Raw genomic sequence first — 225,116 nt, 5'->3', positions numbered from 1 at the left:
GCGTCCTGCGCCAGAGGCGGGTCGGGCCAGCGCAGGTTCAGCCCGCCGAGGGGCAGCTGGAAGTCCGGCGGCAGGACGAAGCTCCGCGCCTCCTGCGCCAGGTCGATGACCGAGGAAATCTCCACCGTCTCGGAGATCACCTTGAAGCCGACCCAGCAGCCGGAAAACCGCGACATGGCGATGCCCAGAAGCCCCATCTCCAGGAATTCATGCACCGAAGACGGGTAGAGCATCGGCATCAGCGCCGAGATGAAGGCGTGGTCCGACTGGTGCGGGATCGACGACGATTTGCAGGTGTGGTCATCCCCCGCAATCGCCAGCACGCCCCCCAGCGCCGCCGATCCCGCCGCGTTCGCGTGCTTGAACACGTCGCCGCAGCGGTCCACCCCCGGCCCCTTGCCGTACCAGAGGCCGACGACGCCCTCCTTCCGCGCGCCGGGCGAAAGCTGCACCTGCTGGCTGCCCCAGACGGCGGTGGCGGCGAGGTCCTCGTTCAGGCCGGGCTGGAACACGATGCCATGCCGGTCCAGATGCTTCCGCGCCTTCATCAGTTGCCGGTCGTAGCCACCAAGAGGCGAGCCGCGATAGCCCGAGATGAAACAGCCGGTGTTCAGCCCGGCGGCGCGGTCGCGGCGCATCTGGGTCATCGGCAGGCGGACCAAGGCCTGTGTCCCGGTCAGATAGACCGACCCGCTTTCCGCCGCGTATTTGTCGTCCAGCGTGAGGACCATGCCGTATTCCCCCGGCCCGAATGACTGGACCGCTCCCAGATCAGCCTAGGACAAGCGAGCGGAAACAGGGTCGCCAATGCGAGGCGGATTGCCCGCCTGTCTGGAACATTGTATCACAATCAGCGCAATCTGTGGTAACAGGTTGCTGTAGGTGATGCTGCACCGCAAAACTGTCGCAAAGAGAGTGGCATGGAGCTTGACGAACCCGACCGCCGCATCCTGCGCGCCTTGCAGGACCGGCCCGACCTGACCCTGCGCGAGTTGGGCGAGGTCGCGGGCCTCAGCCATTCGCCCTGCTGGCGGCGTTTGCAGCGCTTGCAGGAGAGCGGGGCGATCAGCCCGAAACGCTTCGTCGTCGACCCCGAGGCGGTGGGGTTCGAAATCCTCGTCCTCTGCTTCGTCAAGATTTCCCACCACCAGCGCGACCGGCTGCGCGCCTTCGAGGAAGCGGTCGCCAAGGTGCCCGAGGTGATGCAGTGCTATTCCCTCAGCGGGGAATACGACTATCTGCTGCAAGTCATCGCGACCAGCGTCCGCCACTACGAGGCCACGGTGAAGAACGCCATCGTCGAACTGCCGAACGTGCAGTCGATCAACACCAGCTTCACGCTGAAGCGGGTCAAGCACAGCCTGAACGTGCCGGTCTGAGGGTCAGCCCGCTGCCGCCCCCGACCATGCCGCGCCCGTAGCGCCGCTCGGGAACCCGTCCGACAGCCGCTGACCCGGCACCAGCGGACGCAACAGCGTCTCCAGCGTCGGGGCCGTCACCCGGCCCGCCAGCCGGTCGGCATAGCCGTTGCATACCTGCCCGAAGCCCTGCGATTGCGGCGAGAGGCGTAGGCTGGCGACCCCCGCTTCGGCCAGCGCCTCTACCCGATGCGCCATGCTGGCGGTCGACTGGCTCAGCGTCTGCACACCGTTCACCGCCAGGAAGGGCTGGCCGTCCAGCGTCTCCACGTCGCGGCCATCCGGGTCCTCGCCGCAGACGAACTGGCAGCTGTCCTTCATCCGGTCGTGCAGCCGCGCGTGGTAGCAGCGCCCCGAGATCGCCAGCGGCAGGCGGCCATGCCCCCAGACCTCGACCGGCACGCCCTCCTCGCGGCCCAGCCTCGCCAGCACGGCGATGGAGGCAAGGGTCAGCTCCGGCGGCAGGCAAACCCGCGTCGCCCCGCGCCGGATCAGCCAGCGCAGCGTGCCTTCGTTGTAGACGTTGACCAGCGGGCCGACCCAGAAGGGCTGGCCCTCTGGAACATGCGCCAGCGCGGAGAGGTCGTTCACCTCGATCGGCAGGCCCATCCCGGCAAGCTCGGCGGTCAGCTTGCGCTCGCGCTTCAGCGTGATCAGCGCCAGCGAGGTGACGGCAACCTCTTTCCCCGCCGCCAACAGGGTTTCGACCGCGCCGGGGATTTCGCCCTGCCAGAACGGCAGCCGCTTGGAACAGACAAGCTCGCCCAGCACGACGCGGGCAACGGGCGCGGCGGCAAGGTCGCTGTAGAAGGCGCGCACAGCCTCGGCCGGCCAGAAGAAGAAATTGGGTCCGACGGTCAGGTCCATCGTCATCTCCAGGTTTTCGCATAGGCGCCGGCAGTGGCGGCCTGGCCCTCGGTCAGCCGGGCCAGCGCGCTTTCGGGCAGGGGCCGACCCGCCGCCTCCGCCTCGACCGCCGCGCGGAAGGCGCGGACCACCTGCGCCACATAGGCGCGGCTGCGCTGCCGCCCCTCGATCTTCAGCGCGCGGACCCCGGCCTTCGCCAGCCGCGGGATCAGGTGGGTGGCATCCAGCGAGACCGGATCCTCGAAGATATGCCCGGTCTGTGGGCCGGAGGTGAAGCAGCCCTTGCAGAGCGTGGGGTAAGGGGCGGGTGCCGATTTCGGCGTGCGGTGGATGGTGAAACCCCCCAGCCGCGCGGCCAAGTCGCCGCCTTCCTCGGCATAGACGACATGGCTGGCAGGCGAGCAGACGCCGTTCATGTTGGGCGACTGGCCGGTGGCATAGGACGAGAGCGAACAGCGCCCCTCGGCCATGACGCAGAGGCCGCCGAAGACGAAGACCTCGGTCTCCACCTCGATCTCGCGGTTGATGGCGGCGATTTCCTCGACGGTCAGCACGCGGGGCAGCACGACGCGACGGACGCCGAAAGCGCTGGCGTAAAGGTTGATCGCATCCGGGTTAGCGGCGGCGGCCTGCACCGAGAGGTGACGGCGCAAGGCCGGGTGATGCTCGGCGGCATGGGCGAGAAGCCCGATGTCGGCCAGGATCACCGCATCGGCACGGGCCTGTTCGGCATTCGCCAGCGCCCGGTGCCAGACCGGCTCGGCTCCGGCGCGGGGGAAGGTGTTGATCGCCACCAGCACCTTCGCGCCCCGGGCATGGGCGAAAGCGACGCCCTCGGCCAGTTCCTCGGGCGAGAAGTTGAGCCCCGGAAAGTTCCGCGCATTGGTCTCGTCCGCGAAGCCGCAGTAGACCGCATGCGCCCGGCCTCGACTGCGGTGCGCAGGGCGGCGGGGGTGCCTGCCGGGCAGACGAGTTCCATCATGACAGGTCCCCCGGATCGGCGCGGTGCAGCTGCAACCCGGTCGCGCGTTCCGCCCCGGCCAGCACCCGACGCAGCGGCGCGCCAAGCGGCCCGGCCAGCGCAGCCAGCTCTTCGGTGAGGTCCAGCTCGGCATCGTCCATCGCGTTGCGCAGCGCCAGAACGGCCGCCGTGTCGCCCTCGACCGTCAGGTCGCGCGAGAAGAAGAGCGCATCGCCATCCTCGGCCCCGTGCATCATGGCGAGGAAAGCCGAGAGCGGCCCGGCGATCCGCGCCTCATGCGCGGGTGGGCGGGCGCGGGGATGGGCGGTCATCGTGGCGGGGCCGGGGTGGAGAAGCAGGACCCAGGGCAGATCGGTCGGGTCGATCAGGAAGCGGCTGGCGGCATGGTTGCCCAGGCGCCGCAGCAGCGTCGGGTGGGCGGCGGCCAGGCGGCGGGTCAGGCGGCCGAGGAGCAGGTTCAGCGGCGGCAGTGGCAGCGGGCGGGCGGCAAGGCCCAGGGCACGCGGCAGGCGCGGCAGGGGGACGGGCATCGGGTGATCCTTCGTCGGTTGGCCCGTCATAGGCGAGGGGGGCGGCGCAGGGGTTGACCATAGTCAAGTCCGCCGCCCCGGCTTCGCGCTATCGCCCGGGGCAAAGGACCCCAAGCCCGATGCGCAGCCTGCCCGTCTTCCCCGACCTTCGCGCCTTCCTCGCCCATCTGGCGGCGGCGGGCGATCTGGCGCGGATCGGTCAGCCGGTCGACACAAGGCATGAGATGACGGCGGTGCAACTGGCCGTTTTGCGGGAAAAAGGCCCGGTTCTGCGCTTCGACGCGGCGATTGCAGGGGGTCAGCGGGCGAAGATGCCCGTCATCGCCAACCTCTTCGGCACGCCGGAAAGGGTCGCCGCCGGGCTGGGCCTGACCCCGGACGAAGTGCCCGCCTTCGGCGACTTCCTCGCCGCGCTGCGCAGCCCGGCCCCGGTGGAAGGGATGCGCGACGCCTTGTCGCGCTGGCCGGTGCTGAAGGCAGCGCTGCAAAGCCGCCCGAAGCTCACACGCAAGGCCCCGGCGCAAGAGGTGACGGCCCCGCTCGACCTCTCGCTCCTTCCGGTGCAGACCCCCTGGCCCGAGGATGCCGGGCCGCTGATCACCTGGCCGGTCGTCGTCACCCGCCCGCAGGGGCCGGACCCCGCGCAACTGTCGCGCTACAACCTGGGCGTCTACCGGGCGCAGGTGCTTGGCTCCGACCGGCTGATCCTGCGCTGGCTCGCCCATCGCGGCGGGGCGGCGCATCACCGCAGCTGGCAGCGGACGGGCGAACCGATGCCGGTCGCCATCGCGCTGGGGGCCGATCCCGCCACGCTCCTCTCCGCCGCCCTGCCCTTGCCGGAGACGGTGTCCGAGCTGGCCTTCTCGGGCGTCCTTCGCGGCGCGCGGGCCGAAGTGGTGGCGGCGAAGACCGTGCCGCTTCTGGTCCCCGCCACTGCCGAGATCATCCTGGAAGGCTGGGTCCACCCCGGCGAGACTGCCCCGGAAGGCCCGTTCGGCGACCATACCGGCTATTACAACTCGGTCGAACCCTTCCCCGTGATGCGCCTGACCGCGATCACCCACCGCCGCGATCCGCTGTATCTGACCACCGTCACCGGGAGGCCGCCGGATGAACCTTCCGTCATCGGAGAAGTGTTCAACACGCTCGCCCTGCCGGTGATCCGCGCCCAGATACCGGAAGTGACCGACCTCTGGCTGCCCGCCGCCGCCTGTTCCTACCGGATGGCCGTGGTGCAGATCGACAAGCGCTATCCCGGACAGGCGCGGCGGGTGATGCTGGCGCTCTGGGGGATGCTGGCGCAGTTCAGCTACACCAAGACCATCGTGGTCGTCGACCGCGACATCGACCCGCGCAATTGGGACGACATCGCCTGGGCGATGGCCACGCGGATGGACCCGGCGCGCGACGTGATGGTGCTAAACGGGACGCCGATGGACTACCTCGACTTCGCCTCCCCGCATGAGGGGCTGGCGGGCAAACTCGGGATCGACGCGACCAACAAGCTGGGGGCGGAAACCACGCGCGAATGGGGGCGCGTCATGGTCCTGGACCCCGCGCATGAGGCACGCGCGGCAGAGCTTCTGCGCGGGGTCATCCGATGAGCGCGCGGGTGGTTCTGGGCGTCTCGGGAGCCTCTGGCGCGGCACTGGCGCTGGACTGCGCGCGGGCATTGCGGGATGTGGGCGCCAAGGTGGAACTGGTCCTGTCGGCGATGGCAGAACGCACCCTCGCGCTGGAGATCGGCCCCGCCGCGCGGGACGAGCTGGTGGCGCTGACCGACCGGCTGCATCCGGTGGTCGATCTTGGTGCCGCCATTGCCAGCGGCTCCTTCCCCGTTCACGGCATGATCGTCGCCCCCTGTTCGATGCGCAGCCTCGCCGCCATCGCGCAGGGGCTGGACGACACCCTCCTCACCCGCGCGGCATCGGTCCAGTTGAAGGAACGCCGCCCGCTGGTCCTCCTCGCGCGCGAGGCCCCGCTGACGCTGGCGCACCTGCGCAACATGACCGCCGTGACCGAGATGGGGGCCGTCGTGCTGCCCCCGGTCCCCGCCTTCTACCTGCGCCCGGAAACCACGGCACAGATCACCGCCCAGATCGCCGCCCGAGCGGTCGACCTCCTCCATATCGCAACCCCCCGGGCCCGCGCCTGGGACCCAACCCAAGGACCTGCCCCATGACCGAGCTTTCCCCCTCTGCCAACGTCGGCGACATCGCCTCCACCCTGCCCGGCGCCGCCGAGATCTTCCGCCAGAACGGCATCAGCTTCTGCTGCGGCGGCAAGCTTTCCCTCGCCGAGGCGGCGGCAGGGCAAGGGCTGGACGTCGCGCCGCTGCTCGACGCCCTGCGCGCGCTGGAGGCCGGGGCCGCCCGCACCGCGCCCGAGGAGACGTTGCCGCTGATCGACCATATCCTGACTCGCTACCACGCCACCCACCGCACCGAACTCGACTGGCTGATCCCGCTGGCCGAGAAGGTGGAGATGGTCCACGGCGACCATGACGAGGCTCCGCTGGGCCTGGCCGAAGCGCTGGTCGCGCTGCGGGACGAGCTGGAAAGCCACATGGCGAAAGAGGAACAGGTGCTGTTCCCGATGATGCGGCAGGGCGGGCATCCGATGATCCGCCACCCGATCGGCGCGATGCGGCACGAACATGACACCACGACGGACCTTCTGCGCGGGATCGAACATGCGACGCATGGCCTGGCCCTGCCGGAAGGGGCCTGCCGGTCCTGGACCGCGCTCTATACGGGGCTGGAGAAGTTCACCGGCGATGTGGTGGCGCATATCCATCTGGAGAACACGGTGCTCTTCCCGCGCTTCGAGATCGCCGCCTGAGGTGGGCCTCTGGCGCGCGCCGCACCTCCCGCTGTTCCTGCTGGGGACGTTCTGGGCCGCGCTGGTGCCCTTGGTCTGGCTCTGGCCCGGCCTCACCTGCGACCCGGTGGCCTGGCACCGGCAAGAGCTGGTGCTGGGCTTCGCCGGGGCGGCGATGGGGGGATACCTGCTGTCGGCCCTGCCGCACTGGCTGAAGCTGGCGGGGGCGGAGGCCGAGGGTATCTCGCCGCGCGGGACGATGGGGCTGGTGCTGGCCTGGGTCATCGGGCGGCTTGCCGGGGGCGCCTGCCAGCCGGATGGGGTGGCGCTGGCCGGGCTGGCGCTTTATCCGCTGGGGCTGGCGTTGAGTCTTGTCCTGCCAGTGGTCCGAGCGAAAGCCTGGGGGCGGCTGCCCATCGCCCTCGCGCCGCTTCTCCTGCTGCTCATTGCGCTGCGGCTGCGGCTCGCGTCCGACAGTCTGACCGCGGTTCTGGGCATGGCGCTCCTCGTCGCGCTGGTCGGAGGCCGGATCGTGCCCGCTTTCCTGCTGGCACGCACCGGCGACCGCTCCGGTCGCAGCCCGATGTCCTTCGGCGCGCGGCTGGCGGATGGCGCGCTTGCCCTGGCGCTTCTGTTGCATCTCCTGAACGCGGCGGAGGCCTGGGTCGGCGGAATGGCGCTCGCCGCCGCCCTGGGTCAGACCCTTCGGATGAAGCACTGGGCGCTGGCCCCGGCGCTGAGCGGGCATGGCGACCTGACGCTTCTGGTGCTGGCCTGGCTCTGGCTGCCGCTGGGGCTGGCGCTTCTGGGCCTTGGGTTGACCGGAGCTGTAGCGCTCCCGCTCTCCACCCTCACCCATGCGCTGACCATGGGGCTGATGGGCAGCATGGTGCTGGCGGTGATGGCCCGCGCCTGGATGGCCCGCGCGCCGGGGCGGCTGGTCGCGGGGCGGGCGACCATCGTCGCCTTCGCGGTCCTGCAACTGACCACGCTCTCGCGGCTGGCCCTGTCCGAGGCCGGCCCGGCGGTCGTGCTGCCCTGGGCCTGCGCCTGGACCCTCTTGGCCGGGCACTGCGCGCGGGCCAGCCTTCGCCCGGTGCCACGCCCGGTCTTCAGCGCGCGGCGTGGCGGCTGAAGCAGGGGCAATCCGCCGAAAACGACCCGCAAAGGTCTTTCCCGGCGGGACGGGCGGGGCGCGGGCGGCCAGAGTGGCGGCGACACGGTCGGAGACAGACATGCCCCTCGGCTTCATCGGTACCGGAACCATGACCGCCGCAATGGTCGCCGGCCTCGGCGGTGCGGGCATCCTCGTCTCACCCCGCGGGGCCGCGGTCGCCGCCGATCTGGCGCAGCGCTTTCCGGGGCTGGGGGTCGCCGCCGACAACCAGGCGGTGGTCGACGGTAGCGAGATGGTGGTGCTCGCCGTCCGCCCGCAGGTGGCCGAGGCGGTGATCCGCCCCTTGCGCTTCCGCCCCGGGCAGAGGGTGGTCAGCCTGATCGCCGCCACCCAGATCGCCTCCTTGCGTGACTGGATCGGCCTCGACCTGCCGATCATCCGTGCGGTCCCGCTGCCCTTCGTTGCCGACCGCGCCTCGGTGACGCCGATCTTCCCGCCCGACGCCGAGGTCGCTGCCCTGTTCGACCGCCTCGGCACCGCGCTCCCCTGCCGCGACATCGCCGAGTTCGACCTGCTGGCGGTGGGCTCCGCGCTGATGGGCAGCTATTTCGGCCTCCTCGAAACCGCGCAGGGCTGGCTTGCGGCTCAGGGCCTGGGCGCCGACGCCGCGCGCGCCTACCTCGCCGCGCTCTTCGCCAACCTCGGCAAGGTGGCGGTGGAGAGCCCGGAACCTTTCTCCACCCTGCGCGATGGCCATTCCACCCCTGGCGGGCTGAACGAACAGATCTTCCGCGATTTCGCCGCCGGGGGCGGGACCGCCGCCCTCACCGCCGCGCTGGACCGGGTGCTGACCCGCGTGCGGGGCCGCGCCGGATGACCCCGCTTCTGCCCGAACCCGACCTGCCCTCCGGCGCCGAGCTTCTGGCCGAAGGCCGCGCGCTGGCCTGCGACTGGACGCTCGGCCCCTCGGCCTTCCTGAACCATGTCGGCGCGGCCAGCGAATACGGCTTCAAGCTGGCGCAGATGGCGAAGTCCCGCGTCATGCAGCACGCCCAGATCGGCTTCCGCGACCCCGGCAAAAGCCGCCGCGCCTATGCCGAAATCTGGGAGACCTGCGCCGCCCAGGGCGTGACGGTCGACCGCTACGGCCTTTGCCTCGACTGGTCGATGGCCCTGCCCCGCGCCCGCCGCGCCAAAGCCGAGCGCGGGACCGGCATGATCCTGCCCGGCATCGAGGATTTCGTCCGCCTCACCGAAGCCGCCCCGGTCGCCGCGCATTTCGGCGATTTCGTGCTGGGCTTCCCGGCGGCGGTGGAAAACACCCAGGCCGCCCTTGCCGCGGGCAGCACGGCGATCGGCAACCTCGGGCAATATTTCACCTTCCGCATCCCCGGCCATGACGACGACATCGAGGCCACCGCCCAGACCGTCCGCGCCCTTGGCCTGATCGCCGCGCAGCCGGTGCCGGTTCTGGTGCAGTCGAACCTCGACGACGGCTTCGCCGCGCAGTTCACCGACCTTGCTTCCTGCCTCGGCATGGTGCTGCTGGAACGCCACATCGTCACCACCCTGATCGGCCCGCCGGTCGGCCATTGTTACGGCCACCACTTTTCGGACCCCCTGTCGCGCCTGGCGTTCCAGCGCGCGCTGGCCCAGGTGGGTGCCGCGCCGGGAACGATGATCTACGGCAACACCACCGCCTATCGCGGCAGCCCCGCCGCCAATTTCGCCAGCCTCGCCAACTATCTTCTGGTCGATGCGGCCGGGCAGGTCGGCCAACCCACAGGCCATGCGATCAACGCCGTCCCTGTCACCGAGAACGAACGCATCCCCGAGATCGACGAGGTCGTCGAGGCGCAGCTTTTCGCCGGACGGATGGCCGAGCTGGCGCCGGGGTGGCTGCCGCTGATCGACCTCGCCCCGGCCGACGCCATGGCAGCGCGGATCGTCGCCGGGGGGCAGGCCTTCGCCGATGCCACACTTGCGGGGCTGGCGCAGTTCGGCGTCGATACCGCCTGTCCGTTCCAGCTGTTCCTTTCCCTGCGCCGGATGGGTGCGCGGCGGCTGGAATCGCTTTACGGTGCCGGCGCGCCCGACCCCGAAGCACCGGGGGGAAGGGTGCCGCTCGCCCCGGCCACCATCCTGTCGGAACTGGCCGAGATGGCGGACCATGCCCTGAAGGGCCAGCCCGCAGGCCCGGCCCTGCGCGGGTTGCGCGTCATGGTGGCGACCAGCGACGTGCACGAGCACGGCAAGATGCTGGTCGAGGAAATCCTTCGCCGCCTGGGCGTCACCGTGCTGGACGGCGGCGTGTCCACCGATCCCGCCGTCCTCGCCGAGAGGGTGCGCCGCGACCGCCCCGACGCGGTGGCGATCAGCACCTACAACGGCATCGCCCTGCGCTATTTCCACGCCCTGCGCGCGGCGGGCGTCGACTGCCCGGTCCTGATCGGCGGGCGGCTGAACCAGATCCCCGAGGGCTCGAACTCCAGCCTGCCCGTCGATGTGGGCGACGATCTCGCGGGGGCGGGAGCGCTGGTCTGCCGCGCCGCCGCCGACCTCGCCCCGGCCCTGAGAGGGCTGGCTCCGGATTGAACGCTCAGCGCAGGGTCGGGAAACCGGGCTTGGAATTGTCCCGGCTTGGTCTAAGCTGGAGGCATGACGGCCTTGCGGGGTCATTTCCAGATGAATTGCAACGCGCCTTTGCCCAACCGCCGCATTTTGCGGCTTCACGCCGAGAATGCGGCTTTCGTCGCGGCCCAGCTGCGGATGGGTCAGGACGGCCCGAACTTCCGGCTGGTCGAGATCTTCGATCTGGAATCGCGCCTTGCCGGGCATCTCGACGCGCTGGTCATGGGCCGCGAGGCCGGGGTCGAACTGGCGCTGGAGACGCTGGCCATCGCGGCAGAATACGGCGAGGTCTTCACCGCCTTCCACCTGCTTCTGCATGCGCGCGCCGACCTGCCGCTGTCCGACATCGCCCCAGCCGAGGTGCTGCTCTGGGATCAGGTCGCGGCGCTGGGGGCGGCGGCGGCCTGGTGCGCCCCGACGCTCATGGCGGCGCGGATGCGGGACTGGATCGGCGGCCTCGACCCGATGGCGACCTGGATCGCGCTGGATGTCTGCGGGCGGCGCAGGATCGACCCCAAGGGCCATCTGAAGCCGCTTCTCGCCCATCGTGACCGCCATGTCGCCGCCCGCGCCATGCGGCTGGCTGCGGAACTGGGCCGTGCCGACCTCGCGCCCGACCTCGCCCGGCTGGCCGATGGCGGCGACCCGGACCTGCGCTTCCGCGCCGCCTGGGCTGCCGCGCTCCTGGGCGACCGGCGCTCCGCGCCCGCGATCCTTGCCGCGCATGTCACCCCGGCGACGCCCGCCCCGCAGGCCCGGATGGTGGCCGAGCTTTTGCCGCTGGTCCTCGACGACCGCGCCGCCCGCGCCGCCATCGCGCGGCTGATGTCCGACCGGCTGACCGAGCGCTGGGGCATCGTGGCAACCGGGGCCCTGGGGGCAGCCGATACGCTTGACTGGCTCCTCCGCCAGATGGCCGAGCCGGTGTTGTCGCGCGTCAGTGGGGCCGCCTTCTGCCGGATAACCGGCGCGCGGCTCAGCGCCGAGTCGCTGGAACTGGCCGAGTTTCCCGACGACCCCGACGACCCGGTGGTCGCCGCCTGCCCGCAGGAAAGCTTCATCGAGGCCAAGCTCTACTGGCCCGACCCCGAGAAGCTGGCCCATTGGCTTGCCCCGCACCGCACCCGCTTCGTGGCCGGGACGCGCCATCTGCTCGGCGTCGCCGCCTGGACGATCCAGCCGCCCATCGAGGCGGTCGCGACCTACCAGCTCGACCAGCGCGCCGTGGCGCTGGAGCTTGCCACCCGCACCCCCGATGCGCCCCTGCCGAACTGGTACGGCGCGGTGGTGCCCCAGCCCAGGGGCTTTACCCGCCGATGGTAGGGCAGGCGCAAGAACGGGGGCGGGCATGAGGCTGGAGAACACCACGCCCTTCGCTTCCAATTTCACCCTAGCGCTGGACAAGCAGGGGCACGAACAGATCGTGCTCGTCGTCCGCGCCACCTTCACCCTGTCACCCCGGCGCGGCGAACCCAGCCGCGTGGCGCCCGAGCAACTGCCGCTGATCGAGGCCGATGTCTTCGGCCCCGACCCCGCGCTGGACGCCCCGGTCTTCGAGACCGACTTCGCCCATTTCCGCCCCCGCTGCGACGTCCTCGCCCAGGCCCGCGCCCATGCCCCGCGCAGCGAACCCGCAACCACGGTCGACGTCGGCATCCGCCTCGGGGGGTGGGCCAAGAAGTTCACCGCCCACGGCAGCCGCATCTGGCTGCGCGGCGCGGCGGGTCATGCGCCCTCTGAAAAGCGCCCCTTCCTGGTGCAGGACATCGGCTACGACCACGCCTACGGCGGCATCGACCCCGAGGCCGAGAACCCCGCGATGGCGAAGACCTTTCAGGAAAATCCAGCAGGCCTCGGCTACTACCCCAATTCCGTCAATCGCGAAGGCAAGGCCCTGGCCCAGACCTCGGAATTCGGCCAGGATGCGGTGTCCCCCGACGGCGGCTTTCCCCCCATGGCCTTCGGGCCCCTCGGCCGCACCTGGCTGCCCCGCCGCCAGTATGCCGGCACCTATGACGACGCCTGGCTCGACAACCGCGTGCCCCTCCTGCCGATGGATTTCGACGACCGCTACTTCCAGGCGTCCGCCCCCGACCAGCAGATCCCCTACCCCACCGGCGGCGAGCCCGTCGAACTCGTCAACCTCGCGCCGGAAGGCCGCCTCTCCGGCGACATCCCCCGCACCCAGATCGTCGTGACCTTCGAACGCAAGTCCGGCCGCGTCACCCAGCGCATCGCCAACCTCGACACCGTCCTTTTCCTGCCCGAATCCGCCCGCATGTGCCTGACCTGGCGCACCCGCATCACCGCCGAGCGCGACCTCTTCGAATTCGCCCGTGCCATCGTCGTCGAACGCCCGCTCGACGGCGCAACCCACTGGCCGGGGGGCAGCCATGGCTGAGACAGGCATCGCCCCCGGCCTCTCGGTCATCGGCTACGGCATCTGGTCCGCGCTCGGTCCCGACGGCCCGTCCACCATCGCGGGCGTCCGCGGCCAGATCATCGGCTCGGAGACCGGCCCTTTCTGGGACCCGACCGCAGGCGCGCATCTGAACCACTTCCGCGTCGCCGCGCATCAATGGTGGGAGGGACCGACCTTCCTCCCCGACCTCGCCACGCCGCCGATCGAGGAATGCCTGGCCCAGGTCGCCACCCTGCCCGACACCCTGCGCCGCCCGGCCAGCGACATCCCCATCCTGATGACCGTCGCCCCGCCCGATCGCCCCGGCCGCCCCGGCGATCTCGAAACCCGGATGCTCGACGGCCTCGCCCGCAAGCTCGGCCGCCCGCTGCCCGCCGGCTCCGGCGTCATCGGCGGCGGGCGGTCGGGCCTGCCGCATCTCCTCGCCACTGCCGCCCGCCAGTCCGCCCGTTACCCGCTGCAAATCCTGATCGGCGTCGAAAGCCTGCTGCGCCAGGTCATCGCGGAACACTACATCGCGAGGGGCCGCCTCCTCTGCGGCGCCAACAGCTCGGGCTTCACCCTGGGAGAGGCCGCCTCCGCCATCCTCGTCGCCCGCACCGGCACGTCGCAGCGGCCAGAGCTTGCCATCACCGGCATGGGCACCGGGATGGAACCCGGCCGCGACGGCGGCAATCGCGAGCAGGCGGTGACGGGCGAGGGCCTGACCCAGGCAATCCGCGCCGCGCTGGCGGTGACGGGGATTCCGTTCTATGATTTCCCGGCATTGATCGGCGATCTGAACGGCGAGCATTTCAAGTTCAAGGAGCAGATGATGGCCCAGATGCGCCTTGACCGCGCGCCGCCCGAAGGCCATTCCCGCCGCCCGCGCGGCTATCTCGAACACTGGAACCTGATCGAATACGCGGGCGAGATCGGCGCGGCGCTCATGCCCGCGCAACTCGCCTGGGCCTTCGAGATGGGCCGCGCAGGCCTTCTGCCCCAGAACCGCGCCCTGTGCTTCGCCGGGGAAGACGACGGTCGCCGCGTGGCACTGACCGCCGAAATGCGGGGGGCCGGCCCATGAGCGTCTTCGCCAACGGACTCGGGGTCTCCGGCAAGGCCGCTGCGAACAAGACCATCGCCGCGATGCCCGACGTCTGCCTGTCGCCGCCGCCGCCCCCCGCAGGCCCGGTGCCGATCCCATATCCCAACTTCGGCAATGCCTCGGACACCACCGACGGCTGCACCAGCGTCTTTGTCCTTGGCAAGGAGGCGGGCAAGAAGAACGCCTCGAAATATTCCAAGATCACCGGCGACGAGCCCGCCACCCGCAGCTTCGGCGCCAGCGTCGTCACCCACAACATCACCGGCCCGCTGAAGTTCGAAGCCTATTCCTTCGACGTGATCTTCGAAGGCGGCGGGGCGGAACGCTTCACCGACCTCACCTCGACCAACCATTCCAATCCGGGCAGCGGCTTTTCCGTCAGCATCGAGAAACCCAGCGTCGACAGCATTGACGCCCGCAGCCCCTGCGAGGCGCTGAAGGCCGCGAACGACAACGTGCGCGAGAAGGTCGACAAGGCGAGCAGAAGCCGGAAAGCGACCAAGAACCAGCGAGCCGAACTCAGGGATTTTGACAAGTCCGGTACGGTGTCTCACGCCTTGTTCAAGCCCGCCTCCGGTCCTTCCAGTGTCGTCGCCGGAACGTCCTGCAAGCTGTTGCGCACGAAAAGCGGAGGGTATTTCGGCGAGGCCAAGAAATCGACGAAAAAGCAGCGCAAGAAAAACCGGATTCCGCAGGGCATCTGCGCGGGCGAGCCGCCGCACAATCACACAGACGGCGGCTTTTACGGCCATAGCGAACCCTGCATCTTCAAAGAGATCGCGAAGAAAGGGCTTGTCGCGAAATGGGCCAAGTTGACGATGGCGATCGACTGGCATCCAAGACTTGCCGACGGAACACTTGCTCCGCCCAGCACCGAGGCCTGTCCCCACTGCACGAAGGTGATCCAGTCCGCCTGCAAATGCATGAAGATCCGGCTTTGCAATCCCGATGGCAGCACCCGCGACGGCTGCAAGAAGTCGGAAGAAGGACCATAGCCATGTTTTCTCCGCTTCCGTTCCTCCCGAAAGTCCCGCCGATGACTCCGGAGGAGTTCGCCGCCCTGCCTTGGCAGGGGCTTACGGCACATATCGGCCCGGTAAGTCAGGTCACGCCGCTGTTCGAGGCGCTGCTGAAGAAGACGAACTGCGCGCTCTACATGATCTACCTAGGCTGCGTCGGCCTCTGCCACCGAAGGACTGCCTCGGTCTTCGACCAGAAGCTGAACCTTCTCCTGATGGAACAGATCTTCGCCTATCAGTTCGACGGCCGCTATCCCAAGACCTTCGGCATCACGATCGACGATGTCGACGACACCTCCGACAAGGCCCGTGCCGTCCGTCGCTCGATTGCGTATTTCTTCTTCGAACTCCTGGAACGCGCGCCCGGTGGTTTCCTTTCCGAACGACCGATCATGGATATCGCCTACATGATCCACCTGACCCGGCATCTCTGCGGCGCACCGAACGCCGCAGCCGTGGACGGATGGCTGCGCGGCCTGATCCAGCGGCTGAACGAGATCGCCCCTTCGCTGGTCCAGCATTCCCCCTTCCTCTATGACTACCCCGACCGGGAAAGCTGGGCTGCGGCCACTGCCGAAACCCACGGCGCGCCGCTGCCGCTCGAAGTGCTCGACCTTGCCCTCGACCTCTCGGGACTCGACCTCGTGGCGCGGGCCACGGAAGAACTGGCCGGAATCGACGCGGCGCAGAACCAGCTTCTGGTGCCCCCTGGCGCGCTTCTGGCCGAAGGCTTCGACGGTCGGCCCTATGGTCGGGACCGCTGACGATGCAGATCGTTCCGCCAGGCCATTTCGACGCGGCGGGCTATCCCGGCTTTGCCTGGGACGAGCATGACCTCTGGCCCTATTTCTACTTCCTTCCCGCCGAGCTGCACGACCGCCTGCTCGAAATCACACCCAACGCCTGCCTCGCCCTTGCCATCGGTTCGGCTCACTGGATTCTGGCACGGATGGCGCCGCTGGATGCGGACCGTCCGGCGCGGGATTTCGTCCAGGCAATGTGGGCGGACATCGCGCCAAGCTGGCGCTGCCAGTGGTATTCACCCGAGGAGGACGACTATTGCGGGCCGGTGCGCGGACCAATCTACATGGCCATGACCATCCTCTATGACGTGCTGGAAACCATCGGCGAAAACCCGGTGATCGCCGACCGCGCCACCTGGATGCACAATCTGGCGCAGCATGTGCTGGAAGGCGATGCCGCTTATGAGAACTGGTTCCAGCAGGCGCTGGCACGGCTGGAGCGCTGGCACGCTTGGCGGGTCGAAGGCGGACGGTCGCCCGATCTCTTCGCCCCGGCCTTCCCCCGTGGCGGCCCGGTCGCGTTCGAGGTGCTGGTGCCGGGAATGCCTTATGACCGGCAGCAGGCGCCCGAGCTTCTGGAGCGGCTGATCCAGTGGGAACGCCGCATGGGCAACCCCTTCATCCTTGGTCCCTGGGAGTTCGGCAGCGACGACCCGGACGACGATGACGACCACGATCACGCGCATGGATTTCCGGTTCCGCACTGACGGCTTTGCGGGCAGTGGTCAGATCTTAAAAAATCCTTACCAAAAAAACTCAACATATTGATTACAAAAAGCTTTCAGAATCTGTCCACCGTGGACACTCCGCCCTCAGTTCAGCTGAACCGAGGCCCCCTGCACCCGGTTCGGCCCCTCCGCCCGGCTCAGGACCTGCGTCCCCCGGATCGTCACCCTCCCGTCCGCCGTCATCGTGATCGACGCCTTCCCGCAGCGGAGGGTCATCTCCCGCCCGGCCTCGATCACCAGCCTCTCGCCGTCCGCCACGACCTCCGGGACAAGGGGCTGGACCAGGCCCAGGATCAGCGGCTGGTCGTCCATCATCGTCACCGCCGCCACCCTCCCGACCGAAGCCACCGTCACCGGCACCAGCGACTGCGCGAAGGCAGGGGTTTCCCCCAGCGAGGGGATCAGCAGCTGTGCGCGGCCATCCGGACCGATCCCGATGATCTCCGCCCGGTGGACGCCCTGCAGCCCGAGGAAGGTTCCGTCATGCATCGCCTCTCTCCCTATTCGAAGTCATAGCCGAACCCGGCGTCCGAGCCCGTCACCGTGACCCGCGTGAGCTCAGCCCCCTCCAGTTTCCGGTTCAGCACCTGGCGGCTGAGTTCCGGTAGCAGGGTGTTGGTCAGGATCGCGTCGATCATCCGGCCACCGCTCTCGATCTCGGTGCAGCGGGCCTTGATCGTGTCCATCACCCCCTCGCCCACCACCAGCTCCGCCCCATGCCCCGCCTCCAGCCGCCGGGCGATGCCGCGCAGTTTGTGGCCGGCGATGGCCTCGATCATCAGGTCGGAGAGGGGATAATAGGGGATCGTCACGACCCGGCCCAGCAGCGCGGCGGGGAAGACCTTGAGGAGCGGCGCGCGGAGGGAGGCGGTCAGGTCTTCAAGGTCGGCGCCGGACTTGCCGTCCTCGGTCATCGCCATGATCTCCTCGGAGCCGACGTTGGAGGTCAGCAGGATCAGCGTGTTCTTGAAGTCGATCCGTCGGCCTTCGCTGTCGTCCATCATCCCCTTGTCGAAGACCTGGAAGAAGATTTCGTGGACATCGGGATGGGCCTTTTCCACCTCGTCCAGCAGGATCACCGAATAGGGGCGGCGGCGGACGGCCTCGGTCAGGATGCCGCCCTTGCCGTAGCCGACATAGCCGGGCGGGGCGCCCTTGAGGGTGGAGACGGTATGTGCCTCCTGGAACTCGCTCATGTTGATCGAGATCAGGTTCTGCTCGCCGCCGTACAGGGTCTCGGCCAGCGCGAGCGCGGTCTCGGTCTTGCCGACGCCGGAGGGGCCGCAGAGCATGAAGACGCCGATGGGCTTTTCCGGCGCGCCGAGCCCGGCGTAGGAGGTCTGGATGCGGTTGGCGATCATGCCCATGGCGTGATCCTGGCCGACCACCCGCTCGGAAAGCGTTCCCGCCAGTTGCAGGGCGCGTTCGGTCTGGCTGGCGAGCATCCGGCCCATCGGGATGCCGGTCCAGTCCTGAACGATGGCGCCGACCGCCAGCCGGTCGACAGCAGGCAGGATCAACGGGCGTTCGCCCTGCGCCTCGGCGAGGGCTGCCATCTTCGCGCGCAGGGTCGCCAGCATTTCGGCGCGGGCTTCGGGGGTCAGGGCTTCGGGCTCGGCGGTGTCCTCGCTGGCCTCTGGCGGGGTTTCTCCTGTCACCCCGGTTTCGTCCACCGGCTGCCCCGCGCCGCGCAGGGTGGCCCGGAGGGAAAGCACCTCGTCCACCAGCGCCTTCTCGGCCTCCCACCTCGCCTTGGCGGCGTCGAGTTCGGTGGTGGCCTTGGCAAGCGCGGCCTCGACCTCGGCCTTCCGCTCGCCCACGTCGATGCCGATGGCTTCCTCGCGGGAGATTATGCCCTGCTCCACCTCCAGCGCCGAAAGGCGGCGCTCGATGTCCTCCACCTCGGCGGGTGTGGCGTGCTGCGAGACGGCGACCCTTGCGCAGGCGGTGTCGAGGAGGCTGATCGCCTTGTCGGGCAACTGGCGCGAAGGGATGTAGCGGTGCGAGAGGGTCACCGCCGCCTCGATCGCCTCGTCCAGGATTTCGACCTTGTGGTGCTTTTCCAGCACCCCGGCCACGCCGCGCAGCATCCGCACGGCAGCATCTTCGGCGGGCTCCTCGACCTTCACCACCTGGAAGCGGCGGGTCAGGGCGGGGTCTTTCTCGATATGCTCCTTGTATTCCGACCAGGTGGTCGCGGCGACAGTCCGCAACTCTCCCCGCGCCAGCGCCGGTTTCAACAGGTTCGCGGCATCGCCGGTACCCGCCGCACCCCCGGCGCCGATCAGGGTATGGGCCTCGTCGATGAAGAGGATGATCGGCTTTTCCGAGGATTGCACCTCGTCGATCACCTGTTTCAGCCGCTTCTCGAACTCGCCCTTCACGCTGGCGCCCGCCTGCATCAGGCCCACGTCCAGCATGTGCAGGTCGACCGCCTTCAGCTGCGGCGGCACGTCGCCGCGCGCGAGGCGCAGGGCGAAGCCCTCGACCACGGCGGTCTTGCCGACCCCGGCCTCGCCGGTCAGGATCGGGTTGTTCTGGCGGCGGCGCATCAGGATGTCGATGATCTGACGGATTTCCGGGTCGCGGCCGATGACCGGGTCGATCTTCCCCGCCCGCGCCCGCTCGGTGAGGTTCGTCGCATACTGGTCCAGGGCCGACTTGCCGCCGGGGGCCTGCTTGGCCTTCGGAGCCTCGCCTTCGGGCTTCGCGCCTTCGATGGATTCGGCCAAGAGGTCGCCAAGTTGCCCCGCCATCGAAGCCGGGTCGATCTTGTCGAACTCCAGGCTGATCTTGAATAGGAGCCCTTCCAGCACCGGCACCTTCAGCGCGCCGAGCAGGATATAGGCCGACCGCACCGTATCGTCGCCGAACTCCAGGCTGCCGAAGGTCCAGCCCTCCTGGATGGCGCGGAAGATGTGGTCGGAGAATTCCTCGACCGAACCCGCGCCATGCGGCAGGGCATCGACGGCGCGGGTGATGTCGGCGGCCAGGCGCGAGGCGTCGACCCCGGCCGAGGCGCAGAGGATCTCGAAATCCGAACGGGCGGATTGCGACAGCGCCTCGATGAAATGCACCAGCTCCACATAGGGATTGCCGCGGGTCTTGGTGGCCTGCGCGGCGGCGGAAAATGCCTTCAGGCAGACAGGGTTCAGCTTCCCGACCAGCTCTTTGCGCTTGATCGTCTCGGTGCCACCGCGTGGGGCCATAATCCTTCCCCTCAACCGTTTTGAATATGCTTGCTCATCATGCCGGAAAGACGCAGGCTTTCCGCAAGGTCAGTCTAGTCCGGAATTTTTCCCATGGCGAATGTTTTGCTGACAGAGCCGGTGATGGAATCCAGACCCCGGTCGGCTGCGGGGTGAGGGAATGATCGACCGTCTGCCGGGTGACATCTTCCGCCAGGGCCAGGTGCTGAACCACACCTACGAGATCGAGGGGGTGCTGGGCCGCGGCGGCACGGGCGAGGTCTACCGGGCGCGGAACCAGATTTCCGGACGGGTGGTCGCGATCAAGGCCCTGAACGCGCAGTTTTCCGGCAATGACGATTACATCCAGCTGATGCGCCGCGAAGAGCAGATGCGCGACGTGCTGAACGATGCGGTCGTGCGCTACACCGAATGTTCGCGCACAGAGGCAGGCCATGTCTTCCTGGTGATGGATTTCATCGACGGGCCGTCGATGAGCGATGTGATGCAGCGCCGCCGGATGGATCCGCGCGAGTTGATGATCATCGCGCACCGGGTGGCCGAGGGGTTGGTCGCAGCCCATGCCAGGGGGATCGTCCACCGCGACCTGTCGCCCGACAACGTGGTCTTGCGCGACGGGGCGGCGGAGAAGGCGACGATCATCGACTTCGGCATCGCCAAGGACACCTCGACCGGGGCGAAGACCATCGTCGGCAACGAGTTCGCCGGGAAGTACGAATATGCCGCGCCCGAGCAGCTGGAGGGGCGGGCGGAGAAGCGGTCGGATCTTTATTCTTTGGGGGCGACGCTCTTGGCGGCGTTCCGGGGGCAGGTGCCGTTTGCCGGGGCCACGCCGGGCGAAATCATCCGCCGCAAGCAGAACCGGCTGGATACCGAAGGCGTGCCGGAACCGCTGAAGGGGCTGGTGGACTGGCTGACCGCCCCAGCGCTGGCCGAGCGTGCGCCGAGCGCCGAGGCGGTGGTGGACCGGCTGAACAAGTCGCTGAAGCCTGCAGCCACCCGCGGAGGACGTGCCGCTCCCCCGGTCGGAGGCGAACCGCGGAAGGGACGGGGCGGGACGCTGGCGCTGCTGTTCGTGCTGCTTCTGGGGCTGGTCGGCGGCGGGGGTTGGTATGCGGGGCTTCTGGACCCCTGGCTGAACCCGATTCCCGTGGCCTCTCCCTACAAGCTGGCGGCGAGCTTCGGCCCGGATGGGGCGTCGCTGTCCGGCAATGCGCCCGACGTGACTGCCGCGCAGCAGCTGGCGCTTGCCTTCACGGCGGCCACCGGCGCGACGGCCCCGAAGGACGCGCTTTCCCTGGCGCAGGGGATTCCGGATGAGCGCTGGGTCGGGAATGTCGCCGATCTGCTTGGCCTGATGCAGGGCCTGCCGGAATGGTCGATGGTGGTGACGGACAATACGGTCGCCTTCGACGGCATTGCCACCAATCGCGACCAGTTCGACCAGAAGCGGTCCGCGCTTCAGGATTGGGCGACGCGCAGCGGCATGAAGATCGACATCGGTCTGAAGACCGGCCCGCGCGAGTTGCAAGGCCAGGTCGTGCTGGATGCCCTTGCCCCGCTCGCCCTCTGCGGCCCCCTCACCCCGGACAAGGGCCCGTTGCAGGTTTACGGGCTGGGCGAGACCATCACCGTCACCGGCGCGATGGACTCGGTCGAGGCGCGCGATGCGCTGGCAACCGCGCTGGAGGCGGTCATCGGCGACCGCTCGGTGCGGGCGGAGGTGACGATCCTGAACAAGGACCTCTGCGCCGTGCGCAAGGTTCTGCCCCCCGTGGGGCCGGGCGATGCAGTGATCTGGTTCGGCGACGGCGTGACGGGGGCGGTCAACCTGTCGGGCATCTACCACGCGGGCGACAACCCCGTGGTCGAACTGCGGGTGCCCGCCAACCTGACGGGCCTGTCGCTCTGGGTGCTGGTGGTCGACAACACCAACAACGTCTTCAGCCTGCTGCCCAACGAAAGGCAGCCCGAGCACGATATCCAGGATCTCGGCGAGATCATCGACGGCATCCGCCACGTGCGGGTGCTTCACAGCCTTGACGAGATCAGGACCGGCAAGGGCGTCTATTCGATCACCGTCGATCCGGCGAATTTCGGCAAGTCCGAGATCATCGCGATCCTGTCGAAGACCTCGCTTTTCGGCACCAGGCTGCCCGCCACGCTGTCGGTCGGAGGACTGGCGGACGAGCTGGCAGGGGTGATCGCGACCGACCCCGGCAACATCGTGTCAATCGCCTCGCGGGTCATTGATGCAAGACCTTGACTTTAGGTCAGGTGGTGCAAGACTTGCGGGACAGAATTCGTTTTTCGCGTGTTTTCAGTGAAGGCTTTGGACCAAGATGGACCTTGAACCGTTCCTGGTTCCGGTGGCGGATGGCAGCGCATCGGGATCGGAGCTGCGCAACGACCCGCGATTCCATGCCGTCGAGCGGCTGTTGGAGCCTGCCGCCCGCAGCTTCCGGCTGGAAAACGTCAAGACGGGCGGGACGGGCAGTGTCGGCATCGACTGGCCTGAGGTCCTGACGCAGGCGGCCGATCTGGCTGCCACGGGCCGCGACATCCGGCTTCTGGTGATCGTCGCCCGCGCGTCGTCCAATGCCGAAGGCTTCGACGGCATGGCAGAGGGGCTGGGCCTGCTGACAACCACGGTCGATCAGCACTGGGACACGGTGCATCCGGCCCTGCGCGAAGCTGCCTCAGCGCGCGAGGCGGCGACACGGCGGATCAATGCGCTGTTCCAGCTGGAGAACGCAGAAAACGGCCTGTTGTGCGATCTGGAATTCACCACCGTCCTTTCCCCGCGCGGCATCGGCCCGGTCACGGTCGGCGATCTTTGCGCCGGAGGGCTGACCCGCAGCCAGGCGCAGGCGGAACTTCCCTCGGGCCTGGGCGAGAAGGAGGTGGCCGAGCTTCTGGCGCAGCACGACACCCGGTCGAACCGCGTCACCGCCGCCTGCCGCGCCGAGGCCATCGAGCGGCCCGAGGAACTGGCCGCGCTGATCGGGTCGATCGAGGCGGCCCGCACCGCCCTTGCGGCGCTGGAAGCCGCGCTGACCGCCCGCGTCGGCGAAAACGGCGTCGGCGTGCGGTTCAGGGAACTGGACAAAATCCTGGGCCGGGCGCTCGCGCCGCTGACCGCCGCCCAGGCACAAGCAACCCCCGGCGCTGCCGCAAGCGAGGTGACCGCCATGGCCGAACCCTCTGCCCCCGCGCCCGCCCCCGTCTTGCCGACAAACGGTGCGCATCCACCCCCTGCGGCAGGCAGCATCCCTGGTGCCGTCAACTCGCGCCGGGACGTGGAGCGTTGCCTGGACATGATCATCGACTTCTACGAACGCACCGAACCCTCGAGCCCGATCCCGCATCTGGCGCGGCGGATGCGGAAGATGGTGCCAATGAACTTCCTGCAACTGATGGAGGAAATCGCGCCCAGCGGGATGAAGGAATTCAAGAACGTCGCCGGTGTGGACGACAAGGCGAAACAGGCTCCGCAGTGAGCGACAGGATGTCAGGAGAGGTCTGAATCATGGCAAGTGAAAGCAAGGCAAAGGTGATCGAACGCAACCGCGCCCCGCGGGTGCAGATCGCCTATGACGTCGAACACTACGGCAGCCCGACCACCATTGAATTGCCTTTCGTGATGGGCGTGATGGCCGACCTTGCGGGCAAGTCGGAAACCCGCGAGGCGATGAAGCCGGTCAACGAGCGCAGCTTCGTCGATGTCGACGCGGGCCGCTTCGGCAAGTTCATGGAGGCGCTGGCACCCCGGGTGAAGGCACGCGTCCCGAACCGGTTGCCCGCCAAGGACGGCGCGGCGGACGAGGAGATGTTCGTCGACCTGTCGTTCAAGAGCATGTCGGACTTCACCCCCGACAAGGTGGCCGAACAGGTGCCGGCACTGGCCGAGCTGCTGAAGATGCGCCGCCAGCTCGAGGAACTCCTTGGCTACATGGACGGCAAGGTGAACGCCGAGAAGCGCATCGCCCAGCTGTTGCAGAACGAGCCCCTGCTGATGCAGGTCGCCGACGAAGCCACGAAGAAGGAGGGCTGAGCCATGGCCGAACAGGAAAAGCAAGGCACGGCGGCCTCGGAAGCCCAGGCCATCGACCTGGGGGAATTCAGCGACCTTCTGGAAAAGGACTTCCGGGTCAAGGAAGACGAAGGCCAGAAGTTGCAGAAGCTGGTGCAGAACCTGGCGCTGGCGGCGACCGAGCGGTCGGGCACGGCCACGATTTCCGGCAATGCGGTCAAGTCTATCAAGAACCTGATCGCCGGGATCGACAGCCTTCTCACCACCCAGATGAACGAGATCATGCACGCCCCCGAAGTGCGACAGATGGAGGGCACCTGGCGCGGGCTGCACTATCTGGTCAACAACACCGAGACCGACCAGAAGCTGAAGATCCGGGTGATCAACATCACCAAGGATCAGCTTGCCGACCAGCTGGAGGATTTCGAGGGCCAGATGTGGGACCAGTCTCCCATGTTCAAGCGGCTTTACACCGACGAATACTCGATGTTCGGCGGCGAGCCCTTCGGGGCGATCATCGGGGCCTATGAATTCAGCCACCATCCGCGCGACGTGGGCCTGTTGCGCAACATGTCGGGCATCTGCGCCAGCGCGCACGCGCCCTTCATCGCCGCAGCAGCACCACAGCTTTTCCGCATGGAAAGCTGGCAGGAACTGCCGAACCCGCAGGACCTGCAACAGATCGTGTCCTCGCCCGACTATGCCAGCTGGCAGTCGCTTCGCGAAAGCGAGGACGCCCGTTACATCGGCCTTACCATGCCGCGCGTGCTGGCCCGCCTGCCCTATGGCGCGGCGACGATCCCGGTGAAGGGCTTCGCCTTCGAGGAAGAGATCGACGGCAAGCACGACCACTACGTCTGGATGAACGCGGCCTTCGCGATGGGGGTGAACATCAACCGCAGCCACAAGCTTTACGGCTGGGGCACCCAGATCCGCGGCGTGGAATCTGGCGGCGCGGTCATCAACCTGCCGGTCCACAGCTTCCCGACCGACGACGGATCCATCGCGATGAAATGCCCGACCGAGATCGCCATCGACGACCGGCGCGAGGCCGAGCTTGCGAAGCTGGGCTTCATGCCGATCCTGCACCGCAAGAACACCGACATCGCTGCTTTCATCGGGGCGCATTCCTTGCAGGACGACGAAACGCGCGCCGGCCGCCTGGTCGACCCCGACGCGCAGTCCAATGAACGGCTGTCTGCCAACCTGCCCTATCTCTTCCCGGTCAGCCGTTTCGCGCATTACCTGAAGGCCATCGCGCGCGACAAGGTGGGCACCTACAAGGAACGCGCCGACATGCAGAAATGGCTGTCGGAGTGGATCAATCGCTACGTCCTGGCGAATACCGCCATGGCGGACGACAAGGCCAAGGCGAAGCGCCCGCTGGCCAAGGCCGAGGTCCAGGTCGACTCTGTCGAGGGCCGTCCCGGGTATTACAACGCAAGATTCTACTTGCGGCCGCATTACCAGCTGGAGGGCATCAACGCGAGCCTGCGGCTCGTGTCCGAACTGCCCTCCGTCAAGAACGCATGAGGATTACCACCAACCACTCGCATCATCCTGAAAGGAGCTAAGTTATGGCCTCTGCTATATTCATCAAGTTTCCCAACGGTATCGCCGCCGAGACCTCGCAGACAGGGCACGAGGAATCGGTCGCGGCTACCTCGATACAATGGGGCGTCAGCCGGTCGGTCAGCAGCAGCTTCACCAGCTCTGGCCGCGAGACCAGCACGCCGGTCTTTTCCGAGCTTGTCTTCACGAAGATGTTCGATTCCTCCTCGAACGACCTCGCCCTGGCAGCCGCCAAGGGCAAGTCGATGGACGAAGTGACGATCACCTTCCGCAAGGATACCGGCGAGGATCAGATGGACTATCTGGTCTACACGCTGAAAGACGTGCTGATCTCGTCCTACTCGATGTCCTCGGGCGGCGAGACGCCGATGGAGAGCCTGTCGCTGAACTACACCAACATCAAGGGCGTCTACGTTAAGCAGGCCGACGACCACTCGGCCGGCAGCGAGCACGAATTCGAGTACGATCTTCGGGCTCAGGCTTGATCGAAGGCCGCCGTTCCAGAGGCCAGTACAATGGTTGATGCGGCGCCGACACCGCAATCCCGGACCGAGGCGGTCCAGCCCAGCCTGTGGGACCGCCTCGTCGACGATTTGCCCGGCATCGTGACCGAGACCGACCGCCAGCGCGCGGAACTGGCGGCGCGGATCGGGGCGGGGAAGGTCGAGGCGGTGCTGGCGGGCGGGGCGCGCAGCGTCGAGGCGGACGACGATTTCGATCCCGATACGCGGCGCGACCTGCACCTGTTCCTGACCCGCATGGCCCGCCGCGCCTTTCTGGAGGAACGCGGCATCGTGGTGAACGCCGCCGTGCTGCGCGAGGCGGTGCGCCGCGACATCGAGGCGCTGTTCAACGTCGAGCGCTTCGAATCCGGCCTGCAACTCACCGACATCGAGCAGATGGGCCTCGAGACCCCGCAGGCGCTGATCGCCGACTTTCCCCATGCCCGTCGGTCGGTGCTGAACTATGGCGTGCCGTCCTTTTCCGGTCGCGCGATTTCGGACTTCGACCTTGCGGCCCTGGCGAAAGAACTGCGCGAGGTGATCGCGGTCTTCGAGCCGCGTCTCAAGCGCGACACGATCCGCGTCAAGGTCGAGCCGGGCGAGCGGGCGGGAATGTGGATCGAACTGGATGCGGTGCTGATGCTCTCTCCCGTGCCGGAACGGTTGCGGCTGTCGACCATGATCGACCTCGACAACGGGCGCGCCACGACGGCGGTCGAGGAGGCGTGATGGACCGCAATTTCCTCGCCTATTACGAAGACGAACTCGCCCATGTCCGGGAACTGGCAACCGAGTTTTCCGCGCTGCATCCCACCGTCGCTCGCAACCTGTCGCTGGATGCGGTGCCCTGCCCCGATCCTTATGTGGAGCGCCTGCTGGAAGGCGTGGCCTACCTTGCCGCCCGCACGCGGCTGAAGGTCGATGCCGAAAGCAGCCGCTATGTCCGCAACCTGTTGGACGAACTTTACCCCGACCTCGTCTGTCCTGCGCCCGCGATGACCATGGCGGTCCTGCATCCGGGGCCGCAGGTGCAGACCATGCTCGACGGCCATGTCGTCCAGCGCGGCACCCGCTCTGTCGCGGCCTACCGCGAGGGGATCGCCACCCGCGCGACCTATACCACGGCACAGGACGTGACGCTCTGGCCCGTCGCGCTGGAGAAGGTGGATTACCTGCAAGACAAGGGCGCGATGAATGCCGCCGGGCTTGACCGGCCCGAGGCCGAGGCCGCGCTGCGGTTCACCCTGACGCGCGTCGGGCCGGGATCGCTGGCCGAACTCAGCCTTGACCGGCTGGACCTCTGGTTCGTCGGCGGCTCGCGCGGCGGGGCGATCTTCGATGCGATCTTCGGCCATGGCTCCGTCGCCATCGCCCGCCCCGCCAAGGGGGCACAGCATCCGCTGACCGGCCCCTCCCTCGTCGGCGTGACCGACCGCGAGGGCCTGCTGCCCCGCGTCCGTCCGTCCTTCGAGGGCTACCGGCTGATGCGGGAATATTTCCTGATGCCGGACCGCTTCCATTACCTGCGGCTCGACGGACTGAACCCCGCGCTGCGCGCCTGCACCACCGGGCCTTGCGAAGTGGTCGTCTATCTCGACGCCGCCCGCCCGGAGCTTTCGGACATCGCGGCCAAGGATTTCCGGCTGTTCGTGACGCCGCTGGTCAACCTGTTCGAGAAGGAATGCAACGTCATCGAGATCGACGGCCGCTCTGCCGCCCATGTCGTCCATGCCGACCGCACCCGCCCGCGCGACTTCGAGATCTACCGCCTGACCCGCGTGGAAGATGCCGACAGCGATGGCCCGGATGCGATGGTGGAACCGCTCTATTCCGTCGGCCAGCACCGGGGCTCGGGCCTCGTGTACACCACCGAGCGCCGCCCCCGCCGGCCGGGAGAGGACGAGATCCGCCGTGGCCAGACCCGGACCAGCTATGCCGGGGATGACCTGTTCCTCTCCATCGCCCGGCCTGCCGACGTGACCGTGACCAAGGCGGTCCGGCGGCTGGACATCCGCGCGCTCTGCACCAACCGCGACCTGCCGATCCTGGACGACAGCCCGAAGCTTTCGCTGGAAACCGGCGATCCCGTGGGCCGGATCGAGCTGATCGCCCCCTTCCGCCGCCCGCGCGGGTCGGTCGCCTCGGCGTTGCCGAACATCGTCTCGGGCGGGGAAAGCCAGCTTGACGACCTCGCCTGGCGGCTGGTGGCGCAGCTGGCGCTCAACCACCTGTCGCTGGCCGAACCGGGGCAGGACGCCGAACCCCTGCGCGCGATGCTGGACCTTTACGCCGGGCGCGGCGATCCCGCTATGGCCCGCCATGCCCGGTCGATCACCCGCGTCCGGTCGCGGCAGGTGGTGGAACGGCTGGGCATTCCCGGCCCGATCTGCTTCGGCCACGGGGTCGAGATCACGCTGGACGTCGACGAGACGACGATGGCGGGCGGTTCTACCCTGCTTCTGTCGGCGCTCCTCAACCAGCTTTTCGCCCGCCACGCCGCGATCAACTCCTTCGTGCGCACGAAAACCCATCTCATGCAAAGACAGGAGGACGTGTCGTGGCCGATGACGCCGGGCAACCGCGCCCTGATCTGAGCGGGGATCTAGCCGCGCCCGAAAGCATGGGCTTCTTCGAGCTGCTGCGCAGGCTTGAACGCGATGGCTCACGCTTCGGTCGGGCTGGGGGACCGTCGCGCGAACCCGCGCGCCTGGGCCAGCGCGCAAGGCTGACCTTCGGCACCCGGGACGTGGCGGGTTTCCACCCCGGCACGCCGCCCAAGGTGGATGTCGAGGTGCTTGGACTCCTCGGCCCCGAGGGCGCGCTGCCGCTGCACATCACCCGCTGGGTCCTGAGCCGCCTGTCCGACCGCTGGTTCACCGAAGGCAGCGACGCCGCCTCGGACACCACCTTCCTCGATTTCTGCAACCTGCTCCAGCACCGGATGATGGCGCTTTACTGGCGTGCCTGGGCGGATGCCCGCCCGGAAGTGCAGATCGAACACGAAGCCGCCGGCAGGGTCCGCGCCTTGGTCGAGGCGCTGGCAGGCGTCGCGCTGCCGGGGACAAAGCCGAAGGGGCCGGACCCGCAGACCCGGTTGAAGCTGCGCCACGCCACCTCCCTCGGTCGGCAGGTCTACAGCGTCGAACGGCTGACCGCCTATCTGGGCGATGTGCTGGGCGCCCCGGTCAAGCTGGTGGAATTCCTCGGCACCTGGACGGAAATCCCGCCCCGCCTGCAATCGCGCCTTGGCCGTGCCCATGCCCGGCTTGGCCGCTCTGCCGTCGTCGGTGCCCGCAGCTTCCAGCGCCAGACGCTGGTGGAGCTGCGCGTCGGACCCCTGCCCTTGGCCCGCTTCACCGAATTCCTCGCCGACCCGGCGCTGACCGCTCGCCTGCGCCATGCGATCCGCCACGCGATGGGCCGCGAGATGGAGTTCAACCTGCGGCTGGTGCTGGCGAAGGAGGACATCCCCGACGCCCGCCTCGGCCAGTGCCGGCTGGGCCGCACCACCTGGCTATCGCCGAAGCGCCAAGGGGATGCCGATGACCTTCGCCTCTACCATGTCGCGCAAGTGGAGGCCGCATGACCCTCCGCCTGACCATCGAGCACAGCCCCCATCCCCAGGACCGGCACGAGATGCGCCATCCCGGCGGAGAGTTCTCCATCGGTCGCGGGGCGGAATGTTCCTGGCAGTTGAACGACCCCGATATGTATGTCTCGCGCAAGCATTGCGTGATCACCGGCGAGGCGGGGCAGTTCATCGTCACCGACGCCAGCCGCGGGGGCCTGTTCATCGACGGCAAGGACCAGCCGCTTGGCCCCGGCAACGCCGCCCGGCTGGAATCCGGGATGCGGCTGCGTCTGGGCGACACCGTGATCCGGGTCGAGGTCGAGGCCGCCGCGCCCGTGGCCACACCGCGCACGCAGGCGCCGGTGCAACGGCAGTTGACGCATGACGATTTCTTCTCGCAGCCTGTCACCCCGCCCCCGCCCGTTCGCCGCCCCGAAGGCCTGCCGCAGCCCTTCGACACCGGCGCCGCCGACGCCCGGCGCTACGACACGGCGCCGGACCGCCCCCCGCCTCCGCCGCTGTTCGACGATCCCTTCACCCTCGACCGCTCGGTTCAGGCCCGCCCCACGGGCAGCGTGCCCGAGCCCATCGCACCGCGCGGCGGCGATTTCGGCTTCGGGTCCTTCTTCGACGAACCGGCGAAGGCGCGGCCCGCCGATCCATCGGCGCCCGTTGAGCGTGCCCCGGTCGCGCCGGCCGTCGCCCCGGCCTCCGATGACTGGTGGGCCATGCCACCCCCGGTGGCCGCCCCTGAACCGCCGCCATCCGCTCCTGAGCCTCCGCCTCCCGAACCCCTGCGCCTGACGCCGGAAGCTCCCGCCACACCTCCCGTCGCGCCCGAGGAGAACCGTTCCCGCCAGCGCGGTGAACCGGCCCCACCGCCCGCTCCCGAACCTCCTGCCGCCGCCCCCTCCATGCCGGACACTGCGGCAGATATAGGCCTGCGCGACGCCTTCTTCAGGGGCCTCGGCCTTGACCCCGCCGCCAGCGACGATCCCGCCGCCGAGATGGAGGCGATGGGCCAGCGCTTCCGCCTGCTGGTGGAAGGGCTGATGCTGATGCTGCGCACCCGCGCCAAGGAAAAGCAGAACGCCCGCGTGGCGCAGACGGTGATCAGCAACACCGACGTCAACCCGCTCAAGTTCCTCGCCACCACCAACGAGGCCATGGCCGCCCTCGTCGCCGCGAAGGGGCCGGGCTACCTCGACCCGGAAACCGCGATCAACGGCGCCTTCCGCGATCTGGCCGACCACCAGGTCCGGTCCTGGGTCGCGATCCAGTCGGCCCTGCGCCGGATGATCGACCGCTTCGATCCGGCAGCGGTGGAGAAGGACCTGGAACAGCTCGGGATGCTGGAATCGCTGCTGTCGGGCGGGCGAAACGCGAAGCTGTGGAAGGCCTATACCGACCGCTACAAGGACATCGCCCGCGCCGCCGAGGATCGCTTCCTGGGCGAAGTGGGCGCGGATTTCAGGGATGCATACGAAGGCAACAGGGAGAAGACCGATGACGATTGAGACTGGAATTCCGCGCCGTGCCTTTCTGGCCGGTGGCAGCGCGCTTCTGCTGGTGGCCTGCGCCCCCGCCGGCCCCGGCTCGGTGACGCTGGTCGCGCAAGGGACGGCGGGCATGAACCCCGGCCCCGATGGCGCCGACCGTCCGCTGACGCTTCAGGTCCTGCAACTGCGCGGCGCGGGGGCGTTCGACGGGGCGGATTTCTTCGCGCTCCAGAACGCCTCGGCCGCACTTGGCGGCGACCTGGTGAAGGCAGATACCATCGCGCTTGCCCCCGGCGGCAAGGCGACGAAGGCTATCACGCTCGACCCCACCACCGCGCTGATCGCCGTGGTCGCGGGGTTCCGCGATCCGGCGGGCAAGCAGTTCCGGGCGAAGTCGCCGGTCTCGCCGACGGATTCGGTGACCTTCGCGCTTGACGTGACCGCCAGCGGGATCAAGCTGACCCCGATGTGACTTCCGCTGCGCGTGCAGGAACAGGACAGAAGAATGAGTGACAAGAACAAGGTCGTCTGGTCCGAAGGGCTGTTCCTGCGCACCCAGCACCTGCAGCAGCAGGACCGCTATACCGAAGGCCTGGTGCGCGGCGCGCTCCAGGCCGCGCCGATGCAGGCCTGGGGGTTCCGGTCGCTGACCCTCGACAAGCCCGCGCTGGATGCGGGACGGGTCGCCATCGCCTCTGCCAGCGGCATCTTCCCCGACGGCACCCCCTTCGCCATCCCCGACACCATGTCCGCCCCCGCCCCGGTTCCAATCAAGGCGGACATGGCGGGCCTCGTATCACTGGCGATCCCCATCGAACGCCCCGGTGCGGCCACCATCGACCCCGCCCATGCCGAACCCGCAGGCTCGCGCTATCGGGGCGTGATCCAGACCGTCCGCGACGCCATCCGCGGCGGGGCCGAGCCCGAGGAGCTGGAGGTCGCCCGTCTTTCCGCCCGGCTGATCCTGCCGGGCGAGGATGCCGCGGGCTACGTCGCCCTGCCCGTCGCCCGCGTCGACGGCTTGCGCGCGGAAGGCTCCGTCGCCATTTCGGAAGGCTATCTCGCCCCGGCGCTCAGCCTAGCCGCCGTTTCCTGGTATGCGGGGCTGGCGCAAGAGGTCGTCACCGGCCTGGACCGCATCGCCGAGGCGCATGGCAAGCTGGTGCTGGGCGGGGCAGGGCGGTCGATCGAGAACCTGCTGCTCCTGGAGCTTGCCAACACCGCCCGCCCCCGCGTCGCGCATATGCTGGCGCAGAACCTGCACCACCCGTCCGAACTCTTCATGGAACTGGCCGGGCTGGCGGGCCGGATGGCGACCTACGGCTCCTCCTCGCGGCGGCTGTCGGACCTGCCCGCCTATGACCACCTCGACCCGCAACCGGCCTTCGCCGCGCTGGCCGACACGCTGCGCTCGCTGATGCTGTCCTTGAGGCATGTGGAACCGAAGTCGCGCGCGCTTCAGGTCGCCCGGCACGCCCAGAACATCTGGAAGGTGCGCATCGACAATCCCGACATCCTGAAGTCCAGCCGCATCGTGCTGCGCGTGGGTTCGGATATGTCGGACGAGAGCCTGCGCCGCATCTTCGTGGGCCAGGCCACGGTGGGGGCCGCCGATGCCTTCGAGAAGCTGTGGAAATCCCGCCTGCCGGGGATTCCGCTGAAACCCCTCCATTCCCAGCCGCGCGAGATCCCCTATGACGGCGAAAGGCTGTGCCTGGAGCTTGATCAGAAGTCCGAACATTTCGCGCAGCTGACCGACGCGCCCGGTTTCGTCATCGGTGTGTCGGGCGCGCTGGACCGCGAGCCGGAAATCGACTGCTATGCCGTGAACAGGTGATGGGCGCATGAGCGACCAGGACGACCCCTTCGGCCTATCCAACGACGCCGGGCGCACCCGCATCCGGCCGGTGAAGTCGAGCACGCCCGCCACCACCCCGGTGCAGCCGACCTTCGGCGGCGGCCCCCCGCCGACGCAGGGCCATGGCGGCCAGTACGGGGGCCAAGGCTACGGGGGGCAGGGCTATGGCGGACAAGCCGGCGGCTTCGGTGGTCCGCCGCAGGATTACGGCCAGGCGGGTCGCGGTCCCAAGCCCCGCCTGACCCGCGCCCATCCGAACCCGCTGATCGTCGCCTTCGCCTCGCTTCTGGAAGTCGCGCCCGAGCTGGAACGCGCGCTGCCCCCCGCCAATGCCGAGGCGCTGCGCCTGCGCCTGCAAGACAACCTGATCGACGCCCGCGACAGCGCGGTCGGCATGGGCGTGCCGATGACCCGCGCCAACCAGGCGGCGTGGTTCGTTGCCGCGCTGATCGACGACATCGCCCTCAACACGCCTTGGGGCGGGCATTCCGGCTGGCCGCGTCAGCCGCTGGTCGTGGGCCTGTCGGGCGAGGTCGACGCAGGGACCAAGTTCTTCGACCGGCTGGAGGAGCTTCTCCGCTACCCCAACCGCGACCCCGAGATGCTGGAGCTTGGCTTCCACTGCCTGAACCTCGGTTTCCGCGGCAAGCACCGCGTGCAGGGCCGCACCGGCGACTCCGCGCTTCTCGCGCTGCGTTCCTCCATCGCCCGCGCCACCCGCAACCCCGAAGCGGAAGCCGCCGAATTGTCGCCGCACTGGCAAGGCGTCGTCGCCCCCGACGAAAAGCCCCGCTTCGCCGTGCCGCTCTGGACCATCGCGCTGGCCGCCATCGCGGTGATCACCGCAGCTTACGTCGGCCTCGGCATCCAGCTGTCGAACAAGGCAACCCAGCTCTACGCCCTCGCCCGCCTCTTGCCGCCCGCCGAACGGGCCGACATCTTCCGCCCCGTCCGCACCAATGCCGAACCCGTCGCGCCCGAGATCAAGATCGAACCCGTGGTGCTGGAACTGGTCCCCGCTTGCCTGGCCAAGGCCCCGGCCGACACCGCCGCAGCCCTGACCGGCAAGGATGACGTGAGCCTCGCCTTCTTCACGCTCCGCGGGTCGAACCCCGAGGTCTTCCGCAGCGCCAAGGCCGACATCAACCAGGTCTACGGCCCGCTGGTGAACGCCTTGGCCGACTGCATCAAGGAGAACATCGAGGTCATCGGCAAGGTCACGGTCATCGGCCATACCGACAGCGTCCCCGTCCAGGCCTCGAACCCCTTCGCCTCGAACCAGGGCCTGTCCGAGGCGCGCGCCAAGACCATCGCCGACCTTCTGACCGCCGCCGGTGTGCCTTCCGAGCTGCTGGCCGCCGAGGGCCGCGCCGACAGCGAACCCGTGGGCGACAACGGCACGAAGCAGGGCCGGGCCGAGAACCGCCGCATCGAGATCAAGATCGAGAAGAAGCTCTAGATGAAAGTCCTGAAAGCCATCTTCCGCTTCCTGTTTTCCCGCCGCCTGTGGACCTTCATCGGCATCCTCCTCCTCTGCGCGCTGATCTGGCTGTTCGGCCCGCTCGTCTCGGTCGGCGACATGGTGCCCCTGGCCGACGATCTGGTGCGGATGATCGTCATCGCCGTCATCCTCGTCCTCTGGCTCTTCTCCCTCCTCCTTGCGCAACTCAGGGCCGCGAAGAAGAACCAGCTTTTCGTGACCGAGCTTGCCACGCCCGAAAAGCCCAAGGTCGCCCTGCCCGGCGAGGCCAACGTCGCCGAGATCAACACCAAGTTCGCGCAAGTGCTGACCGAAATGAAACGGTCCAAACTCGGCGGCAAGAAGTTTCTCCGCGACATGCCGTGGTACGTGATCATCGGCCCCCCCGGCAGCGGCAAGACCACCGCACTGCGCCAGTCGGGCCTCCACTTCCCCATCGACCTGTCGGACGACCTGAAGGGCGTCGGCGGCACCCGCAACTGCGACTGGTTCTTCACCGAGGACGCCGTGCTGGTCGACACCGCCGGGCGCTACGTCCAGCAGCAGAGCGACCCCGAGATCGACTCGGCCGAATGGCTGGGCTTCCTCGACATGCTGAAGAAGCACCGCGGCAAGCGGGCGCTGAACGGGGTGATCCTGACACTCTCGCTCAAGGAGCTTCTGGCAGGCGAGGCCGCCGTCCGCGAGCATGGCCGCGAGATCAGGAAACGCCTCACCGAGCTGCGCGAGCGGTTGCAGATCCAGCTCCCAGTCTACCTGATGCTCACCAAGGTCGACCTCGTCCCCGGCTTCGAGGCGTTCTTCGGGACGCTGCCCACCAAGGACCGCGAGCAGGTCTGGGGCGCCACCCTGCCCACCGACGCCCGCATCGACCGCACCACCATCGAGCGCGAGGTGAAGGCGCTTCTCGCCAATCTCGAAACCCGCCTCAGCTCCCGCATGGCCGAGGATGTCCCTCTCGACCAGCGGGCCGAGGTCTTCCGTTTCCCCGCCCAGGTCGAACGGCTGGAAGCCCCACTCAAACTCCTGATCGACACGGTGTTCGGCGAAAGCCGCTACGAGGAAAGCCCCTGGCTGCGCGGCTTCTACCTGACCTCCGCCACCCAGGAAGGCTCTCCCATCGACCGGCTGGTCGGCGAACTGGCGGGCTCCTTCGGCCTGAGCGCCGACACCCCCGCCCGGCGGCCCTTCGGCGAGAAGCGGTCGTATTTCCTGCGCAACATGCTGACCGACCTCATCTTCCCCGAGGCCGGTCTCGGCACCTTCGACGCCGCTGCCGAAGAACGCCGCAAATGGATCTGGCGTGGGTCGCTGGCGGGGGCATCGCTCCTCACCCTCCTTGCCGGGCTCCTGTTCCTCTTCAGCTTCCTGCGCTATTCCGGCGGCATCGACGACCAGGAACGGCTTCTCGCCGACCTCTCCGGTCGCCTTGCCAATGTCGCGGCCCGGCAGGCCCCGACCGATCCGCTCGACCTGGAACTCGCGCTGGATGGCGTGACCGAGGTCAAGGCCGCGGCGACCGAGGTGCCGACCTCGCCGCTCACCTTCATCGGTCCCACCGCGCGCTCGGAACTCGCCGAGGCACAGCGCATCGCCTATGACCGGAGCCTGCGCAACATCCTTGAACCCCGCATGGTCGCCATGCTGGAAGCAACAATGTGGCGCCAGATCCGCGACCCTGAATATCTGCTCGGCGCGCTCAAGGTCTATTACATGATGACCGGCCTCGCCCCCTACGACCGCGAGTTCGCCGCGCAATGGTGGCAGGACCAGCTGCCTGTCAACGCGCCCATCGACCCCTTTCCGACCGAAGCCGCGCTGGAGCATCAGTTGGCCGCCATCGACCGCATGGGGTCGGAGGAACAGAAGATCGCGCCCGACAACGCCCTCGTCCAACAGGCGCTGCAATCGATCTGCACGATCCCGCTCGCCGCCCGCGCCTACTCCGCCCTGATTTCCGACCCCGCCGTCACCGCACTGCCAGAGTGGATACCGGCCGAAAAGGCCGGGCCGAACGCCACCCGCGTCCTGACCCGCATCTCGGAGAAAACCCTGCGCGTCGGCCTGCCCGGCGCCTTCACCTATGACGGCTTCCACACGACCGTCCTGCCGCTGATCCCCGAGGTCGCCGCCACCGCCGCGCTGGACCAGGCCGTATTTGCCGGAGGCTGCGCCGAAAGCTCGGATGCCTCGGTCGCGACGCTGGAAGCCGACATCCTGAAGCTCTATCAGGACGATTTCATCGCCCAGTGGAACGGCTTCCTGCGCGACATCCGGCTGGCGCCGATCACCGACCTGCCGACCGCGACCGCGAACATGAAGGATCTTGCCAGCCCCGACAGCACCCTCCGCCGCCTGGTGCGCGCCGTGGTGGACGAGGTCGACCTGACCCGGGTTATCCCGGAGGAAGAGGGCAATGCCGCAACCGAGGGGCTGGCGAAGAAGGCGGTGTCCAAGCTCGGCAAGGTCGGCAAGCTTCTGAAAGCGGGCAGCAAGCTCGCCACCTCCACTGGCGGGGGCGAGGAGGGGCCGCCGCCCGGCAGCGACATCGCCCTGCATTTCGCCCCCCTGAAAGCCGCCATCGAGGAGGTTGACGGCGTACCGCCGCTTCTGGACGACGTCGGCCTGCAACTCGACGGCCTGGCCAAGGAGCTTGCCAGTGCGATGAACTCGCCAGACCCCGAGGCCACGCTTCTGAACCGGGGCGGCCTTGGTGAACTGACCGGCGCGGTCGCCAATGCCGCGCGATCCCTGCCCGACCCGCTGGACGACTGGGTGGCAGGCATCGCGGGCGACACCATCGCCGTGACCCGCGACGCGGTGATCAGCCAGTTGAACGACCGCTGGCGCGCCGATGTCTACGATTTCTGCGTCAAGGCGACCGAGGGCCGCTATCCCTTCGACGCCGCCTCTGCCATCGACGTCAACGTCGCCGACTTCCGCGAGCTGTTCGCCCCCGGCGCCCGGATCGACAAATTCGTCACTGACAACCTCTTGCCCTATATCGACACCACGGTGAAACCCTGGGCCTGGCGCGCCGACTTCGGACTGGACGGCGCGCTCCTCTCGCCGTTCGAACGGGCGCGGTCGATCCGCGACGGCCTGTTCCCTGGCGGCTCCGGCCCGGTCATGGCCTTCACGCTGGAGGCGAAAGACCTGACCCCCAATGCCGCCAGCGTCACCCTGAACGTCGACGGCCAGATCCTGACCTATCTCAACGCCGCGACCCGGCCGATGCCGATGACCTGGCCCGGCCCGGACGGCACCAACCTGATCTCGCTCTCGTTCCAGCCCGCCGATGGCAGCGGAGAGCTGCTGACCTCGGAAACCGGATCCTGGGCCTGGCTGCGGCTGATCCGCAAGGGCAGCCTCTCGCCCACCGACCTGCCCGAGGTCTTCCGGCTGAGCCTCGGCCTCTCCGGCTTCTCCGCCGCCTTCGAACTACGCGCGGCCTCGGTCGACAATCCGTTCGACCTGAAGATGTTCGGCAATTTCAAATGCCCGACGAAATTCTAGGAGAAACGGACGACGATCGGCCCGTCGCGGGTTTCTTCGGCAAGCTTCCCGCGACTGGAGATTTCGTCTGGCGCGGCCTGCCCGACGGTTTCCGAAAACCCTGGGACAGCTGGCTCACCCGCCACATCGCCCCCCTGCAACGCGGCGGCCACAGCTTCCCGCAGGGCGGCCTCAGGTTCCGCCTCCCCTCAGGCGGCCGCCTCGCGGCCGGAGTGATCCTGCCCAGCCAGGACAGTGCCGGGCGGCTCTTTCCCCTGTCGCTGCTTCTCATCGCCAAAGGCGACCTTACCCCCGGCCAGATCGATCCCTGGTGCGATGCCGCCCTCGCGCTTGCCCGCGAAACTCCGGACGATCTCTGGCTCGCCCTCGACGCCCTGCCCGCCCCCGAACCACAAGGCGCGGCCACTGGCCCGATGCAGCTCTGGACGCCGGACCGCCCGCCGCTCGCCACCGATCCCACCGCCCCCGAGGCCACCCTCGCGCAGCTCCTCGGCACGCCTTGAGCCTTTCACATTGGCAGAAATATCCCCGCCGGAGGCTCTCCGAGCGGTTTCTCGTCCTTCACGAGAAACCGCGAGACAAGGAGTCTTCGCGCGGAACGCGCTCCTTCTGAAAACTGCCCGAATCCTCAGTTCTGGTTGATCTTCGAACCCTTGATGTTCACGTTTCCATCCGCCTTGGCATTGATCTTGCCCGAGGCCGTGAAGCTGATGTCCTTGCCCTTGATCGTGACGGTGCCATCCTTCTTCATCGTCACCTGGGCATCGCCGCATTTCAGGGTGATCTCGTCGGTGACGTCGAGGATGAACTTCTTGCCGACCTTGACCCCCATGTCCTTGCCGACATTAACCAATTCCGCATCGGTGATATCGGTCTTCCGCCCCTTCGCGACCTTCAGCGCCACGTCACCCGAGACGTTTTCGGTCTGGTTGCCACCGACCGTCATCGACTCGTCGCCGCCGACCGAGACCGTCCGCTTGCCGCCGATGGTCCAGCTGTCGTCCGAGCCGACCGAATGCGTTTCCGAGGCCCCCACGGTCACGTCACGGCTGGCGCCGATGGTCATGGTCTGCGCCGCGCCCACCGTCCGCGTCTCGGTCGCGCCAACCGTATCCACCCGCGCCGCGCCGACTGTGATCGCCTGGGCGATGGCGACGGTCTGGGTGTGGTTCATTCCTATGGTTTCGGTGGAATTGGACCCGATGGAGATCGTCTCGTTCGATCCCACCGTCAGGGACCGATCAACCCCTACGCTCTCGGTATCGTTGTTGCCGATGCTGGTGGTCTGGTCATGGCCCACCGTCACCGACTTGTCGTTGCCCACCGTCTCGGTCCGGTCATGGCCGATGTCCTGCCTGGCGTCATGGCCCACGTCCTCGGCGAAGTCGTTGCCGATGGTGCGGGTCTCGTTGTTCTTCACCAGTTCGTTGTGGTCCTTCTCCGCCTGGAAGTAGACCTCTTCCGACCCCTTCTTGTCCTCGAAACGCATCTCGTTCCAGCCGCCGCCGCCAGGTGAGGAATTGGATTTCCAGCCCGATTGCGTGGCATTCGCCGGCAGGCCGTAGGGCGGCATCTGCGCGGCGTTGTAGACCCGGCCGGTGATGATCGGCGCGTCCGGGTTGCCTTCCAGGAAATCGACGATCACCTCCTGCCCGATGCGCGGGATCTGGATGAACCCCCAGCCCGACCCCGCCCAGACCGAGCTGACCCGCACGAAGCAGCTGGAATTCTCGTCCTTGCCGCCCAGCCGGTCCCAGTGGAACTGCACCTTCACCCGCGAATATTCGTCGGTGAAGATCTCCTCGCCGGAAGGACCCACCACCACTGCCGTCTGCGGTCCCGACATCAGTGGCCTTGGCGTGCGGCGTTCCGGGCGGAAGGTCAGCGACAGCGGTTGCAGCTTCAGCCGCACCCCGAAGCCTTCACCAGGCCGCTGCATCCCGGCGCGGTACTGGTCGTCCCACATCTCGTAGTCCGACCGCAGCACCAGGTATTTCACGTTGTCGGCCTCGCGGTCGAACTCCTCCAGCTTGAAGCTGACCCCGGACCACAGGCCCCGGACAGTCCCCGCCGCATCCACCCGCACATGCGGTGCCTGCGCCTCTTCCAGCCGGATCGCGGCCAGCGGCTCGCCCGCGCCGACCTCGACATAGTCGCCGGGATAGTGGTAAAGCTCGCCCTTCGCCGCCTCGTGCGATTTCGGCGCGTCGGACTTGGTCATCAGGTCGGTCGCAGGCTTCTTGAAGTCATAGTCGGTGTGGACATAGGCCCCCGACCGGACCGAGGCGCGCGGCAGGAAGTCGGTGATCACGTCGTCCTGCCCGCTGACGCCCCCGATCTCGCCGCGGAACTTGACCGTCCCGAACCCCTCGGCGTCCTTCACGGAAGCGTTGGCATCGGACAGGACAAGGGTATGTTCCCCATCGGCATGGTCGAAGTGGTAGAAGATCCCCTCGTGCTCCATCAGCCGCTGCACGAAATCGAGGTCGCTTTCCCGGTACTGCACGCAGTATTCCCGAGGCGGATACGAGGCCTTCAGCCGCTTCTCCACCTTCACATGGGCATGGGGCTTGAACACCTCCTCGACGATCTCGATCACGCTCTTCTTCTGGAAGATCCGGTTGTCGCTGCGGTTGCCCAGGAACCACAGCCAGGGCCGCAGCACCACGCGGTAATGGGCATAGTCCTCGCGATATTCGTGGAAGGCGAATTCGGCGACGATGCCGTGGAAGAACCGCTTGGCGCTGTCGGTGCGGACGGCGATCGTCACCGGCGTCCCCAGGATATCTTCCGGCTTGATGTCGATGTCCTTGCTGACCAGCCCCGCCTCGTAGCGGAAGCACTGGCTGATCTCGTCGAACCCTTCCATCTGCGCAAAGAGCAGCTTGTCGCCCAATGCCGTGCTGACTGTGATTTTGCGGTCGTCAGCCATGGGATCACTCCTGTCAGAAAAGGCGGTCAAATCAGACTTCTGGCTAATGCCGTACCAGTCTACCCGAAAAACACCCGCTTGGGGCCGAATTCGTGGTCAGAGCGCGGTGGGGCATGCCAGACCTTTCAGAAGCTTCCGGCGCGACAGGGGATTGGCTTCGGAAGGCAAGGTCACCTCCATGAAGAGCCGTGCCGTGCCGGACTTGAGGTCGATCAGATAGCGCTTGCCGCCGTCGCGCTCGCGCAGGCGGATACCGTCGAGGATGCGGAACAGGCCCCATTCGCCGGGCTGGCTGATCGTTGCGCTGCCCCCGGCGCTGGTGAAGCGGACCTCGGCACCGGCACCGGGGGTGGCGCCGGGCCAGGCCAGCGTCAGCGGCGCGAGCACCGTCTCGACCGGCCCGCCGTTGCCACCGATCGCCACGAAGGTCTTGCCGCGTTCCGCCAATGCGGCGAGCGTCAGCTCGGTGCCCTGCCCGGAAAACCCCGCCGCGATGGCCTGGGTGCGTTGCAGGAACTCGGCGCTTTTCGGGTCGAGACCCGCAAACCGCGCATCCGGCTTCCAGCGCCAGGGCGTGCTGGAGGTATCGATGTAGGGCTCGGCCCGGGCGCGGTAGAACTTGTCGATGGCCCCCCCCGCCCCCAGCAGCCGCGTGACCTCGCCCAGCGGGACATCGGCCCCTTCGGCGAAGGGATAACGCCCTTCGGTCACTTGCTTGCACAAGGACAGGACCTCGGTCTGCCAGGCCTTGGTCAGCGGGTTCGACAAGGGGTCCGCCTGCGCCGCGCTGGTCTGGACCAGCACGTCCTCGACGATCTGCACCACCATCGGCGGGGCCGTCCGCAGGGCGGCCAGCGTCGCCCCCCGCGCCTTGGCCGACATCAGCCGCTGCAACCCGCGCGGCTCGTCCCGGTCCATCGCCCCCAGCGCCACGTTCAGGCTGGCGAAGAGGCCCGCGATCTCGCCCATCCGGCCGTCTTCGGAATACTGGATCAGCGCCGCGAAATCCGAGGCGATGCGCAGTTGCAACGCATGCGGTCGGTTGCGGTCAAGGCCCCCGACCTGCGCCCACACTTCCGGCAGAAGCTTCGCCAGAGGCGAATCTGGCGCCGACAGGCGGCCCGAGACCAGCACCGCCTGCTCCGGGTCGGAGAAGGGCCGCACCTGGACATCGGCCAGGAAGCTTTTCCAGCGCAGCAAGGTCTCGCGCTGGAGGAGGTCCATCACTTGATCCGGCGCATCGTTCGCGCTGGCGGGCGGGGTGTCGAACAGTCGGGCGGCCTCGGCCCGCGCGGCCTGCACCGCAAGGCCCGCCCCGACCCTGCGGGCATAGTCCCAGCCGCCCTGGGTGAAGAGACCGGGAATCGGCGCCGCCATCGTCAGGCCCGACCGGCGCTGCATCACCACCGACAATCCCGGCACGGCGGTTTCCGGCAGCCAGGGCACCAGGGTCGCCGCACCCGCCGACCGTTGCAGTTCCAGATAGGCCCGCGCCGGTTCGGGCGCCGTCACGGCATAGCCGCGTGCCTGTGCCAGAAGCTCGGGGTCCGGCAGCGGCAGCGGAGAGGACGGCAGGCGCAACCGCGCGATATGCGGGACCAGTGGTTGCAGGTCGGGCAGCGTCCCGACCCGGTCCGCCAGCCAGCCCGCCAGATAGTCCGGCGTCCAATCCGTCTGACCGGACAGGATGGACCAGGCTCGCAGCGTATCATAAAGCGGCAGGCTCTCGCCCTCGGACCCCAGCGCCATGTCTACCGCCCGGGCCAAGGCCCCCGGCAGATGCTTCTGCACCGCCGCATCATAGACTGCATCGGCCCGCATCGCCGCATCGAATCCCAGCGGCGCCGCGAAAAGCCGGATCGGCGCCTTCTCCGCCGCCTGCGCCACGCCCCTTGCGGCCTCGCCCAGCCGGGTCAGCCGTTGCGGCAGGTCGGGGATCGCGCCATCGCGGTCCAGTCCGATGTCCAGCGCCTCGGCCTCGAAAAGCTGCGTCAGGTCGCGGTGGAAGCGCCATTCGACGAAGCCCGCCCAGCCCGCGACCAGAGCCAGGAACGCCAGGATCAGCACCAGCGTGATCCCGGTCCAGCCCGCGCCGAGGTTGCGGTCGAACGCTCTCCGGCTGCCCTCCAGCACCGCCAGCCGCCGCTCCATGAAGACCTTCACGCCTTCGAACTCGGGCCCCGCCTCGCCCGCCTTGCGGATGAAGTCGCGCAGGCTGGCCGCCGAGATGTCGCGTCCGTCGAAGATCAGCCGGTGCGCCCCCGCGCCCCAGAGCGAGACATCCACCGCCCGGTTCCTGCGCGCGGTCTGGTCCAGCATCAGCCCCAGCGCATAGCGCGCGGGCTGCACGGTCGAGGACGGCACGCCTGCCCGCTCCAGCTCGGCGTCGAAACGATCCAGCGCTTCGGAGGCGCGCTGCACCAGCACCTGCGCCTCTACCCCCCGGATCGTCGCCAGCTGGTCCACCATGCGCAGGACCGGTCCCGCAGCGCGCTCATAGATCTCCGGGTCGAAGGCTCGCCCCCCGCGCTTCGGCGGCAGAACCGTGCGCGGACTGTTTGGCGCTGCGCTCATTGCGATGGGATCAGCCCTTCATCGACCCATTTCTGCAGGGTCTCCTCACCCACCTCGAAATGCATCCCGTCCTCGCGGTTGTAGCCGCCGCCCCAGTACCAGCCTTCCGCGTTGAAATGCTCGGCCAGGATCACCAGACCGATCTGCATCGTCCCGTCGGCAAAGGGGTCAAGCTCGCCCTGCAAGGTGATGTCGATGGCGGTACCAAAGGAATGGTTCGAGACCGAGCTGTTCGAGCCCCGGATCAGGCGCACGCACAGGGCCCCGGCCGTGCCGAGCTTGGCGGCGATGTCCGGTTCGTCCTCCTGCAACTTGGCGACGATGCGTTCCAGGCTGTCCAGCGCCGGTTTCAGCATCGTGGCCTTGATCGGCCCGATCTGCCGGGTCTCGACCAGGCCCTTCAGCCGCGGGTTGGTGATCCCCCGGCAATCGGTGCCCAGATCCTCGCGCGGGCGGCCCAGAAGCGCCAGCATCGTCTTGTTGCGCGGCTGGGTGATGCCCTTGTTGAAGCGCTCGCGCGCCGCCTTCATCTGCTCGGTCAGCGCCTCGGTCTCGGGCTGGTGCTGTTCGTCCTCGCCCGCGCTCAGCCCCTCGGCATCGGTCGTTGGGATGGCGGTCTCGGTGGTCGACGCCACTGGCGCCCGGTTCGCCAGAAGGCTCAGGTCGTCCCGCAACCGGGCGAGATCGGCCTTCAGCGTGCCGATCTCCGCCTCCAGCCGCGCGCGTTGCGCCGCTTCGGCGTCGAAGGCAGCTTCCAGCCGGGTCAGCCGCAGGTCCGCCCCGCTGTCGGCCGATTCCAGAAGCGTCGTCACCACCGCGAAGGCCACGGCGGCGATGATCACGCCGATGGCGACGATGATCGGGGCGATCAGAGTGTTCTGCTGCATCGCCCTCAGCCTTCCCGGATCAGCACGGTGATGGCCGAAACATTGTCTGGGGCTCCGCTGTCCAGCGCCTCGCGCAGAAGCTTCTGGCAGGCGTCCTCCGGCCCCGCCGCATCGCGCAGCAAGGCCTCGACCGTCTGCTCGTAGACGCAGCGCGTCAGCCCGTCGCTGCACAGAAGCAGCCGGTCGCCCACCGCCAAGGGCACGCTGACCAGGTCGACCTCCAGCTCCTCGCCGCCGCCGACCGCCCGCGTCACCATATGCGATTCCGGGTGGCTCTCGGCCTCCTCGGGCGACAGCTCGCCCCGGTCGACCATTTCCTGCACCACCGAATGATCCCGCGTCAGCGGCCGCAGATGCCCGCCGCGCAGCAAATAGGCCCGGCTGTCCCCGGCCCAGGCCACGTGCGCCACCGCCCGGGCGATCAGCACCGCAACCACGGTCGACCCCATGCGCCCCATCCCCGGCGCGCGCTGGCGGTCCAGCACCAGCTGGTTCGCCTCCTTCAGCCGCGCCACCAGCGCCGGTCCGGGATCGGCCCCGTCGGGGATCTGCGCCAGGCAGTCGATCACGATATCCGACGCGACATCGCCGTTGCCGTAGCCGCCCATCCCGTCCGCCACGGCCCAAAGCATGCCCGACGGGTCGGTCAGGATGGAATCCTCGTTCCTGTCCCGCACCATGCCACGGTTGGTCAGCCCGGCCCCGACGGCCACAGGCAGGGCGGACCCGGCCCCGGGAATCACAGTGATCGGCGTGTTCATGGCCAGAGCCCGCCCAAAGGTGTGAATTGAATGCAGGGGCATCATAGCCTAGACTTCCACCAGTCATAAATCCGTTTTTTGGAAGGTGGTTCGAATATGCGCAACTTGCTGACCAGCCTTGCGATCTGCGCCGTGCTGGCGCCATCCGGTGCCTGGTCCCAGGATCTCTCGGAAGACGAACTTCTCGAACTTTTCCTGGCCCAGAGGGACGCCTACAAGGCCGCCGTCGAGGGCAAGACCTCGCTTACCCGCGGCCTGACCCTTGTCACCGCCGATGACGTCGAGATCGCCACCGAGGTCGAGAAGACCGATCCCGCCACCACCGATGTCGCGACCGACACCACGACGGAAGCCACCGGCACGACCGAGGTCGCCTCGACCACGACCGAAACGACCACCGAAACCGTGGTGAAAGAGGCCGAAACGGCGACGCTGGTGAAGATGCCCGCCGACCTTGGTGTCAACATCCGCATCGAGTTCGCCTTCGACAGTGCGGCCCTGGACGAGGCGCAGAAGCCCAAGCTGGCGAAGCTCTGCAACGTGATGAAGGCCTCGGACATCCAGCTTTTCCGCATCATCGGCCATACCGACGCCTCGGGTTCGGACGACTACAACGAACGCCTCTCACGCCTCCGGGCCGAGGAAGTGCAGCGTTTCTTCGTCAACGATTGCGGCATCGAGGCCGGTCGGCTGGAGGCGGTGGGCCTGGGCGAACGCTTCCTCCTGGAAAACGCCGACCCCGATTCCGACCAGAACCGCCGCGTCGAATTCCAGGCGCTGAGCTGACCGCAAGTCCGGGGTTCCATGCGCCCCGGACCCGGACGCCGCCGTTGCCTGAACGGGCAGACTGTGGCATCCTTTCTTCGAATTTCTTCGTGTTCTTTCTTCATCTCGTGCGGTTGGCCTTCGCTTCAACAAAAGGGTCCGTTCATGACTGAAACCTGGTATCGGTCTCTCCTCCTCGTCGCCGTCTTCGGCCTCGTCAGCGCCTGTGACGAGCCTGTGCCTCCTCCGCAGGACGAGGTTCCGGTCGTCGTCGCGCCGGTCAAGAAGAAACCCGTCGTTGCCGCGCCCGCCACGGTGCCCGTGGTCAAGAAACCCGCGCCCGTCGTCATCGACTTCGGTGGCGAGGGTGGTGGCGGCGGCGGCTGGAACTGAGCCATGCCTGGCCAGCGCATCCTGGCGAAATGCGGTGCAGCGGTCCTGCTCCTGTCCGGGATCGCCGTTGGCGCGAATGCGCAGGATGCCACTCTCGGCGCCTTTCCCGAAGGCCATGTCCCGGCGAGCGCCCGCAAGCTTGCCCCTGCTGAGGGCGCGCGCCAGAAATACGCCATCGTCATCGGCAACCAGAGCTACGCGCACGCACCGCAGTTGCCGAACGCCTGGAACGACGCGCTGGACGTGGCCGACCTCCTTGCCGTTCAGGGCTATGACGTTACCCTGCTGAAGGATGCCTCCAAGCGCGATTTCGAAGGGCTGATGCAACGCGTCCTCTTCGACGTCGACCGCGAGACCGAAGTGCTGTTCTACTACGCGGGCCACGGTGTGCAGATCGGCTCCGAGAACTACCTGATCCCCACCGATGCCCAGCTCGACCAGGTCGACGACCTGCCGTTCGAGGCCGTCTCGCTGGGCAGCCTGGTGTCCATCCTGGGCGCTCGGGCGCGGTTGCAGATCGTCATCCTCGACAGTTGCCGCAACAACCCCTTCGCCGGGCTGAAGGTGCAGGATTCGCTCGGTCCCGACCTGCGCGAGATCGAGACCGGCTTCGCCTCGCTTGCCGCGCCGGTGAATTCCTATGTCGTCTTCTCCACCTCGCCCGGAGAAGTGGCGCTGGACGGCGCAGGGGAAAACAGCCCCTTCGCCAGCGCCTTCCTGCAAGCCGCCGCGCGGGGGTCGGTTCCCCTGACCGATGTCTTCAAGGATGTCCGCCGCAAGGTCTTTGTCGAAACCGAAGGCGTGCAGGTCCCCTGGGACAGCTCCACCATGGTGGAAGAGGCGACCATCGCCTCGGTCAGCACCGCTCCGGACACCACGGGCCCAACCGAGGACAACGGCACCTCCGTCGCGCGCGGCCTGACGCTTTTCGCCGCCAGTTCGGCCGAGCTTCTGCCCGTCGATGCCACGCTGCCAACCCCCGACATCGGCATCGCCGCCCCCCTTGCCCCCGCCGTTCCGATCGGCGCGACGCTGGCGCAGGAACTGGCCCTTGCCCCGACCGACACCGTCGGCCTTGCCGAACCCCCGCGCGGGGGCCGGCTGGTACTGCTCGACGACCAGGGCCTGCAATCCGCCCCGATTTTCCCGCTCTCCGCAGAAGAGCTTCAGCGGCTCGCCTTCGCCTATGTCAGCGGCCCGACCGTCGCTTTCGGCCAGGACCCCGTGCTCAAGGTGCAGTTCAAGCTCGACCTGAACGGCGCGCCGAAGCTCGTGCAGGTCGACCTCACCCCCGACCCCTGCGATCTTCAGGCCGCCGACCATCTCGACCCCGAAGGCGTGGGCCTTGCCCGGTTCGCCAACGAGATCGAACCCGAAGCCGCACTCCTCGCCTGCCAGGCCGCCGTCGCGCGCGAGCCGCAGAATGCCCGCTTCCACTACCAGCTTGGCCGCGCCTTTGCCGCACTCCGCCGCCATGACGAGGCCCGCGCCGAATGGGACACCGCCCGCAAGCTCGGCCATTCCCGCGCCTCCTATGCCATCGGCAACGCCATCCTGAACGAGGGCCGCGAAACCGGCGGTTCGGCGGCCGTGGAGGCCCCGGAGGAAGCCCTTGCCTACTACCGCGAGGGGGTGGAACTGGGCGATCCCTATGCCTTCTACGCGCTCGGCCGTCAGATGGTGCGCTACGGCAAGACCGGACAGGACCGGCTGCGCGGCTATGACCTGCTGATGCGCGCGCTGGAAGTCGGCCATACCTATGCGATGAACGAACTTGGCTATTTCTACCTGGACGAGAAGAGCGAGTATTACGACCCGACCCGCGGCCTGCGCTACCTGAACGAAAGCGCCGACCGGGGCGACATCTACGGCTACAACAACCTCGGCCTCGTCTACATGAACGGCCTCGGCGGGCAGAAGAAGGATGCGAAGCTCGCGCTCGACTGGTTCACCAAGGCCGCGGACGGCGGGCACCCGAACGCGCCGGGCAACATCGGTACGCTGATCGCCTCGGGTGCGCTTGGCAAGAAGGCCGACCTCGGGCAGGCGGTCGAATGGTTCGACAAGGGGCTCGAACGCGGTGACGCCAATGCCGGGGCCTATGCCGCCTACCTGATCCTGACCGAAGGCGCGGGCGGGCTGTCGCCTGCCGATGCCGCGTATCGCGCCGGTCGTGCCGCCGCGCTGCGCGACAAGAAATCGGTGGAGCGCGCCCGCAAGGTGCTGGATGCGCTGCCGGTCGAAGCCGTCGACGAGGCCGCGCAACGCCTCCTTCAGTCCCTCGGCGCCGACGTCACCCCCGACGGTGCGTTCGGCGAGGGCAGCAAGACTGCCTACCAGGCCATCGCCAGCCAGTACGGCGCCCCTTCCGTCGAAACCGATCCCGTCGAGCGCCTGATCGCCATCGCCCGCATCCACTGGTCGACCACCCCCTTCCGCGTCGACCTTTACTGACGCCCTTCCGGCCTTGGACTTCGCCCGCCCGCCGCCTACCTTCTGTTCTCGCGGCCCGACGACAAGGCGAAGGACATGGCGAAGCCACCCCTGCTGCATCCGCGACCCGAGGGGCTGTACTGCCCCGCCGGTGATTTCTTCATCGACCCGACGCGCCCCGTTCCCCGTGCGCTGATCACCCACGGCCATTCCGACCACGCCCGCCCCGGCCACGGTGCCGTCATGGCCACACGCCAGACGCTCGACATCATGGCCATCCGCTATGGCGAGGACTTCGCCCAGAGCCGCCAGCCCGCCGAGAGTCCCACGCGCATCGGCGACGTCACCGTCTCTTTCCACCCCGCCGGCCATGTCCTCGGCTCAGCGCAGATCGCCGTCGAAAGCCCGACCCAGCGCATCGTGGTTTCGGGCGACTATGCCCGCGTCCCGACCCCCACCTGCCTGCCCTTCGAACCCGTCCCCTGCGACATCTTCGTGACCGAGGCGACCTTCGCGCTGCCCGTCTTCCGACACCCTCCGCCCGAGGTGGAAATCGCCCGCCTCCTCGCCAGCGTCGCCGCCTTCCCGGAGCGCAGTCACCTGATCGGCGCCTATGCCCTCGGCAAGGCGCAGCGGGTCATCGCCGAGCTTCGCCGCGCCGGCTGGGATGCGCCGATCCACATCCACGGTGCGCTGCAACGGCTGTGCGATTACCACGTCGCGCAGGGCATCGACCTCGGTCACCTGCGCCCCGCGACCGAAGGCAAGAAGTCGGATTTCGCTGGGGCGATCGTCATCGCGCCCCCTTCCGCCTTCGCCGCCACCTGGGCGCAGCGTTTCCCCGATCCGGTGATCGCCTTCGCCTCCGGCTGGATGCAGGTCCGCGCCCGCGCCCGGCAGCGGGGGGTGGAACTGCCGCTGATCCTCTCCGACCATGTCGACTGGCCCCATCTCACCGCCACCATAGCCGAGCTGGACCCCGCCGAGGTCTGGATCACCCATGGCCGCGAGGACGCCCTGATGCGCTGGTGCGAGCTGACCCAGCGCGCCGCCCGTCCGCTGCACCTTGTCGGTTACGAGGACGAAGCCGAATGAGCCTTGCCGCCTTCGCCACGCTCCTGGAACGGCTCGCCTTCACTCCGCAGCGGCTGGGCAAGGAGCGCCTGCTGACTGCTGCCTTCACCGACCTTCCCGACCCCGAGCGCGGGTTCATGCTGGCCGCCCTGACTGGCGATCTCAAGCTGCGGCAGGTCACGCCCAGCCTGCTGCGCGGACTGACAGAAATGCGAGCAGATGCTCAGCTTTTTTCCTATAGCTATGATTTCGTTGGTGATCTGGCCGAAACCATTTCCCTGATCTGGCCCGAGGGCACCCGGTCCGACCCGCCCTTGTCCGAAGTCGTCGACGAGCTTGCCACGACGCCCAAGACCCGGCTTCCGGCACTGATCACCGCAAGACTGGACAGCCTCGGCCCCTCGGAACGCTACGCCTATCTCAAGCTTGCGACCGGCGCCTTGCGGGTCGGCGTCTCGGCCCGGCTCGCCCGCTCCGCCTTCGCCGCCTGGGCCAGCCTGCCCCTGACCGAGGTGGAGGAGATCTGGCACGCCCTCCAGCCGCCCTATCTCGACCTCTTCGCCTGGGCCGCAGGCACCGCCCCGCGCCCCGAAGCCGCCGCCCGCGCGCCCTTCCGCCCGGTGATGCTCTCCACCCCCACCGACCTGGACCAACTCTCGACCCTCGACCCCGCCGCTTATGCCGCCGAATGGAAATGGGACGGCATCCGCATCCAGGCGGTCAGCGACGGTGGCACAAGGCGACTCTACTCCCGCACGGGCGAGGACATCAGCGCCGCCTTCCCTGATATCGTCGAACTGATGGCCTTCGACGGCACCCTCGACGGCGAACTCCTCATCCGCCGCGAGGCCGAGGTCGCCCCCTTCGGCGACCTGCAACAGCGGCTGAACCGCAAGACCGTGACCCCGGCCATGCTCCGCTCCCACCCCGCCGGGTTGCGGCTCTATGACGTGCTGATCTGGAACGGCGAGGACCTGCGCGACCAGCCCTACGACACCCGCCGCGCGGTGCTGGTCAAGGCGGTTGCGCCACTGGGGCCAAGAATCGACCTGTCGCCCGAGCTGACCTTTCAGACCTGGGAGGACCTCGCCACCCTGCGCCTGAATCCGCCCGCGACGGTGATCGAGGGCGTGATGATCAAGCGCCGCGACAGCCCCTATCTGGCGGGCCGCGTGAAAGGCCCCTGGTTCAAGTGGAAGCGTGACCCGCATCTGATCGACGCGGTGCTGATGTATGCCCAACGCGGTCACGGCAAGCGGTCGGGCTACTATTCCGACTTCACCTTCGGCGTCTGGAACGGCGACGAACTGGTCCCCGTCGGCAAGGCCTATTTCGGCTTCACCGACGCCGAGCTGAAGGACCTCGACCGTTTCGTCAGGAACAACACCGTCGAACGCTTCGGCTCCGTCCGCTCGGTCGCCCGCAGCAAGGTGGTGGAAGTGGCGTTCGAGGGGCTGAACCGCTCAACCCGCCACAAGTCCGGGGTCGCCATGCGCTTCCCCCGGATCAACCGCATCCGCGACGACAAGCCGGCGGCAGAGGCCGACCACCTGTCGACCCTGCAAGCCCTGCTCGACAAGGACTGACGCGGGCGGCCCTGGGATCAGGCCAGCGCCGTCGCCGGGGCCGAAGGCTTCAGCGCATAGGCGCCGCTGCCCATCAACGCGATGGCCCCTTGCACGACCGCCCAGAACAGCGGGAATTCCCAGCCACCGCCCTCGCTGGAGAAGACCCAGCCATTGCCGGAATGCACCCAGGTCGCACCCAGAAGCACCGGGATCAGCGCCAGCGCCACCGCGCGGGTCGCCACGCCCAGGATCAGCGCAAGACCCCCCGCCACTTCGGCGGCAATGGTGAGGTAGGCAAGGAAACCCGGCAGGCCCAGGCTTTCGAAATAGCCAACCGTGCCCGGAATGGTGAAGACGAAGACCTTCATCAGCCCGTGGGCGACGAACAGCGCCCCGCTGGACAGGCGAAGGGCAAGCGCAGCGAAGTCGGAGTTGGTGGACATGGAAAGCATCCTTTGTTGATGACCACCCCCCAGGGGCGGCGATGAGACCGATGCCACGGAATTAACCCTTGACCGTGCTGCATGAAATGGCAGGTTTCCGGAATGACTATCCACGTTTCATTCCGAATCTCCGCCCCATGGACCTGATCGACGAACTCAGGGCCTTCGTAGCCACCGCCCAGACCGGCTCTTTCACCGCTGCCGCCGGGCAGCTTGGCGTGTCGAACCGGCTGACCTCGAAATATGTGGCCGAGCTGGAGACGCGGCTTGGCGTTCGCCTTCTGCAACGCACCACCCGCAAGGTCGGCCTGACCCCGGCGGGCGAGGACCTCCTGTCCCGCGCCCCAGCCCTCCTCGACGATCTCGATGACCTGATCGGCGAGGTTTCCGAAGGCTCGCGCGGGTTTCAGGGCGTGATCCGGATCTCGGCCTCGGTCTCCTTCGGCGAGATCTGGGTGGCGGGGATGCTGGAACGTTTCGGCCAGCGCAATCCTGCGCTGTCCTTCGACCTGCGGCTCAGCGACCGCCACGTCGATCTGGCAAGCGAGGGGATCGACCTTGCCTTCCGCATGGGGCGCAGCGACACCCTGTCGCTCAAGGCGCGCAAGCTGGGCGGCTTCAGCTCGCATCTGGTCGCAAGCCCGGACTATCTCGCCCGCCGGGGTAGGCCGCAGGACCCCGCCGCGCTGGCCGGTCATGACTGCATCATCGACACCAATCGCCGCACCCCCCGGCGGTGGAGCTTCGGCAGCGGCGCGGATGAAGCCTCGGTGACGGTGCAGGGCCGCTTCCAGGTCAATTCCGCCCGCGCCGCGGTGGAACTGGCGATCAAGGGCTGCGGCCTGGCCTATGCGCCGCGCTTCGTCCTGCGCGAGGCGCTTGCCGCAGGGCTTGTCGTCCCGGTCCTGCCGGATCACGCCGGGGAAACCAGCGCACTCAGCGCGGTCTATCTGGAAGGCCGCGTCCTGCCCCGCAAGGTGCGCGCGCTGATCGACTTCGCCGCCGAGGACATCCGCGCCGCCGACCTTCTTTAGCTGACCCGCCCGGCCGAGATCCCGCGGGAGAGCCCTCAGCCGCCCGCCGAGGCGACCAGCCGCAGCACGTTCTCCGGCCCCACCGGCACGATGCCCGACGGGTTCAGCGCCTTGATCGAATAATATCCGGCCTTGATGTGGTCGAGGTTCACCGTCCCCGCCACCCCCGGCAGGCGCAGCACCCGCTCCATATGGGCTTGCAGCCGCGGGTAATCGGCGATCCGGCGCAGGTTGGTCTTGAACAACCCGTGATAGGCCGCATCGAAGCGGATCAGGGTGACGAACAGGCGGATATCGGTTTCGGTGAAACGGTCGCCGAACAGGAACGGCCCGGTCAGCCGGTCCTCCAGCCGGTCGAGCATGGCGAAGACGCCTGCCACCGCCTCGTCATACGCGCCTTGGGTCGAGGCGAAACCGGCCTTGTAAACGCCATTGTTCAGGCTCTCGTAGATCTCGGCATTCAGCGCGTCGATCTCTGCCGCCAGATCGGCGGGGTAGAGGAGCGGCGTCTCCGGCGCCAGACCCACGAAAGCCGTGTCGAACATCCGCAGGATATCGGCGCTTTCGTTGCTGATGATGGTGCCGGTCCGGCTGTCCCACAGGATCGGCACCGTGGCCCGCCCGGTAAAACCGGGGTCGGCCCGCGTATACAGCTCGTGCAGATGGCCCGCGCCCAGCACCGGGTCGGCATCGGCGCCGGGATAGCCGCCGAAGGCCCAGCCCTGGTCGGTCAGCACCGGATTGACCACCGTCACCGGGATCAGCCCCTCCAGCCCCTTCAGCTTCCGCGCGATCAGCGTGCGCGAGGCCCAGGGGCAGATCAGCGCGACAAACAGCCGGTAGCGACCCGCCTCGGCCCTGAACCCGCCGGTCCCGGTCGGGCCGGGGCTGCCGTCCGCCGTGACCCAGTTGCGAAAGGACGACACCTGCCGCACGAAGCGCCCCTGGTCATCCTTGGCCTGCACTGGCTGCCAGTTCGCCGTCCACTTGCCGTTCACCAGCATGATCCGCTCCGCGTCCTTGAGATACCGCGCCGCTATGCGCCGGAAGGGTTCGGACGGGAAGGGCGAAGATGTGGTATCTCTTTCCCCGATCTGTTCCGAATGAACTATCCCCGCTGGGCCTGCAAACCGTCCTCGGTCAGGATCACGTCCAGCGCGATGTCATGCGGCTGCGGATAGATCGTCGCCAGCCGCGCCGATTGCAGCCCGATCCCGATGGTGAAGGGCCGGGGTGCCAGCGCCGCCAGCGTGCGGTCGAAGTAGCCCCCGCCATAGCCCAGCCGGAAGGCCCCCTCGGTCCAGCCCATGACCGGAGCCAGCGAAAATTCGGGCAGCACCACCTCGGCCTCGGGCGGCGGCACTGGGATGTTCCAGTCGCCCCGCACCATCCTTGTCTCCGGTGTCCAGCGCCGGAAGACCAGCGGCGCGGCCTTCACCTCGACCAGCGGCAGCGCGACATGCACCCCGGCCCGATGCAGCGCGGTCAGCGCGGGCCGCAGGTCGGGCTCGCCCTTGATCGGCCAGTAGCCCGAGAAGACCCGCCCCTCCAGACTGCCGAACCGCTCCTCCAGAAAGCGCAACAGATGCGCCCTGATCGCTTCGCCCAGGGCCGCCCGGTCGGCTACGCTTATCGCATCGCGCTCGGCCCGCAGGCGTTGCCGTTCGGCTTTGCGCCAGCGCGCCACGTCGCGGGCTTGTTCCGGGTCGACATGGGACGGGTCGAAATAGGCCGGATCGACCTCGGCCGCCATGCAGGGGGGCGAGGCATAACGCCCCGCAGGCTCATCCTCGCTCATCTCGCCTCCCTTCCCGGCAGCGCCGCCAGGCAGGCAGCCGCCTCCTCGACCATCCGCCGCAGCCGCTCGGCCGCCGGCACCACGTCATGCACCAGCCCCACGCCCTGCCCGGCGTAAAGCGCCATCTCCTCCAGCGACCCCGTGGTGTGGCGCATCGGGGAATCGGTGGAATAGCGCAGAAGCGGCTGGCCGGAATCCTCGGCAATCGCCTCGCGCGGCAGGGTCGCGGGGTCATGGCCCATCAGATTGTCGCCCAAGGCGCCGGTCACGCTGTTGCCGATCACCCGCACCGCCGCGCCCTTGGGCCAGTTCAGCACGAAGACATCGGTCAGCACCGTTTCGCCGCCCTCCGCCGCCGCCACCCGCCGCTTGTGGTAGTCATGCGCCCAGGCCTCCTCGGTGGCAAGGAAGGCCGTCCCGCATTGCACGCCCTGCGCCCCCAGCGCCAGTGCCGCCGCCAGCCCCCGGCCCGAGCCGATGCCGCCCGACACCACGACCGGCACCTTCGCCGTCTCCAGCACCGCCTCGGCCAAGGCGAAAGCGCCGATCCGGCCATGCACATGGCCCCCGGCCTCGATTCCTTGCGTGATGATCACATCCGCCCCCGCCGCCTCGGCCTGCCGCGCCGCCTCGACCGTGCCGACCTGATGCAGGACCAGGGCGCCTGTCCGCTTCACCCGGTCGACCACCTCGGGCATCACGTCCCAGAAGAAGGTGAAGGCCCGCACGTCCAGCTCCAGGCAGCGGGCGAGCTGCCGGTCCAGCAGTCCCGGCTCGGTGGCCGAGGGGATCACGTTCACCGCGAAGGGCCGGTCCGTCGCCGCCCGGTAGGCCGCGATCTCTGCGGCGATCAGGTCGGGGCTCTCCCGGACCATGCCCAGCATCGCATAGCCCCCGGCCCTGGCCACCGCCGCCGCCAGCTCCCACCGGGCGACCCCGCCCATGCCCGCCAGCAGAACAGGCACCTCGCAGCCCAGAAGGTCGCAGAGCGGGGTCCGTAGACCCGCTACCGTGTCACGCATGATCCGTTCCCCCTCCGGCGGCGGGAACCCGCGCCGCCATCCGACACCGCGATAGGGCAGCGGGCGGTTCCCTGCCCTGCCCCGGACTCTGCGGTTTTCCTGCCTTGGAGACCCAGGCGGTTCGCCGCGCCGAGGCTGGCAATCTCCCACCATTCGCGGTAATCAACAAGCCTCTGGCCGGACAGCACTGGACCCGCATGAAACCCGAACTCATCGCCCTTGCCCGCCGGTCGCTCATCCTGGCCTCCGCCCCGGAAAATGTGGCCCGCACCGTGCTGGAGAGCGCCCGGCTGCGCAGTTTCTCTCGGGGGGAAACCATCTTCCTGCAAGGCGAACGGGCCAGCGCGATCTACATCGTCGCCGAGGGCTGGGTGAAACTCTACCGCATCGCACCCTCCGGCGCCGAGGCAGTGGTGGGCGTCTTCACCAAGGGCTCCAGCTTCGGCGAGGCGGTGGCCTTCCGGCACGACACCTACCCCGTCGCCGCCGAGGCGGTGACCGACTGCGCCCTGATCCGCATCGAGGCCGACGCCTTTCTGCGCCAGATCCGCGAGAATCCCGAAGTCGCGATCTCGATCCTGTCCGCCACCTTCGTCCACCTGCACGGGCTTGTCGCCCAGGTCGAGGCGCTGAAGGCGCAGACCGGGGCGCAAAGGGTGGCCGAGTTCCTGCTGGAACTGGCCTCCTGCCCCGACGGCGCCTGCGAGGTGACGCTGCCCTACGACAAGGTGCTGATCGCCGGGCGTCTGGGGATGAAGCCGGAAAGCCTGAGCCGGGCCTTCGCGCGGCTGAAGGAGCAGGGGGTCACGATCAAGCAGAACACCGCACTGATCGAAGACCTCGCCACCTTGCGCGACTATGTCGAGGAGGACCCGGCGCTGGCCTGGTCGCGGGGGGGCTGATGGCTGACCGGCTGTCCCGCGCGCTGGCGCTCATCGACGCCGCCAATGTCGCCGACCCGAAGGGCGAGGCGCTGGTCTACGGGCAGCGGATGAGCGAGGAGCTGGCCCGGCTGGTCCCCGCCGCCTCCGAAGTGCTGCAAGTCGCGGCGCGAGGGCAGCATGTCGAACGCTGGCTCCTGCCCCGATCGGACTATCCCGAGGGCAAGGTCGGCTATCTGGACTGGCGGCGCGAGCAGGGGCGGAGGCATGGGCTGAGGGTCGCGGCGATCATGGCCGAGGCCGGGTTCCCGGACAGCGATTGCGAACGGGTCGGCATCCTTCTTCGCAAGGAAGGGATCAAGCGCGACCCGGAGGTGCAGGCCCTGGAGGACGTGATCTGCTTCGTCTTCCTGAAGTGGTATTTCTCGCCTTTCGCGGCGGAAAGGGATGCGGAGCAGACGCTGGACATCGTCCGGAAGACCGCGCGGAAGATGTCGGCGGAGGGCCGGGCGCGGGTGCTAAAGGAGTTCGACCTGCCCGAACCCTTGGCCGGGGCCTTCCGGGGCGAGTGATCTGTCCACAGTGGACAAATCCGCTATTTCATTTTGTTTCAATATCTTGGTTGCGGGCGTTTACCCGACCTTAACCTCTCACGCCGCCAGTGCGAGGCCGCCAAAGGCCAGGATCAGCAGCGCCAGACCGAAGTCAAAGCCGCGCAGCCAGCCGGGCGCGACCCAGAGGCCCAGATAGTCGCGCAGGATCACATGCGCCTTGAGACCGGAGAGCACCAGCACCGGCATCACCCGCGCCGCACCGGCAAGCCCCGAGGCCGCGAGCGCGGTCGAGGCGGCGGAGAGGGCAAGGAGCAGGGCCCAGGCTTTGGTCGCGCGGGTCATAGGAGGTAGACCACCGGGAACAGGAGCACCCAGATCAGGTCGACCATGTGCCAGAAGGCCGCCCCGGTCTCGACCGCCTTCGGGGTGCCAAGCCAGCCGACCAGCGCCAGGAGGATCATGCCGGCAAGGACATGGGCGGCGTGGAAGCCGGTCAGGAGGTAGCTGAAGGTGTAGAAGGCATGGGTTTCGGTGCCGATGCCCTGCGCGAAAAGATCGGCATATTCCATGCCTTTCAGGACCAGAAACACCGCGCCCAGCAGGATCACGGGGACAAGGAGCAGGCGAACACGGCGGAGCTGTCCGGCCTCGGCGGCGCGGGTGGCAAGCGCGGCCAGCCAGCCGGAGGTGACGAGGACCAGCGTGTTCGCGGCGGCGCCGGTGCGGTGCAGATGCGACTGCGCCTCGGCGAAGCCCGCAGGGTCTGACAGGCGGACGGCGAGGAACGCAAGAAGCCCCGCCCCGAAGACGGCGATTTCCGACAGGATCAGGACCCACATCAGAAGCTCGCCGGGAAGGCCGCCGGGGGGTGGCTCCTCGTTCGACTGCGTCTCCTCGTCGCGGGTGGAAAGCGATGAGGACCGAAGGGAACGAAGAGCGTCTGGTGCAGCGTTCATCCGGTCACGAGCTGTCGGTAGATCTGCGGCAGGGCCTGGGTCAGTTTCTCGGGGTTCGGGATCAGAGAAAAGGCGCCCTGGCCGAAGAGGCGGGGGAACCAGGACTTGCCGTCGCGGTCGACGGTGATGCCGAAGACGGAATGTCCGGCGCGGCGGGCTTCCAGGATCGCCATCCGGCTGTCCTCGATCCCGTGGCGGCCTTCGTAATGGTCAAGGTCATTCGGCTTGCCGTCTGTGATCACCAGCAGGAGCCGCCGCTTGCGGGCCTCTTTCGCCAAGAGCGCCGACATATGGCGGATGGCCGCGCCGAGGCGGGTGTAGTGGCCGGGCTTCAGGGCGCTGATCCGGTGTTCAACCGCTTCGGCCATTGGTTCGGCGAAACCCTTCACCTCCTGTACGAAGACCCTCTGCCGCTTGAGCGAAGAAAAAGCGTGGATCGCGAAGCTGTCGCCGCAAGCGTCAAGACCCCAGGCCAGCGCCGCCAGCGCCTCGCGTTCGATGTCGATCACCGAACGCCCGTCATGGCCGTGGCCGGGAATGGCGCTTTCGGTGGAGCGAGAGACATCCAGCAGGATCGACACGCCGAGGTCGCGGCGCTCCGGCCGGGTCTGGCGCCAGACCCGGTCGGTGCCTTCGCCGTTGGCAAGGAAATCGACCCGCGCGCGCACCGCCCGTTCGGTGTCGAGCACATCGCCGTCCGGGAAGCCGGGCATCGAGACGAGGCTGGGACGCAAGGCCTCGAACTGGCGGCGGACGGCGCGGATGCGAGCGCTGGCGCGCGGGTCGGCCCGAAACGAGGGTGTCGCATCGCTGGCTTCCGCCCGGGAATGAAGCACCCGGGCGTGGGAGGGGAGGTAGCTGGCAGTGCGGACATCCCATTCGGGATAGGTGAAATGCCCCGAGACCTGTTCGCGGTCCACGTCCTCGGGGGCGAGGTCGAGGTGCAGTTTCAGCCGGGTGGCCGGAGCCTTGGAGACCTGGGCGAGGCCGATCTCCTCCTGGTCGTCGGCGGCCTTCTTCGCGGTGTCCTCGTCGTCATCCTCGACCCGGCGGTTGAGGTTGAGGAATTCGGTCATCGACAGGATGGCCTCGAACTTGTGCAGGATGAAACTGTCGCTGCGGTCGGCCTGGTCGGCCTTGCGGCGGCGGGCCCTCCTTGCGGTCTTTTCCTCCGATTCCTCGGGCGGGCCTTCGGTGGCGCGGGCCTCGACGGCGGTATGTTCGCTACGGGCAAGGGCGCGCAGGTCGGGCCAGAGCGCGACCGGGCGGAAGGGGCGATAGCCGCGCGGGGCTTTCGCCGGAAGCGGCGGCAGGTCGGTCTTCTGCCCGAGGGCGGCCCGGATGCGCGCCTCGACGGCGGCTTCGACGGGCGGCAAGTTGCGGCTGCGGCGGAAGAGGAGGGTCGCCTCGGCGAGGTCGGCATGAAGCTTGCGGTAGCCGGGGGCGAGGCGCAGCGCGGCTTCGGTCATCGCCCGCGCCAACGCGATGGCGGCGAGGTCGGCCTGCAGCGGGTCTTGCGCGCCGGTCGGGGTCTGGTCCTTCAGCGCCACGGCAGCGGCGGCGAGCCAGAGGTAGAGCGCGGCATTGGCGCGGGGGTCGGGGAAGGCGGCGAGGCTTTCCGGCAGGCGCAGGGTCGCGCCATCGAAGCTGGCGCGCGGCGTGGTTTCCGCCCAGGTGCCCAGGCGACGAAGCAGGGAAAGCCGGTGGTGCGAGATTTCCTCGGCCACCGGCTTGATCTCCACCGCCGGGTCGCCACCCAGGCCGCGGAAAAGGACTGCCAGCCGTCCGGCCACTTCGGAAAGCGACACACGGGCTCCATCGTGGATGGGGTCTCCATCCAGACGGCTGGCAAAGGCGTGCCACAGTTTCCCGACGGATTCCTCGGGTTCCCATGGCTCGAAGTCGATCCGTGACATTGCCGGCCTCACCCGAAAACGGCAGTCACGAGATCGCGGAGCCCGGCCTTCACATCCGGGTCGTCGGTGAGGGGCTCGATCATCGCCGCCCGGATGGCGCGGTCGACGGGCATGCCGCCGTGGATAAGGCTGGCGCAATAGACGACGAGGCGGGTGGAGACGCCTTCCTCAAGATCCTGGCCCTTCATCGCGCGAAGCTTGTTCGCGAGGCGGACGAGGGGTTGCACCTGGGCTTCCGGCAGGCCGCTTTCGCGGGCGACGACGGGGATTTCGTGTTCCGGCTTCGGGAAGCCGAACTCCAGCGCCACGAAGCGTTGCCGGGTGGAGGGTTTCAGGGTTTTCAGGATGTTCTGGTAGCCGGGGTTGTAGGAGGCGACCAGCAGGAAATCCGGGTGGGCCTCAAGCTCCTCGCCCGTGCGGTCGATCGGCAGGATGCGGCGGTCGTCGGTCAGGGGGTGGAGGACGACGGTGACGTCCTTGCGGGCTTCCACCACCTCGTCGAGGTAGCAGATCGCGCCTTCGCGCACGGCGCGGGTGAGGGGGCCGTCGACCCAGATCGTCTCGCCACCCTTCAGCAGCCAGCGGCCGATGAGGTCGGCGGCGCTCAGGTCGTCATGGCAGGCGACGGTGTGCAGCGGGCGGCCGAGCTTGGCGGCCATATGGGTCACGAAACGGGTCTTGCCGCAGCCGGTGGGGCCTTTCAGCAGCACCGGCAGGCGGTGGGCGGCGGCGGCCTGGAAGACCGAAACCTCGTCGCCTTGCGGCAGGTAGAAGGGGGCTTGCGCCCCCCTCGTGTCGATATGGGAACCGTCCATGTCCATCACTCCGCCGCGATATGGTCGGCGTCATGCTGCAACCGGTCCTGTTCCAGCGGGCCGGGGGTCACGATCTCGCGCCGCGGGAAGGCGACGGCGTAGATGAACAGCACCGCACCCAGGACCACCGCCGCACCGGCGCCGAAGCGCATGGCGTAGAAGATCCAGAGCTGGTCCTGCACGTCCATGTAGGCCTCACCGTTCACCCGTTGCAGGTGGGTCTGGAGCGCGCCGGCAAAGGTCAGGACCACGGTCATGAAGACCACGCCCGAGGACATCAGCCAGAAGGAGGCCATGTTGAGGACCTGGTTGTAGGGATCGCGGCCCCGCAGGTGCGGCATGGCATAGCTGATGATCGCCAGGTTGAGGCAGACATAGGCGCCGTAGAAGGCCAGGTGCCCGTGCGCGGCGGTGATCTGCGTGCCGTGGCTGTAGTAGTTCACCCCGTGCAGCGTGTGCAGGAACCCCCAGACCCCCGCGCCGAAGAAGGCCAGCGTGGCGCAGCCCAGGGACCACAGGAGGGCGGCCTTGTTCGGGTGGTCGCGGCGGCCCTTCCAGACCATGACGAAGGCGAAGCTCATCATCGCGAAGAACGGGACGACTTCGAGGCTGGAGAAGATCGAGCCGATCCATTGCCAGTAGCCGGGCGTGCCGATCCAGTAGTAGTGGTGGCCGGTGCCGAGGATGCCGGAGAAGAGCGCAAGGGCGGCGATGACGTAGAGCCATTTCTCCACCACCTCGCGGTCGACGCCCGTCAGCTTCAGCATCAGGAAGGCGAGGATCGAGGCCATCACCAGTTCCCAGGTGCCTTCGACCCAGAGGTGGACGATGTACCACCAGTACATCTTGTCGAGCGCGAGGTTGTCGGGGTTCACGAAGGCGAACAGGAACAAGAGCGCCAGTACCCAGAGGCCGAGGAGGAGGATGTTGGTGATCGCGGTCTTCTTGCCCGCCAGCACCGTCATCGAGACGTTGTAGAGGAAGATCAGCGCAGCGACGACGATGCCCATCTTGACCCAGCGCGGCTGTTCGATGAACTCGCGCCCCTCGTTGCCAAGCAGCCAGTTGCCGTCGAAGAGGTTGAAGAGATAGGTCACGACGACCCCGGCGGTGCCGAGGACGAAGATCGCCAGTTGCAGCCAGGCCAGCATCGGCGAGTGGATCTCGCGCTCGCTTTCCTCGGGGATCAGGTAGTAGGCCGCCCCGAAGAAGCCCAGAAGCAGCCAGACGATGAGGCTGTTGGTGTGCAGCATCCGCCCGACGTTGAAGGGGATAAGGCCGGAGAGGAAATTCGGATCCACGTAGATCCAGCCCAGGACGAGGCCCATCGTCACCTGCACGGCGAAAAGGGCAAGCGCGACGGCGAAGTAGGCCAGCGCGATCTTCTGTGTCTGATATTTCATGATGGCGTCTCCTCAGCCCGCGTCATTCGGCGGCCAGTCCTGCGCCCGGATGGTGTTCACCCAGAGCAGGAAGTCGGCGAGGTTCTGGTATTCGGCATCGGTCAGGCCGAAGTTCGGCATCTGGCGGCGGCCCTCGACGCCCGAGGGCATCGCGTCCATCCAGCCTTTCAGCGCGTCGAAGGCGGCCTGGTGATCGCCGGGCTCCACGCCCCAGCGGGTCATCACATTGGCAAGTTCCGGCGCGAAATAGGCGCCTTCGCCAAGGATCGTGTGGCAGTTGATGCAGGCGTGCTTTTCCCACAGCAGCTTGCCCGCCGCGACGCTTTCGGTGAGCGTGGCTTTTTCGGTCGAGGTCGTGGTGATGTAGTGGTGTGATTGGACCGTGAGGCCCACGAATATCAGGATGAAGAACAGGGACCCGCCGTAGAAGATGTTTCGGGCCATGCTCTTGGTCATGACTTCGCGCATGGCGGAATCCTTCCCGGGAGCGTTTCAGGTAACGCGGGTGTGAGCTTTCGGGCCGGAAAGGGCCTTAACAAAAGTCAACCGGCGGCAGGGATATGTCCGGTGCGACAATCCGGCAGGGTCGGGGGGCGGGGCGAGGTCAAGCCAAGGCTTCGATGCGGGCGTCGGCAAACTGCGCCAGTGCCTTGTCGATTGCCTCGCGGTCCATCAGGCAGAAGGCGGTCGAGAGCGCATCGGCCAGCGCGGCCGAGGGCGCGCTGACGCTGGCGGTTTGCCAGACGGGCGGCTGGCCCTGCGGGCCGAGGATATGCGGCTGGCCGTTCACCAGCGTCCCGCGTGGCGATGAGGTGGCCAGCGCACGGTTGGCGAGGCGCGTCTCGGCCAGCGGCGCCCCGTCCGGACCAGCGATCATGGCAGACCAACCGCCTTGGGGCTGCCCCAGCGCGGCGATCTCACCCATGTCGACCAGCGCCTCGGTGAAGCCCTGTGCACGAAGGAGAGCGGCGATGCGGTCGGCGGCCCAGCCCTGCGCGATGCCGTTCAGCGTCAGGGCCTGGCCGGGAGCGAGGCGGATGTCCTCGGGCGACAGGCGGACACGGTCCCAGCCGATCAGGTCGCGGGCAGCTTCGGTGTCAGTGCCTTGCGAAAGCGCCAGCCACAGGGGCTGGACGGTCGGGTCGAACGCCCCACCGGTCGCTTGGTGGACCTGACCGGCAAGGGTAAGGAGGTCAAGGAGGTCGGGCGATGGCCAGGCGAGATGGCCGTCGCGGTTCAGCCGGGTCAGGGCCGAGTCGCGGTAAAGCGAAGCCAAGGTCTCGATCCGGGCGATCTCGGCCTCGACGCGTGTGAAGCACTTGCGGGCGCGGTGCGCATCGGCCCCGACGAGGTGGAGAGTGAGCGACGTGCCGAGGCCGGTGCCTTCCCAGCTGGTCAAAGTTGCGGCATGGCCGGGCAGCGGCGCCAGCGCAGCGGCGGTGAGGGTCAGGAAGCGACGGCGATTCATGACGGGGCGGTCCCGGCAGGGCTGCGGCTCGCGCGTGGACCCCAGAAGACCGGCCAGAGTGCGACGGTGAACAGCCCGAACGCCACAAGCCAAAGCGCCCCGGCGGTGAGCACTGCGGGGGCGGCGAGAAAGGGCATCTCGGCTCCGAGGCAGCGGGTCAGCGCGGCGAGGGGGATGAGCGCATAGGCCAGGGCGACCGGGCGGGGGGCGACCAGCGCGCGTCCGGTATGGCCAAGCGTGGCGCGGGACATGATGGCAAGCGTCATGCCGCCGACCCCGCCAATGCCGAGCAGGTGCAAGGCGGCGATGTCGGAGGCGAGGCCGAGGTCTGCGAGGCCGAGGGTGAAGAAGCCGAGGGCGTTCAGCGCAGAGGAGAGGTGCAGGGTCCAGAGAATCGGCTTGTCCCTTGTCCAGAGCCCGCGCCAGAGCGCGACGCGGATCAGGCCTGCTGTCCCGGCGATCAGGGCAAAGGGAGCGAGCAAGGGTTCCGGCGCGCCGACAAGGTAGCCGAGGGGCTGGGTCAGCGCGGCGGCGATCGCGATGCCGGCAAGGGGCATCGGGTTCACCGGCAGGCCGTGCTCGCGCCCGGACTGGACCATGGCGTTCCTGGTGAAGCCCGGCGTGACGCGACCGCCGAGCACCATGATCAGCGCGCCGAGCGTGAGCAGCCCCGCGCGGAGGCCCGCCCAGGCGGTGTCTGTGGTGAGGCCGGTCCATTCCAGGTGGACCATCAGGTTGGCGACCCAGAAGGCGGTGAGGATCGCCAGGATGATCATCTGTTGCGGTTTCGGGCGCTTGATGAGCTGGGTCAGGAGGTTCGAGGCCAGCACGGGGACAAAGGCGAGGTCCAGCACGGCGACCAGCGCGGGCGGCAGGGCGCCGGAGGTCCAGATTGTCAGCCGACCCGCCAGCCAGAGGCCTGCGGCCACAGCGATGAAGCGGTGGGGGGCGGATTTGGCGCCGGTCCAGTTCGGGACCGCGGTGAGCAGGAAGCCGCCAAGCGCGGCGGAGCCATAGCCGAAGATCATCTCATGCGCGTGCCAGAGGTGCGGGGGCGCTGCGGTGGGCAGGTCGAGGGTGATGCCGAGCGCCTGGACGATCTGGTAGCCCTCCCAGACCCCCATCGAGAACAGCGCAAAGAGGCCCGCCGCCAGGAAGAACACGCGGAAACCGTCGCCGAACAGACGTTTGAGCGGGGTCATGGGGCGGCTCCTTCCGCGCTGCGGGCGCGGCGTTTCAGGACGGGACATTGCGCGCCGTCATTCATGATCACCTGACAGCGCAGGCAAAGGACGCATTCGTTGGCGTTGATCCGCCCGATGGCGTCGATGGCGCCGACGGTGCATTTCGTCTCGCACATCCGGCATTCGCGGCCGCATTGCGGGCGGCGCTTCAGCCAGTCGAAGATCTTCAGCTTGGCCGGGATGGCGAGGCCCGCGCCCAAGGGGCAGAGGTAGCGGCAGTAGAAGCGTTCGACGAAAAGCCCGGCGGTCAGGAGGGCGGCGACGAAGAGCAGGAAGGGCCAGGCGCGCATGAAGCGGAGGCTGATGGCTGTCTTGAACGGCTCGGCCTCGGCCAGGATCAGGGCATCATGCATGGAGTAGAAGGAAAGCGCGAGGATGGCCATGAAGAGCGTGTACTTGATCACCCAGAGCCGTTCATGCAGCGCCTGCGGGACGGCGATCTGCTTGACGCCAAGGCGCTGCGCGGCGGCGTTGGTCAGTTCCTGAAGCGCGCCGAAGGGGCAGAGCCAGCCGCAATAGACGCCGCGGCCCCAGAACAGCATCCCGAGCGCGGCGAAGCCCCAGAGGATGAAGATCACCGGCTCGATCAGGAAGGTCTCCCAGCGGAAGCCGGTCAGCAGGGAATGGACGAAGGCCACCACCTGCACCACGGAAAGCTGGCCGTTCAGACCCATGCCGAGGACGAGGAAGGTGGAGGCGAGGAAGGAAAGCCGCCCGATGCGCCAGAGACGGGGCCGTCGGGTGATCCATTCCTGCGCGAAGAGGATCAGGGTGAGCACGGTCAGCATCAACCCGACGATGGCGATCTGCGGGTGCTTGTCCTCCCACGCCTGTTTCCACAGCGGTTCAGGTTCCGGCGGCGGGGCAAGACGGAAGGCGCCCGGCAGGGTGTAGGGAACCGCCACGTCCATCGCGACCTCGCCCGTCGCGGTGGGCCGGGTGGCCCGGATTTCCACCGTCAGGGGCTTCGTCGGGTCGATCTCGGGCGGCAGCGCGAAGAGGCTGATTTCCTTCATGACTGGGGCGCCATCGAGCGAAAGCTTCTTCAGCATCTGGTAGCGGTCTTCGACCGGCTGCCAGCGGGTGTCGCCCTGCACCACTGTCACGCGGTTGAACGTACCGGTCTTCTTCCACTCGGTCCCCCGGTGCGACTGCACCCCCTGTCCCATCACGATCAGCGCCGAACCGCCTGCGCCAAGGTTCCCCACCGCCCGGGTGAAATCCTGCTGGCCGAGAAGGTTCTGCCCCACGGTCGGCGGGTCGATCACGCCCACCCAGAGATGCAGGAAATCGCCGTCACCGGGCTGCACAGGGACCTTGGCACCCTGCAATGCCGCCGCCGCCTCGGTCATCGAGACGCGGGCCTCGGCGAGCGCGCCCATCGCCAGAAGCTCGTCCCAGGTCGCAGGCGCATAGGTCAGCCGGTCCACCCCGCCGCCCGCCGCGATCAGGCCCCGCCCGATGGCCAGCGTCCGCGCGGTGCGCAGGATGCCGTCGCGGATCACGCCGGTCGAGACGGTGGCGCGGGAGATGACGGGGGGCAGCGCGCTGGTGTCCGGCGCGGGCGCGGCGAGGTCGAAACCCTTGAAACCCGCCACATAGTCGGAAATGTCGGCATCCGAGATGCCGAGCGTCAGCACGGGTTCGTTGTGCCGCACCAGAAGGGCGCCCGCGATCCGCGCCTGTGGCGTGACCGCCACCAGCACGTCGAGCGGTCGCCCGGAATAGCCCACCGACCCGGCGATTTCCCAGGTCGAGCCGACCTCACCCACCACCCGACCGTCTTGTGACACCGTCCAGCCGGGCACACCCTGATCGACCCGCGCCACCTGCACCGGACCGTCCAGACCCAGAAGAGCCGCCGCCTGTTCGGCGCTGGGGGCCATCACCGCAAGCGCGTCGTCGGCAATCAGCCCTTCGGCCCGCGAAGACGCCACGGACAGAAGCAAGGCCAGGATGGCTGCAAGAAGAACGCGCATGGGCGGGGCCTTTTCCAGTGCCGCAGACCCTGCGGCGTCCCGCCCCGGACCGCCTTAACGAAAGTCAAGGTAACGGGGCCGTGACTGACACAGGGTCTGCACAGCCTCACCAGCTGAACGGAGAGATTCCCATGACGACCCGAGCAAGACCCGCCAGGGCGATGTTGCTGGGCACGGCCGCCCTTTTCCTGGGGCTGGCCCTGCCCGCGATTGCGGAAGACAAGCCCAAGGACCACGCCGACGGCCCCGCCGCCGCCTATGAGCCCAACATGAACACCCTGGGCCAGATCAAGGTGGAAATCCCCGGCTTCAAGCCCGACGACCCGGTGATGACGCCCGAGGAATTCCAGAAGGCCGCCACGATCTACTTCGAGCGCTGCGCGGGTTGCCACGGCGTGCTGCGCAAGGGGGCAACCGGAAAACCGCTGACCACAGACATCACCCGCGAGAACGGGTATGACTACCTGCAGAGCTTCATCACCTACGGCTCGCCTGCGGGGATGCCGAACTGGGGCACTTCGGGCCAGCTGACCGAGGAAGAAGTGGGCATGATGGCCCGCTATCTGCTGCTGGAGCCGCCGCAGCCGCCGGAATGGGGGATGCCCGAGATGATGGCGTCCTGGAAGGTCCTGGTGAAGCCCGAGGACCGGCCGAAAGAAAAAATGAACGACATCGACATCGACAACCTGATGTCGGTCACGTTGCGCGATGCGGGTCAGGTCGCCCTGATCGACGGCGGCACCTACGAGATCAAGGCCGTGATCGACACCGGCTATGCGGTGCATATCAGCCGCATCTCGGCCTCGGGGCGCTATCTCTTCGTCATCGGCCGCGACGGCCTCGTGAACATGATCGACCTCTGGATGGAGACCCCGGCCACCGTTGCCAGCATCAAGATCGGCATCGAGGCGCGCTCGGTCGAGACCTCGAAGTTCGAAGGGTTCGAGGACAAGCTGGCCATCGCCGGGGCCTACTGGCCGCCGCAGTTCGTGATCATGGACGGCGACACGCTGGAGCCGAAGAAGATCGTCTCGACCCGCGGCATGATCTACGACGAACAGACCTACCACCCGGAACCGCGCGTGGCCTCGATCCTGTCGTCGCACTACAAGCCCGAGTTCATCGTGAACGTGAAGGAGACGGGGAAGATCCTCTTCGTCGACTACACCGACCTGAAGAACCTGAAGATGACCGAGATCGAGGCCGAACGCTTCCTGCATGACGGCGGCTTCGATTCGACCAAGCGCTATTTCCTGGTGGCGGCGAACCAGCGCGGCAAGATCGCGGTGGTGGACACCAAGGAAGACAAGCTGGCGGCTCTGGTGGAGACCGGTGGCGCGACCCCGCACCCGGGGCGCGGCGCCAACTTCACTCACCCGGTCTACGGCCCGGTCTGGGCGACCAGCCACCTGGGCGACGAATCGGTCGCGCTGATCGGGACCGACCCGGAGGGGCACCCCGACCAGGCCTGGAAGATCGTCGACAGCTTCTTCGGGCTGGGCGGAGGGTCCTTGTTCATCAAGACCAATCCGGCCTCGAACCATCTTTACGTCGATGCGCCGCTGAACCCGGATGCGGAAATCTCGGGCTCGGTCGCGGTGTTCGACATCGACAAGATGGGCGGCGATCCGAACGTGGACCCGGAATACACCACTCTGCCAATCGCGGAATGGGCCGGGATCCCGGAAGGCCAGCCGCGCGTGGTGCAGCCCGAGTTCAACAAGGACGGCACCGAGGTCTGGTTCAGCGTCTGGAACGGCAAGGACCAGGAATCGGCCATCGTCGTGGTCGATGACAAGACGCTGGAGCTGAAGACGGTGATCAAGGACAAGCGCCTGATCACCCCGACCGGCAAGTTCAACGTCCTGAACACCAAGGACGACATCTACTGAGGCGTTCCCTTGCATCCGCGGCCCCTCTTTGCCGCGGATGCAGCCTGGCGGGGGTGTGTATTCCCTTCACCCCCGCCCTTTTCACCTAAGCCATCGGGACCCGAGAGCCATGAAAGACCACCGCCGCGCGTTCCTTCCGGGTTCGGTCCACCTTGTCGGTGCAGGCCCCGGTGATCCTGAATTGCTGACGCTGAAGGCCCTGCGGCTGATCCAGTCCGCCGATGTGGTCGTGCATGACCGCCTGGTCTCGCCCGAGATCATGGCGCTGGTGCCCGCGGGCGTGCGCCGGATCGACGTCGGCAAGCTGCCGAAATTCCACAAGGTCCCGCAAGAGGCGATCAATGCGCTCCTGGTCGACCTCGCCCGCGAGGGGCTGGTGGTCGCGCGCCTGAAGGGCGGCGATCCCCTGATCTTCGGGCGCGGCTCGGAAGAGGCGGAAGCCTGCCGTCTGGCCGGTGTCGCAGTGAGCTATGTTCCCGGCATCACCTCGGCGCAGGGGGCGGCCGCCTCGACCGGGGTACCGCTGACCCATCGCGGGCTGGCGACGGGCGTGCGCTACGTCACCGGCCACCGGGCGAAGGATGCCGTGCTGGATCTCGACTGGGCCTCGCTTGCCTCGGAAGAGACGACGCTGGTCGTCTACATGGGCGCGGGCAACATTGCCGAGATCGCGCTGCAGCTGATGCGGCATGGCATGGTCCCCGCCCTGCCGGTGCTGGCGGTTTCTGCGGCCACCACCCCGCGCGAGGAGCGGCTTCTGTCGACATTGGGCCAGATCGGTACCGATGTCGCGAAGGCGCAGCCGGAAGCGCCTGTCCTCTTCGTCATCGGTCGGGTCGCCGGGATGTATCCTGAGATCGCCGAACTGGATGCCGCCCTCTGCGAGGGGGCGGGGATGGCGGCCTATGCGTAGCCTTGCAGCCCTTCTTCTGCTGGCCCTGCCCGCCGCCGCCGACATCGCCCCCGGCCGCGCGACAGAGCTGGAGCATATGGTGTTGCAGGACTGCGGGTCGTGCCACGGGCTGACCCGCAAGGGCGGGTTGGGACGACCCCTGACCGAGGAGGCGCTGGCCCATGCCGACCGCGAGGGCCTTGCGCTGATCATCCTGGACGGCGTTCAGGGCACCGCCATGCCGCCCTGGCGCCCGCTTCTGACCGAAGCCGAGGCGCTGTGGATCGCCGATTACCTGAAAGGGGAAACCCCATGAAACGCCTCTGCCTGCTCGCTTTCCTCGCCACCCCGCTCTGGGCCGGGGACGAGCTGACCGCCACCGGCGACCTCGGCCTCGTCATCGAACGGGCGACGGGCAGCCTGGTGCTGGTGGACCGCTCGGACCGTGCCGCCGTGGGCCGGATCGAGGGGTTGGGCGACCTCAGCCATGCCTCGCTGACCTATTCGCCCGACGAACACTTCGCCTATGTCTTCGGGCGCGACGGCGGGTTGACCAAGGTCGACATCCTGACCCGCGCCGTCGTCGCCCGGACAGTGCAGGCGGGGAATTCCATCGGCGGGGCGATTTCCGACGACGGCAGGCTGGTCGCCGTGTCGAACTATGAACCCGGCGGGGTCAAGGTGTTCGACGCGGATACGCTGGAGCTGGTTGCCGACATTCCCGCCGCGGGCAAGACCATCGGCTTGGTCGACGTCCCCGGCCGCCGCTTCGCCTGGGCGGTCTGGGACACGGGCGAGGTGTTCCTCGGCGATTTCTCGGGCAAGGCGCCGGTCATCACCTCGCTGGGGAACGCGGGCAAGAACCCCTTCGACGCCGTGCTGACCGATGACGCGCATACCTATCTCGTCGGGCTTTTCGGCGAAAAGGGCGTCACAGCCTTCGACCTGTGGGATGATGCGGCGCAGCCGGTGAAATTCCTGACCGACTACGGCAAGGAAGGTGAGGACATGCCGGTCTACAAGATGCCCCACCTGCAAGGCTGGGCCTTCACCGAGGGGCAGTATGCCCTGCCAGCGGTGGGGCGGCACAAGATTCTCTGGGTGGACCGCGACAGCCAGGAAACCACCGCGACCACCCCGGTCCATGGCCAGCCGGTCTTCATCATCGCCCAGCCCGCCAGCCCTTTCGTCTGGGTGAATTTCGCCACGCCCCTGAATGACACCGTGCAGGTGGTGGACAGCCGCAGCCATGAGGTCGTCGCCACGCTGACTCCCGGCAAGGCGGTGCTGCACATGGAATTCGCACCGCGCGGGGCCGAGGTCTGGATCAGCTCGCGCGATGACAACAAGGTCCTGGTCTACGACACCAAGACCCGCGAAAAGGTCGCCGAGATCCCTGCCGAAGCGCCAAGCGGCATCTTCTTCACCGCCCGCGCCCACCAGACGGGGCTCTGACCGCGATGGACCGGATCGACCCCATCGATCTTGCGCTTCTCGACGGGTTCCAGCGCGATTTCCCGCTGGAGTCGCGGCCCTTCGCACGGATCGGCGAAAGGCTGGGGCTGGCCGAGGCCGAGGTGATCGACCGCCTGTCGCGGATGCAGGCGACCGGCCGCATCGCCCGGGTCGGCGGCACGGTGCGGCCGAATACCGCCGGGGCCTCGACCCTTGCCGCGCTCGCCGTGCCCGAGGACCGGATCGAGGCCGTCGCGGCCATCGTCGGCGCCGAGCCGGGGGTCAACCACTCCTACCAGCGCGAGGATGACTGGAACCTGTGGTTCGTGGCGACCGCGCCCGATGCGGCGGCGTTGGAGCAGATGCTGGCCCGGATCGAAGCGGCGAGCGGTCTGCAACTGCTGGACCTGCGCCTCGTCCGGGCCTTCAACATCGACCTCGGCTTCCCGCTGAAGGGGGACAGGGTCGCGATGCCTGGCGGACGCCACGTCGAGACGACCGTATTGCGCGGCGATGACCGGCCCCTGCTCGACGCCCTCAGCTGCGGGCTGGATCTTACACCCCGGCCTTGGGCCACCCTCGCCCTGCGTCTCGGGCGTGACGAAACTGCCGTCCTGTCGCGCATTGGCGTGCTGCTGGCGGCGGGTATCCTGACCCGCCTGGGCGTCATTGTCCGGCATCGGTCGCTTGGCTTTACCTCGAATGCCATGGTGGTCTGGGACGTGCCCGAAACCGCGACACTGGCCGCCGGTCAGGCGCTGGCCGCCTTGCCTGGCGTGACGCTCGCCTATGAACGCCGCCCCATCGCCGGGGTCTGGCCCTATCGGCTTTACTGCATGATCCACGCCCGATCCCGTGCCGAGGCCGGGGAGGTTCTGGCCACCGCCCGTGCCCTGCCCGCGCTGCAAGGCGTCGATCACCGTGTCCTCTTTTCCACCCGCTGCTTCAAGCAGTCCGGGGCCCGTCTGTCGGAGGCCGCCTGATGCGCACCACCCTTTCCCCCGAGGCGCTCGACGCCACCGACCGCCTCCTGATCAATCGCCTGCAGGACGGCTTGTCGATGGAGCACGCCCCCTTCGCCCGCGTCGCGCGCGAGGCGGGCCTGACCGAGCCCGAGGTCGTCGACCGCATCACCCATCTGCGCGAGATCGGCGCGATCACGCGCTTCGGCCCCTTCCTCGACGCCGAGGCGATGGGGGGGGCCTTCTGCCTCTGCGCGATGGCGGTGCCACCGGAGCGCTTCGACGAGGTCATGACTTTGGTCAATGCCCGGCCCGAGGTGGCGCATAATTATGAACGCCTGCACCGGCTGAATATGTGGTTCGTCCTGGCCTGCGAAAAGCCGGACCAGATCGCGGAAGCAGCGGTGCGGATCGAGGGGGAGACGGGGCTTCAGGTCCTGCGCTTCCCGAAACTGAAAGAGTTTTTCATAGGCTTCCGGGTAGAGGCATGACGCTGGACGCGACCGATCGGCGGATATTGAAGGCGACGGCCTCCGGCCTGCCGCTGACCCCGCATCCCTTCGAGGAGGTCGCGCGCTGGCTGTTCCTGCCGGAAGGCGAGGTCATCGCCCGGATGCAGGCGATGCAGGACGACGGAATCATTCGCCGAGTGGCCGTCGCGCCCAACCACTATGCGCTGGGGCTGGCGACCAACGGGATGAGCGTCTGGGACGTCGCGGACGTACAGGCCGAAGCGCTTGGCGCCCAGGTCGGCGCCCTGCCCTTCGTTTCGCATTGCTATCTCAGGCCCCGCGCCCTGCCGGACTGGCCCTACAACCTTTTCGCCATGCTGCATGGCCGCTCGCGCGGGGAAGTCGAGGCCAAGCGCGCCGAGGTTGCCGCGCTGTTGGGCGCCGCCTGCCGGTCGAACGAGATTCTCTATTCCACCCGCATCCTGAAGAAGACCGGGATGCGCCTCGCCGGAGAAGGTTGATGTTCCGCCTGACGCAATACATGCGCGAGCTTGTCAATCCCACGCCCGTCCGCCACCGCCATGGGCCGGTCAAGCCGGTGGTGATCTGGAACCTGACCCGCACCTGCAACCTGCGCTGCCGGCATTGCTACACCACCAGCGCCGATGTGCCGTTTCCGGGGGAGTTGAGCCATGAGCAGGCGATGGGAGTCCTGGACGACCTGTCGCGCTTCGGCATCCCCGCGCTGATCCTGTCGGGGGGCGAGCCGCTGTCGCGCTTCGACTTCTTCCCGTTGGCAGAGCGCGCGCGGGAGCTGGGCTTCCGGCACCTGTCGCTGTCAACGAACGGCACCAAGGTTGCCGAGAACATCGACCGGCTGGTCGACCTGGCCTTCGACTATGTCGGCATCTCGCTGGACGGGATCGGCCAGATGAACGACTGGTTCCGGGGGGTGGACGGGGCCTTCGATGCGGCACTGGCGGGCGTCAGGGCCTGCAAGGCCAAGGGCGTGAAAGTGGGGCTGCGCTTCACCATCACCGAGGACAACGCCGACATGCTGCCCGCGATGATCGACCTCTGCGATGCCGAAGGGGTGGACAAGTTCTACCTCTCGCACCTTGTCTACGCGGGTCGGGGCAACAAGAACCGGGGCGAGGATACCGAACGCGCCCGCACCCGGAAGGCGATGGATCAGCTGATCGACCGCGCCTGGGTCGCCGTGGCCGAGGATCAGCCGCTGGAAATCGTGACCGGCAACAACGACGCCGATGCCGTCTGGTTTCTGCGCTGGGTGGAACGCAACTTCCCCTCGCAACGGGCAGCCCATGTGGCGCGCCACCTGGAGGCCTGGGGCGGCAATTCCTCGGGCCTCGGGGTCGCCAACATCGACCCGCAGGGCAAGGTTCATCCGGATACCTACTGGTCCGACTACACGGTCGGCTCGGTGAAGGACACGCCGTTCAGCGCGCTCTGGACCGGACCCGACCCGATGCTGGCGACGCTCCGCCAGCGCCCCCGCCCGCTGAAGGGCCGCTGCGGCGCCTGCGCCTTCAAGGACATCTGCGGCGGCAACACCCGCATCCGGGCGCTGCAAGTGACCGGCGATCCCTGGGCGGAAGACCCCGCCTGCTACCTGACCAATGCCGAGATCGGGGTGGACGAGACCGACCGCGTGACCGTCACCCCCTTCCGGGGAAAGAGCCATGATCCCGAACATCGTTTTCTCTAACCGTCGTGCAGCCCCCCCTCCCCGACCCTCCCCCACGCGGGGGGAGGGAGGTGCCCGGCTGTTGCCGTTTTCCCGGGCGGATCAACCCGCGGCTCCCCTCCCCCCGGTGGGGAGGGGATGGGGGTGGGGGGCTCGCCGCTGGCCAAAGGGCGCAACGATTGCCCTCGTGCTCCTCGCCACCCCCGCCCTGGCCCAGCCCGACGGCGCGGCGATCTATGCCGACCTCTGCGCCTCCTGCCATGCCGAAACCCGGCTTGGCGGCACCGGCCCGGCGCTGATCCCGGAGAGCCTGGGGCGGCTGAAGGGCGACAAGCTGGCCGCCACCATCACGGATGGCCGGGCGATGACGCAGATGCCCGCCTTCAAGGCCACGCTGAAGCCGGAAGAAATCGCCGCCGTCGCCGATTTCATCTCGACGCCGCTCGTCGCGCCGGTCTGGGGCGAGGCGGAAATCGCCGCCTCGCGCAGCCTGCGCGACGACTACACCCCCACCGCCGCACCCGTGTTCACCGCCGACCCGATGAACATCACCCTCGTCGTCGAAACCGGCGACAGCCATATCTCGGTGCTGGACGGCGACACTTTCGACGTGCTCGACCGCTTCGAGACGCCCTTCGCCGTCCATGGTGGGCCGAAGTTTTCCTCGGATGGCCGCTATGTCTTCGTCATGTCGCGCGACGGCTGGGTGCAGAAATATGACATCTGGTCACTGCACGAAGTGGGCCGCGTCCGCGCCGGACTGAACAGCCGCAATATCGCGATGAGTTCGGATGGGAAGTATCTCGCCGTCGCCAATTACCTGCCGAACACCCTGACCATCCTGAACGCCGGCGACCTGACCGTGGCCAAGGTGTTCGAGGTCAAGGGCCGCAACGGCGACCCCTCCCGCGTCTCCGCCGTCTACCAGGCACCCGAGCGGGGCACCTTCGTGCTGGCCCTGAAGGATGTGCCGGAAATCTGGGAAGTGGCCTTCACCGAGGACGGCGGACCCTATTCGGAAGGGCTGGTCCATTCCAACGAGAACGGGATGGAAGAGGCAATGGGCGTGGAAAAGGGCCTCTTCGCCCGCCGCCGGATCGCGGTCTCGGCCCCGCTGGACGATTTCTTCTTCTCGCCCGACTACCGGGAACTGATCGGGGCGAATCGCGAGGGCGAGACCGGCGTCGTCGTCAACCTCGACGTAGGCCGCGAGATCGCCAGCCTGCCCTTGTCGGGAATGCCGCATCTCGGCTCCGGCATCAGCTGGGACCGGAACGGCCACCGGGTCGTCGCCATCCCGCACCTGAACGAAGGCAGAATCAGCGTGATCGACATGGAGGACTGGTCGCTGATCAAGACCGTCGAGACCTCCGGCCCCGGCTTCTTCCTGCGCAGCCATGACGGGACGCCCTACCTTTGGGCCGATGTCTTCACCGGCGAGCACAAGGGCGAGATGCACATCATCGACAAGCAGTCGCTGGAGGTGGTCAAGGTCCTCAAGCCCGAACCCGGCAAGACCGTGGCGCATACCGAGTTCACCCGGGACGGGAAGTATGCCCTGGTCTCGATCTGGGAGATGGACGGGGCGGTGATCGTCTACGATGCCGCGACCTTCAAGGAAATCAAACGCTTGCCGATGGTGAAACCCTCGGGGAAATACAATGTCTGGAACAAGATCACCTTCGAGGACGGCACCAGCCACTAGGCCCTCCTGGCGGCTGATGGCCTTGCTCTGGCCCTTCGCCACCGCGGCGGCGGCCATCAATCTTTTTCTCCTCGGGCTGATCGGGCTGTCCATCGGCCTGCCCGCGATGCAGCCCGTCACCGCGCTGTGGCTCGCGCTGCCCTTGGGCCTGCCCGCCACCTGGCTGGCGGCGCGCTGGGTCGCCGGCCTGATCGCCGAGGCGGAACGCGCCTGACCTAAGTCAAGGCCGGATCGCAGCGGCCATGCCAAGACGCCATGCAGCAAACCCCGAAAGGATAGCCCATGTTCAAGCAACTTCTCCCCATCCTCGCGCTGGCCATAGCCGCGCCGGCCTTCGCCGATCCCGACGCTCACAAGGGCGAGGAAAACTTCAAGAAGTGCAAATCCTGCCACTCGATCATCGCGCCCGACGGCACCGAGATCCAGAAGGGCGGCAAGACCGGCCCGAACCTGTTCGGCGTCGTCGGTCGCGCCGCCGCCTCGGCCGCCGATTTCAAATACGGCGAGGGGATGCTGGAGTTGAACGCAAAGGGTGTCGTCTGGGATGAAGCGCAGATCGCCGCCTATCTGGCCGACCCGACCGCCTGGGTGAAGGCGACCACCGGCGACGATGCCGCCAAGTCGAAGATGAGCTTCAAGCTGCCCGACGCCGAGGCTGCCGCCGACATGGCGGCCTATCTCGCCACGGTGAAGTAAGCCCGGGCATCCCGGCCCCTGCCCTTCCGGCGGGGGCTATCCGGTCGACACCACCTCGACCGGGGCCGGAACGAACTCGCAGGCCTGCCGCCGCTCAACGCCTTATGCGCGCTTCCCCACCACGGCGACGCCCAGCGCCTCCAGAACGCGACCCTCGATATGCGCCGCATCCAGCCCGGCGACCCGATACATCGCCTCGGGTGAGGCCTGGTCGATGAACACATCCGGCAGCACCAGCGCGCGGAACTTCAGCCCCCGGTCGAACACGCCTTCCTCGGCCAGCAGCTGCGCCACATGGCTCCCGAAGCCGCCCACCGCGCCTTCCTCCACCGTCACCAGCGCCTCATGCCCCCGCGCCAGCCGCAGCACCAGCTCGCGGTCCAAGGGCTTGGCGAACCGGGCATCCGCCACCGTCACCGAGACGCCCCGCGCCGCCAGGGCTTCCGCCACCTTCAAACTCTCTGCCAGCCGCGTCCCGAAGGACAGGATCGCCACCCGCGACCCTTCGCGCAGAACCCGGCCCTTGCCGATCTCCAGCGGAATGCCCCGCAAGGGCATCTCCACCCCCACGCCCTCACCGCGCGGATAGCGGAAGGCGATCGGCCCCGCGTCATGGGCAACCGCCGTCGCCACCATATGCACCAGCTCCGCCTCGTCGGCCGCGGCCATCACCACCATTCCCGGCAGGTTCGACAGGAAGCCGATGTCGAAGGCCCCGGCATGCGTCGCCCCGTCCGCCCCCACCAGCCCGGCCCGGTCGATGGCAAAGCGCACCGGCAGCCGCTGGATCGCTACATCGTGCACGACCTGATCGTAGCCTCGCTGCAGGAACGTGGAATAAATCGCGCAGAACGGCTTCATCCCCCCCGCCGCCAGCCCCGCGCTGAACGTCACCGCATGCTGTTCCGCGATCCCCACGTCGAAACACCGCTTCGGGAACCGCCCGGCGAACAGGTCCAGCCCCGTCCCGTCCGGCATCGCCGCCGTCACCGCGACGATCTTCTCGTCCCGCTCGGCCTCTGCCACCAGCGACTGCGCGAAGACCTTGGTATAGGACGGCGCATTCGACGCCGCCTTCATCTGCACCCCGGTCAGCACATCGAACTTGCCCGTCGCGTGCCCCTTGTCCCGTGCCGCTTCCGCCGGGGCATAGCCCTTGCCCTTCTGCGTCAGCACATGGATCAGCACCGGCCCTGTCGCCCGCGCCTTCACCGTGCGCAGCACCGGCAGAAGCTGGTCCAGGTCATGCCCGTCGATGGGCCCGACATATTCGAACCCCAGCGACTCGAACAAAGTGCCGCCAATCGCCATGCCCTTCAGCATGTCCTTGGCCCGTTTCGCCCCCTCCTGGAACGGCGGCGGCAAGAGGCTGACGAACCCCTTCGCCACCTGCTTCAGGTCCTGCATCGGCGCTTCGGCATACAGCCGCGACAGATAGGCCGACAGCGCCCCCACCGGTGGTGCGATCGACATCTCGTTGTCGTTCAGCACCACGAACAGCCGCTTGCCCAGATGGCCCGCATTGTTCATCGCCTCGAAGGCCATGCCCGCCGACATCGCCCCGTCTCCGATCACCGCAATCGCATCGCCCGGATCTCCACCCAGGTCGGCGGCCACCGCAAAGCCCAGCGCCGCAGAGATCGAGGTCGACGAATGCGCCGCCCCGAACGGGTCATAGGGGCTTTCCGACCGCTTGGTGAAGCCGCTCAAGCCGCCTTCCGTGCGCAGGCTGCGGATACGATCCCGCCGCCCGGTCAAGATCTTGTGCGGATAGCACTGGTGGCCCACGTCCCAGATCAGCTTGTCGCGCGGGGTGTCGAAGACGGCATGCAGCGCCACCGTCAGCTCCACCACGCCCAGACCCGCGCCCAGATGCCCGCCCGTGACCGAAACCGCCGAGATCGTCTCCGCCCGCAACTCCCCGGCCAGCTGGTGCAGTTCCCGGTCGGACAAGGCCTTCAGGTCCGAGGGCACGGTCACGCGGTCAAGCAAGGGGGTAGCGGGTCGGTCGGTCATCATGCCTGCCTTCGGGCCATCACTTGTCCCGCGCGATAACGAAGCGCGCCGCCGCAATCAAGTTGGCTGCCGCGTTTCCATACCCGTCCAGCGCTGCCTCGGCCTCGGCCACCAGTGCCGCCGCCCGCGCCCTGGCTCCCTCCAGCCCCAGCAGCGAGACGAAGGTGGCCTTGCCTGCGCCCGCATCCTTGCCCACCCGCTTGCCGGTCCGGGCCTCATCGCCCGTCACGTCCAGAATGTCGTCCGCGATCTGGAAGGCAAGGCCCAGGGCCGTGGCATAGCGGCGCATGGGGGTAGGGTCGGCCAAGGCCATCACCGGCCCCGCCGTTGCCGCCCAGTTGATGAGCGCCCCGGTCTTGCCCCGTTGCAGCCGCTCGATCTCGGCAAGCGTCAAGGGCGTCAAAGCCGTCTCGGCCGCTATATCCAGCGCCTGCCCGAGAACCATCCCCATCGCGCCTGCCGCGTGGGCCATGCCGGCAACCAAGGCCAGCTGGGCATTGTGCGGCACGCCGGACGGGTGGGTTAGGAGGTCGAACGCCAACGCCTGCAAGGCATCGCCCGCCAGAACGGCAGTCGCCTCATTCCATTTCACATGAACCGTCGGCTGACCTCGCCGCACGTCGTCATTGTCCATGCAAGGCAGGTCATCGTGGACCAGGGAATAGGCGTGCATCGCCTCGATTGCAGCGGCTGCGTCCACGGAATGATGGTCGGGTATGCCATGCAGGGCCGCGCCCTCCATCACCAGGAAGGCCCGAAGTCGTTTTCCGCCGGTCGCCGCATAGCGCATGGCCTGCATGACAGGCTCGTCGCCCATATCGCTCATGCGCCGGTCCAGCTGCTGCTGGACGATCTGCTGCACCACCGCCAGCCGTTCGGAAAACGTCACATCCCCTCCGCCGGGGCCGTCCCCACCGCGCGCCCCTCCTGCGCCCGGATCAGTTCCACCTTCTCTTCCGCTTCGGCCAGTTTCTTCGCGCAATGCGCCTTCAGCGTCGCCCCGCGTTCATAGAGCGCAATCGACTGTTCCAGCGGCACCTCGCCCCGTTCCAGCGCGCCCACCACCTGCTCCAGCGCCGCCATCGCGTCTTCGAAGCTCATCGTCTCCACCGGCTTATCGCTCATCGGCCCCGCTCCTCCAGCACTGCGACATGCGCGGCGACCGAAGCCGCCAGCGCGTCCAGATCATAACCACCCTCAAGCGTCGAGACCACCCGCCCCCCCGCGAAATCGCATAGGCGGTCGGTCAGCCAGCGGTAATCCTCCGCCTGCCACTCCAGCCCTGCCAGAGGATCATCCGCATGCGCATCGAACCCCGCAGATATGAGCAGCAACTCGGGTTCCCAATCCGCCAGCGCCGGAAACACTACCCTCTCATAGAGCGCCCGCATCTCCGCCCCGTCCGACCCCGCGCGCAGCGGAAGGTTCAACACCTGCCCCTGCGCGCCCCGCTCCTCCACCCGCCCGGTCCCCGGATAAAGCGGCATCTGATGGCTGGAGACGAACAGGCATCGCCCCTCATCCCAGAGCAGATCCTGCGTCCCGTTCCCATGGTGCACGTCGAAATCGACGATGGCGACGCGGCCAAGCCCGTGATGATCCAGCGCCCGCTTGGCTCCGATCGCCACCGTCCCGAACAGGCAGAACCCCATCGCGGTTTCCCGCTCCGCATGATGCCCCGGAGGCCGCCCCGCCACGAAGGCCGTCTTCGCCTCGCCCGACACCACCGCGTCGACGGCGGCACACATCCCGCCGACCGCGCGCATCGCCGCCTCGTAGGACCCCGGCGACAGGAACGTGTCTCCGTCCAGCTGCGCCCAACCCTCCTGCGGGACCGCCGCCTTCACCCGCGCCAGATACCCCGCCGGATGGCAGCGCAGCACCTCGGCCTCCGCACCCAGCGGACATTCCCGCCACTCCACCGAAATCCCGTTCAGCCCGCGCTCTACCGCCGCCAGCCGCGCCACCCGTTCGGGATGGCCGGGCGGAGTCACATGACCGGCGAAAGCCTTATGCGTGAAAACAAGCACCGCAAAGCCTCATTTTCTGTCCACAAATATCCCGGGGTCCGGGGCAGCGCCCCGGGGCGTCCACCCTCAATCCGGTTGCAGCATATAGCCCTCGCCCCGCACCGTTTGCAGGTAGCGCGGCGCCTTCGGATCGTCCTCGATCTTCCGCCGCAGCCGGGTGATCTGCACGTCCACCGCCCGCTCCTGCGCCGCATCCTCGCCCTGATCGGCCACCAGCTTCTCGCGGCTCAGCGCCACCCCCGGCTGCGAGGCGAAGATGCGCATCAGCGCCGCCTCCGTCGCCGTCAGCCGGACCGGAGCCTCCCCCCGCCACATCTCGCCCCGGTCGAGGTCGTACCGCACCGCGCCCAGGTGGATTACCTGCCGCACCGGCTCCGCCGCCCGCACCGCAGGCACCCGCCGCAGGATCGCGTTGATCCGCAGAAGCAATTCCTTCGGCTCGAAGGGCTTGACCAGATAGTCGTCCGCCCCCGCCTCCAGCCCCTCGATCCGGTTCGCCGCCTCGCCCCGCGCCGTCAGCAGGAGGACCGGCGTCGACATCCTCTGCCGCAACGCGCGCGTCAGCGTCACCCCGTCCTCGCCCGGCATCATCACGTCAAGAACGATCAAGTCGAATTCCAGCCCCGCCAGAATTCTCCGCGCCTGCGACGCATCGCGCGCGACCGACACCAGGAAACCGTTTCGCATCAGGAACTTCTGCAACAGTCCCCGGATGCGCTCGTCGTCATCCACGATCAAGAGATGCGCATCAGGGACCATCAGCCGCCCTCCTTCAGGCGGTTGTACTGGCGCCGCATCTCCGGATCCATCATCGCCTCCAGCACCTGCCGGAAGCCCGCCACCGCCTGCGGCCCTGCCGCCCGGTAGGCCGCCCGCATCCGCGCCCGCTGCGCGTCCGACAATTCCCGCTCCAGCATCTGTCCCTTGTCCGTCAGATGCAGATGCCGCTCCCGCGCATCCACCTTGCCCTTTTCGCTGCGAACAAGGCCATCCTCGATCAGGGTGCGCAACACACGATTCAACGACTGCTTTGTAACACCCAGGATCGACAACAGATTGCTCACCGTCGTCCCCGGGCTGCGATGGATGAAATGGATCGCCCGATGATGCGCCCGGCCATAGTCCTTGCCCTCCAGAATCCGGTCCGGATCCGCCGTGAAGCCGCGATAGGCGAAGAACATCGCCTCGATGCCCTTGCGCAACTGCTCGTCCGTCAGGAACAGCAGGCTTTCCCCGCCCGGTGTCTCGGCCATCGCCACCTCCTTCGTCGCGATGAATTTACGTCAGCCTTGTTGACTTTCCAAGCACGAACCCGTAACTCTCCCCCGATTTCGCGCAAGAATCTGTCCGGATCGGACCTTTCAAGCGCAACTTTCGCAAAGATGGAGGGCAGGATGGCTGCTTACGACGATCGCGACGGGTTCATCTGGATGGATGGCAAGCTGGTGGAATGGCGCTCGGCGAATGTCCACATCCTGACCCATGCCCTGCATTACGCCTCTTCGGTCTTCGAAGGCGAGCGGTGCTACAACGGCAAGATCTTCAAGGGCCACGAACATTCGCTGCGCCTTCTCGAATCCGGCCGCCTGCTCGACATGCCGATCCCCTACACGGCGGAGGAGATCGACGCCGCCAAGGAAGCCGTGCTGAAAGCCAACGGTCTGACCGACGCCTACATCCGCGCCGTGGCCTTCCGGGGCGCGGGCGACGAGATGGGGGTCGCCTCGCTTGGCAACCCGGTCCGCCTCGCCATCGCCTGCTGGAGCTGGGGCGCCTATTACGGCGACGCCAAGATGAAGGGCGCCAAGCTCGACATCGCCAAGTGGAAGCGGCCCTCGCCGGAAACCATTCCCACCGCCGCCAAGGCCGCCGGACTCTACATGATCTGCACCATGTCCAAGCATGCTGCGATGGAAAAGGGCTGCTCCGACGCACTCTTCTACGATTTCCGCGGCTATGTGGCCGAGGCGACGGGGGCCAACATCTTCTTCGTCAAGGACGGCGAGGTCCACACCCCGAACCCCGACTGCATCCTGAACGGCATCACCCGGCAGACCGTGATCGGGATGCTCAACGACATGCAGATCAAGGTCCACGAACGCCATATCAAGCCCGAGGAACTGGCGGATTTCGAACAGTGCTGGCTCACCGGCACCGCCGCCGAAGTGACTCCGGTCGGCCAGATCGGCGACTGGACCTTCGAAGTGGGCGATCTGACCAGGCGCGTCGCCACCGAATACGAAAAGCTGGTCCGCAGCTGAACCTGGCGCCTTGCGGGGACGGGCAGCACCAGTCGTGCCGTCCCCGCAGCGCCTTGGCGCTTCCCCCGCGCAGCTTTTCCCATTGCCTTCCGGCCCGATTTCATGCTGTTGCGGCACCGTCTGAACCGGCACGGACCGGCGTCTGCGGGGTTTGCAATGGATCGGCCTTTCCCGATCATCTCACTGTCCTTCACGGCGCTCCTGATGCTGCTGCTGACGGTGGATATCGCGTTCATTCTGGTGGATGCCGTCGCCTTCTTCGCCAAATGGGCCGGGATGATTTCCGCCATTCCCGATGAGCTGAAGATCACCCGCGACGGGGCGTTGCCCGAGATGCTGGGCTATGTGAAATGGGCCATCATCATTGTCGCGCTGGTCTGGCTTTCGATCCGCGATCGCTGGTCGGTTCCCTTCCGCTGGGCCTTGGTCTTCGTGATGGTGCTGGTCGATGATTCCCTGCAAGAGCACGAAACGATCGGCGCGATGCTCGCGGGCCGCCTGACCCTGCCCGCCAGCCTGCAAGCCCAAAGCCAGGACATCGCCGAAGTCATGGTCTTCTGCGCGATGGGCGTCATCGCGGTCCTGATGACCGCAACCCTGTTCAGCCGGAATGGCGCCGTCGCCCGCGCGCTCAGCCTCCGCTTCGCGCTGATCATCGCCTTCCTCGCCTTTTTCGGCGTGGCCCTCGATTTCCTGCACCAGACCATCAAGCTGTTCAGCGAAGGCACCATCGCCGCCGACTTCCTGCCGCAGTTCTTCGGCTTGCTGGAAGACGGGGGCGAGATGGTCATGGCCAGCGTCGCCACCGCCTTCGTGCTGACGCTGCCGGGCATTGAATCCATGCCCCGCAGGTTGGAACGCGCGCCCGGCTGAACCGGATCGCCGATCCGGCCGTCAGGCCAGTTCGGTCGTGACCTCGATATTGCCCTTGGTCGCATTGGAATAGGGGCAGATGAAATGGCCGCGCTCGGCGATCTTCTCCGCCACCGCACGCTCGACGCCCGGCATCGTCACCACCAGCTTCACCTTCAGTCCGAAGCCGCCGTCCGACCGCGGCCCGATTCCGACATGAGCGTTTACCGTAGCGCTGTCCGGCACCGTGCCCAGCTTCTCGCTTTGCGCCGCAAAGCGCATCGCGCCCAGGTAGCAGGCCGAATAGCCCACGGCGAACAACTCCTCCGGGTTATGCCCGAGGCCCGAGCCGCCCAGTTCCTTCGGGCTGGCATGGGTCACCGTCAGCTGGCCATTCACCAGCCCCGACACCCCGTTGCGACCGCCCCCCGTCGCCTTGGCTTCCGTCCAGTATTTCGCATCGACCGACATGGCATTCTCCTTATCGTAAGCGATTAAATCGTGCGCGATCTTACTGCATCAGAATCGACCCGCTGTCAACCGGCTTGAGTTTCCATCGTACACGATATAAACTGCCCGCATGACCCTCGCGCCACCCGACATGCTCTGCTTCGCGCTGCATTCCGCGTCCCATGCGATGCACGCGGCCTATGCGCCGCTGTTGCAGCCCCTGGGCTTGACCTATCCGCAATATCTGGTGCTGACCTCGCTGAACGCCCGCGACGGGCAGACGGTCGGCCAGCTGGGCGCCGAGGTGCGGCTCGACTCGAACACCCTGACACCTCTTCTCAAACGGATGGAAAGCGCCGGATGGCTGCACCGCAGCCGCGACGGCAAGGACGAACGCCAGGTGCGCCTGTCCTTGACGGACGCCGGGCGCGATCTTGCCTCCCGCGCCGCCGGGGTGCCGCGCGCCTTCGCTGAAAAAACCGGACTCCGGCAATCGGAACTCGCCGACCTGCGCGACATCCTCGCCGCGCTGCGCGACCGGCTGAAGCCGGCGAAAGCTTGACAAATTCCTAACGCCCGCAGGCAAGACGTTGAAAACGCTTGCCCGGAACTCCCTGTCCCGCGTGGACAGTCAGGCGGTACGGCCCCGCTCGATCCGCAGGAACTGCACCAGCCGCGTCGACCCGGATGTTCCGCGGGGCCGCTGCCAGGTTTCTCTCGGGGTGCGGGCCAGCCGCAGGAAATGCTTCAGGCGACCCCCGCTCGTCCGGGTGCGATGGTCGGCAAGATGACGGCTCATGCTCTCCTCCAAGGGTTGCTTCTCCTCAGCTTGCACCCGAATCGCCGTTCCGCCAACCCCGTTCGGACCCCACCCCGGCACGATCCCGCCGAGAACGGCTTGCTCTGCCCGATCAAGCCCGACTAGTCTCGCCCCAGGCAACGGGGGCATCATGCGACGTCAAGGCAAGACCATCCTGATCACCGCCGCCGCAGAGGGCATCGGCCGCGCGAACGCTCTGGCCTGCGCCGCCGAAGGCGCCCGTGCTATCGCCACCGACCGCGACGCCACTCTCCTCGCCGGACCGGCCTTCCTGAAGGGTGGCGAGGTCCGCGCATGACAAGGATCACCGGCCTGCGCACCATCGACGTCCGTTTCCCGACCTCAGAGCACCTCGACGGTTCGGATGCGATGAACCCCGACCCGGACTATTCCGCCGCCTATGTCATCCTCGAAACCGACGGCCCGCATCAAGGCCACGGCCTCACCTTCACCATCGGTCGCGGCAACGAAATCGCTGTCGCCGCCATCCAGGCCATGCGGCATCTGGTCGTCGGCCTCGACATGGCCTGGGTGGCCGAGGACATGGGCCGCTTCTGGCGCCATGTGACCAGCGACAGCCAGCTGCGCTGGATCGGCCCGGACAAGGGGGCGATCCACCTTGCCACCGGCGCCGTGGTCAATGCGGTCTGGGATCTCTGGGCGAAAATGGAAGGCAAGCCCGTTTGGCAGCTGGTCGCCGACATGACGCCCGAGGAACTGGTCCGCTGCATCGACTTTCGCTACCTGACCGATTGCATCACTCCCGGCTGGGCGCTGGACTTCCTGACCGAAATGGCCGCGACCAAAGCCGAGAGGGTGACGATCCTGAAAGCCGAAGGCTACCCCTGCTACACCACCTCCGCCGGCTGGCTGGGCTATGACGACGCCAAGCTGAGACGGCTGTGCCGCGAGGCGGTTGATGCGGGCTTCAACTACATCAAGATGAAGGTCGGGCGCGATCTACAAGATGACATTCGCCGCCTGACCATCGCGCGCGATGAAGTCGGGGCCGATGTAAATCTGATGATTGACGCCAACCAGGTTTGGGAGGTGGATCAGGCCATCGACTGGGTGCGCCAACTGGCCTTCGTGAAACCCTGGTTCATCGAGGAACCGACCTCGCCCGATGACGTGGCCGGGCACCGCAAGATCCGCGAAGCCGTCGCCCCGGTGCAGGTCGCGACGGGCGAGATGTGCCAGAACCGCATTCTCTTCAAGCAGTTCATCATCGAAGGCGCCATCGACGTGGTGCAGATCGACTCCTGCCGCCTCGGTGGGCTGAACGAGGTGCTGGCCGTCATGCTGATGGCCGCGAAATACAGCCTGAAAGTTTGCCCACACGCCGGCGGCGTCGGCCTTTGCGAATATGTCCAGCATATGTCGATGATCGACTATCTCTGCATCGCCGGTACGCGCGAGGGCCGGGTGATCGAATTCGTCGACCATCTGCATGAACATTTCCTCGACCCCTGCGTGATCCGCAACGCCGCCTACATGCCACCCACGAAGCCCGGTTTCTCGATCCAGATGAAGCCGGAAAGCCTTGAAACCTGGCGCTTCCGGGGCTGACGATGGACCTCGGGCTCAAGGACAAGGTGGTGATCGTCACGGGCGGCGGCTCCGGGATCGGGGCGGCGGTCAGCGAGGTGCTGTCCGAGGAAGGCGCGATCCCGGTCATCCTGACCCGCCGCGCGCCGGATGCCGGGTGGCTGGCAGGGGTGAAGCGCGCCGATCTTGTGCTCGCCGACCTCTCCGACGATGACCAGTGCCACCGGGCCGTCACCGAAATCCGTGCCCGGCACGGTCGCGTCGACGGGCTGGTCAACAACGCAGGCGCCAATGATTCCATCGGGTTGGACGCCGGACCTGAAGCGTTCCGCCAAAGCCTCGACCGCAACCTCGTGCATTACTACACGCTGGTGCATCTGCTCGCCGACGACCTGCGCGCCACGAAGGGGGCCATCGTCAACGTCTCGTCCAAGACCGCGCTGACCGGGCAGGGCGCGACCTCGGCCTATGTCGCCGCCAAGGCGGCCCAGCTTGGCCTGACCCGCGAATGGGCCGCCGCCTTTCTGAAGGACGGCGTCCGCGTCAATGCGGTGATCCCGGCGGAGGTGATGACCCCGCTCTACGCCAACTGGCTGAAAACCTTCGACAACCCCGAAGAGCACCTGGCCGAGATCACCCGCCGCATCCCCCTTGGCCAGCGGATGACCACCCCGCGCGAGATCGCCGATACCGTGGTCTTCCTGCTCTCGCCCCGATCCTCGCACACCACCGGGCAATGGCTTTTCCCCGACGGCGGCTACACCCACCTCGACCGGGCCATCGCGGGCTAGATGGATCGGCCCAACCGCGCCACCGCCCAGCGCGCCGCATCCGCCACGGCGGGGTCCGCATCCTCAACCAGCCCCGCCGCCACAGGCGCAAGCTTCGGCAGGCCGGAGTTCCCGATGGCATAAAGCACATTCCGCACGAACCTGTCGCGCCCGATCCTCTTGATCGGCGATCCCGCGAACCGGTCCCGGAAACCCGTGTCGTCCAGCCGCGCCAACTCTGCCAGCTCCGGCAAGCCGTGCTTCGGCTGATACCCGATCTCCTTCGCCGCGACCGCGAACTTGTTCCAGGGGCAGACCGCCAGACAATCGTCGCAGCCGTATATACGATTGCCTATACAGCCCCGCAGCTCCGTATCGACAGGCCCCCGGTGCTCGATGGTCAAATAGGATATGCACCGCCGCGCATCCAGCTGATATGGCGCGGGAAAAGCCCGGGTTGGGCAGATGTCCAGGCAGGCCGTGCAAGTCCCGCAATGGCTGACCTCGGGCTCGTCCGGCGCGAACTCCAGCGTGGTGAAGATCGCGCCCAGGAACACCCAGCTCCCCAGGTCACGGCCCAGCAGGTTGGTGTGCTTGCCCTGCCACCCCAGCCCCGCCGCCTGCGCCAAAGGCTTCTCCATCACCGGGGCGGTATCGACGAAGACCTTGATCTCGCCGCCGCCTTGGTCGATCAGCCAACGCCCCAGCCGCTTCAGCCGCCGCTTCACCAGGTCGTGGTAATCCTTCCCCTGCGCATAGACCGAGATCACACCCCGGTCCCGCTGCGCCAGCCCCGCCATCGGGTCGCCCTCCGGCGTATAGGCCTCGGCCAGCATGATCACCGACCGCGCCTCGGGCCAAAGGGCCGCCGCCGACCCGCGCCAGCCCTCGCGCTCGGCCATCCAGCCCATCTGACCGTGCCGCCCCGCCGCCAGATAAGCCCTGAGCCGCCCCGCCGCCTCGGGCACCGCATCCGGGCGACAGATCCCCACCTTCACGAACCCTTCCTCCAGGGCCCGCGCCACCAGCTGTTCTTTCGTCAGCCCTTTCATACTGGTGCAAATATCCCGGGGGTTCGGGGGCTGGCCCCCGATCCGCCACCGGGTTCAGAAATCCAGATCGGCATAATGCGCCGCCGGCGGAAAGCCGGACACCTGGTCCGCCAGCAGCGGCCGGAACGAGGGCCGCGACTTGATCTTGGCGTACCAGTCCTTCAGTACCCCGTGCCGGTTCCAGTCCACGTCACTGATATAATCCAGACAGCTCAGATGCGCCGCCGCGGTGAAATCGGCCAGCGTCATCGCATCCCCCGCCAGCCAGCGCCGCTGATCCAGAAGCCAGGCCATGTAGTCGAGGTGATATTTGATCCGCGTCGACCCTTGCTTGACGTTGCGCGAATCCGGGTAGCCCTGCCCGGTGACCTTCTTGTTCACCCGCTCGTACAGAAGCTTCGACGTCACCTCGTTGTGGAACTTGTCGTCGAACCAGGCACATAGGCGCCGCACCTCATAACGCCCCTCGGCCCCCTTCGGCATCAGCGGCGGCTCGGGCGTCTGCTCCTCGATGAACTCGCAGATCGCCTGGCTCTCGCTCATCACCCGGTTGCCCATCTTCAGGATCGGCACCTTCCCCGCCGGATTCCGGCGCAGGAAATCGGGTGAGGGCTCCCAGTAGCGCTCCTCGACCAGCTCCACCTCGATCTTCTTTTCCGCCAGCGTCAGGCGCACCTTGCGGCAGAAGGGCGACAGCGGAACATGGTACAGGCGGTTCGAGGGGCGGTTCATCGGGCGGCGGCCTCCGGTCTTCCCTCTCATTGCAGCTATGGGGGCGGGAATTCAATCCCCGGCCCGCCTCAGCCCTCGAAACAGGCGGAACGACCGTCCGCCGCGATGGTTTCCGCGCCCGAGATGATGGCCCGCGTCCGGCTCTTCATGAAGGTCGACGGTTTCGACGCGCTGCGCCCCTTCGGATCGGGCAAGACCGCCGCCAGCCGCGCCGCCTGCAAGGGTGTCAGGTCCTTCGCATCCACGCCGAAATAATGCTGCGCCGCCGCCTGCACGCCGAAAACGCCATCGTCGAATTCCGCAACGTTCAGATAAACCTCCAGAATCCGCTGCTTCGACCAGACCAGCTCGACCACCGGGGTCAGCACCGCCTCCATCGCCTTGCGCGCCCAGCTGCGACCGTGCCAGAGGAAGGCATTCTTCACCACCTGCTGGCTGATGGTGCTGGCCCCGCGGTTGCTGCCCGCCTCGATCGCCTCGCGGATCGCGGCCATGTCGAAGCCCCAGTGGTTGCAGAAATTCGCATCCTCCGCCGCCACCGCCGACCGGCCCATCACCGGCGCGATCTCCTCCCACGGCACCCAGTCTTTCTCGATCCCGCCCAGCCGCCAGGCCTCGCCCAACTGGTAGAGGTTGATCGGCGGCGGGACGAAGCTGAACAGCAGGATCAACACCGCATAAAGGGCAGCGAGGCCGCCAAGCCCGCGACCCAGCCATTTCAGCCCCCGACGCAGCCACGACCGCCGCACCGGCGCGGGCGCTTCGGCCTTCGCCTTCCGCTTGCGCGGGGCGGGTCCGGCCTTTTCGGCTGCTCTGTCGGCGGGCTTCCCGGTCATCCTGCTACATGGAGGCCGCGCGGCGCGGGCCGTCAACCCCGTCCACGCTCAGATCAGGTCATCGGTCGCCTGATGGTGCAAGGCCTGATCGGGAATCTGCGCCTGCATGTCGTAAAGCGCGTCTTCGGTCGCGGCATCAAGCCGGGTTTTCAGGATCTTCGGCGCGCCGCTCAGCGATTTGAGCCGCTCCAGCACGGCATCGGCGCCCAGAAGCCGCACGCGCATTCCCACCACGGCGGTCCCGGCCTCCAGCAACCGGCTGGCGGCCTCGAGGAATCCCGCGTCAAGGCCCGCCGCCAGGAACTGGGCGGCCAACCCCCTGCCGCCCTGGACCGGTTTGCGCGGGTCGAGGAACAGCATCCCGATCATCGTTCCCCAGCGGCCGCCACCCAGCGGCTGCCCGGTCGCCAGGTCGGTCGACTGGTTGATCGAAACCCGGCCGGTCCCGTCGCGCGTGACCACGACGATGTCTTCCGGCTCGGTCCCGGCCTTCTGTTGCAGCACGGCCAGCGCCTCGCCGGCGACGAAGGCGGCGCTCTGGCTGCGATAGGCGAGAAGGATCAGGTCGGACACGTCAGGGGCTCCGCTGCGGCTTGGGTCTGGTCGACAATCTAGGCGGGACTGCATTTTGCCAACAAGCGGAATCGCCCTTTCCCGCCGCAACCGGGCCTTGCCACGACCGAGGCGGACGGAAAATCGCTTTGCGCCGACGCGATCCGGGGCTTATCGCTGCGCCGGTTGGGCAGGGACGAGAAATGGACGCGACAGGATGATCACACGAGCGTTCACCAGGGGCGATGCCCTGTCCGAGGCGGTCTATTCCGACTGCGAGCGGTATCGCTATCTGCTGACCCGCCGCTGGAGCGAGGGTCCAAGGGCGCTGTTCGTGATGCTGAACCCCTCGACCGCGACCGAGGTGCAGAACGACCCCACGGTCGAGCGCTGCGAGCGGCGGGCGCGCGCCCTGGGGTATGGCGCCTTCCGTGTCGCCAACATCTTTGCCTTTCGGGCCACGGACCCGAAGGTGATGCGGGCGGCTGCCGATCCCGTCGGCCCTGGCAATGACGCCGCGATCCTGTCCAGTCTGCCCTGGGCCGACAACGTCCTCTGCGCCTGGGGCAACCACGGTTCGCATCTCGGCCGCAGCGCGCAGGTGACCGCGCTTCTGCGCCAGAGCGGTGCCCCCCTGTTCCACCTTGGCCTGACCGGACAGGGCCAGCCCAAGCATCCGCTCTACATCGGGTATGACCAAAAGCCGCAACCCTGGTAGCCCTCAGGCCGCGACCAGGCGGACATCACCCGCGCTGACCGGAGCCCCGTCAACCACGGCAATCTTCGCACCGTCGATGAAGATCGAATGCCCCGGTCCGCCCTCGTTCGGCTCGACCGTCAGCACCGGGTCGGGATGGACGGCCTGGTCGTAGACGATGACCAGCCGGTCCTGAGCCGGATCATAATCGACGATATGCGCCAGCGAGGCCTCATTCAGCCATTCCTGCAACACGAACTCGTCACTGCCCGCACCGCCTGTCGCATGGTCGCCCGCGCCGAGGATGAGATGATCGTTCCCCTCGCCGCCGTTGAGGAAATCGGGTTCCTGCCCGCCCTCAGCCTCGACGCCCGAAATCCTGTCATCGCCACGGCCACCGTCCAGCTCGTCCTTTCCGCTGCCGCCGGTCAGATGGTCGTTGCCGTCGCCCCCCGACAGCCAGTCGTCATCCTCGCCGCCGTCCAGCCAGTCCTCGCCTTGGCCGCCCAGCAGGGTATCGTTCCCGGCGCCCCCCGACAGACTGTCGTCACCGTCGCATCCGGCCAGCGAATCCCGGCCGTCCCCGCCTTCGATCACGTCGTTGCCAAGGTCCCCCTGGACCGTGTCGCTTCCGTCACCCGCACCGACGCTGTCATCGCCCGCACCCGCCCAGACCGCATCGTTTCCGGCGCCCGCATCGATACAGTCGTCGCCGTCGCGACCGTTGATCAGGTCGGCGCCATCGCCACCCTGGATCACGTCATTGCCGCCGTGCCCGTCCAGCACATCCGCATCATCCGTTCCCGGCACGGTCACATCCGGCTCCACCGGATCGACACTGTCGTCCGAGGTCGGGATCGTCGGGTCCCCGGAAAGATCGTCCAGCAGGTTGCCGTCGCTGAGCGCCCCGTCCTCCTCCTGCGGGTCATCCTCTGGCTCATCGGGCTGATCGTCCTGCGCCGATATCAGGGCGTCGGCGGCAAGACCGGCCATCATCACGCCGAAGAGACCCAGAATGGCAAGCAATTCCGCTACTCCCTTTCACCGAACCGACCGGACCGGCCACTCTCACCGTTAACCATCTGGCAACGCACAGGAACTTCAGGGGGAACGTATCATGAATCCTGCGCCTTCCCTAGCAGCGTCAGGGCATCCGGCCGGGGAATCTGGACTCAGGGTTAACAACCCGTTTCCCAGAACGAATCCGCTTCCCCTCGCCCCCGAATCCGCCTATACGCCCGCATCCGCCTTCGGGCGGAGCCTCCAAGGGCCCTGCTGGACGACATCCCGGCTTGCGCCATGACCCTTCAACCAAAGGAGACCCCGATGTCGATCACCGTCGAAGAAAAGGCGAAGCTCATCAAGGAATACGCGACCAAGGAAGGCGACACCGGCTCGCCCGAAGTCCAGGTTGCGATCCTCTCGTCGCGCATCGCCACCCTGACCGAGCATTTCAAGGGCCACAAGAACGACAACCACTCGCGTCGCGGCCTTCTCATGCTCGTCGCCCAGCGCCGCAAGCTGCTGGACTACCTGAAGAAAACGGACGAAGCGCGGTATTCCTCGCTGATCACCCGCCTCGGCCTGCGTCGCTAAGACCGGCCACAGCTACACAAGACGCCCGTGCCCCCAAGGCGCGGGCGTTTTGCGTTGCGCCCGCAGCACGCCTATATAGACCCAAACTGGAGGGCATCATGGCTGACGACAAATTCCCCGGCTGGCACGGCACCACCATCCTCGCCGTCCGCCGCGGCGGCGAGGTCGTGGTCGCGGGCGACGGCCAGGTCTCCCTCGGCCAGACCGTGATCAAGGGCACCGCCCGCAAGGTCCGCCGCCTGTCCCCCGGCGGGCATGACGTGGTCTGCGGCTTCGCGGGATCGACCGCCGACGCCTTCACCCTGCTGGAACGGCTGGAGAAGAAACTGGAAGCCGCACCCGGCCAGCTCGCCCGCGCCTGCGTCGACCTGGCGAAGGACTGGCGCATGGACAAATACCTGCGCAACCTGGAAGCCATGCTGATCGTCACCGACGGCAGCGCGCTTTACGTCATCACCGGCGCCGGCGACGTGCTGGAACCCGAACATGACGTGGCTGCCATCGGCTCTGGCGGCAACTTCGCCCTCGCCGCCGCCCGCGGCCTGATGCAGACCGACCTCCCAGCCGAGGACATCGCCCGCAAGGCCATGGCCATCGCCGCCGACATTTGCGTCTACACCAACGGCAACCTGACGGTGGAACGGATCAAGGCTCAGGCCAGGACTCAGGCCTGACCCATTTCCTTCTTCACCTGCATATATGCCGTCAGCACCGCGTTCATCCGCGTCTGGTAGCCCGGCCCCTGCGCCTTGAAGAAGTCGAGCACAGCCGGATCCACCCGCAGCGAGATCAGTTTCTTCCGCGTCGTTTCGCGCAGCGAGGCTTCGACCCAGGCCACTGTCGACAGCGCCTCGACCTCCAGCTCCTCGACCTGCCGATCAGGTGTCAACACCAACGGCGCCGCCAGAGCCCGCTTCTCCGCGATGCTCAAACGTTTCGGAACCTCGTCCACCATGCACACGCCCTTCTTTCCGTGCCCAGCCTTTGCGCTGTGGTCTTCTTTATGTATTTCAACCGTTTATGGCCGAAAGCATATATACGACTTGTAGATATGCGACCTTCCGATTGTATATACTGCCTGCCCGGTGAACTTACCTCACTTGGTTTGCCCCGACAAACCCCTTATCTCTGCACGAACAGTTTCTTGCCGAGGCACCATCGGGATGACCCCAGAAGATATTCGCGCCGCCGTCGCCGCCGGCATCCTGACCGAGGCGCAGGCAGCATCGCTCTCGGCCCTTGCCCATGATCGGGCCGGCAAGCGCGCCACCCTTCCTTCCGAGGACGAACCCTTCGAGTTCTTCCGTGGCTTCTCAGAAATCTTCATCTCCATCGGTCTGATCATCCTGCTCACCGGCGTTACCGGCCTCCTGGCAGCCTTCGGTAGCTTTGCCCTCCTCACTCTGGTCCCCCTCGCCACCGCCGCAATCGCCTGGTGGTGGGCGGGTTACTTCACCCTGAAGCGCCGGATGACCCTGCCCTCGATGGTGCTTGCCACCGCATTCGGCATCGGCATCGTGATCTTCGTCTTCACAGTCCTGGCCCAGGCCGGCCTTGACGAACGGATGATCGCCATCCTTGGCTTCGTCGTCTCCGCCCTCGCCATGGTCGCCTGGTATCGCCGCTTCCGCCTGCCCTTCGCCGCCTTCCTGACCGGCGGCTTCACCCTCGGCGCGGTCTACGCCGTCACCGCCTCCGCCTCGAACCTCGCCGGGCTCTTCACCGGCCTCCACGGCTACCGTTCGCTCTTCGACCTCGGCGAAAGCCCTGCCTTAGCCACCGCCACGCTCCTGTTCGGCATCGGGGCCTTCCTTGTCGGCATGTGGTTCGACACCCGCGACCCCCATCGTCTCGGGCGGCATTCGGCCACCGCCTTCTGGTGCCATCTCCTCGCCGCGCCCGCGCTGGTGAACACCGTCGCCGTCACCCTGCTGAATGGCGGCGGCGTCGGGTTCCTTGCCATTGCCCTCGTGCTGATCACCGTCCTGGCGCTGGTCATCGACCGCCGCAGCTTCCTGACCGCCGCCATCGCCTATATCGCCCTTGTCATCGCCTGGGCCATGGGCGAGGGCGGCGGAACCAGCTGGATCTTCGTCCTCCTCACCCTTGGCGCCTTCATCACCGCCATCGGCACCTGGTGGGTGCAGCTTCGTGCGAAAGTCATGCAACTGCTTCCCGATTTCCCCGGCAAGTCCCGCCTGCCGCCCTATGGATCCACCGAATGACCAACCTGACCCCCCGCGAGATCGTCTCCGAGCTTGACCGTTTCATCATCGGCCAGAAGGAAGCCAAGCGCGCCGTCGCCGTGGCGCTGCGCAACCGCTGGCGCCGCAAGCGGCTGGACGACGACTTGCGGGACGAGGTCTATCCGAAGAACATCCTGATGATCGGCCCCACCGGCGTCGGCAAGACCGAGATCAGCCGCCGCCTCGCCAAGCTGGCCAAGGCCCCCTTCCTCAAAGTCGAGGCCACCAAGTTCACCGAAGTCGGCTATGTCGGTCGCGACGTGGATTCCATCGTGCGCGATCTTGTCGATGTCGCGATAAACGACACCCGCGCCCAGATGCGGGAAGAGGTGAAGTCCCGCGCCCACAAGGCCGCCGAGGACCGGGTGCTAGAGGCCCTCGCCGGCAAGGACGCCCGCGAGCAGACCCGCGAGATGTTCCGCGGCAAGCTGAAGCGTGGCGAACTCGACGACACGATGATCGAGATCGAGGTCACGGATGCCGCCCCCGCCATGCCGCTCGGCTTCGGGATGCCCGGCATGGAAACCCAGATGCAGGGGTTGCAGGACCTGTTCAAGGCCTTCGGTGGTCGCACCAACCGCAAACGGATGACGGTGGCGCAAAGCTATGAGGTGCTGATCGGGCAAGAGGCCGACAAGCTTCTCGACGACGAAGCCGTCCGCACTGCGGCTTTGGAGGCGGTGCAGGAAAACGGCATCGTCTTCCTCGACGAGATCGACAAGATCTGCGCCCGCTCCGACGCCCGCGGCGCCGATGTCTCCCGCGAAGGCGTCCAGCGCGACCTGCTGCCGCTGATCGAGGGCACCACCGTCTCCACCAAGCACGGCCCGGTCAAGACCGACCACATCCTCTTCATCGCCTCCGGCGCCTTCCACATCGCCAAGCCCTCCGACCTCCTGCCGGAACTGCAAGGCCGCCTGCCGATCCGCGTCGAACTCGCGCCCCTGACCGAAGAGGATTTCGTCTCCATCCTGACCGACACCGACAACGCGCTGACCCGGCAATACACCGCCCTGATGGCAACCGAGGATGTGCAAGTCACCTTCACCCCCGACGGCATCGCCGCCCTGGCCCGCATCGCCGCCGAGGTGAACCGCAGCGTCGAGAACATCGGCGCCCGCCGCCTCTACACGGTGATGGAGCGCGTGTTCGAGGACCTCAGCTTCCACGCCCCCGACCGCTCCGGCCAGTCCGTCACCGTCGATGCCGGATTTGTCGAAACCCACCTCGGCGCCCTCGCCCGCTCCGCCGACATCTCGCGCTACGTGTTGTAACCCGCCCCACCCCGTAGGTCGGGGTTCACCCCGACTCTGCATTGAACCATGTCACCATGGCTGGCTCTCTGCGCCAAAGGGCCGGCCTTTTATCTTTGCCCCAAATATCCCCGCTGGAGGCAAACATCAGCGCCCTGGATGGGCCGCGAACCCAAATCCTGACACGCGGTAAACGCCCGCACCCAACCCACTGAAATCAAACGATCTCCCAAGTTTGTCCACTGTGGACACCCCCTCTTCCCCCACCGCCGCTCACCCGATACTCTCCCCCAACCACGGGGGACCCAAAGTGACCGAAGACACCGTCACGCCGATGATGGCGCAGTATCTGGAGATCAAGGCCCAGAACCCCGGCGCCCTCCTGTTCTACCGGATGGGCGACTTCTACGAGATGTTCTTCGACGACGCCGTCGCGGCATCCGCAGCCCTCGACATCGCCCTCACCAAGCGAGGGCAACATCTGGGCGAGCCCATCGCCATGTGCGGCGTCCCGGTCCACGCCGCCGAGGGCTACCTTCTCACCCTGATCCGCAAGGGCTTCCGCGTCGCCATCGCCGAACAGCTGGAAGACCCCGCCGAGGCGAAGAAGCGCGGCTCCAAATCCGTCGTCAAACGCGACGTCGTCCGTCTCGTCACCCCCGGCACCCTGACCGAGGACTCCCTTCTCGAAGCCCGCCGCCACAACTTCCTCGCCGCCTATTCGGAAGTCCGCGACCAGGCCGCCTTCGCCTGGGCCGACATCTCGACCGGCGAGTTCCGGGTGATGCAATCCTCCCTCGCCCGCCTCTCCCCCGACCTCGCCCGCATCGCCCCCCGCGAACTCCTCCTCTCCGAAGCCCGCGAACGCGACCTCATCCCTCTCCTCGACAGCCTCGCCGTCACCCCCCTTTCGCGCGGCAGCTTCGATTCCACCAACGCCGAGAAACGCCTCTGCGACCTCTTCCACGTCGCCTCCCTCGACGCCTTCGGCACCTTCGACCGCGCCGAAATCTCCGCCATGGGTGCCCTCGTCGACTACCTCCACCTCACCCAACGGGGCCGGATGCCCCTCCTCCGCCCGCCGGTCAGGGAACCCCTCGGCGGCACGATGCAGATCGACGCCGCAACCCGCCGCAACCTCGAACTCACCCAGTCCCTCTCGGGTGGCCGCGACGGCTCCCTCCTCTCCGCCATCGACCGCACCGTCACCGCCGGCGGCGCCCGCCTCCTCGAACGCCGTCTTTCCTCCCCCTCTCTCGACCTGCACACCATCCACGCCCGCCAGGCCGCTCTCGATTTCCTCCTCGAAACCCCCTCCTTCCGCGACCGCCTGCGCGAAGCCCTGGCCCATGTCCCCGACATCGACCGCGCCCTCTCCCGCCTCGCGCTCGACCGCGACGGCCCGCGCGACATGACCGCCATCCGCGCCGGACTGGAGCAGGCCGGCCAGATCGCCACCCTCCTGACCGCCGCCCCGCCCCTGCTGGCCGAGGCCGCACAAGCCCTCACCGGCCACACCGACCTCGTCACCCTCCTAACCGAAGCCCTCATCGGAGAACCCCCGCTCCTTGCCCGCGACGGCGGCTATATCGCGCCTGGCTACGACCCCGAACTCGACGAAACCCGCGCGCTTCGCGACGAAGGTCGCGGCATCATCGCCCGCATGCAGGCCGAGTATGCCGAGGCCACCGGCATCGCCTCCCTGAAGATCAAGCACAACAACGTGCTCGGCTACTTCATCGAGACGACAAGCACGCATGAAGACCGGATGCGCGCGCAGCCGCAGACCTTCATCCACCGCCAGACCACCGCCGGGCAGGTGCGCTTTACCACCCTCGCACTTTCCGACCTCGAAACCAGGATCCTGAACTCGGCCAACCACGCGCTCGAGATCGAAAAGCGTCACTATTCCGGCCTTAAGGCCCATATCCTCGATGCCTCCGCCCCCATCGCCCTTGCCGCCCGCGCGCTGGCCGAGATCGACCTCGCCGCCGCCTTCGCCGACCTTTCCGCCGAGGAAGGCTGGTGCGCACCCGTGGTGGACGACAGCCGCGCTTTCCAGATCACCGGGGGGCGGCATCCGGTGGTGGAACGCGCCCTTCGCCGAGAGGGCCTGCCCTTCGTCGCGAACGACTGCCAACTCACCGACAAGGACACGCCCGCCATCTGGCTGCTGACCGGGCCGAACATGGCCGGGAAATCCACCTTCCTGCGCCAGAACGCGCTGATCGCGCTCCTCGCCCAGGCGGGCAGCCATGTCCCGGCGACGGAAGCCCGGATCGGCCTCGTCAGCCAGCTTTTCAGCCGGGTCGGCGCCTCGGATGACCTCGCCCGGGGCCGGTCGACCTTCATGGTCGAGATGGTGGAAACGGCGGCGATCCTCAACCAGGCCGACGACCGCGCGCTGGTGATCCTTGACGAGATCGGGCGCGGGACGGCGACATATGACGGCCTCAGCATCGCATGGGCCACGCTGGAGCATCTGCACGAGGTCAACCGCTCCCGCGCGCTTTTCGCCACGCATTACCACGAGATGACAGCACTCGCAGGCAAGCTGCCGGGGGTGAAGAACGCCACCGTCACGGTCAAGGAATGGGAAGGTGAGGTCATCTTCCTGCACGAGGTCCGCGAAGGCGCCGCCGACCGCAGCTATGGCGTGCAGGTCGCCCGGCTTGCGGGGCTTCCGGCCAGCGTGATCGAACGGGCGAAGGTGGTGCTGGACGCCCTGGAAAAGGGCGACCGCGAGGGCGGCAAGCAGGCCACCCTGATCGACGACCTGCCGCTCTTCCGCGCCGCGCCACCTCCCGCGCCTCCGCAGAGGCAGAAGGTTTCAGCGGTGGAGGAACGGCTCAAGGGGGTTCACCCGGACGAGCTGACACCAATGGAGGCGCTGCGATTGATATACGAAATCAAGGGGTTGGTGTAGAACCCCCCAGCGTATCACCCCGCCGTATTCGACGACACGCCCACCTGCGCCGGACGCAACAACCGGTCGTGCAGCAGGAAGCCTTCGGTCATCACCTGGATGATCTGCCCGGCCTTCGTCCCCGGCAGCGGGGCCTCGAACATCGCCTGATGCAGTTGCGGGTCGAACTGATCGCCCACGGCGGGGGAAATCGGCGTCACCCCGTGCTTGGTCATCACATTGGTCAGCTCGCGCAGGGTCAGCTCCACCCCCTCGATCAGCGCCGCCGAAGCTTCGCGGCTTTCCTCGGGGATCGCCTGGATCGCGCGGTTCAGGTTGTCGTAGACCGGCAAGAGGTCGCGTGCGAGCCGCGTCCCGCCGTACATCTCAGCCTCTTTCCGGTCGCGCTCGGCGCGTTTGCGGGAATTCTCGGCATCCGCCAGCACCCGCATGAACTTGTCACGCAACTCGTCGCGCTCGGCCCGCAGGACCTCCAGCTCATCGACGACCGCGGCCTCAAACTCTTCCGGTTCCACCTCAGAGGCGGTGGTTTCTTCCTGCGACATTCGCACGTCCTCTTGTCACGCCTTGCCGCGGTCAGAGACCAGGCGGCCCACCAGCTGTGCGGTGTAGTCGACGATCGGCACGATGCGGCCATAGTTGAGCCGGGTCGGACCGATGACGCCCACCGCGCCGATGATCTTTCGATCAGCGTTCATATAGGGAGAAACCACCAGACTTGAACCGGAAAGTGAGAAAAGCTTGTTCTCGGACCCGATAAAAATGCGCACACCTTCGCCCGCCTCGGTCAGGTTCAGGAATTCGGCAATATCCCGCTTGCGCTCGAGGTCATCGAACAGCACGCGGATCCGGTCGATCTCGCCCTGATCCGCCGCCTCGCCGATCAGGTTGGCCCGGCCGCGCACGATCAGCCGCTCCGATGGCTCCCCCGCATTCTCCCACAGGGCGAGGCCGCTTTCGACCAGCTGCCGCGCCAGCGAATCGATCTCTTGCCTCCGGCTGGCGATTTCGCGAGCCATCCGCGCGCGAAGTTCGGACAGCGTCCGCCCCTCGGCCAGCGCGTTCAGGAAATTCGCTGCCTCGCGCATGGAGGAAGGAGTCTGCCCCGGCGGCGGCACGAAAACCCGGTTTTCCACCTGCCCGTCGGCGAAGACCAGCACCACAAGCGCCCGCTCGGCACCAAGGCTGACGAATTCGATATGCCGGATCGCTGCCTCGCGTTTCGGCGACAACACCACGCTCGCCCCCCGGGTGATCACCGACAGCGCGGCCCCCACCTCGTCCAAGAGCGTCGTCACATCCTGATCATTCACCCCCAGCGTCGCGTCGATCCGCTCCTGATCCTCGGGAGCGACCTGGCCGACCTCCAGCAGGCTGTCCACGAACATCCGCAAGCCCGCCTGCGTCGGAACCCGACCTGCCGAGACATGCGGACTGTCCAGAAGCCCGAGATACTCCAGATCCTGCATCACATTGCGCACCGTCGCCGCCGAGACCTTTTCCGACAGCGTGCGCGTCAACGTGCGCGACCCCACCGGCTCCCCGGAGGTCAGGTAGCCCTCGACCACCCGGCGAAACACCTCGCGGGTGCGGTCGTTCATCTCGGTCAGGATCGGCTGCGGGCTGGTCATGGTAATCGGGGTTGCATCCCCTGCCTGTGGTTGCATATGTGGCCGCAGTCCGAGCAGAGAGGTCCGGCAATGCGTCCGTCAGGCAGAAAACTAAGCGATCTTCGGGCGGTTTCAATCGAAACCGGCGTGATGAAGCATGCCGAGGGCTCTTGCCTGATCAGGATGGGTGAAACCCATGTCCTCTGCTCTGCCACCATCGAGGACAAGGCGCCGCCCTTCCTGAAGAACACCGGCCAGGGCTGGGTGACGGCGGAATACGGCATGCTGCCCCGCGCCACCAATTCGCGGACGCGGAGAGAGGCGGCCGCGGGCAAGCAATCCGGTCGCACACAGGAAATTCAACGCCTTATCGGGCGCTCGCTGCGGGCAGGCGTGGACCGGCAGGCCCTGGGCGAACGGCAGATCGTGGTGGACTGCGACGTGATCCAGGCCGACGGCGGCACCCGCTGCGCCTCGATCACCGGCGGCTGGGTCGCTTTGCGTCTTGCCGTCAACAAGCTCCTGACCTCGGGCGTGATCATCAGCGACCCGATCCTGGACCACGTTTCCGCCGTCTCCTGCGGCGTCTATGCCGGGCAGCCGGTGCTGGATCTCGACTATGCCGAGGATTCGGCGGCGGGGACCGACGGAAACTTCGTGATGACCGGCGCGGGCAAGCTGGTCGAAGTGCAGATGTCCGCCGAGGGCTCCGCCTTCAGCCAGGACGAGCTTCTCCACCTCCTCGACCTCGCCCGCCAGGGCAACGCTGCGCTGGTTGCCGCGCAACGGGCGGCGCTGGGTCTGTAAGATGCTGAAGCGGGGGGATCGCCTGCTGGTCGCCACGCACAACCGTGGCAAGCTGGAAGAGATCGCCGATCTTCTGGGCCCCTTCGACGTGACCGTCACCGGCGCGGGCGAGCTTGGCCTGCCCGAGCCCGAGGAGACGGAAACCACCTTCATCGGCAACGCCCGCCTGAAGGCCCACGCTGCCGCGAAAGCCTCTGGCCTCGTCACGCTGGCCGATGACTCGGGGTTGGCGGTCGACGCCCTTAACGGCGCGCCGAGTGTATTTACAGCCGACTGGGCCACCACCGCCATGGGCCGCGACTTCGCCGTCGGCATGGAACGGGTCTGGCGCGAACTGGAGGCGATCCACGCCCCCGAACCCCGCCGAGCACAATTCTGCTGCACCCTCGTCCTTGCGACCCCGGACGGGCAAGACCTTGTCTTCGAAGGCAAATCCCCCGGCTACCTCGTCTGGCCCGGTCGCGGTGAGCAAGGCCACGGCTTCGACCCGATCTTCATGCCCGACGGCTACAGCCAGACTTTCGGCGAGATGGACCGTTGGGAGAAGAACCGCCTCTCCCACCGCGCAGACGCCTTCCGCAAGCTCGTCGCCGCCCTGTTCCCGTAGATGGACGACTGGCGCCACGCGGGCTTCGGCCTGTATATACACTGGCCCTTCTGCCAGTCGAAATGCCCCTACTGCGACTTCAACAGCCATGTCGCCGCCCGTATCGACCAATCCCGCTGGCTGACCGCCTTCCAGGCCGAGATCGACCGCATCGGCGCCCTGACCCGGGGCCGCATCCTGAACTCCGTCTTCTTCGGCGGCGGCACGCCTTCGCTGATGGAGGCCGCCACCGTCCAGGGCATCCTCGACCGCATCCGCGCCACCTGGACCCTCGCGAACGATGTCGAGATCACCCTGGAGGCCAACCCCGGCTCGGTCGAGGCCGCCCGTTTCGACGGCTACGCCAAGGCGGGCGTCAACCGGGTTTCCCTTGGGATTCAATCGCTTGATCCGGACGACCTTCGCCGCCTCGGTCGGATGCACTCGGTCGACGAAGCGAAAGCCGCCATCGCCATCGCCCAGTCCACCTTCCAGCGCGTCTCCATCGACCTGATCTACGCCCGCCAGAACCAGACCCTCGCCGCCTGGCGCGACGAACTCCTCCGCGCGCTCGACTTCGGCACCTCGCATCTCTCGCTCTACCAACTCACCATCGAGGACGGCACCGTCTTCGGCCAGATGCACGCCAGGAACCTCCTGCGCGGCCTGCCCGAGGAAGACCTGTCAGCCGACCTGTTCGAGTTGACGCAAGAGATCACCGGCGCGGCCGGCCTTCCTGCCTACGAAGTATCGAATCACGCCCGCCCCGGCGACGAATCGCGGCACAACCTGATTTACTGGCGCATGGGCGACTATGCCGGGATCGGCCCCGGCGCGCATGGCCGACTCACCCTCGATTCGGCCCGATTCGCGACCGAAGCCGAACGGATGCCCGTCCCGTGGCTCGACCGCACGCTCACCGCTCCCGGCTCCGCCGAACACCGCGACCGCCTTTCGCCCGAGGACCGCGCCAGCGAATATCTGATGTTCGCCCTGCGCCTGCGCGAAGGCGCCTCGCTCGACCGCTACGCCGCGCTCGCGGGCCAACCGCTTCCGCAGATCACGCTGGACGAAGTCATCGAGCTCGGCCTCGTGACCCGCGACGGCGACCGCATGCGCACAACCGAAACCGGCGTCATGATGCTGAACGGAATCCTTCGCGCGCTCCTCGCCGACCGCCGCAGCGCCTAATCTCGCGCTACGCGATCTGGTATGGCGGAAAGAAGCTGACACAGGATGTCGAGGTCTTCCAGGCTATCGTAGCGGATCGAGATCTGCCCGCCCTCCGCGCCCGGCGCGTGGTCGATCTTCACCTGCATCCGCAGATTGGCCGACAGGTCGGCTTCCAGCGCCCGCGTATCAGCATCCTTTTCGGAGGTCTTCGCCACCGGCTTCGACGCAGGTTTTGCAGATTCCTGCGCCTTCATCAGCTTTTCGGTTTCCCGGACCGACAGCCCCTTTGCCACGATCTGCGCCGCCAGTTCCGAGGCTTTCGGGCTGCCGATCAGCGCCCGCGCGTGACCGGCCGACAGCGACCCGCCCCGCACCATGTCCTGCACTTCGGTCGGCAGCGACAGAAGGCGCATCAGATTCGCGACATGGCTGCGGCTCTTGCTCAGCGCCTCGGCCAGCTTCTCCTGCGTGTGACCGAATCGGGTCATCAGCTGCCGGAAGCCCAGCGCTTCCTCGATGGCGTTCAGGTCGGCCCGCTGGATGTTTTCGATGATCGCAACCTCCAGCACCTCGGTGTCGGTAAAGTCCCGCACAACAACGGGAACTTCGTGCAGTTGCGCCAGCTGCGCCGCGCGCCAGCGCCGCTCCCCGGCGACGATCTCATAGATGTCCCGCCCCGGTTTCCGCCGCACGATCAGCGGCTGGATCACGCCCTTCTGCCGGATCGAATCGGCCAGGCTTTCCAGCTCGTCCTGCTTGAAATCCAGCCGCGGCTGCTGCGGATTCGGCTCCAGCTTGTCGACCGGCAAGTGCTGCTCGGCTTTGCGGGGGGAGGCCATCTGTTCCGGCCCCGCCAGGTGAACATCCGCCATCAGGGCTGAAAGCCCTCGCCCAAGGCCGCGCTTCTCGTTCTTGCTGTTCATGCTCAGGCCTCTGAAACTTCGGGTGTTTTGTGCCGGGCGTCGATTTCCTTCGCCAAGGCGCGGTAGGCCTCGGCACCCTTCGAGCCGGGGTCGTAGGTCAGCACCGGCAGGGCATAGGACGGTGCCTCGCTGATTCGCACGTTGCGGGGAATCGTCGTCTTCATCACCAGGTCGCCCATGTTTGCCCGCGCATCAGCTTCGACTTGGGCCGTCAACCTGTTGCGGCGGTCATGCATGGTCAACACAACCCCTTCGATACGCAAGTCCGGGTTGGCCGACCGGCGCACATCGCGAATCGTCAGCATCAGCTGCGACAGCCCTTCCAACGCGAAGAATTCGCATTGCAGCGGCACGAGAACCGACGTGCAGGCAACAAGCGCGTTCACAGTGAGCAGGCTGAGAGCGGGCGGGCAGTCGATCAGGATGTAGTCGAAGCCATAGGCATCCATCTCCGGGCGGCGCAAGGCGTCGTGAAGCAAGTAGCTGCGCTTCTCATTCGACACGATGTCCAGGTCGGCAGAGGACAGATCGGCGTTGGCCGGGATGATCATGACCTCCGGAATACCGGTTTCGATCACAACATCCTGTAGGCCTGCCCCATCGACAATCAAATCATAGCTGGTCCGCTTCCGCGCATCCGGCCTGATGCCAAGACCTGTAGAAGAATTGCCTTGCGGGTCGATGTCGACAAGCAGAACGCGCTTGCCCAGCTCGGCCAGGCCCGCAGCCAGGTTGATTGCAGTCGTCGTCTTCCCGACGCCGCCTTTCTGGTTGGCCAGAGCAAGGATATACGGACAGTCAGTCATGGCGGTGGATATTCCTGATCACAAGGATTGCAGCATCGGCATCCGAAAGGCTTTGCTGCGCATCGACGTCAAAAGCCCAGGTTTTCTGAGCCTCAGCAAGTTCTTCGGCATAGCGCGCACCTTTTGGGAAGACAGCGACGCCTCCGGCAGCGAGATGGCGGTCAGCATAGGCCAGAAGATCCGCAAGCGGTGCAAGCGCCCGCGCCGAGATCACTTCGGCATTCAGCGGATCGAGCACTTCAATGCGGCTGCTGCGCACTGTCACGGGCAACGCAAGAGTTTGCGCCGCTTGCCGCAGGAAAGTCGCTTTGCGCAAGTCCGATTCGACAAGCGTAACGCGCAAGTCGGGTTTCAGCTGCTTGGCAAGAATAGCAATAACGACACCGGGAAAGCCACCGCCCGACCCCAAATCCGCCCAGCTTGTCGCGCTGAAGGGGCAGAGAGCGAAAATCTGCGCGGAATCAACAATATGCCGATCCCACAAGTCCGGCAGCGTTGCTTTGCTGACAAGGTTGATTGCAGGCGTCCATCGGCGGACAAGATCTTCGTACTGCTGAAGCGCTGCGAGTGTTTCACGTGAAACATCCAGACCAGCAACAGAGACTTCAGTTGCGCTCGTCATCCTGCAAGCTGCTCCGCTTGCGGCTTCCGCAAATGCGCGAGAATCAGCAGCAGCGCAGCTGGAGTAACGCCCTCGATTCGCGACGCTTGCAGAATCGTGTCCGGCTTTGCACGCGTCAGCTTCTGCTTCAACTCGTTCGACAACCCGGAAATGCCCATGTAGTCAAAATACGCTGGAATGCGCTGGGTTTCCTGCCGGCGCAGATCAGCAACTTCCTTCGCTTGCCGGTCCGAATACTGGTCGTAAGTCGAATCGATCTGGAGTTGGCTCATCACATCCCGGCTCAAGCTCTGGTAGGCCGGAAAAGCAGCCACTACCACATCCAGATCCACGCCGGGAAGCGAAAGCGCTTCATAGGCTGTGCGCTTCCCACCATCCCGGCTGACAGCAATGCCCGCGTCATTCAGCGCTTTCGGTCCGATCAGCACGCCGCTCAACACCGTGCGCCCGGCTTCCAGCGCTTCGAGTTTCGCTTCAAACGCTGCTCGCCGAGATTCGGATACGAAGCCCGCTTCCAGCCCGACGGGAGTCAGCCGCCGGTCGGCATTGTCCGCGCGCACAGTCAGCCGGAACTCGGCGCGCGACGTGAACATGCGGTAGGGCTCCGTCACGCCGCGCGACGTGAGGTCGTCGATCATCACCCCGATGTAGCTGTCCGTCCGGCTGAACTCCACCGGCGGTCGGCCGCTAGATGCCGCGGCTGCGTTCAGGCCAGCTACAATCCCTTGCGCTCCGGCCTCCTCATAGCCCGTCGTGCCATTGATCTGGCCGGCGAAATACAGCCCTGGCACCGCGCGGGTTTCCAGCGTCCGGCGCAGGCCGCGCGGGTCGAAATAATCGTATTCGATAGCATAGCCCGGTTGCAGGATCGTGGTCCGCTCCAGCCCCGGAATCGTGCGGATGTAGGCGTGCTGAACCTCCTCGGGCAGAGACGTCGACAGCCCGTTCGGATAGACCGTATGATCGTCCAGCCCCTCCGGCTCCAGGAACACCTGGTGCGAGGCCTTGTCGGCGAAGCGAACGACCTTGTCCTCGATCGACGGGCAATAGCGCGGGCCGACACCCTCGATATGCCCCCCATACATTGCGGAGCGGCCAAGGTTGTCCCGCACGATCTGGTGAGTCGCCTCCGACGTATGGGTGATCCCGCAGGAAATCTGCCGCGCTTCCGGCGCCCGGTTCAGGAAAGAGAACACCGCCGGATGCTCGTCCCCCGGCTGGCTTTCCAGCCGCGTCCAGTCGATTGTCCGACCGTCCAGCCGCGGTGGCGTCCCCGTCTTCAGCCGCCCCACGGGCAGCGCAAGCTCGGCCAGTTGCGCCGCCAGCAAGCGTGAGGGCGAATCGCCCATCCGCCCGCCCGACATCCGCCGGTCGCCGATATGGATGACGCCGTTCAGGAAGGTCCCGGCCGTCAGCACGACACGGCCCGAAGCAAGTTCCACGCCCGAGGCCAGCACGACCCCGGCCACCACGCCCCCGACCATCCGCAGCCCAGCGACTTCGCCCTCGATCACCTCCAGCCCTGGCGTCGCCAGCAACTCGGCCCGCATCGCCTCGCGATACAGACGCCGGTCAATCTGCGCCCGCGGCCCCTGCACAGCCGGGCCTTTCCGCCGGTTCAGCAAGCGGAACTGGATTCCCGCGCGGTCGGCCATCCGGCCCATAAGGCCGTCCAGCGCGTCGATCTCGCGCACGAGATGGCCCTTGCCCAGGCCCCCGATCGCCGGATTGCAGGACATCGCCCCCAGAGTTTCCACCCGCAGCGTCACCAGCGCGACAGACACACCCATCCGGGCCGCAGCAGCAGCAGCTTCAGCGCCCGCATGGCCGCCGCCGATCACGATGACATCGTAGTGTTTCACGTGGAACACCCTTCACTTGCCGATGCAGAAGCTGGCGAAAATCTCGCCGAGCAAGTCGTCCACATCCACGCGGCCGACAAGCGCATCCAGCGCTCGCACAGCCTGCCGCAAATGCTCCGCCGCCAGCTCGACGCGCGAGTCATCCCTTACCACTTCCGCCCGTGACTCGGCCAGAGAGCGAATTGCCGATGTAACAGCCACGCGATGCCGCTCACGTACCAAAGCGCCGGCAGAGCCCACCCGTTCCCCCAGGATTTTGCCGATCCGGGCCATCAATTCGGGCACGCCGGCCCCGGTCTTGCCCGAGACCGCCAAGCGGGAACCCCCTGATCTTGTGTCTGCCTTGCCCAAAACCACAAGATCATCGCCGGTGGGCTCCAGACTCGAAACCGCTGGCCCCTCCGTCAGGAACAGGCGCAAATCCGCCGCCTCGGCGCGGGCCAATGCGCGGTCGATCCCCGCCTGTTCCAGCCGGTCCTCGGTGTCCCGCAATCCCGCCGTGTCCAGGAACGTCACCGGCAGCCCGGCGATCTCCATCCGGACCTCGATCACATCCCGCGTCGTCCCCGCAATCTCGCTGGTGATCGCCGCCTCGCGGCCCGCCAGCTGGTTCAACAGCGTCGACTTCCCGGCATTCGGCGCCCCGACGATGGCCACCTCGAACCCGTCGCGGATGCGCTCCGCCGCAGCCACGCCCGCCGCCTCGCGTCCGAGGTCGGCCATCAGCCCGTCGATCAAGGCCAGAACCTCGGGAGAGACGTCCACAGGCACGTCTTCATCGGCAAAGTCGATGGTGGCTTCCAGAAGCGCCCCCGCCCGGATCAGATCGCGCCGCCAGCCCTCGACCTTCTGGCCCACCGAGCCCGAGAGAACGCGCACCGCCTGCCGCCGCTGCGCCTCGGTCTCGGCGTCGATCAGGTCCGCCAGCCCCTCGACCTGCGCCAGGTCCAGGACGCCGTTCTCAAGCGCACGGCGGGTGAACTCTCCCGGTTCGGCCAGCCGCAAGCCCGGCTGCTCCGCCAATGCCCGCAGCACAGCCCCGACGACCGCCGGGCCACCATGGCAGTGCAGCTCCACAACTGCCTCTCCGGTGAAACTCGCGCCCTCCGCGAAGGACACTACCAGCGCCTCGTCCAGAAGCTCCCCGCCCCAGGTCAGCCGCCGCAGCCCCGCCACCCGCGCCGCAGGCACGGACCCACAAAGCGCAAGACCGGCCGCAAATGCCACCGGTCCCGAGATCCGCACCACGGCGAGGCCCGACCGACCCCGCGCCGTGGCGAGGGCATAGATCGTATCCATCGCCGCCCGCTACCTTCAGGTGTTCATCGATTCGAAGAAATCGGCGTTCGACTTGGTCTGCTTCAGCTTGCCGATCAGGAACTCGATCGCATCCGTCGTGCCCATCGGGTTCAGGATGCGGCGCAGGACATAGGTCTTCTGCAGGTCCATCTTGTCGACCAGCAGGTCCTCTTTCCGGGTGCCGGACTTGAGAATGTCCATCGCCGGGAAGACACGCTTGTCGGCAACCTTGCGATCGAGCACGATTTCCGAGTTACCCGTGCCCTTGAATTCTTCGAAGATCACCTCGTCCATCCGGCTGCCGGTGTCGATCAGGGCGGTAGCGATGATGGTCAGCGACCCGCCTTCCTCAATGTTCCGGGCGGCCCCGAAGAAACGTTTCGGTCGCTGCAGTGCATTCGCATCCACACCGCCGGTCAGCACCTTGCCCGAGGACGGCACCACGGTGTTGAAGGCCCGGCCCAGGCGGGTGATCGAGTCCAGAAGGATCACCACGTCGCGCTTGTGTTCCACCAGGCGCTTGGCCTTCTCGATCACCATTTCCGCCACCGCAACGTGCCGCGTCGCCGGTTCGTCGAAGGTCGAGGACACGACCTCCCCCTTCACCGACCGCTGCATGTCGGTCACTTCCTCGGGCCGTTCGTCGATGAGAAGGACGATCAGATAGCACTCCGGATGGTTGGTCGCGATGGAATGCGCGATGTTCTGCAAGAGCACCGTCTTGCCGGTGCGCGGCGGGGCAACGATCAGCCCGCGCTGGCCCTTGCCGATGGGCGAGACCAGGTCGATGATCCGGGCCGAGCGGTCCTTGATCGTCGGGTCCTCGACTTCCATCTTCAGCCGCTCGTCGGGATAAAGCGGCGTGAGGTTGTCGAAATGGACCTTGTGCTTGGCCTTCTCGGGATCGTCGAAGTTGATCCGCGTGGCCTTCACCAGGCTGAAGTAACGTTCGTTCTCAGAGGGGGCCTTGATCACCCCCTCGATGGAATCCCCGGTCCGCAGGGAAAACTGCCGGATCATCTCGGGCGAGACGTAGATGTCATCCGGGCCGGGCAGATAGTTGGCCTCGGGCGAGCGCAGGAAGCCGAACCCGTCCTGCAAGACCTCCAGCACGCCGTCGCCGCCGATCTCCCAGCCTTCCTCGGCATGTTCCTTCAGGATCGAGAACATCATCTCGCCCTTGCGCATGGAAGGCGCGTTCTCGATCTCCCACTCCTCGGCCATGGCCAGAAGATCGGCCGGGGTCTTGGCCTTGAGTTGTGCGAGGTTCAAGCGTTCGACAGTCATGGAATACCTTTGGACGGACCCGCCCCGTCAGGGCGATCACAGCAAGTTTGGAACGGGAGATGCGGTGGGCCGGACGGCCCTGCAAAGCCGCACCTAATGACGGTCACGGCAAAAGTCAATCAGTAGCGCAGGATCACCGAGAAGACGATGATCAGCATCAGCACGGTCGGCACCTCGTTCATGATCCGGTAGGTCCGCCCGCTGCGGGTGTTGGTGCCCCGGACAAAGTCCTTGCGCCGGGCCGACAGCCAGCCATGGAACCAGCCCATCGCCAGCACCGCCCCCGCCTTCACCCAGGGCCAGGCGAAGGACCAGTCCACCACTCCCGGCGTGAAGACCAGCGCCAGCCCGAAGACGAAGGTCGCGATCATCGCGGGGTTGATGATCCCCCGCAGCAGGCGCCGCTCCATGGTCTGGAACATCGCATCTGTCTTCGAACCCGGCTCCACCTGCTCGACGTGATAGACGTAAAGCCGCGGCAGGTAGAACATCCCGGCCATCCAGGAGATCACCGACACCACATGCAGAGCTTTCGTCACCGGATACCAGTCGGCCAGGAAATCCGTGATCATCTCCAGCATGTCCCTCTCCCCGGCTGCGCCTCTCTTCTATAAGACAAGAAAAGAAGAAGGAATGTGGATGATGTAGGGCCTGTGCAGAACGGGATTTCCGCCGCCGCCCCCAGAACGTTCCACAAGGACGGGGCTGGGGACAAATCCGGGAAGAGATCGGACGCCTTCTCGTTGCTCCAGTTTTCTGCAATAACATCAACGGTGTGGCAGAAACCATGCGCCGCACATCATCCACAGGTTGCGCCATCCCGACCCTGGGCACAGCACCTTCTCCCGTCCCGCGTGACAATCCCCTGCACAGCGGGATATCTCTGGCCGGACGATGGCGGGACGTTCGACCTACCCACAGGATTGCCCGATCAGCGCGAAAGCCCCCATCCGGGGCCCAGGAACAAACCGAGGATATTCACAGCCTTGCCCCCGACCCTGATCCTCGCCTCCGCCTCGCCCACCCGGCTCCAGATGCTCCGCGCCGCCGGCCTGGACCCCACCGCCGTCGCGCCCCGCGTCGATGAGGGCACGATCCGCGATGCCCTCACCGCCGAAGGTGCCCATCCCCGCGACATCGCCGATGCGCTGGCCGAGATGAAGGCCCGCAAGGTCGCCGAGAAGCACCCCGAAGCAACGGTCCTCGGCTGCGACCAGGTCCTCGCGCTCGACCGGGAAACCTTCGCCAAGCCCGAAACCCCCGAGGACGCCCGCCAACAGCTCCGCCACCTGCGCGGCAAGACCCACAAGCTCCTTTCCGCCCTCGTCGTCTATGAAAATGCCGAACCGGTCTGGCGCCACATTGGCGAAGCCCGCCTCACCATGCACGCCCTCACCGACGCCTACCTGGACGATTACGTCGCAAGAAATTGGGAGTCGATCCGCCACTCCGTCGGCTGCTACAAGGTCGAGGAAGAAGGCGTCCGGCTGTTTTCCGCCATCACCGGCGACCATTTCACCATTCTCGGCCTGCCGCTTCTGCCGCTGTTGGCATGGCTCGGCAACCGGGGCATGATCGCCCGATGACCGACCATCCCCGCATCCCGCTTGCCGCCGTCCTCGGCCATCCCGTCGCCCACAGCCGCAGCCCCGTGCTGCACAACTACTGGCTCAAGCGCTACGGCATCAAGGGCCACTACGTCCCGATCGACATCGCGCCCGTCGACCTGCCCGAGCTGATCACCACGCTGCCTCGCCTCGGCTTCGTTGGCTGCAACGTCACCATCCCGCACAAGGAGGCCATCCTCCAGATCGCCGATGTCGTCACCGACCGCGCCGCGCTGATCGGGGCCGCCAACACCCTGATCTTCCGCAAGGACGGCAAGATCCATGCCGACAACACCGATGGCTCCGGCTTCATCGCCAACCTGCGCCAGAACGCCCCGCACTGGGACCCAGCTTCCGGCCCCGCCGTCGTGCTGGGGGCAGGCGGGGCCGCCCGCGCCGTCGTCGCCGCGCTGATCGAAGTCGGGGTCCCGGAAATCCGTATCGCCAACCGCACCCGTCCCCGTGCCGACGCCCTGCGTTCCGACTTCGGCGCAAAGATTCACGTTCATGAATGGGTTCAGGCCGGGAACCTGCTGGAAGATGCCATGACCGTGATCAACACAACTTCGCTCGGCATGACCGGCAAGGCCGAATTCCGCGTGCCGCTCGACAAGCTCAATCCGCACGCACTCTGCAACGATCTCGTCTACACGCCGCTGAAAACACAGTTCCTGATCGAGGCCGAGGCGCAGGGCGCCACCATCGTTGACGGGCTCGGCATGCTCCTGCACCAAGCCGCCCCCGGCTTTGAACGCTGGTTCGGCACCCGGCCCGAGGTCGACGAAGCCACCCGCAAGGCCGTGCTCGCGGCATGAGCTTCATCCTCGGTCTCACCGGTTCCATCGGCATGGGCAAATCCACAACGGCGCAGATGTTCGCCGACGAGGGCCTGCCCGTCTGGGACGCCGACGCCACCGTCCACCGCCTGTACCAGCCTGGCCAGGCTGCCGCGCGCGCCATTGCAGCACTTTTCCCGGAAGCCATTGACGAAAGCGGCAACGTCAACCGCGCCAGCCTCCGCGCTCTGATTCAGACCGATGCCAGTGTGCTCGACCGGCTGAACGCCGCCGTCCACCCGCTCGTCGCCGCCGACCGCGCCCAATTCCTCGCGTCCAATGACGCCGCCGAGATCGTTCTTCTCGACGTTCCCCTCCTCTATGAGACCGGCCTCGATGCCGCCTGCGATGCCGTGACCGTGGTCTCCGCCCCGTCCGAGGTCCAGCGCACCCGCGTCCTCTCCCGCGGCGCGATGACCGAGGCCGAATTCCAGACCATTCTCGCCCGCCAGATGCCCGACGCCGAAAAACGCAAGCGCGCCGATTACATCATTCCCACGACCAGCCTTGAAGCCGCCCGTCAGGCGGTGAAAGATGTGCTGGCCGACATTCGCCGCCGGATTGCCGAACATGCGTGAGATCGTCCTCGACACCGAGACCACCGGGCTTGAGCCGTCCGAAGGCCACCGTATCGTCGAGATCGGCGGGCTGGAACTTTACAACCACCTGCCCACCGGCCGCACCTACCACCAGTATATCAACCCCGAACGCGGTATGCCGCTGGGGGCGTTTCAGGTTCACGGTATCGGCCACGATATCCTGGAAACCCCTGGCCAACCCGTTCCCGGCGGTGTGACCCTCCGGGACAAGCCGGTTTTCGCCCGGATCGGACAGGCTTTCCTCGACTTCGTCGGTGACGCGCAACTGGTGATTCACAACGCCAGTTTCGACATGAAATTCCTGAACTTCGAGCTGGAACGCGCAGGCCTGCCCGGCCTCCCCTTCAACCGCGCGACCGACACGCTGATGATGGCGCGGACGAAATTCCCCGGCTCCCCGGCGACGCTGGATGCGCTCTGCCGCCGCTTCGGCGTCGACAACTCGATGCGCGAAAAGCACGGCGCGCTGCTCGACAGCGAAATCCTGGCCGAGGTCTATCTGGAACTGATCGGCGGTCGCCAGCCCGACCTCGTCCTCGGCAGCGCGGACCCTGCCCGCAGCGCCTCGGGCGAAGCCCTCACCTGGCGCCCCCGCTCGCGCCCTGAACCCCTGCCGCCCCGCATCACCGAAGCGGAACAGGCCGCCCACGCCGAGATGCTCGCCAAACTGGGCGACGCCGCGATCTGGAGGCAGAGCGCGTAGTCTACCGCGTGATGTGATCGCCCCTCGCTTCCCTCCCCCGTGGGGAGGGAGAGGGTGGGGCCCCGACGCGGAAAACCCGCGAAAGGCCGGATCAGTTCACCTTCTCGGTCGGTGCTGCCTGTTGAGCCTGGGCCTGCGCCCGACGCGCCAGCTCCTGCCGGTACAGCGCCATGAAATCCACCGTATCCACGTTCAAGGGCGGGAAGCCCCCGTCCCGCGTCACGTCCGAGATGATCCGCCGCACGAAGGGGAACATCAGCCGCGGGCATTCGATCAGCAGGAACGGGTGCAGCTGGTCGTCCGACACGCCCTCGATGTGGAAGGTCCCGCCATACTCCAGCTCCAGCAGGAACAGCACATCGGCGTTGACCTTGTTCTTCGACGTGACCTTGAACTTGGTGATCACCTCGTACTGGTTCGCGACCGGGCGCTTGCGGGCGTCCAGGCTGACCGCGACCTGGATGTCGGGCTGCACCTCGCCCGCGCTCAGGCCCTTCTGCACCACCATGTTCTCGAAGGACATGTCGCGCACATACTGGGCCAGCACCTGCATCTTCACTTGGCTCGGAGCGGTGGTCGCGCCGTTCCCTGCCGGGGTTTCGTCTGCCATTTCCGGGTCTCCTGAAAGGATTTGCCGCCTTCTATCAGGTCGGGCGACTGCCCTCAATGCTGCGGTTTGCCGGAACGGGAATGGCCGACCCGAAGGCCGGCCATTTCTTAAAATTCGATGAACGAAAAAAGACAAGCCTCTGATTTTGCTTAGTAAGCAGAAAGTGTCCACCGTGGACACCCCTGCGCGAAAATCAGAGAACCTCGCTCATCTTCACCACCCGCCCCTCGGCAACCGACTTCAGCGCGGCTTCCGCCAAGGCGAGCGCCAGCAGCCCATCCTCCCCCGAAGGGCTGGCCTTGACCTTGCCCCCCATCGCGTCGATGAAGGCCGCGATTTCGGCCGCATAGGCCTCGGTATAACGGGTCATGAAGAAGTCATGCAGCGGCGGCCGGGTGTACCCCGCCCCGGTTGCGACCTCGATGGAAACCGGCCGCTGGTTCTCCGCCGACACCACCCCCTTCGCCCCGTGCACCTCGATCCGCTGGTCGTAGCCATAGGTCGCCCGCCGCGAGTTGGAAATGATCGCCATCTTCCCCGAAGCCGTCTTCAGCATCACCTGAACGGAATCGCTGTCCCCCGCCTTGCCAATGGCCGGATCGACCAGAACCGCCGCCATCGCCGAAACCTCGGAGACCTCCTCGCCCAGCAGGAACCGAGCCATGTCGAAATCATGGATCGTCATGTCCCGGAAGATCCCGCCCGACCGCGCGATATAATCCAGCGGAGGCGCGCCGGGGTCGCGGCTGGTGATCGTCACCATCTCGACCGTCCCCACGGTCCCCTTGTCGATCTCGCCCCGGACGGCGGCGAAATGCGGGTCGAAGCGGCGGTTGAAGCCGACCATCAGCGTGCCTTTCTGGGCGCGGACGGCGTCCAGGCATTGCTTTACCCGCGCCAGCGACAGGTCGATCGGCTTTTCGCAGAACACGGCTTTCCCGGCCTTCACGAACTGCTCGATCAGGTCGGCATGGGTGTCGGTCGGCGTGCAGATCACCACCGCGTCGATGTCTTTCGCCGCCGCAATGGCGTCGATGGAGCGGACCTCGCAGCCATACTGATCCGCGATAGCCTGCGCCGCCGGGGCCATCGCATCCGACACCGCCGCCAGCTTCGCGGCCGGATTGCCCGTCACCGCCTTCGCATGAACCTTCCCGATGCGCCCCGCACCCAGAAGCCCGAACCTGATCGTCATCTCTGTCTCCTTGCTCCGGGCTGGCCCCGGCGATTGAACTTCAGGCATAGGCGGCGTCGGTGCCGCCCTTCACCCCGGTGATGTAGCTCACGATGTCATTGCCGTCGGTTTCTTCCTTCCGCAAGGAGGCGACGATGCGCCCACGGCGGAAAACCACGATCCGGTCCACCAGGTCGAACACCTGCCGCAGGTTGTGGCTGATCAGGATCATCGGGATGCCGCGGTCCTTGAGCCCCCGGATGATGTTCTCGACCTGCGCCGTCTCCTGCACCCCCAGCGCCGCCGTGGGCTCGTCCATGATGACGAGCTTCGACGCGAAGGCCGCCGTCCGCGCGATGGAGACGCACTGCCGCTGCCCGCCGCTCATGTTCCGGATCGGGTTGTCGACGTTGGGGATCTTCACCGCCGTGGTCTTCAAGGCCTCCATCGTCCGGTCCCGCATCGTCTTGCGGTCGAGCCAGGAAAACGGCCCCAGCTTGAACTTGAACAGCTCGCGCCCGAGGAAGAGGTTCGAGGGCACATCCAGATCGTCGGCCAGCGCCAGCGTCTGGAACACGGTCTCGATCCCGGCCTGCCGCGCCTCCAGCGGGCCGGAGAAATGCACCGGCTGGCCGTCGAAGATGACCTCGCCGCCAGACCTTTGCTCCACCGCAGTCACCTGGCGCACGAAGGTGGACTTGCCGGCCCCGTTGTCGCCCACCACGGCGACATGCTCACCCTCGTGCAGGATGAAGTTCGCGTCTTCCAGCGCATGCACGCCGCCGTAGTGCTTGGTCAGGCCACGGGTTTCCAGAATGATCTTCGACATGGCCCTACCCCCGCGCCCGCTTGCGTTGCCGCCACTGGTCCAGCACCACGGCGCCGACGATGATCGCGCCCTTGACCATCTCCTGATAGTAGGCGTCCAGCTTGATCGAGGTGAAGCCGGAGATGATCACCGAAAAGATCGCCGCGCCGAGCACTGTCCCCAGGATCGACCCGCGGCCCCCGGCCAGCGACACGCCGCCGATCACCGCCATCGCGATGGCGTCCAGTTCATACATCACCCCCATGCCCGCCTGCGCGGTCAGGTTCTTCGAGGTCAGCAGCACCGCCGCAACCGCCGCCAGCACCCCGGCGATGGCATAGACCAGTACCTTGTGACGGTCGACATTGATCCCCGACATCCGCGCCGCCGCCTCGTTGGACCCGATGGCATAGCTGCGCTTGCCGTACAGCGTATAGGTCATGATGACGTGGAACAGCACCGCCAGCAGGACGAAGACCACGGCGGGGTTCTGGCCGGGCCAGTGCAGCAGGCCGAAGGTCAGGTTGCCCAGCAGGTCGCCATTCGCCAGCTTGCCGTAGCTTTCGGTCGGAAAGCTGATCGGCTGCCCGTTCGACCACCAGCGCGCCGCGCCCCGGGCCGAGACCATCATCCCCAGCGTGGCGATGAAGGGAGGAATCTTGGTGTAGGCGACCAGAAGCCCGTTGATCAGCCCGGCCAGCAACCCGCAGGCCAGCCCGACGACGATTGGCACGATCACCGGCAGATCCATCGCCCAGTCGCCGAAGATCGCCTTCGGGTTCGGGTTGCCGTTGACCAGTGCGGTCTGGGCGAAGCTCATCACGATCATCGCTGTCGCGCCGACGACCGAGCCCGAGGACAGGTCGATCCCGCCGATGATGATGACCTGCGTCACCCCCAGCGCAATGATCCCGATGATCGCGACCTGCAGGATCATGATGTCCAGCCGCTGCTGGTTGAAGATCGCATCGACATTGTCGCGCATGTTGAACAGGAACGACGTGCCGTTCACCCGGTTCAACACCTCGAAGATCACGACGATCAGCACCAGCGCGCCGAACACGTTCCACTCCGGCGCGCGGTTGCGCTTTGCCGGGTCGTATTTCAGGCCGCCAAGGCCATGGGTCGCTTCAGCCACGTCGCTTCCTCCTCCCCCAAAGATGCGATTTCGGAAAACTCCGGCCGGTGTTGCCCCATCCTGACCAGAAGAAACGGGGCGGCCGTTGCCAGCCGCCCCGAGGTGCCCGGAGGGGGCTCAGTTCTTGGCCACGTAGTCCGCGACGTTCGCCGGCGTCACCAGTTCGAACGGGACATAGACCTTCTGGTCAACCGCCTCGCCCTTCGACAGCTTGACCGCCGCATCCAGCGCGCCACCGCCCTGGGCCGCCGCATTCTGGAATACGGTCACGTCCAGATCGCCCGCCTGCATCGCGGCCAGCGCGTCCTGCGTCGCGTCGACGCCGCCGACCTGCACCGTCGCCATGTCGATGCCCGCCGCCTTCATCGCCTGGATCGCGCCGATCGCCATCTCGTCGTTGTTGGAGATGACGCCGTCGAAAGCCGCGCCGGTGGAAAGCCAGTTGGTCATCAGGTTCTGGGCCTGGTCGCGCGACCAGTTGGCGGTCTGCTGGTCGATCACATTGACCTTGACCTTGCACTTGCCGGCGTCGATCACGTCATAGATGTCCTGGGTGCGCTGCACGGCGGCCTGGTTCGACAGCTCGCCCTGAAGCACATAGACATTGACCTCGGTCTTGCCCTCGGCGGCCCAGTTGTCGCACAGCGCGATGGTCTCCAGCGTGCCGGAATCCACCTCGTTCGAGGCGACGAAGGCCTGGTTGTCGGGCAGCGTGTCGACGTTGATCGGCTGGCGGTTCACATAGACCAGCGGGATGTTCGCGGCAGCGGCGGCATCCGACATGGCTTGTGTGGCCGAGGTGTCGACCGGGTTCACGATGATCGCGTCAACACCGCTCGCGATGAAGTTGTTGATCTGGTCCAGCTGCTTGGCGACATCGTTCTGCGCATCCTCGATCTGCACCTTCAGCTCGGCGGCGTCCGCCTGCGACTGGATGCCGTTGCGCAGCACGGTCAGGAAGTTGTCGTCGAACAGCGCCATCGACACGCCGATCCCGTCCGCCATCGCGGTGGTGCCCATCAGTGCGGTCAGACCCGCAGCAAGAAGCGTCTTTTTCATCTCTCTCTCCCTTGGTGGATGTCCGGCGGCATCCTGAATTGTGCCGGAAAGACCCGTTCTCCCTTGGGTCAAAACGTTTCAGGCTGCGCGCGCGGCAAGGCCCTGGCGGATGCAATCGAAGGACTTCGCCAGCTCGCCCGCCGGGTCGGCATAGGCGTGAACCTCGGGCGAGAAGGCCTCATAGCTCACCGGACCGTTCCATCCGGCAGCTTGCAGCGCCGCGATCTGTTCGACATTGCCCAGCCGGTCAGCGGGGGTGACCAGCACGCGATGCGGGTCGCGCATGTCGCTGATGCCGACCTCCTGATCCACGACGCCCGAGACATGGACGATGCCGGTGTGTTCCGGGTAAAGCGGCCCGCCATGGGCAAGCGTGTGGTGGAAGGTGTCATGCACCAGCTTGAACCGGCCCTTGCCGCCGACAGCCTCGATCCCCTCCACCGCTTCCGACTTGTAGCGCAGCGCGCAGATCTCGAAGCCCAGCGGTTCGACCATGCCGATCAGGCCGTGGTCCTCCAGCATCGGCTTCAGCGCCTTCAGCGCGACCCGCAGATTGGCCTGCCGCTCGCCATTGCCCATGCCGAGGTTATCGTTGCGCGGGATCAGGCTGACGGCTTCGGCCCCGGCGGCGCGGGCGATCTGCATCAGCGCCAGTGCCTCGGCTTCCTTGTCTGATGACCAGTCGTTGAACCGCTTGACCTCCGCCACCGCCAGCAGGCGCAGACCATTCTCGCGAACGAAAGCCCCCGCTTCGGCAGGGTCCATGCCGTCGAACAGCGGTTGCGGCAAATCGTTGCGGACCTCGATGCCCACGCAACCCAGGTCTTTCGACAGCGCCACCAGTTCACGGAAGGAAAGCCGGGCGACCGTCATGTGGTTCAAGGCGAAATGGATCATTCCCGGTCCTCCCCAACCGCGGCAATTTCTTTGGCCGGACCATCCCGGACCAGTGCCGTCGCGTCAATCGGTCGCGGGAATAAACCATCATCTCTGACGAAAAACCGTGCAGAAGTCTGATTGCTTTTCGTCAGACGCTTTCGGGAAGATGCAGGTCCGGTTGCAGGAAGTGCTGGCCCTGGACCGGGATCATCCCACCGTTGACCGCCTCGGTTGCCAGGCGGACGAGATCGTCGCAAAGCCGGGTCAGCGGGGTGCCGATCACCATGGTGACATGGCGGCTGATCAGCGCGGCGCGGCTTTCGGGGGTCAGTTCGTTGACGACCAGCGCCACCTCGCCCGGCGCCCGCGCCTCGCGCACCGCCGCAATCGCGCCCTCCATCCCACCGCCCGCGCAGTAGATGCCGCGCAGGTCGGGGTGGCGGCCCAAGAGGTCGAGCGTCGCTTCATAGGTCAGCTGCCGGGTCTCCAGGTTGATGAGCGTGTCGAGCACCTGGAACTGCGGCGCGTGCTCGCGGAAATAGCTGCGCACCCCGGTCTCGCGCAGCTCATGCCCGTGCCAGCGGTAGCCGCCAACGAAAACCGCGATCTTTCCGGCATGGTGCGAGGCGGTGGCGATCATGTGCGCCGCGATACGCCCGACCTTCAAGTTGTTGAGTCCCAAATAGTTTTGTCGCACGCCCTGGCCGAAATCGTTCAGCAGGGAAAAGCAGGGAATCCCCTTGGCGTTCAGCCGCATCACCGCTTCGGTCACTTCCGGGTGGGTGACGGCGGTGGCGGCAATCGCATCGACGCGGCCGACCATGCCCTCCATCAGCTCGGTGAAATCCTTCGGCGACTGCGACGACGCGAAGGCCACCTGCAACGTGGCGCGAACTCCGGCGGCCTGGGTCACGGCCCGCTCCGCCTCGGCCTTGAAATTCTGATAGAAGGCTTGCCGCTCCTTGTGCAGGACGAGCCCCAACCGCAGCCTTGGCAGATCCGCCTGCACCCGCTGCCCGATCAGGGGAGCCGCGTGGTAGCCGATCAGCCGGGCTGCCTCATACACCTTGCGCGCGGTTTCCTCGCGCACCTTCTCGCGCCCGTTCAGGACCCGGTCCACTGTCGCGCTGGAAACACCCGCCTCGTGGGCGACATCGTGGATGGTGGGGCGATTTGCCATTCGATCTGACGAAAATCCATCAAGCCTTTGCCGGATCATGATGGATCATGACGAAACCTGCAAGCGCGCCTATTGGCGATTGTTCCGATGCGGCCTTATCCACGACTCGGCAGGCGGCCCGGTCGGGGACGCAGGACAAGGGAGGACGGGCATGGCCAAGCGGGACTACAGTCTCTTCGGCGCTGACGGCAAGCGCGCGGTGGAAAGCGGGCTGACGGCGGCGGAGTGGTATCACACCGACGTGCCGCGCAAGGTGATGAAGGACCTGATGGCGCGCAGCGACCAGCCTGCCATCCGCGACACGATCATCCTCTACGGCAGCATGATCGTCCTTGCGAGCATCGGCATCGCCCTCTGGCCGTCGTGGTGGTCCGCGCCGTTCTGGCTGGCCTATGGCGTCCTTTACGGCTCAGCCTCCGATTCACGCTGGCATGAATGCAGCCACGGCACCGCCTTCAAGACGCCCTGGATGAACAACTGGGTCTACCAGATCGCCAGCTTCATGATCATGCGCAACTCCGCCACCTGGCGCTGGAGCCATGCGCGCCACCATTCCGAAACCTATTTCGTCGGCCGCGACCCGGAGATCGCCGTGATGCGCCCGCCCGAGCTGGCCAAGCTGATCCTGAACTTCTTCGGCATCATCGACGTGATCAAGTTCTTCCCGAACCTGATCCGCAATGCGCTCTTCGGCCCGACGCCCGAGGAAAAGACCTTCGTGCCGGAAGGCGAATGGGGCAAGGTGCGACGCGTGGCGATCATCCACCTGTCGATCTATGTGGCGACGGTCGCGCTGGCGCTCTGGATGCAGTCGATCCTGCCGCTGATGGTGATCGGCCTGCCCCGGATGTATGGCTGCTGGCACATGATCATGTGCGGGCTCATGCAGCACGGCGGCCTTGCCGACAACGTCATCGACCACCGGCTGAACAGCCGCACGGTCTACATCAACCCGATCAGCCGCTTCATCTACTGGAACATGAACTACCACGTCGAACACCATATGTTCCCGATGGTGCCCTACCACGCCCTTCCGCGCCTTCACGCGACGATCAAGGACGACCTGCCGCCTCCCAACCGCTCCATCGCCGAGGCCTTTGCCGAGATGTGGCCCGCGATCAAGCGCCAGGTCCTGAACGAGGAATACTTCCTCAAGCGCGACCTGCCGCCCACCGCGAAGCCCTACCGCGAGGATTTCCACCAATACGTGCCGGGGATGATGCCCCCCGCCGCTGCAGAATAAGGACACGGGACCATGCCCTGGATCGACGCCTGCGCCACCGGTGACATCGACGAGGAAGATCTGATCCGCTGGGATCACGCCGGGAAGACCTTCGCCATCTACCACTCGCCGGAGGGCGAGTTCTTCGCGACCGCCGGGCTTTGCACCCATGAGAACGTCCACCTTTGCGACGGTCTGGTGATGGGCAACCTGATCGAATGCCCCAAGCACAACGGCCAGTTCGACTATCGCACGGGCGAAGCGATGCGCGCGCCGGTCTGCGTCAATCTCAGGACCTTCCCGGTGAAGGTCGAAGGCGGCCGTGTCTTCGTCGAGGTGGCGTGATGGCACCCCCCACCGTCCGCGACCTGATGGACCAGCGCGGCAAACACCAGTTCGCCATGCTGCGGGTCGAGACCCTGGACGAGGCCGAGGCTGCGGCGAAGGCCGGGGTGGAGCTGCTGTCGGTGCCGCCGTCGATGGTCATGGACCGCCGCTTCCGCGAAGTGGCGCCGGACGCCTTCGCCTTTCCGGGCGACAACTTCTATGAAATCGGCGGCACCGATGATTTCCTCCGCTGGGCCTTCCCGCTGTACAAGCACGGCGCCGACGCCTTCTATTGCTCCGGCTCTCTCGCAACCGTCCGGGCAATGGCCGACCACGGGCTCCCGGTCTGCGGCCATGTCGGCCTGATCCCCTCCAAGCGCACCTGGACCGGGCCGTCTAAAGCGCCGCGCGCAACCCGTCGATCAGCCGCTGCGCCGAAGGCGTCATCTGTGCTCCGGCCCGGGTGACAAGGCTGAACGGCGCGACCGACAGCCCCAGGTCGACCGGCAGCGAGACGAAGGGAATCGACGGGTTCCCGGCGAAACTGTCCACCACCGAGGTAGCCAGAGGCGCGATGGCGTCGGTCTGGTTCAACAGAGCCAGCGTGAACAGGAAGGACGAGGTCGAGATCCGCCGCCGCGGCAGCGGCATTCCCAGTTCCGACAGCCGCGCGATGACCGTCTGCGTCAGCAGAGTCTCGTCATCGCCGACCACCCAGTCATGGCGCAAGAGGTCGTCGGCGGTAATCTGCGGCAACACCAGCAGCGGATGACCCCGGCGCACCACCAGCGACAGGGGCTCGCCCGCGATCACCCGCGCCTCAAGCTGCGTTTCACCGGGGGCAAGTCGGGCCAGCGCAAAGTCCAGCCGCCCTTCGCGCAGAAGGTCGCAAAGCGTGATCGAGGTCGCGACCGTCACTTCGGCGCGGAAATCGGGCAAGGCGTCTTGCAGCTGGATCAGCGTCGGCAGCACCAGGCTCAACGCCGGGCCGGTGACCGAGCCCACCCGTACCACGCCCGCCCGCCCGGTGGCTGCCTCGGCCAGGTCGCGGGCGGCATCGGCCAGCTCGATCTCGATCCGCGCCGCGCGCCGCGCCAGCGCCTTGCCGACCGGCGTCAACTGCAACCCCCGGCCCTGCCTCTCATGCAGCGAAAGGCCCAGCGACGCCTCCATCTCGGCCAGAAGCCGCGAGGCCGCAGGCTGGGCCACCCCGATCCGCGTCGCCGCCAGCCCCAGCGCGCCGGTGTGGTCCATCTCGGCTAGAAGGCGCAGCTGGATCGGTTTCAGTCGGCGCAACTGGGTTGCCAGAGCGATGGACATGCAACCTATACCAATTTCGTTATCATTTGACGCATAAGACCTATTTGACAGGTATGGATCAACTGCGCAATCTCCGCCCTGTCCGTAAGCAGGGGCCGCGCTGGCGTGCTCAAAGCGGATGCAAACGAAGAATCATCGGGAGGAAACAGATGATCTTGACCCGCCGCGGCCTGATGGCCCTGACCGGCGCGACCGCCGCACTTTCCGCCATGCCGCTTTTCGCCCAGGACAAGGGCGCCGTCGGTATCGCCATGCCCACCAAATCCTCCTCGCGCTGGATTTCGGATGGCGAATCGATGGTGAAGGCTTTCCAGGAGGCCGGCTACACCGCCGACCTGCAATATGCCGAGGATGACATCCCGACGCAGCTGAGCCAGATCGAGAACATGATCACTTCCGGCGTCAAGGCGCTGGTGATCGCGGCCATCGACGGCACCACGCTGTCGAACGCGCTGGACAACGCCGCCGCGCAAGGCATCAAGGTCATCGCCTATGACCGCCTGATCCGGGATTCGGGTTCGGTCGACTATTATGCCACCTTCGACAACTTCAAGGTCGGCGTGCAGCAGGCGGAATCGCTGGTCGCGGGCCTCAAGGAGCGCTTCCCCGACGTGAAGCCGTGGAACGTGGAACTCTTCGGCGGCAGCCCCGACGACAACAACGCCTTCTTCTTCTACAACGGCGCGATGTCGGTCCTGCAACCGATGATCGACTCCGGCGAGATCGCCATCCCCTCCGGCCAGATGGGCATGGACGTGGTCGGCACGCTGCGCTGGGACGGCGCGGTGGCGCAGGCCCGGATGGACAACCTCCTGTCCTCGAACTACGGCGACAAGCAGCTGCATGGTGCGCTGTCCCCGTATGACGGACTCTCCATCGGCATCCTGTCGTCGGTCAAGGGCGTGGGCTACGGCTCGGGCGACCTGCCGATGCCGATCGTCACCGGCCAGGACGCTGAGATCCCCTCGGTCAAGTCGATGATCGCCGGGGAACAGTATTCGACGATCTTCAAGGACACCCGCGAACTGGCGAAAGTCACCGTGAAGATGGTGGACGCCGTGCTTGCGGGCGGCGAGCCGGAAATCAACGACACCTCGACCTACGACAACGGCGTCAAGGTCGTGCCGTCCTACCTGCTGGAACCCGTCTCGGTGAACCTCACGAACTACGAGCAGATCCTCGTCGGTTCGGGCTACTACACTGCGGACCAGCTGAAGTAAGCTGATCCCACGGGCCCGCCTGCGCAGCTCCAGCCTGGGCGGGCCCTTCGGGGAGGAGCCATGACCACACTTCTGGAAATGCGGGAGATCACCAAGGTCTTCCCGGGCGTGAAGGCGCTTGACCGGGTCAGCCTGACGGTCGAGGCCGGCGAAATCCACGCCATCTGCGGCGAGAATGGCGCGGGCAAATCCACGCTGATGAAGGTCCTGTCCGGCGTCTACCCGCATGGCAGCTATGACGGCGACATCATCTACGACGGCCAGCCCCTCGCCAACCGCGGCATCCGCGACAGCGAGGAGAAGGGGATCATCATCATCCACCAGGAACTCGCGCTGATCCCGCTGTTGTCGATCGCCGAGAACCTGTTCATGGGCAACGAGGTCGCGACCAACGGCGTCATCTCCTGGCCGCTCGCGATGCAGAAGACCGGCGAGCTTCTGCGTCAGGTCGGCCTCAACGAACCCCCCGGCGTGATCGTGGGCAAGCTGGGCGTCGGCAAGCAGCAGCTGATCGAGATCGCCAAGGCCCTGTCGAAGAACGTCCGCCTCCTGATCCTCGACGAACCCACTGCCGCCTTGCAGGAGGCTGATGCCGACCGCCTTCTGGACCTCATGCTCGAACTGAAGGCCCAGGGTGTCACCCAGATCATCATCAGCCACAAGCTGAACGAAATCTCCCGCGTCGCCGACCGGATCACCGTGATCCGCGACGGCACCTCGGTCTCCACCCTGTCCAAGGCCGAAATCTCCGAAGACCGCATCATCCGCGACATGGTCGGTCGCGACATGGCCCACCGCTACCCCGAACGCACCCCGAACCCCGGTGAAATGCTGTTCCAGGTGGAGAACTGGTCCTGCTTCCACCCCGAACAGGCAGGCCGACAGATGATCAAGGGCGTGTCCCTGAACGTCCGCAAGGGCGAGATCGTCGGCATCGCCGGCCTGATGGGCGCCGGGCGGACGGAATTCGCCATGTCGATCTTCGGCCGCAGCTACGGCAAGGGCCACCAAGGCACCGTGAAGATGCATGGCAAGCCGGTGGACGTTTCCACCGTCACCAAGGCCATCGACGCCGGCATCTCCTACGTCACCGAAGACCGCAAGGCGCTGGGCCTGATCCTGGAAGAGCCGATCCTGAAGAATATCTCACTCGCGAACCTCTTCGGGATCGCGAAGAACTCCATCCTCGACAAACGGCGCGAGACGCAGGTCGCCGAGGGCTACAGGAAGCAGCTTGCCATCCGCACCCCCGGCGTGCAGCAGAAGGTGGTGAACCTGTCCGGCGGCAACCAGCAGAAGGTTGTCCTGTCGAAATGGCTTTTCACCGACCCGGCGCTCCTGATCCTCGACGAGCCCACTCGCGGCATCGACGTGGGCGCGAAGTTCGAGATCTACACGATCATGAAGGACCTCGCCGAACAGGGGCGGGGGGTGCTGATGATCAGCAGCGAAATGCCCGAACTCCTCGGCATGTGCGACCGAATCTACGTGATGAACGAAGGCCGGATCGTGGGTGAGCTGGCCCGCGACGAGGCAAGCCAGGAGAAGATCATGGCGCTGATCGTGAAAGACAACAGCAAGACCGCAGGGAAGGTGGCGTGAATGGCTGACAAGCAAAGCTCTCTCGGCGGCCATTTGCGCGAAAACGGCATGCTCCTGGCACTGGTCGCCATCGTGGCGCTGTTCTCGTTCCTGGTGTTCCTGCAGGGCAAGCCGATGTTCCTGCAGGCGCCGAACATCACCAACATTTTCCTGCAGAACGGCCACGTCATCATCCTGGCGCTCGGTATGCTTCTCATCATCGTCGCCGGGCACATCGACCTGTCGGTGGGTTCCGTCGCCGCCTTCACCGGGGCCGTCGCCGCCTACCTGACGGTCGACCTCGACCTCCCCTTCGTCGCCGTCATCCCCCTGACCCTGATCGTCGGCGGGTTGATCGGCGCCGCCCAAGGCTACTGGGTCGCCTACTGGCGTATCCCGTCCTTCATCGTGACCCTGGCCGGGATGCTGGTCTTCCGCGGTGCGACCCTCTGGCTTCTGGGAGGCCAGAACATCGGCCCGTTCCCCAAGGCCTTCCAGGCCATGTCCTCGGGCTTCATCCCCGACCTCACCGGCATCGGCAAACCCCACGGACTGACCCTGATCGTCACCGCCATCGCCATCGGTGTCGTCGTCTGGATCGGCATGCGCTCCCGCGCCCGGGATGCCGAGTTCGGGATCACCCCCGAACCCACCGGCCTTTTCTGGGGCCGCACCACCATCATCGCCGCCGCGATGGCTTTCGTCGGCTGGCAGCTTGCCAGCTTCCGGGGCCTGCCGAACGTGCTGGTGGTGCTGGCGATCCTCATCATCCTCTATGCCTTCTTCACCGAAAACACCGTGCAGGGCCGCCGCATCTATGCCGTCGGCGGCAACTACAAGGCAGCGCTCCTGTCAGGCATCCGGGCCGACCGGCTGGTCTTCTTCTGCTTCGTCAACATGGGTGTCCTCGCGGCTCTTGCCGGCATGATGGTGACGGCGCGCCTCAACTCCGCCACCCCCAAGGCCGGCACCGGGTTCGAGCTTGACGCCATCGCCGCCGTCTTCATCGGCGGGGCCTCGATGGCGGGCGGCTCGGGCAAGATCATCGGCGTGGTGATCGGCGCGTTGATCATGGGCGTGATGAACATGGGCATGTCGATCCTCGGCATCGGCATCGACTACCAGCAGATGATCAAGGGCCTCGTCCTTTTGGCCGCCGTGATCTTCGACGTCTACAACAAGAACAAGTGAGATAGGCCATGCATTTGTCCACCGTCAGGGGCGCGGGCGTCGTCGCCCGGCAAGGCTCCGATGCCCGGATCCTGCGCAACACGGCTTCGGTCTACGACCTGGCGAATTCGGCCATCAAGGCTGGCCATTCGCTTGCCGCCGAGATCGCCGCGCGCGGGCTGGGAGAGACGGTCGACCTGACCCGCGTGGCCTTCGACCTGCCGGTCAGCCACCCCGACCCGGCGCACCTGCACCTGACCGGAACCGGATTGACCCATCTCGGCTCGGCTTCCGCCCGCGATGCGATGCATGCCAAGCTGGAAGGCGCGGAAAATCTGACCGACAGCATGAAGATGTTCCGCATGGGTCTGGAAGGCGGACGCCCCGCAGCCGGTGAGGTGGGCGCGCAACCGGAATGGTTCTACAAGGGCAACGGCTATGCCGCCGTCGCGCCCGGCGCCGCGCTGGAAGCCCCCGGTTTCGCCGAGGACGGCGGCGAAGAGCCCGAGCTCGCCGGTATCTACCTGATCGGCCCCACAGGCACCCCGCACCGGATCGGCTGGGCCTTGGGTAACGAATTTTCCGACCATGTGACCGAACGGGTCAACTACCTCTGGCTCGCGCATTCCAAGTTGCGGGTCGCTTCCTACGGACCGGAGATCCTGGTCGGCGACCTGCCCGCCGACGTCCGCGGGCAAAGCCGCATCCTGCGCGGCGGCCAGACGATCTGGGAAAAGCCGTTCCTGTCGGGCGAGGCGAATATGTCCCACACTTTCGCCAATCTCGAACACCACCACTTCAAGTACGGCATCTTCCGCCAGCCCGGTGATCTTCACGTCCACTATTTCGGGACGGCCACCCTGTCCTTCGCCGATGGCATCACGACCGAAGCCGGAGACACGTTCGAAATCGAGGTGGCGGATTTTGGTCAGCCTCTCCGCAATACCCTGAGTTTCGCGCCGAAGACCGAAGGTGCGACCCAAGTCCGTCCGCTGTAAGGAGCCCGCGCCATGACCTTCAAACCCGCCAAATGGCCCCGGAAGCTCCGCTCGCAGGAATGGTTCGCCGGCACATCGAAGGACGCGATCTACCACCGCAGCTGGATGAAGAACCAGGGCCTGCCCGCCGACCTCTTCGACGGCCGCCCGGTGATCGGCATCCTCAACACCTTCTCGGAACTCAACCCCTGCAACGCCCACCTGAACGACCTGGCGGAACGGGTGAAGCACGGCGTCTACGAGGCAGGCGGGTTGCCCGTCATCGTCCCCGTCTTCAGCGTCTCTGAAAGCGGTTTTCGTCCCACCGCAATGATGTTCCGCAACCTCGCCGCAATGGCGGTCGAGGAAACCATTCGCGGGCAACAGATGGACGGCGTCGTCTGCCTGGTCGGCTGCGACAAGACCACCCCCTCGCTCCTGATGGGCGCGGCATCGGTCGACCTGCCCACCATCATGGTCTCGGGTGGTCCGATGCTGAACGGCTATTACCGGGGCGAACGTGTCGGCTCCGGCACCCACCTCTGGAAGTTTTCCGAGGCCGTGAAGGCCGGGGAAATGACCGCCGAAGAATTCGTCGAGGCCGAAGCCTCGATGTCCCGCTCTCCCGGGTCCTGCAACACGATGGGCACAGCTTCCACCATGGCGAGCATGGTCGAGGCGCTGGGCATGACCCTCTCCGGCAACGCCGCGATCCCGGCGGTGGACTCGCGCCGCCGCGTCATGGCCCACCTCACCGGCCGCCGCATCGTTCAGATGGTGAAGGACGACCTCAAACCCTCCGACATCCTGACGCGCGAGGCCTTCCAGAACGCCATTCGCACCAATGCGGCGATCGGCGGGTCCACCAACGCCGTGATCCACCTCCTCGCCATCGCGGGTCGCTGCGGCATCGACCTGACGCTCAACGACTGGGACGACTGGGGCCGCGACGTGCCCACGATCGTCAACCTGATGCCTTCGGGCAAATACCTGATGGAGGAATTCTTCTACGCCGGCGGCCTTCCGGCGGTGATCAAGCGGCTGGGCGAGGCCGGGCTTCTGAACAAGGACGCGCTCACCGTCTCCGGCGGCCCGGTCTGGGACGAGGTCAAGGATGCCCGCATCGACAACGACGACGTGATCCTCCCCGCCGAAAAGGCCCTCACCCAATCCGGCGGCATCGTGGTGGTCCGGGGCAACCTCGCCCCCGACGGCGCCGTCCTGAAACCCTCCGCCGCCACCCCCGCCCTGATGCAGCACCGCGGCCGCGCCGTCGTGTTCGAGGATATCGACGACTACAAGGCCCGGATCGAGGACGAGGCGCTCGACATCGACGAGACCTGCGTCATGGTGATGAAGAACTGCGGCCCGCGTGGCTATCCCGGCATGGCCGAGGTCGGCAACATGGGCCTGCCGCCCAAGGTCCTGCGCAAGGGCATCACCGACATGGTCCGCATCTCCGACGCAAGGATGAGCGGCACCGCCTACGGCACCGTCGTCCTGCACACCAGCCCCGAAGCCGCGCGCGGCGGCCCGCTGGCAGTGGTGAGGACCGGCGACATGATCGAACTCGACGTCGCCAACCGCCGCCTGCACCTCGACATCTCCGACGAGGAACTCGCCGCGAGACTCGCCGCCTGGAAACCCGCTGTCGAACCCCCCTCGGGCGGCTATGCGAAACTCTACCACGACCACGTCCAGGGCGCCGACAAGGGCGCCGACATGGACTTCCTCACCGGCTGCCGCGGCAACGCCGTCGCGCGGGAAAGCCACTGATGGCCACCAGGATCGCCCTGGTCGGTATCGGCAAGATCGCGCTGGACCAGCACGTCCCCGCACTCGCCGCCTCCCCCGACTGGCAACTCGCCGCCACCATCAGCCGCCACGGCCAGGTCCCCGGCATCCCCGCCTTCACCTACTTCGCCACCTTCCTGGCCGACTGCCCCGACGTGCCGGTGGTCTCGCTCTGCCTGCCCCCCGTCCCCCGTTTCGACTATGCCGAGGCGGCGCTCAAGGCCGGGCGCCACGTCATGCTGGAGAAACCCCCCGGCGCGACCCTCGCCGAGGTCCACGAACTCGAAGCCCTCGCCAAGGCCAAGGGCCTCACCCTCTACGCCACCTGGCACAGCCGCATGGCCCATGCCGTCGCCCCGGCGAAAGCCTGGCTCCAGGACAAGACCGTCCAGAAAGCCCACATCACCTGGCGCGAGGACGTCCGCAAATGGCATCCCGGCCAGGACTGGGTGTTCCAGCCCGGCGGCATGGGCGTCTTCGATCCTGGCATAAACGCCCTGTCGATCCTGACCGAAATCCTGCCACGCCCCGTGCACCTGACCAAGGCACGCCTGGAATTCCCTGAAAACCGCCAGACCCCCATCGCCGCGCAACTGACCTTCTCGGGCAATGTCACCGCCGATTTCGACTGGCGCCAGCAGGGCCCGCAGACCTGGGACATCGAAGTCGCCACCGACAAAGGCCACCTCGCCCTCCGCATGGGCGGCAACGTGCTGGAGATCGACGGCAGACCCGTGGCTGGCGAGAACACCATCATGGGCGAATACCCCGCCCTCTACGCCCGGATGGCCGACCTCCTCCGCCAAGGCACCAGCGACGTCGACCTTTCCCCGATGGTCCACGTCGCGGATGCCCTGACCCTTGGCGAACGCATCACCGCCGCCGCCTTCGACTTCTGAAAGGACCCTCGCCATGCTGACCGGAAAACACCTGATCGCGGGCACATGGACCCAGGACGACCAGACCTTCGCTTCCTCCCCCGCGCATGGCCCGTCGCACCAATTCTCCATCGGCACCCCCACCCATGTCGAAACGGCCTGCAACGCCGCCGAGGCCGCTTTCCCCGCCTACGCCGCCAAGACCCGCGCCGAACGCGCCGCCTTCCTCAACCGCATCGCTGACGAGATCGAAACGCGAGGGCCAGAGATCACCGAGATCGGCACCCAGGAAACCGGCCTCCCCGTCGCCCGCCTCGAAGGCGAACGTGGCCGCACCACCCTGCAGCTCCGCCTCTTCGCCACACATATCCTGAAAGACGACTGGCTCGACCGCCGCCACGACGCCGCGCTCCCCGACCGCCAACCCGCCCCGCGCCCGGACCTCAAGCTCATCCAGCGCCCCATCGGCCCCATCGCCGTCTTCGGCGCCTCGAACTTTCCCCTCGCCTTCTCCACCGCGGGCGGCGACACCGCCTCCGCCCTTGCCGCCGGTTGCCCCGTGGTGGTCAAGGGCCACTCCGCCCACCCCGGCACCGGCGAGATCGTCGCCCAGGCCATCGACGCCGCCATCCGCGCCTGCGACATGCCCCCCGGCACCTTTTCCCTCGTGCAAGGCGGCAAACGCGACGTGGGCGAGGCGCTGGTCCAGAACCCCCACATCAAGGCCGTCGGCTTCACCGGCTCCCTCGCCGGGGGCCGCGCGCTCTTCAACCTCTGCGCCGCAAGGCCCGAGCCGATCCCCTTCTTCGGAGAACTCGGCTCCGTCAACCCGATGTTCCTCCTCCCCGCCGCCCTCGCCGCGAGGGGAGACGCCATCGCCAAAGGCTGGGCCGGGTCGCTGACCCAAGGTGCAGGCCAGTTCTGCACCAACCCCGGCATCGCCGTCGTGATCGACGGCAAGGACGCCGACACTTTCGTCGAAGCGGCGAAACAGGCCGTCAGCGCGGTCGGCCCGCAGACCATGCTGACCGACGGCATCGCCGAAGCCTACCGCGCGGGCCGCGACCGGGTGGCCGCCGGGAACGGCGTCCGCTCCGTCCTCACCACCACCTGCGACCTCAGAAACGCCACCCCCTATCTCTATGAGGTCTCCGGCGCTGACTGGCTGGCCGACCACGCCCTCGCGGAAGAGGTCTTCGGCCCCCTCGGCCTCATCCTCCGCGTCCGCCACGCGGCGGAAATGCAGGAGATCGCCCGCAGCCTGCAAGGCCAGCTGACCTGCACCCTCCACCTCGACGACGCCGACACCGACCTCGCCCGCGCCCTGATGCCGGTGCTGGAGCGGAAAGCGGGCCGCCTCCTCGCCAACGGCTTCCCCACCGGCGTCGAGGTGGTGGATGCCCAGGTTCACGGCGGCCCCTATCCGGCCTCGACCAACTTCGGCGCGACCTCCGTGGGCACCATGTCCATCCGCCGCTGGCTTCGCCCCGTCGCCTACCAGAACATGCCCGCCGCCCTCCTGCCGCAGGATTGGGCCTGACCGAGTGGCCGAGATCACCCCCAACGGCCGGATCGACGGTGCCGAGGTCCAGCGGGCCAGCCTCACCGGCCCCAACGGGATGCGGGTGGTCCTCCTCAGCTGGGGTGCGCGCCTCGCCGAACTCTGGGTGCCCGACCGCCAGGGCACCCTCGCCGACATCGTCCTCGGCCACGACAGCCCTACCGATTGGCAGACCCACGGCACCTACCTCGGTGCCACCTGCGGCCGCTACGCCAACCGCATCGCCGGGGGCCGCTTCGCGCTGGACGGGCGCAGGGTCCAACTGGACCGGAACGAAGGCCCGAACACCCTCCACGGCGGCAGCATGGGCTTCGACCGCAGGCACTGGACCATCGACAGCCAATCCGACACCCACGTCACCTTCGCCCTCATCTCGCTCGATGGTGAGATGGGCTTCCCCGGCACCCTGACCGCCCGCACGACCTACCGGATCGACGGCCCCGCGCTCATGATCGAGATGACCGCCGCCACCGACGCCCCGACGGTGGTCAACCTCGTCAACCACGCCTATTTCAACCTCGCAGGCCAAGGCGCGGGCGACATCATGGGCCACCAGCTCCAGGTCGAGGCCAACCACTACCTGCCCGTCGACCATGAACTGATCCCGACCGGCGAAATCCTCTCCGTCGCCGAGACCCCCTTCGATTTCCGCCAGCCCCGCACCATCGGGGCCAAACTCCCCGGCCCCAACGCCTTCGACCACAACTTCTGCCTTTCTGCCCCCATCGGCGCGGATGGCCTCCGCCCCTGCCTCACCGCCACCGATCCCGCCTCGGGCCGCCGGATGCGCCTGTCGACCACCGAGCCCGGCGTCCAGCTCTACACCGGCGCGCATTTCGCGGGCGGGCCGGGCAAGCGCGGCGCGCACTACCCCCGCTTCGCCGGTTTCGCCGCTGAGACCCAGCATTTCCCCGACACGCCGAACAACCCGCAATTCCCCTCGGCCCGGCTCGACCCCGGCCAGAGCTACCGACACCTCATGCGCCTGGACTTCACCCCGGCCTGACCTGCGACCGGGCCCTGCCCATGTGACGGCCAGACCTTACCAGATCGCTAACGCCCGCAAGCAAGCCATTGAAATCATGGGGCGCGAAAATCTGTCCACCGTGGACACTCTCACGCCACCGCCTGCGCCCCGGTGATTTCGACCAGCGAGCCGCACATGAACGCCGCCTCGTCCGAGGCGAGGAAAGCGACCAGCGCCGCCACCTCCTCCGGCTTCCCGATCCGCCCGAAAGGGACCATCTTGTCCAGGTCGGCAATCGTCCGCCCCGACCGCCTGACCCCCGCCTCCAGCATCGGCGTGTGGATCTCCCCCGGACAGACCGCATTCACCCGGATCTTCTGGGGCGCATAGTCCCGGGCAAGGTTCTGAGTAAAGCTCGCCACCGCCGCCTTGGTCACATTGTAGGCGATGTGCCCCGGCGCCGGATACAGCCCCCATTGCGAGGCGGTGTTGACGATGGCCCCACCCCCCTGCGCGATCATGCCGGGAAGCGCCGCCTGGCACAGGTGGAACATCGCGTCGATGTTGACCGCGAAGGACAGATCCCAATCCTCCGCCGTCAGCGACAGAAGCGGTCCCCGCCGGTTGATCCCCGCGTTGTTGCAAAGGACGTCGATCCGCCCCTCCTCCGCCAGCACGTCCGCCACCACCGCCTTGCAATCCTTGGCCTTCGAGATGTCGCCCGTCACCCCCCGCGCCCGGCCGCCCGAGGCCCGCAAAGCCGCCGCCGTCGCCTCGACCCCCTCGGCGTTCACATCCGTCACCACCACCCGCGCGCCCTCGCTGGCGAAGCGGGTCGCAATCGCCGTCCCGATCCCGCCCGCCGCGCCCGTCACCACCACGACCTTGTTCTGAAACCGCATCCCGTCCCCCTACCTCAGATAGCTGCCGCCGTTCACATCCAGCACCGCCCCGTTCAGCGAGGCCTGCGAGGGCCGGAAGCAGAAGGTCACCAGCTCGCCGATCTCCTCCGGCGCGGCCATCCGGCCGATGGGGATCCCCGCCAAGGCGGCTGCCTCGCCATGCTGGGCGATGTAAGCCTCCGCCATCTCGGTCCGCACCCAGCCCGGCGCCAGCGCGACCGCCGTGATCCCCTCGGCCCCATGCGACTGCGCCACCGACTTGGTCAGGTTGATCAGCGCCGCCTTCGAGGCCCCGTAGGCCATCGCATTCGAGGCATAGCCGCGCTGGCCCGCCCGGCTGGCCATGTTGACGATCCGCCCGCCACCCTGTGCCCTGAAACGCAGGATCGCCGCGCGGGTCAGGTCGACGGCGGCGAGGAAATTCACCCGCATCTCCCGCTCCCACACCGCCTGCCACTCCGCCAGCGGAGCATCCACCGCAACCTCCGACCGGATGCCCGCGTTGTTCACGAGGCCGGTGATCCGCCCCTCGGCCGCCACCGCGGCCTCCCACAGCGCGGTCGCCGCTTCGGGCCGAGCAAGGTCCGCCGCGACGATGGCCCCCGTGCCGCCCAGCGAGGCGAGCAATTCCTCCGCCGCCGCCCGGCTCCGCCCGTAGTGGATCACCACCCGCGCGCCCTCGGCCACGAGAGACCGGCAGATCGCCTGCCCGATGGCCCCGGTCGCGCCCGTCACGAGGATGGTCTGCCCCGACAGCATCATCCGCCCCATGTATCCGACAGCGTGAACCCCAGCGGGAACGGGTCGCTCGGATCCAGCCCGATCTGGCTGATCCCGTAGATCCAGGCCTGCCCCGACACCCGGTTCCGCGTCGCCCTATAGGGGCCGACCAAGGTTTCCTCGACGAACTCCGTCACGAATTCCCCACCGATGATCGACCGCGAGACCACCTTGTCCCCCCGCTTCGCCAGCCCGCGTGCGTGGCGCACCGCCATGCTGGAGTTCGACCCGGTCCCGCAAGGCGACCGGTCCGCCCGGCCGGGGCGCAGGGTGGTGCAGGTCCGCAGGGCTCCGTCCGGCTCGTCGCTGCGGAACATCACATAGGACAACCCGTTCAGCGCCGGGGTGGTTGGGTGCAGCGCAGGTTCCACCGCCGCGATCCGGTTGCGCAGACTGACCCCGGTCATCGCCAAAGCCCGCGCATTTTCCGGTGCGATGGTCAACCCGATCTGCGCCACATCGACCAGCGCATAGAACACCCCGCCGAAGCAGAGGTCATAGCGCAGCGGGCCCCATTCCGCCGTCTCGATCACTGCATCCTGCTTCGTGACAAAGGCGGGCGGCATGTCCAGCGTTACCTTGACCACCTTGCCACCCGCGCAGGTCGCCGTGGCCACCACCAGCCCCGCCGCCGTGTCGAGGGTCACGACGCTCACCGGCTCCACCATCGGCACCATCCCGGTTTCCAGGAGCGCCGTCGTCGCGCAGATCGCGTTGGACCCCGACATCGCATGGGCCTGATCCGGTTGCAGCACGATGAACCCCACATCGGCGCGGGGGTCGCAGGCCGGGGTCAGCAAGCAGAACGACCCCGCCGGGCCGGAGCGCGGCTCGGAACAGAGCCAGCGGCGCAACGAGTCATCGACCGTGTTCAGGTGATGCAGCTTTTCTGCCATCGTCGCGCCGGAAATGTTGAGCACACCCCCGGTGATCACCCGCCCGATCTCGCCCTCGCAGTGGACGTCCACGGTTTGTATCGTCCGGCTGAACCGCATTCTTCCTCCCCTCAGAACCTGTTCACCCGGTAGGGATGCAGATCGACCGCGGGCTTGGCGCCGGTGATCAGCTCTCCCATCAGGCGGGCCGTTGTCGCGGCATAGGTCAGGCCAAGATGCCCGTGGCCGGTGGCATAGAACAGCCCCTTCGTCTTCGCGCTGGCCGAGAGGATCGGCACCGTATCCGGCAGGGCAGGGCGGTGGCCCATCCATTCGGTGAACTCCTCGCAACGCAAGGCAGGCAGGGCTTCCTTGGCCCGCTTCACCGTCACCTTCGCCCGGCCATAGTCCGGGGCTGCGTCCAGACCCGCCATCTCCACCGTGCCGCCGACGCGGATGCCGCCTGCGGTGGGCGTCACCATGAAGGCCTTGGCGGGCCAGATGATCGAGTGTTTCATCGTGATGCCGGGTGCCATGATCTGCGTGTGATAGCCGCGCTCGGTCTCGAGCGGGATCGGCTCGCCCAGCTCCTTCGCCAGCTTCGCGGAATAGGCACCGGCACAGATCACCACCTCACTGGCAGCAAGTTTGCGCCCGTCCTTCAGCACCACCTCGCGGATACCTTCGCCACGGACGAAACCCGCGACTTCGCCCGTCTCGATCCGGCCCCCCAGAGCGACGAACCGCTCCGCCAGCGCCAACACCAGCTTGTAAGGGTCCTTCATCGAGCGGTTCTGCGGGAAAAGGACCGCCATGCCGATCCGGTCGGAAAGCTCCGGCTCCAGCGCCTTGATCGCCTGACGGCCGATCACCTCATGCGGGAAGCCGAACCGCTCCAGAATCTCGATATGCTCGCGGTCGGCCTTGAATTCCCCCTCGTCGGCGTAAAGCGACAGGCAACCTTCCTCGCTGATCTGGTCCGACAGCCCCGTCTCGCGCAAAAGGTCCAGCGTGTCGTCCAGCGCGCGGGAACAGAGCGCCGCGCCCTGCGCCTCAAGCTCCTCCAGCCTCGTCGGACGCGAGGCGGCGATGAAGCGCAGGAACCACGGGACCAGCTTCGGCATGTAGGACGGGCGCACCCGCACCGGGCCTTCCGGGTCAAGCATCCAGCCGGGAATCTGCTTCCAGACCGAGGGGCGGGAGGACGGCATGAATTCGGTCACGGCAATCGAGGCCATGTTGCCGAAGGACGCGCCACGGCCAGGCGCATCTCGGTCGACCAGCACGACCTGACGGCCGCGCTTTTGCAGGTCATGCGCGATGGCGGTGCCGATGATCCCGGCACCCACGACGACCGTTGTCATTTCCAGTTCAGGATCGGCTGCATCGCCGCTGCGAATTCGGCTTTCTCGGCATCGGTCAACGGGCCGAAGGGCATCCGGCATTCGCCGACGGGGTTGCCCTGCAACTCGCAGCCGTATTTCAGCTTCTGCACGAACTTGCCCGATTCCAGCACGTTCATCGCGGGCCAGACCGCCTGCATGATCTCTTTCGCCCGGGCATGGTCGCCCTTGCGGAAGGCCGCGTCCATTTCGCAGACCGGCTTCGCCATGCAGTTGGCCGGGCCGCAGATCCAGCTGTCGGCGCCCCAATGCATGAAGTCCCAGGCGATGTCGTCCGAGCCGGAGACCAGCTGCACGCGCCCCGCATAGCGCTGCGAAATCCCGATCGCCCGTTGCATCACGCCCGAGCTTTCCTTGATCCCGATGATCCGCGGATTGTCGGCCAGGGCATCCAGCGCCTCGTATTCGATCTCCACCCCGTCCTTGCCGGGGTAGGAGTAGAGGACGACATTCATGTCGGTGGCGTCGATCACCTCGTTGAAATGGCGGATGATTTCGGCCTGGGTCGGCTTGGTGTAGAAGGGCACGGCGAGGAGGACGGCATGGTAGCCCATCTCCTTCGCCCGCTTGGTGTTGGCGATCACCCCGGCCGTGGAGGGCGCGTTGGTCCCGGCGATCAGCGTCTCGCTTGGGCGGGCGAAGTCCTTGACGAAGCGCAGGACCTGGTCGCGTTCATCGTCGCTCATCAGGTTGTATTCGCCGGATGATCCACAGGGCACCCAACCCGACACCCCCGCCGTGCGCAGGGCGACAAGGTGCTTTTCGAAAACCTTGAAGTCGATCTGCCCCTTCGCATCGAAGGGCGTGACAAGCGCAGGCATGACGCCGGATAGCTTCAACATCGGGAAAATCCTCTCCTGAAAAGCTGCGTTGCGGCACAGCCTCGACCCATGCCTATCATGACGACATAATGCCGACACGTCAACACGAGAATATACTGTGTCGACTTGATCGGGCTCCTCCGCTATGCTTCGTGAAAGCCGGGAGGGGCCGCCATGCGCGACGAGACGGAACCGAAACGGGTCAAGGGCTCGGGCGTGAAGTTCGCCTACGAGACCCTGCGCGACGAAATCCTGTCGCTCGACCTGGAACCCGGCGCGGTGCTGGACGAAACCTCGCTGGCGGAACGCTTCGGCATGTCGCGGTCGCCGGTGCGCGAGGCGCTGATCCGGCTGGCGGGGGATGATCTTGTCGTCACGCTCTCCAACCGTTCGACGGTGGTGGCCCCCATCGACCTGCAAAGCTTCCCGAAATACGTCGAGGCGCTGGACGTGGCGCAGCGGATGAACACCCGCCTTGCGGCGGAGCTGCGCACCGACCTCGACCTCAAGACCATCGCCCGGCGGCAGAAGGAATTCCTGGCCACCGTCAGCAAGGGCGACCATCTGGCGATGTCCGAGGCGAACAAGAATTTCCACATGGCCATCGCCCATGCCGGGAGGAACCCCTACCTCTCCGCCTTCTACGAACGCCTGCTGAACCAGGGCCGCCGGATGCTGCACCTGCACTTCGCCTATCTGGAGCAGGGCGATGGCGAGGTTCTGCTGACCGATGAGCATGACGACATGCTGGCCGCGATCCGCGACCGGGACGTGGCGCGGGCCGATGCGCTGGCCCATGCCCATACAAGGCAGTTCAGGGACAACTTCATCAGCTACCTGAAGCAGAACTACCTGAAGGACGCGCCCATCGTCTCGCTTGGACCCGCCGCCTAACCGCCCTTCAGGCGTTGCAGCAGGTAGACCTCGCTTTGCGCTGCAACGGGCGCGGCGCGGTTGTTGGCGATCACCTCGCCGTCCACCGCCACAGAGAGCCCCGCCTTGATCGCCGGGCCCAGACCCGGATGCGCCTTTTCCAGCGCATCCAGCATCTGCCCGACCGTTGCGGCCTCCACCTCCACCACCTCCTGCCCGTCGGCAAAGCGCCGCAGGCTGGCCCAGAGATGGACCTTCGCCATCAGCCCTTCGCCTTGATCGCCGCCAGCACCTTGGGCGGTGAGCAGGGCAGGCTGCGGATGCGCGCGCCCGTCGCCCCGGCGATGGCCGAGGCGATGGCGGGCAGGGGCGGGGTGATCCCCGTCTCGCCCACGCCCCTCACACCATAGGGGTGGCCGGGGTTCGGCACCTCGACGATCACCGTGTCGATCATCGGCAGGTCCGAGGCCACCGGGATGCGGTAGTCGAGGAAGATCGGGTTCTGCAACCGCCCGTCCGTGCCGTAGACATATTCCTCGTTCAGCGCCCAGCCGATGCCCTGCGCGGCGCCGCCCTGGTACTGGCCTTCGACATAGGCGGGGTGGATCGCGGTGCCCGCATCCTGCACCACCAGATAGCGCAGCACGGTGGTCCGCCCCGTTTCCGGGTCGACCTCCACATCCACCACATGCGTCCCGAAGCTGGCTCCATAGCCGCCCGCCGTCACCTCGTGGTGGCCGGAAATCGGCCCGCCGGTCGAGCCCATCTTGGATCCGATTTCTCCGATGGTCATGGGCGGGTGCTTGCCCGCGTTCGGCCCTGCCGGGTGCGCCGCGCCGTCCTTCCATTCGACCGCTTCCGCGTCGATGCCCCAGTCGGCGGCGGCGCGACGGCACATCTCGGCAATCGCCTGCCGCGCCGATTCCACCGCCGCCTTGCCGCTGGCAAAGGTCGCCCGGCTGCCATGCGTCGGCTCGTTCACGCCAAGCGCGCCGGTCTCGACCACGTTGACGCGCACATCCTCGTAAGGAATCCCCAGACACTCGGCCACCATCAGCCCGATGGAGGCCCGGCTGCCGCCGATATCCGGCGTGCCGATCATCACGGTCGCCGTCCCGTCCTCACCCACCGCCAGTGACACCGAGGTCTCGCCGCCGTGGTTGAACCAGAAGCCCGAGGCAACGCCGCGTCCCTGGTTCGGGCCCAAGGGAATCGCATAGTTCGGATGCGCCTTCGCGGCCTCCAGCGTCTCCTGCAACCCGATCACATTGTAAACCGGCCCGTAGGACGACTTGGACCCGTTCTTCGCCCCGTTCTTCAGCCGCACCGCGATCGGGTCCAGCTTCAGTTCGCGGCACATCTCGTCGACCAGGCTTTCCACCGCGAAGGCCGCCATCGGCGACCCCGGCGCGCGGTAGGCCGCCGCCTTCGGGCGGTTGGCGATCACTTCAACCGCTTCATGCTTCAGCGCCGGAATGTCGTAGCAGGCAAAGGCGCAGGGCAGCGCCTCGCCGATGGGGGACATGCCGGGGAAGGCCCCGCCCTGCATCCTGAAAAAGACCTGTCCGGCGGTAATCGTGCCGTCGGTCTTCATCCCCAGCTTCACGTCCATCGAGGCCGAAGCCGTCGGCCCCGTCGCGCGCAGCACCTCAGATCGGCTCATCACCAGCTTCACAGGCCGCCCGCCCGCCTTCTTCGATAGGGCCAGCGGCAGCGGTTCCATGAAGATCGTGGTCTTGCCGCCGAATCCGCCGCCGATCTCGGAGGGCGTCACCCGCAGACCTGCCGCCTCGATCCCCAGCACCGAGGCGCACATCCGGCGGATGTACCAATGGCCCTGCGTGCAGACCCACATCTCGCCGCGCCCGTCCTCACCCATCTGGGCGACGCAGGCGTGGGGTTCGATATAGCCCTGATGGGTCGCCTCGGTCTTGTAGGTCTGTTCGCGCACGATATCCGCAGCGGCAAAGCCCGCATCGACGTCGCCATGCCCGAACTCCATGTAGCGCGCGACGTTGCCGTTCATCCCTTCCGGCACGGAATAGTCCGCCACACCCTCACGGATCACGGGCGCCCCCGGGGCCATCGCCGCATCGACATCGGTCACATGCGGCAGGACCTCGTACTCCACCTCGATCAGCCGCGCCGCGTCCTGCGCGAGGAGCGCCGAGGTCGCAGCCACCGCCGCCACCGCGTGCCCGTCATAGAGCGCCTTCTCCCCTGCCAGGGTGTTGTCCTGCAGGTTCAACTCTTCGCCCGTCAGGCCGGTCGGAAGGTCGGCGCGCGTCACCACGGCCTTCACCCCGTCCAGCGCCAGCGCCTTGGAAGCGTCGATCTTCACGATCCGCGCATGGGCATGGGGCGATCGCACCACGGCGGCATGCAGCATCCCCGGCAGCGAGAAATCCGCGCCATAGCGTGCGCGACCCGTCACCTTGTCCAGCCCGTCCGGGCGGTTGGGGCGGGTGCCGATCAGCTTGTATCCGGTCTTCACATCATCCCGTGCCATCACGCAGCCCCCCGCATTTCCGCCGCCGCGTCCTGTACGGCGCGGATGATCTTGTCATAGCCGGTACAGCGGCACAGGTTCCCGGCCAGCCAGTAACGGATTTCGGTATCCGTCGGGTCCGGGTTCCGCTCCAGAAGCGCCTTCGCCGCCACCAGAATGCCCGGCGTGCAGAAGCCGCACTGCAGGGCCGCGTGTTCGATGAACTTGCGCTGCAACGGGTGCAATTCCTCGCCCGCCATGCCCTCGATGGTCTCGACCCGTTTGCCGTTTGCCTCGGCCGCCAGCATCAGGCAGGAACAGACCAGCGTCCCGTCGACCGTGACCGAACAGGCCCCGCAGTCGCCGGTGCCGCAGCCTTCCTTGGTTCCGGTCAGGTCCAGATGATTGCGCAGTGCGTCCAGAAGCGTCTCGCGCGGGTCCGCCAGGAATTCGACCGGGTCGCCGTTGACGGTGGTGGTGACGTGAATCTTGCTCATGCTTTCAGTCCTTTCGCCCGGTCATAGGCGATCTTCGCCGCCCGGCGGGCCAGAACGCCCGCCACTTCGATCCGGAACTCCTTCGTGCCGCGCTTGTCGGAAATCGGTTTGGCCTCACCCTCGGCCGCCTTCGCCAGCGCCTCCAATGCCGAATCATCCAGCGTTGTGCCGATGATCGCCTTCGCCGCCGCCTCGGACAGGATCACCGTCGGCGCGACCGCCCCAAGCGCAACCCGTGCCTCGACAATCCTGTCGCCCTCAAGCCGCAGGTTCACAGCGCAACCCACCACGGCGATGTCCATCTCTGTCCGGGGAATGAAGCGCAAATAGGCGTCGCCGCCGTTCTTCCCCCGTGGCGGCAGGGTGATCGCCGAGATCACCTCGCCCCTTGCCAGAGAGGTCCGGCCCGGTCCTGTCGGAACCTGCTCCACCGGCAGGTCGCGGCTGCCCTTCGGCCCCGTCACGGTGACTACCGCGCCCGCCGCGACCATCCCCGGCACGGAATCTGCCGCAGGCGAGCCGTTGCACAGATTGCCCGCCAGCGTCGCCCGGCCCTGCACCTGGGTCGAGCCGACGAGGTTCATCCCCTCGACCACGCCGGGCCAGTCGCGCACCAGCGCCTCATGCGCGCCCAGCACGATCCCCGGCACCGCGACGCCGATCCGCCAGCCGCCGTCGGGTGCGCGCTCGATCCGGTCGACTCCCGGAATCTGCTTCAGGTCAATCAGGTCATCCGGCTGAACCATGCCCGCGCGCATCTGCACGAGGACATCGGTTCCCCCGGCAAGGAATCGCAGGGTTCCCTTGGCCCCTGCCGCAATCGCCGAGGCATCCGCAAAGCTGGTTGGTGTGTGGTATCGCATCTCGTCTCCCTACCGGCGCCAAGCGCATTGGGTGCGTCTTCGCTCCCGACTTTGCTGCACCGAGGCCAAAGCTGCAATGACCAGTCTGCATCGGCCTGACCCCAGCCAAAAGTCCCTCTCCGGCACGGCCCCCGATTTTATTTGCATTTGCATTTAAATTACCCTACCCATTTCTGCATCATATGCATGTCACCTTGGGGAGGGATTGCGATGGCAGCGGGAAATGTTCTGGCGCAACTTGGCGCGATGATCGCCTCTGGCGGGATCGAAGTGGTGGACTGCTCGGGCAGCCTTGGTCCCGACACGCCGCTTCTGAAACTGCCGCCGGATTTTGCGAAGGACACCCCTCCGATCAAGATCCACCGGATCAGCGAATACGACAAGGACGGGCCGTTCTGGGCCTGGAACTGGCTGGAGCTGGGCGAGCATTCCGGCACCCATTTCGACGCGCCGCATCACTGGATCACCGGCAAGGACTATGCCGACGGCTATACTGACACGCTCCCGGTCCAACGCCTCGTCGCGCCGGTCAACGTACTGGATTTCAGCAAGGAATGCGCGGCGGACCCCGATTTCCTGCTGACCATCGACCATGTGAAGGCCTGGGAGGCGAGGCATGGCGCCATCGGCAAGGGCGAATGGGTCGTGCTGCGGTCGGACTGGGACCGCTTTGCCGATGACGAGGCGAAGTTCCTGAACGCCAACGAAACCGGCCCGCACACCCCCGGCCCGACGGCAGAGGTGGTGCAATACCTGATCGACAAGGGCATCGTCGGCTGGGGCAGCCAGTGCATCGGCACTGACGCCGGCCAGGCGGGCGGCATGAAGCCGCCCTTCCCGGCGCACAACCTCTTGCACAAGAACAACTGCTACGGCCTCGCCTCGCTGGCCAATCTGTCGAAACTGCCGCCGAAGGGCGCGATCCTGATCGCGGCACCGCTGAAGATCCAGAACGGCACCGGCTCGCCCATTCGCGCGCTGGCACTCGTCGCCAGAGGCTGACCAATGGACGGCGCGGCCCCGCGCGGTCTGGCCGAGATCGGCCTGACCAACTTCGCGCCCTATCTGATGAACCGGATCATGGGCCGCTACAACGCGGGGTTTCGCGAGGAACTGGCCGGGCTTGGCCTGACCACTCCGAAGGCCCGCGCCCTTGCCGTGCTGTCCGTGGTCGACGCGCCCCTCGTGGGGGAACTCGCCGTCTATACCGTGACCGAACAATCCACCCTGTCGCGCGCGCTTGACCAGTTGCAGGCCGAAGGTCTGATCCGTCGCGAGACCGATGCCAGCGATAGCCGCGCCGTCCGTGTCGTCATCACCGACACGGGCCGCGCCGTCTTCGCGAACCTCTGGCCGCCCATGCACGCAGCGCAGGAGCGGATGTTTCGGGGCGTCCCTGCCGCCGAGCGTCAGGCCTTCGTCGCCACCTTGCAGAAGATGCTGCTCAACATCCGCAAGCACGAGATCTGAGCCATGGCCGAACGCAGCTTCAAGGCACAAGTCGAGGACCTCACGCTGGGCGAAGGGGAAACCTTCACCGGCGAAGGCATCCTTGCCATCACCAAGGCGCTTCTCGAATCCGGCGTGGGCTATGTCGGCGGCTATCAGGGCGCGCCGATCTCTCATCTGATGGACGTCCTCGCCGATGCCGAGGAGTTGCTCACCGACCTCGGTGTCCGCTACGAGGCCAATGCCAACGAGGCCGCCGCCGCCGCCATGCTGGCTGCCTCTGTCCACTACCCGATCCGCGGCGCCGTCACCTTCAAGGGCCCGGTCGGCGTCAACGTCGCCTCGGACGCGCTGGCGAACCTCTCCTCCTCCGGCGTGACCGGCGGCGCGCTGGTCATCGTGGGCGAGGATTACGGCGAGGGGTCCAGCATCATGCAGGAACGCACCCACCCCTTTGCGATGAAGGCGCAGATGTGGCTCTTGGACCCGCGGCCGAACCTGCCCTCGATCGTCAAGGCGGTGTCGGACGGGTTCGACCTCAGCGAGGCCTCGAATACCCCGGTCATGCTGATGGTCCGCATCCGGTCCTGTCATGTCACCGGCAGCTTCACCGCGCGGGACAACCAGCGCCCGAAGCTGACGGTGAAGGACGCATTGTCCAACCCCCGCAGCGATTTCAACCGCGTCGTCCTGCCGCCGATGTCCTACGCCCATGAACAGGACAAGGTGAAGAACCGCTGGCCCGCCGCGGAGAAGTTCATTCGCGACCATGCGATGAACGAATTCTTTGGCCCCAAGGACGCGCCCCTCGGCATCGTCGTGCAGGGCGGCATGTACAACGGGTTGATCCGTGCCCTGCAACGGCTGGGCCTTGCCGACATCTACGGCGCGACGGAGGTGCCGATCTATGTGCTGAACGTCGCCTACCCGCTGATTTCCTCCGAGTTTCTCGACTTCTGCCAGGGCAAGGACAACATCCTGGTGGTCGAGGAAGGCCAGCCGGAATTCATCGAGACCCAGCTCGGCAGCTTCCTCTACCGCGCCGGAAGCCAGGTGAAACTGCACGGCAAGGGCCTGTTCCCGATGGCCGGAGAATACACCGGCGCCGTGATGCTGGACGCGGTGGAGGGCTTCCTGAAACAGGCCTCGCCCGGACTGCTCTCCGCCCAGGTCCGCGCGCCGAACACCGACCGCCCGGCCATCCCCGACCTGACCAAGACCGTCCCGATCCGCCCGCCCGGCTTCTGCACCGGCTGCCCGGAGCGCCCGATCTTCGCCGCGATGAAGCTGGTGGAGAAGGAGCTTGGCAAGCACCAGATCGCCGCCGACATCGGCTGCCACCTCTTCGCCAGCCTGCCCCCGTTCGAGATCGGTGGTGCGACGATGGGCTATGGCCTCGGCCCCGCTGCCAACGGCGCCTTTGACGGCGGGGGCGAGAAGCGCCCGGTGGCGATCATCGGCGACGGCGGGTTCTGGCACAACGGCCTGTCCTCCAGCTTCACCAACATGGCCTTCAACAGGTCCGACGGCGTGGCGATCATCGTCGACAACTACTACTCCGCCGCGACCGGGGGGCAGGACGTCATGTCCTCCCGCGCCGACAATGCGTCGAAGGCGACCAAGAACCCGATCTCCAAGGCGCTGAAGGGCATCGGCATCGACTGGGTGCGCCAGATCGACCGCACCTATGACGTGGCGAAGATGCGCGACACGATCCGCGAGGCGCTGACCACGCCGGTGAAAGGCCCCAAGGTCATCGTCGCCTCGTCTGAGTGCATGTTGAACAAGCAGCGCCGCGAGAAGCCGCTGACCCAGAAGGCCATCAAGGAAGGCCGCCGGGTCGAGGCCCCCCGCTTCGGCGTGGACGAATCCATCTGCACCGGCGACCATGCCTGCATCCGCCTGTCCGGCTGCCCGTCCCTGTCGCTGAAACGCCTGGACGACCCCCTGCGCGACGACCCCGTCGCCAGCATCGACCAGTCCTGCGTCGGCTGCGGCAACTGTGGCGAGGTCGCCGATGCCGCGATCCTCTGCCCCTCGTTCTACCGTGCCGATGTGGTCCACAACCCAACCCGGTGGGAACGCAGCTTCGCCCGCTTCCGCAGCGGCATCATCGCCGCGCTGCAACGCCGCCGCGAGGCCCGCCGCCTTACGTTTGGGGTTGGCAAATGACCGTCCATCCCGGCCTCGACCCCCGCCCCGTCGACCCCGCAACCCAGGGAATCATCAAACTCGCCCTCCTTGCCGTCGGCGGGCAGGGCGGCGGCGTGCTGACCGGCTGGATCGAGGATCTCGCCCGCGCCAACGGCTACGCCGCGCAGGCCACCAGCGTCGCCGGGGTCGCGCAGCGCACCGGGGCGACCGTCTACTATGTCGAGATGGCCCCTGCCGCGAAAGGCACCCCTGTCTTCTCGCTGATGCCCTCGGCCGGTGACGTGGACATCATGATCACCGCCGAGTTGATGGAGGCCGGACGCTCCATCATCCGCGGCTTCGTCACCCCCGACCGCACCACGCTGATCACCTCCACCCACCGCTCGCTCGCCGTCAGCGAAAAGACCGTCCCCGGCGACGGCATCGCCGATGGGGCCGAGGTGCTGGCCGCCGCCGAGGTCGCCGCCCGCCGCCTCATCGCCGCCGATTTCGACGCGCTGGCCATCGCGCAGGGTTCCGTCATCTCCGCCAGCCTGTTCGGCGCGCTGGCCGCCGCCGAAGTGCTGCCCTTCCCGCGCGAGGCCTTTGAGGCCGCCATCGCCCAGGGCGGCAAGGGGGTCGAGCCCTCGCTGAAAGCCTTCGCTGCGGGATACGAGGCCGCCCGGACCGGCGCGGCCCAGCTCGTGCCCTCCAAATCCGTCGCATCCGGCGATGCCCCGAAGGGTCCCGCCCGCCTGCTCGCCGAATGGGCAACGCTGACCGCCCGTGTCGACCGATTGCCTGCGCCAGTTGCCGAGCTGGCGCGCCCCGGCCTGCGCAAGGTGGTCGACTTCCAGGACATTGCCTATGGCCGTGCCTATCTCGATCGTCTCGACCAGGTCCTCACGCAGGACCGCGCCCCCTTCGCCCTGACCCGCGAAGCGGCGAAACACCTCGCCAACGCGATGGCCTATGACGACATCATCCGCGTTGCGAACGAGAAGACCCGCGCCACCCGGATGAGCCGCATCGCCGGGGAGATGGGGGCGCAGGACAAGCACCTCCTCCACGTCACCGAATTCCTCCACCCCAGGGCCGAGGAACTGGTCTCCCTTCTCCCCGCCCGGATGGGTGCGCGCTGGGCGGCGAACCCGCGCCGGATGGCGCTGGTCGACCGGCTGTTCAACAAGGGCCGCCGCCTGCGCACCGACAGCCTTCGCGGCTTCCTGATGCTGCATGTGCTTGGCGGGTTGAAAGGCTGGCGGCTCAAATCCCTGCGCCACGCAACCGAGACGGCCCACCGTGAGGCTTGGCTCGCCACCGCCCTTGCCTACCTTCCGCAGAACTACGACCTCGCGGTGGAGGTCATCCGCTGCCGCCGACTGGTCAAGGGCTACTCCGACACTCACGCCCGCGGCCTGTCCAAGTTCGACCGCGTCCTCGCCGCCATCGCCCTGGTCAAGGACCGCGATGATGCCGCCCTCTGGGCCGCAAGGCTGCGCGAGGCCGCGCTGAGGGATGAGGAAGGCAAGGCACTGGACGGCGCCATCGCGACGATCCGCAGTTTCCTGTAACCACCGGGATCAGCCGTCTGCGCGCGGGATGCCCGCCAGCAGGCCTTGCAGAAACGCCGACACCGTTGCTTCGGTGAAGGGCGACACCAGGATTGCCGGGCCGCCCGCCCCCTCATCGGCGCTCAGAAAGCCATGGGGAATGCCGTCCGCTGCCAGCGCGCGGCCAAGCGCCGTTCCGGCAAATTCCGCCGGTTCACGATGCAGTATGACCGCCGTCGGGCGTGTCTTCGCCAATGCCGCCAGCAGGTCCTCGTTGCGATGGAATACCCTGACGACCGCTACCCGATCATGAGCCCTGATCGCGTCAGCAAGGTCCTGCACCACGATCTGCTGCGGCCCGATCACATAGTATTCCGACACCCAGGCGCTCCTTGCGCAATTGACCGAGACGTCGAGCAATGGAACAGTATCAGGATCGGCGCATTAACCTGTGATAAGTTGGCAAGGAAACCCGCATGTCGGTTGTGACGGATTGCCTGGACTGTCCCCTGCGCCGCAAGCCGCTTTTCGTGCCGCTGTCGAAGGAGGAGATTGCCTTCATGCGGCGCTTCAAGTCCGGCGAGATCGACGTGCCGCAGGGCCAGGATGTCATGTCGCAGGGCCAGAAGTCGCCGGTCCTGCAAACCGTGCTTTCCGGCATGGCGGTGCGTTCGCTTCTGCTGGAAGACGGGCGGCGGCAGGTCATCAACTTTGTTTTCCCCGGCGACCTTGTCGGCCTGCATTCCGGCCTGATGGGCGAGGCGCGGCACAGCATCACCGCCGTCACCGACATGACGCTGTGCACCTTTCCGCGCGGCCGGATCTGGAACCTTTTCGTCAAGCAGCCCGAACGTGCCTATGACGTGACCTGGATGGCCGCCGTCGAACAGCATTTCCTGGGCGAGACCATCGCCACCCTGGGCCAGCGCGACGCCACCGAACGGGTGGCCTGGGCCCTGGTGCGCATCTGGCGGCGTCTGGTCGCGCTGGGCATGGAGCGTCATGGCGCGGTGCCCTTCCCGTTCCGCCAGCAGGACCTTGCCGATGCGCTCGGCCTCTCCATCGTCCACACCAACCGCCGGATCGTCGCCCTGCGGCAGGCGAAGCTGGCCGAAATCTCCGCGCGGCGCCTGGTGATGCACGATCACGCCGGGCTTTCCCTGCTGGCACATCTCGATATGGACAGGGATGATGTGCGACCCATCCTGTAATCGCCGGTCTCGCCGCAGGGTGCCGTCTTGCGGGCACTGATCAGCCGGCATCTTCCGAAGTTCGTCTTCCTGCTGGCGATCCTGCCCGGGATGGCGATGACCTTCGCCATCCATTCCCTCGGCGAGCGCCGCCTCACCGCCGAATTCGCACGCGTGGCCGATCTGGCGGTCGATCGTGTCGTCACCCGTTTGCAGCAGCATGTCGTCGTGCTGCGTGCGGCCCGCGGATTGCTGTCGGCCGCGCGCGACGGCATCGCCCGCGACGAATTCGTGCGCTTTCTCTCTTCGGTCGATATCGTCGACGAACTGTCCGGCGTGCAGGGCATCGGTTTTGCCCGGATGCTTGCCACCGAGGACGCGGACAGGGCGATCCACGAGATTCGCAAGCACTACGGAATCGAGGTGGCGATCCGGCCTGCCACGCACGAAACCTGGCGGACGCCGATCGTGCTTCTCGAACCCGCCAACGCGCGCAACACGGCGGCGCTGGGCTTCGACATGTATGCCGACCCGACCCGCCGTTCCGCGATGGACCACGCCATCGCCAGCGGCGAGGCGCAGATGAGCGGCCCGGTCGAACTGGTGCAGGAAATCACCAGCGACAAGCAGACCGGCTTTCTGGTCTATCTCCCGTTCCTGGCCGTCGGCCAGCCGGAAGGCACCCGCAGGACCCCGCTGACCGGTTTCGTCTATGCACCGTTCCGGGGCGACGACCTGATCCGGGCCGCTCTGGCGGTCGGCCCGCCACTGCCCGTCTCGCTGCGCATCATCGACACCGGCGCGGTGGACCTGCCGCTGTTCGACGGCGTTCCGCCTGGCCAGACCGGGCTGATGCAGACCAGTCGCAGCGTCCAGATCTTCGGGCGACAATGGCGGTTCGATCTTGTGGGCGACGAGACGCAGATCGGCGAGGTCCGCTATCTGAACACCGTGCTTCTGGGCCTGACCTTCCTCATGTTTGCGGCGGCTGCCGCCTACGCGGTTGCCGCCCGCCAGAACGAGGCGATGCAGGCGCGTGCCGTCGCGGCGGCGGTGGCGCGTGAATCGGAATATCGTGCACTGCTGCTGCAAGAGATGAAGCACCGGATCAAGAACCACATCGCCCGCATCCAGTCCATCGCCCGGCAAAGCGCCCGGGGCGCCACCGACGTGAAAGCCTTCACCACGGCCTTCGACGCGCGGCTCCAGGCCATGGCCGCCGTGCAGGAGGTCCTTGCCGGAACGGCGGTGGCCGAGGCCGAGCTGCGCGCCGTCCTGGTCGCGGAACTCCGGCAAAGCCTGGATGCCGGGGAAGTCGCGCATCTGGTCGACGGCCCGGCTGTCCGGCTGGATGAACGCCAGGCGCATGCCTTTGCCATGGTGGCGCATGAGCTTGTCACCAATGCGATGAAATACGGGGGCCTGTCGGCGAACGGGTCCGGGCTGAAGATTTCCTGGACCGTCCGGCCCGCGACCGGCACCCAGCCGCCGAGCCTCGATCTGGACTGGGTCGAACAGGCGAAGGTCGCAGCTGCAACGGAGGCGGCGGGCTTTGGCTCTCGCCTGATCGAGGCCAGCTTGCGCGGCGAGTTGTCCGGCACCATCGAGAAGGTGTTTCGCCCCGACGGGCTCAGCATCCGCATCTCGTTTCCGCTGAACGCCGCCCTGAATCCGGCAAGGCGCCGCTGACAAGGAACGGCCCGCGCCGATCCTTCGGCGCGGACCCCGGCGTGCTTTCGGGTGTGGGTCCCGAACCCGGTCGACCTCACATCTGGTATTCAGGCAGGGCTTCCAGTTCCTGCTTGGTCATGTTGACCCACAGGCGAACCGCGCCACCTTCACCCTGCGCCACGGTCAAGCGGTCCATCGGGATGGCCACGCGCTTGGCGCCGATACCCAGGAAGCCGCCCACGTCCAGCACCACGTCGGTGACCTGGCCCTCGGTGGTCAGCACCAGATCCTGAACCTCGGCGATCGAGGCATCGGTGCTGTCGCGCACATCCGCCCCGGTCAGCAACTCGGCGGTCAGCGCGGTCTGGTCGACGGCGGCATAGCCTTCGGGCAGCGTCATCGCGCCGTCGGCCGACATGCCATCCGTTGCGGCGGGGGTGTCCGTGGTGGCGGTGGCGGCCGGGTCGGCCATCGCAGCATCGGTTGCCGCGGGATCAGCCGCCGCCGGGTCGGTGCTCGCAGCTGCATCGGTTGCCATGCCGGGGATCACGTATTCGGGCGCGCCTTCCAGCGTTGCGCGGTCGGTCTGCAGGACCAGGAACCAGTCGTCGGCATCGGTTGCGTCATCCTGGACGACCCTCAGCGCCGCCATGTCCACCGCGACCTGCCGTTCACCCATCCCCAGGAAGCCGCCGATGTCGACCAGCACGGCATCCACCGTGCCGTCTCGCCCAAGGATGATGTCGTTCACTTCGCCGATATCGTTCCAACCCTGCTGGACCCCGTTGTAGGCGTCGGCATCGACTTCGGCCTCGCTCACATAGATGCGCGCGCCGATCACGTCCGTGGCCGATATCGAAGGCCCCATCGGTTCGGTCTGGAACGGGGAAGCGGCGTCCTGTGCCAGTGCAGGCAGCGCAAGGCAGGCCACCAAGGCGGTGGTAAGATGGATGGGTTTCACGAGACTCTCCTGTATTGCCATTCGGGATGGTGCGACATCGGGTCGACATCGCCTGTGGTCGGACAACAGGGCGCCGGGTGAATTGTTCCAGCCGCCGGTCCGCTCAGACCATCTCGTCGGGAACCAGCGGGAAGGCCCGGCCGAAATCTTCCGCCGACCGCAGGTTGTAGGGCAGAAGGAACCCGCGCCGCCTGTCCGGCGGCAGCCGCGCATTCCGCGCCGCCAGCCCCCACCAGGCCTGCATCGCCCGGCTTGGATCGAAGAAATCCGCCCCCGCGCCATCGGGCAGCCAATGCGCCATCAGCCGCCGCCGCAACGCCGCCACGTCCTGCGGGGCGGTCATCACCACCCCCGCCTCGGTATCCCAGCGCAGCGACCGGCCGTTCAGGTTGGCCGACGAGACGATGGCCGCCCGGTCGTCGAAGATGCTGACCTTGGCATGGATATAGACCAGCGGCGCGCCCTTCAGCTGCGCCCGCCCCCTGGCCCGCGTCCGCCTCGGCTGCGCCGCTCCGCCGACGAAAAGCCGCCGCCCGAACCCCCGGCGCAGGATGCGCAGGCATTTCGCCTGGAGGAACTCGCCCAACCGCGCGTCCAGCCCCGTCGCGCCTTCGAAGGCCACGTCGTCCGGTGCCGCGGGCAGGATCAGGATCATCTTCAGTCCCGGCCTTTCCCGCGCCGCCTTGGCCAGCCGCCGTGCCATCCGGCGGCTGCGGAAATACTGCGTCTCGATGTAGATCAGACCCTCGGCTTGGGCGATCCACTCTGCATGTGCGGCCTCGATCTCATGCACCACTGGTTCGGGAGAGATGAACCGCCAGGCCCCGCGCCTCCGCCGCCGCGACAGGGTGCGGACGAAGCGCAGCCCTTCCCGCGCGGGCGCGGGGGGATCGGCTTCGGTGCTTCCCTCGATGATCCCCAGAAACCGCGCCAGATGCGTCCGGGCGTCCCCGGCAACCGCCCCCCGGATCATCAGCTGCACGTCGTGCCAGGTCTCATGCCCCGGCAGCCGGTGCTCCGGCGTGTCGTAGAAGCGTTCGTCCAGGTCCAGGCCACCGATATAGACCGTCTCCCCGTCGAAGACCGCGAGCTTCTGGTGATGCGTCGCCGGAAACAGCGGCGGCACTGCAAGAAGGCGCGGCCGGGGCACTGCATCCTTCGCCGCCAGCATCCGCCGGACCCCCGGCATCTCGCGCAGCGCCGCCATCCGCTGTGCATCCAGCTGGCGCCGCAGCCAGCCCGAGACCCGCGCCAGTCGCGACTGCACCACTGGCCAAAACAAGAGCCGCGGCCAGATCCCCGCCACCGCCGAATGGGTCGAGGGCACCACCGCCAGCCGCGCCTCCGGCCCGGCCAGTTCCGCCGCCGCCCAGAACATCCGCACCGTCCGCCAGGTCGCGCGGTGCAGCCGGGGTCGCGCCACCGGATCGAAGTCGGACAGAACGATGCGGATCGAGATCCCCCGGCGCAGGGTGTGGATCAAAAGGTCGAACCAGCTCTGCCCGATGGCCAAGGCCTCAGGCGACCGCAGCCGGGTCTTCAGGTCGAACACCCGGAATCCCGCCACGATCTCGGCCCGCGCCGACAGGAAGGCCCGCTCCAGCGCCGGATAGGCTTCGGCTGCCGTGACCAGCACCTCGACCTCTGGCGCATCGGGGACAGGCTTCAGCGCAGCCTGTGCCATGGGCTGCCCCCCGGCGCGTCAGGCCTTCAGCGTTTCGGTGGACGAGAAGAACATGGCCTGGCTCACCGCCGAACGCACCTGCTCCTCGGTATAGGGCTTGTTGATCAGGAAGGCCGGTTCCGGCCGGTCGCCGGTCAAGAGCCGCTCGGGGAAGGCGGTGATGAAGATCACCGGGATCGCGCCGAACTGCGCCAGGATCTCGTTCACCGCCTCGACGCCCGAGGAATTGTCGGCCAGCTGGATATCGGCCAGGATCAGGTCCGGCTGTTCCGCCGCGGCCATGTCCACCGCCTCGGCATGGGTGCGCGCGTTCGACGTAACCCGGTGCCCCATGCCCTCGACGATCGCCGCAATGTCCATCGCGATGATCGCCTCGTCCTCGATCACCAGGACCGAGCCGCGGACCGACAACTCCATCTCCTGCACCGCCACGTCGATCAGATGCTGCGCCTCATTCACATCGACGCCCATGATCGCCGCCACCTCGGCAGGATCGAACCCCTCGACCGTGTTCAAGAGCAGCGCCTCGCGCGAGTTCAGCGTGAGCCCGGCCATATGGGCCTGCGCGGCGCCGGACATCCTGTCGTCCGCCTCGGCCACCGGGGCCCCCGAGGTCGACCAGATCGAGTGGAACACCGCGAAGAGGGCAACCTTGGGGTTCGCATGGATGCGCAGGACCGACGGATCGGCGACGATCGCCTCTAGCGCCGCCACCGCATACTGGTCCCCGCTGGTCTGGTTGCCGGTCAAGGCACGGGCATAACGACGAAGATAGGGAAGATAACGCGCAACCAGCGCCGAATCGTCGACCGCTTCCTGAGCGAGCATATTTATCCTCTCGTTGAACCTGTTGTTTCGGAACCAAACGCCTCCTGCGGCGTTCGGTTCCCGATGCGGAAGAAAAATCTTCGCGAACGGAAAATTTGCAGGAACCATGCGTTGACAAACGAGTTTACGGGCAATGCCGGTGGGAACGGAAAGACCATGAAGAGTGACAGCAAGGACAACGAAAGCGCGCCGAAGCGGCAGGCCATACGCGAGCAGATCGACGAAAACCTCAAGCGTGTCTATTCCGACGCTTTGAATGAGGAGCTTCCGGATCGATTCCGTGACCTGCTTGCCCAGCTCAGGGACAAGGACAAGCCAGGAACGGGCCGCACGGAATGACCGCCTCGGCCCCCGCCTATCCCGATCCGCGTGACCGGCTTGCCGGGGCGATCCCGAAGCTGCGAGCCTTCGCGATCAGCCTGGCGCGTGACGTTTCCCGGGCCGACGACCTGGTGCAGGATACCATTCTCAAGGCCTGGTCCAACATCGACAGGTTCGATCCCGCCACCAATCTCGACGCCTGGCTCTTCACCATCCTGCGCAATACCTTCTACTCCTCGCTGCGCAAGACGCGCCGCGAGGTGCAGGACAGCGAGGGCATCCACGCGGCGACGCTCTCGGTGAAGCCAGCGCATGACGGTCGCCTGGCGCTTCAGGAATTCCAGAAGGCCTTCGACGCGCTCAGCCCCGAGCATCGCGAGGTCCTGATCCTGGTCGGCGCTTCGGGCTTTTCCTGCGAAGAGGCGGCCGGCATGATGGGGGTCGCGATCGGCACCGTCAAAAGCCGCGCCAGCCGCGCCCGCAAGCGTCTGGCCGAGCTTTTGCACCTTGAAGACGGAGAGGACATGTTCTCGGGAACGGATGGCGCAACGCAGGCGGTCGTGCTTCGGTCGGCCACAGGCGGGTTTTGATCGGCAGGCTAAGGTCCCGTCTGTCGGCCAGCAGCCTTGGGGTGCGGCTGGGGTCCACCCTCATGCTGGCGCTGATGCCGCTTGGGGTGCTGTCCGTCGTCCAGACCCGCGATGCGCTTGGCCAGGTCGACGCGACCACACTGGCAGGCGTTGGCGGAGCGGCGCTGCAAGCGGTGCGCAGCCAGATCGACGTCATCAAGGAAGCCCAGATTTCAGTCCGGGTTCTCGCCTCGGTCTTGTCGAGCGCACCCTCTCCCGGCCCCGATTGCGTGGAACGGGTCACCGCCCTGGCCCGCGAACTCCCTCAGGCGACCCTGGTGGCCTATATCCCGCTTTCTGGGCTCATGACCTGCTCCTCGAACGGGCGGGTCTACGACTTCAAGGACGAGCCGCGCTTCCAGACCCTGATCGAGAAACCCCAGCCCCGTGTCACCTACAACCCGCATGGGCCAGTCTCCGGTACCGCCGTCATCGGGGTCAGCCATCCCGTCTTCGACCAGTCTGGCGTTCAGTCCGGTGTCGTCGCCATCTCGCTGTCCTACACCTCCATCGCGCCGAATGAATATTCGGATTCCCTCACGCTCTGGCGGCCCGACTATCTGGCCACCTTCCTGTCTGACGGAACCCTGCTTCTGTCCTCCGATCCCGATGCTCCTCCGGACCGGATGATCCCGGTCTCGGTCGATCTGATGGACCTGTCACGGATCGCCAACCACCCGACCTATCTCGACGACGACGGCAGCGGTCGGCGCATCCTGTCGGTGGTCAGCGTCACCGATGACCTCTACCTGCTCTCGATCTGGCGGCGCAACGCGATGAGCTACTTGCAGCAGGCCAGCGCCTTCACGCCCTACCTCCTCCCCGTCCTGACCTGGATCGCCGCGCTGGCCGTCGCCGGCTTCGCCTCCAGCCGCCTCGTTGTCCGCCATGTCCGCGCGCTGGCGCGCACGATGGGCAGCTACGTCTCGACAAGGCAGCGCCTGATGATCCCCGAGCTTTCCGGCGCCCCGACCGAGATCCGGCGCCTGCACGCCGCCTACGAAGGCCTGATCCGCACCATCGAGCAGGAAGAGGCCGATTTGCAGAACCTCCTGGTCGACAAGGACCTCTTGATCCGCGAGGTCAACCACCGCAGCGGCAACAGCCTGCAAATCATCGCCTCGATCATGCGGATGTACCGGCGCGAGGCTTCGGACCCCAAGCTGCGGGCGGTGCTGGACGGGCTGATCAACCGGGTGATCGCGCTGTCGTCCACCCATACCAGCCTCTATACCCTGTCCGGGCAGCGCGACGTGGCGATCGACGTCGTGCTTCTGAACGTGGTCAAGCGCCTGAAGGAAATCCACGGCGTCGCGCTGGGCGTTGCGACCAAGCGGCTGCAACCGATCAGGATGGAGGCGCAGGCCGCCGTCCCGCTGGCCCTCGCCCTCGCCGAGGCGGTGGGCTGCTATTTTTCGCTGCCGGGGCTTGGCCGCGATGCCGTGACCGTGGACCTGACCGAATCCGACAGCATCATCCGGCTGCGGATCGGAGGTCCGGTCGTGCCGCAGTTTCGACCCGAGACGACCGACGGGTTGCTGGCCCTGCCGCAACGCATGATGCGTCAATTCGCGGCGCAACTGTTTGGCACGGTCAGCATCCACATAGATGATGGGCGCGCAACGGTCGAGCTGGTCTTCCCGCGGCCGAAGGGCACCTGAATGAAAACCGGCCCCGAAGGGCCGGTTGATCGGTCTCAGTGGGGCCGCGCGGGCCTTTCATCCGCATCGGGCGGCGTGAACAGCTGCGCGGCATGTTTCAGGTCGGTCTTCAGCGCATCCTTCAGCGTCGAGCCGAAGGCGCTCGCCTTCACCGCCTCGCGCTTGGCCAGCGCCTTCAGGTCCGTCGCAAGCTGGTCCCGCGTCTCGCCCAGAAGCCGATCTTCGGCCTCGGTCCGCGGGAAAAGGCAGGCCACTGCCGCCCCCGCCAGCGCCAGCGCCGCGCCGACCGCCAACGGGTTGGCGTCCACGGTCTCGCGGCCCTTTTCCGCCATCGCGATCCGGCTGAGGTAGATCCGCTCGCGCGCCTGCAAGGCCTGGTCGCGCGCCGCGCCCGACAGCGAGCCGAGGCCCTTGCCAAGCGCCACCTTCGTCTCCGCCGCCAGCGCCGCCAGAACTTCGGCCCGGTGCTTCGCCAGTTTCGCCGCCGGTGCCAGCCCACGGCGGGCTGCCTCGTCGATCTGCGCCAGCAAGGATTGTGCCGTATCACGCAGGCCCTGCGCCTCACTCAGCCAGTCGTCGTCCGGGTCCACGGGCTCTGGCGCGGGCGGGCCGCCCTCGTCTTCCCAGCGGGTCAGCGCCTCGAACTTGGTTCCCGCCATCGCCGGCACCGTCCCCGCCGTTTCCGCGTCATTGGCCCGCTTCCGCCCGAAGATCAGCGCGGCCAGCGCCACTCCGGCGGCTGCGGCCACCAGCGGCTGTGCCCGCACCGCCCCGTCCAGCCGGTCAAGAAGCGGCGAGGCCTGGGCGACCAGCGCCTCCTTGCCCTCGGCCATCAGGTTCGACGGGCGCAGCCGGTCGTGCAGTGCGGCCAGGGATTGCGCCAGGGCCACCCGGTCGCGTTCCAGCGACCGCTCGATATCGTGCTTGGCAAAGTCAGACATGACGCGCCTCCGTTCCGTTCAACCCCTGCTGCACCGCCTCGGCATCGCGCCTTAGGCCGCGCAGCGCGCGCTCGGGCCAGATGCCGCGCAGCCGCAGCGCCGCCCGCCCGGCAAGCGCAAGACCCAGGGCCAGCAGACACAGGGCCGCACCCACCAGCAGGGCCGACCAGGCCGGGCCAAGGCCCGTCGCCGCCAGCGCGGCCACCGCCGCTCCGGCCAGCAGGTTCAACCCGACCAGACCGATGATCGCCGCGACGCCGATCTTCACCAGGCCGGATCCGGCAGCCTTCAGGCCCTCGGTCGCCTCCGTCCGCGCCAGCCGAAGCTCGCCCTGCACCAGACGACCGACCCCGGTGGCCACGTCGGAGAGCAGGGACATCATCCCTGCTTCCCCCTCTTCGCGCCGCCCGGTCATCAGACGCGCGGCTCCCGGCGCTCGCTGGACGAACGCATGAAGCGCGCCGCCGCGAAGCCGACCACGGCCGCCGCCGCCATGAAGGCGCCAGGATGCTTCCGTGCCAGCGTCCTGATGTCGGCGGTCAGGTCAGTCACCGACTTCTGCCGCAGCGCATCCGACGCCGTCGTCAGGCCTTTTGCGACCGAACCCAGCATCCGCGACTTCAGCTCGTCCCCATCCGGATCGTCCGAAGCGCGCTGCAAGGTCGCAGCCAGCCGATCACCAACATCCGACAGGCTTTCCCGAGCCGCATCGGCCTTCTCCACCGCCACGTCGCGGACAGAGGCCAGCGTCGCTCCGGCCCCCGCCACGATCGCCTCGCCAGCATCCTGCGCCGTGTCCTGCGCCTTGCGCAGCGCGCCGCCCAGCCGAGACTGACTCTCGGCCAGCGTATCCGTCGCCACATCCTTCGCCTCGCCAGCCATGTCGCGCGCAGTCTCGACCGCATCGGCGGCAGTCTGCCTGGCCGTAGCCGAAACCGACTTCACCGTTTCCTTCGCCGTTTCCTTGTAGCTCGCGTTCATTGCATCTCTCCTGACTGGGAAATCCCCTTCGAGGGCAGGCCACCGGCCCGATCCCCCGCTCACCCGATACAATGCGCACCGGCTTCTCCGGTTCCCTCACCCGGGGTCTCTGCGCTCTGCTTCGGCGCCGTCCCGCAAAAAAAACCGACGCTTCGGCGGAACCGCTCCCGGTCGGGCGTGGTTGACAGGCCAGATCAAATCCACAGGGCCCGTCCTCGGGCCGGACTCAGAAGGAGAAATCCCATGCTCGGTTGGGCCGTCACATTCCTCGTCATCGCGATCATCGCCGGTGTCCTTGGCTTCGGGGGCATCGCCGGCACCTCCGCCGGAATCGCGCAGGTGCTGTTCGTCATCTTCCTGATCCTCTTCCTCGTTTCCCTGCTTCGCGGCGCCGTCAGCCGCTGATCCACGTCCCCAAGGAGCGGTCCTTCCCTGCCGTCATCCTTAGACTGGGCTGCAACACCGGTTGCAGCCCTTTTTTCTTGTTCAAGACACCGGAAAACAACGGCCCTCAGGCCAGGCTGCGGTCCACCGGCTCTGCCAGCATCTCCAGCGAGACGCCCACCCCGCGACTGGCCAGTTGCGGTCGGATGCGGTCCACGAACTGCATCAGCGACGCCGCAGCCTTCCCCGGCAGGCAGATCAGCTCGATCTCCGAGGTCTGGCGACGGCGCAAGGGCGGCAGCAGCGTCAGCACCGCGCACATGATCGAGAACGCCGCCTCGCCATGCTCGCCATCCACCGCCAGCACCAGGCGGTCCAACCCGCCCGCGGCCTGCACCGCGGCCTGCAATGCGCCCAGCGAGGCGCTGTGCCGGAAATCGGTCCAGACCATCTCTGCCCCCGGAAGCGCCAGCTCGGCCAGCGTCATCCGCACCAGGTTGTTCCCCGCCACGAAGATTCGCGCCGCATCTCCCGGCTTTACCGTTTCCGGCTTCACTTGCAGCGCCAGATCGTTCAGCAGGACAAGCTTGCGGTCAGCCATCGCGATCCTCCCAGGGGAACAGGCGGTCCCGGCACTCGGCCCGGACACCAGCCCCTGCCAACGCCTGAATCGGGAACCGGTTCCCCGCCCGCACGTTTGCAGCCCAGGCGCAACGAGGGGAAGATCATGCCAGACATCGACGAGGCCGCGACTCTGCGGCGCGACCGGGGCAGTTCTCCGGTCGAAAGCGGTCGTTCCATCGTCACGCTGACCACGCTTGGGACCATCACCCTGGTCTGTGCCATCCTCTATGTCGCGAAGGACCTGTTCCTGCCGCTCGTGCTCGGGATGCTGATCGCCTTCGTGCTGACGCCGGTCGTCAACGCTCTCCGTCGGCGAGGCCTGCGCGACATGCCTGCGGTGATCCTGACGGTCATCTCCGCAGGGGCACTGGTGGCGGCCTTCGTCCTGATCCTCGCCTACCAGTTCAGCCAGATCGGGATGAAGCTGCCGCAGTATCAGGGCAACGTCCTGAGCAAGATCGACGGAATTCTCGATGCGGGAACCGACAACAGGATCGTCGCGCACCTGCAAGGCATGGTCGACGACATCTCCAAGCGTCTCGAAGCCGAGACCGCCGGAGCCGAGAGCCAGACCATGAAGGTCGAGGTGGTCGAGCGGACGGGGCTGATGGACTGGCTGAACGGCGTCATCCTTCCCGCCCTCGCCCCCGTCGGGATCTTCGGCATCGTCTTCGTGGTGGTGATCTTCGCCCTTCTCGAACGCGCCACCCTGCGCGACCGGCTGGTGCAGCTGATCGGCGGGTCGAACATCCTTGCGACCTCGCGCCTTCTGGCCGATGCGGGGGCCCGGGTATCGACCTATCTCCTCGCCCAGTTGGTCGTGAACGTGATCTATGCCGTGCCGATCTGGCTTGGCCTCTGGCTGATCGGCGTGCCGAACGCGCTCTTCTTCGGCCTCGTCACCCTGGTCATGCGCTTCGTGCCCTATATCGGCTCGGCCATCTCGGCGATCCTGCCCTTGCTGATGGCCTTCGCCGTCTCGCCCGACTGGTCGCTGGTGATCTGGACCGGAGTCCTGTTCGCCGTGGTCGAGTTCACCACCTCGAACATCATCGAGCCCTGGTTCTACGGCCAGCGCACCGGGGTCTCGCCCCTGGCCGTCATCGTCTCGGCGATGTTCTGGACCTGGCTCTGGGGGCCGATGGGGCTGATCATCGCCACGCCGCTGACCGTCTGCCTCGTCGTCATCGGCCACCACGTCCCCAGCCTGCGGCTTTTCCCGATCATGTTCGGCGACCAGCCGGTGCTTGCCGAAAGCGCCCGGCTCTATGACCGTCTGCTGGTCGGACGGTCCTTCGAGTTCACCCAGTCTGCAGCCGAGACCACGGCGAAGCGCTATCTTGCGGAATACTACGACAAGACCGCGATCCCGGCGCTTGCGCTGGCCGATGCCGACCATGAGGCCGGGCTTCTGTCCGACTACCAGTCACACCGCATCGCCAACGCGGCCTGGACCATCACCGAAGAGCTTGAATCCGTGGTCGAGGAGGAACTGACCCTCGGCGCCGAGACCCCGGAGGACCCGGAGGAGACCTCGCTCGTGGCCAACGGCATCCTTGACGGACTGGGCCGCCGGATCGCGGTGATGGGCTCGCAGACCCAGCTTGAGGACGCCGCCGCGCAGATGGTCGCCCAGGCCCTGCGCGCCGAAGGGGCCGAGGTCGCGGCCCTGCCCCTGCGCGCCGCGCTGCCCCGCGCGCTCGGCGGCCTCAAGCCGGAAGCGCTGGTGATCGTGACGCTTGGCAGCACTCAGGCCGCGACGGTCGCCTTGCAGGTCCGGCAATTGCGCCGACGGCTGGCCGGAGTGAAGATCGGGGTCGCGCAATGGTCGGCGACCCCTGCCGTCGATGCGTCGACCCCCGACACCCCCGACACCGCTGCATCCGGAACCCGCCGCACAGGAAGCGCCGACTTTTTAGCGCAGGGGATGGAAGACCTGTTCGCCCAGGCTTTCGGCAAGACAGCCGCCGCCTGAGCCTGTGCATCACAGCCGATCCCGCCGCTGCCGCCTCACTCCAGCCGGTCGTCTACGGACCTGTGCTCATAGGGGTCCTCCTCGAACCCCCGGCCCCGGTGCAGCACCACGACGCCCCGCATCCGGTTTCCCAGAATCCTGATGATCACCGCCCGGACCGGCGGCAGCAGCAGGATCAGCCCCAGCGTATCGGTGAAGAACCCCGGCAGGATCAGCAGCACCGCCGCCACCCCCACCAGCGCCCGCTGCGCGAGCGGTGACAGCGGGTCGTGCAGCCCCTCCTGGAATCCCCGGCGCAGCGTCTCGCGCCCACCAAGCGCCAGGCTCTTCAGCAGCATCACCCCCAGCATCCCGGTCAGCAGCACCCAGGCCAGCGTCAGCCACAGGCCCAGCTTCGCGCCCAGCGTCACGAACAGGGCGATCTCGACCAGCGGCCATGCCAGCAGTCCCAACACGATCCACATCGCCGTTCTTCCCCCATTCCTTGCCGCCGCGTGGTAGACTTCGCCGCGACCCCACCCTACATAGGGGCAAGCCGTGCCAATTCAAACGGAACCACCCCAGACCAGAGGTCATCCATGAACGGGTCCCTGATCCAGCTCCTCGTCCTTGCCGGGATCGCGATCTTCCTGATCCTCAAGCTGCGGTCTGTCCTCGGCACCCGCGACGGTTTCGAAAAGCCGCCGATCCCGCTGGACGAGGTCCGTCCACGCCTGCGTCGCGACTTCGAGGTGATCGAGGGCGGTCCGGACCGTGACATCACCGACCACGTCACCGAGGGCTCCGACGCCGCCCGCGCCCTGGCCGAAATGAAGAAGGCCGAGCCCGGCTTTGCCGTCGGTCCCTTCCTGCAAGGCGCCCGCGGCGCCTATGAGATGATCCTGATGGCTTTCGAGAAGGGCGAGCTTGACCGCATCCGGCCCTTCCTTTCGGATGATGTCGAAGCCAGCTTCGCCGAAGCCATCGGCGAGCGCGAGCGCAACGGATTGACGGTCGAGGCCAGCTTCCTCGGCATCAAGGAACTGGTCCTGCACGATGCCACTTTCACTCCCGACAGCCGCTTCGGCGAGATCGCCGTGCGTTTCGTCGCCGATCAGACCTATGTCGTCCGCAACAAGGCCGGCGAGGTCGTCGAAGGCTCCCCGCGCGAGGTCAAGAAGACCCGCGACATCTGGACTTTTGCCCGCCAGATGGGATCGGATGATCCGAACTGGCAACTCGTCGCCACTGGCGAATGATCCCTTGGGATGCGCCGCGCGCTTCGCATCCTCGCCCTTCCGGCAGCCCTGATGGCCGCCGCGCCCCTGTCCGCCGAAGTCCTTGATTTTGAAGCACTGGATGGTTGGCGCGACGACAATCACGTCGAGGCCCTGCAAAGCTTCCTGAACACCTGCGACCTGATCGAGGCGCCCGACTGGCAGCCGATCTGCGCCATGGCCGCCGATGTTCCGAAGGACGACGCCTCGGCCCGCAGCTTCTTCGAGCTGTTCTTCAAGCCCGTCGTCGTGGGCACTCCCCCCGCGCTCTTCACCGGCTATTTCGAGCCCGAGCTGGAGGGTTCCCCCACCCGCAGCGGTCGCTTCAGATATCCGATCTACCGCCGTCCGCCCGAGTTGCAGGAGGGCATGGTCTACCACAGCCGCTCGGCCATCGACGCCGGGGCCATCGCAGGCCGGGGCCTCGAGCTCGCCTGGCTCGACGATCCCGTCGATGTCTACTTCCTGCAGGTCCAGGGTTCCGGCCGCATCCGCATGACGGACGGCACCGTGATCCGCGTCGGCTACGCCGGGAAGAACGGCCATGCCTACCGCTCCGTCGGGCAGGAAATGGTCCGCCGTGGCACCCATACCCTCGACCAGGTCTCCGCTCCGGAGATCGCCAACTACGTCCGTTCGAATCCCGGCTCGGGCCGCGACCTTCTCGACACCAACCCCTCCTACGTCTTCTTCCGCAAGATCGGCACGCTCAGGCCCCAGGACGGCCCCATCGGCGCCATGGGCCGGTCGATCACCACGCTGCGCTCCATCGCCATCGACCCGAAGTTCACCCCGCTCGGCGCCCCGGTCTGGATCGAAAAAGACGGCAAGCGCCCGATCCGCAGCCTGATGGTCGCACAGGACACCGGCGGCGCGATCAAGGGGATGCAGCGCGCCGACATCTTCTATGGCACCGGCGCGGCTGCGGGGGATGCTGCGGGCACTGTCAAGGATGGTGGCCGCATGGTCCTGTTTCTCCCCATCGACCGCGCCTTCGCGATGCTGGAAGACAACTGACCGCGATGGCCCGCCGCCGACACCTCACGCCCGAGGAAGCTGACCTCTGGCGCACCGTCGCCCGCACCGCGCGGCCCATGCACAGCCAGAAGCTGCACCTGCCGGACCCGCCGTCCGCTCCCGAACCGCCGCCGCTCGCCCATGCGAAACCCCGCCTCTCGCCTTTCCTCCTTGGCGAAAAGCACCGCAAACCGGAACAGCGCGACCTCTCCCCCACCCTGCCCGACCTTCTCGGCCAGGCCCCGCTAAGGATGGACGCCGGAACCCATGCGAAGATGACCCGCGGCAAGTTGCAGCCCGAGGCGCGGATCGACCTGCACGGCATGACGCTTGCCGAAGCGCATCCCGAACTCACCCGCTTCATCCTGAACGCCCATTCCGCCGGGCTGCGCCTTGTCCTCGTCATCACCGGCAAGGGCAAACGCCGCGAGGATACCGGCCCGATCCCGCAGCGCATGGGCGCGCTCCGACACCAGGTCCCGCACTGGCTGCACCTGCCGCCCCTCGGCCCCGCAGTCCTTCAGGTCAGCGAGGCGCACCTGAAACACGGCGGCGGCGGGGCGTATTACGTCTACCTGCGCAGGCGCTAGGGCCTATTGCGACCCCTCTGCAATCGCGCCCACCGGCGTCAGAACGATCTCGGTCGCGTTCCGCACCGTCAGCACCAGACCCGGCAGCAGCCCGACCCGCGCCCGGGCGTCGGCAGTGAACGCATCCGAAATCCCGACCAGCCCCCCGAACAGCTTCAGCAGCGCCGGGTTCTCGCCCAGGTTCAGGTGCCCCGTCCCGGTGCTGTAGGCCGCGGTATCCAGGTAGATCACGTTCAGGTCGGCGATCTTCTCCACGCTGTCGATGTTGCCCAGCCGGTCCCCCGTCCCCGACAGGGTCGCCGAGATGTTCAGCACCCGGTCGCGGGAACTGCCGAAGATCACGAAGGGCTGCGGCAGGGTGCCGATGTCCTTCGCCTGCGCCCGGAACACGTCGAGGTCCAGATCGGGCGCGATCAGCACCACCCCCTTGATCCGGGCCAGCGCGCCCGGCCCGTCCTTCAGCACCATCTGCCTTAGGCCTTCCATCGTCAGGAAAGCCCCCATCGAATGCGCCACGATGATGATGTCCTTCGCCCCGGCATCCTCCACCTCGTCCAGGAGCGTGACGAAGCCCGACCGTCCGAACATCACCGAATCGCGGTCATAGACATAACCCAGCGCCGACCCGCGCGACGGCCAGGCGTAATGCACCGCCACCCCCGGTACCTGCAGGTCGTGATGCATCTGCGCCACGCGGTAGACGCCCTCGGCCATGGTGTTGTTGAACCCGTGGACATAGACCACCGCGTCCTTCTGGTCCCGCAGTTTCATCGCCGCCCGCAAGGCCGCGCTGAACTCGTCCGCCGAACCGAAGTTGCGCTGGTCCAGCGTCAGGAAATCGCGCTTGCCGTCCGGCTTCCGCGATCTCGGCGGCCAGTTCACCTCGCCTGGCTCCCGCTCCGGCGGGATCGCGATGTCATAGCGCAGGAAGGCGGGCTCGCCCGACCGGCCGAAGGCATAGACCTCGCCGTCCTTCATCCGCGTGGTGCCGACGAAGATCGTCTCCGGCGTGCCCCCGGCCAGCCCCGCGGGCGCCATGGTGAAATCCCCCCGCGCCGCGCAACCTGCCAGAACCAGAACGATCATCAGCTTGCGCACGCGCCTCTCCCCTTTCGTCCGACCCTCACCCGCCCACCGGGCAGCGTCAACCCGCCCTTCCCGGTGGACAGCGAACCCCCGCCACCGCTACCCTCGCCCGGCACATGAGGAGGATGTCATGCAACTCACCGGCAAGACCGCCCTCGTCACCGGCGGCAACCGCGGCATCGGCCTTGCCACCGTGCGCGCGCTGGCCGAAGCGGGGGCCGACGTCCACTTCACCGCCCGCAGCGCCGCCAACCTCGCCGCCGCCCAGCGCGAGCTGGGCGAGACCCGGGCCACCGGCCACCATGCCAACATGACCGACCGCATCGCCATGGCCACGCTTCTCGACCGGGGCTTCGACATCCTGGTCAACAACGCCGCCGTCATCGCCCCCATCGGCCGCATCCTCGACATCTCGGCCGAGGATTGGGCGGCAAGCATCGACATCAACCTCACCTCCGCCTTCCACGCCACCCAACGCGCACTGGCCCACATGGTTGCGAAAGGCGGCGGTACCATCGTCAACATCTCCTCCGGCGCGGCGCATCGGCCACAAGAGGGCTGGTCGGCCTATTGCGCGGGCAAGGCCGGGCTCGCCATGCTGACCCGCTCGGTCCATCTGGAATACGGGCCGCAGGGCATCCGCATCTTCGGCTTCGCCCCCGGGGTCGTCGACACCGACATGCAGGGCGCCATCCGCGCCTCGGGCATCAACCCGGTCTCGAAACTGCCCCGCGAAAGCCTCGCCCCCACGCACGAACCCGCCCGCGCCATCGCTTGGCTCTGCACCCCTGCCGCCGATCCACTTGCCGGGCAGGAACTCGACATCCGCTCTCCCGACCTGCGCGCCGCCGCGGGATTGCCGCCGATCTGAGTATCGACAACCTGTAGTTACATGCGTCCATACGAATTCCCGCGATTGCTTTCGCCAAGCCCTTGAATCGAAAGACCTCCATGCGCCCTGCATTCCTCGCCCTCGGGCTTCTCGCCACTCCGGTCCTGGCCGACCCCTCGTTGCAGGATGCTGCCTCCGGGCTTGACCTCTTCCCCTGTGCGCTCTCCAGCCTGTCCTGCACCACGCTGGCCGTGCCTCTCGACCACCGCGCCAATGATCCCACGCAGACGCTCGACATCACCTTCGCCCTCTCCTTCGCCAGCAACGAAAGCCGCGGCATCCTGTTCTACTTCGTCGGCGGCCCCGGTGGCTCCGGCCTTGCCTCGGCGGACAGCTACCTCGCCTCCTTCGACCCTTCGCTGACCGAAAACATGGACATCGTCTTCGTCGACCAGCGCGGCACCGGCCCGGTCCACGGTCTTGCCTGTCCGCACGCCCAGGCGGCATTCGACATCGCCCCCACGCCGCTGACCGACCCCGAGGCCATCCTCGCCACCGCGAAAACCTATGTCGCCGACTGCACCGCCGAGCTTGAGGCCGATGCCCTCCTCGCCGTCGTGAACACCGATCAGGCCATCCTCGACTCCGAGCTGTTCCGCCAGAAGATCGGGGCGCCGAAGGTCTGGCTCTACGGCGAAAGCTATGGCACCCAACTGGTGCAGGCCTATGCCAGCCAGTTCCCGACTGCCGTCAAGGGCGTGATCCTTGACGGTGTGGTCGATCTCACGCTCAGCTCCGAACAGTTCTACCGCCGCTACACGCTGGCCTCCGAGCAACTCCTCGCCGAAACCTTCGCCCTCTGCGCCACCCTCCCTGCCTGCCACGCCGACATCCCCGGCGGCGCGGCGCAGGTCTATGATGACCTCGCCGCCCGCCTCGCCGCCGCGCCGGTGATGGTCCCCTACACCCTCGCCGACGGCGGCACCGTCCAGCGTCCGCTGACCACCGGCCTTCTGGAAGCCAATGCGTTCTACGCCCTCTATTCCCCCGAAGGCCGGGCCGAGTTCCTGCGCACCCTCGCCGCTGCCGGGCGCGGCAATCTGATCCCCGTGCTGCAACTCGGCTATTCCAACATGTATATCGACCCCGAGACCGAGATCGGGATCGAGGACTCCGGCTGGTTCGGCGCCGCCTATTACGCCATCACCTGCGCCGACTACGGCAGCGGCGCAGGCACTCCCGACGATCGCGCCCGCCGTATCCTGGACGAAGCCCGCGCTCTTGCGCCCCAGGCGCCCCGCCTCATCCGCTCCTATTTCCTGGAGCGCATCGCCTGCGCCTACTGGCCCCATCAGGGGCCCGACACCCGCCCCGCGCCCTATGCCGGGGGCGATTTCCCGACCCTCGTCCTGAACGGCGACCATGACCCGATCACCCCGATCACGATGGCCTGGTCCGTCCTCGACAATGCGAAGAACGCCTATGGCGTCTTCATGGCGGGCGGTCCGCACGTCATCTGGGGTCGGGGATTCGCCTGTCCCGACACCATCGTCGAGGCGCTCCTCTACGACGGCACCCTGCCTGCCGCCCACGAGCAGTTGTGCGAACAGGATCCCGTCGGCGACTATACGCCCCTTACCCTGACCGACCCGGCCCAGCTGACCGACCCCTTCGCCACCGCCCGCGCCGTCGAGGCCGAGCTTATGGCCTACATCCCCCTCGCCAGCTGGGACGGCGAAGATCCTACCCCCTTTGGCTGCCCGTTCGGCGGCACCCTGACCGCGCTGCCCACCGACCAGGGCACCGACTTCACCTTCGCCGAGTGCCGCTTCTGGCCCGATCTCGCTTTCAGCGGCACCGGGGTCGAGCTGTCGATGGGCGAACCCGACGATGGCCTCACCCTGACCCTCGGCTTCACCGGTTCGGCAAGCGGAGACCTCACCTACCTCCACCGCACCGCGGACGAGGCCTACAGCCTGACCGGCACCTGGAACGGCCAGTCCGCGACACTGCCTCGCAAAGCGCAGCAGCCATGACCACGCCTCCCGCCCCGGACGTTACCGAAGCAGTCAGCGCCCTGATGCCGGAACTTCGTCGCGGCGCACGGGCCTCGCTTGCGCTCATGGCCCTGGCGCTTGGCTTGGCCGGAGGCATCGCGCTTCTGATCCTGAACTCGGCGATGGACCAGCGCGACCGCTGGGAATGGGCGCTCTATGCCGCCGCCGCCGGTGGTTTCGCGGTATTCATGCTCTACCGATGGACGCGCAGCAGCCAGGAATCGCTGATCATGCCCATCCTCGCCCGCACCATTGGCCTCACCTACGCCAAGTCCGCCAGCCCCTTCATCCAGGCCCTGCCGAAACGCTTGCTTCCCGAGCGATCTGTCCGTCAGGGCGAGGATCATCTCACCGGCACCCTCGGCGCCCATGCGATCCAGATGGCCGAGGTCACTGCCGAAACCGGCGGCAAGAACTCGAAAACCCTGTTCAAGGGTATCGTCGCGCAGTTTCCGAACCGCACCGCGATGCCGGCCTTCTTCATCGCGCAGGAAGAGAAGACGCGCCCTGGCTTCTTCTTCGGCGGCGACCTGTCGACCGACGGGTTGCATCACCTGCGCAACCTGGTCGCGGGCGGCCGCACCTACGGGATCTGGACCTCCTGGGAAAAAGGGCCCGAGCCGCCTGCGCTCTCCGCCGTGATCGACATCCTCACCAGCCTGGAAACCCGCCTGGGACCGGGGGTCGAGCTTTACGCCGCCACCTCGAACGGGGTAGAGATGCATGTCGCCCTCAGCCACAAACGCAACCTGTTCCGGCTCGGTGGGCTGTTCCCCGCCGAAGACCGCCTCTTCGCCGATGTGCAGCAGGCCATGCAGGACCTGACGATCCCGCTCACCCTGGCGCAGGCCCTGATCCAGGCCGAGGAAACCGCCGTCGAAAAAGTTAGCCGGGCGTAAACCGCCCCCTGTAATCCGTTGATTCTGTTACGTGGCCAAATCTGTCCACGCAGGACAGCCTACTTCGCCACCCGCGCATTCCGGCTCGCGATCAACCGCAGCCGCAGCGCGTTCAGCCGGATGAACCCTTCCGCATCCTTCTGGTCATAGGCTCCGGCATCCTCCTCGAAAGTGACGTGCTTCTCGGAGTACAGGCTCTCCTCCGACCAGCGCGCGACCGTCACCGCCCGGCCCTTGTACAGCTTGACCCGGACGGCTCCCGACACATGCTCCTGCGTCTTGTCGATCAGCGCCTGCAACGCCTCCCGCTCGGGCGAGAACCAGAACCCGTTGTAGATCAGCTCCGCATAGCGCGGCATGATCGAATCCTTCAGGTGCCCAGCCCCGGCATCCAGCGTGATCTGCTCGATCCCCCGGTGCGCTTCCAGCAGGATCGTCCCGCCGGGCGTCTCATACACCCCTCGCGACTTCATGCCGACAAAGCGGTTCTCCACCAGGTCCAGCACGCCCACGCCATGCTTGCCGCCCAGCTCGTTCAGCCGGGTCAGGATCGTGGCCGGGCTCATCGCCTCGCCGTTGATCGCCACGGCATCGCCCTTCTCGAAGGTGATCTCCACCATCTCGGCCTGGTCGGGGGCCTCCTCCACCGGCACCACCCTTTGCAAGACGTAATTCGGAAACTCCTCCGCCGGGTTCTCCAGCACGCGCCCCTCCGACGAGGTGTGCAAGAGGTTCGCATCGACCGAGAACGGCGCCTCGCCCCGCTTGTCCTTGGCGATCGGGATCTGGTTCGCTTCGGCGAACTCCAAGAGCTTCGTCCGGCTGGTCAGGTCCCACAGCCGCCACGGCGCAATCACCTTGATCGCCGGGTCCAGCGCAGCGGCGGAAAGTTCGAACCGCACCTGGTCGTTGCCCTTGCCCGTCGCCCCGTGCGCCACCGCATCGGCCCCGGTCTCATGTGCGATCCGCACCAGATGCTGGCTGATCAGCGGCCGGGCGATGGAGGTGCCCAAGAGATACAACCCCTCATAGAGCGCATTCGCCCGGAACATCGGGAAGACGAAGTCGCGCACGAATTCCTCGCGCACGTCGACGATATGAATGTTCTCCGGCTTGATCCCCAGCAGGATCGCCTTCTGCCGCGCCGGTTCAAGCTCCTCACCCTGGCCCAGGTCGGCGGTGAAGGTCACCACCTCGCAGCCGTATTCCGTCTGCAACCATTTCAGGATGATCGAGGTATCGAGCCCGCCCGAATAGGCAAGGACGACTTTCTTGGGCTTCAGCATCGGGAAGGCTCCCCCATGGATTTCCGGCGCGGTTTTGCTGGCGCTTAAAGCCAAACGGGACCAAGGGCAAGGATCGCCCCGTGTCGGTTACAATCCCGGCATGCGAAGGCATTCCTTGCCATGGCCCGCGCCTTCCGGCATCTCACGCGCATGACCCTGTTCAGCACCGCCGCCCGCCAAGCCACCGCCGCCCTGCGCGAGCTGTTCCCCGAGACGCCGTTGCAGCGGAACGACTTCCTGTCGGCCCGCCACGACGCCGAGATCTGGCTGAAGCGCGAGGACCTCACGCCGGTCCGCAGCTATAAGCTGCGCGGTGCCTTCAACGCGATGCGCAAGGTGCGCGACACGCGGCCAGACCAGCGCCAGTTCGTCTGCGCCAGCGCCGGGAACCATGCGCAGGGGGTGGCCTTCGCCTGCCGCCATTTCGGGGTCGAGGGGGTGATCTTCATGCCCGTCACCACCCCGCAACAGAAGATCGACAAGACCCGCGTCTTCGGCGGCGACAACGTGCGGATCGAGCTGACGGGCGACTATTTCGACCAGACCCTCGCCGCCGCCCAGGCGTTCTGCGCCGAACGGCAGGCGCATTTCCTGTCGCCCTTCGACGACCCCGACGTGATCGAGGGCCAGGCCTCGGTCGCGGTCGAGATGCTGGAACAGCTTGGCCGTGCGCCCGACATTGTGGTCCTGCCGGTGGGGGGTGGTGGCCTTGCCTCGGGAGTGACCGGCTACCTGCGCGAGGTCGCGCCCGAAACCGGCTTCCGCTTCGTCGAGCCCCTGGGCGGCGCCAGCCTGACCACCGCGCTGCTGGAAGGTGCACCGACGAAACTCCAGAAGATCAACAGCTTCGTCGATGGCGCCGCCGTGGCGCGGGTCGGGGACAACACGTTCCGGATGCTCTCCTGGGTGGACCGCGCAGATGTGCTTCTGGCGCCCGAGGACCGCATCTGCGTCACCATGCTGGAGATGCTGAACCACGAGGGCATCGTCCTGGAACCCGCGGGTGCGCTGTCGATCGATGTCCTGCCCGAACTGACGGACGAAATCCGCGGCAAGACCGTGGTCTGCGTCACCTCCGGCGGCAATTTCGACTTCGAGCGTCTGCCCGAGGTCAAGGAACGCGCGCAGCGCTTTGCGGGCCTGAAGAAATACTTCATCCTGCGCATGCCCCAGCGCCCGGGTGCCCTGCGTGAATTCCTGAATCTGCTCGGCCCGGAAGACGACATCACCCGGTTCGAATACCTGAAGAAATCCGCGCGCAACTTCGGTTCGGTCCTGATCGGGATCGAGACCCGGCAGGCCGACGGTTTCGCCCGGTTCACCGAGCGCATGGACGCGGCAGGGCTCGCCTTCCGCGACATCACCAATGACGAGGCGCTGTCGGAGTTCCTGATCTAGGCCGCCCCCGCCCGATCCGCCGAGAGCCCGCCCAGCAGACTGGCGCGCGAGGCCCTGTAGATCGCCGCGACCTGCGCCGTATCCACCGCAGCCACCTGTCCGGCGGCGGCCTTGCGCTCACCCTCCTGACAGATCGCAGCAAGGTCCGAAAGCCCCAGGTTCAGCGCGCTGCCCTTCAGGAAATGCAACTGACCCTCCACCTCATCTGGGGCCAGCCCCACCACCAGCGCGCGCACGGCACCTTCCGCTTCGTCCAGGAACATGTCGGCGACCTCGGCAAAGCCGTCGGCGCCGATCTCCTCCTTCAATTCGTCAACCCGTTTCCAGTCGATCATGGCAGACACCCCGTTACCCATGCGGCACTCTGCCGCCATCGCCGTTAACAATTGGTGGCCGCCGGACCCCCAAGCGCCGCGCATTTTAGCTTTCATCCCCCGTTAAGACCTTCGCGCCACCCTGACCGCATCGGAGGTTCGGACGTGTCTGCCACTGCCATGAAGCTTGAAGAACCGCCCTCGGCCGTCCCGCCGCGCCATGTGCTCGTGGTGGACGACAGCCGCGCGCAGCGACACATGGTCTCGATGCAGCTGCGCCGCTGGGGCTACCTGGTCACCGAATGCGAATCGGCACCCTCCGCGCTGGACCTCTGCCGCAGCCTGGATATCGACATCGTCATCAGCGACTGGATGATGCCCGGCATGACCGGCCTGGAATTCTGCCGTGAATTCAGAGGTATGGATCGCGAAAGCTATGGCTATTTCGTCCTCCTCACCTCCAAGTCGGAAAAGACCGAAATCGCCGACGGGCTGGAGGCGGGGGCGGATGACTTCCTGACCAAGCCCGTCGCCTCGAACGAACTCCGGGCCCGCCTGCGCGCGGGGGAACGGATGCTTGCCATGCAGGCCGAGCTTCTGGCGAAGAACAAGGTCATCGTCTCGACCCTCGTCGAGTTGCAGAAGCTTTACGATTCACTCGACCGTGACCTGATCGAGGCGCGGAAGCTCCAGCAGACCCTGATCCGCGACAGGGTGCGCGACTATGGCTGGGCACGCGTCTCGCTCATCCTGCGCAATTCGGGCCGGGTAGGCGGCGATCTGGTCGGCAGCTTCCGGGTCGATGACGACCGGGTGGTGGTCTATTCGATCGACGTCTCCGGCCACGGCGTCGCCTCGGCGATGATGACGGCGCGGCTGGCGGGCTTCCTGACCGGCTCCTCACCGGAGCAGAACCTCGCCTTCCAGGCCGGGCCAGAGGGGGGTCATCTCCTCCTTCCCCCCGCTGCCGTCGTCGACCGTTTCAACCGTCTGATGCTGGAGGAAATCCAGGTCGAGCAATATTTTACGATGAGTCTCGCCGTGATGGACCATCGCACCGGCAGGCTTGATCTCGTGCAAGCGGGCCATCCGCACCCGATGCTGCTGCGCGCAGATGGGCTGGTCGAGAGGCTGGGCCAGGGCGGTCTGCCTGTCGGTCTCATCCCCGACGCCGACTACGCGCCAATCTCGGTGCAGGTCTTTCCCGGCGACCGGCTGATCCTCTGCTCGGACGGGTTCACCGAATGCCCGCTGCCGAACGGCCGGGATTTCGGCGAGGACGGGCTGGTCGAAAGCCTGCGCGCCTCGGCCCATCTGTCGGGCTCCGACCTGCTGGAGGCGATGGTCTGGGACCTGACCCGCGCGGCAGAGAGCGATTCGTTCCCCGACGATGTGTCGGGGATCGTGCTCGACCTTCTACCGCAAGAAACGGGCCAGCATCGCCCGGTCGCCGGCATTGCCCAGCCGGGCCAGCGCCTCGGCGATGGGTAGCCAGACCGCCGTATGCCCCGGCTCGGACGGCGGACCCAATCGCAGCACGGGCCGCGCCAGATAGACGGTGCAGAGCTTCTCGGCCCAGATCTCGTATTCCGGCATGAAGGTGAACCGCCGGAATGCCCCCAGATGCCGCATCACCGCGATCTTCCAGCCGGTTTCCTCATAGACCTCCCGGTGCAGTGCCGGGATCGGCTGTTCCCCCGGGTCGATGCCGCCGCCGGGCAGCTGGAACTCCGGGATCGGGGCGGCCTGATGCGTCGCAAGGATATGGTCGCCGTCCAGCAGGATCGCATAGACCCCCGGCCGACGGATATAGCTCTGCCCGGGTTTTACCGCCTCGCCATAGCGCCGGATCATCCTCACCCCCTTGGACCTTTGGTTGCTCTGCCTATATAGGCGCGATATGCCAGCACTGGCACCATCAGGAAATCCCCGAATGACCACCGGAACGCAGATCGCCTGGGACGATTCCGTCCTGCCATTCCAACTTGACGCCTCGGGCATCCGGGGCCGCATCGCCCGGCTGGATGGCGTGCTCGACCAGGTGCTGAAGCAGCACGCCTACCCGTCCGTGATCGAGGCGCTGGTGGCCGAGACCGCGCTGCTGACGGCGCTGATCGGCCAGGCCATCAAGCTGCGCTGGAAGCTTTCGCTGCAAGTGCGCGGCAAGGGTCCGGCCCGACTGATCGCGACCGATTACTACGGTCCCACCGAAGAGGGCGGGCCCGCCCGCATCCGCGCCTATGCCAGTTTCGACGCCGAGCGGCTCGACCCCAACGCCAGCCCCTTCTCCCAGATTGGCGAGGGTTATTTCGCAGTGATGATCGACCAGGGCGAGGGGACGCTGCCCTATCAGGGCTTCACCCCCATCGCCGGGGACAGCCTTTCCGCCTGCGCCGAGACCTATTTCGCGCAGTCCGAGCAGATCCCGACCCGCTTCGCGCTCGCCTACGGCGAAAGCGCCGAACCGGGCCGTCCGCTGCACTGGCGGGCCGGGGGCATCATGCTGCAACACATGCCCGCCACGGGCGGCGTCGCGGCGGAACAGGGCAGCGGTGAGGGCGGGCTTCTCACCCATGCCGACATCCTGGGCGGCGCGGAGTCCGAGGACTGGAACCGCGCGAACCTCCTTCTCGACACGGTGGAGGAGCTGGAGATGATCGGCCCCTCGGTCCCGCCGACCGACCTTCTGGTGCGCCTTTTCCATGAGGAAGGTCCGCGCGTCTTCGACGCCCAGCCGGTGCGCTTCGGCTGTTCGTGCAGCGAGGACAAGGTGCGCAGTACCATGTCGATCTACAGCCAGAAGGACATCGCCAGGATGACGACCGACACGGGCGTCGTCACCGCCGACTGCCAGTTCTGCGGCGCGCATTATGAACTGGACCCGAAGACCCTGGGGTTCGAGGGCAGGAATGGCTGAACTGGCGCTGCTGCGAAGCGCCGTCCATCTGGCGTCTTCCGGCGCGACCTCGGACTTCGACCTGAACCCTTCCGTCCAACTGCCGCCGGATCGCAAGCTGCGCCCGGCGGCGGTTCTTCTGGCTTTCGAGCCGGGCAAGGGCGTCTGGCTGACCAAGCGCTCCTCGCATCTGAAGCACCATCCGGGTCAGATCGCCTTTCCCGGCGGCAAGCTCGACCCGACCGACGCCAGCCTTGAGGCCGCCGCCCTGCGCGAGACCGAGGAGGAGATCGGCCTGCCGCCGGACTGCGTGCAGATCATCGGTACACTGCCGCCACATGAGACTGTCACCGGCTTTCTGGTGACGCCCTTCGTCGGCCATGTATATCGTCCCTTCACTGCCCGGCCCGAGGCGGGCGAGGTGGAGGAGGTATTCCCCGTGCCCTTGCGGCATCTCATCGACCCAGGGAACTACCTGATCCAGTCCCGCCGCTGGCAGGGGCAGAACCGGCGCTATTACACGGTGCCCTGGGGTCCGTATTACATCTGGGGTGCGACGGCCCGCATCCTGTATGGCCTGGCCGCAAAGGCCCCCGCCCGATGAAAGTCCGGGGCGACTGGATCACCCATCCCGGCAGCCAGGCGCTCTGCGCCGTGCTGGAAGGCGCGGGGTTCCGGGCGCTCTTCGTCGGTGGCTGCGTCCGTAACGACCTGCTGGGCGTGCCGGTCGCCGACATCGACCTTGCCACCGATGCGACGCCGGAAATCGTCTCTGACATCGCCGAAACCGCCGGTTTCAAGGTGGTGCCCACCGGGATTGAGCATGGCACCGTCACCGTCGTCGCCGAAGGCAGGCCGCACGAAGTGACGACCTTCCGCCGCGATGTGGAGACCGATGGCCGCCGCGCCATGGTGGCCTTCTCCACCCGCATCGAGGAAGACGCCCAACGCCGCGACTTCACGATGAACACGCTGTACGCCGACCGGACAGGTAGGGTGATCGACCCGCTGCACGGCCTCTCGGACCTGCAAGCCCGCCGCGTCCGCTTCGTCGGCGATGCCGAGACCCGCATCCGCGAGGACTATCTCCGCATCCTGCGCTTCTTCCGCTTCCACGCCGCCTATGGCGACCCGGAGGGCGGGCTCGATCCCGAAGGCCTCGCCGCCTGCGCCGCGTTTTCTGCCGGGTTAGAGACGATTTCCCGCGAACGCATCACAGCCGAACTCCGCAAGCTCCTCGCCGCCCGCGATCCTGGCCCTTCGGTCGCCGCCATGGCCCGATCCGGCGTCCTCGCCCGCATCCTCCCCGGTGCCGACCCCCGTGCACTGGCGCCGCTGGTCCACCTGGACCAAGGCGAATCCGCCCGCTGGCTCCGCCGTCTTGCTGTCCTCGGCGGCGAAACCGGCCACCTTCGCCTCTCCAAATCCGAAGCCCGCGATCTCGCCGCCCTTCGTACCGCCCTGGGGTCCGCCGACACCCCCGCCGCCCTCGGTTGGCGCCTTGGCGAACCTCTCGGCACGGACGCAATCCTTGCCCGTGCCGCCGTTCTGGAGATGCCTCTTCCCGACGACTGGCAGAGGCAGGTCCGGCGCGGGGCGAAGACCAGTTTCCCGGTCTCCGCCGCCGATCTGATGCCCGGCCTGCAAGGCGAAGCCCTTGGCGCCAGGCTGAAAAGCCTCGAAGCCCGCTGGCTCGCCGCCGACCTCACCCTCACCCGCGAGGAGCTGCTGAAAGGGGCGTGACAATCCGCCGCAACTGCGCTAGGGAGGACCCACCCAAAGAGGAGACCAGCATGGAACACGGGATCTCACACCAACTCGCCTGAGTTGACCGATCCCGTCGTGGCGGTCGCTTGCAGGCACCGCCGTCACCCATCGCTGCACCTTTTTCGGGTCTTCCCTCATGTTCCGCTTCCTCGAGAACCTCGTCGATCCCTATCAGCCCTATGCCGAGGTCGACGCACCCCCCACCCGGCTCTGGCCGTTCCTGCGTGACTATGTCCGCGCCTTCCGCAAGGTCTTCGCCGTCACGGCGGTCTTCTCCATCGGCAACGGTGTCCTCGACATCGGGCTGATCTGGTATCTCGGTCGCCTGGTCGACCTGATGACCGGCCAGACCCCGCAGGCCTTCCTGACCGCGCATTGGGCCGAGATTCTGCTGGTCGCCTTCGTCATCGTCTTCGTCCGCCCCCTGGTCGCGGGCGGGTCGGTCGGCCTGCTGCACAATTCGATCCTGACGAACTTCGGCACCATGATGCGCTGGCGGGCGCACCGGCATGTCCTGCGCCAGCCCGTCGGCTGGTTCGAAAGCGATTTCGCCGGCCGCATCGCCAACCGGATCATGCAGGCCCCGCCCGCCGCCGGCGATGCGGTGTTCCAGGTCTTCGACATGGCCGCCTTCGCCTGCACCACCTTCGTCGGCGCGCTCCTGATGCTGGCCGATGCTGACCCGCGCCTGATGATCCCCCTGATCCTCTGGCTGGTCGGCTACCTTGCCCTGATGCGCTGGACCATCCGCCGCGCCGGTCCCGCCGCCACTGCCTCGTCCGAGGCGCGGTCCGCCGTCACCGGCCGCGTCGTCGACAGCTATACCAACATCCACTCGGTCAAGCTGTTCGCGCATCAGGACAACGAACTGAACTACGCCAGGGAATCCATCGAGACGGCGCGCAAGACCTTCCAGAAGGAAATGCGCATCGTCACCAAGATGGACATCGCGCTGACCTTCCTGAACGGGTTGATGATTCTTGGCGTCTCCGGCCTCGCCATGTGGCTCTGGGTCAACGGCACCGCCTCGGTCGGCGCGGTGGCCGCAGCTGTCGCACTGGTCCTGCGCATCAACTCGATGACCTACTGGATCATGTGGGCCTCGACCCAGCTGGTGCAGAACCTCGGCACCCTTGCCGAAGGGATGGAGACCATCGCCCAGCCCGTCACCCTGACCGACGCGCCCGGCGCCAAACCCCTGAACTTCCAGCAGGGCCTGATCGAGCTGAAGCAGATCAGCCACCACTACGGTCGCGGTTTCGGCGGCCTACAGAACGTGTCGCTGACCATCCGCCCGGGTGAGAAGATCGGCGTTGTCGGCCGCTCCGGCGCGGGGAAATCCACTCTGGTCAAGCTGATGCTGCGCTTCTACGACACCGAATCCGGCGCGATCCTGATCGACGGGCAGGACATCGTCGGGGTGACGCAGGAAAGTCTGCGCCAGAAGATCGGCATGGTGCAGCAGGACAGCTCGCTCCTCCACCGCTCGGTCCGCGACAACATCCTCTATGGCCGCCCCGACGCCACCGAAGCGATGATGATCGCCGCCGCACAGAAGGCCGAGGCGCATGACTTCATCCTCACGCTGGAGGACCCGCAGGGCCGCAAAGGCTACGACGCCCATGTCGGCGAACGCGGGGTGAAGCTTTCGGGCGGCCAGCGCCAGCGCGTCGCCATCGCCCGCGTCATCCTGAAGGACGCCCCGATCCTGATCCTGGACGAAGCGACCTCGGCGCTGGACAGCGAGGCCGAAGCCGCCATCCAGGGCGCGCTTTACGGCGTGATGGAGGGCAAGACGGTGATCGCCATCGCCCACCGCCTGTCGACCATCGCCGCGATGGACCGGATCGTCGTGCTGGAGGACGGCCAGGTGGTCGAGGACGGCCCCCATGCCGACCTTCTGCGCCGGAACGGCCTTTACGCCCGCTTCTGGGCCCGGCAATCCGGCGGCTTCATCGGGCTGGAGGAGGAAGCGGCGGAGTAACCGGAGGGTCTAAAATTTTTCGCGAAAAATTTTAGACCCCCGCCTCACGCGCTGCTGACTGCTTCACCCTTGCTTCCCCCCGCCCACAGGCCTACCTCTCCCTCATGAGCGCCCTTCAAAGCCTCGGCTCCCTCATCGACGCCTTCCGCCCCGCCGACGGCCCCCCGCCACAACGGCTGGGGCGCTTCATGCGCTGGTCGCTGGCCGGGTCCTGGCCGATGCTCGTCGTCGCGGGCATCCTGTCGTCAGTGGCAGGCGTGACCGAGGTCGTCTCCGCCCTGATCCTCGGCTGGGTGATCGACGCCGCCGTCAGCTCGGGCCCGACCGATTTCTTCGGCCAGCACTGGAACCTGATCCTCTGGTTTCTCGGTTTCTACCTGATCCTACGCCCGCTGGCCTTTGCCGTCTCCTCCGCCTCGAACAGCATCATCATCGGCCCGAACGTGATGCCGCTGGTCCTGTCGCGCCTGCATCGCTGGACGCTGGGGCAGGCCGTCACCTTCTTCGACAACGACTTCGCCGGTCGCATCGCGCAAAAGCAGATGCAGGCCGCCCGCGCTGTCACCGATGTCGCGACCGAGGTGATCAACACCGTCTGCTTCGCGCTCGCCTCGGTGATCGGCTCCGTCGCCTTCCTGCTGGCGGTCGATGCCAAGGCGGCGATTGCGCTTCTGGTCTGGCTGGTCGCCTATGTCTTCCTGATCCGCTTCTTCCTGCCGGTGATCCGCAAGAATTCCGCCGCCCGGGCGTCGTCGCGCGCCATGGTCTCCGGTCAGGTCGTCGACACGATCACCAACATCAAGACGGTGAAGCTTTTCGCCCATGCCGCCTTCGAGGACCGCGTGGCGCTGGACGCGATGGAGGTCTTCCGCGACCGCAGCCTGGAATTCGGCGTCATCTCAACCTGGTTCCGCTTTGCACTGATGCTGCTGGCGGGCGTGCTGCCGGTGCTGCTGATCGGCGGCACGGTCCTCCTCTGGCAGCAGGGCGCCGCCACCGCCGGGGATATCGCCGCCTCGGGCGCCATCGCGCTTCGGATCGCGCAGATGTCGGGCTGGGTCAGCTTCACGCTCATGTCGATCTACACCTCGGTCGGCGAGGTGGAGGACGGGATGCGCACCCTCTCCGCGCCGCATACCCTGACCGACGCCCCCGATGCCGTTGCGCTGCCACGGGTGAAGGGCGAAATCCGCTACGACGATGTGACCTTTGCCTATGGCCGCCAGCGTGGCGGGGTGCAGGGCATCGACCTGATCATCCATGCTGGCGAGAAACTGGCCATCGTCGGGGCAAGCGGCGCGGGGAAATCCTCGCTCGTCTCGCTGCTCCTCCGGCTCTACGATCCGGAAGAGGGCCGGATCACCGTGGACGGGCATGATCTGCGCCAAGTGACGCAGGAAAGCTTGCGTCGGCAGATCGGCATGGTCACGCAGGAAACCGCGATGTTCAATCGCAGCGCGCGCGATAATATCGCCTACGGCAGACCCGAGGCTTCGGAGGAAGAGATCATCGCCGCCGCCCGCGCCGCCGAGGCGGATGAGTTCATCGCCCATATGCTCGACCATCAGGGCCGCAGGGGTTACGACGCCTTCCTCGGCGAACGCGGGGTCAAGCTGTCGGGTGGCCAGCGCCAGCGCATCGCGCTCGCCCGCGCCTTCCTGAAGGACGCGCCGATCCTGGTGCTGGACGAGGCGACCTCGGCGCTGGACTCCGAGGTCGAGGCTTCGATCCAGGAGGCCCTTGGCCGCGTGATGCAGGGCAAGACCGTGCTGGCCATCGCCCACCGCCTGTCGACCATCGCCGCGATGGACCGGATCATCGTCATGGACCGGGGCCGCATCGTGGAACAGGGCAGCCATGCCGACCTTCTGGCGCTGGGCGGCCTCTACGCCCGTTACTGGAACCGGCAGTCCGGTGGCTTCATCGGCACCGAAGACGAAGCGGAAGCGGCAGAGTGATCGTCACCATCGACCGGCTTGGCCATCTGGGCCATGGCATCGCCCGCATGCCGGACTCGGGCCCGATCTATGTGCCCGGCACTTTGCCGGGAGAGGTTGTCGAAGGCACACTCGACGGTGACATCCTTCTCGACCCCAAGATCGTCACCCCGTCGGCAAGCCGGGTGAAACCCCCGTGTCGCCACGCCCGCGCCTGTGGTGGCTGCCAGCTGCAACACGCTTCCGGTGCCTTCGTGGCGCAATGGAAGCAACAGGTCGTCGAAACCGCGCTGGCCGGGCAGGGCCTTGCCGCTGACTTCCTGCCTCTCGTCACCTCCCCCGCCCGGTCCCGCCGCCGTGCCACCCTGTCGGCCCGTCGCACCAAGTCCGGCGTCCTGATCGGCTTCCACGCCCGCGCCTCCGACACCATCGCCGAAATCCCCGACTGCCAGCTCCTCCACCCCGGCATCCTCGCCGCCATTCCTGGCCTTCAAGCGCTGGTGCAACTAGGCGGATCGCGCACGACCGAACTCTCCCTGTTGATCACCCTCACCCGCGGAGGCCCGGATGTTGTGGTGACGGGAGGCAAACCCCTCGACGCCGCTCTCCGCCTCGACCTCGCCCGCCTGGTCGAAACCCACGGCTTCTCGCGACTGACCTGGGACGGCGAAACCGTCGCCCTCCGCGACCGCCCCGCGTTGACGATGGGCACGGCCACCGTCATCCCCCCGGCCGGAGCCTTCCTGCAAGCCACCGCCGAGGGCGAAGCCGCCCTTCTGACAGCGGTCAAACAAGCCCTCGGCCCGCAGAAGCGCGTTGTCGACCTCTTCTCCGGCACCGGCACCTTCACCCTCCCCCTCGCCGAAACGATGGAGGTCCACGCCGTCGAAGGCGATGCCGCGATGACCAAAGCCCTCGACCTCGCCGCCCGCACCACTCCGAACCTCCACCGCATCTCCACCGAGACGCGAGACCTTTTCCGCCGCCCGCTGGAACCTGACGAACTGCTCACCTTTACCGGAGCCGTCATCGACCCGCCCCGCGCCGGGGCCGAGGCGCAGACCGACCGCCTGGCGCAATCGAAGATCCCGGTCATCGCCGCCGTCTCCTGCAACCCGGTCACCTTCGCCCGCGATGCCCGTACCCTTACCGCCGCAGGCTACCGGCTCGACTGGGTGCAGGTCGTCGACCAGTTTCGCTGGTCCACCCATGTCGAACTGGTCGCCCGTCTCTCCCGCTGACATTTCCGTGAAGATCCCGCCCGGCCCACCGTCTAGGCAAACCTGCCCCTTTCCTGTATCCATAGGAAAAAACAGGCAGACTACAGGCGGACATGGGAATGCGGTTCTTCGGCTGGTTGGCGATCCTCGTCGCGGTGATCGGGCTTTCGGGCTGCGGCTCGAAGTTCAAGCGCTACTACGGCCCCGAAGTGACCCAGGTCCAGGTCCACAAGGCCGACCGCAAGATGTATCTCTTCCACAACGACAAGGTGCTGAAGGCCTATGACATCGGCCTCGGCTTTGCCCCCGTCGGACACAAGCAATTCGAGGGCGACGGCAAGACGCCCGAAGGCCAGTATTTCATCAGCCACAAGAACCCGGATTCCAACTACCACCTCTCGCTTCGCATCTCCTATCCGAACGAGGCCGACATCGCCTTCGCCGAGGCCGAGGGCAAATCGCCCGGCGGCGACATCTTCATCCACGGCGGCCCGAATACACGCGTCTCGAAACGCGACTGGACCTTTGGCTGCGTCGCGCTGACCGACAAGGAAATCGAGATCGTCTATTCCATGGTGAAGCCCGGCACCCCGATCTTCATCCTGCCCTGAGCATGGCCCGGAACGAGAAAGGGGCCCGCAGGCCCCTTTGATTCGTCCGCGGCAGGCCCCATCAGGCCCCGGTCAGCATCGTCCACCAGATCTTGCCGCCCGGCTCCTGGAACCAGGCAAAGCCCAGCCGCGTCGCCGCCGGATCCATGATCACCACCCTGGTGTCGGGCTGCGCCATCCAGGACGACAGCGTCTCCAGCTCGGTCTCGTAGGTCTCCGAGATGTTCTCGCCCAGAAGCCGCCCGGTGAACCCGCTGCGCTGCACCCGCACCAGCGGCGAAGACCCGTCCGAGCCGAAATGCCAGGGCCGGTTCTGCACCGACATGTCGCGGGAATGCGTCTCGGCAGCGGCGTTCAGCGCCGCATCGAAGGCCACCGGCGGCAGCGATTTGGCGGCGCGCAGGGTGTTCATCGAATCAAGGAAGCGGAAGGACACCTCGCGTGCGTCCTTGATCTTGTAGACCCGGGGCAGGGGTTTGCCATCGGCGCCGACCTGCGGCTCGCTCGTTGTCCCACAAGCTGCGAGAGCCAGGAACATGCCCTGCGCCAGGAAGATGCGTCTATCCATTCGGTCCACCAGTTCGAAGCCGCCCGAAGCAGCCATTCGGCCATCTCTTAGCGGAAGCTTGCGGCGGGTTCAAACAGGCTTCTGCCCATCGGCGGAAGCTGACAGCTGTTTGCCGCCGGCGGGTTTCGACATGGATTTGCCGGTCGGCGGACGCTGACAGGTGTTTGATTTGCGGCTGACCGTGAAAACCGCTATAGGCCGCGCAAAGACGATCTTTGAGGAGTTTTCGCCATGTCGAACGACAGGGTCAACCGCCGCGCGGTTCTGGGTGCAGCAGTGGGCGTCGCCGGTATGGCCGCGCTTCCGGCCTTTGCCCAGGACGGCAGCACCGAATTCACCGAACCCGCCACTTCGGTGCGCAACAACATCTCCAGCTTCCGCATGTTGCAGTGGCAGGATTATTTCGACAACACCCGCAACGGCGCGATCCTGGCCGACACCACATCGCGCGCGCTGCACTACTGGTCGGAAGACCAGTCGATCTACCGGCTGTACCCCACTTCGGTCCCCCTGACCGAAGAGCTGACCCGCCTCGGCGTCACCTCGGTCATCCAGAAGGTCGAGAACCCGACCTGGCGTCCGACGGCTTCCATGCTGGCGCGCCACCCGGAATGGCCGGCCGTCGTGGAGGGTGGGGCGCCGGACAATCCGCTTGGCGTCCGTGCGCTCTATCTCGGCTGGCCCGCCTACCGGATTCACGGGACCCATGACACCCGCAAGATCGGCCGTCGCTCCTCAAGCGGCTGCATCGGGCTTTACAACGAACATATCCTTGAACTGTACGGATACGCCAAGGTCGGAACCCAGGTGCGGTTGATCTGACCCTCTCCCTAAGTGCTGCAAAGGGACCGCTGGCCGGACGGCGCTGCGGTCTTTTTCATTCTTCTTCCGAAATCTTGCATGGCCCGGCTTCAAGTCCATACTGGCTTGGAATCGCGCGCTTTCGTGCGAGTCGGGACGACTTGTGAAAGGTTGGCCATGCCAAGCACCCTTGCCCTCGCCCGCCTGGACACGCCCGCGCTGGTGCTGGATGAAGCAAGGATGATGCGAAACGTCCGGCGACTCGCAGAGCGGGCACAGGCCTTGAACGTCACGCTTCGTCCGCATCTCAAGACGGCAAAGTCGACGGATGTCGCAAGCCGCGTCCTTGGCGGCGGGCCGGCGCCGATCACCGTCTCGACCCTTGCCGAAGCCGAAATGTTCCATGCAGCCGGTTACTCCGACATCCTGTATGCCGTCGGGATCGCTCCCGGAAAGCTGGCGCGGGTTGCGGCATTGCGGGCGGCAGGATGCGATCTGAAGGTTATCCTGGACAGTGCCGTCCAAGCGCAGGCTGTTGCCGAAACAGGCATTCCGGCCCTGATCGAAATCGACAGTGACGGTCATCGCGGCGGCGTTTCTCCCGATGCTGCCGTGCTGATCGAAATCGGGCAAATCCTTCATCGGGCCAACGTTCTGGTCGGGGTGATGACCCATGCGGGCGAAAGCTACACGGTAAGCGGTGCCGAGGCCCATGCCGCCTTTGCCGAACGCGAGCGTGCAGCCTGTGTCCAGGCCGCCGAGGCCTTGCGCGCCGCCGGATTGCCCTGCCCGATCGTCAGTGTCGGCTCCACACCGACGGCCCATGCCGCCCGTGACCTTTCCGGCGTCACCGAACTCCGGGCTGGCGTCTACATGTTCTTCGATCTGGTGATGGCCGGGATCGAGGTCTGCTCCCTCGATGACATCGCGCTTTCGGTTCTGACCAGCGTCATCGGGCATCAGCCCGACAAGGGCTGGATCCTGATAGATGCCGGATGGATGGCAATGTCGCGTGACCGCGGCACATCGGCCCAGCGCATCGACCAGGGGTACGGGGTCGTCTGCGACAGCGATGGGCAACCATACCCCGACCTGATCGTGTCCGGATGCAATCAGGAGCATGGCGTGGTCAGTCTTCGTCCTGGCGCGTCAGGATCGTTGCCCGATCTTCCGGTGGGTACGCTGCTGAGGATTCTCCCCAATCATGCCTGCGCGACGGCCGCCCAGTTCGACCACTATAATGTGCTTCCCGAAGACGGCGGATCACTGCGGACCTGGTCCCGATTCAGGGGATGGTGACTTCGGCTCGGCGCAGCGCCAGGTCCGTGGATCATGGCTGTCCACAAACACCTGCGCGGCCAGCACAGCAGGTTAAGGATCGGTAAACGCCCACGCTTAAGTTGTTGTAGAAATTTAGAAAATCGAAATTGTCCACCGTGGACACTATTTGCCGGTCTGCACCCATCCCCCCAGATTCTCCTCGATCACCGCCACCAGCGCCGCGATATGGGCGGGCTGGTCGTTCAGGCAGGGGATGTAGGTGAAGACCTCCCCCCCCGCATGCAGGAAGGCCTCGCGGATTTCCCCGTTGATCTCCTCCAGCGTCTCGATGCAGTCGGCCGAGAAAGCCGGGGCCATCACCGCGATCCGCTTCTTTCCGGCCTTCGCCAGCGCCGCGACATGCTGCACCGTATAGGGCCGCAGCCACTCCTCGCGCCCGAAGACCGACTGGAAGCTGGTGTCGATCGACCCCGCCTCCCACCCCAGCCTCTCCCGCAAGAGGCGTGAGGTTTTCTGGCACTGGCAATGATAGGGGTCGCCCTCCATCAGGTAGCGTTTCGGCATCCCGTGGTAGGAGGCGACCAGCACGTCGGGCCGGTGGTCCAGCTTCGCATAGGCAGCCTCGACCGACTGCGCGAGGGCGTCGATGTGGAGCGGGTGGTCGAAATATTCCGCCACGGTGCGCACCGCCGGTTGCCGCTTTTCCTGCATCAGGGCACGGAAGAACTGGTCGTTCGCGGTGGCCGAGGTCGCCCCGGCGTAGTGAGGGTAGAGTGGGAAGAACAGGATCTTCTCGCACCCCGCCGCGACCATCGCCTTCACCTTCGCCCCGGTCGAAGGGTTGCCGTAGCGCATGCAGAAGTCGACCATCACCTCCGCCCCATGCCGTTCCGCCAGCGCCGCCGCGATCGCCGCCGTCTGGGCCTTGGTGATGGTCAGAAGCGGGCTTTCGTTCAGCTCTTCATTCCAGATCAGCTTGTAATTCGCCCCCGAGGTGAAGGGCCGCTTCGACAGGATCACCAGCTGCAACAGCGGCTGCCATTTCCAGGCGGGATAGTCCACGACACGCTTGTCCGACAGGAACTCGCTCAGATACCGCCGCATCGACCAGTAGTCGTGGCCGTCCGGCGTGCCGAGGTTGGCCAGCAGCACACCCACGCGCGACGCGCGGACCGGCGGATGATCGGCGGGGGCGTGGGCCAAGCGGCCCTGGCCGGAAGTTTGCGGTCCCTGCATGGCGGTTCTTCCCGTTGGTACAGCACGGGACATAAGGGTTGGGCAGGCGGGGTCAACCGTCTTTGGGCAGGGGCTTCTCCGGCACGCCCAGGGCATCGGCCAGCCGCGCCCGCGCCGAGCCCGGCCGCAGGGGCCGCTGCTGGCTTTCATGCGGAGCCCAGCCCGTCAGGAACACCAGCTCCACCGTTGCTTTCAGTCGGCCTTCAGAGGTGCTGTAACTACCGGCGTATATACGCGCGGCCTCGGCCAAAACCGCGCGCCGGGTGAAGTGGCGGAGGCGTCCGGCAAGCGCGTTGGTCTCGCCCGCCGCGCGGAGGTCGGCGAGCAGGGCGGGGAAGCTGCGGTATTCGACGGTCTGCACCAGACTGTCGGCGACCGGCAGGGCAAACCCCGCCCGCTGCATCAGGGCGCCGAGGTCGCGGATTTCGCCCATCGGCAGGACGCGGGGTGACAGGCCGCCGGTGACGGTTGCCTCAGCCTCGGCGAGGGAAGTGCGGAGTTCCTGCAGGCTGCGACCGCCGGGCAAGACAACAAGGCAAAGTCCGTCCGGTCGCAAGGCGCGTCTGCATTGGACCAGTTGGCCGATTGGGTCGCTGGCCCAGTGGAGGGACATAGCGTGCACGACAAGGTCGTGTGCGTTTGATTCCAGCGCGATCAGATCGTCGTCGGGGACCACCTTCGCCGGGGATAACTCCCCGAAAACTTCGGGAAAACCCGTCACCACGGCGGGCGCCGTAAACCTTCTGTTAACCTCTCCGAGTCTCTCCTGAAGGTCGGTCAGGGCGAGGCGGTGCAGGAACAGCGCCTCGTCATGGCCGGGCAGGCAGCGGGCGCGGGCGCGGTGGCGGATCAGCGCGGCGCAGTCGGTCAGGGTCATCGGCTGGGTCATCGAGCGGAGATTAGGAGGGCGGGATGGGAATGCAAGGCGCGCTGCACATCCTGTATCCGCCGCAGTGCATCTCCTGCGCGGCTCCGGTCCAATCCGATTTCGGCCTCTGTGCCGACTGCTGGCGTGAGACGCCCTTCATCTCGGGCCTTGTCTGCGACCAATGCGGGATGCCGCTGCCGGGGCAGGACAGCGCGGAACGGGTGCTCTGCGACGATTGCATGACCATCGCCCGGCCCTGGGAGCGGGGCCGGGCCGCGCTGATGTATCGTGACAACGGGCGACGGCTGGTGCTGGCGCTGAAACATGGCGACCGGATGGACCTGGCCCGCCCCGCCTCGATCTGGATGCTGAAGGCGGTCCAGCCGATCCTGCGACCGGGGATACTGGCGGTGCCGGTGCCCTTGCACTGGATGCGGCTGTTCCGGCGGCGGTTCAACCAGGCGGCGCTTCTGTCCCGCGCCATCGCCAAATCCGCAGGGCTGGACCATTGTCCGGACGCCCTTATCCGCAAACACTCGACCGGCAGCCAGGACGGCAAGACCCGCGACGCCCGCTTCGCCAATCTGGTGGGCGCCTTCGCCGTGCCGAAAGCGCGTGAGAAGCGGGTCGAGGGGCGGGACATCCTGCTGGTCGACGACGTGATGACTTCAGGTGCGACTTTCGCCGCCGCGACCGAGGCGCTGTTGGCGGCAGGGGCGCGGTCGGTTTCGGTGCTGGCCCTGGCCCGCGTTGCGAAAGACGGCTGACGCACTATAGTCCGGGCACGAAAGAGGTGCCCGATGCGTCCGGTCGAAATCTACACCACCCCCTTCTGCGGCTATTGCGCCATGGCCAAGCGGCTTCTGGACCGCAAGGGCGTCGCCTACCATGAGATCGACGTCAGCGCCGACCCATCCTTGCGCGCGGCGATGGTGCAGCGGGCGAACGGACGGCGAACCGTGCCGCAAATCTTCATCGGAACCACCCATGTCGGCGGGTCGGACGACCTGCACGCGCTGGACCACGCGGGCAAGCTTGACCCGCTGCTGGCCGAATGATGCGGGCGGCGCTGGTCCAGTTGACGGTGACGGACGATCCGGCGACGAACCTGCCGGTGACGGTCGGCTACATCCGGCAGGCGGTGGGGCGGGGCGCGGGCTTCGTGCTGACGCCGGAGTTGACGAACGGGCTTTCCTCCAGCCGGGCGCATCAACGGACGGTTTTCCACCATGAGGAGGACGACCCGACACTCGCCGCGCTACGGGCCGAGGCGAAGGCGGCGGGCATCTGGCTGCTGATCGGTTCGCTGGGCCTTCTGACCCACGACGCCGACGGGCGCTTCGCCAACCGCAGCTTCCTGATCGCGCCGGATGGACGCGTGGCGGCGCGCTATGACAAGATTCATATGTTCGACGTCAACGTCTCGGCAACCGAGGTCTACCGGGAGAGCGAAGGCTACCGGCCCGGCACGAAGGCGGTGGTGGCGGAAACGCCATTTGCCGGGATCGGGATGACGGTCTGCTACGATGTGCGGTTCCCGGCGCTGTACCGGCGGCTGGCGCAAGGGGGCGCACAGGTGATCACGGTTCCTGCCGCCTTCAACCACATCACCGGGGCGGCGCATTGGGAGACCCTGCTGCGGGCCCGGGCGATCGAGACCGGGTGCTTCGTGCTGGCCCCGGCGCAGACCGGATTCCACCCGGAAACGAACGGCAAGGGCCGCAGGACGCATGGGCATTCGCTGGCCATAGCACCCTGGGGAGAGGTGCTGGCGGATGCGGGGGTCGAGCCGGGGGTCACGTTGGTCGAGCTCTACCTTGCCGAAGTGGACAAGGCGCGGGGCAGGGTGCCCTCGCTGACCCATGACCGGGGCTTCGACGGGCCATGAGCACCGAGAAGGCCGACGACATCGCGGTGGCGCTCTTTGGCGAGCTGTTCATGGCCGACCAGCTGGCGCGGAACCGGATTTCCAGAGTGCTGCCGAAGGGGATGGAGCTGTCGCATTTCAGCGTGCTGAACCATCTGGCGCGGGTAGGGGACGAGCGCACCCCGGCGCAGCTGGCGAAGTCGTTCCACGTGACGCGGGGCGCGATGACCAATACGCTGGCCAAGCTCGAATGGGCGGGCCATGTGCATATCCGCCCGGACTGGGAGGATGCGCGGCAGAAGTTCGTGGCGATCAGCCCCTCGGGCCGGGCGGCACGCGAGGCTGCGCTGGCGGGCGTGGTGCCGCTGATCGCAGAAGTGGTGCAGGCCATCGGCGCCGAGAGGGTGCGGGCGCTGCTTCCCGTCCTGCGCGAGTTGCGGATCAGGCTGGAGGATGGCTGATCCTTCCGGTCATGTCCGAAATGCCATAGCCGCCCCGGAACCAACCGCCCATCGCCAATAGGCCTTGCCCTGCCCGCGATATCTTCGCATAGAGTCAGGGTATCTCCAGGGTTCCGGTCGCCATGCAGCTTTCGCCTTTCCACGTCCTTTCGTCGCTTGTCCTTGGCACGGCGCTGTGCAGCTCGCCCGCCCTGGCCGAGATGACGGGAACGCTGAACCTGAACGGCGCGACCGGCCTGATCGACATGCCCTCGGGCGATGCGCAGGAAGACGCGACCTTCTCGTTCAGCATCGGCAATATCGGCCCGATCACCCGCACGACGCTCAGCTTCCAGGCCAGCGAGCGGTTGTCGGCCTCGTTCCGCTTCCAGACCTGGCGCGACTGGGACAGCGTCATTCCGGGTGACGCGAAGGAGACCGACCGCAGCATCGACCTGCGCTATCAGATTCTGAAAGAGGGCCGGATTGCCCCCGCCGTGACCATCGGCCTGATCGACCTGACCAGCCGGGGCATGTTCGCCTCGGAATATATCGCCGCGACCAAGACCTTCGGTGACCGGCTGAAGGTGACGGCGGGCCTGGGTTGGGGCAGGCTTGGCAGCTACCAGGGGATCGGCGCGCCCTTCGGCAGCCGCCCGCCTGTCGATCCGACCGGCACCCCGAATGCCGACCAGTGGTTCCGGGGCGAGGCCGCGCCCTTCGCCGGTGTGGAATACCGGATCAACGACAACTGGACGCTCAAGGGCGAATATTCGTCAGACGCCTACCTGCTGGAAGACGGCGAACGCGGGATGATCGAGCGCGACAGCCCGTTCAACTTCGGCATCGAATACCAGCGCGGGCCGGCAGTCCGCCTTGGCGTCTATTCGCTTTACGGCTCCGAGGTGGGGCTTGCCTTCCACATCATCCTGGACCCGAAAAGCCGGGCCACCGGCGGGGTCGTCGGCGCCGCGCCGGTTCCGGTCAAGGCGCGGCCCGCCCGCGCTGCCGACCCGGAGGCCTATGACGGAGGCTGGGTCACGCAGGCTGACGCCGGTCCGATCCTGCGCGAGAACCTTGCCAAGCGGCTGGCCGCAGACGGCATCTCGATCGAGAACCTGGCCTATACCGCGACCACGGTGCAGGTCCGCATCCGCAACGGCCGGATCGACGCCGGATCGCAGGCCATCGGCCGGACCGCCCGGGCGCTGAGCCACGTCATGCCCGCCTCGGTCGAGGTGTTCGAGATCGTGCCGGTGGTCAACGGGATCGGAGCCTCGAAGGTCACCATCCGGCGCAGCGACCTGGAAGCGCTGGAATACAGCGCTGACAACGCCACGCTTCTGCGTGAGCGGATCACCGTCACCGATGCGGGCGCCGCCCCGGCCTTTTCGCTGGGCGATGAGGACCTGTATCCCAAGTTCCGCTGGAGCCTGAAGCCCGCGGTCCGGCTGGCGGAACCGGCAAAGGGCGATATCGGGCTGCGGCTGTCCGGCAGCTATGACTTTGCGCCAGGGCTGGTCCTGTCGGGCTCGATCTACAAGCCGATCGCCAGCAACCGCGACAGCGCGTCGACCTCTACCTCGACCTTGCCGCATGTGCGGACAGATAGCGGTCGCTACAACGAGTTCGGCGACCCGGCGCTGGAAAAGCTGACCCTGGCGTGGTACGCCCATCCCGCCGAGAACATCTATTCCCGCGTCACCTTCGGCTATCTGGAGCGGATGCACGCCGGGGTCTCGGGCGAGGTGCTGTGGAAGCCGGTGAACAGCCAGCTCGCCCTGGGGGTGGAACTGAACTACACCAAGCAGCGCGACACCGATGGCGGCCTGGGCTTTGACGAATACGACTACGACGTGGTCACCGGCTATGTCTCGGCCTATTACGATTTCGGCAACGGCTATCTGGGCCAGCTGGACGTGGGCCGCTATCTGGCGGGCGATGTCGGTGCGACGGTCTCGCTGGACCGGGTGTTCGCGAACGGCTGGCGGGTCGGCGCCTTTGCCACCGTGACCGACGTCAGCGCGACTGAGTTCGGCGAGGGCGGTTTTGACAAGGGAATCCGGTTCACCATTCCGTTCAACTGGGCGCTCGGCACCGACACCCGTCGCGGCTTCGGCATGACTCTGCGGCCGAAGAGCGGCGATGGCGGGGCGCGCGTCGATGTCGATGACCGGCTCTACGAATCCTTGCGCGAGTATCACACCGACGGCCTCGACCCCGATTGGGGCAGGGTCTGGCGGTGAGATCCGCGATGAAGCCTGTGGCCGGGCTGGCCCTGCTTGCCGTTCTGGCGGCCTGCGGCAGCGAGAAATCCGGTCCGAACCCGATGGTCTCGGCCATCGGCGCCATGGCGAAGGACAGCGTCGCCAAGGTCAAGGCCCGCAAGGCCGGGGGCAAGTCCGGTGGCAAGTCGGTCTCGGTCGAGGAGCGGCGCGCAGCCCTGGAAAAGGCGGGCAAGCCGATCCTGCGCGTGTCCTCGACGACGCTGGGGCAGACGGGCTTCCTGACCGTGCTGGATGCCAAGGGCGATGTCCTGACCTGGAAAACCCCGGACGGGGCGACCTTCTCGCAGCGCAGCGGCGTGCTGATCCAGACGCGGGGGCTTGGGGCCGACCTGATGTCGGCAGAGGCGCCTTCGGTCGGCCAGCTGATGCGGGCCGGAACAAGCTACCAGCGCATCTACTATTTCCTCGGCGACGACGACCAGGGCACACGGCGGACCTATGACTGCACGAGCGCCATCATCGGCAAGGAAAGCATCGAGGTCCTTGGCCGCACGCATCACGCGACCCATGTCAGCGAGACCTGCGAACGCCCTCTCGGCAAGCTGACCAATGATTACTGGATCGAAGGCACGTCGATTCGGCAGTCGCGGCAGTGGGTCAGCGGCGCCATCGGCTATATCGAGTTCCAGCGCGTGATCGATTGACCGTCCGGCCCGGCCGGGGACGAATCTGGTGCATTTTGCGCGCAGTTTCGGCTATAATCCTGTCAGGTCCAGAAGAATGGATACGTCCCGGCAGGGCGCTTCCTACCATGGGGTCGGATCTCCGCAGGAGGGCACCAGCATGAAGGCTTTGACCGCTCTGGCACTGTCCGCTGCCCTTGTCGCATCTTCGGCCCTGGCCGGGGGGCCGGTCGTCGTGGTCGAGGATACCGACCCCGTGGTCGAGGAGAAGCCCGCCTCCAGCGCCGGGGTCCTGCCCTGGATCGCGGTGCCGCTGATCCTGTGTATCGTGATGTGCGGGTCGGACGACGATCCGCCGCCGGACCCCTGATCCCTCGGTTCAGTAGTCCCGTTCCAGATAGACCCCGATGCCGGTCTGCCCGTCGGCGCCCAGGCGGCCCTTGACCGTCACCCCCTCGCGCAGGTCGAGGTTCAGGTTGATCCGGCTCTTGCCCTCCTGGTCGACCTCGATCTCGGTATAGACGTTCTCCGAGATATACTTCCCCGCCTTCAGCGCCGCGCTGCCATTTTCGTCGGTGGTCACGTCCAGATCGTCCAGCCCGAAGCTGCGACGCAGATTGCCGACGAGGCCGACACCGCCGCGTCCGGCCAGCACGGCCACGGCATTCGCCAGCTGCGCCGCTTGCAGGGCCGAGATCTTGTCCAGCCCGCGCCCGAACAAGAGGCGCGCCAGCACCTCTTCCTGCGGCAGCTCGGGGGAAGAGGTGAAGCGGACCACCGGGTCGTCCGCCGGGCCTTCGACCGCCACGGTGCTGGTGATCCCGTCGCTTTCGGTAGAGGCCTCGATGCCGATGTCGGGCACGAGGCTGCCCTCCAGCACCAGGTCGGCGCGCGACAGGACGAGGCGGCGGCCGAGGATGTCCATCCGCCCCCGGATCAGCTGGAAGCCGCCGGAGGGCCGCACATCCGCCGTCGTGCCTTGCAGCCGCAACTCGCCGCCCAGTTCGGCGTCGATCCCGCGGCCCCGGATGAAGATCTGGCTCGGGGCCGAAATGGTCAGGTCCAGCGCGATGGGCCGCGTGCTTCCGCCCCCTGTACGGGACGCGCTGCCATCGCCAAGCAGCCCCGCCTTGCGCCGGGTTTCCCGCACCGCGCCCGGCTCGCGGAGATGGCGGATGTCGAGAAGCGCCGCCGCCGAGTTGAAGCCGGAGGAGGGCACCCGCACTTCCGTCTCGGAAAGGCTCAGGTTCCCCGCCAGCAGTGCGCCGCCGGTCAGCGGGCCTTTCAGTGCAAGGTTGCCGCTGACGCGGGTGTCGTACAGCTCGGGGTCGTAAAGCCGCAGGCGGTCCAGCGTGATCGTCAGGTCAGCACTCTGCGGGCTGCCAAGCCCGATCGGCCCGTCGACGCGCAGCCTGCCCCCCGAGGACACCCCGGCGGTTGCCGCCAGTTGCAGACTTCCGCCCTGCAACTGCCCGATCGCCTCGACGTCCTGTAGGGAAAGCCCCAGCCCGGGGTCAGAGATCCGCCCGTCCGACAGCGTCACCCGCCCGGACAGCGACCGCAGCGCCATCGGGCCGTCAAGGCGCAGGTCATAGCCGACGCGGCCGGACACCGACCGGGGCGAGAGGATCAGGTTTGCCAATCCCGCCTCGCCCGCGCCCCGGATCGTCAGGTCCGCCGTGTCGAACCCGGTCGCCACGCGCCCCGCCACCGTCGCGCTGATCTGTCCCGGCCCCTTGCCCGAGATGTCCAGCACATAGCCGCTGCCGTCCTGCGTCGCCGTGCCGGACAGGGTCAGCGGCCCCTGCACCTCGGGCACGATCAGCCCAAGATTGGCAAGCCGCGCGTTCAGCTCGATGGTGGTTTTGCTGTCGTCGACCGTGCCGCTGGCCGTCGCGGAAAGCTGCGGGTTCGACAGCTTGGCCGACTGCACCTGCACCACGCCGTCCTTCAGCGCCAGCGCAATGTCCAGCGCGCTTGTCCCGGCCAGAAGCTTGTCGGCCTCGGCATTGCCGATCCGCAGCGACTGGCCGGTGCCGGTCAGCGCGACCTGCCCGTCTTCGGGGGTGCCGGTGAAACGGGCGTCCAGCGCGACCCTGCCGCCATAGCCCGGACCCAGCACCGCCAGATCCTCCAGCGTGACCGATCCCGCCAGGTCCGATCCCGTCGAAGAAAGCTTGCCATTCGCCCGCGCCAGCAGTCCATTCGCCGCGACCTCCAGCGACCGCAGGACCGTTCCGCCCTCATCCCGGCGAATCGAGGCGGTCAGGGTCGAGGGCCCGGCCAGCAGGCGGTCGGCCTGGGGGATATCCACGCGCAGGTCGGTGCCCCTGAACGCGATGTCGGCGTCGAAGAACCCCGACAACCGGCTGGCCGAGCCCGTCAACTCCAGCCGCCCGGCGCCACCCAGCTTGCGGCCCGCGATCCCCGAGAAGCGCGAGAAATCACTGGCCTCGACCGCAAGCCTGCCGCTGGTCAGGAAGGCATCCTCCAGCCCTTCGATCTTCAGCGCGCCGGTTCCGGTCAGCCCGGCCCCCTCAAGCCGGATGCCGGACAGGGTCAGCGCGCCCGAGCCCTCCAGCATGTGCATCCGCACCTGCCCGCTGATCTCCGGCCCCAGCGCTTCCGCCAGCGCCGGGTCCGCGGGCGCGATGCCCGAGGCCAGCACGGTGAACGTGCCGCCGAAGCTTTTGCCCGCAGGCGTCCGTCCCACCCGGCCCGACCCGTCCAGCCGCATCCGGGCGATCTTCATGCCGGGCTGGTCGAGCCCGTCCACCGAGACCTCGCCCGACCAGCTGTCGCGGTCGCCCGGCCTGGTCGCCAGATGGAACTCGGCCCGGCTGATGCGGGTGTCGGCGCCGAAGGGCAGGACAACCGGCGTGTTGTCGGGCGAGGCGAGCGTTCCGGTCACGTCGAACCATTCCGGCAGGCCGTCCGCCGCGATCTCGGCCTTGCCGGAAAGCTTCAGCGACCGGGCCGACAGGTCGAACCCGTCCAGGGTGATCCGCCCCGCCGGGGACCGCAGCGCATTGGCGCGCAGGGCCACCTCGGTCCCGAAGAAATCCACCTGCTCGGGCGCCAGAATCGGGGCCAGGTCGCCCGCCACATCGGCGAGGAAGCGATAGCCGCCCTCCTCGCCCCGGACGGTCACCGTTCCCCCCAGCCGCTCGGCCCCGTCGGTCGCCAGCGCGATCTGCGCCGTGTAGTCGTCAACCGGCCCCGCCCCCGTCACCCGCAACGAGGCCGAGGGCGCACCGGGGATGTCCAGCAGGCTGACAACGATCCCCTTCGCATCCTCCTCGGCGACCAGTTCCAGCCCCAGTTGCCGCGTGGCATTGGAATAGGAGGCATCCAGCGTGATCTCGCCGCCGGGTCCGTTCCCGGTGCGGATCAGATCCAGCTTGGCCTGCCCCTCGCCGCCCGCAAGCTGCATCGAGGCGTCCAGCGTCCCCGTGACCGGCTGGCCCAGCACCTCCGGCCCCAGCTCGATCCGCTCTGCCGCCACCCGGTCGATATGCACCGAGACCGGCAGCTCCGGCAGGCTGAAGCCAGAGGCCTCGGGCGATGGGGAGCCGCTGTCCGTCTCGGGCAGGCGCGCGATGATGATTTCCTCGGCCGAAAGCTCGCTGATGTTCAGCTCGCCCGAGAGAAGCGCCGAGCGGCTCCAGTCCAGCACCACCCCGTTCAGCGTGATCCAGACACCCTGGTCGTCGGCGATGGTCAGCCGCTCCATCGTCGCACGCGACGACAGCGCGCCCGCGAAACCCGTTACAGTCACCTGCCGTCCGGCATCGGACAGCGTGTCCTCCAGAAATGCGGTCAGATAGTCGCGGTCGTCCTCCTGCGCCGAGGCCAGTCCGGGCAGCAGGCAAAGGGCGATGCACAGGACCCGCCGCATCAGAACGACTGCCCCAGCCCGACGTAGATCTGCACCCCGTCGCCGGTGGTGCCGCTGATCGGCGCAGCCACGTCCAGCCGGATCGGCCCGAGACCGGTGTCGTAGCGCAGCCCCAGACCCGCCCCGGCATGGCTGTCGGCGCTGCCCCCGGTAAACCCGTCCAGCCCGATGCTGCCCCAGTCGACGAAGCCCACCACGCCGATCTTGTCGCTGACCTTGGCGCGCAGCTCCAGTGACCCGGCCAGGAAATACTTGCCGCCGATCAGGAATTCCGGCCCCAGGCCGCGCGTCACCGCAATGCCCAGCGAGCGATAGGGCTGCCCGCGCACGGTGCCGCCGCCGCCCGAGAAGAACAGGTCGCCCCGCGGGGTTTCCAAAAGGTCGGACCCCAGCACAGCGCCCGCCTGAACTCGCGCCGCCATCACGACCTTCCCCGGCTCGCCCAGGCTGCGGAACGCCCGGCCGTCGACCGTGGCCCGCAGGCCCGATCCGGTGGTGCCGAACCCGGCGAAGGGCTTGGCGGTGGCGTCCAGATAGAATCCCTTCGTCGGGTTGTTCGCCACGTCGCGCTTGTCCCAGGTCACGCCAAAGGGCAGCGAAAGGTTGCGGAAGGTGAAGTCCCCTCCGGGATCGCGCCCGTCAAGATAGTCGTAGGTCAGCCCGGCATGGGCAGTGAGCGTTTCGGAAAAGATGTGCGAGAACTTCAGGCCGAAGGTCACAGAATCCAGCGCATAGTCGATCTCGTCCTCGTGCGAGAAGCCCAGCACCAGCCCCGCCGTCGTGTCCGGCGTCAGCGTGGCGGGACGATCCAGCGTGACCTCAAGCCCATAGTCGATGCCGCTTTCGCCCGATCCGATGTTGGTGGCATCAGCCTTAACTCCCAGCCGCTCGCCCCCACCCAGGAGGTTCCGGTGCAGCCAGGAGGCAGAGAGCGACACCCCGTCCAGGCTCGCCACCTCGACCCCGAAGGAATAGCGGCGCGGCTTCTGCTCCACCACGGTCGCAGTGACACCCAGGAGGTCCGGCGCGGTGATCTGCTCGTCCTCGGTCAGCGCGACCGAGGCGAAGATGCCCGTCCGCCGTAGCCGGGTCTCCGCCATCCGCAACTCGGACTCGCTGAAGGTCTCGCCTTCGGGCAGGCCCGCGATCTTGCGGATGCGCCGCTCGCGCATCCGTTCCTCGCCGGTGATCTCCAGATGCCCGAAGCGCAGGCGGGGGCCGGGCGACAGCGTGATATCCGCATCCAGCCGCCGCGCCGCATGGTCGGCCAGCACGTCTTCCGAGGCGACGAAGGCCTTGGCGTGGCCGTCCTCGCGCCAGGCCAGGATCGCCGCATCCACGGCCGAGCCCACCGCTCCGCTTTCCGCGACGGCGCCGGCGCGGAATTCCTTCGGCAGTTCGGTTCCCGGCGCCAGTGGCCGCACCCGCGCGACACCGAAGCGGAAGGGCGCACCGGGATCGACCGCGATCTGGATCACGGAAATGGCCTGCGGCGGCTCCAGCACCGGGATCGCCGCCGCCTCTCGCCCGTCGATCCGGATACGGATGTCGACCGAATAATGCCCCTTGGCATACATCGCCGCCAGGATTCGCGCATAGTCCGCCCGCGCGGCGGCCAGCAGGTCTTGCGGGTCGGTCTGTCCCTCGGCCTTGAGGGTGCGGACCTGCGAGGCCGCTTCGACCGCCTCCTGCAGGTCCTCCGACCCGCCCGCGACGCTTATGTCCAGACGGTCCAGCGCCTGCGCTGAGGCTGCCGCCAGCCCCATCAGGGCCGCAGCGACGGCCCCTCGGGCCCGCAAGACATTGCGACCGGCATTCACGTCGACGACCTCATCGGCAGCATACCCCCGGACTATCGCAGCTTGTGCCGACCCCTTCAATCAGGGGAAACCGCATGGGCGGAGTTGGGTTCCCGTCCCCGGCCTGCGCAAGTCCCTTGCAGACTCGGCCCGACCGGCCTATATGCACCTCAACAGCTGCTTCGGGGTCCAAACCTGAAGCTACCGAAAGTCACGGGCGGGCCGCTGGGTCCGCTTTTTTGTTTCTGGAATCCATGACCGATCTCGTCGCCAAAACCGCCATCGACCGCCGCCTGGCCGACATCGTCCAGCCGGTGATCGAGGGCTTGGGCTTCGAACTCATCCGCCTGCGGCTGATGGGCGGCAAGACGCGCGTGTTGCAGATCATGGCCGACCGGCCGGATGGCGGCATCGGTGTCGACGAATGCGGCGACATCTCCACCGCCGTCTCGGCCGTCCTGGACGTGGAAGACCCGCTGGAGGACAACTATGTCCTTGAAGTCTCCTCCCCCGGCATCGACCGGCCGCTGACCCGGCTGAAGGATTTCGAGATGTGGAAGGGCTGGGAAGCCCGGGTCGAGACCACGGAACTCATCGACGGCCGCCGCCGCTTCAAGGGCGATCTGGCTGGGGTGGAGGGCGACGAGGTGCTGATCACCCTGGAAGAGGGCGGCGAGGACGTGACCATCGGGCTGAAGTTCGACTGGCTCTCCGATGCCAAGCTGATCCTGAGCGACGCGCTGATCACCGAAATGCTGCGCCAGAAGAAGGTGACCGAGCCCACCGAGGGCCAGTTCGACGAGATCGAGGAAACCGACGGGGACGAGGACGACGAGCCCGCCCCCGAGACGAAACACTAGGGAGAAAACCCGATGGCCATCACCTCCGCCAACCAGCTTGAGCTTCTGCAAACCGCCGAAGCCGTGGCGCGCGAAAAGATGATCGACCCCGACCTGGTGATCCAGGCGATGGAGGACAGCCTCGCCCGCGCCGCCAAGTCACGCTACGGCGCCGAGATGGACATCCGAGTGAAGATCGACCGCAAGACCGGGCGTGCCAGCTTTACCCGTGTCCGCACCGTCACCGAAGACGACCTGATCGAAAATCACCACGCCCAGATCACCGTGAAACAGGCGAAGAGCTACCTCGCCGACCCGCAGATCGGGGATGAGGTGATCGACGAAGTCCCGCCGGTCGACCTGGGGAGGATCGCCGCGCAATCGGCCAAGCAGGTCATCCTGCAGAAGGTCCGCGAGGCCGAGCGCGACCGCCAGTTCGAGGAATTCAAGGACCGCAAGGGCACCATCATCAACGGCGCCGTCAAGCGCGAGGAATACGGCAACGTCATCGTCGACATCGGTCGGGGCGAAGGCATCCTGCGCCGGAACGAGAAGATCGGCCGCGAGGCCTATCGCATCGGCGACCGCATCCGCTGCTACATCAAGGACGTCCGGCGCGAACCGCGCGGGCCGCAGGTCTTCCTGTCGCGCACCGACCCGCAATTCATGGCCGAGCTTTTCAAGATGGAAGTGCCGGAAATCTACGACGGCATCATCGAGATCAAGGCCGTCGCCCGCGACCCGGGCAGCCGCGCCAAGATCGCGGTGATCAGCTACGACAACTCCATCGACCCGGTCGGCGCCTGCGTCGGTATGCGCGGCAGCCGCGTGCAGGCCGTGGTGAACGAACTGCAAGGCGAGAAGATCGACATCATCCCGTGGAACCAGGACACCGCGACCTTCCTGGTGAACGCCCTGCAACCCGCCGAGGTTTCGAAGGTCGTCTTCGACGAGGAAGCCAGCAAGATCGAGGTCGTGGTGCCGGACGAGCAGCTTTCGCTCGCCATCGGCCGTCGCGGCCAGAATGTGCGGCTGGCCAGCCAGCTCACGGGCCTCGACATCGACATCCTGACCGAGGCCGAGGAATCGCAGCGCCGCCAGGCCGAATTCGCCGAACGCACCAAGCTGTTCATGGATTCGCTCGACGTCGACGAGATGATGGCGCAGCTTCTGGTCGCCGAAGGCTTCACCAACCTGGAAGAGGTGGCTTACGTCGAACTGGACGAGCTGCTGTCCATCGACGGCTTCGACGAGGACACCGCCGCCGAATTGCAAGCCCGCGCCCGCGACTATCTGGAAGCGGCCAACGCCAAGGCGATGGAAAACGCCCGTGCGATGGGCGTCGAGGATAGCCTGGTCAACTTCGAAGGCCTGACCCCGCAGATGCTGGAGGCGCTGGCCAAGGACGGGATCAAGACCCTGGAAGACTTCGCCACCTGCGCCGACTGGGAACTGGCGGGCGGCTGGACCACGGAGAACGGCCAGCGCAAGAAGGACGAGGGCGTGCTGGAGCAATTCGACATGTCGCTGGAGGAAGCGCAGACCCTGATCATGACCGCCCGCGTCATGCTGGGCTGGGTCGACCCGACCGAACTGGAGCAACCCGAGGAAGAGGTTGCCGACGACGGGGAGGCCGAGGCCTGATTTCAGGCCTCGGGGACACGCGTTGACGCGCGGCGGCCGGGAAAAGGACAGGGACGAGCCGGAACGCAAGTGCATTGCGACCGGGGAAAGCCAGCCGAAGGCGGGGCTGATCCGCTTTTGCCTGGGTCCCGATGGGCAGATCACCCCTGACATCCTGGGGAAACTGCCGGGTCGGGGCATCTATGTCTCGGCGGATCGGGCGGCGCTCGAGAAGGCGGCGAAGAAGAATCTCTTCTCGCGCGCGGCCCGCCAGCCGGTGAAGGTGCCGGAAGGGCTGGCCGATCTGGTCGAGGTGTTGGTCGCCCGGCGGGTGGTCGAACTGCTGTCGATGGCGCGCAAGGCGGGTGAGGCTGTCACCGGCTACGAGAAGGTGAAGGACTGGCTGGTCAAGGGCACGGCGGCAACGCTGATCCAGGCCAGCGACGGGTCGGAACGGGGCAAGACCAAGCTGCACGCGCCCGATGGCGCAATGGGCTTTGTCGGCTGCCTTTCGGCTGGGGAAATCGGTTTGGCATTCGGGCGCGAACGTGCGATACACGCCGCGCTTGCCGCTGGTGGACTCAGGTCCCGTGTTGTAGAGGAAGCGGCAAAACTCGCTGGCCTGCGTGGGCAGACCGGCGGGGATGACGGCGGCGAGACCGCCATGAAGGATACGAAGAACGAATGACCGATACTGACGGCAAGAAACCTCTTGGCCTTGGCGGCGCCCCCCGTTCCGGACAGGTGAAGCAAAGCTTCAGCCATGGCCGGACCAAGAGCGTCGTGGTCGAAACCAAACGCAAGCGCGTTGTGGTGCCCACTCCGGTGAAACCGGGGGCGCCGGGCGCTGGCGCGCCTTCGGCTGCGACCGGGCTTGGCGATCCGTCGAAACGACCCGCCGGGATCTCCGATGCCGAGATGGAGCGCCGCCTGAAGGCCCTGGCGGTCCACAAGGCTCAGGCTGCCGAAGATGCCGCCCGCCGCGCAGAGGAAGACAAGGCGCGCGAGGAAGAGCGTGCTCAGCGCCGCGCCGAGATCGAGGCGAAGGAACGCGAGGATCGCGAACGTGCCGAGGCCCTGCGCCTGAGGGCCGAGGAAGAGGAACGCGCCGCCAAGGCCGAAGCTGCGGCCAGGATCGCGGCGGCCGAGGCCCGCAAGGCCGATGTGCTGGGCACCCGTGCCCGTTCGGCCACTCCGCCCCCCGCTGCCGCCAAACCGGCTGACCGCGCCGCGCCGGCATCCCCGACCGCGGAAGACGCGCGTGGTCCGGCCTCGGCCAAGCCCGGCCTGCCGACGCCCCGAAAGACCGACCGCGAGAAGGACGACCGCTCCGACCGTGGCGCCAAGCGCGGTGGCGACGAAGGCCGCCGCTCGGGCAAGTTGACGCTGTCGGACGCCATCTCGGACGAGGGCGGCCGCCAGCGCAGCCTGGCCGCGATCAAGCGCAAGCAGGAAAAGGCCCGCCAGAAAGCATTGGGTCTGGGCCACAAGGCCGAGAAGCAGAGCCGCGACGTGCAGCTGCCGGAAACCATCGTCGTCAGCGAACTGGCGAACCGGATGGCGGAACGCGCTGCCGACGTGGTCAAGGCGCTGATGAAGATGGGCATGATGGTCACGATGAACCAGGCCATCGACGCCGACACCGCCGAACTGGTGATCGAGGAATTCGGCCACAAGGCCGTCCGCGTGTCGGACGCCGACGTGGAACAGGTCATCGATACCGTGAAGGACTCGGACGAGAATCTTCAGCCACGTCCCGCGATCGTCACGATCATGGGCCACGTCGACCACGGCAAGACCAGCCTCCTCGACGCGATCCGCAAGACCAGCGTTGCCACCGGCGAAGCCGGCGGGATCACCCAGCACATCGGCGCCTATCAGGTGAAGACGCCGAATGGGCAGCTGATCACCTTCCTCGACACGCCCGGCCACGCGGCCTTCACCTCGATGCGCTCGCGGGGCGCGCAGGTGACGGATATCGTGGTGCTGGTGGTCGCGGCGGATGATGCGGTGATGCCGCAGACGGTCGAGGCGATCAACCACGCCAAGGCGGCCAAGGTGCCGATGATCGTCGCGATCAACAAGATCGACAAGCATGAGGCGAACCCGACCAAGGTCCGCACCGACCTTCTCCAGCATGAGGTGGTGGTGGAGGCGATGTCCGGCGACGTGCAGGACGTTGAAGTGTCGGCCAAGACCGGACTGGGCCTGGACGACCTGCTGGAAGCCATCGCGCTGCAGGCCGAAGTGCTGGAACTGCGGGCGAACCCGAACCGGGCGGCGTCGGGTGCGGTGATCGAAGCTAAGCTCGATGTGGGCCGCGGCCCGGTCGCGACGGTGCTGGTGCAGAACGGCACCCTGCACAAGGGCGACATCTTCGTCGTCGGCGAACAGTGGGGCAAGGTCCGTGCGCTGATCAACGACAAGGGCGAGACCATCCCCGAGGCCGGCCCGTCGGTTCCGGTCGAGGTGCTGGGCCTCAGCGGCACGCCCTCGGCGGGCGACACTCTGAACGTCGTCGAGACGGAAGCCCAGGCGCGCGAGATCGCGGATTACCGGATCAAGACTGCCAAGGACAAGCGCGCCGCTGCGGGTGCCGCCACCACGCTGGAACAACTGATGGCGAAGGCCAAGGCCGACCAGTCGGTGGCCGAGCTGCCGATCCTGATCAAGGCCGACGTCCAGGGCTCGGCCGAGGCCATCGTCCAGGCGATGGAGAAGATCGGGAACGACGAGGTCCGCGTCCGCGTGCTGCATTCGGGCGTCGGTGCGATCACCGACACCGACGTGGCGCTGGCCGAGGCGTCGAAGGCGCCGATCATCGGCTTCAACGTCCGGGCCAATGCGACGGCGCGGGCCTCGGCGACGCAGAAGGGCGTCGAGATCCGCTACTACTCGATCATCTACGATCTGGTGGACGACATCAAAGCCGCCGCTTCGGGGCTTCTCAAGGCCGAGGTACGCGAGCATTTCATCGGCTATGCGAAGATTCTGGAGGTCTTCAAGGTCTCGGGCGTCGGCAAGGTTGCGGGCTGCCTGATCACCGAGGGCGTCGCGCGGCGGTCTGCGGGGGTGCGCCTGCTGCGGGACAATGTGGTGATCCACGAGGGCACGCTGAAGACGCTGAAACGCTTCAAGGACGAGGTGAAGGAAGTCATCTCGGGCCAGGAATGCGGGATGGCCTTCGAGAATTACGAGGATATCCGGCAGAACGACGTCATCGAGATCTTCGAGCGCGAGGAAGTGCAGCGCACGCTGGAGTGATCCTGTCCACGGTGGACGGAATTTCGAGGCCAGTCTTTTCAAGGGCTTGGGCGGGGACGCTAACCGTTGGCTAAGATATGCGCCGGGCCTTTGGGTCCGGCGTTTTTCTTCCTGGCAGCTCGTCGTGCGCCTTCGGCTTCTCCTCGCGGGGCGGGCGAGGAGTGCCCGAAGGGCTTCGACGAGCGGCGGGTCAGAGCCAGTCGCGCAGGATCGGGATCAGGGGCAGGTCGGCGGGGGGCATCGGATAGTCGCGCAGGCGGTTGGGTGCGACCCAGGCGAGTTGCTGGCCTTCGAGCGACCGGACCGTCCCCTGCCACTTCCGGCAGGCGTAGAGCGGCATCAGCAGGTGGAAGTCGTCGTAAGTGTGGCTGGCGAAGGTCAGCGGCGCAAGGCAGGAGGTCCAGGTGTCGATGTCCAGCTCTTCCTTCAGCTCGCGGATCAGCGCGGCCTCGGGCGTCTCAAAGGGCTCGACCTTGCCGCCGGGGAATTCCCAGAGGCCCGCGAGCGACTTGCCCTCGGGGCGCTGGGCCAGGAGGACGCGGCCGTCGGGGTCGATCAGGGCGACGGCGGAGACGAGGAGGATCTTCATGTGACGGGCTTTCGCGGGACGGAAGCCTCTGGGGGTTTCACACCCCCGGACCCCCGTGGGATACTTTCACCAGTATGAAATCAGGAGCGGTAGTCGGCGTTGATCTCGATGTAGCGGGAGGTCAGGTCGCAGGTCCAGACCGAGCGTTTCGCGCGGCCCTGGCCGAGGTCGACGGCGAAGACAAGCTCCTGCCCCTGCATGTAGGCGGTGCCGTCCTCTTCCCTGTAGTCGGGGTTCCGCCAGCCGTTCCTTGCCACCAGGATATCGCCGAAGCGGATGGTCAGCCGGTCGCGGTCGGCTGCGGCCCCCGACTTGCCGATGGCGGCGACGATGCGGCCCCAGTTCGGGTCCTGGCCGGCGACGGCAGTCTTCACCAAGGGCGAGTTGGCGATGGCGAAGGCGACTTTCGCCGCGTCTTCGTCGGAGGCGGCGCTGGTGACGCGGACCTCGACCAGTTTCGTTGCGCCCTCGCCGTCGCGGACGACTTGCAGGGCAAGGTCGCGCATGACGCCCGCCAAAGCGGTCTCGAAGGCTTTCAGCGCGGGGCCCTTCAGCTCGGCGGCCTTGGACTGGCCGGTCGCGGCGATGAGGAGGGTGTCGGAGGTCGAGGTATCGCTGTCCACCGTGATCGAGTTGAAGGTGGCGTCGACGTTGCGCGCGAGCATCTTCTGCAGCTGGTTCGCGCCGATCTTCGCGTCGGTGAAGATATAGACCAGCATCGTCGCCATGTCGGGCGCGATCATCCCCGAACCCTTGGCGATGCCGGAAATGTGGATCATCCCGCCTTCGCCCTGCACGGTGGCGGCAGCACCTTTCGGGAAGGTGTCGGTGGTCATGATCGCCTGCGCGGCCATTTCCACCGCTTCTTCCTTCAGCGCCGCGACCAGGTCGGGCACCTTCGCGGTGATCTTCTCGAACGGCAGCGGCTCGCCGATCACGCCGGTCGAGGAGGAGAACACGCGGGAGGCGGGAACGCCCAAAGCCTCGGCCACCACGCGGGTGACGGCGGCCACCGCCTCATCCCCGACCTTGCCGGTGAAGGCGTTGGAATTGCCGGAGTTCACGATGATCGCGGCGCCCGCATCCGCCGGAACCTTCATCGCCAGTTTGGCCTGGCAGTCGCGGACGCAGCCGGAGCGGGTGGAAGACCGGGTGAACACGCCGGCCATCGTGGTGCCGGGCGCCAGGCGGACGAGCATCACGTCCTTGCGGTTCTGGTAGCGCACCCCGGCTTCGACGGCGGCGAATTCGGCGCCCCTGATCGCGGGAAGGGTGGGGAAGCTGGCGGGGGCCAGTGGCGAGACGGGTTTCAGCGCCTTTTTCGCTGCTGCGACAACCTCGCCCACCGCGCCGGAAACGGCTTCCGTCACCGCCTCGGCCACCGGGGCAGCCGCCGCGGTCAGGTTGTCCTTCAGCTTGCGGACCTTCTTCTTCAGCGCCTTCGCTTCGGCCTTCCAGTCGGTCTTCGCCATGATGCTTCCCTCTTGCCGGTGCTGTCAGTCGATGAGGCCTGTGTTCTTCAGGATCGCCGGATCCAGACCCTCGCCTTCGCGGGTGACGGTCGCGCCCTTGGTCAGCTCGTCGATCCTCGCGGTGATCGCCTTGTTCTCGACCTCGGCCGCCAGCTCGTCGCGCAGCTGGTCCAGCGTCGGCTTCTCGGCGATGCGGGTTTCCTTGACCAGGACCAAGTGATAGCCGAAATCGGTCTGCACCGGGCCGGTCACTTCGCCGACCTTGGCGCCCACCACGGCCTCCTCGAAGGGCTTGACCATCATGCCCAGGCCGAACCAGCCGAGGTCGCCGCCATTGGCGCCCGAGCCGGTGTCGGTGGATTTCGCCTTGGCAAGCTCGGCGAAATCGGCCCCGCCCGCCAGCTGTTCTTTCAGCGCATTCGCCTCTTTCTCGGTGGCCACGAGGATATGCGCGGCGTTGTATTCGGTCTGCGGCTTGGCGTCCTTGAACCGGTCGTCATAGGCCTTTTGCAGTGCTTCGTCGGTGACGGCTTCCTTGACGATCGAGTCGATGGCCAGGCCCGAGATGTAGCCGCGCTTCTCGTTGTCGAGGGTGGCGATGGCGCGGGGGCCAAGACCGGTGACCGATTGCGCCAGAACTTCCTGCTGGATCAGCTGGTCATAGATGCCCTTGAACAGCACATCGTCGGGCAGCGACTGATATTCCGGCGGCAGGGATTCCTTCATCGCGATCATCTGGCCGAGGGTGATCTTCGTGCCGTTGACCGAAGCCACCACGGTTTCGGCGGTTTCGCCCTCGGCGAGCGCGGGACCGGACAGGACCGCCGCCAGCGCGAAGGCCGCCCAGAAGCCAGCACGTTTCATCATTTTCACCTACTCCTGATCGGGGCGATCCGCCTGCCCAAGTTGACTATCCCGGCCTTCCCCCTTACATCGCGACAGTCGCGTGGAACGGGGCCGTCCGGTCATACACTGGCTCTTCTATGGAAGGTGGCGGGGTCGGGCAAGTCCAAGGGCCACACGATGCTGTCAGAAGCCTCGGAGAGAACATGCTGGGAATGGGATCGCTTGCGCGGAAGGTGTTCGGAACGCCGAACGACCGCAAGGTAAAGTCCGTCCGTCCGATCGTGGCGCAGATCAATGCGCTGGAGCCGGAGTTCCAGGCGCTGACCGACGAAGGCATCGTGGCGAAGACGCGCGAGTTCCAGAAGCGGGTGCAGGAGGGCGGAGAAAGCCTGGAAGCGATCCTGCCGGAGGCTTTTGCCAACTGTCGCGAAGGCGCGCGGCGGGCGCTGGGGCTCAGGGCCTTCGACGTGCAGCTGAAGGGCGCGATGTTCCTGCACCAGGGCAATATCAGCGAGATGAAGACCGGCGAGGGCAAGACTCTGGTCGCGGCCTTCGCGGCCTATCTGAACGCGCTGACCGGCAAGGGCGTGCATGTCGTCACGGTGAACGACTACCTGGCCAAGCGGGACTCGGAATGGATGGGCAAGGTCTATGCCCAGCTGGGGATGACGACGGGAGTGGTCTATTCGCACCAGCCCGACGCCGAGAAGATGGCGGCCTACCGCGCCGACATCACCTATGCCACGAACAACGAGCTGGGCTTCGACTATCTGCGCGACAACATGAAGAACTCGCTGGAGGACATGGCGCAGCGCGGGCACGCCTATGCCATCGTCGACGAGGTGGACAGCATCCTGATCGACGAGGCGCGGACACCCCTGATCATCTCGGGCCCGAGCCAGGACCGCAGCCCGCTTTACACCGCGGTGGATGCGGTGATCCCGCAGCTGACGGAAGAGCACTACACGGTGGACGAGAAGACCCGTGGCGTGACCCTGACGGAAGAGGGCAACGATGCCATCGAGGCGCTGTTGCGCGAGGCGGGCATCCTGCCGGAGGGGCAGAACCTCTATGCGGCGGAAAGCACCTCCATCGTGCACCACGTCAACCAGGCGCTGCGGGCGCACAAGCTGTTCTTCCGGGACCAGCAGTACATCGTCCGCGATGGCGAGGTGATGCTGATCGACGAATTCACCGGGCGGATGATGAAGGGGCGGCGGCTGTCGGACGGGCTGCACCAGGCGATCGAGGCGAAGGAGGGGGTGAAGATCAACCCCGAGAACGTGACCTACGCTTCCGTGACCTTCCAGAACTACTTCCGCCTCTACGACAAGCTGGGTGGCATGACCGGAACGGCGGCGACCGAGGCCGAGGAATTCCGCGAGATCTATGGGCTTGGCGTGGTCGAGGTGCCGACGAACCGGGTGGTGGCGCGGATCGACGAGCACGACCAGGTGTTCCGCTCGGCGCGGGAGAAATACGACGGCATCCTGAAGGCGATCAGGGAAGCGCATGAGAAGGGCCAGCCGATCCTGGTGGGCACGACCTCGATCGAGAAGTCGGAGCAACTGTCGGAGCTTCTGAAGAAGGACGGCATCCCGCATTCGGTGCTGAACGCGCGGCAGCATGAGATGGAAGCCAAGATCGTCGCCGATGCGGGCAAGCTGGGCTCTGTCACCATCGCGACGAACATGGCGGGCCGCGGGACCGACATCAAGCTGGGCGGCAACGTCGAGTTCAAGGTGATGGAAGCCATCGCCGCCGACCCGGAAGGCGACCATGTCGCGATCCGCGCCCGGATCGAGGCGGCACATACCGGCGAGGAAGAGGCGGTGAAGCAGGCCGGGGGGCTGTTCGTGCTGGGCACCGAACGCCACGAAAGCCGCCGGATCGACAATCAGCTGCGCGGCCGGTCGGGCCGTCAGGGCGACCCGGGGCGGTCGGCCTTCTTCCTGTCGCTGGAAGACGACCTGATGCGCATCTTCGGGTCGGAACGGCTGGACAAGATCCTGTCGACGCTGGGGATGCAGGAAGGCGAATCCATCGTCCATCCGTGGGTGAACAAGAGCCTGGAGAAGGCGCAGGCCAAGGTGGAAGGCCGCAACTTCGACATCCGCAAGCAGCTGTTGAAGTTCGACGACGTGATGAACGACCAGCGCAAGGCGATCTTCTCGCAGCGGATGGAGATCATGGAGGCCGATCACGTGGCCGACGTCGCCGCCGACATGCGCCATCAGGTGATCGAGGATCTGGTCGACCTGAACCTGCCGCCGAAATCCTACCCGGACGCCTGGGATACCGACGGTCTGGTCGCGGCCTGCCGCGAGATGCTGAACATCGAGCTGCCCATCGCCGCCTGGGCCGCCGAAGAGGGCGTCGACCAGGCCGTGATCCTGGACCGGGTGATCGAGGCCTCGGACAAGATGATGGCCGAGAAGACGGCAGCCTTCGGCGAAACCACGATGCAGACCATCGAGAAGCAGGTTCTGCTGCAAGCCATCGACAGCAAGTGGCGCGAACACCTGCTGCGGCTGGAACACCTGCGGTCGGTGGTCAACTTCCGCGGCTATGCGCAGCGCGACCCGCTGAACGAATACAAGACCGAAGCCTTCCAGCTGTTCGAGAGCCTGCTGAACTCGCTCCGCGAGCAGGTGACGCAGCAACTGTCGCGCATCCGCCCGGTTTCGCAGGAGGAACAGGAAGCGATGATGCGGCAGATGCTGGCCGCGCAACAGGCCGCTGCCGCCGAACAGGCGAAGGCCGTCGAGGTGGCTGCCGGACCGGTGACGCTTGCCGCCGCCGCGACCCGTCTGGCGGGGTTCGACGAGGCCGATCCCTCGACCTGGGGCAACCCCGGCCGCAACGACGCCTGCCCCTGCGGCTCGGGCGAGAAGTTCAAGCATTGCCACGGTCGCCTCGTCTGAGGCGGCCCGCTGATTCCGGCCAGCCGCACCCGGAGTGCGTTGTTCCTGCCTTTGCGTCAATCCGGTCGGAGCGGCGTGACCTTCCCCAATATTGCCATTTCTCCGCCAGTATTGGGGACTACCCCCGTCGAGTACGATTCTCGGGCCGGGGCGCTGCCATGCTTTTGGGCAAGAAGATATTTCAGGTAGGCGCAGCTTTGGTCATTGCTGCGGCAGCGGCCCATACGGCGGAACGGCTGAAGGCTCCGGCGGTCGAGCAATCGCTTCTGGTCTCTGCCGCCCGGCTTGCCACGAGCGGGCCTTCGCCCGAACCTCCGGCTGTCTCGGCGGTGCCTGAATCCGCCTCGCTCGACAATCCCAGCGACAAACGCGCTGGCGATCTGACCGGCATCACCCCGGTGGCGGCGACGACGCCTCCTGCGGGCGGGGACCACTGTCGTCCCGAACTCCAGCTTGCCGCCCTGCCCGGCGCGATGATCCAGCTGTCGCTGATCGCCCTCTGCAACCGGAGCGAGGCCTTCGTCGTGCGACATGCCGGGCTGGCCTTCTCGGCCCGTACCCAGGCTGACGGCCTTGCGACCGTCACGCTGCCCGCGCTGCGCGCCGATGCGCTGGTGGCGGTCTATCTACAGGAGTCCCGGCTGGTACTGGGCAAGGTTGCGATCCCGGATGCCGCCAGCTATTCGCGCTTCGCCCTCGTCTGGGAACTCCCGGCCGAGCTGGAGCTGCGGGTCACCGATGGCAGCAAGGTTCTGGTCGGCAGCACGGCCCCCGTCACCGGCGACGACCAGCGGGTCATCGCGCTGGGCCTGCCGACGGTGCAGTCGCCGGTGCTCGCGCGGGTCTATACCGTCCCCGGCCCGACCCTGGGCGAAGCCCAGATCACCGGAGAGCTGCGGATCACCCCGGCCTCCTGCGGGCGGACGTTGCGGGTGGACACCATCCATTCCGCCGGCGGAAGCGCCACCCGGACCCAACGGACGATCAGTGTTCCGCTGTGCGGGACTGCCGGTGACATTCTGGTGTTGAAGAATCTTGCGCCTGCCCCGAAACTCGCCGCCCCGAAGTAGGTGCGGATTGGCAGGGTATGGGTGTGAAGGCAGGACTGGCGGCGCTGGGCGCTGCCCTGTGCGTTTGGGGGTCTGCCGCTGCCCAGGACGTCACTCTGGTCGCCCGCGAGGGCGGCATCGTGCTGAATGGCACGCTTCAAGGCTATGACGGGGAATTCTACAGGATTTCAACCTCTTACGGGTTGCTGACCGTCGACGGGCAGGGGGTGATCTGCGAAGGCCCGGCCTGTCCGGAGCTGACGGCGCCCAAGGCGGTGATGCGGGTCGTCGGCGCACCGGATGCGGCGGCGCTGTTGCCTGTCCTGTTCCAGGCCTTCGCCCGGTCGCGTGGCCTCGTCTATGAGGAGCTGCCGGGCGGGGCCTATGCAGCACGCATCCTCGACCCGGAAAGCCGCAAGGACCTGGCCGAGATTTCCTTTGCCGCCCTGCCGCCCGACCAGGCGACGGCGGCGCTCGAAGGCGGGGCGGCGGACCTGAAGCTGTCCTACCGCGCTGAGGCGGGTCTCGGCAGCCATGCGGTCGCAATGGATGCGCTGGTGGCGATCGTCGCGCCCGACAACCCGACGCCAGAGATTTCCACCGTCGAGCTGGCAGCGGTACTTTCGGGTGAGGTGACGAACTGGGCGCAGGTCGGGGGCCCTGACATGCCGGTGGTGCTGCACGCGCTGGCGGCGGAGAGCGACATCCAGCAGGCGCTGGCCGAGCGGCTGGGGGCGAAGGAAGGGGTGGCGGTGCTGCACCCCGACCTCGCGTCGCTGGCGGCGGCGGTGGCGAAGGACCCCTGGGCCATCGCGATCTCGGGCCGATCGGCGATTGCCCCGGCGCGGCGGATGCCCTTGACCGACAGCTGCGGCTTCCCGCTCTTGCCCACCTCGCTTGCGATCAAGGCCGAGGATTACCCGCTGGCGCTGCCGGTCCTCCTCTTGGCCGCCAAGCGCCGGTTGCCGCTGTTGACGCGCGAGTTCCTGTCGTTCCTGCGTACTCCGGCGGCGCAGGACGCGGTGGCTGCGGCGGGATTCGTCGACCGCTCGATCAGCCGCCAGCCAATGACCGCCGACGGGCTGCGGCTGCTGAACGCGATCCAGGGCGCGGGCGAGGACGTGACGCTGGACGACCTGAAGCGCCTGGCGGGGATCATGGACGGGGCGGATCGGGTGTCGCTGACCTTCCGGTTCGAGGACGGTTCCTCCACGCTGGACGCGCAGTCGCAGGACAACCTCGCCGATCTGGCGCAGCTGATCGCGGCGGGGCAGTTCCGCAATCAGAAACTGATGCTGGCCGGGTTCTCCGACGGGTCAGGCGCGGCCGAGGCGAATCTGGCGCTGTCGGTGGACCGGGCGGCGAAGGTGGCGCAGGAACTGGCGGCGGTGGCGCCGGATCTCGCAACGACCGACCTGCCGGTGGTGGAGGGCTTCGGCGAGGCACTGCCGATGGCCTGCGACGAAACCGCCATCGGCCGCCAGCTGAACCGGCGGGTGGAACTATGGGTGGTGCCGGACTTCGCGCCCGTCGAGGTTCCCGCGCCTTAGGCGAGGTATTCGGTCAGGGTCTGCTTCGTGCCGATTGCCCAAAGCCGGTTCAGATGCCGCTCGAAGGCCCCGGCGAAGCGGGCGTCCTGGCCGAGGTCGCCATAGACCGACACCATCTCCAGCCAGGCCGCCGGACGCGCCTTGGCGTCCCTTGACCGGGCGACCAGCGCGTCCCAGTCCGGGTCGTTCGGCGGGATAGGCGTGCCGCTGTCGGTCTCGCCATAGCAGTAGCGGCACCACATGGCGGAGACCAGCGCCAGCCCCTCGACCGAGCCGCCCGACGCAAGGGCATCGCGGATCGAGGGGACGATGAACTTCGGCTGGCGGTTCGACCCGTCGAGGCAGAGGCGGCGTTCGGTGTCCGCGACCTCGGGGTTCGAGAAGCGCTCGACGATCAGGCGGTAGTAGTCGCCAAGGTTGGTGTCGGGGACGGGGGGGATGTAGGGGACGATCTCGTCGATCTCCACCTTGTCCAGCAGCCCCTTGATCAGCGGGTTTGCCATTGCCTCGTGGACATATTCGATGTCCATCAGCCCGCCGGGATAGGCGATGGTTGCATGGCCGCCGTTCAGGATGCGGATCTTCATCATCTCGAAATTGTGGACATGCGGGGTGAGCGTGACACCCACCTTCTCGAAGGCCGGGCGGCCTTGCGGGAAGTTGTCCTCCAGCACCCATTGCCGGAAGGGCTCGCAGGTGACGGGGACCGGGTCGTCGCCCAGGCCGAAGCTTGCCGCCATCTCGCGCTCGCGCGGGCCGGTGGCGGGGGTGATGCGGTCGACCATGCCGTTCGGGAAGGCGACGTTTGCCGCGATCCAGTCGGCGAGGGCAGGGTCGTTGATCGCGGCAAGGCCCGTCACGGCGGCCTTGGTGACATGGCCGTTGCCGGGAAGGTTGTCGCAGGACATCACCGTGAAGGGCGGCACCCCCGCCGCGCGCCGGGCCTTCAGGGCGGCGATGATCGCGCCGAAGGCGGTGCGGTGCGGGTTCCTGGCATCGGCGACGATCTCGGGATGCGCGGGGTCGAACTGCCCGGTCGCCGGATTGATGAAATAACCGCCCTCCGTCACCGTAAGCGATACGATGCGAATCTCCGGCCGTGCCATCGCGGCGATCAGGGCCGCGTTGTCCGGCTCCACCGGCAGGAAGTCGATCATCGAGCCCACCCGCCGCGCGGATTTGCCCTTCGGGTCCAGCTCGATCACCGTGGACAGGCAGTCCTGCCCCTTCAGCGCCTCGCGCATCCGCGCGTCGCCCTCGCGCACCCCGGCGCCCAGGATCGCCCAGTCATGGCCCAGGCCCATGGCGAAAAGGTCGTCGAGATAGACGGCCATATGTGCGCGGTGGAAATTGCCCAGCCCGATGTGGACGATGCCGGGGCGGAGCTTGCTGCGGTCATAGGCGGGGAGTTGCGGGAGTTGCGCTTGCATGTCAGGCCATCCAGTTGCCGCCGTCCACGCCGAAGCACTGGGCGACGATGTATTTCGCTTCCGGCGTGGCAAGGAAGATCGCCATGCCGGTCAGATCCTCGGCGGTGCCCATGCGCCCGAAGGGCACGGCCTCGCCGACCTCGTTCTTCTTCTGTCCCAGGGGCTTGCCCTCGTATCTCGCGAAGAAGGCATCCACCCCGTCCCAATGCTCGCCATCCACCACGCCGGGCGCGATGGCGTTCACGTTGATGCCGTGCTGGATGAGGTTCAGCCCCGCCGATTGCGTCAGGCTGATCACCGCAGCCTTGGTCGCGCAGTAGACCGCGACGAGGCCTTCCCCCCGCCGCCCGGCTTGGCTGGCCATGTTGATGATCGCCCCCTCGCCGCGCGGGATCATGTGCCGCGCCGCGGCCTGCATGCAGAACAGCGTCCCCGCCACGTTGACCGCGAAGAGCTTGTCATAGTCGGCGCGGCTGATCTCGGCGATGGGGGCCGCGCTGAACAGCGCCGCGTTGTTGACCAGGATATCCAGCTTGCCCATCTTCGCCACGGCCTCCGCGAAGCCCGCGTCGATGGACTCCTGCCGGGTCACGTCCAGCGCAATGGCATGGGCCTTGGGACCCAGCGCCTCTGCCGCCTTCTCAGCCGCCGCCAGGTTGATGTCGGCAATCGCCACCTCTGCGCCTTCGGCCAGATAGGCGCGGGCAAAGGCCAGGCCAATGCCGCGCGCCGCGCCGGTGATCAGGGCGGTCTTGCCGGCCAGTCTCATATCGCAAGGCCGTTGGCGTCGAAGCGGTGGATCTTTCCGCCGGGGGCCAGCTTGATGCGATCTCCGTGGTGGGCGTTGACCTCGCCCGGCGCGCGCACGGTCAGCGTGCCGATGCCATCGACCGCGACCTTCAGGAAGCTGTCGGAGCCAAGGTGTTCCGACAGGCCGACCACGCCCTCCCACGGGCCTTGACCCACTGTGATATGCTCGGGTCGGACGCCGATGGTATGGGCATTGTGCTTGGCCGCTTCGGCGCCTTCGATGAAGTTCATCTTCGGGCTGCCGATGAAGCCCGCGACGAACAGGTTGCGCGGGTTGTTGTACAGTTCCAGCGGCGCGCCGACCTGCTCGATGTTCCCGGCGTTCAGCACGACGATCTTGTCGGCCATCGTCATGGCTTCGACCTGATCGTGCGTCACATAGATCATCGTGGTCTTCAGCGACTGGTGCAGCTCGCTGATTTCCTGCCGCATCCCGACCCGCAGCGCGGCGTCAAGGTTGGACAAGGGTTCGTCGAACAGGAAGGCCGCCGGTTCGCGCACGATGGCCCGCCCGATGGCAACCCGCTGGCGCTGCCCGCCCGAAAGCTGACCCGGGCGGCGGTCGAGATAGTTCGCGAGGTTCAGAACCTTGGCGGCACGCTCCACCCGCTTGTCCTGTTCCGCCTGCTCCATCCCCGCCATCTTCAGCGGGAAGGCGATGTTCTTCCGCACCGTCATATGCGGGTACAAGGCGTAGCTCTGGAACACCATCGCCAGGCCGCGCTTGGCGGGTGGCAGGTTCGTCGCGTCCTTGCCGTCGATCTCGATCGTGCCGGAGGAGGTATCCTCCAGCCCCGCGATCAGCCGCAGCAGGGTGGACTTGCCGCAGCCCGACGGGCCGACGAAGACGACGAATTCGCCGTCGTTGATCTGCAGGTCGATCCCCGGGATGACATGCACGTCACCGAAGCTCTTGCGGACCTTGGTCAGTTCGATCTTGCCCATGATTTCCTCACTTCACCGCGCCGAAGGTCAGGCCGCGCACGAGTTGCTTCTGGCTGAACCAGCCAAGGATAAGGATCGGCATGATGGCCATCGCCGATGCCGCCGAGAGTTTCGCATAGAACAAGCCCTGCGGCGCCGAGAAGCTGGCGATGAAGGCCGACAGGGGGGCCGCCTTGGTGGTGGTCAGGACGATGGTCCAGAAGGCCTCGTTCCAGGCAAGGATGATGTTGAGAAGCATGGTCGAGGCGATGCCGGGCAGCGCCATCGGTGTCAGGACATGGACGATCTCGCCCCAGAGGCTCGCCCCGTCCATCCGCGACGCCTCAAGGATTTCGCCGGGGATTTCCTTGAAATAGGTGTAGAGCATCCAGATGATGATCGGCAGGTTCATCAGCATCAGCGCGACGACAAGGCCGAACTTGGTGTCGATCAGGCCAAGCCGCTGGAACAAAAGGTACAGCGGGATCATGACCGCGACGGCGGGCATCATCTTGGTCGACAGCATCCACATCAGGAGGTCCTTGGTCTTCCGGCCCGGCACGAAGGCCATGGCCCAGGCCGAAGGCACCGCGACCAAGAGGCCCAGAAGCGTGGAGCCGACCGAGATGACGACCGAGTTCCAGAAGAACCGCGGATAGTCCGACCGGGCCCAGACCTCGGCATAGTTTTCCAGCGTCCAGTCGGCCGAGAAGAACTGGGGCGGGTTGGCGACGGCGGAGGCTTCGGTCTTGAAGCTGGTCAGGATCATCCAGAGGACGGGGAAGAAGATGATCAGCGCCACGGCCCAGGCGGCCAGGGTGGTGATCAGCTTGCGGCGGGGGGTGACGGCGCGTGCCATGGATGCCTCCTTACGCGTCGAGATGCTTGCCGATGCTGCGCATCAGGAAATAGGCCACGATATTGGCGAGGATCACCGCGATGATGCCTCCGGCGGCGGCGCGACCGATGTCCTTGGCGGCGATGGCCTGCTTGAAGATCATGTAGGGCAGGGTGGTACTGGCCGATCCGGGGCCGCCCTGGGTGGTGGTGAAGATCTCGCCGAAGATGCCCAGAAGGAAGATCGTCTGGATCAGGATCACCACGGTGATCGCCCGCGTGGCATGGGGCAGGATGATGTAGCGAAAGCGGGAAAGCGCCGACGCCCCGTCCATCTCGGCGGCCTCAAGCTGTTCCGAGGACAGCGATTGCAGCGCGGTGAGGAGGATCAGCGTCGCGAAGGGCAGCCATTCCCAGCTGACGATGCCAATGACCGAGAGCATCGGGTAGTTCTCCAGGAACAGGATCGGCTGCGCGCCGAAACTGCGGGCGACTGCGGCGAAAAGTCCGTTCTGCGGATGCATGAACAGGTTTTCCCAGATCGACGCGGCCACCGGCGGCATCACGAAGAACGGCGCGATCACCAGGATGCGCAGCACGCCCTGGCCCTTCACCGGCTGGTCGATCAGAAGCGCGATCAGCATCCCCAGCACCACGGTGATGATAAGGACGCCTCCGACCAGCGCCAGCGTGTTGAACAGCGCCAGCCAGAAATCGGGCGAGTTGACGAACCAGAGATAGTTGTTGAACCCGACCCAGCCGGTCCGGTCGGGCGATATCAGCCGATAGAGCCGGAAGGAATAGTACAGCGTCATCGCCAGCGGCACGATCATCCAGATCAGGAGAAGCGCGACCGAGGGCGCCACCATCATGCGGGCGGCAAAGCGGCTGGATTGCGTGGACATGGGCAGGTCTCCGAGACTTCGGGGTCAGCGACCGATGGGGCAATGGTGCGGAACCAGCGGCACCACGCAAGCGACGAAACGTGTTGTCGGCTTTGGAAGGGTGGCTTGCGGGCCGCAACCGGGTCCGCAAGCCAAGGTGATCCCGGGGGTCTTGGGAGCCTCCCCCCGGGGTCGATGTTACTGGATGTAGCCCGCGGCCTTCATCTCGTCCGAAACGAGTGTCTGGGCTTCCGCCAGCGCCTCGTCGGCCGTCTTCTGGCCGGCCAGCGCCGCCGAGAAGATTTCGCCGACCGAGGTGGCGACACCCGCGAACTCCGGGATGGCCACGAACTGCACGCCGACATAGGGAACCGGCTTCACGGTCGGGGCATTCGGGTCAGCCGAGTTGATGCTGTCGATCGTCATCTTGGCGAAGGGCACCTTGGCATATTCCTCGTTCGAGTAGAGCGAGGTCCGCGTGCCCGGAGGAACGTTGGCCCAGCCTTCCTTCGACGCGACGAGCGCCAGGTAGTCCTTGTTGGTTGCCCAGTCGATGAACACCTTGGCCTCGGCCTTGGCGTCCGACGAGGCCGGGATCGCCAGCGACCATGCCCAGAGCCAGTTGCCGCGCTTGCCAAGCCCGTTGTCGGGGGCGAGCGCAAAGCCGACCTTGTCGGCGACGGTCGAATCCTTGCCGGTCACGAAGGACGCCGCGACGGTGGCGTCGATCCACATGCCGCACTTGCCCTGTTGGAACAGCGTCAGGTTTTCGTTGAAGCCGTTGTTAGACGCGCCCGGAGGACCGTAGTTGTTCATCAGGTTCAGGTAGAAGTCGAGCGTCGCCTTCCACTCGGGCTGGTCGAACTGCGGCACCCAGTTTTCATCGAACCAGCGCGCGCCGAACGAGTTCGACATGGCGGTGAGGAAAGCCATGTTCTCGCCCCAGCCGGCCTTGCCGCGCAGGCAGACGCCATATTGTTCCTTGGACTTGTCGGTCATCGCGGCCGCGGCCTTCTCGATGTCGGCCCAGGTCGGCGCGTCGGGCATGGTCAGGCCCGCGGCTTCCATCAGGTCCTTGCGGTACATCACCATCGAGCTTTCGCCGTAGAAGGGCGCCGCCATCAGGTTGCCGTCGACGGTCAGGCCGCCGCGGATCGCCGGAAGCAGGTCGTCCACGTCATATTCGGCGGGCAGGTCGTTCAGGCTTTCGAGCCAGCCCTGCTTGCCCCAGATCGGAACCTCATAGGTGCCGATGGTGATCACGTCATACTGGCCGCCACCGGTGGCGATGTCGGTCGTCACGTTCTGGCGCAGGACGTTCTCTTCCAGCGTGACCCATTCCACCTTGATGTCGGGATGCTTGGCGTTGAAATCGTCCATCAGGCCCTGCATGCGGACCATGTCGCCATTGTTGACGGTGGCGACGGTAATGGTCGTTTCGGCCATGGCCGCGCCCGAAAGCGTGATCAAAGCCGTTGCACCCATCAGGGCGCGAAGCGTCTTGGTCATGTAATCCTCCCTGGATCAGCGTATGAGCAAATCATCGCCTGTTGGGTAAATGCTCACATATTGACCAGAGTCGTCAAGCCCTCTCTTCCGCCGCAACTGCACGGTTCAGTTGCGCTGAAGCAGGGCCTGTGCGGTTGGCTCGTCCGTCACCAACCCGTTGATAATTCGCGATTTGATTGCCCCGTGGATCGCCGGAACCTTGGATGCGCCCGCAGCAATTCCGACCGAAGGCCGGTCCAGGCCGGGCGCGACCCGCACTCCGCCGGTCCTGCGGTTGGTGCCAAGGTCCAGATAGCGGCCCTCCGAATCGAAGACCCAACCCGCCACTTCGCCCGCTGCGCCCGCCGCCTGCATCTCGTCCAGTTCGGCGCGGGTCACGAAGCCGTCCGCCAGAAGCGGCGCATCCAGCGACATCTGGCCGACGCCGACGAAGACCACATCCGCAGCCTCGGCCAGGGCCACCACCTTCTGCACCGGGGCAAGCGCATGGAAGGCCGCGTTCTCCTCGGGCGTCGGGCTGATCACCGGGACCGGCATCGGATAGTGCGGCGCACGCACCTTGTCGGCGATCCGCATCACCACGTCGAAGAAGCTGGCCGAGCCGTCGGGGGCGATGTTGCCGATCAGGCTGACGAGGCGATGCTGCGGCGCGTCGATCTCGACCATCGCGTCCACCATGCCGCGCAGCGCCCGACCCGTCCCCAGCGCCACGACCAGCGGTTCCGGCATCCGCAGGAACCGCTCCAGCTCCGCCGCCGCCGCCGGCGCGATGGCGCGCACCGGATCTGCCCCGGCGCCAAGGCCCGGCGACACCCGCACCCGGCCCAGGCCGAAACGGTCGCGCAGGGCCGCCTCCAGGTCCAGGCAGGCGCCGATCCGGTGGTTGAGGCGGACATGGATCAGCCCCTCGGCCATTGCCCGGCTGACCAGCCTTTGCGCCCGCTGGCGGCTGACCCCCAGTTCACCCGCGATCTGGTCCTGCGTCATCCCGGCGACATAATAGAGCCAGCCCGCGCGGGCCGCTTCGTCCTGGAGGGAGGGTTCGTTGCTCATGCCGGTTGCCTGGCGGATTTCAGACCGGGCGCAATCTGGAAAAGATCGGCGAAGCTGACAAGCCTGCGGTGGGGCCGCGCATCCTCGGGCTCCTCCGGGGCATCGGCCCCCAGATGGCTGCCCCCGACGAAGCGCCAGACCGTCATGCCCGCCGCCAGACCGGCGCGGATGCCGGTCAGGCTGTCCTCGATCACCAGCACCCGCGCGGGATCGGTGCGCATTTTCGCCGCGGCATGGAGGAAGAGGTCCGGCGCAGGTTTGCCCCGGGCGACCATCGTCGAGGTGAATACCCTGTCGCCGACCAGCGCCGTCAGGCCGACCAGCGTCAGCGACATTTCCACCCGCCGGGGGCTGGAGGAGGTGGCGACGCAGAACGGCACCCCCATCGCCGCCAGAACCTCCTGCACATGCGGGACCACCTTCAGCTCCGTCTGGAAGGCGGCCAGCAGCGCCTCGCGATAGCGCGCCTCGAAATCGCCGGGCAGGTTCAGCCCGAATTCGCGCCGGATCGTGTCCATCACCACCGGATAGCTGCGGCCGAGGAAGTTGCGTTCCACATAGGTCAGGTCGATGGCCAGCCCCAGCCGCGCCAGTTCGGCCACCAGCATCCGCGCGCTGATGATCTCGCTGTCGATCAGCACGCCATCGCAGTCGAAGATGACAAGGTCGAACTCGCTCATGCCCCATGCGTAGCGCAGAAGGTGAGCTAGAGGTAGCCCTGTGAGCGAAAGCTCAACTCGCGCGACTTGCCGATGATCAGGTGGTCGTGCAGTTTCAGCCCCAGCGCCTCGCAGGCGTCCAGTACCTGCCGCGTCATCGACAGGTCGGCGTCCGAGGGTGTGGGATCGCCCGAGGGATGGTTGTGGACAAGGATCAGCGCGGAAGCGTTCAGCTCCAGCGCCCGCTTGACGATCTCGCGCGGGTAGACGGGGACATGGTCGACGGTGCCGCTCGCCTGTTCCTCATCCGCGATCAGCACGTTCTTGCGGTCGAGGAAGAGGACGCGGAACTGTTCCGTCTCGCGATGCGCCATCGTGGTGTGGCAATGGTCCAGGAGCGCGTCCCACGAGGACAGCACCGGCTTCTGCATCACCCGCGCCCGCATCATCCTTTGCGCTGCCGCCTCGACCAGCTTCAGCTCCAGCACCACGGCGGGGCCTGCACCCTTGACCATCTGCAGCCGGGCGGGGGAGGCGGTGACGACCCGGTTGAAATCGCCGAACGTGTCCAGAAGCAGCCGGGCCAAGGGCTTCACATCCTGCCGGGGGATGGCGCGGAACAGGACCAGCTCCAGCAGTTCGTAGTCCGGCAGCGCCGCGCCCCCGCCTTGCGTGAAGCGATCGCGCAGCCGCTGGCGGTGGTCGGCGATATAGGACGGCAGCCGCCCGGTGAGCACGGACGGCTGCGCCTCATCCTCATCGACCGAGGGGGCAACAAGGGGGAGAAGAGGTTCGTTGAACGACGTGACCATGCCCGCAGCCTGCCGCGACATGGTTGAGAAAAGGTTAAGCGGCGTGGAGCACCGACCCGCCTGTCATCCCCGCTTTCGCGGGAATGTCACGGGGGGTTACCCCTTCATCCCCTCCCAGAAGCTTTTCACCTTGGAAAAGAACGACGACCCTTCCGGGTTGTTCTCCTCGCTCAGCTTCTCGAACTCGCGCAGCAACTCCCGCTGGCGGCTGGTCAGGTTGACGGGTGTCTCCACCGCCAGCTCGATCACCATGTCGCCGGTGTTCGACGACCGCAGCGCCGGCATCCCCTTTGACCGCAGCCGCATCTGCTTGCCCGACTGCGCTCCGGCCGGGACCTTGACCCGCGCCTTGCCGCCGTCGATGGTCGGCACCTCGATCTCGCCGCCAATCGCGGCGGTGGGCATCGAAACCGGCACCCGGCAGAAGAGATGCACCCCGTCGCGCTGGAAAAGCGCGTGTTCCTTCACCTCGATGAAGATGTAGAGATCGCCGTTCGGCCCGCCGCGCAGGCCCGCCTCGCCCTCGCCCGCCAGCCGGATGCGCGTGCCCGTCTCCACCCCCTGCGGGATGTTGACCGACAGTTGCTTCTCCTTCTGCACCCGGCCCTGGCCGCCGCAGGTCCGGCAGGGGTTCTTGATGATCTGGCCCATGCCGTTGCACTGGTGGCAGGTGCGCTCGATGGTGAAGAAACCCTGCTGCGCCCGGACCTTGCCCATGCCGTTGCAGGTCGGGCAGGTGACGGGCTCGGCACCGCCCTCGGCCCCCGAGCCGTGACAGGTGTCGCAGGTGACAGAGGTGGGCACGGTGATGGTCTTCTGGCTGCCGGTATAGGCCTCCTCCAGCGACACCCGCATGTTGTAGCGCAGGTCCGAGCCGCGCTGGGCACGCGACCGGCCTCCACCGCCACCCCCGCCGCCCCGGCCCATGAAATCGCCGAACAGGTCCTCGAACACGTCCGAGAAGGCCGAGGCGAAATCGCCCTGCTGGCCATAGCCGCCCGGACGCGGGCCGCCGCCCATGCCGCCCTCGAACGCCGCATGACCGAAGCGGTCGTAGGCCGCCTTCTTCTGATCGTCCTTCAGGACCTCGTAGGCCTCGTTCACTTCCTTGAACTGGGCCTCGGCCTGCGGGTTGTCGGCGTTGCGGTCGGGGTGCAGCTCTTTCGCCTTCGCCCGATAGGCCTTCTTCAGCTCGTCGGCCGAAGCGCCCTTCTTTGCCCCCAGAACCTCGTAATAGTCGCGCTTTGCCACGGCAAAACCCCCTTGTGGAACCGGCGAGGGGCGGTCCGTTGCCAGACCGCCCCTTTCTCCGATTCCCGCGGATTACTTCCGCGTGTTGTTGCCCAGGTCCTCGAAGTCGGCGTCGACGATGTCATCGTCATCCACCGGCCGCGGCTCGTCCTCGGCAGCGCCACCCTCGGCCTGGCTGGCCTTGTAGATCGCCTCGCCCAGCTTCATCGCGGCCTCGGTCAGGTTCTGGATGCCGCTCTTGATCTTGCCGGGATCTTCGCCCTTCAGCGCGTCTTCCAGCGGACCCATGGCAAGCTCGATCGCCTCGACAGTCGAGGGGTCGACCTTGTCGCCATGTTCGGACAGCGACTTCCTGGTCGAGTGCAAGAGGCTTTCGCCCTGGTTCTTGGTCTCGACCAGCTCGCGACGTTCCTTGTCGGCTTCGGCATTCGCCTCGGCGTCCTTGATCATCTGCTCGATGTCCGAATCCGAGAGTCCACCCGAAGCCTGGATGGTGATCGCCTGCTCCTTGTTGGTGCCCTTGTCCTTGGCTTTCACCGACACGATGCCGTTGGCGTCGATGTCGAACGTCACCTCGATCTGCGGCACGCCACGCGGGGCGGGCGGGATCTGTTCCAGGTTGAACTGGCCCAGCATCTTGTTGTCGGCGGCCATCTCACGCTCGCCCTGGAACACGCGGATCGTCACCGCGTTCTGGTTGTCTTCGGCGGTGGAGAAGACCTGGCTCTTCTTGGTCGGGATCGTCGTGTTGCGGTCGATCAGCCGGGTGAAGACACCACCCAGCGTTTCGATCCCCAAGGAGAGCGGCGTCACATCCAGCAGCACCACGTCCTTGACGTCGCCCTGCAGAACGCCGGCCTGGATGGCGGCGCCCAGCGCCACGACCTCATCGGGGTTCACGCCCTTGTGCGGTTCTTTCCCGAAGAACTTGGTCACTTCTTCCACGACACGCGGCATCCGGGTCATCCCGCCGACCAGCACGACCTCGTCGATGTCGTCCTTCGAGACTCCAGCGTCCTTCAGCGCGGCCTGGCAGGGCTTGATCGACTTCTTGATCAGGTCCTCGACCAGGCTTTCCAGCTTGGACCGGGTCAGCTTGACCACCAGGTGCAGGGGCTGCCCGGTGTTCTTGTCCATGCTGATGAACGGTTGGTTGATCTCGGTCTGCTGGCTGGACGACAGCTCGATCTTGGCCTTTTCCGAGGCCTCCTTCAGCCGTTGCAGCGCCATCTTGTCCAGAGTCAGGTCGACGCCATGCTCTTTCTTGAACTCGTCGGCCAGGTAGCTGACGATGCGCATGTCGAAGTCTTCGCCACCCAGAAAGGTGTCGCCGTTGGTGGACTTCACCTCGAACAGTCCGTCGTCGATTTCCAGGATGGTGATGTCGAAGGTCCCGCCGCCAAGGTCATAGACCGCGATGGTCTTCGATTCCTTCTTGTCCAGGCCATAGGCCAGCGCAGCGGCGGTCGGTTCGTTGATGATGCGCAGGACTTCCAGGCCCGCGATCTTGCCCGCATCCTTGGTGGCCTGGCGTTGGGCGTCGTTGAAATAGGCGGGAACGGTGATCACTGCCTGGGTGACAGTCTCGCCCAGATAGCTTTCCGCCGTTTCCTTCATCTTCTGCAGGATGAAGGCCGAGACTTGCGAGGGCGAATACTTCTCGCCGCGGACTTCGACCCAGGCGTCGCCGTTACCGCCGTCGACGATGTGGTATGGGACAAGCTTCTTGTCCTTTTCCACTTCGGCATCGCCCAGGCGGCGGCCGATCAGGCGTTTCACCGCGAAGACGGTGTTGGTGGGGTTGGTCACGGCCTGCCGCTTGGCGGGCTGGCCGACCAGGCGTTCGCTTTCCGTGAAGCCGACGATGGAGGGCGTCGTGCGCGCGCCTTCCGAATTCTCGATCACCCGGGGTTGCGAACCATCCATGATGGCAACG

The 225,116-nt window shown here is 66.9% G+C and carries 212 protein-coding genes and 2 pseudogenes (1 of these 214 running past the window's edge); 119 read left to right on the top strand and 95 right to left on the bottom strand.

Features of this window, described 5'->3' with window-relative positions; genetic code table 11:
• Nucleotides 1–731: the start of an indolepyruvate ferredoxin oxidoreductase family protein gene (locus JNJ68_RS04430; protein WP_294979470.1), read on the bottom strand. Its footprint begins 2,686 nt before the window's first position; only the first 731 of its 3,417 coding nucleotides appear in the window; its start codon is at nt 729–731; the stop codon falls past the left edge of the window.
• A gap of 189 nt (nt 732–920) precedes the next feature.
• On the opposite strand from JNJ68_RS04430, the gene JNJ68_RS04425 reads away from it, so the two are divergent.
• Nucleotides 921–1,379 carry an Lrp/AsnC family transcriptional regulator gene (locus JNJ68_RS04425; protein WP_294979467.1) on the top strand — a complete coding sequence of 153 codons (459 nt, stop codon included), beginning with the start codon at nt 921–923 and terminating at the stop codon, nt 1,377–1,379.
• 3 nt (nt 1,380–1,382) lie between these two features.
• On the opposite strand, the gene JNJ68_RS04420 is transcribed toward JNJ68_RS04425, so the two are convergent.
• From JNJ68_RS04420 to JNJ68_RS04410, 3 genes and pseudogenes are all read right to left on the bottom strand, one after another.
• Nucleotides 1,383–2,285, bottom strand: a complete 903-nt coding sequence (locus JNJ68_RS04420; protein ID WP_294979464.1) for a U32 family peptidase — start codon at nt 2,283–2,285, stop codon at nt 1,383–1,385.
• Between the two features lie 2 nt (nt 2,286–2,287).
• Nucleotides 2,288–3,264, bottom strand: a pseudogene (locus tag JNJ68_RS04415) (peptidase U32 family protein).
• The gene (locus tag JNJ68_RS04410; RefSeq protein WP_294979462.1) at nt 3,264–3,797 is read right to left on the bottom strand and encodes an SCP2 sterol-binding domain-containing protein; all 534 of its coding nucleotides are present in this window, start codon (nt 3,795–3,797) and stop codon (nt 3,264–3,266) included. Before JNJ68_RS04410 ends, JNJ68_RS04415 begins: the two are co-directional and overlap by 1 nt.
• Nucleotides 3,798–3,916: 119 nt before the next feature.
• Between JNJ68_RS04410 and JNJ68_RS04405 the strand changes: the two genes are divergently transcribed.
• The 12 genes from JNJ68_RS04405 to JNJ68_RS04350 all read left to right on the top strand — a co-directional run bounded on the left by JNJ68_RS04405 (nt 3,917) and on the right by JNJ68_RS04350 (nt 16,403).
• Nucleotides 3,917–5,401 (top strand): UbiD family decarboxylase, encoded by a 1,485-nt coding sequence (locus JNJ68_RS04405; RefSeq protein ID WP_294979459.1) that lies wholly within the window; start codon nt 3,917–3,919, stop codon nt 5,399–5,401.
• A complete protein-coding gene (locus JNJ68_RS04400) occupies nt 5,398–5,979 on the top strand; it encodes a UbiX family flavin prenyltransferase (protein WP_294979456.1) in 582 nt (193 codons plus the stop codon). The genes JNJ68_RS04405 and JNJ68_RS04400 overlap by 4 nt, the downstream gene beginning before the upstream one ends.
• The gene (gene ric, locus JNJ68_RS04395) at nt 5,976–6,638 is read left to right on the top strand and encodes an iron-sulfur cluster repair di-iron protein (protein ID WP_294979455.1); all 663 of its coding nucleotides are present in this window, start codon (nt 5,976–5,978) and stop codon (nt 6,636–6,638) included. Before JNJ68_RS04400 ends, ric begins: the two co-directional genes overlap by 4 nt.
• Nucleotide 6,639: 1 nt before the next feature.
• A complete protein-coding gene (locus JNJ68_RS04390; protein ID WP_294979452.1) occupies nt 6,640–7,752 on the top strand; it encodes an NnrS family protein in 1,113 nt (370 codons plus the stop codon).
• A 100-nt stretch (nt 7,753–7,852) separates the two neighbouring features.
• Nucleotides 7,853–8,611, top strand: a complete 759-nt coding sequence (locus JNJ68_RS04385; RefSeq protein ID WP_294979449.1) for a pyrroline-5-carboxylate reductase — start codon at nt 7,853–7,855, stop codon at nt 8,609–8,611.
• On the top strand, nt 8,608–10,329 hold the full coding sequence (locus JNJ68_RS04380; protein ID WP_294979446.1) for a hypothetical protein: 1,722 nt from the start codon (nt 8,608–8,610) through the stop codon (nt 10,327–10,329). The genes JNJ68_RS04385 and JNJ68_RS04380 overlap by 4 nt, the downstream gene beginning before the upstream one ends.
• A 126-nt stretch (nt 10,330–10,455) precedes the next feature.
• Complete coding sequence (locus tag JNJ68_RS04375; RefSeq protein WP_294979443.1) at nt 10,456–11,688, top strand: hypothetical protein; 1,233 nt, start codon at nt 10,456–10,458, stop codon at nt 11,686–11,688.
• A gap of 25 nt (nt 11,689–11,713) precedes the next feature.
• Entirely contained in the window at nt 11,714–12,766 is a 1,053-nt protein-coding gene (locus tag JNJ68_RS04370) for a DUF2169 domain-containing protein (RefSeq protein WP_294979440.1), read from the top strand.
• Nucleotides 12,759–13,853: a 3-oxoacyl-ACP synthase gene (locus JNJ68_RS04365; RefSeq protein ID WP_294979437.1), complete on the top strand. Its 1,095-nt coding sequence runs from the start codon at nt 12,759–12,761 to the stop codon at nt 13,851–13,853. The genes JNJ68_RS04370 and JNJ68_RS04365 overlap by 8 nt, the downstream gene beginning before the upstream one ends.
• Nucleotides 13,850–14,869 carry a DUF4150 domain-containing protein gene (locus JNJ68_RS04360; protein WP_294979435.1) on the top strand — a complete coding sequence of 340 codons (1,020 nt, stop codon included), beginning with the start codon at nt 13,850–13,852 and terminating at the stop codon, nt 14,867–14,869. The genes JNJ68_RS04365 and JNJ68_RS04360 overlap by 4 nt, the downstream gene beginning before the upstream one ends.
• 2 nt (nt 14,870–14,871) lie before the next feature.
• Entirely contained in the window at nt 14,872–15,657 is a 786-nt protein-coding gene (locus JNJ68_RS04355) for a hypothetical protein (protein ID WP_294979433.1), read from the top strand.
• A 2-nt stretch (nt 15,658–15,659) separates the two neighbouring features.
• Complete coding sequence (locus JNJ68_RS04350) at nt 15,660–16,403, top strand: hypothetical protein (RefSeq protein WP_294979430.1); 744 nt, start codon at nt 15,660–15,662, stop codon at nt 16,401–16,403.
• A 105-nt stretch (nt 16,404–16,508) separates the two neighbouring features.
• Here JNJ68_RS04350 and JNJ68_RS04345 read toward each other — a convergent pair whose 3' ends face one another.
• Together JNJ68_RS04345 and tssH are read right to left on the bottom strand one after the other, a co-directional pair.
• Entirely contained in the window at nt 16,509–16,913 is a 405-nt protein-coding gene (locus tag JNJ68_RS04345; protein WP_294979429.1) for a hypothetical protein, read from the bottom strand.
• 11 nt (nt 16,914–16,924) lie between these two features.
• Nucleotides 16,925–19,633, bottom strand: coding sequence for a type VI secretion system ATPase TssH (gene tssH / locus JNJ68_RS04340; protein WP_294979426.1), 2,709 nt, complete (start codon nt 19,631–19,633; stop codon nt 16,925–16,927).
• 160 nt (nt 19,634–19,793) lie between these two features.
• Between tssH and JNJ68_RS04335 the strand changes: the two genes are divergently transcribed.
• The 14 genes from JNJ68_RS04335 to tagF all read left to right on the top strand — a co-directional run bounded on the left by JNJ68_RS04335 (nt 19,794) and on the right by tagF (nt 38,168).
• Nucleotides 19,794–21,899, top strand: coding sequence for a serine/threonine-protein kinase (locus JNJ68_RS04335; protein WP_294979423.1), 2,106 nt, complete (start codon nt 19,794–19,796; stop codon nt 21,897–21,899).
• A 76-nt stretch (nt 21,900–21,975) separates the two neighbouring features.
• Nucleotides 21,976–23,133 carry a type VI secretion system ImpA family N-terminal domain-containing protein gene (locus JNJ68_RS04330; protein WP_294979420.1) on the top strand — a complete coding sequence of 386 codons (1,158 nt, stop codon included), beginning with the start codon at nt 21,976–21,978 and terminating at the stop codon, nt 23,131–23,133.
• Between the two features lie 29 nt (nt 23,134–23,162).
• A complete protein-coding gene (gene tssB, locus JNJ68_RS04325; RefSeq protein ID WP_294979417.1) occupies nt 23,163–23,687 on the top strand; it encodes a type VI secretion system contractile sheath small subunit in 525 nt (174 codons plus the stop codon).
• Between the two features lie 3 nt (nt 23,688–23,690).
• On the top strand, nt 23,691–25,199 hold the full coding sequence (gene tssC, locus JNJ68_RS04320) for a type VI secretion system contractile sheath large subunit (RefSeq protein WP_294979414.1): 1,509 nt from the start codon (nt 23,691–23,693) through the stop codon (nt 25,197–25,199).
• Nucleotides 25,200–25,243: 44 nt separating this feature from the next.
• On the top strand, nt 25,244–25,723 hold the full coding sequence (locus tag JNJ68_RS04315) for a type VI secretion system tube protein Hcp (RefSeq protein ID WP_294979411.1): 480 nt from the start codon (nt 25,244–25,246) through the stop codon (nt 25,721–25,723).
• Between the two features lie 30 nt (nt 25,724–25,753).
• A complete protein-coding gene (gene tssE / locus JNJ68_RS04310; protein ID WP_294979408.1) occupies nt 25,754–26,470 on the top strand; it encodes a type VI secretion system baseplate subunit TssE in 717 nt (238 codons plus the stop codon).
• A complete protein-coding gene (gene tssF / locus JNJ68_RS04305; protein ID WP_294979405.1) occupies nt 26,470–28,335 on the top strand; it encodes a type VI secretion system baseplate subunit TssF in 1,866 nt (621 codons plus the stop codon). The genes tssE and tssF overlap by 1 nt, the downstream gene beginning before the upstream one ends.
• A gap of 26 nt (nt 28,336–28,361) precedes the next feature.
• Entirely contained in the window at nt 28,362–29,327 is a 966-nt protein-coding gene (tssG, locus tag JNJ68_RS04300; protein ID WP_294979403.1) for a type VI secretion system baseplate subunit TssG, read from the top strand.
• Nucleotides 29,324–30,829, top strand: a complete 1,506-nt coding sequence (tagH, locus tag JNJ68_RS04295; RefSeq protein WP_294979401.1) for a type VI secretion system-associated FHA domain protein TagH — start codon at nt 29,324–29,326, stop codon at nt 30,827–30,829. Before tssG ends, tagH begins: the two co-directional genes overlap by 4 nt.
• Entirely contained in the window at nt 30,819–31,283 is a 465-nt protein-coding gene (tssJ, locus tag JNJ68_RS04290; RefSeq protein WP_294979399.1) for a type VI secretion system lipoprotein TssJ, read from the top strand. Before tagH ends, tssJ begins: the two co-directional genes overlap by 11 nt.
• Nucleotides 31,284–31,316: 33 nt before the next feature.
• Nucleotides 31,317–32,648: a type VI secretion system baseplate subunit TssK gene (tssK, locus tag JNJ68_RS04285; RefSeq protein WP_294979396.1), complete on the top strand. Its 1,332-nt coding sequence runs from the start codon at nt 31,317–31,319 to the stop codon at nt 32,646–32,648.
• Nucleotides 32,649–32,655: 7 nt separating this feature from the next.
• Complete coding sequence (gene icmH, locus JNJ68_RS04280; protein WP_294979395.1) at nt 32,656–34,128, top strand: type IVB secretion system protein IcmH/DotU; 1,473 nt, start codon at nt 32,656–32,658, stop codon at nt 34,126–34,128.
• Nucleotides 34,129–37,665 (top strand): type VI secretion system membrane subunit TssM, encoded by a 3,537-nt coding sequence (gene tssM, locus JNJ68_RS04275; RefSeq protein ID WP_294979392.1) that lies wholly within the window; start codon nt 34,129–34,131, stop codon nt 37,663–37,665. It begins immediately after the preceding gene.
• Complete coding sequence (tagF, locus tag JNJ68_RS04270; protein ID WP_294979389.1) at nt 37,647–38,168, top strand: type VI secretion system-associated protein TagF; 522 nt, start codon at nt 37,647–37,649, stop codon at nt 38,166–38,168. Before tssM ends, tagF begins: the two co-directional genes overlap by 19 nt.
• 125 nt (nt 38,169–38,293) lie before the next feature.
• Here the strand turns inward: tagF and tssI are convergent, their stop codons facing one another.
• The 4 genes from tssI to JNJ68_RS04250 form a co-directional block, all read right to left on the bottom strand.
• Complete coding sequence (gene tssI, locus JNJ68_RS04265) at nt 38,294–40,597, bottom strand: type VI secretion system tip protein VgrG (protein WP_294979386.1); 2,304 nt, start codon at nt 40,595–40,597, stop codon at nt 38,294–38,296.
• A 96-nt stretch (nt 40,598–40,693) separates the two neighbouring features.
• A complete protein-coding gene (locus tag JNJ68_RS04260; protein ID WP_294979383.1) occupies nt 40,694–43,171 on the bottom strand; it encodes an ImcF-related family protein in 2,478 nt (825 codons plus the stop codon).
• Nucleotides 43,168–44,058: a M15 family metallopeptidase gene (locus JNJ68_RS04255; RefSeq protein WP_294979381.1), complete on the bottom strand. Its 891-nt coding sequence runs from the start codon at nt 44,056–44,058 to the stop codon at nt 43,168–43,170. The genes JNJ68_RS04260 and JNJ68_RS04255 overlap by 4 nt, the downstream gene beginning before the upstream one ends.
• Nucleotides 44,059–44,063: 5 nt before the next feature.
• Nucleotides 44,064–44,819, bottom strand: a complete 756-nt coding sequence (locus JNJ68_RS04250) for a protein phosphatase 2C domain-containing protein (RefSeq protein ID WP_294979378.1) — start codon at nt 44,817–44,819, stop codon at nt 44,064–44,066.
• Nucleotides 44,820–44,915: 96 nt separating this feature from the next.
• Here JNJ68_RS04250 and JNJ68_RS04245 point away from each other — a divergent pair, with 96 nt between their 5' ends.
• The 5 genes from JNJ68_RS04245 to JNJ68_RS04225 all read left to right on the top strand — a co-directional run bounded on the left by JNJ68_RS04245 (nt 44,916) and on the right by JNJ68_RS04225 (nt 51,070).
• Nucleotides 44,916–45,605: an OmpA family protein gene (locus tag JNJ68_RS04245; protein ID WP_294979376.1), complete on the top strand. Its 690-nt coding sequence runs from the start codon at nt 44,916–44,918 to the stop codon at nt 45,603–45,605.
• 144 nt (nt 45,606–45,749) lie between these two features.
• A complete protein-coding gene (locus JNJ68_RS04240; protein ID WP_294979374.1) occupies nt 45,750–45,977 on the top strand; it encodes a hypothetical protein in 228 nt (75 codons plus the stop codon).
• A gap of 3 nt (nt 45,978–45,980) precedes the next feature.
• Complete coding sequence (locus JNJ68_RS04235) at nt 45,981–48,431, top strand: caspase family protein (RefSeq protein ID WP_294979371.1); 2,451 nt, start codon at nt 45,981–45,983, stop codon at nt 48,429–48,431.
• A 75-nt stretch (nt 48,432–48,506) separates the two neighbouring features.
• Entirely contained in the window at nt 48,507–49,505 is a 999-nt protein-coding gene (locus JNJ68_RS04230) for a ligase-associated DNA damage response exonuclease (protein ID WP_294979369.1), read from the top strand.
• Entirely contained in the window at nt 49,502–51,070 is a 1,569-nt protein-coding gene (locus tag JNJ68_RS04225) for a cisplatin damage response ATP-dependent DNA ligase (RefSeq protein WP_294979368.1), read from the top strand. The genes JNJ68_RS04230 and JNJ68_RS04225 overlap by 4 nt, the downstream gene beginning before the upstream one ends.
• Nucleotides 51,071–51,087: 17 nt before the next feature.
• Here JNJ68_RS04225 and JNJ68_RS04220 read toward each other — a convergent pair whose 3' ends face one another.
• Nucleotides 51,088–51,495: a DoxX family protein gene (locus JNJ68_RS04220; RefSeq protein ID WP_294979365.1), complete on the bottom strand. Its 408-nt coding sequence runs from the start codon at nt 51,493–51,495 to the stop codon at nt 51,088–51,090.
• Between the two features lie 137 nt (nt 51,496–51,632).
• On the opposite strand from JNJ68_RS04220, the gene JNJ68_RS04215 reads away from it, so the two are divergent.
• On the top strand, nt 51,633–52,529 hold the full coding sequence (locus JNJ68_RS04215; RefSeq protein WP_294979362.1) for a LysR family transcriptional regulator: 897 nt from the start codon (nt 51,633–51,635) through the stop codon (nt 52,527–52,529).
• 35 nt (nt 52,530–52,564) lie between these two features.
• On the opposite strand, the gene JNJ68_RS04210 is transcribed toward JNJ68_RS04215, so the two are convergent.
• From JNJ68_RS04210 to JNJ68_RS04200, 3 genes are all read right to left on the bottom strand, one after another.
• Complete coding sequence (locus JNJ68_RS04210; protein ID WP_294979359.1) at nt 52,565–53,533, bottom strand: glutathione S-transferase family protein; 969 nt, start codon at nt 53,531–53,533, stop codon at nt 52,565–52,567.
• A 104-nt stretch (nt 53,534–53,637) separates the two neighbouring features.
• Nucleotides 53,638–54,327 (bottom strand): 5-formyltetrahydrofolate cyclo-ligase, encoded by a 690-nt coding sequence (locus tag JNJ68_RS04205; RefSeq protein ID WP_294979357.1) that lies wholly within the window; start codon nt 54,325–54,327, stop codon nt 53,638–53,640.
• Nucleotides 54,324–55,349: a nitronate monooxygenase gene (locus JNJ68_RS04200; RefSeq protein WP_294979354.1), complete on the bottom strand. Its 1,026-nt coding sequence runs from the start codon at nt 55,347–55,349 to the stop codon at nt 54,324–54,326. The genes JNJ68_RS04205 and JNJ68_RS04200 overlap by 4 nt, the downstream gene beginning before the upstream one ends.
• Before the next feature lie 197 nt (nt 55,350–55,546).
• Between JNJ68_RS04200 and JNJ68_RS04195 the strand changes: the two genes are divergently transcribed.
• Nucleotides 55,547–56,251 carry a Crp/Fnr family transcriptional regulator gene (locus JNJ68_RS04195; protein WP_294979351.1) on the top strand — a complete coding sequence of 235 codons (705 nt, stop codon included), beginning with the start codon at nt 55,547–55,549 and terminating at the stop codon, nt 56,249–56,251.
• Complete coding sequence (locus tag JNJ68_RS04190; RefSeq protein WP_294979348.1) at nt 56,251–56,802, top strand: DUF4202 domain-containing protein; 552 nt, start codon at nt 56,251–56,253, stop codon at nt 56,800–56,802. The genes JNJ68_RS04195 and JNJ68_RS04190 overlap by 1 nt, the downstream gene beginning before the upstream one ends.
• 78 nt (nt 56,803–56,880) lie before the next feature.
• Here JNJ68_RS04190 and JNJ68_RS04185 read toward each other — a convergent pair whose 3' ends face one another.
• The 9 genes from JNJ68_RS04185 to JNJ68_RS04145 all read right to left on the bottom strand — a co-directional run bounded on the left by JNJ68_RS04185 (nt 56,881) and on the right by JNJ68_RS04145 (nt 66,565).
• Nucleotides 56,881–57,126, bottom strand: coding sequence for a cytochrome C oxidase subunit IV family protein (locus tag JNJ68_RS04185; protein ID WP_294979345.1), 246 nt, complete (start codon nt 57,124–57,126; stop codon nt 56,881–56,883).
• Nucleotides 57,123–57,623, bottom strand: coding sequence for a cytochrome c oxidase subunit 3 (locus tag JNJ68_RS04180; protein WP_294979535.1), 501 nt, complete (start codon nt 57,621–57,623; stop codon nt 57,123–57,125). The genes JNJ68_RS04185 and JNJ68_RS04180 overlap by 4 nt, the downstream gene beginning before the upstream one ends.
• A 113-nt stretch (nt 57,624–57,736) precedes the next feature.
• A complete protein-coding gene (locus JNJ68_RS04175; RefSeq protein ID WP_294979342.1) occupies nt 57,737–59,656 on the bottom strand; it encodes a VWA domain-containing protein in 1,920 nt (639 codons plus the stop codon).
• An 8-nt stretch (nt 59,657–59,664) separates the two neighbouring features.
• Complete coding sequence (locus JNJ68_RS04170; RefSeq protein WP_294979339.1) at nt 59,665–60,471, bottom strand: CbbQ/NirQ/NorQ/GpvN family protein; 807 nt, start codon at nt 60,469–60,471, stop codon at nt 59,665–59,667.
• Nucleotides 60,472–60,476: 5 nt separating this feature from the next.
• On the bottom strand, nt 60,477–61,874 hold the full coding sequence (locus tag JNJ68_RS04165) for a cbb3-type cytochrome c oxidase subunit I (RefSeq protein ID WP_294979336.1): 1,398 nt from the start codon (nt 61,872–61,874) through the stop codon (nt 60,477–60,479).
• Nucleotides 61,875–61,886: 12 nt separating this feature from the next.
• The gene (locus JNJ68_RS04160) at nt 61,887–62,342 is read right to left on the bottom strand and encodes a cytochrome c (RefSeq protein ID WP_294979333.1); all 456 of its coding nucleotides are present in this window, start codon (nt 62,340–62,342) and stop codon (nt 61,887–61,889) included.
• 136 nt (nt 62,343–62,478) lie between these two features.
• Nucleotides 62,479–63,342, bottom strand: coding sequence for an FAD:protein FMN transferase (locus JNJ68_RS04155; protein ID WP_294979330.1), 864 nt, complete (start codon nt 63,340–63,342; stop codon nt 62,479–62,481).
• Nucleotides 63,339–64,544, bottom strand: a complete 1,206-nt coding sequence (locus JNJ68_RS04150; RefSeq protein ID WP_294979326.1) for an NnrS family protein — start codon at nt 64,542–64,544, stop codon at nt 63,339–63,341. The genes JNJ68_RS04155 and JNJ68_RS04150 overlap by 4 nt, the downstream gene beginning before the upstream one ends.
• Complete coding sequence (locus JNJ68_RS04145; RefSeq protein ID WP_294979324.1) at nt 64,541–66,565, bottom strand: NosR/NirI family protein; 2,025 nt, start codon at nt 66,563–66,565, stop codon at nt 64,541–64,543. The genes JNJ68_RS04150 and JNJ68_RS04145 overlap by 4 nt, the downstream gene beginning before the upstream one ends.
• 161 nt (nt 66,566–66,726) lie before the next feature.
• Between JNJ68_RS04145 and JNJ68_RS04140 the strand changes: the two genes are divergently transcribed.
• The 11 genes from JNJ68_RS04140 to JNJ68_RS04090 all read left to right on the top strand — a co-directional run bounded on the left by JNJ68_RS04140 (nt 66,727) and on the right by JNJ68_RS04090 (nt 76,327).
• Nucleotides 66,727–68,457 carry a nitrite reductase gene (locus JNJ68_RS04140; RefSeq protein ID WP_294979322.1) on the top strand — a complete coding sequence of 577 codons (1,731 nt, stop codon included), beginning with the start codon at nt 66,727–66,729 and terminating at the stop codon, nt 68,455–68,457.
• A gap of 109 nt (nt 68,458–68,566) precedes the next feature.
• Complete coding sequence (gene cobA / locus JNJ68_RS04135; RefSeq protein ID WP_294979319.1) at nt 68,567–69,370, top strand: uroporphyrinogen-III C-methyltransferase; 804 nt, start codon at nt 68,567–68,569, stop codon at nt 69,368–69,370.
• Complete coding sequence (locus JNJ68_RS04130; RefSeq protein WP_294979316.1) at nt 69,363–69,665, top strand: cytochrome c; 303 nt, start codon at nt 69,363–69,365, stop codon at nt 69,663–69,665. The genes cobA and JNJ68_RS04130 overlap by 8 nt, the downstream gene beginning before the upstream one ends.
• Nucleotides 69,662–70,804, top strand: coding sequence for a cytochrome D1 domain-containing protein (locus JNJ68_RS04125; protein WP_294979314.1), 1,143 nt, complete (start codon nt 69,662–69,664; stop codon nt 70,802–70,804). Before JNJ68_RS04130 ends, JNJ68_RS04125 begins: the two co-directional genes overlap by 4 nt.
• 5 nt (nt 70,805–70,809) lie before the next feature.
• Entirely contained in the window at nt 70,810–71,787 is a 978-nt protein-coding gene (locus JNJ68_RS04120) for an AsnC family transcriptional regulator (protein WP_294979312.1), read from the top strand.
• A complete protein-coding gene (locus JNJ68_RS04115; protein ID WP_294979309.1) occupies nt 71,787–72,257 on the top strand; it encodes an AsnC family transcriptional regulator in 471 nt (156 codons plus the stop codon). Before JNJ68_RS04120 ends, JNJ68_RS04115 begins: the two co-directional genes overlap by 1 nt.
• The gene (locus JNJ68_RS04110) at nt 72,254–72,739 is read left to right on the top strand and encodes an Lrp/AsnC family transcriptional regulator (RefSeq protein WP_294979307.1); all 486 of its coding nucleotides are present in this window, start codon (nt 72,254–72,256) and stop codon (nt 72,737–72,739) included. Before JNJ68_RS04115 ends, JNJ68_RS04110 begins: the two co-directional genes overlap by 4 nt.
• Nucleotides 72,739–73,947: a heme d1 biosynthesis radical SAM protein NirJ gene (nirJ, locus tag JNJ68_RS04105; RefSeq protein ID WP_294979305.1), complete on the top strand. Its 1,209-nt coding sequence runs from the start codon at nt 72,739–72,741 to the stop codon at nt 73,945–73,947. Before JNJ68_RS04110 ends, nirJ begins: the two co-directional genes overlap by 1 nt.
• A 166-nt stretch (nt 73,948–74,113) precedes the next feature.
• A complete protein-coding gene (locus JNJ68_RS04100) occupies nt 74,114–75,631 on the top strand; it encodes a nitrite reductase (protein ID WP_294979302.1) in 1,518 nt (505 codons plus the stop codon).
• 16 nt (nt 75,632–75,647) lie between these two features.
• A complete protein-coding gene (locus JNJ68_RS04095; protein ID WP_363165352.1) occupies nt 75,648–75,845 on the top strand; it encodes a hypothetical protein in 198 nt (65 codons plus the stop codon).
• Between the two features lie 68 nt (nt 75,846–75,913).
• The gene (locus JNJ68_RS04090; RefSeq protein WP_294979296.1) at nt 75,914–76,327 is read left to right on the top strand and encodes a c-type cytochrome; all 414 of its coding nucleotides are present in this window, start codon (nt 75,914–75,916) and stop codon (nt 76,325–76,327) included.
• A gap of 102 nt (nt 76,328–76,429) precedes the next feature.
• Here the strand turns inward: JNJ68_RS04090 and dxs are convergent, their stop codons facing one another.
• The 6 genes from dxs to JNJ68_RS04060 all read right to left on the bottom strand — a co-directional run bounded on the left by dxs (nt 76,430) and on the right by JNJ68_RS04060 (nt 81,626).
• Entirely contained in the window at nt 76,430–78,343 is a 1,914-nt protein-coding gene (gene dxs / locus JNJ68_RS04085) for a 1-deoxy-D-xylulose-5-phosphate synthase (protein ID WP_294979293.1), read from the bottom strand.
• 19 nt (nt 78,344–78,362) lie between these two features.
• The gene (locus JNJ68_RS04080) at nt 78,363–79,196 is read right to left on the bottom strand and encodes a polyprenyl synthetase family protein (RefSeq protein WP_363165380.1); all 834 of its coding nucleotides are present in this window, start codon (nt 79,194–79,196) and stop codon (nt 78,363–78,365) included.
• A 32-nt stretch (nt 79,197–79,228) separates the two neighbouring features.
• Nucleotides 79,229–79,468: an exodeoxyribonuclease VII small subunit gene (locus tag JNJ68_RS04075; protein ID WP_294979291.1), complete on the bottom strand. Its 240-nt coding sequence runs from the start codon at nt 79,466–79,468 to the stop codon at nt 79,229–79,231.
• Nucleotides 79,465–80,373, bottom strand: a complete 909-nt coding sequence (locus JNJ68_RS04070) for a histone deacetylase family protein (protein WP_294979289.1) — start codon at nt 80,371–80,373, stop codon at nt 79,465–79,467. The genes JNJ68_RS04075 and JNJ68_RS04070 overlap by 4 nt, the downstream gene beginning before the upstream one ends.
• Before the next feature lie 66 nt (nt 80,374–80,439).
• A complete protein-coding gene (locus JNJ68_RS04065) occupies nt 80,440–81,135 on the bottom strand; it encodes a response regulator (RefSeq protein WP_294979530.1) in 696 nt (231 codons plus the stop codon).
• Complete coding sequence (locus tag JNJ68_RS04060) at nt 81,132–81,626, bottom strand: MarR family transcriptional regulator (RefSeq protein ID WP_294979286.1); 495 nt, start codon at nt 81,624–81,626, stop codon at nt 81,132–81,134. The genes JNJ68_RS04065 and JNJ68_RS04060 overlap by 4 nt, the downstream gene beginning before the upstream one ends.
• Before the next feature lie 141 nt (nt 81,627–81,767).
• Here JNJ68_RS04060 and JNJ68_RS04055 point away from each other — a divergent pair, with 141 nt between their 5' ends.
• Both JNJ68_RS04055 and JNJ68_RS04050 read left to right on the top strand, forming a co-directional pair.
• The gene (locus JNJ68_RS04055) at nt 81,768–82,634 is read left to right on the top strand and encodes a branched-chain amino acid aminotransferase (protein WP_294979283.1); all 867 of its coding nucleotides are present in this window, start codon (nt 81,768–81,770) and stop codon (nt 82,632–82,634) included.
• Between the two features lie 156 nt (nt 82,635–82,790).
• Nucleotides 82,791–83,507 carry a hypothetical protein gene (locus JNJ68_RS04050; RefSeq protein WP_294979280.1) on the top strand — a complete coding sequence of 239 codons (717 nt, stop codon included), beginning with the start codon at nt 82,791–82,793 and terminating at the stop codon, nt 83,505–83,507.
• Nucleotides 83,508–83,528: 21 nt separating this feature from the next.
• Here JNJ68_RS04050 and JNJ68_RS04045 read toward each other — a convergent pair whose 3' ends face one another.
• The gene (locus JNJ68_RS04045) at nt 83,529–83,957 is read right to left on the bottom strand and encodes an organic hydroperoxide resistance protein (protein WP_294979277.1); all 429 of its coding nucleotides are present in this window, start codon (nt 83,955–83,957) and stop codon (nt 83,529–83,531) included.
• Between the two features lie 109 nt (nt 83,958–84,066).
• On the opposite strand from JNJ68_RS04045, the gene JNJ68_RS04040 reads away from it, so the two are divergent.
• Nucleotides 84,067–84,498: a MarR family transcriptional regulator gene (locus JNJ68_RS04040; protein WP_294979274.1), complete on the top strand. Its 432-nt coding sequence runs from the start codon at nt 84,067–84,069 to the stop codon at nt 84,496–84,498.
• Between the two features lie 69 nt (nt 84,499–84,567).
• On the opposite strand, the gene JNJ68_RS04035 is transcribed toward JNJ68_RS04040, so the two are convergent.
• Nucleotides 84,568–84,735 carry a hypothetical protein gene (locus tag JNJ68_RS04035; RefSeq protein WP_294979270.1) on the bottom strand — a complete coding sequence of 56 codons (168 nt, stop codon included), beginning with the start codon at nt 84,733–84,735 and terminating at the stop codon, nt 84,568–84,570.
• A gap of 151 nt (nt 84,736–84,886) precedes the next feature.
• Between JNJ68_RS04035 and JNJ68_RS04030 the strand changes: the two are divergent.
• The 3 genes and pseudogenes from JNJ68_RS04030 to JNJ68_RS04020 all read left to right on the top strand — a co-directional run.
• Nucleotides 84,887–85,015: pseudogene (locus tag JNJ68_RS04030) on the top strand (SDR family NAD(P)-dependent oxidoreductase); the annotation flags it as partial.
• A 35-nt stretch (nt 85,016–85,050) separates the two neighbouring features.
• Entirely contained in the window at nt 85,051–86,325 is a 1,275-nt protein-coding gene (locus JNJ68_RS04025) for an L-fuconate dehydratase (protein WP_294979268.1), read from the top strand.
• A gap of 2 nt (nt 86,326–86,327) precedes the next feature.
• The gene (locus JNJ68_RS04020) at nt 86,328–87,095 is read left to right on the top strand and encodes an SDR family oxidoreductase (RefSeq protein ID WP_294979264.1); all 768 of its coding nucleotides are present in this window, start codon (nt 86,328–86,330) and stop codon (nt 87,093–87,095) included.
• Here JNJ68_RS04020 and queG read toward each other — a convergent pair.
• The 4 genes from queG to JNJ68_RS04000 all read right to left on the bottom strand — a co-directional run bounded on the left by queG (nt 87,092) and on the right by JNJ68_RS04000 (nt 90,267).
• On the bottom strand, nt 87,092–88,126 hold the full coding sequence (queG, locus tag JNJ68_RS04015; RefSeq protein ID WP_294979261.1) for a tRNA epoxyqueuosine(34) reductase QueG: 1,035 nt from the start codon (nt 88,124–88,126) through the stop codon (nt 87,092–87,094). The two genes, JNJ68_RS04020 and queG, sit on opposite strands and share 4 nt — an antisense overlap.
• 54 nt (nt 88,127–88,180) lie before the next feature.
• Nucleotides 88,181–88,858: a glutathione S-transferase family protein gene (locus JNJ68_RS04010; protein ID WP_294979528.1), complete on the bottom strand. Its 678-nt coding sequence runs from the start codon at nt 88,856–88,858 to the stop codon at nt 88,181–88,183.
• 68 nt (nt 88,859–88,926) lie between these two features.
• On the bottom strand, nt 88,927–89,694 hold the full coding sequence (mtgA, locus tag JNJ68_RS04005; RefSeq protein WP_294979258.1) for a monofunctional biosynthetic peptidoglycan transglycosylase: 768 nt from the start codon (nt 89,692–89,694) through the stop codon (nt 88,927–88,929).
• A 48-nt stretch (nt 89,695–89,742) separates the two neighbouring features.
• A complete protein-coding gene (locus tag JNJ68_RS04000; RefSeq protein ID WP_294979255.1) occupies nt 89,743–90,267 on the bottom strand; it encodes a DUF1269 domain-containing protein in 525 nt (174 codons plus the stop codon).
• Nucleotides 90,268–90,463: 196 nt separating this feature from the next.
• On the opposite strand from JNJ68_RS04000, the gene JNJ68_RS03995 reads away from it, so the two are divergent.
• A complete protein-coding gene (locus JNJ68_RS03995) occupies nt 90,464–90,964 on the top strand; it encodes a DUF1643 domain-containing protein (RefSeq protein WP_294979252.1) in 501 nt (166 codons plus the stop codon).
• 3 nt (nt 90,965–90,967) lie between these two features.
• Here JNJ68_RS03995 and JNJ68_RS03990 read toward each other — a convergent pair whose 3' ends face one another.
• Nucleotides 90,968–91,969 carry a calcium-binding protein gene (locus JNJ68_RS03990; RefSeq protein ID WP_294979249.1) on the bottom strand — a complete coding sequence of 334 codons (1,002 nt, stop codon included), beginning with the start codon at nt 91,967–91,969 and terminating at the stop codon, nt 90,968–90,970.
• Nucleotides 91,970–92,269: 300 nt separating this feature from the next.
• Between JNJ68_RS03990 and rpsO the strand changes: the two genes are divergently transcribed.
• The gene (gene rpsO, locus JNJ68_RS03985) at nt 92,270–92,539 is read left to right on the top strand and encodes a 30S ribosomal protein S15 (protein WP_137109424.1); all 270 of its coding nucleotides are present in this window, start codon (nt 92,270–92,272) and stop codon (nt 92,537–92,539) included.
• 98 nt (nt 92,540–92,637) lie between these two features.
• Nucleotides 92,638–93,213 (top strand): ATP-dependent protease subunit HslV, encoded by a 576-nt coding sequence (hslV, locus tag JNJ68_RS03980; RefSeq protein ID WP_294979244.1) that lies wholly within the window; start codon nt 92,638–92,640, stop codon nt 93,211–93,213.
• Here hslV and JNJ68_RS03975 read toward each other — a convergent pair.
• Nucleotides 93,204–93,494 carry a BrnA antitoxin family protein gene (locus JNJ68_RS03975; protein WP_294979240.1) on the bottom strand — a complete coding sequence of 97 codons (291 nt, stop codon included), beginning with the start codon at nt 93,492–93,494 and terminating at the stop codon, nt 93,204–93,206. The genes hslV and JNJ68_RS03975 overlap by 10 nt on opposite strands.
• A gap of 208 nt (nt 93,495–93,702) precedes the next feature.
• Between JNJ68_RS03975 and JNJ68_RS03970 the strand changes: the two genes are divergently transcribed.
• From JNJ68_RS03970 to mutS, 3 genes are all read left to right on the top strand, one after another.
• Nucleotides 93,703–94,764, top strand: a complete 1,062-nt coding sequence (locus JNJ68_RS03970) for a hypothetical protein (RefSeq protein ID WP_294979238.1) — start codon at nt 93,703–93,705, stop codon at nt 94,762–94,764.
• On the top strand, nt 94,761–96,059 hold the full coding sequence (hslU, locus tag JNJ68_RS03965) for an ATP-dependent protease ATPase subunit HslU (protein WP_294979235.1): 1,299 nt from the start codon (nt 94,761–94,763) through the stop codon (nt 96,057–96,059). Before JNJ68_RS03970 ends, hslU begins: the two co-directional genes overlap by 4 nt.
• Nucleotides 96,060–96,348: 289 nt before the next feature.
• Nucleotides 96,349–98,964, top strand: coding sequence for a DNA mismatch repair protein MutS (mutS, locus tag JNJ68_RS03960; protein WP_294979232.1), 2,616 nt, complete (start codon nt 96,349–96,351; stop codon nt 98,962–98,964).
• 14 nt (nt 98,965–98,978) lie between these two features.
• On the opposite strand, the gene JNJ68_RS03955 is transcribed toward mutS, so the two are convergent.
• Both JNJ68_RS03955 and hrcA read right to left on the bottom strand, forming a co-directional pair.
• Entirely contained in the window at nt 98,979–99,509 is a 531-nt protein-coding gene (locus tag JNJ68_RS03955; RefSeq protein ID WP_294979229.1) for a nucleotide exchange factor GrpE, read from the bottom strand.
• Between the two features lie 15 nt (nt 99,510–99,524).
• Complete coding sequence (gene hrcA / locus JNJ68_RS03950; RefSeq protein WP_294979227.1) at nt 99,525–100,595, bottom strand: heat-inducible transcriptional repressor HrcA; 1,071 nt, start codon at nt 100,593–100,595, stop codon at nt 99,525–99,527.
• Nucleotides 100,596–100,664: 69 nt separating this feature from the next.
• Here hrcA and rph point away from each other — a divergent pair, with 69 nt between their 5' ends.
• The 3 genes from rph to hemW are packed head-to-tail and all read left to right on the top strand — an operon-like array spanning nt 100,665 to nt 103,158.
• Nucleotides 100,665–101,381, top strand: a complete 717-nt coding sequence (rph, locus tag JNJ68_RS03945) for a ribonuclease PH (protein ID WP_294979225.1) — start codon at nt 100,665–100,667, stop codon at nt 101,379–101,381.
• Nucleotide 101,382: 1 nt separating this feature from the next.
• Entirely contained in the window at nt 101,383–101,988 is a 606-nt protein-coding gene (gene rdgB, locus JNJ68_RS03940) for an RdgB/HAM1 family non-canonical purine NTP pyrophosphatase (RefSeq protein WP_294979222.1), read from the top strand.
• A complete protein-coding gene (hemW, locus tag JNJ68_RS03935) occupies nt 101,989–103,158 on the top strand; it encodes a radical SAM family heme chaperone HemW (RefSeq protein WP_294979218.1) in 1,170 nt (389 codons plus the stop codon).
• Here hemW and JNJ68_RS03930 read toward each other — a convergent pair.
• The 7 genes from JNJ68_RS03930 to JNJ68_RS03900 all read right to left on the bottom strand — a co-directional run bounded on the left by JNJ68_RS03930 (nt 103,155) and on the right by JNJ68_RS03900 (nt 110,520).
• Entirely contained in the window at nt 103,155–104,063 is a 909-nt protein-coding gene (locus JNJ68_RS03930) for a ParB/RepB/Spo0J family partition protein (RefSeq protein ID WP_294979215.1), read from the bottom strand. The genes hemW and JNJ68_RS03930 overlap by 4 nt on opposite strands.
• A gap of 2 nt (nt 104,064–104,065) precedes the next feature.
• The gene (locus tag JNJ68_RS03925) at nt 104,066–104,869 is read right to left on the bottom strand and encodes a ParA family protein (RefSeq protein WP_294979211.1); all 804 of its coding nucleotides are present in this window, start codon (nt 104,867–104,869) and stop codon (nt 104,066–104,068) included.
• Nucleotides 104,862–105,491: a 16S rRNA (guanine(527)-N(7))-methyltransferase RsmG gene (gene rsmG, locus JNJ68_RS03920; RefSeq protein ID WP_294979209.1), complete on the bottom strand. Its 630-nt coding sequence runs from the start codon at nt 105,489–105,491 to the stop codon at nt 104,862–104,864. The genes JNJ68_RS03925 and rsmG overlap by 8 nt, the downstream gene beginning before the upstream one ends.
• Nucleotides 105,488–107,353: a tRNA uridine-5-carboxymethylaminomethyl(34) synthesis enzyme MnmG gene (gene mnmG, locus JNJ68_RS03915; protein ID WP_294979206.1), complete on the bottom strand. Its 1,866-nt coding sequence runs from the start codon at nt 107,351–107,353 to the stop codon at nt 105,488–105,490. The genes rsmG and mnmG overlap by 4 nt, the downstream gene beginning before the upstream one ends.
• A 12-nt stretch (nt 107,354–107,365) precedes the next feature.
• Nucleotides 107,366–108,652 (bottom strand): tRNA uridine-5-carboxymethylaminomethyl(34) synthesis GTPase MnmE, encoded by a 1,287-nt coding sequence (gene mnmE, locus JNJ68_RS03910; RefSeq protein WP_294979203.1) that lies wholly within the window; start codon nt 108,650–108,652, stop codon nt 107,366–107,368.
• Nucleotides 108,653–108,667: 15 nt separating this feature from the next.
• Nucleotides 108,668–109,939, bottom strand: coding sequence for a transcription termination factor Rho (gene rho / locus JNJ68_RS03905; protein ID WP_294979200.1), 1,272 nt, complete (start codon nt 109,937–109,939; stop codon nt 108,668–108,670).
• Nucleotides 109,940–110,058: 119 nt separating this feature from the next.
• Entirely contained in the window at nt 110,059–110,520 is a 462-nt protein-coding gene (locus JNJ68_RS03900; protein ID WP_294979198.1) for a CopD family protein, read from the bottom strand.
• Between the two features lie 405 nt (nt 110,521–110,925).
• Here JNJ68_RS03900 and JNJ68_RS03895 point away from each other — a divergent pair, with 405 nt between their 5' ends.
• The 4 genes from JNJ68_RS03895 to dnaQ are packed head-to-tail and all read left to right on the top strand — an operon-like array spanning nt 110,926 to nt 113,684.
• Nucleotides 110,926–111,525 (top strand): nucleoside triphosphate pyrophosphatase, encoded by a 600-nt coding sequence (locus JNJ68_RS03895; protein ID WP_294979196.1) that lies wholly within the window; start codon nt 110,926–110,928, stop codon nt 111,523–111,525.
• On the top strand, nt 111,522–112,361 hold the full coding sequence (locus JNJ68_RS03890) for a shikimate dehydrogenase (RefSeq protein WP_294979193.1): 840 nt from the start codon (nt 111,522–111,524) through the stop codon (nt 112,359–112,361). The genes JNJ68_RS03895 and JNJ68_RS03890 overlap by 4 nt, the downstream gene beginning before the upstream one ends.
• Nucleotides 112,358–112,960 (top strand): dephospho-CoA kinase, encoded by a 603-nt coding sequence (gene coaE / locus JNJ68_RS03885; protein WP_294979190.1) that lies wholly within the window; start codon nt 112,358–112,360, stop codon nt 112,958–112,960. The genes JNJ68_RS03890 and coaE overlap by 4 nt, the downstream gene beginning before the upstream one ends.
• Complete coding sequence (dnaQ, locus tag JNJ68_RS03880) at nt 112,953–113,684, top strand: DNA polymerase III subunit epsilon (protein WP_294979187.1); 732 nt, start codon at nt 112,953–112,955, stop codon at nt 113,682–113,684. Before coaE ends, dnaQ begins: the two co-directional genes overlap by 8 nt.
• Nucleotides 113,685–113,775: 91 nt before the next feature.
• Here dnaQ and secB read toward each other — a convergent pair whose 3' ends face one another.
• The 7 genes from secB to JNJ68_RS03845 all read right to left on the bottom strand — a co-directional run bounded on the left by secB (nt 113,776) and on the right by JNJ68_RS03845 (nt 120,532).
• Nucleotides 113,776–114,294, bottom strand: a complete 519-nt coding sequence (gene secB / locus JNJ68_RS03875; protein ID WP_294979185.1) for a protein-export chaperone SecB — start codon at nt 114,292–114,294, stop codon at nt 113,776–113,778.
• 193 nt (nt 114,295–114,487) lie between these two features.
• A complete protein-coding gene (gene iolG, locus JNJ68_RS03870) occupies nt 114,488–115,489 on the bottom strand; it encodes an inositol 2-dehydrogenase (protein WP_294979182.1) in 1,002 nt (333 codons plus the stop codon).
• A gap of 40 nt (nt 115,490–115,529) precedes the next feature.
• Nucleotides 115,530–116,297 carry an ATP-binding cassette domain-containing protein gene (locus tag JNJ68_RS03865; protein ID WP_294979179.1) on the bottom strand — a complete coding sequence of 256 codons (768 nt, stop codon included), beginning with the start codon at nt 116,295–116,297 and terminating at the stop codon, nt 115,530–115,532.
• A 4-nt stretch (nt 116,298–116,301) separates the two neighbouring features.
• Nucleotides 116,302–117,414 (bottom strand): ABC transporter permease, encoded by a 1,113-nt coding sequence (locus JNJ68_RS03860; RefSeq protein WP_294979176.1) that lies wholly within the window; start codon nt 117,412–117,414, stop codon nt 116,302–116,304.
• A gap of 117 nt (nt 117,415–117,531) precedes the next feature.
• Nucleotides 117,532–118,473, bottom strand: a complete 942-nt coding sequence (locus tag JNJ68_RS03855) for a substrate-binding domain-containing protein (protein WP_294979174.1) — start codon at nt 118,471–118,473, stop codon at nt 117,532–117,534.
• Between the two features lie 78 nt (nt 118,474–118,551).
• The gene (locus JNJ68_RS03850) at nt 118,552–119,370 is read right to left on the bottom strand and encodes a TIM barrel protein (protein WP_294979172.1); all 819 of its coding nucleotides are present in this window, start codon (nt 119,368–119,370) and stop codon (nt 118,552–118,554) included.
• Between the two features lie 130 nt (nt 119,371–119,500).
• Nucleotides 119,501–120,532, bottom strand: coding sequence for a LacI family DNA-binding transcriptional regulator (locus JNJ68_RS03845; RefSeq protein WP_294979169.1), 1,032 nt, complete (start codon nt 120,530–120,532; stop codon nt 119,501–119,503).
• A gap of 151 nt (nt 120,533–120,683) precedes the next feature.
• On the opposite strand from JNJ68_RS03845, the gene JNJ68_RS03840 reads away from it, so the two are divergent.
• From JNJ68_RS03840 to JNJ68_RS03830, 3 genes are read left to right on the top strand one after another with little or no spacing between them, the layout of a single operon-like run.
• On the top strand, nt 120,684–121,775 hold the full coding sequence (locus JNJ68_RS03840) for a fatty acid desaturase family protein (protein ID WP_294979166.1): 1,092 nt from the start codon (nt 120,684–120,686) through the stop codon (nt 121,773–121,775).
• A gap of 12 nt (nt 121,776–121,787) precedes the next feature.
• The gene (locus JNJ68_RS03835; protein ID WP_294979163.1) at nt 121,788–122,099 is read left to right on the top strand and encodes a MocE family 2Fe-2S type ferredoxin; all 312 of its coding nucleotides are present in this window, start codon (nt 121,788–121,790) and stop codon (nt 122,097–122,099) included.
• Nucleotides 122,099–122,548 carry a hypothetical protein gene (locus JNJ68_RS03830; RefSeq protein ID WP_294979161.1) on the top strand — a complete coding sequence of 150 codons (450 nt, stop codon included), beginning with the start codon at nt 122,099–122,101 and terminating at the stop codon, nt 122,546–122,548. Before JNJ68_RS03835 ends, JNJ68_RS03830 begins: the two co-directional genes overlap by 1 nt.
• Here the strand turns inward: JNJ68_RS03830 and JNJ68_RS03825 are convergent.
• The gene (locus tag JNJ68_RS03825) at nt 122,478–123,401 is read right to left on the bottom strand and encodes a LysR family transcriptional regulator (protein WP_294979158.1); all 924 of its coding nucleotides are present in this window, start codon (nt 123,399–123,401) and stop codon (nt 122,478–122,480) included. The two genes, JNJ68_RS03830 and JNJ68_RS03825, sit on opposite strands and share 71 nt — an antisense overlap.
• A gap of 149 nt (nt 123,402–123,550) precedes the next feature.
• Here JNJ68_RS03825 and chvE point away from each other — a divergent pair, with 149 nt between their 5' ends.
• From chvE to JNJ68_RS03785, 8 genes are read left to right on the top strand one after another with little or no spacing between them, the layout of a single operon-like run.
• Complete coding sequence (gene chvE, locus JNJ68_RS03820; RefSeq protein ID WP_294979155.1) at nt 123,551–124,621, top strand: multiple monosaccharide ABC transporter substrate-binding protein; 1,071 nt, start codon at nt 123,551–123,553, stop codon at nt 124,619–124,621.
• Between the two features lie 60 nt (nt 124,622–124,681).
• A complete protein-coding gene (gene mmsA / locus JNJ68_RS03815) occupies nt 124,682–126,223 on the top strand; it encodes a multiple monosaccharide ABC transporter ATP-binding protein (RefSeq protein ID WP_294979152.1) in 1,542 nt (513 codons plus the stop codon).
• Nucleotides 126,224–127,393, top strand: a complete 1,170-nt coding sequence (gene mmsB / locus JNJ68_RS03810) for a multiple monosaccharide ABC transporter permease (RefSeq protein ID WP_294979150.1) — start codon at nt 126,224–126,226, stop codon at nt 127,391–127,393. It abuts the gene before it with no gap.
• An 8-nt stretch (nt 127,394–127,401) separates the two neighbouring features.
• Nucleotides 127,402–128,370, top strand: a complete 969-nt coding sequence (araD1, locus tag JNJ68_RS03805; RefSeq protein WP_294979146.1) for an AraD1 family protein — start codon at nt 127,402–127,404, stop codon at nt 128,368–128,370.
• 12 nt (nt 128,371–128,382) lie between these two features.
• Nucleotides 128,383–130,125, top strand: coding sequence for an L-arabinonate dehydratase (gene araD, locus JNJ68_RS03800; RefSeq protein WP_294979143.1), 1,743 nt, complete (start codon nt 128,383–128,385; stop codon nt 130,123–130,125).
• Nucleotides 130,125–131,042 carry a Gfo/Idh/MocA family oxidoreductase gene (locus JNJ68_RS03795; protein WP_294979139.1) on the top strand — a complete coding sequence of 306 codons (918 nt, stop codon included), beginning with the start codon at nt 130,125–130,127 and terminating at the stop codon, nt 131,040–131,042. Before araD ends, JNJ68_RS03795 begins: the two co-directional genes overlap by 1 nt.
• 13 nt (nt 131,043–131,055) lie before the next feature.
• Nucleotides 131,056–132,561, top strand: coding sequence for an aldehyde dehydrogenase (NADP(+)) (locus tag JNJ68_RS03790; protein WP_294979136.1), 1,506 nt, complete (start codon nt 131,056–131,058; stop codon nt 132,559–132,561).
• A gap of 4 nt (nt 132,562–132,565) precedes the next feature.
• Complete coding sequence (locus JNJ68_RS03785; protein WP_294979133.1) at nt 132,566–133,588, top strand: aldose epimerase family protein; 1,023 nt, start codon at nt 132,566–132,568, stop codon at nt 133,586–133,588.
• Between the two features lie 110 nt (nt 133,589–133,698).
• Here JNJ68_RS03785 and JNJ68_RS03780 read toward each other — a convergent pair whose 3' ends face one another.
• The 5 genes from JNJ68_RS03780 to JNJ68_RS03760 are packed head-to-tail and all read right to left on the bottom strand — an operon-like array spanning nt 133,699 to nt 138,351.
• The gene (locus tag JNJ68_RS03780) at nt 133,699–134,451 is read right to left on the bottom strand and encodes an SDR family NAD(P)-dependent oxidoreductase (RefSeq protein WP_294979131.1); all 753 of its coding nucleotides are present in this window, start codon (nt 134,449–134,451) and stop codon (nt 133,699–133,701) included.
• 9 nt (nt 134,452–134,460) lie between these two features.
• Complete coding sequence (locus tag JNJ68_RS03775; RefSeq protein ID WP_294979128.1) at nt 134,461–135,210, bottom strand: SDR family NAD(P)-dependent oxidoreductase; 750 nt, start codon at nt 135,208–135,210, stop codon at nt 134,461–134,463.
• Nucleotides 135,210–136,226 carry a proline racemase family protein gene (locus JNJ68_RS03770; protein WP_294979126.1) on the bottom strand — a complete coding sequence of 339 codons (1,017 nt, stop codon included), beginning with the start codon at nt 136,224–136,226 and terminating at the stop codon, nt 135,210–135,212. The genes JNJ68_RS03775 and JNJ68_RS03770 overlap by 1 nt, the downstream gene beginning before the upstream one ends.
• Nucleotides 136,227–136,237: 11 nt before the next feature.
• Entirely contained in the window at nt 136,238–137,470 is a 1,233-nt protein-coding gene (locus JNJ68_RS03765) for an FAD-binding oxidoreductase (RefSeq protein ID WP_294979123.1), read from the bottom strand.
• Complete coding sequence (locus JNJ68_RS03760) at nt 137,467–138,351, bottom strand: dihydrodipicolinate synthase family protein (protein ID WP_294979121.1); 885 nt, start codon at nt 138,349–138,351, stop codon at nt 137,467–137,469. The genes JNJ68_RS03765 and JNJ68_RS03760 overlap by 4 nt, the downstream gene beginning before the upstream one ends.
• Before the next feature lie 153 nt (nt 138,352–138,504).
• On the opposite strand from JNJ68_RS03760, the gene JNJ68_RS03755 reads away from it, so the two are divergent.
• Nucleotides 138,505–139,224 (top strand): GntR family transcriptional regulator, encoded by a 720-nt coding sequence (locus JNJ68_RS03755; RefSeq protein WP_294979118.1) that lies wholly within the window; start codon nt 138,505–138,507, stop codon nt 139,222–139,224.
• On the opposite strand, the gene JNJ68_RS03750 is transcribed toward JNJ68_RS03755, so the two are convergent.
• From JNJ68_RS03750 to JNJ68_RS03735, 4 genes are read right to left on the bottom strand one after another with little or no spacing between them, the layout of a single operon-like run.
• Nucleotides 139,221–139,466: a MoaD/ThiS family protein gene (locus JNJ68_RS03750; protein WP_294979116.1), complete on the bottom strand. Its 246-nt coding sequence runs from the start codon at nt 139,464–139,466 to the stop codon at nt 139,221–139,223. The genes JNJ68_RS03755 and JNJ68_RS03750 overlap by 4 nt on opposite strands.
• Nucleotides 139,466–141,712 (bottom strand): xanthine dehydrogenase family protein molybdopterin-binding subunit, encoded by a 2,247-nt coding sequence (locus JNJ68_RS03745; protein ID WP_294979114.1) that lies wholly within the window; start codon nt 141,710–141,712, stop codon nt 139,466–139,468. The genes JNJ68_RS03750 and JNJ68_RS03745 overlap by 1 nt, the downstream gene beginning before the upstream one ends.
• Nucleotides 141,712–142,188 (bottom strand): (2Fe-2S)-binding protein, encoded by a 477-nt coding sequence (locus JNJ68_RS03740; protein WP_294979111.1) that lies wholly within the window; start codon nt 142,186–142,188, stop codon nt 141,712–141,714. The genes JNJ68_RS03745 and JNJ68_RS03740 overlap by 1 nt, the downstream gene beginning before the upstream one ends.
• On the bottom strand, nt 142,185–143,051 hold the full coding sequence (locus JNJ68_RS03735) for a xanthine dehydrogenase family protein subunit M (protein WP_294979108.1): 867 nt from the start codon (nt 143,049–143,051) through the stop codon (nt 142,185–142,187). The genes JNJ68_RS03740 and JNJ68_RS03735 overlap by 4 nt, the downstream gene beginning before the upstream one ends.
• 210 nt (nt 143,052–143,261) lie before the next feature.
• Here JNJ68_RS03735 and JNJ68_RS03730 point away from each other — a divergent pair, with 210 nt between their 5' ends.
• The 4 genes from JNJ68_RS03730 to JNJ68_RS03715 are packed head-to-tail and all read left to right on the top strand — an operon-like array spanning nt 143,262 to nt 148,207.
• Nucleotides 143,262–144,053, top strand: a complete 792-nt coding sequence (locus tag JNJ68_RS03730) for a cyclase family protein (RefSeq protein ID WP_294979107.1) — start codon at nt 143,262–143,264, stop codon at nt 144,051–144,053.
• A gap of 3 nt (nt 144,054–144,056) precedes the next feature.
• Nucleotides 144,057–144,521 (top strand): MarR family winged helix-turn-helix transcriptional regulator, encoded by a 465-nt coding sequence (locus tag JNJ68_RS03725; protein ID WP_294979106.1) that lies wholly within the window; start codon nt 144,057–144,059, stop codon nt 144,519–144,521.
• 3 nt (nt 144,522–144,524) lie between these two features.
• On the top strand, nt 144,525–146,672 hold the full coding sequence (locus tag JNJ68_RS03720; RefSeq protein WP_294979103.1) for an indolepyruvate ferredoxin oxidoreductase subunit alpha: 2,148 nt from the start codon (nt 144,525–144,527) through the stop codon (nt 146,670–146,672).
• The gene (locus JNJ68_RS03715) at nt 146,669–148,207 is read left to right on the top strand and encodes an indolepyruvate oxidoreductase subunit beta family protein (RefSeq protein WP_294979100.1); all 1,539 of its coding nucleotides are present in this window, start codon (nt 146,669–146,671) and stop codon (nt 148,205–148,207) included. Before JNJ68_RS03720 ends, JNJ68_RS03715 begins: the two co-directional genes overlap by 4 nt.
• A gap of 9 nt (nt 148,208–148,216) precedes the next feature.
• On the opposite strand, the gene JNJ68_RS03710 is transcribed toward JNJ68_RS03715, so the two are convergent.
• Nucleotides 148,217–148,606 (bottom strand): hypothetical protein, encoded by a 390-nt coding sequence (locus JNJ68_RS03710; protein ID WP_294979098.1) that lies wholly within the window; start codon nt 148,604–148,606, stop codon nt 148,217–148,219.
• Between the two features lie 56 nt (nt 148,607–148,662).
• On the opposite strand from JNJ68_RS03710, the gene JNJ68_RS03705 reads away from it, so the two are divergent.
• Both JNJ68_RS03705 and JNJ68_RS03700 read left to right on the top strand, forming a co-directional pair.
• A complete protein-coding gene (locus JNJ68_RS03705) occupies nt 148,663–149,397 on the top strand; it encodes a Crp/Fnr family transcriptional regulator (RefSeq protein ID WP_294979096.1) in 735 nt (244 codons plus the stop codon).
• 27 nt (nt 149,398–149,424) lie between these two features.
• On the top strand, nt 149,425–151,065 hold the full coding sequence (locus tag JNJ68_RS03700; protein ID WP_294979093.1) for a CHASE domain-containing protein: 1,641 nt from the start codon (nt 149,425–149,427) through the stop codon (nt 151,063–151,065).
• Nucleotides 151,066–151,141: 76 nt separating this feature from the next.
• Here JNJ68_RS03700 and JNJ68_RS03695 read toward each other — a convergent pair whose 3' ends face one another.
• The 3 genes from JNJ68_RS03695 to JNJ68_RS03685 all read right to left on the bottom strand — a co-directional run bounded on the left by JNJ68_RS03695 (nt 151,142) and on the right by JNJ68_RS03685 (nt 154,520).
• Nucleotides 151,142–152,008 carry a PRC-barrel domain-containing protein gene (locus tag JNJ68_RS03695; protein ID WP_294979091.1) on the bottom strand — a complete coding sequence of 289 codons (867 nt, stop codon included), beginning with the start codon at nt 152,006–152,008 and terminating at the stop codon, nt 151,142–151,144.
• 103 nt (nt 152,009–152,111) lie between these two features.
• Nucleotides 152,112–153,692, bottom strand: coding sequence for a phospholipase D-like domain-containing protein (locus JNJ68_RS03690; RefSeq protein WP_294979089.1), 1,581 nt, complete (start codon nt 153,690–153,692; stop codon nt 152,112–152,114).
• Between the two features lie 18 nt (nt 153,693–153,710).
• Complete coding sequence (locus tag JNJ68_RS03685) at nt 153,711–154,520, bottom strand: response regulator (RefSeq protein ID WP_294979086.1); 810 nt, start codon at nt 154,518–154,520, stop codon at nt 153,711–153,713.
• 63 nt (nt 154,521–154,583) lie between these two features.
• Here JNJ68_RS03685 and JNJ68_RS03680 point away from each other — a divergent pair, with 63 nt between their 5' ends.
• From JNJ68_RS03680 to JNJ68_RS03670, 3 genes are read left to right on the top strand one after another with little or no spacing between them, the layout of a single operon-like run.
• A complete protein-coding gene (locus tag JNJ68_RS03680) occupies nt 154,584–154,859 on the top strand; it encodes a NepR family anti-sigma factor (protein WP_363165326.1) in 276 nt (91 codons plus the stop codon).
• On the top strand, nt 154,856–155,431 hold the full coding sequence (locus tag JNJ68_RS03675; protein WP_294979084.1) for an RNA polymerase sigma factor: 576 nt from the start codon (nt 154,856–154,858) through the stop codon (nt 155,429–155,431). The genes JNJ68_RS03680 and JNJ68_RS03675 overlap by 4 nt, the downstream gene beginning before the upstream one ends.
• Nucleotides 155,432–155,472: 41 nt before the next feature.
• On the top strand, nt 155,473–157,131 hold the full coding sequence (locus JNJ68_RS03670; RefSeq protein ID WP_294979081.1) for a sensor histidine kinase: 1,659 nt from the start codon (nt 155,473–155,475) through the stop codon (nt 157,129–157,131).
• 35 nt (nt 157,132–157,166) lie between these two features.
• On the opposite strand, the gene JNJ68_RS03665 is transcribed toward JNJ68_RS03670, so the two are convergent.
• The 3 genes from JNJ68_RS03665 to JNJ68_RS03655 are packed head-to-tail and all read right to left on the bottom strand — an operon-like array spanning nt 157,167 to nt 159,053.
• Nucleotides 157,167–158,072: a DUF3618 domain-containing protein gene (locus tag JNJ68_RS03665; RefSeq protein WP_294979079.1), complete on the bottom strand. Its 906-nt coding sequence runs from the start codon at nt 158,070–158,072 to the stop codon at nt 157,167–157,169.
• Complete coding sequence (locus tag JNJ68_RS03660) at nt 158,065–158,454, bottom strand: phage holin family protein (protein ID WP_294979078.1); 390 nt, start codon at nt 158,452–158,454, stop codon at nt 158,065–158,067. Before JNJ68_RS03660 ends, JNJ68_RS03665 begins: the two co-directional genes overlap by 8 nt.
• Nucleotides 158,455–158,486: 32 nt before the next feature.
• Nucleotides 158,487–159,053, bottom strand: coding sequence for a hypothetical protein (locus JNJ68_RS03655; protein ID WP_294979077.1), 567 nt, complete (start codon nt 159,051–159,053; stop codon nt 158,487–158,489).
• A 243-nt stretch (nt 159,054–159,296) separates the two neighbouring features.
• Between JNJ68_RS03655 and JNJ68_RS03650 the strand changes: the two genes are divergently transcribed.
• On the top strand, nt 159,297–159,458 hold the full coding sequence (locus tag JNJ68_RS03650; protein WP_294979076.1) for a DUF1328 domain-containing protein: 162 nt from the start codon (nt 159,297–159,299) through the stop codon (nt 159,456–159,458).
• A gap of 106 nt (nt 159,459–159,564) precedes the next feature.
• Here the strand turns inward: JNJ68_RS03650 and JNJ68_RS03645 are convergent, their stop codons facing one another.
• On the bottom strand, nt 159,565–160,038 hold the full coding sequence (locus tag JNJ68_RS03645; RefSeq protein WP_294979074.1) for a hypothetical protein: 474 nt from the start codon (nt 160,036–160,038) through the stop codon (nt 159,565–159,567).
• A gap of 126 nt (nt 160,039–160,164) precedes the next feature.
• On the opposite strand from JNJ68_RS03645, the gene JNJ68_RS03640 reads away from it, so the two are divergent.
• The gene (locus tag JNJ68_RS03640) at nt 160,165–162,036 is read left to right on the top strand and encodes an AI-2E family transporter (protein WP_294979072.1); all 1,872 of its coding nucleotides are present in this window, start codon (nt 160,165–160,167) and stop codon (nt 162,034–162,036) included.
• A gap of 35 nt (nt 162,037–162,071) precedes the next feature.
• Here JNJ68_RS03640 and JNJ68_RS03635 read toward each other — a convergent pair whose 3' ends face one another.
• Complete coding sequence (locus JNJ68_RS03635) at nt 162,072–162,500, bottom strand: FxsA family protein (protein ID WP_294979071.1); 429 nt, start codon at nt 162,498–162,500, stop codon at nt 162,072–162,074.
• Between the two features lie 114 nt (nt 162,501–162,614).
• Here JNJ68_RS03635 and JNJ68_RS03630 point away from each other — a divergent pair, with 114 nt between their 5' ends.
• From JNJ68_RS03630 to JNJ68_RS03620, 3 genes are read left to right on the top strand one after another with little or no spacing between them, the layout of a single operon-like run.
• Nucleotides 162,615–163,274 (top strand): Tim44/TimA family putative adaptor protein, encoded by a 660-nt coding sequence (locus JNJ68_RS03630; protein ID WP_294979069.1) that lies wholly within the window; start codon nt 162,615–162,617, stop codon nt 163,272–163,274.
• Between the two features lie 9 nt (nt 163,275–163,283).
• A complete protein-coding gene (locus JNJ68_RS03625) occupies nt 163,284–164,309 on the top strand; it encodes a murein transglycosylase A (protein WP_294979067.1) in 1,026 nt (341 codons plus the stop codon).
• Nucleotides 164,310–164,314: 5 nt separating this feature from the next.
• On the top strand, nt 164,315–164,899 hold the full coding sequence (locus JNJ68_RS03620; RefSeq protein WP_294979065.1) for a Smr/MutS family protein: 585 nt from the start codon (nt 164,315–164,317) through the stop codon (nt 164,897–164,899).
• A 3-nt stretch (nt 164,900–164,902) separates the two neighbouring features.
• Here JNJ68_RS03620 and JNJ68_RS03615 read toward each other — a convergent pair whose 3' ends face one another.
• Nucleotides 164,903–165,997 carry an alpha/beta fold hydrolase gene (locus JNJ68_RS03615; protein WP_294979063.1) on the bottom strand — a complete coding sequence of 365 codons (1,095 nt, stop codon included), beginning with the start codon at nt 165,995–165,997 and terminating at the stop codon, nt 164,903–164,905.
• A 118-nt stretch (nt 165,998–166,115) separates the two neighbouring features.
• Between JNJ68_RS03615 and JNJ68_RS03610 the strand changes: the two genes are divergently transcribed.
• The 3 genes from JNJ68_RS03610 to JNJ68_RS03600 all read left to right on the top strand — a co-directional run bounded on the left by JNJ68_RS03610 (nt 166,116) and on the right by JNJ68_RS03600 (nt 169,773).
• Nucleotides 166,116–166,856, top strand: a complete 741-nt coding sequence (locus tag JNJ68_RS03610) for an SDR family oxidoreductase (protein ID WP_294979062.1) — start codon at nt 166,116–166,118, stop codon at nt 166,854–166,856.
• 80 nt (nt 166,857–166,936) lie between these two features.
• A complete protein-coding gene (locus JNJ68_RS03605) occupies nt 166,937–168,853 on the top strand; it encodes an alpha/beta fold hydrolase (RefSeq protein ID WP_294979060.1) in 1,917 nt (638 codons plus the stop codon).
• A complete protein-coding gene (locus JNJ68_RS03600) occupies nt 168,850–169,773 on the top strand; it encodes a hypothetical protein (RefSeq protein ID WP_294979059.1) in 924 nt (307 codons plus the stop codon). The genes JNJ68_RS03605 and JNJ68_RS03600 overlap by 4 nt, the downstream gene beginning before the upstream one ends.
• 59 nt (nt 169,774–169,832) lie before the next feature.
• On the opposite strand, the gene JNJ68_RS03595 is transcribed toward JNJ68_RS03600, so the two are convergent.
• Nucleotides 169,833–171,059 carry an argininosuccinate synthase gene (locus JNJ68_RS03595; protein ID WP_294979057.1) on the bottom strand — a complete coding sequence of 409 codons (1,227 nt, stop codon included), beginning with the start codon at nt 171,057–171,059 and terminating at the stop codon, nt 169,833–169,835.
• A 150-nt stretch (nt 171,060–171,209) separates the two neighbouring features.
• Here JNJ68_RS03595 and ilvA point away from each other — a divergent pair, with 150 nt between their 5' ends.
• Nucleotides 171,210–172,457, top strand: coding sequence for a threonine ammonia-lyase IlvA (gene ilvA / locus JNJ68_RS03590; RefSeq protein ID WP_294979056.1), 1,248 nt, complete (start codon nt 171,210–171,212; stop codon nt 172,455–172,457).
• On the opposite strand, the gene JNJ68_RS03585 is transcribed toward ilvA, so the two are convergent.
• Nucleotides 172,454–172,792, bottom strand: coding sequence for an Hpt domain-containing protein (locus tag JNJ68_RS03585; RefSeq protein ID WP_294979055.1), 339 nt, complete (start codon nt 172,790–172,792; stop codon nt 172,454–172,456). The two genes, ilvA and JNJ68_RS03585, sit on opposite strands and share 4 nt — an antisense overlap.
• A gap of 159 nt (nt 172,793–172,951) precedes the next feature.
• Here JNJ68_RS03585 and JNJ68_RS03580 point away from each other — a divergent pair, with 159 nt between their 5' ends.
• On the top strand, nt 172,952–174,262 hold the full coding sequence (locus JNJ68_RS03580; RefSeq protein WP_294979053.1) for a SpoIIE family protein phosphatase: 1,311 nt from the start codon (nt 172,952–172,954) through the stop codon (nt 174,260–174,262).
• On the opposite strand, the gene JNJ68_RS03575 is transcribed toward JNJ68_RS03580, so the two are convergent.
• On the bottom strand, nt 174,188–174,625 hold the full coding sequence (locus JNJ68_RS03575) for an NUDIX hydrolase (protein ID WP_294979052.1): 438 nt from the start codon (nt 174,623–174,625) through the stop codon (nt 174,188–174,190). The genes JNJ68_RS03580 and JNJ68_RS03575 overlap by 75 nt on opposite strands.
• A 79-nt stretch (nt 174,626–174,704) precedes the next feature.
• Here JNJ68_RS03575 and JNJ68_RS03570 point away from each other — a divergent pair, with 79 nt between their 5' ends.
• From JNJ68_RS03570 to JNJ68_RS03540, 7 genes are all read left to right on the top strand, one after another.
• Complete coding sequence (locus JNJ68_RS03570; RefSeq protein ID WP_294979049.1) at nt 174,705–175,688, top strand: Hsp33 family molecular chaperone HslO; 984 nt, start codon at nt 174,705–174,707, stop codon at nt 175,686–175,688.
• Nucleotides 175,681–176,271, top strand: coding sequence for a CoA pyrophosphatase (locus JNJ68_RS03565; protein WP_294979046.1), 591 nt, complete (start codon nt 175,681–175,683; stop codon nt 176,269–176,271). Before JNJ68_RS03570 ends, JNJ68_RS03565 begins: the two co-directional genes overlap by 8 nt.
• Complete coding sequence (locus JNJ68_RS03560; RefSeq protein WP_294979043.1) at nt 176,268–177,410, top strand: CCA tRNA nucleotidyltransferase; 1,143 nt, start codon at nt 176,268–176,270, stop codon at nt 177,408–177,410. The genes JNJ68_RS03565 and JNJ68_RS03560 overlap by 4 nt, the downstream gene beginning before the upstream one ends.
• Nucleotides 177,411–177,570: 160 nt before the next feature.
• Complete coding sequence (locus JNJ68_RS03555) at nt 177,571–179,418, top strand: ABC transporter ATP-binding protein (protein ID WP_294979041.1); 1,848 nt, start codon at nt 177,571–177,573, stop codon at nt 179,416–179,418.
• 104 nt (nt 179,419–179,522) lie between these two features.
• A complete protein-coding gene (locus JNJ68_RS03550; RefSeq protein ID WP_294979039.1) occupies nt 179,523–181,376 on the top strand; it encodes an ABC transporter ATP-binding protein in 1,854 nt (617 codons plus the stop codon).
• On the top strand, nt 181,373–182,596 hold the full coding sequence (locus JNJ68_RS03545; RefSeq protein WP_294979036.1) for a TRAM domain-containing protein: 1,224 nt from the start codon (nt 181,373–181,375) through the stop codon (nt 182,594–182,596). The genes JNJ68_RS03550 and JNJ68_RS03545 overlap by 4 nt, the downstream gene beginning before the upstream one ends.
• Before the next feature lie 98 nt (nt 182,597–182,694).
• Complete coding sequence (locus JNJ68_RS03540) at nt 182,695–183,186, top strand: L,D-transpeptidase family protein (protein ID WP_294979033.1); 492 nt, start codon at nt 182,695–182,697, stop codon at nt 183,184–183,186.
• 61 nt (nt 183,187–183,247) lie between these two features.
• Here JNJ68_RS03540 and JNJ68_RS03535 read toward each other — a convergent pair whose 3' ends face one another.
• A complete protein-coding gene (locus tag JNJ68_RS03535; protein WP_294979031.1) occupies nt 183,248–183,754 on the bottom strand; it encodes a CAP domain-containing protein in 507 nt (168 codons plus the stop codon).
• A gap of 231 nt (nt 183,755–183,985) precedes the next feature.
• Here JNJ68_RS03535 and JNJ68_RS03530 point away from each other — a divergent pair, with 231 nt between their 5' ends.
• Complete coding sequence (locus JNJ68_RS03530) at nt 183,986–184,576, top strand: L,D-transpeptidase (RefSeq protein WP_294979028.1); 591 nt, start codon at nt 183,986–183,988, stop codon at nt 184,574–184,576.
• A gap of 201 nt (nt 184,577–184,777) precedes the next feature.
• Nucleotides 184,778–185,854, top strand: a complete 1,077-nt coding sequence (locus JNJ68_RS03525; RefSeq protein WP_363165313.1) for an alanine racemase — start codon at nt 184,778–184,780, stop codon at nt 185,852–185,854.
• A gap of 144 nt (nt 185,855–185,998) precedes the next feature.
• On the opposite strand, the gene hemH is transcribed toward JNJ68_RS03525, so the two are convergent.
• Both hemH and JNJ68_RS03515 read right to left on the bottom strand, forming a co-directional pair.
• Nucleotides 185,999–187,072 (bottom strand): ferrochelatase, encoded by a 1,074-nt coding sequence (hemH, locus tag JNJ68_RS03520; protein ID WP_294979025.1) that lies wholly within the window; start codon nt 187,070–187,072, stop codon nt 185,999–186,001.
• Nucleotides 187,073–187,124: 52 nt separating this feature from the next.
• Nucleotides 187,125–187,949 carry a methyltransferase domain-containing protein gene (locus JNJ68_RS03515; RefSeq protein WP_294979519.1) on the bottom strand — a complete coding sequence of 275 codons (825 nt, stop codon included), beginning with the start codon at nt 187,947–187,949 and terminating at the stop codon, nt 187,125–187,127.
• Between the two features lie 35 nt (nt 187,950–187,984).
• Between JNJ68_RS03515 and JNJ68_RS03510 the strand changes: the two genes are divergently transcribed.
• The 7 genes from JNJ68_RS03510 (at nt 187,985) to JNJ68_RS03480 (ending at nt 193,528) form a co-directional block, all read left to right on the top strand.
• Nucleotides 187,985–188,707 (top strand): ComF family protein, encoded by a 723-nt coding sequence (locus JNJ68_RS03510; RefSeq protein ID WP_294979023.1) that lies wholly within the window; start codon nt 187,985–187,987, stop codon nt 188,705–188,707.
• Between the two features lie 33 nt (nt 188,708–188,740).
• Complete coding sequence (gene grxC, locus JNJ68_RS03505; RefSeq protein WP_294979021.1) at nt 188,741–188,998, top strand: glutaredoxin 3; 258 nt, start codon at nt 188,741–188,743, stop codon at nt 188,996–188,998.
• A complete protein-coding gene (locus JNJ68_RS03500) occupies nt 188,998–189,828 on the top strand; it encodes a carbon-nitrogen hydrolase family protein (protein WP_294979516.1) in 831 nt (276 codons plus the stop codon). The genes grxC and JNJ68_RS03500 overlap by 1 nt, the downstream gene beginning before the upstream one ends.
• A complete protein-coding gene (locus JNJ68_RS03495) occupies nt 189,825–190,268 on the top strand; it encodes a MarR family transcriptional regulator (protein ID WP_294979018.1) in 444 nt (147 codons plus the stop codon). Before JNJ68_RS03500 ends, JNJ68_RS03495 begins: the two co-directional genes overlap by 4 nt.
• A 122-nt stretch (nt 190,269–190,390) precedes the next feature.
• Nucleotides 190,391–192,493, top strand: a complete 2,103-nt coding sequence (locus JNJ68_RS03490; RefSeq protein ID WP_294979015.1) for a YjbH domain-containing protein — start codon at nt 190,391–190,393, stop codon at nt 192,491–192,493.
• A gap of 8 nt (nt 192,494–192,501) precedes the next feature.
• The gene (locus JNJ68_RS03485; RefSeq protein ID WP_294979013.1) at nt 192,502–193,179 is read left to right on the top strand and encodes a YjbF family lipoprotein; all 678 of its coding nucleotides are present in this window, start codon (nt 192,502–192,504) and stop codon (nt 193,177–193,179) included.
• A gap of 139 nt (nt 193,180–193,318) precedes the next feature.
• The gene (locus JNJ68_RS03480; protein ID WP_294979012.1) at nt 193,319–193,528 is read left to right on the top strand and encodes a hypothetical protein; all 210 of its coding nucleotides are present in this window, start codon (nt 193,319–193,321) and stop codon (nt 193,526–193,528) included.
• Nucleotides 193,529–193,537: 9 nt separating this feature from the next.
• Here the strand turns inward: JNJ68_RS03480 and JNJ68_RS03475 are convergent, their stop codons facing one another.
• Both JNJ68_RS03475 and JNJ68_RS03470 read right to left on the bottom strand, forming a co-directional pair.
• Nucleotides 193,538–197,056, bottom strand: coding sequence for a translocation/assembly module TamB domain-containing protein (locus JNJ68_RS03475; protein ID WP_294979010.1), 3,519 nt, complete (start codon nt 197,054–197,056; stop codon nt 193,538–193,540).
• On the bottom strand, nt 197,056–198,855 hold the full coding sequence (locus JNJ68_RS03470; protein WP_294979007.1) for a BamA/TamA family outer membrane protein: 1,800 nt from the start codon (nt 198,853–198,855) through the stop codon (nt 197,056–197,058). Before JNJ68_RS03470 ends, JNJ68_RS03475 begins: the two co-directional genes overlap by 1 nt.
• 254 nt (nt 198,856–199,109) lie before the next feature.
• Here JNJ68_RS03470 and rimP point away from each other — a divergent pair, with 254 nt between their 5' ends.
• From rimP to infB, 4 genes are read left to right on the top strand one after another with little or no spacing between them, the layout of a single operon-like run.
• Complete coding sequence (rimP, locus tag JNJ68_RS03465) at nt 199,110–199,715, top strand: ribosome maturation factor RimP (RefSeq protein ID WP_294979005.1); 606 nt, start codon at nt 199,110–199,112, stop codon at nt 199,713–199,715.
• Nucleotides 199,716–199,727: 12 nt separating this feature from the next.
• The gene (nusA, locus tag JNJ68_RS03460) at nt 199,728–201,338 is read left to right on the top strand and encodes a transcription termination factor NusA (protein WP_294979003.1); all 1,611 of its coding nucleotides are present in this window, start codon (nt 199,728–199,730) and stop codon (nt 201,336–201,338) included.
• A gap of 22 nt (nt 201,339–201,360) precedes the next feature.
• The gene (locus JNJ68_RS03455) at nt 201,361–202,005 is read left to right on the top strand and encodes an RNA-binding protein (RefSeq protein ID WP_294979001.1); all 645 of its coding nucleotides are present in this window, start codon (nt 201,361–201,363) and stop codon (nt 202,003–202,005) included.
• On the top strand, nt 202,002–204,581 hold the full coding sequence (gene infB, locus JNJ68_RS03450) for a translation initiation factor IF-2 (protein WP_294978999.1): 2,580 nt from the start codon (nt 202,002–202,004) through the stop codon (nt 204,579–204,581). The genes JNJ68_RS03455 and infB overlap by 4 nt, the downstream gene beginning before the upstream one ends.
• A gap of 190 nt (nt 204,582–204,771) precedes the next feature.
• On the opposite strand, the gene JNJ68_RS03445 is transcribed toward infB, so the two are convergent.
• The 3 genes from JNJ68_RS03445 to JNJ68_RS03435 all read right to left on the bottom strand — a co-directional run bounded on the left by JNJ68_RS03445 (nt 204,772) and on the right by JNJ68_RS03435 (nt 207,509).
• On the bottom strand, nt 204,772–205,170 hold the full coding sequence (locus JNJ68_RS03445; protein ID WP_294978996.1) for a (deoxy)nucleoside triphosphate pyrophosphohydrolase: 399 nt from the start codon (nt 205,168–205,170) through the stop codon (nt 204,772–204,774).
• Nucleotides 205,171–205,250: 80 nt separating this feature from the next.
• Nucleotides 205,251–206,642: a bifunctional glutamate N-acetyltransferase/amino-acid acetyltransferase ArgJ gene (argJ, locus tag JNJ68_RS03440; RefSeq protein WP_294978993.1), complete on the bottom strand. Its 1,392-nt coding sequence runs from the start codon at nt 206,640–206,642 to the stop codon at nt 205,251–205,253.
• Nucleotides 206,643–206,666: 24 nt separating this feature from the next.
• Nucleotides 206,667–207,509, bottom strand: coding sequence for a peptidylprolyl isomerase (locus JNJ68_RS03435; RefSeq protein WP_294978990.1), 843 nt, complete (start codon nt 207,507–207,509; stop codon nt 206,667–206,669).
• Nucleotides 207,510–207,691: 182 nt separating this feature from the next.
• Here JNJ68_RS03435 and secA point away from each other — a divergent pair, with 182 nt between their 5' ends.
• The 3 genes from secA (at nt 207,692) to JNJ68_RS03420 (ending at nt 213,011) form a co-directional block, all read left to right on the top strand.
• Nucleotides 207,692–210,412, top strand: coding sequence for a preprotein translocase subunit SecA (gene secA, locus JNJ68_RS03430; RefSeq protein ID WP_294978987.1), 2,721 nt, complete (start codon nt 207,692–207,694; stop codon nt 210,410–210,412).
• A gap of 158 nt (nt 210,413–210,570) precedes the next feature.
• Nucleotides 210,571–211,482: a hypothetical protein gene (locus tag JNJ68_RS03425; RefSeq protein WP_294978985.1), complete on the top strand. Its 912-nt coding sequence runs from the start codon at nt 210,571–210,573 to the stop codon at nt 211,480–211,482.
• 17 nt (nt 211,483–211,499) lie between these two features.
• On the top strand, nt 211,500–213,011 hold the full coding sequence (locus tag JNJ68_RS03420; protein ID WP_294978982.1) for a phosphate ABC transporter substrate-binding/OmpA family protein: 1,512 nt from the start codon (nt 211,500–211,502) through the stop codon (nt 213,009–213,011).
• On the opposite strand, the gene JNJ68_RS03415 is transcribed toward JNJ68_RS03420, so the two are convergent.
• The 11 genes from JNJ68_RS03415 to dnaK form a co-directional block, all read right to left on the bottom strand.
• Nucleotides 213,008–214,441 carry a mannitol dehydrogenase family protein gene (locus JNJ68_RS03415; protein ID WP_294978979.1) on the bottom strand — a complete coding sequence of 478 codons (1,434 nt, stop codon included), beginning with the start codon at nt 214,439–214,441 and terminating at the stop codon, nt 213,008–213,010. The two genes, JNJ68_RS03420 and JNJ68_RS03415, sit on opposite strands and share 4 nt — an antisense overlap.
• A gap of 1 nt (nt 214,442) precedes the next feature.
• Nucleotides 214,443–215,210: an L-iditol 2-dehydrogenase gene (locus JNJ68_RS03410; RefSeq protein WP_294978977.1), complete on the bottom strand. Its 768-nt coding sequence runs from the start codon at nt 215,208–215,210 to the stop codon at nt 214,443–214,445.
• On the bottom strand, nt 215,207–216,196 hold the full coding sequence (locus tag JNJ68_RS03405; protein ID WP_294978975.1) for an ABC transporter ATP-binding protein: 990 nt from the start codon (nt 216,194–216,196) through the stop codon (nt 215,207–215,209). Before JNJ68_RS03405 ends, JNJ68_RS03410 begins: the two co-directional genes overlap by 4 nt.
• Before the next feature lie 7 nt (nt 216,197–216,203).
• A complete protein-coding gene (locus tag JNJ68_RS03400; protein ID WP_294978973.1) occupies nt 216,204–217,034 on the bottom strand; it encodes a carbohydrate ABC transporter permease in 831 nt (276 codons plus the stop codon).
• A 10-nt stretch (nt 217,035–217,044) separates the two neighbouring features.
• Nucleotides 217,045–217,917 (bottom strand): sugar ABC transporter permease, encoded by an 873-nt coding sequence (locus JNJ68_RS03395; protein ID WP_294978972.1) that lies wholly within the window; start codon nt 217,915–217,917, stop codon nt 217,045–217,047.
• A 177-nt stretch (nt 217,918–218,094) separates the two neighbouring features.
• Nucleotides 218,095–219,405, bottom strand: coding sequence for a sugar ABC transporter substrate-binding protein (locus JNJ68_RS03390; protein WP_294978969.1), 1,311 nt, complete (start codon nt 219,403–219,405; stop codon nt 218,095–218,097).
• 105 nt (nt 219,406–219,510) lie between these two features.
• Complete coding sequence (locus tag JNJ68_RS03385) at nt 219,511–220,458, bottom strand: sugar-binding domain-containing protein (protein WP_294978966.1); 948 nt, start codon at nt 220,456–220,458, stop codon at nt 219,511–219,513.
• Complete coding sequence (locus JNJ68_RS03380) at nt 220,455–221,138, bottom strand: HAD family hydrolase (protein ID WP_294978963.1); 684 nt, start codon at nt 221,136–221,138, stop codon at nt 220,455–220,457. The genes JNJ68_RS03385 and JNJ68_RS03380 overlap by 4 nt, the downstream gene beginning before the upstream one ends.
• Before the next feature lie 26 nt (nt 221,139–221,164).
• Nucleotides 221,165–221,929: a DNA repair protein RadC gene (radC, locus tag JNJ68_RS03375; RefSeq protein WP_294979513.1), complete on the bottom strand. Its 765-nt coding sequence runs from the start codon at nt 221,927–221,929 to the stop codon at nt 221,165–221,167.
• A gap of 96 nt (nt 221,930–222,025) precedes the next feature.
• Entirely contained in the window at nt 222,026–223,180 is a 1,155-nt protein-coding gene (gene dnaJ, locus JNJ68_RS03370) for a molecular chaperone DnaJ (RefSeq protein ID WP_294978961.1), read from the bottom strand.
• A 72-nt stretch (nt 223,181–223,252) separates the two neighbouring features.
• A partial coding sequence (gene dnaK / locus JNJ68_RS03365; RefSeq protein WP_294978958.1) for a molecular chaperone DnaK occupies nt 223,253–225,116 on the bottom strand: 1,864 nt, incomplete at its 5' end.

Source organism: Tabrizicola sp. (assembly GCF_016793705.1).
GTDB lineage: Bacteria > Pseudomonadota > Alphaproteobacteria > Rhodobacterales > Rhodobacteraceae > Tabrizicola.
This window is presented reverse-complemented; position numbering and strand designations above follow the sequence as displayed.

Excerpts from the sequence above, each read along its gene's own strand:
- JNJ68_RS03635 (WP_294979071.1), bottom strand. The coding sequence starts at position 162,500 with ATGTGGATCGTGTTGGGACTGCTGGCATGGCCGCTGGTCGAGATCGCC.
- JNJ68_RS03930 (WP_294979215.1), bottom strand. The coding sequence starts at position 104,063 with ATGAACAGCAAGAACGAGAAGCGCGGCCTTGGGCGAGGGCTTTCAGCC.
- tagF (WP_294979389.1), top strand. The coding sequence starts at position 37,647 with ATGCCCGACGAAATTCTAGGAGAAACGGACGACGATCGGCCCGTCGCG.
- JNJ68_RS03535 (WP_294979031.1), bottom strand. The coding sequence starts at position 183,754 with ATGGATAGACGCATCTTCCTGGCGCAGGGCATGTTCCTGGCTCTCGCA.
- JNJ68_RS04125 (WP_294979314.1), top strand. The coding sequence starts at position 69,662 with ATGAAACGCCTCTGCCTGCTCGCTTTCCTCGCCACCCCGCTCTGGGCC.
- JNJ68_RS04110 (WP_294979307.1), top strand. The coding sequence starts at position 72,254 with ATGACGCTGGACGCGACCGATCGGCGGATATTGAAGGCGACGGCCTCC.
- JNJ68_RS04150 (WP_294979326.1), bottom strand. The coding sequence starts at position 64,544 with ATGACCCCGCTCAAACGTCTGTTCGGCGACGGTTTCCGCGTGTTCTTC.
- JNJ68_RS04160 (WP_294979333.1), bottom strand. The coding sequence starts at position 62,342 with ATGCGCGAAGTCATGACCAAGAGCATGGCCCGAAACATCTTCTACGGC.
- JNJ68_RS04360 (WP_294979435.1), top strand. The coding sequence starts at position 13,850 with ATGAGCGTCTTCGCCAACGGACTCGGGGTCTCCGGCAAGGCCGCTGCG.
- JNJ68_RS03660 (WP_294979078.1), bottom strand. The coding sequence starts at position 158,454 with ATGATGTCCCTGCTCTCCGACGTGGCCACCGGGGTCGGTCGTCTGGTG.
- JNJ68_RS03595 (WP_294979057.1), bottom strand. The coding sequence starts at position 171,059 with ATGCTGAAGCCCAAGAAAGTCGTCCTTGCCTATTCGGGCGGGCTCGAT.
- JNJ68_RS03850 (WP_294979172.1), bottom strand. The coding sequence starts at position 119,370 with ATGATCCATTTCGCCTTGAACCACATGACGGTCGCCCGGCTTTCCTTC.
- JNJ68_RS04180 (WP_294979535.1), bottom strand. The coding sequence starts at position 57,623 with ATGTGGGTCCTGATCCTGTCGGAAATCGCCGTCTTCGGGGCGGGGCTT.
- JNJ68_RS03420 (WP_294978982.1), top strand. The coding sequence starts at position 211,500 with ATGGGTGTGAAGGCAGGACTGGCGGCGCTGGGCGCTGCCCTGTGCGTT.
- JNJ68_RS03540 (WP_294979033.1), top strand. The coding sequence starts at position 182,695 with ATGCGGTTCTTCGGCTGGTTGGCGATCCTCGTCGCGGTGATCGGGCTT.
- JNJ68_RS04130 (WP_294979316.1), top strand. The coding sequence starts at position 69,363 with ATGCGTAGCCTTGCAGCCCTTCTTCTGCTGGCCCTGCCCGCCGCCGCC.
- nusA (WP_294979003.1), top strand. The coding sequence starts at position 199,728 with ATGGCCATCACCTCCGCCAACCAGCTTGAGCTTCTGCAAACCGCCGAA.
- queG (WP_294979261.1), bottom strand. The coding sequence starts at position 88,126 with ATGAAAGGGCTGACGAAAGAACAGCTGGTGGCGCGGGCCCTGGAGGAA.
- JNJ68_RS04060 (WP_294979286.1), bottom strand. The coding sequence starts at position 81,626 with ATGGCCGAGACACCGGGCGGGGAAAGCCTGCTGTTCCTGACGGACGAG.
- JNJ68_RS03490 (WP_294979015.1), top strand. The coding sequence starts at position 190,391 with ATGCAGCTTTCGCCTTTCCACGTCCTTTCGTCGCTTGTCCTTGGCACG.
- JNJ68_RS04035 (WP_294979270.1), bottom strand. The coding sequence starts at position 84,735 with ATGAGCCGTCATCTTGCCGACCATCGCACCCGGACGAGCGGGGGTCGC.
- JNJ68_RS03760 (WP_294979121.1), bottom strand. The coding sequence starts at position 138,351 with ATGTTGAAGCTATCCGGCGTCATGCCTGCGCTTGTCACGCCCTTCGAT.
- rph (WP_294979225.1), top strand. The coding sequence starts at position 100,665 with ATGCGTCCGTCAGGCAGAAAACTAAGCGATCTTCGGGCGGTTTCAATC.
- JNJ68_RS04250 (WP_294979378.1), bottom strand. The coding sequence starts at position 44,819 with ATGAACACGCCGATCACTGTGATTCCCGGGGCCGGGTCCGCCCTGCCT.
- JNJ68_RS03845 (WP_294979169.1), bottom strand. The coding sequence starts at position 120,532 with ATGGCAAATCGCCCCACCATCCACGATGTCGCCCACGAGGCGGGTGTT.
- JNJ68_RS03715 (WP_294979100.1), top strand. The coding sequence starts at position 146,669 with ATGACCGTCCATCCCGGCCTCGACCCCCGCCCCGTCGACCCCGCAACC.
- mnmE (WP_294979203.1), bottom strand. The coding sequence starts at position 108,652 with ATGGATACGATCTATGCCCTCGCCACGGCGCGGGGTCGGTCGGGCCTC.
- JNJ68_RS03765 (WP_294979123.1), bottom strand. The coding sequence starts at position 137,470 with ATGACAACGGTCGTCGTGGGTGCCGGGATCATCGGCACCGCCATCGCG.
- mtgA (WP_294979258.1), bottom strand. The coding sequence starts at position 89,694 with ATGACCGGGAAGCCCGCCGACAGAGCAGCCGAAAAGGCCGGACCCGCC.
- JNJ68_RS03705 (WP_294979096.1), top strand. The coding sequence starts at position 148,663 with ATGTCGGTTGTGACGGATTGCCTGGACTGTCCCCTGCGCCGCAAGCCG.
- JNJ68_RS03770 (WP_294979126.1), bottom strand. The coding sequence starts at position 136,226 with ATGCGGTTCAGCCGGACGATACAAACCGTGGACGTCCACTGCGAGGGC.
- JNJ68_RS04315 (WP_294979411.1), top strand. The coding sequence starts at position 25,244 with ATGGCCTCTGCTATATTCATCAAGTTTCCCAACGGTATCGCCGCCGAG.
- tssI (WP_294979386.1), bottom strand. The coding sequence starts at position 40,597 with ATGGCTGACGACCGCAAAATCACAGTCAGCACGGCATTGGGCGACAAG.
- JNJ68_RS03625 (WP_294979067.1), top strand. The coding sequence starts at position 163,284 with ATGCGCCGCGCGCTTCGCATCCTCGCCCTTCCGGCAGCCCTGATGGCC.
- JNJ68_RS04010 (WP_294979528.1), bottom strand. The coding sequence starts at position 88,858 with ATGAACCGCCCCTCGAACCGCCTGTACCATGTTCCGCTGTCGCCCTTC.
- JNJ68_RS04040 (WP_294979274.1), top strand. The coding sequence starts at position 84,067 with ATGACCCTCGCGCCACCCGACATGCTCTGCTTCGCGCTGCATTCCGCG.
- JNJ68_RS03725 (WP_294979106.1), top strand. The coding sequence starts at position 144,057 with ATGGACGGCGCGGCCCCGCGCGGTCTGGCCGAGATCGGCCTGACCAAC.
- JNJ68_RS04410 (WP_294979462.1), bottom strand. The coding sequence starts at position 3,797 with ATGCCCGTCCCCCTGCCGCGCCTGCCGCGTGCCCTGGGCCTTGCCGCC.
- JNJ68_RS03780 (WP_294979131.1), bottom strand. The coding sequence starts at position 134,451 with ATGCGGTTTCAGAACAAGGTCGTGGTGGTGACGGGCGCGGCGGGCGGG.
- JNJ68_RS04235 (WP_294979371.1), top strand. The coding sequence starts at position 45,981 with ATGCCTGGCCAGCGCATCCTGGCGAAATGCGGTGCAGCGGTCCTGCTC.
- JNJ68_RS04380 (WP_294979446.1), top strand. The coding sequence starts at position 8,608 with ATGACCCCGCTTCTGCCCGAACCCGACCTGCCCTCCGGCGCCGAGCTT.
- JNJ68_RS03925 (WP_294979211.1), bottom strand. The coding sequence starts at position 104,869 with ATGACTGACTGTCCGTATATCCTTGCTCTGGCCAACCAGAAAGGCGGC.
- JNJ68_RS03865 (WP_294979179.1), bottom strand. The coding sequence starts at position 116,297 with ATGTCGAAGATCATTCTGGAAACCCGTGGCCTGACCAAGCACTACGGC.
- ric (WP_294979455.1), top strand. The coding sequence starts at position 5,976 with ATGACCGAGCTTTCCCCCTCTGCCAACGTCGGCGACATCGCCTCCACC.
- iolG (WP_294979182.1), bottom strand. The coding sequence starts at position 115,489 with ATGACGATCAGGTTCGGGCTTCTGGGTGCGGGGCGCATCGGGAAGGTT.
- JNJ68_RS03530 (WP_294979028.1), top strand. The coding sequence starts at position 183,986 with ATGTCGAACGACAGGGTCAACCGCCGCGCGGTTCTGGGTGCAGCAGTG.
- JNJ68_RS03580 (WP_294979053.1), top strand. The coding sequence starts at position 172,952 with ATGAAGCTTGAAGAACCGCCCTCGGCCGTCCCGCCGCGCCATGTGCTC.
- JNJ68_RS04245 (WP_294979376.1), top strand. The coding sequence starts at position 44,916 with ATGCGCAACTTGCTGACCAGCCTTGCGATCTGCGCCGTGCTGGCGCCA.
- JNJ68_RS04225 (WP_294979368.1), top strand. The coding sequence starts at position 49,502 with ATGAGCCTTGCCGCCTTCGCCACGCTCCTGGAACGGCTCGCCTTCACT.
- rsmG (WP_294979209.1), bottom strand. The coding sequence starts at position 105,491 with ATGACGAGCGCAACTGAAGTCTCTGTTGCTGGTCTGGATGTTTCACGT.
- JNJ68_RS03640 (WP_294979072.1), top strand. The coding sequence starts at position 160,165 with ATGCCAGACATCGACGAGGCCGCGACTCTGCGGCGCGACCGGGGCAGT.
- JNJ68_RS03405 (WP_294978975.1), bottom strand. The coding sequence starts at position 216,196 with ATGGGCAAGATCGAACTGACCAAGGTCCGCAAGAGCTTCGGTGACGTG.
- JNJ68_RS03840 (WP_294979166.1), top strand. The coding sequence starts at position 120,684 with ATGGCCAAGCGGGACTACAGTCTCTTCGGCGCTGACGGCAAGCGCGCG.
- JNJ68_RS03655 (WP_294979077.1), bottom strand. The coding sequence starts at position 159,053 with ATGAACGCGAGCTACAAGGAAACGGCGAAGGAAACGGTGAAGTCGGTT.
- coaE (WP_294979190.1), top strand. The coding sequence starts at position 112,358 with ATGAGCTTCATCCTCGGTCTCACCGGTTCCATCGGCATGGGCAAATCC.
- JNJ68_RS04365 (WP_294979437.1), top strand. The coding sequence starts at position 12,759 with ATGGCTGAGACAGGCATCGCCCCCGGCCTCTCGGTCATCGGCTACGGC.
- tssM (WP_294979392.1), top strand. The coding sequence starts at position 34,129 with ATGAAAGTCCTGAAAGCCATCTTCCGCTTCCTGTTTTCCCGCCGCCTG.
- JNJ68_RS03435 (WP_294978990.1), bottom strand. The coding sequence starts at position 207,509 with ATGATGAAACGTGCTGGCTTCTGGGCGGCCTTCGCGCTGGCGGCGGTC.
- icmH (WP_294979395.1), top strand. The coding sequence starts at position 32,656 with ATGAGCGACCAGGACGACCCCTTCGGCCTATCCAACGACGCCGGGCGC.
- JNJ68_RS03475 (WP_294979010.1), bottom strand. The coding sequence starts at position 197,056 with ATGCGGCGGGTCCTGTGCATCGCCCTTTGCCTGCTGCCCGGACTGGCC.
- JNJ68_RS03630 (WP_294979069.1), top strand. The coding sequence starts at position 162,615 with ATGAACGGGTCCCTGATCCAGCTCCTCGTCCTTGCCGGGATCGCGATC.
- JNJ68_RS03735 (WP_294979108.1), bottom strand. The coding sequence starts at position 143,051 with ATGCGATACCACACACCAACCAGCTTTGCGGATGCCTCGGCGATTGCG.
- JNJ68_RS04425 (WP_294979467.1), top strand. The coding sequence starts at position 921 with ATGGAGCTTGACGAACCCGACCGCCGCATCCTGCGCGCCTTGCAGGAC.
- grxC (WP_294979021.1), top strand. The coding sequence starts at position 188,741 with ATGCGTCCGGTCGAAATCTACACCACCCCCTTCTGCGGCTATTGCGCC.
- JNJ68_RS03605 (WP_294979060.1), top strand. The coding sequence starts at position 166,937 with ATGCGCCCTGCATTCCTCGCCCTCGGGCTTCTCGCCACTCCGGTCCTG.
- rdgB (WP_294979222.1), top strand. The coding sequence starts at position 101,383 with ATGCTGAAGCGGGGGGATCGCCTGCTGGTCGCCACGCACAACCGTGGC.
- JNJ68_RS03485 (WP_294979013.1), top strand. The coding sequence starts at position 192,502 with ATGAAGCCTGTGGCCGGGCTGGCCCTGCTTGCCGTTCTGGCGGCCTGC.
- JNJ68_RS03425 (WP_294978985.1), top strand. The coding sequence starts at position 210,571 with ATGCTTTTGGGCAAGAAGATATTTCAGGTAGGCGCAGCTTTGGTCATT.
- JNJ68_RS03740 (WP_294979111.1), bottom strand. The coding sequence starts at position 142,188 with ATGAGCAAGATTCACGTCACCACCACCGTCAACGGCGACCCGGTCGAA.
- JNJ68_RS04255 (WP_294979381.1), bottom strand. The coding sequence starts at position 44,058 with ATGCAGCAGAACACTCTGATCGCCCCGATCATCGTCGCCATCGGCGTG.
- JNJ68_RS03975 (WP_294979240.1), bottom strand. The coding sequence starts at position 93,494 with ATGGTGGACGAGGTTCCGAAACGTTTGAGCATCGCGGAGAAGCGGGCT.
- JNJ68_RS03730 (WP_294979107.1), top strand. The coding sequence starts at position 143,262 with ATGGCAGCGGGAAATGTTCTGGCGCAACTTGGCGCGATGATCGCCTCT.
- JNJ68_RS03415 (WP_294978979.1), bottom strand. The coding sequence starts at position 214,441 with ATGCAAGCGCAACTCCCGCAACTCCCCGCCTATGACCGCAGCAAGCTC.
- JNJ68_RS03565 (WP_294979046.1), top strand. The coding sequence starts at position 175,681 with ATGGCTGAACTGGCGCTGCTGCGAAGCGCCGTCCATCTGGCGTCTTCC.
- tssC (WP_294979414.1), top strand. The coding sequence starts at position 23,691 with ATGGCCGAACAGGAAAAGCAAGGCACGGCGGCCTCGGAAGCCCAGGCC.
- JNJ68_RS03400 (WP_294978973.1), bottom strand. The coding sequence starts at position 217,034 with ATGGCACGCGCCGTCACCCCCCGCCGCAAGCTGATCACCACCCTGGCC.
- JNJ68_RS03410 (WP_294978977.1), bottom strand. The coding sequence starts at position 215,210 with ATGAGACTGGCCGGCAAGACCGCCCTGATCACCGGCGCGGCGCGCGGC.
- JNJ68_RS03970 (WP_294979238.1), top strand. The coding sequence starts at position 93,703 with ATGACCCCAGAAGATATTCGCGCCGCCGTCGCCGCCGGCATCCTGACC.
- JNJ68_RS04260 (WP_294979383.1), bottom strand. The coding sequence starts at position 43,171 with ATGAGCGCAGCGCCAAACAGTCCGCGCACGGTTCTGCCGCCGAAGCGC.
- JNJ68_RS03585 (WP_294979055.1), bottom strand. The coding sequence starts at position 172,792 with ATGATCGACTGGAAACGGGTTGACGAATTGAAGGAGGAGATCGGCGCC.
- JNJ68_RS03890 (WP_294979193.1), top strand. The coding sequence starts at position 111,522 with ATGACCGACCATCCCCGCATCCCGCTTGCCGCCGTCCTCGGCCATCCC.
- JNJ68_RS03500 (WP_294979516.1), top strand. The coding sequence starts at position 188,998 with ATGCGGGCGGCGCTGGTCCAGTTGACGGTGACGGACGATCCGGCGACG.
- JNJ68_RS03855 (WP_294979174.1), bottom strand. The coding sequence starts at position 118,473 with ATGAAAAAGACGCTTCTTGCTGCGGGTCTGACCGCACTGATGGGCACC.
- JNJ68_RS03680 (WP_363165326.1), top strand. The coding sequence starts at position 154,584 with ATGCGGAAGAAAAATCTTCGCGAACGGAAAATTTGCAGGAACCATGCG.
- JNJ68_RS04155 (WP_294979330.1), bottom strand. The coding sequence starts at position 63,342 with ATGAATCGCCGTCGCTTCCTGACCCTCACCGCCGCTGCGCTGGCGCCG.
- JNJ68_RS04170 (WP_294979339.1), bottom strand. The coding sequence starts at position 60,471 with ATGGACGGTTCCCATATCGACACGAGGGGGGCGCAAGCCCCCTTCTAC.
- tssB (WP_294979417.1), top strand. The coding sequence starts at position 23,163 with ATGGCAAGTGAAAGCAAGGCAAAGGTGATCGAACGCAACCGCGCCCCG.
- JNJ68_RS03445 (WP_294978996.1), bottom strand. The coding sequence starts at position 205,170 with ATGAAGATCCTCCTCGTCTCCGCCGTCGCCCTGATCGACCCCGACGGC.
- hslV (WP_294979244.1), top strand. The coding sequence starts at position 92,638 with ATGGCTGACGACAAATTCCCCGGCTGGCACGGCACCACCATCCTCGCC.
- JNJ68_RS04195 (WP_294979351.1), top strand. The coding sequence starts at position 55,547 with ATGAAACCCGAACTCATCGCCCTTGCCCGCCGGTCGCTCATCCTGGCC.
- JNJ68_RS04025 (WP_294979268.1), top strand. The coding sequence starts at position 85,051 with ATGACAAGGATCACCGGCCTGCGCACCATCGACGTCCGTTTCCCGACC.
- JNJ68_RS03900 (WP_294979198.1), bottom strand. The coding sequence starts at position 110,520 with ATGCTGGAGATGATCACGGATTTCCTGGCCGACTGGTATCCGGTGACG.
- JNJ68_RS03650 (WP_294979076.1), top strand. The coding sequence starts at position 159,297 with ATGCTCGGTTGGGCCGTCACATTCCTCGTCATCGCGATCATCGCCGGT.
- JNJ68_RS03790 (WP_294979136.1), top strand. The coding sequence starts at position 131,056 with ATGCTGACCGGAAAACACCTGATCGCGGGCACATGGACCCAGGACGAC.
- JNJ68_RS03495 (WP_294979018.1), top strand. The coding sequence starts at position 189,825 with ATGAGCACCGAGAAGGCCGACGACATCGCGGTGGCGCTCTTTGGCGAG.
- JNJ68_RS03380 (WP_294978963.1), bottom strand. The coding sequence starts at position 221,138 with ATGAGCGAGTTCGACCTTGTCATCTTCGACTGCGATGGCGTGCTGATC.
- JNJ68_RS04175 (WP_294979342.1), bottom strand. The coding sequence starts at position 59,656 with ATGTCACGGATCGACTTCGAGCCATGGGAACCCGAGGAATCCGTCGGG.
- JNJ68_RS03575 (WP_294979052.1), bottom strand. The coding sequence starts at position 174,625 with ATGATCCGGCGCTATGGCGAGGCGGTAAAACCCGGGCAGAGCTATATC.
- JNJ68_RS04400 (WP_294979456.1), top strand. The coding sequence starts at position 5,398 with ATGAGCGCGCGGGTGGTTCTGGGCGTCTCGGGAGCCTCTGGCGCGGCA.
- JNJ68_RS04045 (WP_294979277.1), bottom strand. The coding sequence starts at position 83,957 with ATGTCGGTCGATGCGAAATACTGGACGGAAGCCAAGGCGACGGGGGGC.
- JNJ68_RS03645 (WP_294979074.1), bottom strand. The coding sequence starts at position 160,038 with ATGGCTGACCGCAAGCTTGTCCTGCTGAACGATCTGGCGCTGCAAGTG.
- araD (WP_294979143.1), top strand. The coding sequence starts at position 128,383 with ATGACCTTCAAACCCGCCAAATGGCCCCGGAAGCTCCGCTCGCAGGAA.
- cobA (WP_294979319.1), top strand. The coding sequence starts at position 68,567 with ATGAAAGACCACCGCCGCGCGTTCCTTCCGGGTTCGGTCCACCTTGTC.
- JNJ68_RS03775 (WP_294979128.1), bottom strand. The coding sequence starts at position 135,210 with ATGCTGTCGGGGCAGACCATCCTCGTGACGGGCGCGACCGGGGCCATC.
- hrcA (WP_294979227.1), bottom strand. The coding sequence starts at position 100,595 with ATGACCAGCCCGCAGCCGATCCTGACCGAGATGAACGACCGCACCCGC.
- JNJ68_RS03830 (WP_294979161.1), top strand. The coding sequence starts at position 122,099 with ATGGCACCCCCCACCGTCCGCGACCTGATGGACCAGCGCGGCAAACAC.
- tssK (WP_294979396.1), top strand. The coding sequence starts at position 31,317 with ATGAGTGACAAGAACAAGGTCGTCTGGTCCGAAGGGCTGTTCCTGCGC.
- JNJ68_RS04050 (WP_294979280.1), top strand. The coding sequence starts at position 82,791 with ATGGATCGGCCTTTCCCGATCATCTCACTGTCCTTCACGGCGCTCCTG.
- JNJ68_RS03995 (WP_294979252.1), top strand. The coding sequence starts at position 90,464 with ATGATCACACGAGCGTTCACCAGGGGCGATGCCCTGTCCGAGGCGGTC.
- JNJ68_RS03390 (WP_294978969.1), bottom strand. The coding sequence starts at position 219,405 with ATGACCAAGACGCTTCGCGCCCTGATGGGTGCAACGGCTTTGATCACG.
- chvE (WP_294979155.1), top strand. The coding sequence starts at position 123,551 with ATGATCTTGACCCGCCGCGGCCTGATGGCCCTGACCGGCGCGACCGCC.
- JNJ68_RS04335 (WP_294979423.1), top strand. The coding sequence starts at position 19,794 with ATGATCGACCGTCTGCCGGGTGACATCTTCCGCCAGGGCCAGGTGCTG.
- JNJ68_RS04345 (WP_294979429.1), bottom strand. The coding sequence starts at position 16,913 with ATGCATGACGGAACCTTCCTCGGGCTGCAGGGCGTCCACCGGGCGGAG.
- dnaQ (WP_294979187.1), top strand. The coding sequence starts at position 112,953 with ATGCGTGAGATCGTCCTCGACACCGAGACCACCGGGCTTGAGCCGTCC.
- mmsA (WP_294979152.1), top strand. The coding sequence starts at position 124,682 with ATGACCACACTTCTGGAAATGCGGGAGATCACCAAGGTCTTCCCGGGC.
- JNJ68_RS04240 (WP_294979374.1), top strand. The coding sequence starts at position 45,750 with ATGACTGAAACCTGGTATCGGTCTCTCCTCCTCGTCGCCGTCTTCGGC.
- hslU (WP_294979235.1), top strand. The coding sequence starts at position 94,761 with ATGACCAACCTGACCCCCCGCGAGATCGTCTCCGAGCTTGACCGTTTC.
- JNJ68_RS04140 (WP_294979322.1), top strand. The coding sequence starts at position 66,727 with ATGTTGCTGGGCACGGCCGCCCTTTTCCTGGGGCTGGCCCTGCCCGCG.
- rho (WP_294979200.1), bottom strand. The coding sequence starts at position 109,939 with ATGACTGTCGAACGCTTGAACCTCGCACAACTCAAGGCCAAGACCCCG.
- JNJ68_RS04230 (WP_294979369.1), top strand. The coding sequence starts at position 48,507 with ATGGCGAAGCCACCCCTGCTGCATCCGCGACCCGAGGGGCTGTACTGC.
- argJ (WP_294978993.1), bottom strand. The coding sequence starts at position 206,642 with ATGGCGAAGACCGACTGGAAGGCCGAAGCGAAGGCGCTGAAGAAGAAG.
- JNJ68_RS03385 (WP_294978966.1), bottom strand. The coding sequence starts at position 220,458 with ATGAGCAACGAACCCTCCCTCCAGGACGAAGCGGCCCGCGCGGGCTGG.
- rimP (WP_294979005.1), top strand. The coding sequence starts at position 199,110 with ATGACCGATCTCGTCGCCAAAACCGCCATCGACCGCCGCCTGGCCGAC.
- JNJ68_RS04210 (WP_294979359.1), bottom strand. The coding sequence starts at position 53,533 with ATGCTGGTGAACGGCAAGTGGACGGCGAACTGGCAGCCAGTGCAGGCC.
- JNJ68_RS04350 (WP_294979430.1), top strand. The coding sequence starts at position 15,660 with ATGCAGATCGTTCCGCCAGGCCATTTCGACGCGGCGGGCTATCCCGGC.
- tssE (WP_294979408.1), top strand. The coding sequence starts at position 25,754 with ATGGTTGATGCGGCGCCGACACCGCAATCCCGGACCGAGGCGGTCCAG.
- JNJ68_RS03675 (WP_294979084.1), top strand. The coding sequence starts at position 154,856 with ATGACCGCCTCGGCCCCCGCCTATCCCGATCCGCGTGACCGGCTTGCC.
- ilvA (WP_294979056.1), top strand. The coding sequence starts at position 171,210 with ATGACCCTGTTCAGCACCGCCGCCCGCCAAGCCACCGCCGCCCTGCGC.
- JNJ68_RS04205 (WP_294979357.1), bottom strand. The coding sequence starts at position 54,327 with ATGAGCGAGGATGAGCCTGCGGGGCGTTATGCCTCGCCCCCCTGCATG.
- tssJ (WP_294979399.1), top strand. The coding sequence starts at position 30,819 with ATGACGATTGAGACTGGAATTCCGCGCCGTGCCTTTCTGGCCGGTGGC.
- tagH (WP_294979401.1), top strand. The coding sequence starts at position 29,324 with ATGACCCTCCGCCTGACCATCGAGCACAGCCCCCATCCCCAGGACCGG.
- JNJ68_RS04055 (WP_294979283.1), top strand. The coding sequence starts at position 81,768 with ATGGCTGCTTACGACGATCGCGACGGGTTCATCTGGATGGATGGCAAG.
- tssF (WP_294979405.1), top strand. The coding sequence starts at position 26,470 with ATGGACCGCAATTTCCTCGCCTATTACGAAGACGAACTCGCCCATGTC.
- nirJ (WP_294979305.1), top strand. The coding sequence starts at position 72,739 with ATGTTCCGCCTGACGCAATACATGCGCGAGCTTGTCAATCCCACGCCC.
- JNJ68_RS03665 (WP_294979079.1), bottom strand. The coding sequence starts at position 158,072 with ATGTCTGACTTTGCCAAGCACGATATCGAGCGGTCGCTGGAACGCGAC.
- JNJ68_RS04200 (WP_294979354.1), bottom strand. The coding sequence starts at position 55,349 with ATGCGTGACACGGTAGCGGGTCTACGGACCCCGCTCTGCGACCTTCTG.
- JNJ68_RS04220 (WP_294979365.1), bottom strand. The coding sequence starts at position 51,495 with ATGTCCACCAACTCCGACTTCGCTGCGCTTGCCCTTCGCCTGTCCAGC.
- JNJ68_RS03795 (WP_294979139.1), top strand. The coding sequence starts at position 130,125 with ATGGCCACCAGGATCGCCCTGGTCGGTATCGGCAAGATCGCGCTGGAC.
- JNJ68_RS03955 (WP_294979229.1), bottom strand. The coding sequence starts at position 99,509 with ATGTCGCAGGAAGAAACCACCGCCTCTGAGGTGGAACCGGAAGAGTTT.
- rpsO (WP_137109424.1), top strand. The coding sequence starts at position 92,270 with ATGTCGATCACCGTCGAAGAAAAGGCGAAGCTCATCAAGGAATACGCG.
- JNJ68_RS03600 (WP_294979059.1), top strand. The coding sequence starts at position 168,850 with ATGACCACGCCTCCCGCCCCGGACGTTACCGAAGCAGTCAGCGCCCTG.
- JNJ68_RS04020 (WP_294979264.1), top strand. The coding sequence starts at position 86,328 with ATGGACCTCGGGCTCAAGGACAAGGTGGTGATCGTCACGGGCGGCGGC.
- JNJ68_RS04420 (WP_294979464.1), bottom strand. The coding sequence starts at position 2,285 with ATGGACCTGACCGTCGGACCCAATTTCTTCTTCTGGCCGGCCGAGGCT.
- JNJ68_RS03720 (WP_294979103.1), top strand. The coding sequence starts at position 144,525 with ATGGCCGAACGCAGCTTCAAGGCACAAGTCGAGGACCTCACGCTGGGC.
- JNJ68_RS04185 (WP_294979345.1), bottom strand. The coding sequence starts at position 57,126 with ATGACCCGCGCGACCAAAGCCTGGGCCCTGCTCCTTGCCCTCTCCGCC.
- JNJ68_RS04355 (WP_294979433.1), top strand. The coding sequence starts at position 14,872 with ATGTTTTCTCCGCTTCCGTTCCTCCCGAAAGTCCCGCCGATGACTCCG.
- JNJ68_RS03610 (WP_294979062.1), top strand. The coding sequence starts at position 166,116 with ATGCAACTCACCGGCAAGACCGCCCTCGTCACCGGCGGCAACCGCGGC.
- JNJ68_RS04215 (WP_294979362.1), top strand. The coding sequence starts at position 51,633 with ATGGACCTGATCGACGAACTCAGGGCCTTCGTAGCCACCGCCCAGACC.
- JNJ68_RS03510 (WP_294979023.1), top strand. The coding sequence starts at position 187,985 with ATGGGAATGCAAGGCGCGCTGCACATCCTGTATCCGCCGCAGTGCATC.
- JNJ68_RS03395 (WP_294978972.1), bottom strand. The coding sequence starts at position 217,917 with ATGTCCACGCAATCCAGCCGCTTTGCCGCCCGCATGATGGTGGCGCCC.
- JNJ68_RS04370 (WP_294979440.1), top strand. The coding sequence starts at position 11,714 with ATGAGGCTGGAGAACACCACGCCCTTCGCTTCCAATTTCACCCTAGCG.
- tssH (WP_294979426.1), bottom strand. The coding sequence starts at position 19,633 with ATGGCCCCACGCGGTGGCACCGAGACGATCAAGCGCAAAGAGCTGGTC.
- araD1 (WP_294979146.1), top strand. The coding sequence starts at position 127,402 with ATGCATTTGTCCACCGTCAGGGGCGCGGGCGTCGTCGCCCGGCAAGGC.
- JNJ68_RS03515 (WP_294979519.1), bottom strand. The coding sequence starts at position 187,949 with ATGACCCTGACCGACTGCGCCGCGCTGATCCGCCACCGCGCCCGCGCC.
- JNJ68_RS03570 (WP_294979049.1), top strand. The coding sequence starts at position 174,705 with ATGACCACCGGAACGCAGATCGCCTGGGACGATTCCGTCCTGCCATTC.
- JNJ68_RS03690 (WP_294979089.1), bottom strand. The coding sequence starts at position 153,692 with ATGGCACAGGCTGCGCTGAAGCCTGTCCCCGATGCGCCAGAGGTCGAG.
- JNJ68_RS03755 (WP_294979118.1), top strand. The coding sequence starts at position 138,505 with ATGCGCGACGAGACGGAACCGAAACGGGTCAAGGGCTCGGGCGTGAAG.
- tssG (WP_294979403.1), top strand. The coding sequence starts at position 28,362 with ATGGGCTTCTTCGAGCTGCTGCGCAGGCTTGAACGCGATGGCTCACGC.
- JNJ68_RS04385 (WP_294979449.1), top strand. The coding sequence starts at position 7,853 with ATGCCCCTCGGCTTCATCGGTACCGGAACCATGACCGCCGCAATGGTC.
- mmsB (WP_294979150.1), top strand. The coding sequence starts at position 126,224 with ATGGCTGACAAGCAAAGCTCTCTCGGCGGCCATTTGCGCGAAAACGGC.
- JNJ68_RS03750 (WP_294979116.1), bottom strand. The coding sequence starts at position 139,466 with ATGGCGAAGGTCCATCTCTGGGCCAGCCTGCGGCGCTTTGCCGACGGG.
- JNJ68_RS03620 (WP_294979065.1), top strand. The coding sequence starts at position 164,315 with ATGGCCCGCCGCCGACACCTCACGCCCGAGGAAGCTGACCTCTGGCGC.
- hemW (WP_294979218.1), top strand. The coding sequence starts at position 101,989 with ATGGACGACTGGCGCCACGCGGGCTTCGGCCTGTATATACACTGGCCC.
- JNJ68_RS03480 (WP_294979012.1), top strand. The coding sequence starts at position 193,319 with ATGAAGGCTTTGACCGCTCTGGCACTGTCCGCTGCCCTTGTCGCATCT.
- JNJ68_RS04120 (WP_294979312.1), top strand. The coding sequence starts at position 70,810 with ATGGACCGGATCGACCCCATCGATCTTGCGCTTCTCGACGGGTTCCAG.
- JNJ68_RS04145 (WP_294979324.1), bottom strand. The coding sequence starts at position 66,565 with ATGCGCGTTCTTCTTGCAGCCATCCTGGCCTTGCTTCTGTCCGTGGCG.
- JNJ68_RS04095 (WP_363165352.1), top strand. The coding sequence starts at position 75,648 with ATGGCCTTGCTCTGGCCCTTCGCCACCGCGGCGGCGGCCATCAATCTT.
- secB (WP_294979185.1), bottom strand. The coding sequence starts at position 114,294 with ATGGCAGACGAAACCCCGGCAGGGAACGGCGCGACCACCGCTCCGAGC.
- JNJ68_RS03825 (WP_294979158.1), bottom strand. The coding sequence starts at position 123,401 with ATGTCCATCGCTCTGGCAACCCAGTTGCGCCGACTGAAACCGATCCAG.
- radC (WP_294979513.1), bottom strand. The coding sequence starts at position 221,929 with ATGGTCACGTCGTTCAACGAACCTCTTCTCCCCCTTGTTGCCCCCTCG.
- secA (WP_294978987.1), top strand. The coding sequence starts at position 207,692 with ATGCTGGGAATGGGATCGCTTGCGCGGAAGGTGTTCGGAACGCCGAAC.
- JNJ68_RS04075 (WP_294979291.1), bottom strand. The coding sequence starts at position 79,468 with ATGAGCGATAAGCCGGTGGAGACGATGAGCTTCGAAGACGCGATGGCG.
- JNJ68_RS04165 (WP_294979336.1), bottom strand. The coding sequence starts at position 61,874 with ATGAAATATCAGACACAGAAGATCGCGCTGGCCTACTTCGCCGTCGCG.
- hemH (WP_294979025.1), bottom strand. The coding sequence starts at position 187,072 with ATGCAGGGACCGCAAACTTCCGGCCAGGGCCGCTTGGCCCACGCCCCC.
- JNJ68_RS04090 (WP_294979296.1), top strand. The coding sequence starts at position 75,914 with ATGTTCAAGCAACTTCTCCCCATCCTCGCGCTGGCCATAGCCGCGCCG.
- JNJ68_RS03550 (WP_294979039.1), top strand. The coding sequence starts at position 179,523 with ATGAGCGCCCTTCAAAGCCTCGGCTCCCTCATCGACGCCTTCCGCCCC.
- JNJ68_RS03685 (WP_294979086.1), bottom strand. The coding sequence starts at position 154,520 with ATGCTCGCTCAGGAAGCGGTCGACGATTCGGCGCTGGTTGCGCGTTAT.
- infB (WP_294978999.1), top strand. The coding sequence starts at position 202,002 with ATGACCGATACTGACGGCAAGAAACCTCTTGGCCTTGGCGGCGCCCCC.
- JNJ68_RS04115 (WP_294979309.1), top strand. The coding sequence starts at position 71,787 with ATGCGCACCACCCTTTCCCCCGAGGCGCTCGACGCCACCGACCGCCTC.
- JNJ68_RS04405 (WP_294979459.1), top strand. The coding sequence starts at position 3,917 with ATGCGCAGCCTGCCCGTCTTCCCCGACCTTCGCGCCTTCCTCGCCCAT.
- JNJ68_RS03555 (WP_294979041.1), top strand. The coding sequence starts at position 177,571 with ATGTTCCGCTTCCTCGAGAACCTCGTCGATCCCTATCAGCCCTATGCC.
- JNJ68_RS04190 (WP_294979348.1), top strand. The coding sequence starts at position 56,251 with ATGGCTGACCGGCTGTCCCGCGCGCTGGCGCTCATCGACGCCGCCAAT.
- JNJ68_RS03745 (WP_294979114.1), bottom strand. The coding sequence starts at position 141,712 with ATGGCACGGGATGATGTGAAGACCGGATACAAGCTGATCGGCACCCGC.
- JNJ68_RS03560 (WP_294979043.1), top strand. The coding sequence starts at position 176,268 with ATGAAAGTCCGGGGCGACTGGATCACCCATCCCGGCAGCCAGGCGCTC.
- JNJ68_RS03835 (WP_294979163.1), top strand. The coding sequence starts at position 121,788 with ATGCCCTGGATCGACGCCTGCGCCACCGGTGACATCGACGAGGAAGAT.
- dxs (WP_294979293.1), bottom strand. The coding sequence starts at position 78,343 with ATGACCGACCGACCCGCTACCCCCTTGCTTGACCGCGTGACCGTGCCC.
- JNJ68_RS04330 (WP_294979420.1), top strand. The coding sequence starts at position 21,976 with ATGGACCTTGAACCGTTCCTGGTTCCGGTGGCGGATGGCAGCGCATCG.